Here is a 230,686-nt window from a genome sequence, read left to right as displayed (position 1 = left end):
TTTTCAGACCCGCCGCGCGCGCCTGGCGCAGGATCTGGCCCATTTCCGGGTGGTAGCCACCGTAGTATACGAAGTCGATATTCTCTTTCTTCAGACGCGCCACCAGGGTGGAGAAGTCTTTCTCACCGGCGGTGATCCCGTCGAAGAACACCACGTCAGCATTGGCTTTTTTGAGGTTATCCTGGACGGAACGCGCCAGACCTTCACCGTACTGCTGTTTGTCATGAACGATAGCAATGCGCTTCGGCTTCACTTTTTCAACGATATATTTCGCCGCGGTTGGGCCCTGGTCAGAGTCCAGGCCGGTGGTGCGCAGGGTCAGCTTGTAGCCACGCGCGGTCAGCTCCGGTGCGGTCGCAGCCGGGGTGATCATCAGAATACCTTCGTCCTCGTAGATGTCAGACGCAGGCTGAGTAGAGGAAGAGCACAGGTGACCGATAACGTATTTGATCCCGTCGTTCACCACTTTGTTCGCAACCGCGACCGCTTGTTTCGGGTCACAGGCATCATCATATTTTACGATCTGCAGTTTTTCGCCCTTAATACCGCCTTTGGCATTAATGTCTGCAACCGCCTGTTCTGCGCCAGTAAACTCCTGGTCGCCGTACTGTGCTACCGGACCGGACATCGCGCCAACCACAGCCACTTTAATATCTGCCTGCGCCATGGTGCTGAATGCCAACGCGATACATCCTGCCAGTAACGCTTTACCCTTCATGTTCATCCTGAGATTCCCCATTATTATGGTTATTACGATTGTTGTGATGTTGTTGTGCAGCGCTTTATGTCAGTTATAGGTGTGCTGTTCGCGCTTTTTCAGCATACTCTGCTAAAACATACCCGATTTTTATGATTTTGGAATAGCTAATTTGAAATGAATATATGCCAGGCCCGGCAGGGATTTTCGCCGGGCGTGTGGCTTTAACGTGTCAGCGACGCGGAGATAATGTCCAGCGCTTTACGGAACTGGACTTCAGGGATAGTCAGCGGATAGAGGAAACGAATGACGTTGCCGTAGACGCCGCAGCTCAGAAGAAGCAGTCCTTCCTGCAACGCGCGCTCCTGGACCTGGCGGGTAAATTCCGGCGAAGGCTGGCCCGTTTGCGGGTCGTTAAACTCCACCGCCACCATCGAGCCTTGCGCGCGAATATCCGCGATATACGAGCAGTGTTCCTTCGCCTTGTTCAGCACTTCCACCAGGTGATGGCCCAGATGCGCCGAGCGCGTGCAGAGATCTTCCTCATCAATCACGTCGAGCACGGCATGCGCCGCCGCAATCGCCAGTGGGTTACCCGCGTAGGTACCGCCCAGCCCGCCCGGCGCGGGCGCATCCATCACCTCAGCACGGCCCGACACCGCTGAGAGCGGCATTCCGCCCGCCAGGCTTTTCGCCATGGTGATCAGATCGGGCTTCACGCAGTGGTGTTCCATCGAGAACAGCTTGCCGGTACGGGCGAAACCGCTTTGCACCTCGTCGGCAATCAGCAAAATGCCGTGGGTATCGCACAGGGTGCGCAGCGCCTGCATAAAATCAGCAGGAGCAATGTTGAAGCCCCCCTCCCCCTGAACCGGTTCGAGAATAATGGCCGCAACCTGGTCGGGTGCGATATCCGCCTTAAAGATGCGTTCCAGGCTTTTTAACGCTTCCGCCGTGCTGATGCCGTGCAGTTCATTCGGATACTGCGCGTGATAAACCGAACCGGGGAACGGGCCAAAGCCGAGCTTGTACGGCGCAACTTTGCCGGTCAGCGCCATGGTCATAAAGGTGCGGCCATGGAACGCGCCGCCGAAGGTGATCAGGCCAGGACGTTTAGTGTACGCCCGAGCAATTTTGACCGCGTTTTCGACCGCCTCAGCCCCCGTGGAGAAGAACGCCGTTTTAGCCGGACCGTCAACGGGCACGCGCTGGTTGATACGCTCGGCAAGCGCGACATAGCCCTCGTACGGCACGATCTGGTACGCCGTATGGGTAAACGCGTGGAGTTGTTTTTCAATGGCTGAAATGACTTTGGGATGGCGATGGCCGGTATTCAGCACCGCGATCCCGGCGGCGAAGTCGATGTACTCATTGCCTTCCACGTCCCACACCGTGGCGTTTTCAGCTTTATCGGCATAGAAGTTACACATCACGCCGATGCCGCGCGGCGTCGCCTGTAAACGCCGGTCGTTCAGTTCGTTATTTTTCACCCTGTCCCCCTGAGAAAGTCGCCTGCTTAGCGCATCAGTAAGTGTTTGCCAGGGGGAGGGAATTCGCCAGAGCGGGCGCTAAAAAAACAAAACCCCCGAATTTGCATTCGAGGGTTCTCGGTGTACTTCGCGGAAATTACGCTTCGATAGCGGCGCGAAGTTTTTTCATGGCGTTCTTTTCAAGCTGACGGACACGTTCCGCAGAAACGCCGTAGCGGTCGGCCAGCTCCTGCAGCGTGGACTTGTTGTCTTCGTCCAGCCAGCGGGCGCGGATAATATCCTGGCTACGCTCGTCGAGGCCTTCCATCGCATGGGTCAGCTTGTTCGCGGCCTGATCTTCCCAGTTATCCTCTTCGATGCCATCGGCAAAGTTAGAGGTTTTATCCTGCAGATACAGAACCGGCGCCATCGGCTGGCTGTCAGATGCATCGTCGTCGGAGGACATATCAAAGGTCATGTCCTGCGCGGCCATACGGGATTCCATCTCACGCACGTCTTTGCTGGATACGCCCAGCTCGCGCGCCACCATTTCAACTTCATCCTGATTGAACCAGCCCAGACGCTGCTTGGCTTTACGCAGGTTGAAGAACAGTTTGCGTTGCGCTTTTGTCGTGGCGACTTTCACGATACGCCAGTTGCGCAGCACGTATTCATGAATTTCTGCTTTGATCCAGTGTACGGCGAAGGAGACGAGTCGCACACCCACTTCCGGGTTAAAGCGACGCACAGCCTTCATCAGGCCGATGTTACCTTCCTGAATCAAGTCCGCCTGCGGCAGGCCATAGCCCGCATAATTACGAGCAATGTGAACAACAAAGCGCAGGTGAGACAGGATCAGCTTTTTCGCTGCTTCCAGATCGCCCTGGTAATGCAGCTTTTCAGCAAGCTCCTTTTCTTCCTCGGCCGTTAACATCGGCCAGGTGTTCGCAGCCCGGATATAAGATTCCAGGTTACCAACAGGGGCTAAAGCTAAAGTTTGCATTTCTTTGGTCATTCATTCCTCTCAATGTTTCTTCTGGTCCAGGCTGTCCCCGTCAGGCAACAACCATGCCAAAGCGTTTGAGCAACGAGATTAGCATTCACTCTTTTATCAGACAGTGATTTTATCCACAAGTTCCAGGTGCAACGGTGAATAAATTACGCACAAAATGTGACATGGAAATGATAACAGGGGAAGCGACAACAGGGACGCTTTCCCTGCAGAGCGAACATCTCGGTGCAGGGAAAGATTATATCACGCTTTTATTAGTCGGGAGTAAAGTGACGTAAATGTTGAACGGTTGCCAGCCATGCTGCCACCCACCCAATCATCGAACACACCAGCAGCAGTAACAGGCACTCATCGAACCCTAAGCCGCTGATATCAAACTTCGTTCCGAAAACCTGCGCCACTTCAGTCACGGCAGAGGAAAGCCGCATCACCAAAATTTCTGATAATATCAGTGAAAGAAATGCTCCGGAAAAACCGAGCAGTGCGCCACCGTAAAGGAACGGTCGGAGGATGAAGCCATCCGTCGCACCAATCAGTTTCTGCACGTTAATGGTATCGCGACGGGCGAAGATGCTCAGGCGAACGCTGTTGCCGATAACGAGGAAGACCGCCGCCACCATCAGCACGCCAATCATCGCCGCGACGCGGCCTACCAGCCCGGTCAGAGCAGAGAGACGCGCAAACCAGCTGTCATCCATGCGCACTTCATCAATGCCCTTAATCCGCGTGATGCGATCGCGCAGGGTATTAAGCGAATCGGTCCCCTGGAAATCCAGCTTCGGGATCACCACCGCCACGGCAGGCAACGGGTTCTCTTCGAGCATATCCAGCGCGCCGCCAAAACCAGACCAGTTACGGAACTCGCCCAGGGCGTCTTCACGTGAGAGATAGTTGACCTTCTCCACGCCCTGCTCGGCCTGAATTTGCCCAACCACCTGCGCGGCCGCGTTATCGTCGAGCGCTTTATCCAGATAGACCGTGATCTGCGGAGATGGGTAATACTGTGAGGCCGCCTGGTTAACGTTTTTATAGACCATATAACAGACGCTTGGCAGCGTCAGGGAGATGGCGATTACCATCACCGTCAGGAACGTCGCCAGCGGTTTGCTTTTCAGGTCCTGCAGCGCGCCGTGGAACGCGTAGCGCACCTGCTCGTTAAACACGTTGGTTTTGCGGGAAGCCGGTTTTGGCGCGGCCTTCTGGCGCTTCGGCGCATTACGATTGCCGTCACCCCCGCCCTGCGGCTTACGAAAACGGTCAAACCGGTTCCCGAACTGCCGAATCTGGTTTATTGCATCACGCTTATTCACCGTGGCCTCCGTGCAAATGCCCGTCGCTCAGGGTCAGCATGCGGTACGAACGACGGGAAATCAGCCCGATGTCGTGCGTCGCCATCAATACGGTAACCCCCACGCGGTTAAACTCCTCAAACAGACGCAAAATCCCTTCTGACAGGGCATCGTCCAGGTTACCGGTCGGTTCATCCGCCAGCAGCACCGCCGGCTTGTTCACCACCGCGCGGGCGATACCCACGCGCTGCTGTTCACCGCCGGAGAGCTGGATCGGGAAGTTCTTCGCTTTGTCCAGCAGCCCGACCTTATCCAGCGCCGCGGAAACGCGACGGCGGATATCGTCATAGCTGGCGCCGGCAATAATCAGCGGAATGGCCACGTTATCGAAAACGGTGCGATCCATCAGCAGGTGGTGATCCTGGAAAATCATGCCGATCTGACGACGCAAGAACGGCACTTCGCGGTTTTTCAGGCGGCTGATCTCATGCCCGCCGAAAAAGATTTTCCCGGCGCTTGGCCGCTCGATCCCACAGATAAGCTTGAGCAGGGTACTTTTCCCCGCGCCGGAATGGCCGGTCAGGAATGCCATCTCGCCCGGCTGCAGGTGGAATGTGACCCCCTGCAGCGCTTGTCTCCCACCGAGATAGGCCTTGCTGACGTGTTCAAAGCGAATCATTGTTAGTCCTCTCGGGCAAATAATGCCTCAATAAAGTCGTCCGCCTTAAACGGACGTAAATCCTCAATACGCTCGCCCACACCGATGTAACGGATAGGAATGCCGAACTGGTCGGCCACGGAGAAGATCACCCCGCCTTTCGCGGTGCCGTCCAGTTTCGTCAGCGTGATCCCCGTCAGTCCTACCGCTTCATGGAACAGTTTTGCCTGGCTGATGGCGTTCTGTCCGGTGCTGGCATCAATGGTCAGCATAATTTCATGCGGTGCGTCTTCGTCCAGCTTCTTCATGACGCGAACGATTTTCTTCAGCTCTTCCATCAGGTGCGATTTATTCTGCAAACGCCCTGCGGTATCGGCAATCAGCACGTCCACGTTGCGCGCCTTCGCCGCCTGGATGGCGTCGAAGATAACGGACGCGGAATCCGCGCCGGTATGCTGGGCAATCACCGGGATATTGTTGCGCTGGCCCCAGACCTGCAGCTGCTCAACCGCCGCCGCACGGAAGGTGTCGCCCGCCGCCAGCATCACCGATTTGCCCTGCTGCTCGAACTGGCGCGCCAGCTTGCCGATGGTGGTGGTTTTACCCACGCCGTTCACGCCGACCATCAGAATAACAAATGGCGTTTTGCCTTCAATATTAAGCGGTTCGTCAACTTTTGCGAGAATTTCACCCATCTCGTCTTTCAGCAGGCCGTACAGCGCTTCGGCGTCGCGCAGCTGTTTGCGGCTCGCCCCTTCGGTCAGGTTGGCGATGATCTTACGGGTGGTTTCCACGCCGACGTCCGCAATCAGCAGCTGTTCTTCCAGTTCTTCAAAGAGATCGTCGTCGATCTTCTTGCCGCGGAACAGACTGATAAATCCGGAACCTAAGTTTTCTTTGGTTTTGAGCAGGCTGCGCTTCAGGCGCGCGAAGAAACCTTCTTTGGTCGGTTTTTCCTGCTCCTGAACGATCTCGTCTTCGGCCTGCTCTTCTACGGGCACAACGATGACCGCTTCTTCAGCGGCCTCCGCCGCCAGCGCCTGAGCTTCCAGTTCTTCGTCGGTCAGCTCTGGCTCAAGCGCCGCTTCTTCTTCCACCGCTTCAACAATTTCAACGGTTTCCGCTTCGGCCTGCCACTCTTCGGCAGAAACCTCTTCGGCTTTCACCTCTTCCGGCAGCGGCAGCTCTTCGTGCTCGATAACGGCCTGTGGCGTTTCGGTAATATCCTCAACGATAATCGGTTCTGGCTTCTCGCTCTCCTGAACCTGTTCCGTGACCTCAACCACCTCTTGTGCAAAGGTTTCAATCTCTTCTTTGCTGTGCGCCGTCTCTTCCGCTTCGACAACCGCGGCGGTTTCTACAGGCGTTTCAGGCTGAGACTGCTCTTCAACGGCTTGTTGCTCTTCGGTTTTCTGTTCTGTTTCTTGCTCTTTTTCACCGAAGCCCAGCCAGGAAAAGAAGCCACGTTTTTTTTGTTTTGCCATCTGCGACTACACTCCTCGCGGCGCTATATACATGGAAGCTAAAAAAATGATGAAATAGTCTAACACTTTACTTAATTGACATCACCGCCCGCAATCGCAGGCCAATTGTTAACAGAGCTTTCCTGAGATGAAGAAACCCAACCGCGCCCCGGCCGGTCAAATTCGTATTATCGGCGGTCAGTGGCGAGGCCGGAAATTACCGGTACCGGACAGCCCCGGTTTACGCCCTACTACCGACCGCGTGCGCGAAACGCTGTTTAACTGGCTGGCCCCGTCAATGGTAGACGCCCGTTGCCTGGATTGCTTCGCCGGAAGCGGCGCGCTCGGGCTGGAAGCGCTGTCGCGCTATGCTGCCAGCGCCACGCTGCTGGAGATGGAGCGCGGCGTGGCACAGACGCTGCAGCAAAATCTGGCGACGCTGAAGGCGAGCAACGCCAAAGTGGTGAATACCAATACGCTGAGTTTTCTTGCGCAGAAAGGCACACCGCACACCGTGGTGTTTGTCGACCCGCCGTTCCGCAAGGGGCTGCTGGAGGAGACGTTATCCCTGCTGGAGCAAAACGGCTGGCTGGCGGATGACGCATTGATTTACGTGGAAAGCGAAGTGGAAAACGGTTTACCGCCGGTTCCCGCCCACTGGGATCTGCACCGTGAAAAAGTCGCGGGTCAGGTTGCTTATCGTCTGTATCACCGTCAGGCACAAGGAGGATCCGATGCCAGTACTGATTAACCTGGGACGTTTACTGATGCTGGGCGTCTGGGCGTTCTTGATTCTGAATCTGGTGCACCCGTTCCCGCGCCCGATGAACATTTTCGTTAACGTGGCGCTGATTTTCACCTCGTTCATGCACGCCCTGCAGATGGTGATGCTGAAAAACGGCCTGCCGAAAGACGGCCCGCAGATGACGGGCTGGCAGCAGCTGCGCGTGTTTATTTTCGGTGTGTTTGAGCTGCTGGTGTGGATGAAGAAGTTTAAGGCGCAGGTGAAGAAGTAAGGTGCGGGCTGATGCCCTCACCCTAACCCTCTCCCACAGGGAGAGGGAACCGATCGAGCGTTATTCAGCTCTAAAATCTTCAAACCGCGACCCTTTGTAGCTCAGCGTCCCTTTCTCCCCCACCGTCAGCTGATGGTACTGCTGCGCCTCCAGGCGGAAGGTCATCTCCAGGCCGCCCGTTTCCGGCTTAAAGCTCGCTTCATAGCGCATTGTTGTGCCCGCAGGCGTCACCTGCTGCTGGCGCGAGCGGCGGTCATTGAGCGGTTTTTCGCGTTTGTTCGTCACCACCACGCGCTTTTGCATCAGCGGTGCGGCATCGTTATCCGCCTTCTCGCGGCGCTGCTGCACGAAGCGGAACGAGGCGGCAATAACGATAATCGCCACCACGATAATGAAAAAAAGCGGCATCTTGCTCATTGAAAAATCCCATCAGATTATGCGGAATTCAGGATACCCTGCCTTCCCCGCCATTGCCAAACGCCCGCCCGCATCACTACACTGGATCAGAAACTGATTATTCAGGCTTAACAGATACAGGGAGTTAATATGCTTTGGTCATTTATCGCTGTCTGTTTTTCCGCATGGCTTTATGTCGATGCGTCGTACCGTGGTCCCACCTGGCAGCGCTGGCTGTTTAAACCGGTCACGCTGTTGCTCCTGCTGCTGCTGGCCTGGCAAGCGCCGATGTTCAACGTCGTCAGCTATCTGGTGCTAGCGGGGCTGTGTGCATCCCTGATTGGCGATGCCTTAACCCTGCTGCCGCGCCAGCGCCTGCTGTATGCCGTTGGGGCGTTCTTCCTCTCCCATCTGCTGTATACCATCTACTTTGCCAGCCAGATGACACTCTCTTTCTTCTGGCCGCTGCCGCTGGTCCTGCTGGTGATTGGCGCCCTGCTGATCGCGGTGATCTGGTCGCGTCTGGAAGAGATGCGTTTACCGGTCTGCACGTTTATCGCCATGACGCTGGTGATGGTGTGGCTGGCAGGCGAGCTGTGGTTCTTCCGTCCGACCGCTCCGGCAATGTCCGCCTTCTTCGGCGCCGCGCTGCTGCTGATCGGGAATGTCGTCTGGCTGGGCAGCCACTATCGCCGCCGCTTCCGGGCGGATAACGCGATTGCCGCCGCCTGCTACTTTGCCGGGCATTTCCTGATTGTGCGTTCGCTGTATATCTAAATAGCGCTTGACTCTGGAGTCGACTCCAGAGTGTATGCTGCGGTTAATGAGAAAATTATCATTACCGGAGACTGCCATGTCGACTCCAGAAATACCTAAAAAAGTTCCTCAATTTTCGGCACTTAAGCTCAGCCCGGCTCCGTCGAAAGACGAGTGCTGCTGCGAAGGCGCGTGCGAAACGCCAACTCAACCCCTTCCGGAAAGCGGAAATCGCTACAGCTGGGTCGTTAACGGCATGGACTGCGCCGCCTGCGCGCGCAAAGTGGAAAACGCCGTCAAACAAGTGCCGGGCGTAAGTCACGTTCAGGTGCTGTTCGCCACCGAAAAGCTGCTGGTTAGCGCCGATAACGACGTCAGCAAACAGGTTGAATCCGCGGTCAGCAAGGCGGGCTATACCCTGCGCAGCGAAACGGCGCCCGCTGAAAAAGCCTCTTCCCTGAAGGAAAACCTGCCGCTCATTACGCTCATCATCATGATGGCCCTGAGCTGGGGGCTGGAACAGATTAACCACCCGTTCGGCAACCTGGCGTTTATCGCCACCACGCTGGTCGGGCTGTTCCCGATTGCCCGTCAGGCGCTGCGCCTGATGAAAAGCGGCAGCTGGTTCGCCATTGAAACGCTGATGAGCGTGGCGGCGATTGGGGCGCTGTTTATTGGCGCAACGGCAGAAGCGGCGATGGTGCTGCTGCTGTTCTTAATCGGTGAACGTCTTGAGGGCTGGGCGGCCAGCCGGGCGCGTAAAGGGGTCAGCGCGCTGATGGCGCTGAAGCCGGAAACCGCCACTCGCGTGGTAAACGGCACGCGTGAAACGGTCGCCATCACGACCCTTCGTCCGGGCGACATGATTGAAGTCGCGGCAGGTGGTCGTTTACCCGCCGATGGTGCGCTTGTTACCGCCACCGCCAGCTTCGACGAGAGCGCCCTGACCGGGGAATCCATTCCGGTAGAGCGCGCGGCAGGTGAAAAAGTGCCTGCAGGCGCCACCAGCGTCGACCGTCTGGTACAGCTCACCGTGCTTTCCGAGCCGGGCGACAGCGCCATCGACCGTATCCTGAAGCTGATTGAAGAGGCCGAAGAGCGCCGCGCGCCGGTCGAACGCTTTATCGACCGCTTCAGCCGGGTTTACACGCCCGCCATTATGCTAGTTGCCCTGCTGGTCACCGTCGTCCCACCGCTGCTTTTTGGCGCGCCGTGGGAGGGCTGGATTTATAAAGGGCTGACGCTGCTGCTGATCGGCTGTCCGTGCGCGCTGGTGATTTCCACCCCGGCGGCGATTACCTCCGGGCTGGCAGCGGCGGCACGTCGCGGGGCGCTGATTAAGGGCGGCGCGGCGCTGGAGCAGCTGAGCCAGGTCCAGCATATCGCCTTCGATAAAACCGGAACGTTAACCGTCGGCAAGCCTCAGGTGACCGGCGTATATCCGCAGGACATCAGTGAAGATGAACTGCTGACCCTGGCCGCTGCCGTTGAGCAGGGCTCCACGCACCCGCTGGCGCAGGCGATTGTACGTGAAGCGCAGTCGCGCGGGCTGAACCTCCCTCCGGCAAGCGCACAGCGGGCGCTGGTAGGGTCAGGGATTGAGGCCGTCGTTGACGGTAAAAAGGTACTGATTGTCGCGGCGGGCAAGTCTTCTACTCCAGAGGTTGAGGCGTTAGAACAGACCGGACAAACCATCGTGACCGTTATGCAGGACGGCGTCGCGAAAGGGATGCTGGCGCTGCGCGACACTCTGCGCGATGACGCTAAAGAGGCCGTGACGGCGCTGCATCAGCTTGGCGTGCAGGGCGTTATTCTCACCGGTGATAACCCTCGCGCGGCGGCAGCGATTGCCGGCGAGCTGGGGCTGGAGTTTAAAGCTGGATTATTGCCTGCGGATAAGGTCAGCGCGGTAACGGAGCTGAACGCTAAGGCCCCTCTGGCGATGGTCGGTGACGGGATTAACGATGCTCCGGCGATGAAAGCCTCCACCATAGGTATTGCAATGGGCAGCGGTACCGACGTGGCGCTGGAAACGGCTGACGCGGCGCTGACCCACAACCGCCTGACCGGGCTGGCGCAGATGATTAGCCTGGCGCGGGCGACGCGGGCCAATATCCGTCAGAACATCGGCATCGCGCTGGGGCTGAAGGGGATTTTCCTGGTGACCACGCTGCTGGGCATGACCGGGCTGTGGCTGGCGGTGCTGGCGGATACCGGCGCGACGGTGCTGGTGACGGCGAACGCGCTTCGGCTGCTGCGTCGCCGGTAAAAAACGCCCGGTGGCGCTGACGCTTACCGGGCCTACATATCCTGCTAAAACGTAGGCCGGGTAAGGCGAAGCCGCCACCCGGCTTTTTTTATAAGAAGTAGCTCATCGCCAGGCCTAAAAACAGCACCAGACCGACGTAGTTATTATTCATAAACGCCTTGAAGCAGGCGTCGCGTTCGCGCTTCGCAATCAGCTTTTGCTGGTACGCAAACAGCAGCCCCGCCACCAGCACCGACCAGTAAAACTCCCAGTTCAGCCCGTTCAGGCGACCGATCGCCACCATCAGAGCCAGCACCGCGACCTGCAGGATACCGATAATCAGCTTGTCCTGACGGCCAAAGAGGATGGCGGTTGATTTGATGCCAATTTTCAGGTCATCGTCGCGGTCTACCATCGCGTATTGCGTGTCGTAAGCCACGGCCCAGAGAATGTTCGCCAGGAACATCAGCCAGCAGCTGAGCGGTAAGGACTCACTAACCGCCGCAAACGCCATCGGAATCGACCAGCCAAACGCCGCGCCAAGCACCACCTGAGGCAGGTGGGTGTAGCGCTTCATAAACGGATACACCCAGGCCAGGGCCAGCGCCGCAACGGAAAGCAAAATGGTCATGGTGTTGAGGGTTAACACCAGCAGGAAAGAGAGCAGCACCAGAACGATGAACAGCACGCGGGCTTCTTTCCCGGTGACCTGCCCGCTGGGTAACGGACGACCGGCAGTACGCTTTACATGGCCGTCGAATTTACGATCGGCATAATCATTGACCACGCATCCCGCCGCGCGCATTAGCCAGACGCCAGCAATGAACACGCCAAGGATCCACAGCGGCGGCACGCCCGGCGTGGCGAGCCATAGCGCCCACAGGGTCGGCCACAGCAGCAGCAACGCGCCAATCGGTTTATCGGTACGCATTAAGCGGTGATACGCCAACAGCTTATTCTGCGTCAGGCTCCACTCCATTTTTTCTTCCTCTTAGTACAACGGTGATGCCGGTAAAAAAAGCTCCGTCAGAATTAACGGCTTACCGCTCAGGCGAAGGCGGGAACGACGCCCCCACAGTTCGGCATCACGACCAATCTCAATAAAATCCCGGGTAAGCTCAGACGAGGTAAAAAGGTAACGCCCCAGCGGCGTTTTACCCAGACGTTGCAGCGCCAGCTCTGGCCCGGAAAGGGTGGACTCGGGCACCACCGTCCGCCCGGCAAGCCAAGGCTCACCATCGGCACAGAGTAAAATTTCGCGCAGCCAGTAGCGTGGCTCTTGCGGCAGCAGCGGCAGCTCGCTGGCGATCTCATCGCCAGAGACAAACCCTTCCTGAATCAGGGTCACCGTAACCGTTTTTCCCTGCTGCTCAAAACGTTTCGTCATGGAATCTTCCAGCAGCAACCAGTCCAGTTGCTGCGGATCAAGCGCAGGTATTTGGTCGAAATAGCGCAGCGCACGCAGTTGCGTTAGCGCAGGGTGTGACATGCCAGACTCTCCGATACATAACGTAATGGCATTGTATCGCAGAAACGCGGATTGAGGGGGGCCAAACGTTATTTAACGATCACTGTTGCAACAAGAGCGCAACAGCGCGGGAGATATGTTCGTGGCAGCAATAGCAGAAATTGATTTTAGTTAAGTATCACATGGCTAAACTGTGAGCTAATGCAGCTCTTGAGAAGGAATATCAGGCAATTAATACATGGATGACAATAAAAATAATCCCCCTAATAAGTCTTATCATCGTCCTATCTGGGATGACGATGGCACGTTTCATTATAAGCTTGTTCCTCAGCCAAAAGGCAAAAACCATCTTTCTGTTTGTCTCGTGCCGCCTTCAAAAGTGATCCCGGTGATTTTTATTCCTGGGGTGATGGGGTCAAACTTAAAGAGCGGGGATAAAAAAGTCTGGCAGTTCAGCTTTTCTTCGCTTAAAAAATGGCCACTTGCTGGCCCCCAAAAAAGAAAACAACTGCTTGATCCAAAGACCACTATCGTCGATGACTCCGGAGAAATTTTAAACGACGGTGCGGATGGCAAAAAATTCCCGTCCCGTCGCGCCCGCGGATGGGGAAGTGCGTTTTATATGAGCTACGGTGAGTCGCTTGACCGGCTGCAATATCTGCTCAGCGACGACGATATCCTGATGGATAATTACTTTCGGGAAATACAGTTGCAAACGGCACGGCAGCGTTTTATCGGCGTCAGAATCGGTGACGAGCCTCAGGAGCAGATGCTAAGCGAAGAAGAAGTGGCTCACGGGCACAAGTTCTTATTCCCTCTGCACGTTTTTGGTTACAACTGGCTGCAATCGAATGCGGACTCTGCGGCGTTGCTGGGCGAATATATCCGTAAGGTGCTGAGTACGTACCACGGACGCCTGGCAGTCAACAAGGTCATCCTGATCACCCATTCGATGGGCGGACTGGTCGCCCGCCATTACTCGGAAAATATGGGCGGGCAGGCCTCAATCCTGGGCATCGTACACGGCGTCATGCCGGATCTCGGATCACCGGCAGCTTATCGCCGCATGAAGATCGGTGAGCGTGGCGTCACTGGAATGATTATCGGGGACAGTGCAGAAAAGCTGATGCCGGTTCTGGCACAGTCTCCCGGTCCGTTACAACTGCTGCCGGGCATGGCTTATGGTCCGGGATGGCTGAAAATCAACAGTAAGGAGACTCAACTTTCCCTCCCGGTGGCCAATCCATATGAGGAAATTTATCTAAACAAAACAGCGTGGTGGCGGCTATGTGAGCAGGATTTGCTGCTGGATGATACCAGGGCCGAATGGAATAAATATGAGAAAACAATAAGTAATGTCGTTAAAAAATTTATTGAGAAGTTAAACGGCAAATACCACCCCCAGACCAGGCTGTTTTACGGAGCCAGCAAAAGCAACCCGTCAGATGGATTCCTGACATGGGAAGAGCGGATCCCCCAGAGCGTTAAGGAAGCGCAGAGGTGCAGGGAAAATGCAGCTAACCCTATTGAACTGTCCCCGTTAAGAACTCATCAACTAATTTCATCGGCAAGCCCCGGTGATGGAACCGTGCCGATCACCTCCGTCCGCACCTCCTCTTCACGTATTCAGGGTGTCCTGGCAACAGATGTGGATCATGAAGGAGCTTATGCTGTCGATCCTGTCGATCGCTCCCGCTCGGTATACAGCGATCTCTCCGACGCCCTGGTGTTCACGGTTCGCTCGGTGGTAAAGATTGTGCAGCAGGTTCCCGCCCCATGAAAAAAGACACATTCCCCCTGATTGTCACCCTTACGCTTCTGCTGCTGGCGGCAGGATATTACATCCATAACTATGTGACATTCGTGCATGCGCCCCCGGCGTTAACGGACAAGGAAAAACGTATGGTTAATACTCTTTTTGCCACCACCAAATCCCAGTGCGTGGGGCGCTATGTGTTCGAGATTCCGGCCTCATTCGAAAACACCCTGACTGACCGGGTGCAGATTAATGAGATCCGCATCAGCAGCAAGCGGCTCTACCGTCCGGCTTTTGAGCAGCGTATCCGGCTCCGGGAACAGAAACTGAAAAACAGCGCTACCGTTGACCCTGTAGATCAGCCTTTTCTCAAGCAGGTATACAGGCTGAGTGATAATGCGGTGATTTTTGACCGCAATGAAAATGAGAGTGTGGCGGGGTTTGGGCGTGTTCTGGAAGGTCATCTCTACGTTGACGGAGTGGCGTTTATCCTCACGCAGGAGATTACCGATTATTCTGATCCGCGCTTCGCAAAAGAGCGAGCGTTTTATCTGCGCAAGGAGGCAGGAAGACCTGACTGGATGGCGAATGATAAACCCCAGAAGCTGGCAGAATTACAGGACTTCATGTCCCGGCTCAGCGGACGGCATAACGAGGATATTCCTTCCGTGCCCGGCACCTGCATTCCGCAAGGGTTTATCCGCGACGGAAACGGCAAGTCTAAGGAAGATATTACCTTTGTTTACCCGTATAGTTCGGTGTTTTCTTTTTCGGTCTGGAGCAATAACGCCCTTAAGGAAAGCACAACCATGCTGGAGCGCAGCGGTGAAATTCAATCGTATATCAATAGTATAGACGGAAGTACGCTGCGAAAAGGAGAAGCACGAATTGCCGGTTTTAATGCCAGTGAATGGCTAATCACCGCCCCGCCAGAAAAATCATCCGATAATCCGTCAAAACAACTCATGTTTACCGCCGTAGTCAATGAAACCAACGCTGATTTTACCCACCCCAGCCTTGATCTGACATTAAGCAATGAGATCTTGCCTGAAGGAAGTGATGTCTCATCCCCATCGGCCTACAGCGACGCTGAACTGGTGGAAATCTGGGATCGCATCATTCGTTCTTTTCGCGTCAGGGATAATGCCTTCTGAAACGGGTATCACAACAAAAGGAAAATGAAGTGATAAAGATTGTGCAGCAGGTTCCCGCCCCATGAAAAAAGACACATCCCCCCTGATTGTCACCCTTACGCTCCTGCTGCTGGCGGCAGGATATTACATCCATAACTATGTGACATTCGTGCATGCGCCCCCGGCGTTAACGGACAAGGAAAAACGTATGGTTAATACTCTTTTTGCCACCACCAAATCCCAGTGCGTGGGGCGCTATGTGTTTGAGGTTCCGGCCTCATTCGAAAACACCCTGACCGACCGGGTGCAGGTTAATGAGATCCGCATCAGCAGCAAGCGGCTCTACCGTCCGGCTTTTGAGCAACGTATCCGGTTGCGGGAACAGAAACTGAAAAACAGCGCTACCGTTGACCCTGTAGATCAGCCTTTTCTCAAGCAGGTATACAGGCTGAGTGATAATGCGGTGATTTTTGACCGCAACAGAAATGAGAGTGTGGCGGGGTTTGGGCGCGTTCTGGAAGGTCATCTCTACGTTGACGGAGTGGCGTTTATCCTCACGCAGGAGATTACCGATTTGTCTGACCCAAAGTATCAAAAAGATAAACAGGACCTTTTAAAAGCCGTTGCCAGTGCCGGTTCTCTTAACACTAAACTCCAGAAACTGGCAGAATTACAGGACCTCATGTCCCGGCTCAGCGGACGGCATAACGAGGATATTCCTTCCGCGCCCGGCACCTGCATTCCGCAAGGATTTATCCGCGACGGAAACGGCAAGCCTAAGGAAGATATTACCTTTGTTTACCCGTATAGTTCGGTGTTTTCTTTTTCGGTCTGGAGCAATAATGCCCTTAAGGAAAGCACAACCATGCTGGAGCGCAGCGGTGAAATTCAATCGTATATCAATAGCATAGACGGAAGTACGCTGCGAAAAGGAGAAGCACGAATTGCCGGTTTTAATGCCAGTGAATGGCTAATCACCGCCCCGCCAGAAAAATCATCCGATAATCCGTCAAAACAACTCATGTTTACCGCCGTAGTCAATGAAACCAACGCTGATTTTGCCCACCCCAGCCTTGATCTGACATTAAGCAATGAGATCTTGCCTGAAGGAAGTGATGTCTCATCCCCATCGGCCTACAGCGACGCTGAACTGGTGGAAATCTGGGATCGCATCATTCGTTCTTTTCGCGTCAGGGATAATGCCTTCTGAAACGGGTATCACAACAAAAGGAAAATGAAGTGATAAAGATTGTGCAGCAGGTTCCCGCCCCATGAAAAAAGACACATTCCCCCTGATTGTCACCCTTACGCTTCTGCTGCTGGCGGCAGGATATTACATCCATAACTATGTGATATTCGTGCATGCGCCCCCGGCGTTAACGGACAAGGAAAAACGTATGGTTAATACTCTTTTTGCCACCACCAAATCCCAGTGCGTGGGGCGCTATGTGTTCGAGATTCCGGCCTCATTCGAAAACACCCTGACTGACCGGGTGCAGATTAATGAGATCCGCATCAGCAGCAAGCGGCTCTACCGTCCGGCTTTTGAGCAGCGTATCCGGCTCCGGGAACAGAAACTGAAAAACAGCGCTACCGTTGACCCTGTAGATCAGCCTTTTCTCAAGCAGGTATACAGGCTGAGTGATAATGCGGTGATTTTTGACCGCAACAGAAATGAGAGTGTGGCGGGATTTGGGCGCATTCTGGAAGGTCATCTGTACGTTGACGGTGTGGCATTCATCCTGACGCAGGAGATTACCGATTTGTCTGACCCAAAGTATCAAAAAGATAAACAGGACCTTTTAAAAGCCGTTGCCAGTGCCGGTTCTCTCAATACTAAACCCCAGAAACTGGCAGAATTACAGGACCTCATGTCCCGGCTCAGCGGACGGCATAACGAGGATATTCCTTCCGCGCCCGGCACCTGCATTCCGCAAGGATTTATCCGCGACGGAAACGGCAAGCCTAAGGAAGATATTACCTTTGTTTACCCGTATAGTTCGGTGTTTTCTTTTTCGGTCTGGAGCAATAATGCCCTTAAGGAAAGCACAACCATGCTGGAGCGCAGTGGTGAAATTCAATCGTATATCAATAGTATAGACGGAAGTACGCTGCGAAAAGGAGAAGCACGAATTGCCGGTTTTAATGCCAGTGAATGGCTAATCACCGCCCCGCCAGAAAAATCATCCGATAATCCGTCAAAACAACTCATGTTTACCGCCGTAGTCAATGAAACCAACGCTGATTTTGCCCACCCCAGCCTTGATCTGACATTAAGCAATGAGATCTTGCCTGAAGGAAGTGATGTCTCATCCCCATCGGCCTACAGCGACGCTGAACTGGTGGAAATCTGGGATCGCATCATTCGTTCTTTCCGCGTCAGGGAAAATGCCTTCTGAACAGATTGCCCATGAGCAGCGGCAAAAAAAAGTGCGCCCACTCAGGCGCACCAAACGACTAACAAATCAGCACTGCGGGGAAACGGTTACCCCTTGCCTTTTACACTGCTGATAAAGGTGGAACGGGCAGTGGTTGAACCTAAACGTTCGGCTTCATCAAGCAGTTTCAGCGCTTTATCGACATCGCCGCGCTTCACCGCCTGCTTAATGGCGTTGTTGAAGTATGCTTCGGTGTCGTTCAGTACCGGCTCCGCTTTCTTCGCCGGGGCTGGCGCTGCGGTTGCTACCGGTGCGGCCGCCGTGGCAGCTGGCGCGGTATAGGCAGGTGCAGCGGTGTTGCCTACGGTGACAGGTCCGGTACCGGAGGAGCCAAACAGCGGGCCGACCAGGACGCTGGACGCATTGTTCGTTGAGACTTTCAGCTTGAGCAGGCCGTCGGTGACGTGCCGCGCTAACGGATCCGGGATATCCGGAACAGAGTTACCTGTACCTTTGGCGTAGGCTTTTGCCGGATCGATAAGCTTAGTGGTCTGCTGTAGATCTTTTTCAGTCGTGAAAACCAGAACATAAATCTTCTGCTGTCCCAGAGCTGGCGTCAGGCGCATTTTACCTTCCAGACGGTCCGCGCTCATGACGCCAGGTTCCTGATAGCCAAAGTACTCGCTTGGGAAGAAAGCAGATGGCGTCAGATTCTGATCCAGAATCAACACGTTCGGCGCAAAGACGCTGGTTTGCTTGCTCACTTCGCTGGTCAGCGTCAGAGTTAACTCACCAATGTTAGCCGGCACGCTGTAGGCGGCAACCGGCCCGGTGATCCCCGGCACGTTCAGCTGCTGTCCGCCCGTAGAAAGCTGAGTAGATTGCGTTTTAGATTGATCAACCGGTGTCCAGGTCAGCTGCTGGAGCGCCGCTGCCGGGATAGCTGGCGCAGCGCTGGTATTTTGTGGCACGAAATTCACGTCTGCCAGGGAGACCGCCGGAACACAGGCCATCAGCCCCGCAGAGAGGCACAGCGCGACGAGACTTTTCTTCATTTTCATTGTTATTACCTCTGATAGCGTGAGCACTGCGGTGGCCAGGCAATAGCGCGCAGCACCCTAAGGATAGAGGGGCTCACGCCCCTCTTTTAGGTCATTACGTCAGGTCTAACGAATTACCACCAGATTTCCATCTGGGCACCGAAGGTCCACTCATCAGAGTCGCCACGGCTGAAGGTTTTTGCGGAAGTGTCGCTGTACGCAATACCAGAGTCATAGCCTGCACCGGAGTCGCCGTTCGCGTAGCCCCATTTCTCATCCCATTTCGCGTAGGTTGCGAAGACACGGATAGCCGGACGGGACCAGATGCTGTCGCCTGCCTGCCATTGTTGTGCCAGGGTGATTTTGTACTGGCTGTTGGTATCGTCAGTTTTCTGAGATTTGACGTTGTCGTAGCCAACTTCCAGCAAGGTGCTCATGATTGGCGTCCATTTGTACATAGGACGAACACCGACGGTCCACCATTTGGTGCCGTTGTTGTTATCCAGGTTGATGTCCTGGTACATACCCACGTACATCAGGTCCCAGGAGTCGCCCAGAGAGATCGCACCGTGGTCCAGCACGCGCCACATGTCGCCGTTGTTGTTGATGCTACCACCTTCCGCACGGCCCTTGCCGTTGGAGGTCATAGAGTCCGTTGCGTACTGAAGCACAAACTTGTTAAAGCCCTTCAGCATGCTCTGGGTGTGTTCAGCAGTGAACATCCAGCCGTCTTTAGACGCGCCAGGCTGCAGGTAGTAGTCATCCGGAATATTGGTGTGGCCATAATCAACACCGAACTCCAGCGTACCGCCTTCGTTGACCTGCATCTGTGCTAAACGGACGTCGAAGACATCGTTCGGTACCAGGTTGTCATAAATACGGTTACCCTGCGCATCACGATCGGCGAAGGTCGCTGAGCCGCCCGCTTCAGAAGAACGGGTTGCGGCCAGAGAGAGCTTACCAAAGCCCAGGTCGATGTTTTCGATACCCGCACCAGGACCTGAAATATCCCAGTAGTAGAAGTCGATCATGTGAACGTCATGACGCTGATAGAAGCGCTTACCGGCCCAGATGGTGGAACCTGGCAATGCTTCAATGAGGTTTTTACCCTGCACGTTAGCTTCACGGAAGGCTGGGCTGGTGGATTCCCAGTCGTTCTGCTGAGAGACGGAATAGGCAACGTTGGTGTCGAAGTAGAAGCTCTTATCGCCTTCTTTCCACACTTCCTGGCCCAGTTTCAGTTCAGCGTAGGTCTCACATTCGTTACCCAGACGGTATTTACTTTGAGCACCTGTTGCCTGGAAACACTGCTGTTCACCGCCACTCCCGGTCCAGCCAATGCCGGAACGAGCATAACCTTTAAAGTCCACGGCGCCTGCCTGGGCAGACAGGATGCCTGCCGCAACGGCAATTGCCAGAGGGACTTGTTTGCGCAGAGTAATCATTATTCTATCTCCTGAGATCATTGCTTTTCTTTGAACACTTCACCTGTCGGTTTCGTGTCTTCTTTTGGGATTGCTTAAACGCCTGGCTCTTTGTGCAACCGACGACATGCAGTGCCATCCTCACGGAACAGATGGCAACGCTCTGGCGGCAAGCCGATAGCGAATCTGGCACCCTCTTCTACCAACACCACGTCGTTCTGGCGGTAGACCAGGTTCTGACGGATGGCGGGGATCTGGATATGAATCTGTGTTTCGTGACCAAGCTGTTCGACGACCTGAACGTCACCTTCCAGCGTCACATCGGCGATGTGGCTCGGCAGTAAATGCTCAGGACGAATACCGAGGGACATGTTTGCCCCCACCTGTACGTTGGCGCTGTCGACCGGGAGCCAGACCTGCTGGCGGTTTGGCAGCTCCACCTGTACCTGTTCAATCGCTGTCGCGGTCACTTTGACGGGCAGGAAGTTCATCTTTGGCGAGCCAATGAAGCCCGCAACAAAGCGGTCTGCCGGGTAGTGATACAGCTCCAGCGGTTTACCCACCTGCGCCACGCGACCGGCATCCAGCACCACGATTTTGTCGGCGAGGGTCATCGCTTCCACCTGATCGTGGGTGACGTAAATCATCGTGCGGCCAAGACGCTTGTGCAGACGGGAGATTTCGATACGCATCTGGACGCGCAGGGCGGCATCCAGGTTAGAAAGCGGTTCATCGAGCAGGAACACGCGCGGCTCGGCGACCAGAGTACGGCCAATCGCCACGCGCTGGCGCTGACCGCCGGAAAGCGCTTTCGGCTTACGCTCCAGCAGGTGCGCCAGCTGTAACACTTCCGCCACCTGCGTCACGCGCTGGTTAATGACCTCTTTCTTCGCACCGGCCAGCTTCAGGCCAAAGGACATGTTCTCGGCGACGGAAAGATGGGGATAGAGAGCATAAGACTGGAACACCATGCCTACGCCACGTTCGGCAGGCGGGATGTCGTTCATTCGGGTATCACCGATCAGCAGGTCGCCGCTGGTGATGGTTTCAAGACCGGCAATCATACGCAGCAGAGTTGATTTACCGCAGCCTGATGGGCCGACAAATACCACGAATTCACCTTCGTGGATGTCCAGATTGATGTCTTTCGACACCACAACGTCACCCCAGGCTTTCGTTACATTACGCAGCTGTACGCTCGCCATGCCCTTCTCCCTTCGTTACAACCTGTCACCGACAGAAACATTCAAGATAAGTTCACTATGGGGTATCCATTACTTTCCCGAATCCTCCACCCCCCGGCTTTTTTATGGGGGAGGAGGCGGGAGGATGAGGGAGCAGGCTCTGCGACCGGCGTGGGAGGGCTGAGGCAAAATTCGTGAAGCCGCCTGCAAAATTCGGTGGGTTTTTATGTGCGCCAGCACTCATAACTTAAATTTATGCAACGGAGATCACACAAACGGGGGGTGGGGCGTAGGGGTTGGGAGGATGGAAAGAGGATGTCAAATAAGGAGACTGAGTCACGTTGAACCACCTTATGTATCCACGAGCACATCACCAAAAAGGATGGCAGATATGAATATCAAGACTGGCGCACGCGTTTTCGCATTGTCCGCCCTCGCAGCAATGATGATTTCCGCACCAGCGCTCGCCAAAATTGAAGAAGGCAAGCTGGTTATCTGGATTAACGGCGACAAGGGCTATAACGGCCTGGCCGAAGTGGGCAAAAAATTCGAGAAAGACACCGGTATCAAAGTTACCGTAGAACACCCGGATAAGCTGGAAGAGAAATTCCCGCAGGTTGCAGCAACCGGCGACGGCCCGGACATCATCTTCTGGGCGCATGACCGTTTCGGGGGTTACGCACAGTCTGGCCTGCTGGCTGAAGTCACACCGGATAAAGCGTTCCAGGACAAACTCTTCCCATTCACCTGGGATGCCGTTCGCTATAACGGCAAGCTGATCGCTTACCCAATCGCGGTTGAAGCCCTGTCTCTGATTTACAACAAAGACCTGGTCCCTAACCCGCCGAAAACCTGGGAAGAGATCCCGAAACTGGATAAAGAGCTGAAGGCGAAAGGTAAATCCGCCCTGATGTTCAACCTGCAAGAGCCGTACTTCACCTGGCCGCTGATTGCTGCCGACGGCGGTTACGCGTTCAAGTTTGAAAACGGCAAGTATGACGTGAAAGACGTGGGCGTGGATAACGCTGGCGCGAAAGCGGGCCTGACCTTCCTGGTTGACCTTATCAAGAACAAACACATGAACGCGGATACCGATTACTCCATCGCGGAAGCGGCGTTCAACAAAGGCGAAACCGCGATGACCATCAACGGTCCGTGGGCCTGGACCAACATCGACAAGAGCAAAGTCAACTACGGCGTGACGCTGCTGCCAACCTTCAAAGGCAAGCCGTCTAAACCGTTCGTTGGCGTGCTGAGCGCAGGCATCAACGCCGCCAGCCCGAACAAAGAGCTGGCGAAAGAGTTCCTGGAAAACTACCTGCTGACCGATCAGGGTCTGGATGAAGTGAACAAGGACAAACCGCTGGGCGCCGTTGCGCTGAAATCCTTCCAGGATCAGCTGGCGAAAGACCCACGTATCGCGGCAACCATGGATAACGCCCAGAAAGGCGAAATCATGCCGAACATCCCACAGATGGCCGCTTTCTGGTACGCCACGCGTACCGCGGTTATCAACGCTGCAAGCGGTCGCCAGACTGTCGATGCCGCGCTGAAAGATGCTCAGGGTCGTATTACTAAGTAAGCAGAAAAACGGCGGGTGGCGCGTGCGCTTACCCGCCCTACGACTACGGCACGATCCGTAGGTCAGGTAAGCGCAGCGCCACCTGACGATAAGATTCCACCGTTGTAGAGGAAGAACCCCATGGATGTCATTAAAAAGAAACGCTGGTGGCAAAGCGACGCGCTGAAGTGGTCAGCGATCGGTCTGCTGTGCCTGCTGGTGGGTTACCTTGTTGTTTTAATGTACGTACAAGGGGAATATCTGTTCGCCATCATGACGCTGATTTTAAGCTCTGCTGGCCTGTATATTTTCGCCAACCGTAAAGCCTACGCCTGGCGCTATGTCTACCCTGGCGTGGCCGGGATGGGGCTGTTTGTCCTGTTCCCGTTGATTTGTACCGTCGCCATTGCGTTTACCAACTACAGCAGCACCAACCAGCTTGCGCAGGAACGCGCGCAGCAGGTTCTGCTGGACCGCTCATACCAGGCAGGCAAGACCTTTAACTTCGGCCTGTATCCTGCAGGTAATGAGTGGAAGTTAGCGCTCACTGATGAAGCAAGCGGGAAATACTATATCTCTGACGCCTTCAAATTTGGCGGCGAGCAGAAGCTGGCCTTAAAAGAGGCGCAAGCCCTGCCGGAAGGTGAACGTGCCAACCTGCGCGTCATTACTCAGAACCGTCAGGCGCTGACCCAGCTCACCGCCGTGCTGCCAGACGAAAGCAAAGTGATCATGAGCTCGCTGCGCCAGTTCTCAGGCACCCAACCGCTCTATACCCTTGCGGATGACGGCACGCTGACCAACAACCAGAGCGGCGTGAAATATCGTCCGAATAACGACATTGGTTTCTATCAGTCCATTACTGCCGACGGCAAATGGGGTGATGACAAACTCAGCCCGGGCTATACCGTCACCATCGGCTGGGACAACTTTACCCGCGTGTTTACCGACGAAGGCATTCAGAAACCGTTCTTCGCCATCTTCGTCTGGACTGTGGTCTTCTCCGTACTGACCGTGATCCTCACCGTGGCCGTGGGTATGGTGCTGGCCTGTCTGGTCCAGTGGGAATCCCTGAAGGGCAAAGCGATCTACCGCGTGCTGCTGATTCTGCCGTATGCCGTGCCGTCGTTTATCTCGATTCTGATTTTCAAAGGGCTGTTTAACCAGAGCTTCGGTGAAATCAACATGATGCTGAGCGCCCTGTTTGGCATCAAACCGGCCTGGTTCAGCGACCCGACCACCGCCCGCTCGATGATCATCATCGTCAACACCTGGCTGGGCTATCCGTACATGATGATCCTGTGCATGGGGCTGCTGAAGGCCATCCCGGATGACCTGTACGAAGCTTCAGCGATGGACGGTGCGGGTCCGTTCCAGAACTTCTTTAAGATTACGCTGCCGCTGCTCATCAAGCCGCTTACCCCGCTGATGATTGCCAGCTTCGCCTTTAACTTTAATAACTTCGTGCTGATTCAGCTGTTGACCAACGGTGGCCCGGACCGCCTCGGCACCACGACGCCCGCAGGCTATACCGACCTGCTCGTGAGCTACACCTACCGTATCGCCTTCGAAGGCGGCGGCGGCCAGGACTTCGGTCTGGCGGCAGCGATTGCCACCCTGATCTTCCTGCTGGTGGGCGCTCTGGCGATAGTGAACCTGAAAGCCACACGTATGAAATTTGACTAAGGAGGGCACTGAACATGGCTATGGTACAACCCAAATCTCAGAAACTGCGCCTCCTGGCGACGCACTTAGGCCTGCTGATTTTCATCGCGGCGATCATGTTCCCGCTGCTGATGGTTATCGCCATCTCCCTGCGTTCGGGTAACTTCGCCACCGGGAGCCTGATCCCGGACGAAATCTCCTGGGAGCACTGGAAGCTCGCGCTGGGCTTCAGCGTGGAACACGCGGATGGCCGCGTCACGCCGCCGCCGTTCCCGGTGCTGCTGTGGCTGTGGAACTCGGTGAAAATCGCAGGCATTACCGCGATCGGTATCGTGGCGCTGTCCACCACCTGCGCTTACGCCTTTGCCCGTATGCGTTTCCCGGGAAAAGCGACGCTGCTGAAAGGGATGCTGATTTTCCAGATGTTCCCGGCGGTGCTGTCGCTGGTGGCGTTGTATGCCCTGTTTGACCGCCTGGGCCAGTACATTCCGTTTATCGGTCTGAACACCCACGGCGGCGTGATTTTCGCCTACCTTGGCGGTATCGCACTGCATGTGTGGACCATTAAGGGCTATTTCGAAACCATCGACGGTTCGCTGGAAGAAGCGGCCGCGCTGGATGGGGCTACCCCGTGGCAGGCGTTCCGCCTGGTGCTGCTGCCGCTGTCGGTGCCGATTCTGGCGGTGGTGTTTATCCTGTCGTTTATCGCTGCGATCACCGAAGTACCGGTTGCCTCACTGTTACTGCGTGATGTGAACAGCTACACCCTGGCCGTAGGTATGCAGCAATACCTCAACCCGCAAAACTACCTGTGGGGCGACTTTGCCGCGGCGGCCGTACTCTCCGCCATCCCGATTACCGTGGTGTTCCTGCTGGCGCAGCGCTGGCTGGTGAACGGCCTGACGGCGGGCGGTGTGAAAGGTTAAGTTTCATTTTGTTATGCCACTGCAACCCTCAACTTTAGACGTATTGTATTGACCCAACTTGTGACTGTTGTTAGGCGCTCTTCGGAGCGCCATTTTTTTATTCGCGTTTCAGCCGCTTCGAGTTACACAGCCAGAGGGTGATCACCAGCAGCAGGATCGCCGCCGAGTAGATCAGCACGTCGAGCGGGGATTTATGATCGACGATGATCAGCCGCACAATCGCGGTGATCCCGATGTAGACAAAATAGCGTAGCGGGAAGTGAAAGCCGGACTGAAAGTACTTCACAATCAGGGCGATAAATTCAAAGTAGAGAAAGTAGACCACCAGGCCTTCCACCAGCGCATATTTGCTGGTTTGTTCAGGGGCGAACAGTACATCCGCCAGATGCACCGTCTCTTTACCCAAAAAGACGACCAGTATCAGGCCAAGGCTCAACAGACCGAGATTTAGCACGGTCTGGAGGATAGTTGAGATAAACTCAACGCGCGGGCGAGTCAGGGATGTCATACAGCACCTCATTCTCCAGGGCGAGGTTTCTGTATAACGCAAAAATGTGACGGAGATCTATATTTTTTGTTTATGTTTAGCGCACCGGAGAGGATTCCCCTCACCCCGGCCCTCTCCCCAAAGGGGCGAGGGGGAAAAGACAGCACCGAGCGATCCCCTCTCCTCTTTGGGGAGAGGGTTAGGGTGAGGGGCATCAGCGGAAGTTAATGTTCTTATCGCTGGTCATGTCATACAGCTGGAACTTACGTCCAAGCTGCTGACCCCCGTCACGCGTCAGCGGCGTCCAGCCCACTGCCGCGCGGCTGCGGGTTGGGCCTGACGAGAACAGATCCAGCGGAATCGACACGTAGACCCCTTTGGTGAAGTCCCCTTCCCCGTACTCGTCCGGCGAAACGTTGGTGATGGTGGCGTAGCCGCCCACCACGACGCCGCTGTCGAAGTGTTTGGAGATATCCAGCGTGCCGCCCTTATCGCCCGCCAGGTACTGGCCGACGCTGGCTTTCACCAGCACGTCAGGCGCGAACGACGGCGTCCAGTAGGCGGTCAGGTGGCCGGTTTTGACGCTGTAGTCGGTGAACTTCATCATGTCCTGCGCGCTGCGCCAGTCACGCTGCTTGACGTAGTTGGCATCAACCCCGAACGCCCAGTTGCTGTCGACAGGACGATAGAGCACTTCTGCCCCCGCACCGCCGTACATGGTTTCCAGATACCCGCCGTACACCTGGCCGTAGAAGCCGTTACCGAAGTACTGGAAGTAGTTGGCCTGCAGGTTATTCACGTAAGCATCGTTCTGCACGTATTCACGCACGCGAGTACGCACGCGCGGCAGCTGTGAGTCTTTTGGCGGGTTGGTGTAGTTGAACTTGTCGTAGTTGTTAGCGATGTTGCCGAACAGGCTACCGGTGGTCAGCAGGTGGTCGGTAAGCCACAGATCCGCCGTCGCCATGACGCCCAGCTGATACATGTAGAAGTTTTCTGGCCCGCCGACGGACTGGTTCAGCACCGGATCGATATGGAAATCGAAGCGCGACCTGTCGATATACCAGCCCTGCTCGGTGGTCTCCGGGACGATCGGCTCAACGCGTTTTTGCACCAGCTCGGTTTCATGCCCGAGCGGTTCGCCTTCCAGGTGGCGCTTAAGGCTGGCAACGTCCGTTTCGGTTGTGACCTGCGGCAGGTTGAGACGATTCTCCGTCACGCGGATCGTGCGGATCCCCTCAGGCAGATCGTTCATAACGATCCGGTTGGCGCGTTCGATCCCTTCGCGCGAGTCGCGGTATTTCACCTGCTCGCCGGTGACATAAAGCGTATCGCCCTTGGTCTGAATCTTCGGATCCGCCAGACCGGCATTGTATTTCAGCAGCGTCAGCTGGTTTGCCACCACGGAGTGCTGCAGAATCGCATCCTGCGGCTCCGGCTGGTATGCAGGCCGCGCGTTATCATTGTAGTGAGGCCGCATGTCGTTAAAGTTGGTGCGCAGCGTGAAGCCAAACATCACCGTATTGCCGCGCTCGTAGCTGAGGTTAACGTCGGCCCAATCGGTGACGCGGTAAATGGCGCCGACGTTAAACTTGCTCTTCTGCTCAATCTTCCCGGCGAAGTCCTGCGAGTAGTCATTACCTTCATACTCCAGCTTCAGGCGTAATGGCTGCCAGGGCGTTTGATACTCTACACCGCCAAACAGCGACGCCGGACCGTGGAACATCTGGTCCCCGTTGATGGAGCCCGCTTTCTTATAGCTGTTATCGCGGTAGCAGTATTTATCGCTGTAGGAGCAAAACGGGTTTTTCACGTTACCGCTGGTGCCCAGATAGCCCCATCCCAGGCCGAGCGAGAAGTCGAACGGCCCCCAGGCCTTGCTGGCCACGATGTATTCCGCGTCAAACAGACCGGTACCGCCGATATCTTTGGCGCCCACGGAGACCTGCGGCATCCAGTAGCTCTCTTCCCACAGGCGCAGCTTGACGTCGAAGGCTTTATCTTTGTAGGTCTGATCGCCGGAGAACGCCTCGACGCTGCTGTATTGTTTCGTCCGCACGTCGGTATAGCGCAGCGTGGTTTCAAGCCACGGGAACAGCTGCACCGACGCCGAGTAGTAGCGATACTGGTCGTTATCACGGTAGTTAAGGCTAATTTCCCCTTCGCGCGCCATACGCGCGGTGGGGGTTTGCAGTAAACCGACGCCGCCGAAGTCTGACTGAGACGGGCCAATGGGTGCCGGATACGTTTCTGCATGGCAGGCGGCACTCACGCAGAGCGCCAGCATGCTGTAGAGATAGGTTCTTTTCATTATTCCGGTATCCGCTGAATCAGGGAGTGAAGGATATCGGCGTTAAGCCCGTCATACGCCTTCGTCCAGAAATGGTCGGCAAAACCGACAAAAATGATGCTGCCCGGCATGGGTTCGATATGACGTTTATTCCAGTAAGCGACGGGGGCTTTTTGCGTGTGGCCGTCAGGGTAAACCACCCAGGCGTAGCTGTTATCCGCGCCGCTCAGCAGGCTCTGCTCGTCGAGGTAGCTCGCCACGTCACGGCCGGGCGTAAAGGGCTTGTTACCCGGGCTGCTGATAAGCCCCGTCACGATCACCGTCGTCGGCTTCACCGGCAGCCAGAGCGTATACTCCCCTTCCAGCGTCGGGTTGCCGTTTTCCGTGACGCGCACTTCATCGGGATCAAGGTTCACGTTCTGACGGCCCGTTACCTTCAGCGCCTGCAGCTGCTGACGGACGCTGTTAATGGCCGCCGCGTCGTCGCCGTCTTCCTGCTCCGCTAATCCCGTTAGCCTGGCAAGAAGCGCCTTGTGCTGCTGTTCCGCTTCAACGGTCTTCTGCCGTTCAGCGATCACGGCCCCCGGCCACCAGCTGTTGGCGAGCCTTGGCTGTCCGACGAGATCGAGCAGATGCTCGGCGTGGGTTAAGGTTTTGGGTTTTTCACTGTCCGGCGTGTAGACTTTCACAGTCCCTGCGGACCATGCCAGCGGCGCGGCAAAGCTGGCGATAAGCGCAACGTGAATGAGCGTTTTCATGATTTCGCCGCCTTGATCAGGGTGGTTTTCACCGGGAAGAAGCCGGCACCGAGATACTGTAAGGACTGGCGGATCTGCCCTTCCTCGTCGATCCAGAAGCGGTTGTGCCAGGTGGCCTGGTCGGTGGTGACCTCTTCATCCAGCACGCGAACATGGGTTTCGTCGCTGCCGACTTTCACGCTGTCGGTGTCGTCCCAGCGGAAGGTCGAGCGTGCCGTGGCATAACGCACCTGCTTATGCTCGGTCCAGCCCATCGTGCGCGTCCAGCCTGCGCCGTCGACGATCTGGTTCGGCGCGATCAGCGGATCGGCAGCGATATTATTCACTTCCAGCAGGTTGTCGCCGCCCAACAGGGTTTTCACAATACGGCCATGCTGCGTCACGATGGTAGCCTGATCCTGCGTCACCCATTTCTGCTGCCCGTTTTCATCGAAAGCGAGCACCACAAACAGCTGCGGGCCATCGTTAAGCTGCATGTACTGACTGGCATAGGGCATGTTTTGAAGTTCGTCATCGGTCAAATGTACGCCCGGTGTACCAAACATGCTTTCCCACAGTGAGTTTCCCAGCCCTTTAGTAGTGGCCGAGCACGCCTGCAGAAGCAGGCAAATCAGAATGATTGCAGGTCGCTTCACGACTCTTCTCCGAAGGGGCGAAATAACCACACCGAAGTGTGGTTATGATTAAAACACCCGCTATTACTGGGTGCTGGTTGTCGTGGTGGTCGTGGTTCCGGTATTGGAGCCATCACCGCCACCGGTTGCCGCCAGCGCGACACCCACGGCTGAACTTACGGTGCTGGCGCTGGCTGCGGTAGAACTTCCCGCAGACGCAGACGTCGCAGCCGAACCTGCCGCTTCTCCGACCTGAACCGGAGCCGCATAAACAGATGTCGCCGCAAGCGCAGATATGGCAAAAATGCCATACAGTACTTTCTTCATAACAATTTCCCTTCAATGAATGAATGGAGATTTGCCCGAAAAGAATTTCAGGCGGAATCGAGTATACACAACTACTGCCGCGGGTTTGCCGTAAGGGGAAATAGGGAGAGAGTTTTCGGACTAATGGATAAAATCGAAATGAAAAGCAAATTACAGAAATATATAAACAATAATAATCAATGAGTTATAATATGAAGATATTAACTGGCTTCTACGTATTTTCTTAAAATAAACCGCAGCAATTAACGGGTTAAGCGTCTTTTTCGGATTAAACTCAGATTCAGAATTTGAGTGGACTAACAGACAGCAGGAATTATCCGATAAAAAAATGCCGGCATTAAGCCGGCACGTTTTCATGACGTTTTAATTACGCACGCCAGGATTTATAACGATTGATCAAACCATTTGTTGAGCTGTCATGGCTGGTAATCGCTTTATCATCACCCAGCTCTGGCAGAATACGGTTTGCCAGCTGTTTGCCCAGCTCAACGCCCCACTGGTCAAAGGTGAAGATGTTCAGGATCGCGCCCTGCGTGAAGATTTTGTGCTCGTACAGGGCAATCAGCGCACCCAGGCTGAACGGCGTGATTTCGCGCAGCAGGATGGAGTTTGTTGGACGGTTGCCTTCGAACACTTTGAACGGGACAACGTGGTCCAGCGTGGCCGGGTCTTTACCCTGATCACGGTATTCCTGCTCTACCACCTCGCGGGATTTACCAAACGCCAGCGCTTCGGTCTGAGCGAAGAAGTTAGACAGCAGTTTCGGATGGTGATCGGACAGCGGGTTATGGGTGATAGCCGGAGCGATGAAATCGCACGGTACCATTTTGGTGCCCTGGTGAATCAGCTGGTAGAAGGCATGCTGACCGTTGGTGCCCGGCTCGCCCCAGATGATTGGGCCAGTCTGGTAATCCACCGCGTTGCCGTTACGGTCAACGTATTTACCGTTGGATTCCATGTTGCCCTGCTGGAAGTACGCCGCAAAGCGGTGCATGTACTGATCGTATGGCAGGATGGCTTCGGTTTCAGCGCCGAAGAAGTTGTTGTACCAGATCCCGATCAGCGCCAGCAGTACCGGCAGGTTTTTCTCTGGTGCGGTGGTGGAGAAGTGTTTGTCCATCGCGTGCGCGCCCGAGAGCAACTCGACGAAGTTGTCGAAGCCCACGGACAGGATGATGGACAGGCCGATCGCAGACCACAGAGAGTAGCGGCCGCCGACCCAGTCCCAGAACTCGAACATGTTCGCGGTATCAATACCGAACTCGCTGACCGCTTTACCGTTGGTAGACAGCGCCGCGAAGTGTTTCGCCACGTGCTTGTTGTCGCCCGCGGTTTTCAGGAACCAGTCGCGCGCGCTGTGGGCGTTGGTCATGGTTTCCTGAGTGGTGAAGGTTTTGGACGCAACCAGGAACAGGGTAGTTTCCGGGTTCACGTTCTTCAGCACTTCGGCGATGTGGGTACCATCGACGTTAGACACAAAGTGCATATTGAGGTGGTTTTTATACGGGCGCAGCGCTTCGGTCACCATGAACGGACCGAGGTCAGAGCCGCCGATACCGATGTTAACCACGTCGGTGATCGCTTTGCCGGTGTAGCCTTTCCAGCTACCGGAGATGATCGCTTCGGAGAAGGTTTTCATCTTTTCCAGCACCGCGTTCACTTCCGGCATGACGTCTTTGCCGTCAACGATGATTGGCGTATTGCTACGGTTACGCAGGGCCACGTGCAGCACGGCACGGTCTTCGGTACGGTTGATCTTCTCGCCGGAGAACATGGATTTGATGGCGTCGGCAAGCTGAGTCTCTTTCGCCAGATCCTGCAGTTTTGCCAGCGTCTCTTCGGTAATGCGGTTTTTGGAGAAATCCACCAGCATCAGGTCGTCGAAGGTCGCGGAGAACTTAGAGAAACGATCGCCATCTTTCGCGAACAGATCTGCGATGGTGACATCTTTCATTTCATCAAAATGTTTCTGGAGTGCCTGCCAGGCAGCGGTCTGCGTTGGGTTGATGTTTTTCATTAGCAATACTCTTCTGATTTGAGAATTGTGACTGCGGTCGATTGTAGCGCCTGCAAATAAAAATTGTGATGGTTTTTATGCCATTGCCCTGGCCTGCATCAAACACAGGTGAAAAGACCCGAAAAGTATAGCTGCTGAAGAGCCCTCCCGGGGCGGCGAAATGTCGGTCAAAAAAGCCTAAAACGGAGCATAAAATATGGCGCTGTTATAAGTCCTGTTTCTCAGGGGTACCCCCCCATAAAAAATCCGCATAATCCCAGCATTGACAGGACCTCCCCCGCATTTTATTTATAGGGCCGTATTTTGCGCCTGCACCTGTTTTCGTTTCACTCTTGTGCCAAGGTCGCTTATTCATTCCCTGACACGAGGTTGTTATGACGAGTTTTGTGGTCGCCAAGTTTGGCGGCACCAGTGTGGCCGATTACGATGCCATGAACCGCAGCGCCGATGTGGTGCTGGCCGATCCGAATACCCGCCTGGTGGTGCTGTCTGCATCTGCCGGCGTGACGAACCTGCTGGTTTCTCTGTCTGAAGGACTGGAAGCGACAGAACGTTTCGTGAAGCTGGATGCACTGCGCAAAATTCAGTTCGACATCCTTGAACGTCTGCAGAACCCGAACGTCATCCGCGAAGAAGTGGAACGTCTGCTGGAAAACATCACCACCCTGGCTGAAGCGGCGTCTCTGGCCACCTCCACCGCCCTGACCGACGAACTGGTCAGCCACGGCGAGCTGATGTCCACCCTGCTGTTTGTTGAAATCATGCGCGAGCGTAACATTCAGGCGCAGTGGTTTGACGTGCGTAAAGTGATGCGCACCAGCGACCGCTTTGGCCGCGCCGAGCCGGACGTTGAAGCACTGGCCGAGCTGACCAATCAGCAGCTTGCCCCGCGCCTGGCAGATGGTATCGTGATCACCCAGGGCTTTATCGGCAGCGAAGCGAAGGGCCGCACTACCACGCTTGGCCGTGGCGGCAGCGACTACACCGCCGCGCTGCTGGGCGAAGCCCTGCATGCCACGCGCGTGGATATCTGGACTGACGTTCCGGGCATTTACACCACCGACCCGCGCGTCGTTTCCGCGGCGAAACGTATTGATGTGATCGCGTTTGAAGAAGCGGCTGAAATGGCCACCTTCGGCGCGAAAGTGCTGCACCCGGCCACGCTGCTGCCTGCCGTACGCAGCGATATTCCGGTCTTCGTCGGCTCCAGTAAAGATCCAAAAGCCGGCGGAACGCTGGTCTGCAAGAAAACGGAAAACCCGCCGCTGTTCCGCGCCCTGGCCCTGCGCCGTCGCCAGACGCTGGTGACGCTCCACAGCCACAATATGCTGCACTCCCGCGGTTTCCTGGCGGAAGTGTTTGGCATTCTGGCGCGCCACAATATCTCGGTGGATCTGATCACCACCTCTGAAGTGAGCATTGCGCTGACGCTGGACACCACCGGCTCGACCTCCACCGGCGACACGCTGCTGACGCAGTCTCTGCTAATTGAGCTGTCTGAGCTGTGCCGCGTGGAAGTGGAAGAAGATCTGGCGCTGGTTGCCATCATCGGCAACAAGCTGTCGCGCGCCTGCGGCGTGGGTAAAGAGGTCTTCGGCGTACTCGACCCGTTCAGTATCCGCATGATCTGCTACGGGGCATCCAGCTACAACCTCTGCTTCCTGGTGCCTGCCGATCAGGCCGAGCAGGTCGTGCAGAAACTTCATCAGAATTTGTTTGAATAAAATTCGTTAGCACGATAAACAATACCTATAAGCCGGGCACAGACCCGGCTTTTTTATAACTAAACAACACGACAATACTGCAAGGAATCCACTATGTTATCCGCCATCACGCGGCTGTTCCCGCTATGGGCGCTGCTGCTCTCTGTACTCGCGTATTACACGCCCACCACGTTCACCGGAATTGGTCCGTGGGTCACCACGCTGCTGATGCTGATCATGTTCGGTATGGGCGTGCATCTGAAAATCGACGACTTCAAACGCGTGCTGTCTCGCCCTGCGCCCGTCGCGGCAGGAATATTTCTGCACTACCTGGTGATGCCTCTCGCAGCATGGCTGCTGGCGATGGCCTTTAAGATGCCGCCCGACCTCTCCGCCGGGATGGTGCTGGTGGGCAGCGTGGCCAGCGGCACGGCGTCCAACGTCATGATCTATCTGGCGAAAGGCGACGTGGCGCTCTCCGTCACTATCTCGTCCGTCTCTACGCTGGTGGGCGTGATTGCCACGCCGCTGTTAACCCGCCTGTACGTAGATGCGCATATTCAGGTGGACGTGATGGGCATGCTGCTGAGCATTCTGCAAATCGTGGTGATCCCGATTGCGCTGGGGCTGGTCATTCACCATCTTTTACCGCGCGTGGTGAAGGCCGTTGAGCCATACCTGCCCGCATTTTCGATGGTCTGTATTCTGGCCATCATCAGCGCCGTGGTGGCGGGCTCCGCCTCGCACATTGCTTCCGTAGGCTTTGTGGTGATCGTCGCGGTGGTGCTGCATAACACCATTGGCCTGCTGGGCGGCTACTGGGGCGGGAAACTGTTTGGCTTCGACGAATCGACCTGCCGCACGCTGGCAATCGAGGTAGGGATGCAGAACTCCGGCCTGGCGGCGGCGCTCGGTAAAATCTACTTCTCGCCGCTGGCGGCCCTGCCGGGTGCGCTGTTCTCCGTCTGGCACAACCTCTCCGGCTCGCTGCTGGCGGGCTACTGGTCCGGCAAACCGATTGAGGAACAAACGAAAAAAGATGCGGTGAAGCAGGGTTAATTGACTCAGCTTGCTTTACACTGAAGCCTCTCTCTCAGGAGGCTTCAGCAATGGCGACACCACGTTTGACCCAGAAAGACATGACGGAAGCCGAGCAGCGCGAACTTAAAACGCTTCTCGACCGCGCCCGCATCGCGCATGGCCGTACGCTGACCAACGCCGAAACCAATCAGGTGAAAAAAGAGTACATCGACAAACTGATGGCGCAGCGTGACGACGAGGCGAAAAAAGCCCGCAAACTGAAAAAGCAGCAGGCTTACAAGCCGGATACTGAAACGACCTTTTCCTGGTCGGCCAATACCTCTACCCGTGGAAGGCGCTAGCTAGCGCCCTTTCTTTTTACGGCCAGGCTGGGTAAATCGCTTCCCGTTGCCCGGTTTGCCGCGTCCTTTCTCTTCCGCCTGCGGTGCCTTCACGACCGGACGTTTAATCGCCTGGGTTTTCGGTTTTGCTTTGGCCTTCGGCTTCGCTTCGGACGAGGAGTTCTCGATAAGCTTGAACAGCTCGATCAGTTCGTCGTCCGTTAAGTCGCGCCATTCGCCCAGCGGAATGCCAGTCAGGCTGACGTTCATGATGCGCGTGCGCTCCAGCTTCGTCACTTCATAACCGAAGTACTCGCACATGCGGCGGATCTGGCGGTTTAAGCCCTGCACCAGAGTAATGCGGAACGCGAACGGCGCTTCTTTCTTCACCTTACACTTTTTCGTGACGGTACCGAGAATTGGCACACCGGCGCCCATGCCGCGAATAAAGTCGTCCGTAACCGGCTTATTCACCGTCACAATGTACTCTTTCTCGTGATCGTTACCGGCCCGCAGAATTTTGTTGACCAGATCGCCGTGGTTGGTGAGGAAAATCAGCCCCTGAGAGTCTTTATCCAGACGGCCAATCGGGAAGATACGGCTGCTGTGGTTCACGAAATCAACGATGTTGTCCCGCTCACCGTCTTCCGTGGTGCTGACAATCCCAACCGGTTTGTTCAACGCGATAAACACCAGGTCTTCAGCATCACGCGGTTCGATGACCTGACCATTCACTTTAACCACATCGCCAGGCACCACCTGGTCGCCGATGGTGGCGCGTTTGCCGTTGAGGAACACATTACCTTGTTCAATGTAACGATCCGCCTCGCGACGTGAGCAGATCCCGCTCTCGCTAATGTATTTGTTTAATCGGGTTGATTGAGTTGGCAGCATAGTTTCTCCTGTGAAGGGCGAAATATACCTTAGGTATGGACTGGAAAAAAAGATTAGCCGACGGTAACTGAGACGGGTTTTTAAGTTTGCGAGACGCTTTCAGGATTTTGCGTCCTGTCATTTACCCATGTGTTCAAGCCTTTTAGTTTTACTCTCCATGGAGAAGTGTTTGTAGTTTATAAATCACAGGGAGTAATATGAAGGAGATTGTTCAGACAGAATCCTTCCGACGCTGGGAGCAAAACTTAAAAGATCGACGAGCGAAGACCGTTATCGCTTCCCGCCTCTTTCGGTTGGCAAATGGCTTAGCGGGCGACGTTAAACCCGTGGGAGAAGGTATAAGTGAGTTAAGGATCCACTTTGGTCCGGGCTACAGAATCTATTTTAAAGACCAGGGCAATTACATCATCGTGCTGTTATGTGGTGGTGACAAAAGCAGCCAGGCCAGAGACATACTGATGGCAAAAATGCTGAGCAATGTATCCCAATGGCAGGAGTGAATGAGCATGCATAAATTAACACCTTACGATCCCGCCAACGCGTTGGTGGATGACGAGGAAATCGCCGTGTTTATCGCTGATGCACTAGAAACAGGCGACTCGACATATATCGCTAAAGCCCTCGGTGTTGTCGCGCGAGCCAAAGGCATGTCGAACATTTCACAGCAAACCGGTTTATCACGTGAGCAGCTTTATCGGTCATTCAGTGATAAAGGAAACCCAACGCTCAAAACCACGCTCGCGGTCATGAAAGCATTGGGTTTTGGGCTAACACTCAAACACGCCGGGGATTAATACTCATCCCGCTGATCATCTTCATCCGGCTGTTCCATCACGCTGTAGGCCACCGCGCAGAACAGCGAGTTGAGGCGCTTCATATCCCCCAGCAGTCCCAGATGCAGGGAGCTGGTCTCGATACTCTGCACGTTCTGCTGGTGCAGCCGTTCAACGTGGGCGTGCGAGTAGCGGCGGTTCAGAATGCGGAAACGATGCTTGTTGCGGCGCAGGCGGCGCGCGCTCGGCACGTCGCTGGAAAAGAAGACCAGCATCGCCAGCTTGAGGTTGCTGACCAGCTGTTCGTGCAGCGCTTCCAGCTCCTTCAGGCCTTCACCTGAAAACGCACGACGAGCGGCAAGGGATTTGTCGGCGATCTCGCTGCCCATGCGCTCAACGATATCCGAGGCCTGCTCAAGGTTAAGCGACATCTCGATAATTTCCGCCCAGCGGCGGGACTCCTCTTCTGCCAGCTCGTCCTGCGGCATGCGCGCCAGGTAGAGCTTGATGGCGGTATAAAGCACGTTGATATCGTCCGCCAGTCTGCGCAGCTCTTTCTCTTCACGCGGCTCGCCGTGCATCACCTTTTGCAGGCCTTCGAGCATGGTTTCCATCGCATCACCCATGCGCAGCGTCTCGCGCGCGGCATTTGCCAGCGCCAGCGCCGGGGTATCCAGCGCGGACGTATCCAGGTGCTTCGGCTTCAGGCGCGCGTCCAGCTCCGGTTCGTCCTGAATGAGACGTTCGCAGAAGCGGGCCATCGGCCCGGCAAAAGGTACCATCGCCAGGCAGCGCACCAGGTTGTAGAACACGTGGAAGTAGATCACCAGCTCCGCCTTCGGCAGCGAGAGGTTGTCCATCAGGTTCGCCAGCGGGTGGATAAAGGGCAGAATAATCAGGCTGCCCACCAGCTTAAACAGCAGGCTGCCGAGCGCCACGCGGCGGGCGGCGGCATTGGCCGCGCTGTTGTTAAGCATCGCCAGCAGGCCCGAGCCGAGGTTAGCCCCGATCACCAGACACAGCGCCACCGGGAAGGAGATCGCCCCTGCGGCGGTAAGTGTGGCCGTCAGCAGGACCGCCGCCAGGCTGGAGTAGCTGACGATGGCAAACACCGCACCAATGAGCGCGTCCAGCATGATGTCCCCGGTCAGGGAGGCGAAGATGACCTGAACGCCGTTGGCCTCGGTGATCGGCGTGACCGCCTGCACAATCAGCTCCAGCGCCAGTAGGATCAGCCCCAGACCAATACCCACGCGTCCAAGCTGGCCGGCCCGCGTCTGTTTGCGACCGAGGAAAAAGATAACGCCGATAAAAATCAGCAGCGGTGACAGCCAGGAGAGATCGAACGTCAATATACGCGCCATCAGCGCGGTACCTACATCCGCCCCCAGCACAATGACCAGCGCCGGAGCAAGCGCCACCAGATCCTGCGCCACAAAGGAGGTGACAAGCAGGGTTGTGGCGTTACTGCTCTGAACCAGTGCCGTTACGCCAATTCCCGCGCAGAAGGCGAGCGGCTTCTTCTCAACGCTGCTGCTGAGAACGGTACGTAAGCGCGCGCCAAATACGCGCATTACGCCGGTACGGACGATATGGGTGCCCCATACGAGCAGTGCGACTGCAGAGAGCAGGTGTAACAACGTCAGCACGGAAGTTTTTCCTCCTTATCGTTATGTGTTTTCCTGAGGTTCCCTGCGCATTGTCTTGCCGGATGATGGCTACGCCTTAACCGACCTACGCGTAGGCCCGGTAAGCGCAGCGCCACCGGGCTCCAGGGAAAGAACCTTATTCCAGTATAAGGGTTTAAGCGTAAGAAAGAGACAAGGCACCCTTGAGGTGCCCTGTTTGTTGTAAGGAAAAGTGATTTTAGTCGGCGTCGTAGCCTAAATTCGGGGCCAGCCAGCGCTCCACTTCTGATACGCTCATCCCTTTACGCAGGGCGTAATCTTCAATCTGATCGCGCTGCAGCTGCGCCACGGCAAAGTACTTGCTGTCCGGATGACTGAAGTACCAGCCTGAAACTGAGGCGCCCGGCCACATGGCGAACGACTCGGTGAGCTTCATCCCGGTATGCGCTTCGACGTCCAGCAGCTGCCAGATAGTGCCCTTTTCGGTATGTTCCGGGCAGGCCGGATAGCCCGGTGCCGGACGAATCCCCTGGTAGTTCTCGCGAATAAGCTCTTCGTTGCTGAGGTTTTCATTCGCCGCGTACCCCCAGTGCACCTTGCGCACGCGCTCGTGCAGGTACTCGGCGAAGGCTTCCGCCAGGCGGTCAGCAATCGCTTTCACCATGATTTTATTGTAATCATCGTGCTGCGCTTCGAACGCGTCCGCCAGCGCATCTTCCTCCAGACCGCCGGTCACGGCAAAGGCGCCGATATAGTCGGCTTTACCACTCAGCTTCGGCGCGACGAAATCGGCCAGGCAGTAGTTAGCAAAGCCCACTTTCTCGGTTTGCTGACGCAGATGACGGCTGACCGCCAGCACGTGGGTGCGGGTTTCATCGCGATAAATTTCAATGTCGTCACCCACGCGGTTGGCCGGGAACAGGCCCACGACGCCGCGCGGGTTAAGTGTTTTCTCCGCGCTCAGCGTGTCGAGCATGTCGTTGGCATCTTTAAACAGGCGCTTCGCCTCCTCGCCAACCACCTCATCTTCCAGGATGCGCGGATATTTGCCCGCCAGCGACCAGGTCATAAAGAACGGCGTCCAGTCGATGTAGTTGCGCAGCGTTTCGATGCTGGCGCTAACCTCCTGAACGCCCAGACGGTGCGCGACCGGCGGCGTATAGCTCGACCAGTCAAACGCCAGATCGTTATCCCGCGCCGCCTGGAGTGAAACTGGCGGCGTGCGCGGTTTCTTGCGCCCGTGCTGGATGCGAACGGTTTCGTACTCTTTGCGGGTGCGCTCGACAAACTCGTCGCGCTGGGTGTCGGAGAGCAGCGCGGAGACCACGCCCACCGTGCGCGAGGCGTTCTGCACGTACACCGTCGGGCCGCTGTAGTTCTGCTCGATTTTCACCGCCGTGTGCGCTTTTGAGGTAGTCGCCCCGCCAATCAATAACGGAATCGTGAAGCCCTGTCGCTCCATCTCTTTCGCCACGTTGACCATTTCGTCCAGCGAAGGGGTGATCAGCCCGGAGAGGCCAATCAGGTCAGCGTTCACTTCGCGCGCGGTCTTGAGGATTTTGTCCGCCGGGACCATCACGCCAAGGTCGATAATCTCGTAGTTATTACACTGCAGCACCACGCCGACGATGTTCTTGCCGATGTCGTGCACGTCGCCCTTCACGGTGGCGATAACCATCTTGCCGTTGCTGGAGCCTTTCTCTTTGCTGGCTTCGATATAGGGCTCAAGATACGCCACCGCTTGCTTCATCACGCGGGCGGATTTCACCACCTGCGGCAGGAACATCTTGCCTTCGCCGAACAGATCGCCGACCACGTTCATGCCGTCCATCAGCGGGCCTTCAATCACCTCAATAGGACGGGCTGCCTGCTGGCGCGCCTCTTCGGTATCGAGCTCGATAAATTCGGTAATGCCTTTGACCAGCGAGTATTCCAGACGCTTTTTCACGTCCCAGGAACGCCACTCGGCCTGCTGAACGTTTGCTGCCTCATCCGATTTGCTGCCGCGGTATTTTTCCGCCAGGTCCAGCATGCGCTCGGTGGCGTCGTCGCGGCGGTTAAGGATTACGTCTTCCACCGCGTCACGCAGCTCTGCGGGCAGGTCGTCGTAAATCGCCAGCTGGCCGGCGTTGACGATCCCCATGTCCATGCCGTTGCGGATGGCGTAGTAGAGGAACACAGCGTGGATCGCTTCACGCACCGGGTCGTTACCGCGGAACGAGAACGACACGTTCGATACGCCGCCGGAGATCAGCGCATGCGGCAGCTCGCGCTTGATGTCCTCGCACGCCCCGATAAAGTCCTGGGCGTAGTTATTGTGCTCTTCAATGCCGGTCGCGACGGCGAAAATGTTCGGGTCGAAGATAATGTCTTCCGGCGGGAAGCCCACCTCTTCGGTCAAAATCTTGTACGCACGGCGGCAAATCTCGATTTTGCGCTCGCGGGTATCCGCCTGGCCCACTTCGTCAAAGGCCATAACCACCACGGCGGCACCGTAACGGCGGACCATTTTTGCGTGGTGGATAAAGGTATCAACGCCCTCTTTCATCGAGATTGAGTTAACGATGCCTTTACCCTGGATGCACTTCAGCCCTTTTTCGATGACTTCCCATTTGGAGGAGTCAATCATGATCGGCACGCGGGCGATGTCCGGCTCACCGGCGATCAGGTTGAGGAAACGCACCATCGCCGCTTCGGCGTCGAGCATCCCCTCATCCATGTTGATATCGATAATCTGCGCGCCGTTCTCAACCTGCTGACGGGCGACGTCCAGCGCTTCGCTGTACTTCTCTTCTTTGATCAGGCGCTTGAACTTCGCGGAACCGGTGACGTTCGTACGCTCACCCACGTTCACAAACAGGCTGTCTTCGCCGATGGTCAACGGCTCAAGGCCGGACAGACGACAGGCAACCGGAAGCTCGGGCAGCCTGCGCGGCGGCAGACCGGCCACGGCGTTGCTCATGGCGGCGATGTGCTCCGGCGTGGTGCCGCAGCAGCCGCCGACGATGTTCAGGAAGCCAGATTCGGCCCACTCGCGGATTTGCGCCGCCATGGTGTCGGCATCGAGATCGTATTCACCAAAGGCGTTCGGCAGACCGGCGTTCGGGTGCGCGGTGACATAGCATTCCGCGATGCGCGATAGCTCCTGCACGTACTGGCGCAGTTCATCTGGACCCAGCGCGCAGTTCAGGCCAAAGGAGAGCGCTTCGGCGTGGCGCAGAGAGTTATAAAACGCTTCGGTTGTCTGGCCGGACAGGGTACGGCCGGAGGCGTCGGTGATGGTGCCGGAAATCATGATCGGCAGGTCAACGCCGAGCGCCTCGAACTCCTCTTTCACCGCGTAAATCGCGGCTTTGGCATTGAGGGTGTCGAATACGGTTTCAATCAGGATCAGATCGGAACCGCCTTCCACCAGCGCTTTGGTCGATTCACGGTAGGCCGCGACCAGCTGATCGAAGGTGATATTACGAAACGCCGGGTCGTTGACGTCCGGTGAAATAGACGCGGTGCGGTTCGTCGGGCCAAGCACCCCGGCAACGTAGCGCGGCTTATCCGGCGTGCGGGCCGTCCACTCGTCGGCGCAGGCGCGCGCCAGCTTCGCAGCTTCAAAGTTGATTTCCGCCGACAGGGATTCCATCTGGTAATCCGCCATGGCGATGGTTGTCGAGTTGAAGGTGTTGGTTTCAACGATATCCGCACCCGCTTCGAAGTAGGCGTTGTGGATATCTTTAATCACGGACGGCTTGCTGAGCACCAGCAGGTCGTTGTTCCCTTTCAGGTCGCATGGCCAGTCAGCGAAGCGTTCGCCGCGGAAATCGTCTTCACTCAGGCGATAGCCCTGGATCATGGTGCCCATGCCGCCGTCCAGCACCAGAATTCGTTCTTTTAACTGCGCACGCAGTTGCTCTACTTTGCTGCTCACACTTGCTCCCGACAACGCTCAACAAGGCCAAAAGGCTGCGTTCCATACTGGCACAATCTCGCAGGGTGGAAAAGTCGCTCAGCGGTAACATGAGACATGTTCACCATCACTCCTCCGATCAGTCAGGATAACGGTTGCAAATTCACCAAATAAAACGAAAATGATTTCCACGATACAGAAAAAGGAGATCGTCATGGTCGCGACCGTTCCCGCTAAACGCGGCAGAAAACCTGCTGCCACCACCGCCGTACAACAGGGCGGACAGGTTCAATCGCTCACGCGCGGTTTGAAGCTGCTGGAGTGGATAGCCGAGTCGCACAGCAGCGTGGCCCTGACGGAGCTGGCCCAGCAGGCTGGCCTGCCGAACTCCACAACACACCGCCTGCTGACCACCATGCAGCAGCTGGGTTTTGTCCGCCAGGTCGGCGAGCTGGGGCATTGGGCGGTGGGCGCGCATGCGTTTATCGTTGGCAGCAGCTTTCTGCAGAGCCGCAACCTGCTGGCGATTGTGCACCCGATTCTGCGCAAGCTGATGGAGGAGTCCGGCGAGACGGTGAACCTGGCGGTGCTGGACCAGAGCGACCACCAGGCGATTATCATCGACCAGGTGCAGTGCACGCAGCTGATGCGCATGTCCGCGCCGATTGGCGGCAAGCTGCCGATGCATGCCTCCGGGGCGGGGAAAGCGTTTCTCTCGCAGCTGAGCGAAGAGCAGGTGACGGGCCTGCTGCACCGTAAAGGTCTGCACGCCTATACCCACGCCACGCTGGTGTCGCCCGTGCATCTGAAAGAAGACCTAGCCCTGACCCGCAAGCGCGGCTATTCGTTTGATGATGAAGAACATGCCCTGGGCCTGCGTTGCCTCGCGGCCTGTATTTTTGACGAGCACCGGGAGCCGTTTGCCGCCATCTCCATCTCCGGCCCGATTTCGCGGATGACCGACGACCGCGTGACCGAGCTGGGTGCGCTGGTGATTAAGGCGGCGAAAGAGGTGACGCTGGCGTACGGTGGGATTCGTTAAGTTGGGTTCCTGCGAACATTCTGATCGTAGGCCCGGTAAGCGCAGCGCCACCGGGCGATGAGGTTGCACTGCGGCCTGATGCCCTCACCCCGGCCCTCTCCCACAGGGAGAAGGAGAAAATAGGATGCCCTTACCCTGCGAGCGTGGGAGAAAACCGGATGCAAAATCGCTGCTTGCGGCGGTATGCGTACACATCTTCCACGTGCCCATTTTTGATCCGCGTTTGCAGTCCGCGCCAGTAGCTGGCACGGAACAGATCCTCATGCATCTCTTCAAATAGCGGCCCGATGCGCGGATCGGCACAAAGCCAGTGGCGAAACTCCTCCGGAAACACATCGCCCGGCGAGACGCTGTACCACGGCTCACCGGAAAGCTCATCCTCCGGGTAGCGGGGCGGTGGTATATCGCGGAAGTTCACCTCGGTCATGTAGCAAATTTCGTCGTAATCGTAGAACACCACCCGCCCGTGACGGGTGACGCCGAAGTTTTTAAACAGCATATCGCCCGGGAAGATATTGGCGGCGGCAAGCTGGCGAATCGCGTTGCCGTACTCTTCAATCGCATCTCTTAAAGCCTGACCTTCGGACTGCTCCAGCCAGATATTCAGCGGCACCATGCGTCGTTCAATGTAGAGATGGCTAATGACGATTTTGTCGCCAAGATCGGTGATTTTGGCGGGCGCTTCCTGCAGTAGAAGCGCCATGAGTGCCGGGTCGATCTGCTGTTTATCCAGCACAAAGTTTTCGAATTCCTGGGTATCTGCCATGCGCCCGACGCGGTCGTGCTCCTTAACCAGCTGGTAGCAGGCGCGGACGTGCGCGGCGGTCATCTCTTTCTGCGGCGCGAATCTGTCCTTAATCACCTTAAAGACCCGGTCAAAGCCCGGCAGCGTAAACACCAGCATAACCATGCCGCGAATGCCGGGCGCTTCGATAAACTGCTCATCGGCGGTAGTGACATAACGCAGGTATTCCCGGTAACTTTCCGTTTTAGCGTGCTTCTGGCAGCCAATGGCCATATACAGCTCGGCGGTGGTTTTACCCGGCAGGATCTCGCGCAGCCACTCCACCAGCGCGGCAGGTAACGGTGCATAGACCATAAAATAGGAGCGGGCGAAGCCAAACACGATGCTGGCCTCGGCGCCGGTTGTCAGGCAGGTATCGACAAACAGTTCCCCGCCGTCAGTGCGGTGAATGGGCAGCAGAAACGGCACAATGGCCGTCGGGGTAACCAGTTTCCCCACCAGCCAGGCGGCTTTATTGCGGTAGAAAAGCTCGTTGGCCACCTGCAAATGGCTGTGGCTGAGCACCTCCGCGCCAAAGGTTTCGTTAAGATGGGCGTGGATATACCCGATATCCCGGGTTTTATTCTCCCAGGGCAGGCGCAGCGGCAGATCCGTTAAGACGCGGTGCAGGAGCTTATCCCATCCCCGCTCGGGAAAGAAATCTTTCGCCAGCGGACGGGGAATGGTACGAAAGCGCCGTTCGGGCTGGGAGCTGAAGATAAATAACCGCTCAGGAGATAATGAGCGGTGGTCAAATAACCGGCAATAGACGGAGTTGAAAAAGCTCTCCGCAATCTCGAAGCGCGGGTAGTCGGGTAACAAATGGGTGTAATGCTCTTTGACGCGCAGTAAAAATTCCGCGTCCGGACTTTTACCGTCGGTAATACAGCGCAGCTGCTCCACCACCAGACCCACGTGGTGGTCGTAGAGATGGATGCGCTGCTTCATGGCCTGCTGAACCGCATGCCAGTCTGCATGTTCGAAGCGCTGCTGCGCGCCGGATGTCACTTCAAGAAAACGACCATACTGGGCATCGAAGCCCTGCAAAATAGTTTGGGCAATCAATAATTCCAGGCCACGCGACATATATTCCCCTTACCCAACCCTCTCCCCATAGGGGAGAGGGGGAAAAGATTAGAACTGTGCTTCTTCCGTTGAACCCGTTAAGGCAGTGACGGAGGAGGTGCCGCCCTGAATGATCGTAGTCACGTTATCGAAGTAGCCGGTTCCCACCTCCTGCTGGTGAGAGACGAAGGTATAACCATCTTTGCCCGCCGCAAATTCCGGCTGCTGCACCTTCTCAACGTAGTGCTTCATGCCCTCACCCTGCGCATAGGCGTGCGCCAGGTCGAACATGTTGAACCACATGCTGTGGATGCCAGCCAGAGTAATGAACTGGTATTTGTAGCCCATGTCGGACAGCTGCTGCTGGAAGCTGGCGATCGTTTTATCATCCAGCTTTTTCTGCCAGTTGAAGGACGGCGAGCAGTTGTAGGCCAGCAGTTTCCCCGGATACTTCGCATGAATGGCATCGGCAAAGCGTTTTGCCAGCGCCAGATCCGGCGTGGAGGTTTCACACCAGACCAGGTCCGCGTAAGGCGCATACGCCAGGCCGCGGCTGATCGCCTGTTCAATGCCGGCATGGGTGCGGTAGAAGCCTTCACTGGTACGCTCGCCGGTGATGAACTCGCTGTCGTACGGGTCGCAGTCAGAGGTGATCAGATCCGCCGCGTCCGCATCGGTACGGGCAATGACCAGCGTCGGCACGCCGAGCACGTCAGCAGCCAGACGCGCGGCAACCAGCTTCTGCACGGCTTCCTGCGTAGGTACCAGCACCTTACCGCCCATGTGTCCGCACTTCTTCACTGACGCCAGCTGGTCTTCGAAGTGAACGGCCGCTGCACCGGCCTCAATCATCGATTTCATCAGCTCGAAGGCGTTCAACACGCCGCCGAAGCCCGCTTCCGCATCCGCGACGATCGGCAGGAAATAGTCAATAAAGCGCGGATCGTTAGGTTCGATGCCCGCCGCCCACTGGATCTGATCCGCTCGACGGAAGGTGTTGTTGATCCGATCCACGACCGACGGCACGGAGTTAGCCGGATAGAGCGACTGATCCGGGTACATGCTGGAGGCCAGGTTGGCGTCCGCCGCGACCTGCCAGCCGGAGAGGTAAATCGCCTCAATACCGGCCTTCGCCTGCTGCAGCGCCTGACCGCCGGTCAGCGCGCCGAGGCTGTTGATGTAGCCCTTTTTAGAGCCACCGTGCAGCAGTTTCCACATTTTCGCCGCACCGTTCTGAGCCAGCGTGCATTCCGGATTGACCGAGCCGCGTAATTTCACCACTTCTTCCGCGCTGTAAGGACGGCGGATGCCTTCCCAGCGAGGCTGTGTCCACTCTTTCTTCAACTCTTCGATTTGTTGGGTACGGGTTTTCATGTGCAGATGCTCCATATTGTTATGTGATGAGTTACGCCAGGAAGCGGTAGCCCGGCAGGGTCAGGAAGTCGATTAAGTCATCTGATGTGGTGATTTGCTCCATCAGGCGCGCAGCGTCGTCAAAACGTCCGCTGCTGAAGCGGTGTTCGCCCAGCTCGTCCTGGATCACCCGCATCTCTTCGGCCAGCATCTGGCGGAACAGGGATTTGGTCACCGGCTTGCCGTTACTGAGCGTTTTTTGATGGTGGATCCACTGCCAGATAGAGGTACGTGAGATCTCCGCCGTCGCAGCATCTTCCATCAGGCCGTAGATCGGCACGCAGCCGTTACCGGAGATCCACGCTTCGATGTACTGGACCGCGACGCGAATATTGGCCCGCATGCCCTCTTCCGTACGCTCACCCGCGCACGGTGCCAGCAGCTGTTCTTCAGCCGTTGGGGCATCGTCTTCGCGCGTGACAAACAGCTGGTTTTTATTGTCACCGAGTACGCGGTTGAAGACCTCCATCGCCGTATCGGCCAGGCCCGGATGGGCAATCCACGTCCCGTCATGGCCGTTGCGTGCTTCAAGCTCTTTATCGGCTTTCACCTTGTTGAGCACCTGATTGTTGCGCTCTGCGTCTTTGCTCGGGATAAAAGCCGCCATGCCGCCCATCGCAAAGGCACCGCGCTTGTGGCAGGTTTTGATCAGCAGACGCGAGTAGGCGCTCAGGAACGGTTTATCCATGGTCACGACCTGGCGATCCGGCAGTACGCGATCGGGATAGTTTTTCAGGGTTTTGATGTAGCTGAAAATATAGTCCCAGCGTCCGCAGTTCAGGCCGACGATGTGGTCGCGCAGGGCGTGCAGAATTTCATTCATCTGGAACACGGCGGGCAGCGTTTCAATCAGCAGCGTGGCTTTGATAGTACCGCGCGGCAGGTTGAAACGATCTTCCGCGTAGCTGAAGACCTCGCTCCACCAGGCGGCTTCCTGCCAGGCCTGCGTTTTAGGCAGATAGAAATACGGGCCGCTGCCCTTCGCCAGCAGGGCTTTGTAGTTGTGGAAGAAATAGAGTGCGAAATCAAACAGGCTGCCCGGAATGGCTTCTCCACGCCAGGTGACGTGTTTTTCAGGCAGGTGCAGGCCGCGTACGCGACAGATCAGTACCGCCGGGTTCGGCTTGAGCTGGTATATTTTTCCGGCTTCGTTGGTATAGCTGATGGTGCCGTTCACGGCGTCGCGCAGGTTGATCTGCCCCTCGATGACCTTACGCCAGTCCGGCGCCAGCGAGTCTTCAAAATCGGCCATGAAGACCTTAACGTTGGCGTTCATGGCGTTGATCACCATTTTGCGCTCTACCGGACCGGTGATCTCAACGCGACGATCCTGTAAATCTTCAGGAATTCCGCGGATTTTCCACTCGCCGCGTCGAATGGAAGCGGTTTCCGAAATAAAGCCAGGCAACTTGCCATCGTCAATTTCCTGCTGCTGATGAATACGTGCCGCCAGCAGCTTATTTCGCTGCGGCGTAAAGCGAGTCACAAGTTCAGTCAGAAATTCTACCGCTTCCGCCGTCAAAACTTGCTGTTCTTGCTCGCCATACGGCTGGGTAAAGGCCAGTTCATCGACCGTCGTTGCCTGTTGAGTCATTACTCTGCTCCTCATCAAAGATCCAAAATCACGCTCCCAATGCGAACGAAAGATCGTTGGGTAGTTTTCGCTCAGCAGAATTAAGACTATCTATATTTTTTCTAAAATCAAAAACAATTTCCATTTTAATTATTAATTGCGATTAATTGATTGATTTAATTGATATTAAAGTTGGATCGAACGGTGAGTGACATTTCGGAAATAAAAAAGGCACCCGAAGGTGCCTGATTTGAATAGCTGAAACGCTTTAGGATCGTTTAGTGCAGACGATTACTCCAGCGTTGGATTCATGTGACGCAGATCGTATGGTGTTATCTGGTAGACGTAATAGTTGAGCCAGTTAGTAAAAAGCAAATTCCCGTGGCTGCGCCAGGTCGCTCTCGGTTTGTTTTGCGGATCGTCTTTCGGGAAATAGTTGTACGGTACATCCGGATTAAGACCCGCTTCGACATCACGGAAATACTCTGACGCAAGTGTGTGCGGATCGTACTCAGGATGCCCGGTCACAAAGGCAATGCGCTTATCTTTACTGGCAAACAGGTAAGCGTCCCCATCTTCCGTTTCGGCCAGAATTTCCAGATCGGTGTAATCACGAATCAGCTGGGCCGGGAAGTCAGCGTAGCGAGAATGTGGGGCCAGGAAAGAATCATCAAACCCGCGCGTCAGCAACGCATGGGGATGGAGAATATGGTGTTCGTATACGCCGGAGAGCTTTTCAGTGCGGGTTTGCTTGGGGATGCCATAAAGAATATTCAGTGCGGCTTGTACCGCCCAACAGACAAACAGCGTGGACGTGACGTGATCTTTTGCCCACTCCAGAACCTGTTTGATCTGCGGCCAGTAAGCGACATCGTTAAATTCCACCAGACCGAGCGGCGCGCCGGTCACAATCAGACCGTCGAAGTTTTCACCCTGAATGTCATCGAAGTTGCAGTAGAAGTTGTTCAGATGCTCAGAAGGCGTATTGCGTGACTCACGGGCATCGATTCGCAGCAGCTGAATATCGACCTGCAGCGGGGAGTTCGACAGAAGACGCAGGAACTGGTTTTCTGTTTCGATCTTTTTTGGCATCAGATTGAGAATAAGCACCTTCAGCGGGCGAATTTCCTGACCTGTCGCACGTGAAGTCGTCATGACAAAGACGTTTTCTTCACGCAAGAAATTGACGGCTGGTAGCTCGTCCTGCACCCGAATCGGCATAGCTTTATATCCTCACAGCATACGTATAAACGTTTAGACATCCAGACAGCTAACGATACCCAGAAATGGTATGAATGTCGAGTCTGCAAGCAGAAGGTGAGAAAGTTTCAAGGAGAGGATAGTGCGGTCTGATTCGCCCGGTGACGCTGCGCTTACCGGGCCTACAAAACCATCCGGCATGATTTCTGACGCACATAGCAAAAAACCCCGCACCTTTCGGTACGGGGTTCTTCTTATTTGATGCCTGGCAGTTCCCTACTCTCACATGGGGAGACCCCACACTACCATCGGCGCTACGGCGTTTCACTTCTGAGTTCGGCATGGGGTCAGGTGGGACCACCGCGCTAAAGCCGCCAGGCAAATTCTGTTAAATCTGTATCAAAGCTGAAATTTGATTGTCTGTTTCTCATCCGCCGAAACAGCTTCGGCGTTGTAAGGTTAAGCCTCACGGTTCATTAGTATCGGTTAGCTCAACGCATCGCTGCGCTTACACACCCGACCTATCAACGTCGTCGTCTTCAACGTTCCTTCAGGACCCTTAAAGGGTCAGGGAGAACTCATCTCGGGGCAAGTTTCGTGCTTAGATGCTTTCAGCACTTATCTTTTCCGCATTTAGCTACCGGGCAGTGCCATTGGCATGACAACCCGAACACCAGTGATGCGTCCACTCCGGTCCTCTCGTACTAGGAGCAGCCCCCCTCAATTCTCCAGCGCCCACGGCAGATAGGGACCGAACTGTCTCACGACGTTCTAAACCCAGCTCGCGTACCACTTTAAATGGCGAACAGCCATACCCTTGGGACCTACTTCAGCCCCAGGATGTGATGAGCCGACATCGAGGTGCCAAACACCGCCGTCGATATGAACTCTTGGGCGGTATCAGCCTGTTATCCCCGGAGTACCTTTTATCCGTTGAGCGATGGCCCTTCCATTCAGAACCACCGGATCACTATGACCTGCTTTCGCACCTGCTCGAGCCGTCACTCTCGCAGTCAAGCTAGCTTATGCCATTGCACTAACCTCCTGATGTCCGACCAGGATTAGCTAACCTTCGTGCTCCTCCGTTACTCTTTGGGAGGAGACCGCCCCAGTCAAACTACCCACCAGACACTGTCCGCAACCCGGATTACGGGTCTACGTTAGAACACCAGCCATTAAAGGGTGGTATTTCAAGGATGGCTCCACGCAGACTGGCGTCCACGCTTCAAAGCCTCCCACCTATCCTACACATCAAGGACCAGTGTTCAGTGTCAAGCTATAGTAAAGGTTCACGGGGTCTTTCCGTCTTGCCGCGGGTACACTGCATCTTCACAGCGAGTTCAATTTCACTGAGTCTCGGGTGGAGACAGCCTGGCCATCATTACGCCATTCGTGCAGGTCGGAACTTACCCGACAAGGAATTTCGCTACCTTAGGACCGTTATAGTTACGGCCGCCGTTTACCGGGGCTTCGATCAAGAGCTTCGCGTTGCCGCTAACCCCATCAATTAACCTTCCGGCACCGGGCAGGCGTCACACCGTATACGTCCACTTTCGTGTTTGCACAGTGCTGTGTTTTTAATAAACAGTTGCAGCCAGCTGGTATCTTCGACTGATTTCAGCTCCACCCGCAGGGGCTTCACCTACATATCAGCGTGCCTTCTCCCGAAGTTACGGCACCATTTTGCCTAGTTCCTTCACCCGAGTTCTCTCAAGCGCCTTGGTATTCTCTACCTGACCACCTGTGTCGGTTTGGGGTACGATTTGATGTTACCTGATGCTTAGAGGCTTTTCCTGGAAGCAGGGCATTTGTTACTTCAGCACCGTAGTGCCTCGTCATCACACCTCAGCGTTAAAAAGGTACCGGATTTACCTGGAACCTCCGCCTACATGCTTAAACCGGGACAACCGTCGCCCGGCTAACATAGCCTTCTCCGTCCCCCCTTCGCAGTAACACCAAGTACAGGAATATTAACCTGTTTCCCATCGACTACGCCTTTCGGCCTCGCCTTAGGGGTCGACTCACCCTGCCCCGATTAACGTTGGACAGGAACCCTTGGTCTTCCGGCGAGCGGGCTTTTCACCCGCTTTATCGTTACTTATGTCAGCATTCGCACTTCTGATACCTCCAGCAACCCTCACAGGCCACCTTCAACGGCTTACAGAACGCTCCCCTACCCAACAACACATAGTGTCGCTGCCGCAGCTTCGGTGCATGGTTTAGCCCCGTTACATCTTCCGCGCAGGCCGACTCGACCAGTGAGCTATTACGCTTTCTTTAAATGATGGCTGCTTCTAAGCCAACATCCTGGCTGTCTGTGCCTTCCCACATCGTTTCCCACTTAACCATGACTTTGGGACCTTAGCTGGCGGTCTGGGTTGTTTCCCTCTTCACGACGGACGTTAGCACCCGCCGTGTGTCTCCCGTGATAACATTCTTCGGTATTCGTAGTTTGCATCGGGTTGGTAAGCCGGGATGGCCCCCTAGCCGAAACAGTGCTCTACCCCCGAAGATGAGTTCACGAGGCGCTACCTAAATAGCTTTCGGGGAGAACCAGCTATCTCCCGGTTTGATTGGCCTTTCACCCCCAGCCACAAGTCATCCGCTAATTTTTCAACATTAGTCGGTTCGGTCCTCCAGTTAGTGTTACCCAACCTTCAACCTGCCCATGGCTAGATCACCGGGTTTCGGGTCTATACCCTGCAACTTAACGCCCAGTTAAGACTCGGTTTCCCTTCGGCTCCCCTATACGGTTAACCTTGCTACAGAATATAAGTCGCTGACCCATTATACAAAAGGTACGCAGTCACACCACGAAGGTGCTCCCACTGCTTGTACGTACACGGTTTCAGGTTCTTTTTCACTCCCCTCGCCGGGGTTCTTTTCGCCTTTCCCTCACGGTACTGGTTCACTATCGGTCAGTCAGGAGTATTTAGCCTTGGAGGATGGTCCCCCCATATTCAGACAGGATACCACGTGTCCCGCCCTACTCTTCGAGTTCACAACCTGTGTGCTTTCGTGTACGGGACTGTCACCCTGTACCGTGCGACTTTCCAGACGCTTCCACTAACACACAAGCTGATTCAGACTCTGGGCTGCTCCCCGTTCGCTCGCCGCTACTGGGGGAATCTCGGTTGATTTCTTTTCCTCGGGGTACTTAGATGTTTCAGTTCCCCCGGTTCGCCTCGTTAACCTATGTATTCAGTTAACGATAGTGTGACGAATCACACTGGGTTTCCCCATTCGGACATCGCCGGGTCAAAGGTTCATATCACCTCGCCGGCGCTTTTCGCAGATTAGCACGTCCTTCATCGCCTCTGACTGCCAGGGCATCCACCGTGTACGCTTAGTCGCTTAACCTCACAACCCGAAGATGTTTCACTTCCGATTGCGAAAATTTGAGAGACTCGAACACACCATTAAAGATGTGTCGTTTCAATTTTCAGCTTGATCCAGATTTTTAAAGAGCAAATATCTCAAACTTGACTCGCAAGTCAGTTTTGAGATATGACGGCAGGTGACTTTCACTCACGAACCAGCAAGTGGCGTCCCCTAGGGGATTCGAACCCCTGTTACCGCCGTGAAAGGGCGGTGTCCTGGGCCTCTAGACGAAGGGGACACTGAAGTCTCAATCGCAAGACGCCTTGCTATTTACTTTTCATCAGACAATCTGTGTGAGCACTACAAAGGCAGGTTCTTTAAGGTAAGGAGGTGATCCAACCGCAGGTTCCCCTACGGTTACCTTGTTACGACTTCACCCCAGTCATGAATCACAAAGTGGTAAGCGCCCTCCCGAAGGTTAAGCTACCTACTTCTTTTGCAACCCACTCCCATGGTGTGACGGGCGGTGTGTACAAGGCCCGGGAACGTATTCACCGTAGCATTCTGATCTACGATTACTAGCGATTCCGACTTCATGGAGTCGAGTTGCAGACTCCAATCCGGACTACGACGCACTTTATGAGGTCCGCTTGCTCTCGCGAGGTCGCTTCTCTTTGTATGCGCCATTGTAGCACGTGTGTAGCCCTACTCGTAAGGGCCATGATGACTTGACGTCATCCCCACCTTCCTCCAGTTTATCACTGGCAGTCTCCTTTGAGTTCCCGGCCGGACCGCTGGCAACAAAGGATAAGGGTTGCGCTCGTTGCGGGACTTAACCCAACATTTCACAACACGAGCTGACGACAGCCATGCAGCACCTGTCTCAGAGTTCCCGAAGGCACCAATCCATCTCTGGAAAGTTCTCTGGATGTCAAGAGTAGGTAAGGTTCTTCGCGTTGCATCGAATTAAACCACATGCTCCACCGCTTGTGCGGGCCCCCGTCAATTCATTTGAGTTTTAACCTTGCGGCCGTACTCCCCAGGCGGTCGACTTAACGCGTTAGCTCCGGAAGCCACGCCTCAAGGGCACAACCTCCAAGTCGACATCGTTTACGGCGTGGACTACCAGGGTATCTAATCCTGTTTGCTCCCCACGCTTTCGCACCTGAGCGTCAGTCTTTGTCCAGGGGGCCGCCTTCGCCACCGGTATTCCTCCAGATCTCTACGCATTTCACCGCTACACCTGGAATTCTACCCCCCTCTACAAGACTCTAGCCTGCCAGTTTCGAATGCAGTTCCCAGGTTGAGCCCGGGGATTTCACATCCGACTTGACAGACCGCCTGCGTGCGCTTTACGCCCAGTAATTCCGATTAACGCTTGCACCCTCCGTATTACCGCGGCTGCTGGCACGGAGTTAGCCGGTGCTTCTTCTGCGGGTAACGTCAATTGCTGAGGTTATTAACCTCAACACCTTCCTCCCCGCTGAAAGTACTTTACAACCCGAAGGCCTTCTTCATACACGCGGCATGGCTGCATCAGGCTTGCGCCCATTGTGCAATATTCCCCACTGCTGCCTCCCGTAGGAGTCTGGACCGTGTCTCAGTTCCAGTGTGGCTGGTCATCCTCTCAGACCAGCTAGGGATCGTCGCCTAGGTGAGCCGTTACCCCACCTACTAGCTAATCCCATCTGGGCACATCTGATGGCAAGAGGCCCGAAGGTCCCCCTCTTTGGTCTTGCGACGTTATGCGGTATTAGCTACCGTTTCCAGTAGTTATCCCCCTCCATCAGGCAGTTTCCCAGACATTACTCACCCGTCCGCCGCTCGTCACCCGAGAGCAAGCTCTCTGTGCTACCGCTCGACTTGCATGTGTTAGGCCTGCCGCCAGCGTTCAATCTGAGCCATGATCAAACTCTTCAATTTAAGTTTGATGCTCGTGAATTAAACTTCGTAATGAATTACGTATGTTCACTCAGAGACTTGGTATTCATTTATTGTCCGAAGACATTAAGAATCCATGTCACTTTGAGTGCCCACACAGATTGTCTGATAAATTGTTAAAGAGCAGTGCAACGCGGCTTTCGCTCACCGTTGCGAGGTGGCGTATATTACGCTTTCCTCTTTCAGAGTCAACCCGTTATTTCAGGATTTTTTCTCTTCAACCGACCGGGTTGTTTGTGAAGTGATTCACATCCGCCGTGTCGATGGAGGCGCATTATAGGGAGTTCTTCGCAGGCCGCAACCGCTAAATGACAGAAAAATGACTGACTGCTGCATTCCACAGCAAAACCCCGCCTTATACCTTTTTACACACAGACTTATCCACAATGATACGAAAAAGTGAAAATGTGCGAGCGTTGCGCAAACGTTTTCGTTAAAATGCTCGCGCTTAACAAGGATGCCTCGTCAGGTGTGTTAGATGAGTTTTTCGCAGGAAAATTCATCTAACGCTCTCTGTAATCGTGAAATCCAGGGGATTTACCATGCAACAACGTCGTCCAGTCCGCCGCGCTCTGCTCAGTGTTTCTGATAAAGCCGGTATCGTCGAATTCGCTCAGGCACTTTCTGCACGCGGTGTGGAGCTGCTTTCTACAGGCGGTACCGCTCGCCTGTTAGCAGATAAAGGTCTGCCGGTAACCGAAGTGTCCGATTACACCGGTTTCCCGGAAATGATGGATGGACGCGTCAAAACCCTGCACCCGAAAGTGCACGGCGGTATTCTTGGCCGTCGCGGTCAGGACGACGCTATTATGGAACAGCATGATATCGCTCCGATCGACATGGTTGTCGTTAACCTCTACCCGTTCGCCCAGACCGTTGCCCGCGAAGGCTGTTCTCTGGAAGATGCTGTAGAGAATATTGATATCGGCGGCCCAACCATGGTGCGCTCAGCAGCCAAGAACCATAAAGATGTGGCTATCGTGGTGAAGAGCAGCGATTACGAGACCATTATTAATGAGATGGATGCCAACGAAGGGTCACTGACTCTGGATACCCGTTTCGACCTCGCCATTAAAGCCTTCGAGCACACCGCGGCGTATGACAGCATGATCGCCAACTACTTCGGTAGCCTGGTGCCAGCGTACCACGGTGAAAGCAAAGATCCTTCTGGCCGCTTCCCGCGTACCCTGAATCTGAACTTCATTAAGAAGCAGGATATGCGCTACGGCGAGAACAGCCACCAGCAGGCAGCCTTCTACATAGAAGAAGAGGTAAAAGAAGCCTCTGTTGCGACCGCTCAGCAGGTTCAGGGCAAAGCGCTCTCCTATAACAACATTGCTGACACCGACGCCGCGCTGGAATGCGTGAAAGAGTTCAGCGAGCCTGCCTGCGTTATCGTCAAGCACGCAAACCCATGCGGCGTTGCCGTGAGCACCTCTATTCTGGATGCCTACGATCGCGCCTACAAAACCGACCCGACCTCCGCGTTCGGCGGCATTATCGCCTTCAACCGCGAGCTGGATGCTGAAACGGCTCAGGCCATCATCTCCCGCCAGTTCGTTGAAGTGATCATCGCACCATCGGCCTCCGAAGAAGCGCTGAAAATCACCGCGGCAAAACAGAACGTGCGCGTGCTGATTTGCGGCCAGTGGGCAGAACGCGTGCCGGGCCTGGACTTCAAGCGCGTGAACGGCGGCCTGCTGGTTCAGGACCGCGATCTGGGTATGGTCACAGAAGCCGACCTGCGCGTAGTGACCAAACGTCAGCCGACCGAACAGGAACTGCGTGACGCGCTGTTCTGCTGGAAAGTCGCGAAGTTCGTTAAATCCAACGCCATCGTCTACGCCAAAGAGAACATGACCATCGGGATAGGCGCAGGCCAGATGAGCCGCGTTTACTCTGCGAAAATCGCGGGTATTAAAGCAGGTGACGAAGGTCTGGAAGTCAAAGGCTCCGCCATGGCTTCTGACGCCTTCTTCCCGTTCCGTGACGGCATCGACGCCGCAGCCGCTGTCGGCATCACCTGCGTGATCCAGCCTGGCGGTTCAATCCGCGATGACGAAGTGATTGCCGCTGCCGACGAACACGGCATTGCGATGATCTTCACCGACATGCGCCACTTCCGCCATTAATTCCCGGAGCTGAAAATGAAAGTATTAGTGATTGGTAACGGCGGACGCGAGCACGCGCTGGCGTGGAAAGCGGCGCAGTCTCCGCTGGTGAAAACGGTCTTCGTGGCGCCGGGTAACGCCGGTACCGCACTGGAACCCGCGCTGCAGAACGTGGCTATCTGCGTGACCGACATTCCGGCGCTGCTGAGCTTTGCCCAGAGCGAGAAAATCGATCTAACGATCGTCGGCCCGGAAGCGCCGCTGGTGATTGGCGTGGTGAATGCGTTCCGCGCAGCGGGCCTGAAAATCTTCGGCCCAACGGAAGGCGCCGCGCAGCTGGAAGGCTCCAAAGCCTTCACCAAAGATTTCCTCGCGCGTCATAACATCCCGACGGCGGAATATCAGAATTTCACTGAAGTGGAGCCTGCTCTGGCCTGGTTACGTGAGAAGGGCGCGCCGATTGTTATCAAGGCCGACGGTCTGGCCGCCGGTAAAGGCGTGATCGTCGCGATGACGCTCGACGAAGCCGAAGCCGCGGTTCAGGACATGCTGGCAGGTAACGCCTTTGGCGATGCGGGCCACCGCATCGTGATTGAAGAGTTCCTCGACGGTGAAGAGGCGAGCTTTATCGTGATGGTCGACGGCGAGCACGTTCTGCCGATGGCCACCAGCCAGGACCACAAGCGTGTGGGCAATGGCGACACGGGTCCTAACACCGGCGGGATGGGCGCTTACTCCCCTGCTCCGGTCGTGACTGACGAAGTCCACCAGCGCACCATGGATCGCATCATCTGGCCTACCGTGAAGGGAATGGCAGCAGAGGGGAATACCTACACCGGTTTCCTTTACGCAGGTCTGATGATCGACAAGCAGGGTAACCCTAAGGTCATCGAATTCAACTGCCGCTTTGGCGATCCGGAAACGCAGCCAATCATGCTGCGCATGAAATCCGATCTGGTGGATCTGTGCCTGGCAGCCTGCGATGGCAAGCTGGACGAGAAAACCTCCGAGTGGGACGAGCGTGCGTCTCTCGGCGTGGTGATTGCTGCGGGTGGTTATCCGGGCAACTACAGCACCGGAGATGAAATCCACGGTCTGCCGCTGGAAGAGAGGGAAGGTGCGAAGGTGTTCCACGCCGGTACGAAGCTGGCTGAGGACGATCGCGTTCTGACCAACGGCGGCCGCGTGCTGTGTGCAACCGCGCTGGGCCATACCGTGGCAGAAGCGCAGAAGCGCGCCTATGCGCTGATGGCGGATATTCACTGGAATGGTAGCTTTAGCCGTCAGGATATCGGCTATCGCGCGATTGCGCGCGAGCAGGGGGAGTAATTCCTCCTCGCCCTCACCCTAACCCTCTCCCATGGGGAGAGGGGATCGTTCGTAGGCCGGATATGCGTCAGCGCCATCCGGCTTAATCCACAGAACTCAGAAACTCTTCTCTGTTGGCTGCCAGGTGCAGAAGTCTTCGTTCGCCACCAATAGCAATTGAGAACCTTCCGGCGCCTCAAGCCACGCCACACTCACTTCCATTGATGAATGACGCTGACGGCGTTGAATGTGTTCTGTCGCCCAGGATTCAAGCTCAGGCTTGACCGTTTGCCCTTCGCAGGTCGTCACCGTCCCGTCGTTATGCCAGCGCCCCTGGCGCAGCACGACGCGTCCAAGACGAAGCGCATCGCTGGTCTGGCGGATTTGTTCGGCACGGTAACGGTAGAGGGCGATTTGATCGCTGGAAAGCTGCTGTTTTTGACCGCTGACTTCGCGCTGCATAAAGCTCAGCTCGCCATGGTCGTCAAAACGCACTTTCACGTGTTCTGGGGTCTTGCTGTAAACGTTCAGCTCAATCAGCGACAGGTCATCTCCCTGCCAGCGATACTCCGCCGTCGACGTATTGCCGTTATGCCACGGGCTGAAGGCAGAAAGCAGATGCACTTCGCCGCCGGAATCTTTGCGCCAGATCCTGACCGCGCCCTGGTTGTCCGCGTAGCCGCTGGCGGTAAACGGCGGCAGGGAGGTGTCGTGGCTGCAGGCGGACAGCAGCAGCATGCCTGCCAGCGCGAGCGTTCCACGCCAGAAAGACAAAAGGGGCGTTGCCGCCCCTTCGCTAAAACTGTTCACTGCCACGCGTCTTACTTAACAGCGTCTTTCAGTGCTTTACCAGAAACAAATGCCGGCACGTTAGCTGCGGCGATTTTGATTTCTTTACCGGTCTGCGGGTTGCGGCCAGTACGCTCAGCGCGGTGGTTCACTTTGAAGGTACCGAAACCAACCAGTTGTACAGCATCACCTTCTTTCAGAGACTCAGTAATAGCAGCCAGGGTAGATTCCAGAGCAGCTTTAGCCTGCACTTTAGACAGATCAGCCTTGTCCGCAATTACATCAATCAGTTGAGTCTTGTTCATAAGTTATCCTTTCAATGTGTTTATCGCTTGCTAAGCATCGAGTGCGACGAAAATGCCAAAAAAGCACTCTCCTGCATACACGCACCGATAGCCACTTTTTTTCGCCCCCCAAATGTAGACCAGACAAGGGGCGAAAGGGAAGAGTCGAGGAGCGACAAAACGGGCGTTATCTCAAGTTTTATTGTCTCATTGGTTAAAAATTATACCAATATTGCTCTCACCAGCCTCTCGTAAGTCCGCGCGCAGCCCTTTTATCAGCTCAATATCGCGTTCTTCACACTCTGCCAGCAGGCGGAAAATTTCCCACTGAATGTCCCATTCTTGCTCAACTGCCGGGTTCGCGCGCAGCTCTTCGTCGGTCATCTCGCGACCTTCCTGGGTCATTTCCAGCATCGCGACGGTCGTAATAGATGCCTTACTGACTTCAATAGCGTGCTCCAGCGTTTCACCGCTCAGACGGGAGTGGAGCAGTTCGCTTAACGCCACGCAGGCATCAATCGCCGGGTAGACGCCGTACAGGTCAAAATCATCCGCAACCGGAATCGCCTCTTCAAGCTTTTCGAGCTGAGAGTCGAAATTCACCTTCGCGTCTTTCACCGTCAGCGTTTCCCAGATCAGATCCAGAATGCGGCGATAGATATGGCCATCACCAAAGCCCGTCTGCTTGCAGAACGCGGCATAGTTGGGATACATACGCTCGCACAGGCAAGCCATAAAGGTGACGTGCTGCCAGCTTTCCAGCTTTTCAAGGCGCAGGTGAATCGGGTTTTGTAGCATGATGATCTCTCGAATCGATAATTAGGCGCAGTTTACCTGAATCATCGCTGAATTTCCTGCCAACGAACAAAAGCCGGACGCGAAGACGCCACGGCGTCTGCCCAGCGCGTCGGCTCCGGCAAGCGGTAGCCCTTCATGCAGCGCTGCACCCACGCCAGGGCACTGTCCATGCTCACCCGGTGCCCGGTGGCGATAAAGAGCGGGTTACAGCGCGCCTTGCTGCGCCAGACCCACGCCAGCTGCTCACCTTTATGGATAAGCGGCGCCAGCGCGCCCGGCTCGGCAGAAAGAGGTTCAAACGCGCCGCACAGGCGTTTCTTGGCAACGCCAATGGTCGGCACATCCACCAGCAGCCCAAAGTGGCTGGCAACGCCTAAACGGCGCGGGTGTGAAATACCGTGTCCATCGACAAACAGCAGGTCAGGTTTTTGCGAGAGTTGCTCCCACGCTGCCAGCAGCGCGGGATATTCGCGAAAGGAGAGAAAGCCCGGAATGTACGGCATGGTGGTCGCGATACGCGCTACCTTGTACTCCACCAGCTCAAGCGAAGGGTATTTCAGTACCACCATCGCCGCTCGCGTCACCTCACCACCCTGCTCAAATCCGACATCTGCTCCGCCAATGTACTGCGGAGGATCCTTATCCAGACGATCCTCGCGGATCACCGATGAGGCTAGTTCGATTTGCTGAGCGCGTAGCGACGCGAGATCCATAACCACTCCTTACTTGTGATACTGGGCAGAAAGCCGATGCACCGCCTCCACAAATACGCCTGCGTGTTCTGGCGGCACATCCTGATGAATGCCGTGGCCAAGGTTAAAGACGTGGCCTTCCCCCTGGCCGAAACCAGACAGTATAGTCGAGACTTCTTCTTCAATGCGGGCTGGCGGCGCATAGAGCATGGACGGGTCCATATTGCCCTGCAGCGCCACTTTGTCGCCCACGCGACGGCGCGCATCGGCGATATCGGTGGTCCAGTCGAGACCCAGCGCGTCGCAGCCGGTTGCCGCCATCGCTTCCAGCCACTGGCCGCCACCTTTGGTGAACAGCGTCACCGGCACGCGACGGCCTTCGTTTTCACGCAGCAGGCCGTCAACGATTTTATGCATGTAGTACAGGGAGAACTGCTGATAATCGCGGCCGGTCAGCACGCCGCCCCAGGTGTCGAAAATCATCACCGACTGCGCACCCGCCTTAATCTGCGCGTTGAGGTAGAGCGTGACGCTCTTCGCCAGCTTGTCGAGCAGCGCATGCAGGGCCAGCGGCTCGGCGTACATCATCTTTTTAATCAGGGTGAAGGCTTTGCTGCTACCCCCTTCCACCATGTAGGTCGCCAGCGTCCAGGGGCTGCCGGAGAAACCAATCAGCGGCACTTCGCCTTTCAGCTCGCGGCGAATGGTGCGCACGGCATTCATCACGTAGCCCAGCTCGCATTCCGGATCGGGGATCGGCAGCTTGTCCACGTCGGCTTTGCTTTTGATTGGGGAGGTGAAACGCGGACCTTCACCGGTTTCGAAGTACAGACCAAGGCCCATTGCATCCGGAATGGTCAGAATATCCGAGAAGAGGATCGCCGCATCCAGCGGGAAGCGGCGCAGCGGCTGGAGCGTCACTTCGCAGGCCAGCTCGGCGTTTTTGCACAGCGACATAAAATCGCCCGCCTGCGCGCGCGTGGCTTTGTACTCTGGCAGATAGCGTCCCGCCTGGCGCATCATCCACACCGGGGTGACATCAACGGGCTGGCGCAGCAGCGCACGCAGATAACGATCGTTCTTCAGTTCGGTCATTTTTGCAGTTCCTTAAGCGTCATGGCCTCAGTGTAACACTACTCATACTCGGCCCGACACATTGCCACGGTATCTTCTATCAGCCGACGCGCCACGGTGCCTGGCGGAGGCAACAGCGGTAAATCGTCGTAGCGATACCAGTTCGCTTCCAGCAGCTCTTTCTGGTCAATAACGATCTCACCGCTGTCGTATTCGGCCATAAATGCCGTCATCAGCGACTGCGGGAACGGCCACGGCTGGGACGTGACGTAGCGCAGGTTCTTCACTTTGATTCCGCTCTCCTCCATCACCTCGCGCGCCACCGCCTGCTCCAGCGTTTCGCCCACTTCGACGAAGCCGGCCAGCACGGTGTGAATGCCGTTGCGATGACGGGTATGCTGCGCCAGCAGGATGGAATCCTCCCGGCGGATTGCGACGATAATGCACGGCGCAATCTGCGGATAATAGCGTTCGCGGCAGTGGCTGCAGAGCATCGCCCACTCGGTTTTGCTCGGGCGCATGGTATGACCGCAGTAGCCGCAGTATTTGTGCGAGCGATAAAACTCCGCCAGCTGCACGCCTCGCCCCGCCAGCTGGAACAGGCCCACGTCCAGATCCAGCACCTGGCGCACAGATCCCATATCCTGGCGGCGAGGCTGTTGGATCAACCACACGGGCTCACCCTGCCACTCGCCGATCTGTAGCGCTGGCTGGCCAACGAGATCGAACGTTTCCGCCGCACCGTAGGGCAGCTCTCCACCGGGCAACCATAATTTTTGTTCGTGGCTGACGATCCACCAACCCAGATCTGATTTTTCAATAATACGATCCATATCTATTGCACTACCTTCGCTTCACTGACATGTTGTTAGCATTGTGGTTACATTCTGGATAAGCAGATTCAATCCTACACTTTGCGGAGTCGACCATGTTAAACCAGCTGGAAAGCCTGACTGAGCGCGTTAGAGGAAGTAATAAACTGGTAGATCGCTGGCTACATGTGCGCAAGCATCTCCTCGTGGCTTATTACAATCTGGTCGGCATTAAGCCCGGCAAAGAATCGTTTATGCGGCTGAACGAAAAAGCGCTGGATGATTTTTGTCAGGGCCTGGTCGACTATCTGTCCGACGGCCATTTCAATATTTATGAACGTATTATCCGCGAAATGGAAGGGACAACACCGTATTTAGCGGCCAGCAAGCTCTATCCGCTGCTGGAAGCCAACACCCAGCAGATCATGGATTATTATGATTCCGCACTCGAGAACGCCATCGATCACGATAACTATCTTGAGTTCCAGCGTGCGCTATCCGACCTCGGTGAAGCGCTGGAAGAGCGATTCACGCTGGAAGATAAGCTGATTGCCCTCGTGCTGGACAATGATTTGAACATCAGTAACGAAGAGAACGTCGCGCGCCCCGCTTGAGTTCTTAATCGTTAACGAGTAATTTACAACCATTCGCCCCTCTCACGAGGGGGATTTTTCTTGTCGGAGTGCCCAGAGCGAAAGCCGGGCTGAGACCGTTAATTCGGGATCCGCGGAACCTGATCAGGTTAATACCTGCGAAGGGAACAAGAGTCACACTGCTGTTGTATCGCCCCCCGGGCGATCCTCTCTTGCTTCATCCGTCGTCTGACAAGCCATGTCCTTCACTTTTGGAATGAGCTATGTCTACTGCAAAACTGACCCGCCGCGAACAGCGCGCACAGGCCCAACACTTCATCGACACCCTGGAAGGCACCGCTTTCCCAAACTCGAAACGCATCTACATTTCCGGCTCGCAGGCCGATATCCGCGTCCCGATGCGCGAAATCCAGCTCAGCCCGACGCTTATTGGAGGCAGCAAAGAGAATCCGCAGTATGAAGACAACGAAGCCGTACCGGTGTATGACACCTCCGGCCCGTATGGCGACCCGTCTGTTACTATCAACGTCCAGCAGGGTCTGGCAAAACTGCGCCAGCCGTGGATTGACGCGCGTAACGACTGCGAAGAGCTGAGCGTGCGCAGCTCTGCGTACACCAAAGAGCGACTGGCCGACGACGGCCTGGACGAGCTGCGCTTTACCGGCCTGCTGACGCCAAAACGCGCTAAAGCGGGCAAATGCGTGACCCAGCTGCATTACGCCCGTCAGGGTATCGTCACGCCGGAAATGGAGTTCATCGCCATCCGCGAAAATATGGGCCGCGAGCGCATTCGTAGCGAAGTGCTGCGCTATCAGCATCCGGGTGAAGGCTTTGGCGCTCGCCTGCCGGAGAACATCACGCCGGAGTTTGTGCGCGACGAAGTGGCCGCCGGCCGCGCGATTATCCCCGCCAACATTAACCACCCGGAATCCGAGCCGATGATTATCGGCCGCAACTTCCTGGTGAAGGTCAACGCGAACATCGGTAACTCGGCCGTGACCTCCTCCATCGAAGAAGAGGTGGAAAAGCTGGTCTGGTCCACGCGCTGGGGCGCGGACACGGTAATGGACCTCTCCACTGGCCGCTATATTCACGAAACCCGCGAATGGATCCTGCGTAACAGCCCGGTACCGATTGGCACCGTCCCGATTTATCAGGCGCTGGAGAAGGTCAACGGCATTGCCGAAGACCTCACCTGGGAAGCGTTCCGCGACACGTTGCTGGAGCAGGCCGAGCAGGGCGTGGACTACTTCACCATTCACGCGGGCGTGCTGCTGCGCTACGTGCCGATGACCGCGAAGCGTCTGACCGGCATCGTCTCGCGCGGCGGCTCCATCATGGCGAAGTGGTGCCTCTCCCATCACCAGGAAAACTTCCTCTACGAACACTTCCGCGAGATTTGCGAAATCTGCGCCGCCTATGACGTCTCCCTGTCGCTGGGCGACGGTCTGCGTCCGGGCTCTATTCATGACGCGAATGACGAAGCGCAGTTTGCCGAACTGCACACGCTGGGCGAACTGACCAAAATCGCCTGGGAGTATGACGTGCAGGTGATGATTGAAGGGCCGGGACACGTGCCGATGCAGATGATCCGCCGCAATATGACCGAGGAGCTGGAGCACTGCCACGAAGCGCCGTTCTATACCCTGGGGCCATTGACCACCGATATTGCACCGGGCTATGACCACTTCACGTCAGGCATTGGCGCGGCGATGATCGGCTGGTTCGGCTGCGCCATGCTCTGCTACGTGACGCCGAAAGAGCACCTCGGCCTGCCAAACAAAGAGGACGTGAAGCAAGGGCTGATCACCTACAAAATTGCCGCCCACGCGGCGGATCTGGCCAAGGGCCACCCGGGGGCGCAAATCCGCGATAACGCCATGTCGAAGGCGCGCTTTGAATTCCGCTGGGAAGACCAGTTCAACCTGGCGCTGGATCCGTTCACCGCCCGCGCCTATCACGACGAGACCCTGCCGCAGGAATCGGGCAAAGTCGCCCACTTCTGCTCCATGTGCGGGCCAAAATTCTGCTCAATGAAAATCAGCCAGGAGGTGCGCGACTACGCCGCCGCGCAAACCATTGAAGTCGGTATGGCGGACATGTCTGAAACCTTCCGCGCCAGAGGCGGCGAAATCTACCTCAAAAAAGAGGAGGCGTAATGTACCAGCCCGATTTCCCTCCCGTCCCCTACCGTTTAGGGCTCTATCCGGTGGTGGACAGCGTGGCGTGGATCGAACGCCTGCTGGAGGCAGGAGTTCGCACGATCCAGCTGCGCATCAAGGATAAGCACGATGACGAGGTGGAAGCCGATGTGGTTGCTGCCATCGCGCTGGGGCGCCGGTATAACGCCCGCCTGTTTATCAACGACTACTGGCGGCTGGCCGTTAAGCACCGGGCGTACGGCGTGCATCTTGGCCAGGAGGACCTGGAAACCACGGATCTGAGCGCAATCCGTGAAGCCGGGCTGCGTCTTGGCGTGTCAACGCACGATGACATGGAGATCGACGTGGCCCTGGCGGCTCGTCCCTCTTACATCGCGCTCGGTCACGTCTTCCCGACGCAAACCAAGCAGATGCCCTCCGCACCGCAGGGCCTGACGCAGCTGGCGAGTCACGTTAAACGCCTTGCCGATTACCCCACCGTCGCCATCGGCGGAATCAGCCTTGAACGTGCCCAGGCGGTGCTGGAGACCGGCGTCGGCAGCATCGCCGTCGTCAGCGCCATCACCCAGGCCGCAGACTGGCGGTCCGCCACCGAACAGCTGTTACAGCTGGCAGGAGCAGGCGATGAACGATCGTGACTTTATGCGCTACAGCCGTCAGATCCTGCTGGAGGATATCGCCATTGACGGCCAGCAAAAATTGCTCGCCAGCCGGGTGCTGATTGTTGGACTCGGGGGATTAGGCGCACCCGCCGCGCTCTATCTGGCAGGCGCGGGCGTCGGCACGCTGGTGCTGGCCGACGACGATGAGGTTCACCTCAGCAACCTGCAGCGGCAAATCCTCTTTACTACCGACGATATCAACCAGCCGAAAGCGCATATCACCCGGCAGCGGCTTAACCAGCTTAACCCGGATATCGAGCTGATTGCCTTACAGGAGCGTCTTGGCGGTGAAAGCCTGCGCCGTGAGGTTGCCCTTGCCGACGTGGTGCTGGACTGTACCGACAACATGGCGACACGCCAGGCGATCAACGCCGCCTGCGTGGCAAATCATACGCCGCTTATCACCGCCAGCGCGGTGGGGTTCGGCGGGCAAATGATGGTTCTGACGCCACCGTGGACGCAGGGCTGCTATCGCTGCCTGTGGCCGGACGATGCCGAGCCGACGCGCAACTGCCGTACCGCGGGCATTCTTGGTCCGGTGGTCGGCGTGATGGGCACCATGCAGGCGCTGGAGGCCATCAAGCTGCTCAGCGGCATGGAGGCGGAACGCAATACGCTACGGCTATTTGATGCCCGCTCCAGCGGCTGGCGCCAGCTGGCGTTACGCCGCGCCAGCCGCTGCCCGGTATGTGGAGGCCGCGATGCGCATTCTGTTTAACGATGAGCCGATGAGATGCGACGACGGGCTTACCGTTGCCGCACTGCTCGACAAGCTGCGTCAGCTCAAGCCGGGAACGGCGCTGGCGCTCAATCAACAGATCCTGCCGCGCGAGCAGTGGGAACATCAGCAGGTCAATGAAGGCGACCAGATCCTGCTGTTTCAGGTTATCGCAGGGGGCTGAGATGTTACGTATTGCCGATAAGGTTTTTGATTCGCATCTGTTTACCGGTACCGGAAAATTCGCCTCGCCGCAGCTGATGGTGGATGCCATTCGCGAAAGCGGCAGCCAGCTGGTGACGCTGGCGCTCAAGCGCGTGGATCTGCGCCATCACAGCGATGCCATTCTGGCTCCGTTGCTGGAAGCAGGCGTGACGCTGTTGCCCAACACCTCCGGAGCGAAAACCGCCGAAGAGGCGATTTTTGCCGCACAGCTGGCGCGTGAAGCGCTCGGCACCCGCTGGCTGAAGCTGGAAATTCATCCGGATGCCCGCTGGCTGCTGCCCGACCCGATTGAAACGCTGAAAGCGGCTGAAAAGCTGGTTCAGCAAGGGTTTACCGTCCTGCCTTACTGTGGGGCCGACCCGGTGCTGTGCAAACGTCTCGAAGAGGTCGGCTGCGCCGCCGTCATGCCGCTGGGGGCCCCCATTGGCTCCAACCAGGGGCTTGAAACCCGCGCGATGCTGGAAATCATTATTGAGCAGGCCACCGTGCCGGTGGTGGTTGATGCGGGCATTGGCGTGCCCAGCCATGCCGCGCAGGCGCTGGAAATGGGGGCTGACGCGGTGCTGGTGAATACGGCTATCGCGGTTGCCGACGATCCGGTCATGATGGCGCGGGCATTCCGCCTGGCTGTGGAGGCTGGCCTGCTGGCAAGGGGCTCCGGCCCCGGCTCGCGCAGTTTCCAGGCGCAGGCCACCAGCCCGCTGACCGGTTTTCTGGAGGCGATCTCATGAGCACGTTTACCGAGCGCTGGCGGCAGCTTAACTGGGACGACATTGCCCTGCGCATCAACAGCAAAACGGCGGCTGACGTGGAGCGCGCCCTGCATGCCCGTCAGCTGACCCGCGAGGATCTGATGGCCCTGCTCTCCCCGGCGGCCAGCGCGTACCTCGAACCGATGGCCCAGCGAGCGCAGCGGCTCACCCGCCAGCGTTTTGGCAACACGGTGAGTTTCTACGTGCCGCTCTATCTCTCCAACCTGTGCGCCAATGACTGCACCTACTGCGGCTTTTCCATGAGCAACCGCATCAGGCGTAAAACGCTCGATGAAGGTGAGATTGCCCGTGAGTGTGCTGCCATTCGTGAAATGGGTTTTGAACACCTTCTGCTGGTCACGGGCGAGCATCAGGGGAAAGTGGGAATGGACTATTTCCGTCAGCACCTTCCCGCCATTCGTCGTCAGTTTGCGTCGTTGCAGATGGAAGTGCAGCCTCTGTCGCAGGAGGAGTACGCGGAGCTCAAAACGCTCGGGCTGGACGGCGTTATGGTCTATCAGGAAACCTACCACGAGGCGACGTATGCCCGGCACCACCTGAAAGGCAAGAAACAGGATTTCTTTTTCCGCCTGGAAACGCCGGACAGGCTGGGTCGCGCCGGCATCGACAAAATCGGTCTCGGTGCGCTGATTGGGCTCTCCGACAGCTGGCGGGTGGATTGTTACATGGTGGCGGAACATCTGCTGTGGCTTCAGCAGCGCTACTGGCAAAGCCGTTATTCCATCTCCTTCCCGCGCCTGCGTCCCTGCGCGGGAGGAATTGAACCGGCTTCTCTGATGGATGAACGCCAGCTGGTGCAGACCATCTGCGCGTTTCGCCTGCTCGCCCCGGAAGTTGAATTATCGCTCTCGACCCGTGAGTCCCCGGCATTTCGCGATCGCGTTATCCCGCTTGCGATTAACAACGTCAGCGCGTTTTCCAAAACGCAGCCTGGCGGCTACGCCGACGATCGTCCGGAGCTGGAGCAGTTTGTGCCGCATGACGGGCGACGTCCGGAAGCGGTCGCCGCAGCCCTGACGGCGCAGGGTCTTCAGCCTGTCTGGAAAGACTGGGACAGCTGGCTGGGAAGAGCCTCGAAATGACGTTGAAACGCACTGCAACATCATAAAAAAATGTCGAGGCGCGACGAAAAGGCAAAACCGGAGGATTGTCAGCTATCGTCCGGTTTTTTATTGTCACACGGTCAGCAACGGATGCTGATCAGGGCGAAAAGCTTCTTCCTCGTTTCGCCCTGCCTCTGGCTCATTGCACAAACGGCCCCTGCCAGCTTAATAAGTATTTTCTTAATGGTTCTTAAGATAAATCATCCCGTCAGAAATCGTGTGCCGTATAATTCACCGCTAACCGCAGGACAGCGACTATGCTGAGAGGATATCGGCAGACGAACAGTATTCACCATCAGGAACGATGTACAGCTCATGGCACTTCACAGCAAAAAGCTCTCTTTTACCCGGCCCATTATGCTCAGCTTCGCGGGGATCCTCTGCAGTTTTGCGGTGATCGCAATAGCGGTGACGCTTTCGCAACGGAAGGATTTTCTTGAGGATTATCATAAGATCAATAGCAACTTCACGCACAACCTGGCGGTGAACTACACCGAGTCGATCCTGCGTGAAAACGACTATATCCTGGGCCGTGCCGCGATGTACTTTTCGCGTAACGACCGGCTAAACGAGACGCTCAACGTCAACCCGACGCAAGGGCTGCAGATGGTGATGCATCTGCAGAACCTGATGCCAACCGTCTCCTCCATCTCGCTGGCGGACACGCAGGGGCATTATCTCCGCGCGCCGGAAGTGCTCCCCACGGAGAAGAGTAAAACCTTCGATCCCCGGACGCGTCCGTGGTTTGTCGCTCAGGCCGAAGCCAGTATCTTCAGCCACTATACTCGCCCCTACATGGACTACTTCACCGGCCATCCGACGGTCACGCTCTATAAGCCATTGATTTCACCGGAAGGAAGACTGAAGGGAACGATCGCGTTTCATCTCGATTTGACGTCAATGGGCTACACCCTGCGTCAGATGGTAGCGCCCGTTCAGGGGGAATTCTTCGTCGTCGAACGCGACGGCGCCGTTGTGCTTCATCCGGATACAGGCGCGCTGTTCAAACAGTACGTTAGCGAAGCGCTGATGGATAAAATGACCAGCGGCGAAGGCCATCTTTACGACAAGAAAAGCAACGCCTGGTATTACTACTACTCGTTTACCAACCCGGACTGGTTTGTCATATACCGGGTCTCTGGCGAGACGCTCACCGATATCACCCGTCACGAAACAACGATTGTTGGCTGGGGGTTTGCGCTGGCGGCCATCATCATCATTCTCTTCGGTTTATACCTCCGCCACGCCTCCCGTAGCGTGCTGATGCACATTATCAATGCTATCAAAACCGGCGACGTCAGCGAGGCGCCGCGCCTGGAAGCGATGCTGAGCCATACGATTCAGTCCAATAAAGAGCGTGAGATGGCCTATGTGCGCCAGGCCACCCACGATGCGCTGACGGGCTGTAAAAACCGCCGCGCGTTCGACAGCGATATTGCGGAGCTGCTGAATGCACAGCAGCCTTTCGCGATGGCGCTGGTGGACATTGATAACTTCAAATCGATTAACGACACGCTTGGCCATCTGACCGGTGATATTGTTCTGCGCAACGTGGCCCGCGAAGGGATCCAGATCATGCAGCCACATCACGTCTCGCTTTACCGTTATGGTGGAGAAGAGTTCGCGGTAATTTTCCAGGCTGAGCAGATGACGTCTGCGCTGTCATTACTGGAAGCGTGGCGTACCGCTGTTGAAAATCGCGTCTGGCGGGAAGAAAACCTGCGGGTTACGTTCAGCGGCGGTCTTGGGGAGTGGCATTTTGAACCGCTGGATCAATTTATCGGGAGCGTTGATAACGCCCTCTATAGCGCTAAACAGCAGGGCAAAAACCGCATCAACCGAACGTCCATCAGCTAATCCTCTCTCTTTCACCCTGCCCGTTTCGACGGGCCGGGTACCCGACAATGAAAAATTGTAACCGGTTTCAGAAAATCGCCGGTTTCTTTGTGATGCCTGACACACAATCGCGGTAAAGCGGTTGTTGAAGCGGTCTGCACGGGATAATTATCAATAAACACATGTAGATCGAGGCTGATTATGAAGAACATCGTTTTATGCTGTGCAGCGGGAATGTCAACCAGCATGCTGGTTCAACGTATGAAAGACGCCGCGCAGAAAAAAGGGGTTGAAGTTACCATTAAAGCCGTTCCGGTTGCGGAGTTTAAAGACAACATCGCGACGGCCGACATCGTATTGCTGGGGCCACAGGTTAAATACGAGCAGGCTAAACTCCAGGCGCAGGCCGACCCGTTGGGTAAAAAGGTCGCGGTGATCGACATGATGGATTACGGCATGATGAAAGGTGATGCCGTACTGGAAAAAGCACTCAAACTTCTGGAGTCATAATGGAAGACTTAGAAACCACGATTATGGAACTGCTTGTTAACGCAGGCGCGGCGCGTAGTGCAGCCCTGACGGCGTTGCAGATGGCGCGTAAAGGTGAGTTTGACGAAGCTGAAAAAGCGATGGAAGAGTCGCGTGAATATGTGAAGCATGCGCACACCATACAGACGCAGCTTATCGGTCTTGATGAGGGGACCGGGAAGCTTCCGGTTAACCTGATAACCGTCCACTCGCAGGATCATCTGATGAACGCGATGGTCATTCAGGACCTGGCGGGCGATATGATTGAGCTTTATCGCCGGATCCCGTTGGTAAATTGAAAACATGCAGATGTAAAAAAACCCGCCGAGGCGGGTTTTTTATTAGCGCATCAACGATTACTCGTTGTCGGAACCACCCAGACCTGCGTTCAGCAGTTCTGCCAGGCTCGCGGATGCATCTTCAGCAGTCACCTGCGGTGCAGCTGGCAGTTCGCCCGCAGCACGACGACGCATACGATCCTGGTGGTACGCATAACCGGTACCGGCCGGGATCAGACGACCCACGATGACGTTCTCTTTCAGACCGCGCAGTTCATCACGTTTACCTGCAACAGCGGCTTCGGTCAGGACACGAGTCGTTTCCTGGAACGATGCTGCAGAGATGAAGGACTCGGTTGCCAGAGACGCTTTGGTGATACCCAGCAGATCGCGCGAGAAGGTCGCACCGATTTTGCCGTTCGCTTCAAGTTCGCGGTTAGCGATCTTGACGCGTGAGTATTCAACCTGCTCGCCTTCCAGGAACTCGGAGCTGCCTGCGTTTTCGATGGTTGCTTTACGCAGCATCTGACGAACGATAACTTCAATGTGCTTATCGTTAATCTTAACGCCCTGCAGACGGTAAACGTCCTGCACTTCGTTGGTGATGTAACGCGTTACCGCGTGTACGCCACGAAGGCGCAGAATGTCGTGCGGAGCTTCTGGACCATCGGAAACCACGTCACCACGTTCTACACGTTCACCTTCGAACACGTTGAGCTGACGCCACTTAGGAATCATCTCTTCGTACGGTTCGCTGCCATCTACTGGAGTGATAACCAGACGGCGTTTCCCTTTGGTCTCTTTACCGAAGGAGATGATACCGCTGATTTCAGCCAGGATTGCAGGCTCTTTCGGACGACGTGCTTCGAACAGATCCGCAACGCGTGGCAGACCACCGGTGATGTCCTTGGTACCGCTGGATTCCTGTGGAATACGCGCCAGAGCATCACCCGCACCAATCTGGATACCATCTTCCAGCTGTACGATCGCTTTACCCGGCAGGAAGTACTGCGCAGGCATGTCGGTGCCCGGGATCAGAACGTCGTTACCCTGAGCATCAACGATTTTCAGTGCAGGACGCAGATCTTTACCACCGGTAGTACGTTCAGCAGAATCCAGAACCACCAGAGAAGACAGACCGGTCAGCTCGTCCGTCTGACGAGTAATGGTCTGGCCATCGATCATGTCAGTGAAGCGGATGAAACCACTTACTTCGGTGATGACCGGCATGGTGTGTGGATCCCAGTTTGCAACGGTTTCACCGCCGGCAACCTGCTCGCCATCACCTTTCGCCATAACCGCACCGTAAGGCACTTTATAGCTCTCTTTGGTACGACCGAATTCGTCGATCAGCTTCAGCTCGGTGTTACGAGAGGTCACAACCAGCTTGCCTGCGGAGTTAACAACAGACTTCGCGTTGCTGAGCTTGATGCTACCTTTATTTTTCACCTGGATGCTGGATTCAGCAGCCGCACGAGATGCCGCACCACCGATGTGGAACGTACGCATCGTCAGCTGTGTACCCGGCTCACCGATGGACTGTGCCGCGATAACGCCGATTGCTTCACCTTTGTTGATGATGTGGCCACGCGCCAGGTCACGACCATAGCAGTGCGCACATACACCAAAGTCGGTGTCACAAGATACAACGGAACGTACTTTCACGGAGTCAACAGAGTTCGCTTCCAGCAGGTCACACCAGTGCTCGTGCAGCAGCGTGTTGCGTGGAACCAGAATGTCTGCAGTACCCGGCTTCAGAATGTCTTCCGCGGTAACACGACCCAGAACGCGATCGCGCAGTGGCTCTTTAACATCACCACCCTCGATAACCGGGGTCATGGTGATACCTTCGAGGGTGCCACAATCGTCTTCGGTCACAACCAGATCCTGCGCAACGTCAACCAGACGACGCGTCAGATAACCGGAGTTCGCTGTTTTCAGTGCGGTATCCGCCAGACCTTTACGAGCACCGTGCGTGGAGATGAAGTACTGGAGTACGTTCAGACCCTCACGGAAGTTCGCGGTGATTGGCGTTTCGATGATGGAGCCATCTGGCTTCGCCATCAGACCACGCATACCTGCCAGCTGACGAATCTGTGCTGCGGAACCACGCGCACCGGAGTCGGCCATCATGTAGATGCTGTTGAAGGAAACTTGCTGCTCTTCTACGCCGTCACGGTTAATCACGGTTTCGGTCTGCAGGTTATCCATCATCGCTTTGGATACACGATCGTTCGCCGCTGCCCAGATATCGATAACTTTGTTATAGCGTTCGCCCGCGGTAACCAGACCAGACTGGAACTGCTCCTGGATCTCAGCAACTTCGGCTTCCGCTTCAGAGATGATCTCGTGTTTCTTCTCTGGGATGACCATGTCATCAATACCAACAGATGCACCTGAACGCGCTGCATAAGCAAAGCCGGTATACATTGTCTGGTCAGCGAAGATAACGGTCGGCTTCAGACCCAGAATGCGGTAACAGGTGTTCAGCATTTTGGAGATCGCTTTCTTGCCCAGCGCCTGGTTGACGATGGAGAAAGGCAGACCTTTCGGTACGATCATCCACAGAATGGCACGGCCAACGGTCGTGTCTTTCAGGCTGGTTTTCGCAACGAATTCGCCGTTTTCATCTTTTTCGTATTCAGTGATACGCACTTTAACGCGCGCATGCAGAGAGGCCAGGCCAGCGCGATAAATACGCTCAGCTTCTTTCGGGCCAGTCAGCACCATGCCTTCGCCTTTGGCGTTAACACAGTCACGGGTCATGTAGTACAGACCCAATACAACGTCCTGAGAAGGAACGATAATTGGTTCACCGTTCGCAGGGGACAGGATGTTGTTGGTAGACATCATCAGCGCACGCGCTTCGAGCTGGGCTTCCAGCGTCAGCGGTACGTGAACAGCCATCTGGTCACCATCGAAGTCGGCGTTATATGCCGCACATACCAGCGGGTGCAGCTGGATAGCTTTACCTTCGATCAGGACTGGCTCAAATGCCTGGATACCCAAACGGTGCAGGGTTGGTGCACGGTTCAGCAGTACCGGGTGTTCGCGGATAACTTCGTCCAGGATATCCCAAACGACAGCTTCTTCACGCTCAACCATTTTCTTAGCGGCTTTGATGGTGGTGGCCAGGCCACGCAGTTCCAGCTTGCCGTAGATGAACGGTTTGAACAGCTCCAGTGCCATTTTCTTCGGCAGACCGCACTGATGCAGACGCAGGTATGGACCTACGGTGATTACAGAACGACCGGAGTAGTCAACACGCTTACCGAGCAGGTTCTGACGGAAACGACCCTGTTTACCTTTGATCATGTCGGCCAAAGATTTCAGAGGACGTTTGTTAGAACCGGTGATCGCACGACCGCGACGACCGTTATCCAGCAGGGCATCTACCGCTTCCTGCAGCATACGTTTTTCGTTGCGTACGATGATGTCCGGCGCAGCCAGATCCAGCAGACGTTTCAGACGGTTGTTACGGTTGATAACGCGACGATACAGATCGTTAAGATCGGACGTTGCGAAACGACCACCATCCAGCGGAACCAGTGGACGCAGATCTGGCGGCAGAACCGGCAGAACGGTCAGGATCATCCACTCTGGTTTGTTACCAGACTGAACGAACGCTTCCAGCAGTTTGATACGCTTGGTCAGCTTTTTACGTTTGGTTTCGGAGTTGGTTTCGTTCAGCTCTTCACGCAGCTGCTCGCACTCTTGCTCCAGATCCATGCTCTTCAGCAGGGCCTGAATAGCTTCCGCACCCATCTTCGCGTCGAATTCGTCACCGAACTCTTCCAGCGCGTCCAGATACTGCTCTTCAGTCAGGATCTGATGACGTTCCAGGTTCGTCATCCCGCCTTCGATAACCACATAAGATTCGAAGTACAGAACGCGTTCGATATCGCGCAGCGGCATATCCAGCAGCAGACCGATACGGGACGGCAGAGATTTCAGGAACCAGATGTGAGCGGTCGGAGACGCCAGCTCGATGTGCCCCATGCGCTCACGACGCACTTTGGTCTGGGTCACTTCAACGCCGCACTTCTCACAGATCACACCACGGTGTTTCAGGCGCTTGTACTTACCGCACAGGCACTCGTAATCTTTTACTGGCCCGAAAATACGCGCACAGAAAAGGCCGTCACGCTCAGGTTTGAACGTACGGTAGTTGATGGTTTCCGGCTTTTTAACTTCACCGAAAGACCATGAACGGATCATGTCTGGCGAAGCCAGAGCAATTTTGATCGCATCAAACTCTTCGGTTTTAGTCTGCGCTTTCAGAAACTTTAATAAATCTTTCACGGATTTGCTCCCGTCGGAGTTAGCACAATCCGGTGCCGGGGGTTAACCCGGCACCAGTGACCTGTTTGAGCGAGAATTACTCGTCTTCCAGTTCGATGTTGATACCCAGCGAACGAATCTCTTTCAACAGTACGTTGAAGGATTCTGGCATGCCTGGTTCCATCTGATGGTTGCCGTCCACGATGTTTTTATACATCTTGGTACGACCGTTCACGTCATCAGACTTAACAGTGAGCATTTCCTGCAGGGTGTATGCCGCGCCGTATGCTTCCAGCGCCCACACTTCCATCTCCCCGAAGCGCTGACCACCGAACTGTGCCTTACCACCCAGCGGCTGCTGAGTAACCAGGCTGTAAGAACCGGTAGAACGAGCGTGCATCTTGTCGTCGACCAGGTGGTTCAGTTTCAGCATGTACATGTAACCTACGGTTACCGGACGCTCGAACTGTTCACCAGTACGGCCGTCAAACAGCGTAATCTGACCAGACGTTGGCAGACCACCCAGTTGCAGCAGCTCTTTAATTTCAGCTTCTTTCGCACCGTCGAAGACTGGCGTTGCGATTGGCATACCTTTTTTCAGGTTCTCAGCCAGGCGCAGCACTTCTTCATCGCTGAAGGTATTCAGGTCGACTTTCTGACGCACGTCGGTACCCAGATCGTAGGCACGCTGGATGAATTCGCGCAGTTTCGCGACTTCTTCCTGCTGCTTCAGCATGGCGTTAATCTTGTCGCCGATACCTTTCGCAGCCATACCCAGGTGGGTTTCCAGAATCTGACCGATGTTCATACGAGACGGTACGCCCAGTGGGTTCAGTACGATATCAACCGGCGTACCGTTAGCATCGTGCGGCATATCTTCGATCGGGTTGATCTTAGAGATAACACCCTTGTTACCGTGACGACCTGCCATCTTATCACCAGGCTGGATCTGACGTTTAACAGCCAGATACACCTTAACAATCTTCAGCACGCCTGGTGCCAGATCGTCGCCCTGAGTGATTTTACGGCGTTTCGCTTCGAGTTTTTTCTCGAACTCGTGTTTCAGTTCGTCATACTGCTCAGCCAGCTGTTCCAGCTGATTTTGTTTCTCTTCGTCGGTCAGGCCCAGTTCCAGCCAGCGATCGCGTGGCAGTTTGTCGAGCTTCTCAGCTTCAACGCCACCGGCAACCAGCACCGCATAGATACGGCTGAACAGACCCGCTTCGAGGATCTGCAGTTCTTCAGACAGGTCTTTCTTAGCCTGTTTGAGCTGCATCTCTTCGATTTCCAGCGCACGCTTATCTTTCTCAACGCCGTCACGGGTGAAGACCTGAACGTCAATAACAGTACCGGAAACACCGTTTGGTACGCGCAGAGAAGAGTCTTTAACGTCAGACGCTTTCTCACCGAAGATTGCACGCAGCAGTTTCTCTTCTGGCGTCAGCTGAGTTTCACCTTTAGGTGTAACCTTACCAACCAGAATGTCGCCGCCGGTCACTTCCGCACCGATGTAAACGATACCGGATTCATCCAGTTTGGAGAGCGCAGCTTCACCCACGTTAGGGATGTCAGCGGTGATCTCTTCTGGCCCCAGCTTGGTGTCACGGGACACACACGCCAGTTCCTGAATGTGGATGGTGGTGAAACGATCTTCCTGAACCACACGCTCGGAGACGAGGATGGAGTCTTCGAAGTTGTAACCGTTCCACGGCATGAACGCTACGCGCATGTTCTGACCGAGCGCCAGTTCACCGAGGTCGGTGGACGGACCGTCTGCCAGCACGTCGCCGCGCTCAACTGGCTCACCCAGAGATACGCAAGGCATCTGGTTGATACAGGTGTTCTGGTTAGAACGGGTGTATTTGGTCAGGTTATAAATGTCGATACCTGCTTCGCCCGGATACATCTCGTCTTCGTTAACTTTGATAACGATACGGGATGCGTCGACGTACTGAACAGTACCGCCACGTTTAGCAACCGCAGTAACACCGGAGTCAACGGCAACAGCACGTTCCATACCGGTACCAACCAGCGGCTTATCAGCGCGCAGAGTTGGAACGGCCTGACGTTGCATGTTCGCACCCATCAATGCACGGTTGGCGTCATCGTGTTCCAGGAACGGGATCAGGGACGCACCGACGGATACCACCTGCTGGGTGGATACGTCCATGTAGTCAACCTGGTCGCGGCTGAACAGGCTTGATTCGCCTTTGCTACGGCAGGTAACCAGATCTTCTACAAAGTGGCCTTCGTCATCCAGGTTGGAGTTCGCCTGAGCGATAACGTAGTTGCCTTCTTCGATAGCAGACAGGTAGTGAATTTCGTCGGTTACAACACCGTCGGTCACTTTACGGTACGGGGTCTCGAGGAAACCGTATTCGTTCGTCTGTGCGTACACGGACAGGGAGTTGATCAGACCGATGTTTGGACCTTCAGGCGTTTCGATTGGACATACGCGACCGTAGTGCGTCGGGTGTACGTCTCGAACTTCAAAGCCTGCACGTTCACGGGTCAGACCGCCTGGGCCGAGTGCAGAGATACGACGTTTGTGCGTGATCTCAGACAGCGGGTTGTTCTGGTCCATGAACTGAGACAGCTGGCTTGAACCGAAGAACTCTTTCACTGCTGCAGAAATCGGCTTGGCGTTGATCATATCCTGAGGCATCAGGGTATCCAGATCGCCCAGAGACAGACGCTCTTTCACCGCACGCTCTACACGTACCAGGCCAACGCGGAATTGGTTTTCCGCCATTTCGCCTACGGAACGGATACGACGGTTGCCGAGGTGGTCGATATCGTCCACTTCGCCTTTACCGTTACGGATATCGATGAGCTTCTTCATCACTTCGATGATGTCGTCTTTGCTCAGGATACCGGAACCTTCGATTTCGTCGCGCAGCAGAGAACGGTTGAACTTCATACGACCAACCGCGGACAGATCGTAGCGGTCTTCGGAGAAGAACAGGTTCTCGAACAGGCTTTCCGCCGCTTCGCGAGTTGGTGGCTCACCAGGACGCATCATGCGGTAAATTTCTACCAGCGCGCTCAGACGATCGGTGGTTGGGTCGACGCGAATAGTCTCAGAGATATACGCACCGTGGTCCAGATCGTTGGTGAACAGCGTTTCGATACGTTTGTGGCCAGACTGGCTCAGCTTAGCCAGCAGATCCAGGCTCAGCTCCATGTTCGCTGGGCAGATCAGCTCGCCAGTTGATTCATCAACGTAATCTTTCGCGGCTACTTTTCCAGCAATGTACTCAACCGGAACTTCGATGAGTTTGATATCATCTTTTTCCAGCTGGCGGATGTGGCGCGCGGTGATACGGCGACCTTTTTCCACATACACTTTGCCGTCGGCTTCGATGTCGAACGACGCGGTCTCACCACGCAGACGTTCCGGCACCAGCTCCATCTGCAGCTTGTTGTCGCGGATTTCAAAGATCACTTTCTCAAAGAACAGGTCCAGGATCTGTTCAGTGGTGTATTGCAGCGCACGCAGAATGATGGTTGCAGGCAGCTTACGACGACGGTCGATACGGACAAACAGGTTGTCTTTCGGATCGAACTCAAAGTCCAGCCATGAACCACGGTAAGGAATGATGCGTGCGTTATACAGTACTTTACCGGAAGAGTGTGTTTTACCTTTATCGCTGTCGAAGAAGACGCCCGGGCTACGATGCAGCTGGGAAACGATAACACGCTCAGTACCGTTGATAACGAAAGTACCGTTGTCTGTCATGAGTGGAATTTCACCCATGTAGACTTCTTGTTCTTTAATGTCTTTAACGGTGCCTTCCGGCGCTTCGCGCTCGTAAATCACCAGACGCAGTTTTACGCGCAGCGGTGCGGAATAGGTCACGCCACGGATCTGACATTCCTGAACGTCAAACACCGGTTCGCCAAGGCGGTAGCTGACGTACTGCAGCTCGGAGTTACCGCTGTAGCTCTGAATCGGGAACACGGAACGGAAGGCTGCTTCCAGACCGTACTGCCCTTCAGGATCTTGCTCGATAAACTTCTGGAACGAGTCAAGCTGGATAGAAAGGAGATATGGAATGTCCAGAACTTGTGGACGTTTACCAAAATCCTTACGAATACGTTTTTTCTCGGTATAGGAGTAAACCATAGGGTTCCTCAGCTCGCTGACAAGTCGACCCATCTGTCCGACGAAGGGACAGTTTGTGCAACACCATTTTGTGGACCGGAAAATTGAATACTTTCCGCAATACCTGTTGCTATCACGCTTAAATCATTTCGTCGCGATTTACACAGAGCGAGCACCCTGTCGCAATATATTAAGTCGTCGATAGAAACATGCATTGTCAGGACAATCAGCAGTCAAACAGTGTGAAATGCTACTGATGCCTTACAGCGCAAAAAGGCTGGTGACTAAAAAGTCACCAGCCATCAGCCTAATTACTTAGGCTGCAACCAGAAAAGTTGGCTTATTTAACTTCAACTTCAGCGCCAGCTTCTTCCAGAGATTTTTTCAGTGCTTCTGCGTCGTCTTTGCTCACGCCTTCTTTCAGCGCAGCTGGAGCAGATTCTACCAGGTCTTTAGCTTCTTTCAGACCCAGGCCAGTTGCGCCACGTACTGCTTTGATAACAGCAACTTTGTTAGCGCCAGCAGCTTTCAGAATTACGTCGAATTCAGTTTTTTCTTCAGCAGCTTCAGCCGGGCCCGCAGCTACAGCTACAGCAGCAGCAGCAGAAACACCGAATTTTTCTTCCATTGCAGAAATCAGTTCTACAACGTCCATTACGGACATAGCTGCAACTGCTTCAATGATTTGATCTTTAGTGATAGACATTTAAATTGTTCCTGAAAATCAGAATAAGTTTATACGTAAGCGAATGCTTTATAAAGATAACTGCTATTAAGCAGCTTCTTTCGCATCGCGAACAGCAGCCAGAGTGCGAACCAGTTTGCCAGCCGAAGCTTCTTTCATGGTTGCCATCAGGCGTGCAATTGCTTCTTCGTAGGTCGGCAGGGTTGCCAGGCGATCGATTTGCGATGCCGGGATCAACTCACCTTCAAAGGCTGCAGCTTTGACCTCAAATTTTGCATTCGCTTTCGCGAACTCTTTGAACAGACGAGCAGCAGCGCCCGGGTGTTCCATAGAGTATGCAATCAGGGTCGGACCAACAAACGTGTCTTTCAGGCACTCGAACTGAGTACCTTCAACTACGCGACGCAGCAGGGTGTTACGAACAACACGCATGTATACGCCAGCTTCACGACCTGCTTTACGCAGTTCAGTCATTTTGTCTACAGTAACGCCACGGGAATCCGCAACTACTGCAGACAGCGCGCCTTTGGCTACTTCGCTGACTTCAGCAACAATCGCTTGTTTGTCTTGAAGATTTAAAGCCATTAGCTTTGCTCCTGGATGTTTGCCGGAACTCATGTTCCGGAACTCACTTCACTCTCCCCAACGGAAAGAGCGTCTTAATACGGTGAGCAGAAACAAGCCAGAGTATCCAAAAATAATCTTAGCGTTCTGTCACCGTCTACGCAGGGGATTAAGTCTCTTGCGAAACACCTGCGGTCTTCGACGGAGGCCTGGATTAGGCCAGGCTCCAACGAACAAATCTTTTAGCCGCTAACTTTCGTTAGCAAACGTGGGGGTAAGATTGTAGACAAAATCACCGCCCACGTAAAGGCATTAGTTTGCAGCAGCGCTCAGGCCAGCCTGGTCAACTGCAACACCTGCACCCATGGTGGTGGAGATGCTAACTTTCTTGATGTACACGCCTTTAGCCTGAGTTGGTTTTGCTTTTTTCAGCGCAACCAGCAGAGCTTCCAGGTTTTCTTTCAGTTTGTCAGCGTCAAAGTCCACTTTACCGATGGTGGTGTGGATGATGCCGTTTTTGTCGTTACGATAACGAACCTGACCTGCTTTAGCGTTCTTAACAGCTTCAGCAACGTTAGGGGTTACAGTACCCACTTTCGGGTTTGGCATCAGGCCGCGTGGACCCAGAACCTGGCCCAGCTGGCCAACAACGCGCATTGCATCTGGAGAAGCAATAACAACGTCAAAGTTCATTTCGCCTTTCTTGATCTGATCAGCCAGATCTTCCATACCTACCAGTTCAGCGCCGGCAGCTTTAGCAGCTTCAGCGTTTGCACCCTGAGCAAATACAGCTACGCGAACGGAACGGCCAGTACCGTGTGGCAGTACAGTTGCGCCACGAACGTTCTGATCGGATTTACGCGCGTCGATGCCGAGGTTAACGGCAACGTCAACGCTTTCAACGAACTTAGCAGTTGCCAGTTCTTTCAGCAGAGCGATAGCTTCGTTGATGTCGTACTGTTTGGTCGCATCAACTTTGTCACGGATCACGGACATGCGCTTGGTCAGTTTAGCCATTTCTTAGTCCTCCACTACCAGGCCCATGGAACGTGCAGTACCTTCGATTGAGCGAGTCATCGCTTCAATGTCGGCACCAGTCATGTCGGCAGCTTTGGTCTGCGCGATTTCCTGCAGCTGAGCGCGGGAAATTTTACCCACTTTGTCTTTGTTCGGTTTACCGGAACCAGACTTGATACCAGCCGCTTTCTTCAGCAGAACAGCTGCTGGAGGGGTTTTGGTAACGAAAGTGAAAGAACGGTCAGCGTAAACAGTGATTACAACTGGGATTGGCAGACCTTTTTCCAGGGATTCGGTTTTGGCGTTGAACGCTTTACAGAATTCCATGATGTTCACACCCTGCTGACCCAGAGCTGGACCAACTGGTGGACTTGGGTTCGCCATACCAGCTGCAACCTGCAGCTTGACGTAGGCTTGTACTTTCTTAGCCATTCTAAAATCCTCTGATTGGGTAATAGCGCCTCAGGGAGGCTCCCCGTGAATAAAATTCGTTTTACGGGCCGGGCCCATAAAAACAAAAGGCGCGAAATTGTATTCCAATCTCGCGCCCTGTGCAACGATTAAATCGCCGCTTTTTTGATCGCTGCTTAGGCTTTTTCGACCTGCGCAAAGTCCAGTTCTACCGGGGTCGCACGACCGAAGATAGAAACAGAAACTTTCAGGCGGGACTTCTCGTAGTCCACTTCTTCAACGACGCCATTAAAGTCAGCAAACGGACCGTCGCTAACACGAACCATTTCACCCGGTTCAAACAGCGTTTTAGGACGCGGCTTATCACCCACCTGCTGCAGGCGGTTCATAATCGCATCAACTTCTTTGTCGCTGATTGGCGCCGGACGGTCAGAGGTGCCGCCGATAAAGCCCATCACGCGCGGTACACTGCGCACCAGGTGCCAGCTCGCGTCGTTCATCACCATCTGAACCAGCACGTAACCCGGGAAGAATTTACGCTCGCTTTTGCGACGTTGGCCGCCACGGATCTCAACCACTTCTTCGGTCGGAACCATAACTTCGCCAAATAACTCTTCCATGTTGTGTAATTTGATATGCTCACGCAGCGACGTTGCTACGCGGCCTTCAAAACCGGAAAACGCCTGAACGACGTACCAACGCTTTTTAGGGGCTTCAGACATCTTAGAACCTCAGGCCAGTAATAAAGGAAACCAGGCGAACCAGAATACCATCCAGTCCCCACAGGATCAGTGACATTACCGCAGTTACTGCTGCCACGATCAGCGTGGTGTGCAGCGTTTCCTGGCGAGTCGGCCAAATGACCTTGCGGACTTCGGTACGCGCTTCACGTGCAAAAGCAACGGTTGCTTTACCTTTAGTCGTCAACAGCGCGACACCGCCCGCTGCAGCAATCAGAATCACCACTGCCAGCGCGCGGAGCGGCAGCATCATGTCACGATAAAGATAGTTGCCAACGATTGCCACAATCAGCAGCACGGCAACAGCGACCCACTTCATCGCTTCCAGGCCGCGCCCGCTCCCTTGAGCTTCGGTATTCGCACTCATAAACCAACCTGTCAGAAGAATTCTACAAATAATTTCACCCCGCGATTGCGAGGCGAGCCAAATCGAAATAATCCCTTTATGGATTATACGCTCTCTGCAGAGCCTGTCTCAGCAATGATTATGACAAAAATAATCACTGATGAGCCAGGTTCTGATGTGAAAGCGTGCAAAAAGGGCATCAAATGATGCCCTTTTCATGCGCATTGCGTCAAATGTTATCAGCGATTAGCCGAGAACTTTAGCAACCACGCCCGCGCCAACGGTACGGCCACCTTCACGGATTGCGAAACGCAGACCGTCGTCCATCGCGATTGGGTGGATCAGAGTCACAACCATCTTGATGTTGTCGCCTGGCATTACCATCTCAACGCCTTCTGGCAGTTCGATGGTACCGGTCACGTCAGTTGTACGGAAGTAGAACTGTGGACGGTAGCCTTTGAAGAACGGAGTATGACGGCCGCCTTCGTCTTTGGACAGGATGTACACTTCAGATTCGAACTTGGTGTGTGGCTTGATTGAGCCTGGCTTCGCCAGAACCTGACCACGTTCGATTTCTTCACGTTTGATACCACGCAGCAGAACACCAACGTTCTCACCAGCACGGCCTTCGTCCAGCAGTTTGCGGAACATTTCAACGCCAGTACAGGTAGACTTAGCAGTCTCTTTGATACCAACGATTTCAACTTCTTCGCCAACTTTGATGATACCGCGCTCTACACGACCGGTAACAACAGTACCACGACCGGAGATGGAGAATACGTCTTCGATTGGCAGCAGGAATGGCTTGTCAATCGCACGCTCTGGTTCTGGGATGTAAGAATCCAGGAAGCCAGCCAGTTCGATGATTTTCGCTTCCCACTCTGCGTCGCCTTCCAGCGCTTTCAGAGCAGAACCACGAACGATTGGGGTATCGTCGCCTGGGAAATCGTACTGAGACAGCAGTTCACGAACTTCCATCTCTACCAGTTCCAGCAGCTCTTCGTCATCAACCATGTCGCATTTGTTCAGGAACACGATGATGAAAGGAACGCCTACCTGACGACCCAGCAGGATGTGCTCACGAGTCTGAGGCATTGGGCCGTCAGTCGCAGCAACAACCAGGATCGCGCCGTCCATCTGCGCAGCACCGGTGATCATGTTTTTAACATAGTCGGCGTGGCCTGGGCAGTCTACGTGTGCGTAGTGGCGAGTCGGGGTGTCGTACTCAACGTGGGAAGTGTTGATGGTGATACCACGAGCTTTTTCTTCTGGTGCGTTATCGATCTGGTCGAATGCACGAGCAGAACCACCGTAGGTTTTTGCCAGAACGGTAGTGATTGCAGCGGTCAGCGTTGTTTTACCATGGTCAACGTGGCCGATAGTACCGACGTTAACGTGCGGTTTTGTACGTTCAAACTTTTCTTTAGACATCGATTGTCCCTCTAAGACACGGATAAATCGGTGATATCACCACATCAACCAGGCGAAATGCCTGAATTGTTGAATACAGTAAAATTGAAACAGAGAGAAACGGGAAGGAGAAGTGAAGTGGTGCTGATACCCAGAGTCGAACTGGGGACCTCACCCTTACCAAGGGTGCGCTCTACCAACTGAGCCATATCAGCACGTATTGGAGCGGGCAGCGGGAATCGAACCCGCATCATCAGCTTGGAAGGCTGAGGTAATAGCCATTATACGATGCCCGCATCCTGAAACTCGGCTACCCAGTTCTTTCTGTAACAAAAAAAGAGATTTCTCTCTTTTTCAGTTTGAGCTGGCTAATTTTTCCAACCAGCTCCGGCGGCATTTACGCTGCCAGAAAGTGGTGGTGGGGGAAGGATTCGAACCTTCGAAGTCTGTGACGGCAGATTTACAGTCTGCTCCCTTTGGCCGCTCGGGAACCCCACCGGACTTGATGGTGCCGACTACCGGAATCGAACTGGTGACCTACTGATTACAAGTCAGTTGCTCTACCTACTGAGCTAAGTCGGCATCAAGTAGCGCGCATTCTATGGATACCTGCGCGGTCATGCAACTAAAAATTTGCATAAAACGTTCTTTCGCTCACATTTTATGCGAACAACGTATCGGACGCTGTAAAAGTAGTCATTTGAGGTCAAATATTCAACATATCATCGTGATTTGCACCGTATTCACCGTAGCGTGACGGCTTCCGCGTTACGCAGCGCTTTCCATCTTTTTTCTTATTATTCCTGTCATCTGGTGTTAACCTCCTGCCCATTGTCCAAAATTAACTGTGTGATGAGCCATGATCCGGCAGTGTGATGCTGGCTCACTGAAGCATGCTTATGAGCAAAAAAGAGCAAACGTTAATGACGCCTTATCTTCACTTTAACCGCAGCCAGTGGGCTGCCCTGCGTGATTCCGTCCCTATGACGCTGACGGAAGGTGAAATCGCACGGTTAAAAGGGATAAACGAAGATCTGTCCCTTGAAGAGGTGGCAGAAATTTATCTCCCCCTCTCTCGCTTGCTTAACTTCTATATCAGCTCGAACTTGCGCCGTCAGGCCGTGCTGGAGCAGTTTCTCGGGACGAACGGTCAACGCATTCCTTATATCATTAGTATCGCAGGCAGCGTGGCCGTGGGTAAAAGTACCACCGCGCGTGTCCTGCAGGCCCTGTTGAGTCGCTGGCCGGAACACCGCAGCGTGGAGCTGATCACCACCGACGGCTTCCTGCACCCGAATGAGGTGTTAAAAGAACGCGGCCTGATGAAGAAGAAAGGCTTCCCGCTCTCTTATGATATGCACCGTCTGGTGAAATTTGTCTCTGACCTGAAATCCGGCGTGCCTCACGTGACTGCACCAGTCTATTCGCATCTGATCTACGATCGCATCCCGGGTGGGGATAAAACGGTGGTCCAGCCGGACATCCTGATTCTGGAAGGTCTGAACGTGCTGCAAAGCGGGATGGACTATCCACACGACCCGCATCACGTATTCGTCTCGGATTTCGTTGATTTCTCTATCTATGTCGATGCCCCGGAAGACCTGCTGCAGAACTGGTACATCAACCGTTTCCTGAAGTTCCGCGAAGGGGCGTTCACTGACCCGGATTCCTATTTCCACCACTATGCTCAGCTTTCTGAAGAAGAAGCGATCGGCGTGGCCACGGGACTGTGGAACGAGATCAACTACGTGAACCTCAAAGAGAACATCCTGCCGACGCGCGAACGCGCCAGCCTGATCCTCACCAAGAGCGAGAAGCACGCCGTCGACCAGATTCGCCTGCGGAAATAATCAAGCAGGCATAAAAAAACCGGCTTAGCGCCGGTTTTTTTTATTATGCATGTGGCTTCTCGCCATTTTCATCCTGATCGACCGCGAAGCAGGCAACCAGCTGACCGCCATAATCCTTCAGCTGCGGCTGGAGCTGGGTGCACGGGCCAAAGCGACGGCTGCAGCGGGCGTTGAATGCACATCCCGGAGGCGGATTCAGCGGACTTGGCAGTTCACCCGTCAGCTTAATACGCTCACGACGATCGTCCGGGTTCAAACGCGGCGTCGCAGACAGCAGCGCCTGGGTATACGGATGACGAGGGTTATTAAAGATCTGGTCTTTGGTCCCCTTCTCCACGCAGCGTCCCAGGTACATCACCATCACCTCATCAGCAATATGCTCCACCACCGACAGGTCGTGGGAGATGAAAACGTAAGACAGCCCCAGCTCCTGCTGGAGATCCATCATCAGGTTCAGAACCTGCGCACGCACGGATACGTCGAGCGCGGAGACCGGCTCATCGGCAATCACCACGTCCGGATCGAGCATCAGCCCGCGCGCGATGGCAATACGCTGACGCTGGCCGCCGGAGAACATGTGCGGATAGCGGTCGTAATGCTCGGTTTTGAGGCCGACCTTCGCCATCATCGCCAGCGCTTTTTCACGGCGCTGCTCTTTGCTCAGATTGCTATTAATCAGCAGCGGCTCTTCCAGAATCTGCCCGACTTTTTTACGCGGGTTCAAAGAACCATACGGGTTCTGGAACACAATCTGGATTTTCTGGCGGCGCAGCTTCTGCGCCTGCGGATCGTGCTTGAGCAGATCCTGACCCTGATAATAGAGCTCACCGCCGGTCGGTACCTCAATCATCGTCAGCAGCCGGCCCAGCGTGGATTTACCGCAGCCTGACTCCCCCACCACCGCCAGCGTTTTACCGCGTTCGAGGTTAAAAGAGACGCCGTCCAGCGCTTTCACCAGGCGTTCAGGGGCAAACAATCCCTTCTTCACCGGGTAGTATTTTTTCAGATCGATGGCCTGCAACAGCGGCTGTTGCGTGGTGGCCTGTTGCGTACTCATAGTGTTGGCCTCCCGGCATCATCGAGTGGGTAGTGGCATTTCGACTGACGACCGTCAGCCAGCTGGTTCAGCTCTGGCTCTTCTGCCCGGCATTTGTCCGTCGCATACGGACAGCGCGGATTGAGCAGACAGCCCTGCGGACGGTCATATTTACCCGGCACCACACCCGGCAGCGACGCCAGACGCGCTTTGTCCTGGGCAAACTCCGGCAGCGCGCGTAAAAGCGCCTGGGTATACGGGTGACGCGGCGCGCGGAAAATATCGTGTGAGTTTCCGGTCTCGACCACCTGGCCGGCATACATCACGATGATTTTGTGCGCGGCTTCGGCCACCAGCGCCAGATCGTGCGTAATCAGCACCAGCGCCATATTCTCTTTCTGCTGCAGCTCCAGCAGCAGTTCGATGATTTGCGCCTGAATGGTCACATCCAGCGCCGTCGTCGGCTCATCCGCAATCAGCAGCTTTGGCCGACAGGCTATTGCCATGGCGATCATCACGCGCTGGCTCATCCCACCGGAGAGCTGATGCGGATAAACGTCCAGGCGCGATGCCGGGTCAGGAATACCTACCTGGTTCAGCAGATCGATCGCGCGCTGGCGACGGGTTTTCTTATTCCCGCCCTGATGCACCTTAATCGCTTCCATGATCTGGAAACCAACGGTGTAGCAGGGGTTCAGGCTGGTCATGGGATCCTGGAAAATCATCGCCACTTCGGCGCCCACCAGCTGGCGGCGCTGTTTTTCAGAAATGCGTTTCAGATCCTGACCGTTAAACTGCAGGTTTTCCGCCATCACGCGGCCCGGGTAATCAATCAGCCCCATGATCGCCAGCGAGCTCACTGACTTACCGGAACCGGACTCCCCGACGATACCAACCACTTCGCCCTGATTTACGCTGTAGCTGATGCGGTCCACGGCGCGAAACGGGGTGCCTTCGTCGCCAAAGTGCACCGATAATTTATCTACATTTAATAACGCCATCTCGTGCCTCTTACTGCTTCAGTTTGGGATCAAGCGCATCACGCAGGCCATCACCCATCAGGTTAAATGCCAGCACCGTCAGCAGGATTGCCAGACCCGGGAAGGTGACAACCCACCAGGCGCTTTGTGCGAACTGCAACACGTCGGAGAGCATCGTGCCCCACTCCGGTGTTGGCGGCTGCGCACCCATGCCCAGGAAGCCAAGAGCGGCCATATCAAGAATGGCGTTAGAGAAGCCGAGCGACGCCTGAACAATCAGCGGCGCAAGGCAGTTCGGGAAGATATTGACAAACATCTGGCGCATCGCACCGGCACCCGCCACGCGAGAGGCCGTGACGTAGTCGCGGTTCACTTCTACCAGCACCGCCGCACGGGTTAATCGCACATAGTGAGGAAGTGCCACGAAGGTCAATGCCAGCGCGGCGTTGCCGATTGACGGACCGAAGATCGCCACCAGCACCAGCGCCAGCAGCAGGCTTGGCAGCGCCAGCATGATGTCGACGATACGCATAATGATGTTATCAACGATACCGCCGAAGTAACCGGCAACCAGACCCAGCACGATCCCCATAATCAGGGATAACACCACCACCAGGCAGCCGACCAGCAGCGACAGGCGCGCGCCGTACATCAGACGCGACAGCACGTCGCGGCCCACGTCATCGGTACCCAGCAGGTGGGCCAGGCTACCGCCATCCTGCCACGCAGGTGGCGCGAGAAGCGCATCGCGGAACTGGTCCGCCGGGTTATACGGTGCGAGGAAGTTCGCAAACACCGCAATCAGGATCATGATTGCGACATACACCAGCCCTACCACCGCGCCTTTATTGCGCTTGAAGTAGTGCCAGAATTCCTGCAGCGGCGTCATAGGAACCGGTGCAGCGACCACTTTATTTTGAGTGACTTGTGACATGATGGTCCCTTACTTCTTATGACGAATACGCGGGTTCACCACGCCGTACAGCAAATCGACCAGCAGGTTGACGAGAATAATCATCGTCGCGACCAGCAGTACACCGCCCTGCACAACCGGATAGTCACGGCGTTGCAGCGCGTCAATCAGCCAGCGTCCAAGACCCGGCCAGGAGAAAATGGTTTCGGTCAGAATCGCCCCCGCCAGCAACGTCCCCACCTGGAGACCGATAACGGTCACTACCGGCAGCATGGCGTTACGCAGCGCGTGAACGATAATGACGCGCATACGCGTCAGGCCCTTGGCGCGCGCGGTGCGGATATAATCCTCACCCAGCACTTCCAGCATGGAGGAACGGGTCATACGCACGATCACCGCCAGAGGAATGGTGCCCAGCACCATCGCAGGCAGGATCATGTGCGCGACGGCATCCATGAAGTTGCCCTCTTCTCCCCAGATAGCCGTATCAATCAGCATAAAGCCGGTGAGCGGGTTGGTATCATCAAGGAAGACCATATCGCTAACGCGCCCGGAGACCGGTGTCAGGTTAAGCTGCACCGATACCAGCATGATCAGCATCATGCCCCACCAGAAAATAGGCATGGAGTAGCCGGTCAGCGCCAGGCCCACTGCGGTGTGGTCAAAAATAGAGCCACGCTTGACGGCAGCCAGAACCCCGACAGGAATACCTACCGCGGTGGCGAAAATCATGGCGCAGACGCCAAGTTCCAGCGTCGCTTTAAAACGCGGCACGAACTCGTCCCACACCGGAAGACGGCTTTTCAGCGAAATCCCTAAGTCACCGTGCAGCACGCCCCAGATATAGTGGAGGTACTGCTGCCACATCGGCTTATCGAGACCGAGTTCCGCCAGCAGCTGTGCATGGCGCTCAGGGGAAATACCACGCTCGCCCGCCATAATCATTACCGGGTCGCCGGGGATCATATGGACGAAGGCAAAAGTGAGAAGGGTGATACCGATAAACGTGGGGATAACAAGTCCCAGACGTCGGAGGATGAACTGCAACATAACCCGGATTCTCTCTGATGACGCACGACCAGTGGCGTGACGTCTGTATTGCTCACAAATGTAAATTCCCTCTCTCTTCGGGAGAGGGTTAGGGTGAGGGGATGCATGCACGCCCCTCACCCCTGCCCTCTCCCAGAGGGAGAGGGAGAACACCCTACTTATTATTCAACAGATACGTTTTCGAAGTGGTGTTTGCCCAGTGGATCAACCACGTAGCCCTTCACTTCTTTACGCACTGGCTCGTACACGGTGGAGTGAGCAACAATCAGCGCCGGAGCCTGATCGTGCATAACAACCTGAGCCTGCTTGTACAGTTCAATACGTTTGTTGTGATCGTCGGTCGCACGCGCCGGCTGGATCAGGTCTTCAAACGGCTTGTAGCACCAGCGAGAGTAGTTAGAACCGTCTTTCGCCGCTGCGCAGCTGAACAGGGTGGCGAAGAAGTTGTCCGGATCCCCGTTATCACCGGTCCAGCCCATCATTACCGCCTGGTGCTCACCCGCTTTGGCGCGCTTCAGGTACTCGCCCCACTCGTAGGTCACAATCTTGGCCTGAACGCCAATCTTAGCCCAGTCAGCCTGAACCATTTCTGCCATACGGCGTGCGTTCGGGTTGTACGGACGCTGTACCGGCATCGCCCACAGCTCAACGGTGAAGCCTTTATCCTGGCCCGCTTCTTTCAGCAGCGCTTTCGCTTTCTCAGGATCGTAGCTGTAGTCTTTAACGTCGTCGTTATAGCCCCACATGGTTGGTGGGATCAGGTTTTTGGCAGCAACGCCAGCGCCCTGGTAAACCGCCTTGATAATCGCTTCTTTGTTCACCGCGTAGGTCAGCGCCTGACGCACTTTCACGTCATCAAACGGTTTCTTCTCGGTGTTGAAGGAGAGATAGCCAACGTTCAGGCCAGCCTGTTCCAGCAGGTTGATGTTCTTGTCCTGCTTCATGCGGGCAATATCAGCCGGGTTCGGATACGGCATGACCTGGCATTCGTTTTTCTGCAGTTTTGCATAACGCACTGACGCATCAGGCGTGATGGAGAAGACCAGACGGTCGATCTGCGGCTTGGTGCCCCAGAAGCCTTCGAATGCTTTATACAGAATGCGGGAGTCTTTCTGGTACTGCAGCAGCTGGAATGGACCAGTACCGATTGGGTTCAGGTCGACTTTTTCCGGCGTACCGGCTTTCAGCATGTTGTCCGCGTACTCTTTGGACAGAATTGAAGCGAAGTCCATAGCCAGGTCAGCCAGGAATGGCGCTTCCGGACGAGTCAGTACGAACTGAACCGTTTTATCATCCACTTTTTTCACTTCAGCGATCAGGTCTGGCAGACCCATCCCTTCGAAGTATTCATAGCTGCCGCCAGACACTTTGTGGTACGGGTTCTGAGCGTTTTTCTGACGGTCGAAGGAGAACACAACGTCGTCGGCGTTAAAGTCGCGCGTTGGTTTGAAATCTTTGCTGTCCTGCCACTTCACGCCCTGGCGCAGGTGGAAGGTATAGGTTTTACCGTCTTCGCTGACGTCCCACTTCTCAGCCAGACCCGGAATCACTTCCGTGGTACCAGTTTTGAATTCAACCAGACGGTTATAGATCGGTACAGAGCTTGCGTCGTACGTCGTACCAGAGGTAAAGAGCTGTGGGTTAAAGCCTTCCGGCGAGCCTTCAGAACAGTAAACCAGGGTTTTTGCCTGTACGCTTGCTGCCACGGTCATAGCCACCAGGCTCAGACCAAGCTTCAGCATCCCTGACTTCTTCAAGGAAATACTCATTATTCTGCTCCAATGTGATGTTTTGCTTTGTTGTGTTACGCCGCCAGACCTTTATTTATTTTTTACCCGGTCCGGTCGGAGGTGCCCGAAGGCGTTAAAGGGATGGAGAATCCTTTCAGAAGAGCGTTTGAGTTGCAGCGCAGATCGTCCCTGAAATGCCCCTCATGCCCTACAATCTGTCAACAGAATGTGAAAACGTCAATACAGGTGACGGGGATTTACGCTGAGTGTGAGAAACCGCAAACAAAGATTAAAAAAACCATGAGCGCCAGTTTTCAGCAGGGAAATTTATGCTACTCGCCATGTTGCAGCACAACTATCTTCATATTTCGCAACAATCAGTGATTAACTTTTATTCAGAATGGGTAAATTTTCTTGCAGAATGGTGATTATCTGAGCACTAAATACCGCGAACGTTAAAACGCACAGCGAAAAATGCTGAGGTTATCCATAAGCAACGCGAAAAAAGATCAATCTATATATAAAAAAATACAATGGATTATGTCACAAAATCGTTAACAGGCAGGGAGAAGCAGGCCTAAGGGGCGTTTTGGATACTCTGACGGGATAAGATCATAATGCAAAAAGGGCTAACCTTACGGTTAGCCCTTTTCAGAATGTGGTCGGCGAGAGAGGATTCGAACCTCCGACCCACTGGTCCCAAACCAGTTGCGCTACCAAGCTGCGCTACTCGCCGAATGCGGAGCGCATCTTACTGCTGAGGTGCGCCCCCGTCAATCCCTTATTTTCAAAAAGCCATTCAACTGGCGATATTCTCGCCAGAGCAGCTACTGCGCGGCTTTTACGCTGTTAGCAGGGAGTTTACACCAGTTGTTGTTTTCGTTAATCCCACCGTTCGGTGAGGTATAGCCGAGACAACCCATAATGGTGTCATACAGCTCAACGTGACGACGCGGCACCTTCATCTCCGCTTCTTTCTTCAGCTGAGCAAACATCTTCGCTTTCTCCGGATTTTCAAGATACTTATCCGACATCCACATGATCATCGGCACGCGGAACTGTTCTGGCGGTGCCAGCTTGCGCGGCGTACCGTGCAGGTGCTCTTTCTCGTTGATGGATTCACCGTGGTCTGCCGCGTAAATCACAATCGCTTTTTTATCGCGCAGCTGGTCAATCACCCGGCTCAGGAAGGTATCCACATACAGCACCGAGTTATCGTAGGCGTTAATCAGCTCCTGCTTGCTGCAGTCTTTATTAATACCTACGCACTCAGGCTGCCATTTCGCGAAATCGCGCGTGTAACGCTGGTAATAACTGTAATGCGACCCTTTGGTATGCAGAATGACGAGATGTTTGCCCTGCGGGTGATTATTCAGAGACTGGGACATCTCCTCAAGCAGCAGCATGTCGTCCACGTTTTTCCCGCGGTTACGCGGTTCGGCGCCAATCTGCTCACGGTACGCGATGTTATCTGCCAGGGTATTGGTGTAGAACCACATCTCACTTTGCATAGCGAACAGGTCAGAGCTAAAGCCAAGCTGCTTCAGCACGGCAAAGACGTTTTGTTCTTTCAGCGTACGTTGCGGGTTATCGCTTGCACCGCCTTCACGTACAAACATACAGCGCAGCGAGAGCTTGGTCGCGGTATCGCAGGAGTAGCCACGGTAGGCCACCAGGTTCTTCTCCTGCGCCAGCTTTGGCGTGGTATCCCGGCCATAACCGAGAATGCCCATATGATCCCAGCGCGTCGTTTCACCAATAACAAAGACGACGTACGTATCATCAATCCCGTCGGCTGGCGGCTGGTAGGTGAATTTTTTCAGTGGATTGATCAGAGACTTCACATCGCTGGATTCATCCGCCTGAGCCCAGGCATAAAGACCTAACGCCGACAGCCAGTTAGACGGCAAATACGAGTTTGCCACCACGCCGCCATAGCTTGGCATATCCACGCCCGTCGCTTTTTCAATCCGTTTTTGCTGTTGTTCCATCAGGCGAATAGGTGCCCACACCAGCAGACCGGCCAGCAGAACGACAAGGATATTGCGAACCCGCTGCCCGCGCGTGCGCAGCTGACGTAACAAGGTATAGCGGCAGGTATTGTTCCAGATAAAGAAGAGCGGGATCAGACAGGTCAAAATCGTCCAGACAATAAAGCCTTTCCCCACCACCTCTTTCGAGAGGTCGATATCCGTGGTCATCACTGAGGCAACGATACCGTACCCAATGACCACGTTCATAAATGTCATGTAATAGCTTGCGGCGGCGGAGATAATCACCACCAGCGAGGCCAAAATTTGCCAGGTACGTCGGCCAAAAAGAGAGAGCAGGCGTAACAGGAAGAATGTGGCGAGGATCGAGCCGAACACTTCAATCGCGGCAAAAATTCCATTTCTTACGGTGAGGTGCTCAAAATAACCTTCCACTCTTCTGAACAGCACCGCGCCATTCAGAAACAAACCGATATAGACAGCCAGCATCAGACACAAACGTTGCTGGGTAAGAGACCTAATGTATTTCATGCAAACAACCCTGGGGGAAGGGGTATAAAGACCCGTCGAATCTCAAAGAGAAAACGGACAGAGTAAGTAAATGCGTAAGGAAGCGTTATGAGAAACGTCTACAAGCGCGGTAAGTAGACCACAGCGGGAGAGAAAAGTGGCAGCAGAGAGTGTGATCGGTGTAAATTTTTACAAAATATCGAGACGGGAAGCGTCTCGCATAAAGAAAAAAGAGGCCACAGAGGCCTCTTTCATACAGCTTACGCATGCGCTTCTTTGAAGACTTCACGCTGCGGCTGGCGAATCGTGGTCGAGAGCGCCAGCGAGATAATCAGCAAGGCAAATATCACGCAGAAGGTCACGTAGAACCCGCCGAACAGGGAGGCAATCAGCGAGCCGCAGATACTGCCGATCCCGAAGCCAAGATAGATAACCCCATAGTTTTTCGCCAGATTGTTCAGGCCAAAGAACTCGCTCACCAGTGACGGGAAGACGGTAATGGTGCCGCCGAAGTTAAAGGCCACGCAGGCAATCGCCGCGAAGAAGGTGGCTTCATTCAGCGGAGCGAACAGCAGCGCCGCCATACCGACCAGCGAGACCACCTGCCCAATCGTAATCACGCGGATGCGGGCAATTTTGTCAGACAGAATACCGAGCACCAGACGACCGGAGAGGTTGGCAATGGAGATGACCGTCACCGCATTCGCCGCCGTGGCCGCATCCAGTTTTACCATCCCCTGCGCGATATCTTTCGCCACGCCGATGACATACAGACCGCTCATGCAGGCCGTCAGGAACATCACCGCCAGCATCCAGTACTGTGGCTTACGCATAGACTGCGCCAGGGTGAAGTCGTTCTCCACCACGCCGTTCACGGATTTAACTTCCTGCTGAGGCGCATCTTTCATCAGCGTGGAGCCGAACAAAATCATCACCAGAACAATTGCGCCCCAGATCATAAAGGTTTTTTCGAGGCCGACTGACGCCAGCAGGTGGGCGTCGATAAATTTGAACCCAAGGCTGCCTAAACCGTAAGAACCAATGGCAAACGCGGAGATTAAGCCTTTACGCTCCGGGAACCACTTCACGCAGTTCGACAGGGTCAGGAGATAACCTGCGCCATCGGCCAGACCCACCAGCACGCCGGCGCTCAGCCACAGCATCATCAGGTTGCTGGAATGCGCCGTGAGGAAAAAGCCCAGACCCAGCAGTATGCCGGACGCCATAGTCACACGCTTCACGCCAAAACGCTCCTGCAGCTTGCCCGCGACGGAAGACGAAATCGCCAGACCCAGGCTCAGCAGACCAAAGGAGAACGCGACCTGGCTGACCGGCGCGCCGAGTTTGTCGGAAAGCGCGCTGTTAAACAGGCTCCAGGTATAGACCGACCCCAGCGCAAACTGAGTGACGATGGTGCCAAAGAGCGTGAGCCAGCGCGTGCGGTTGTAGGTTGATGTGTTCATGGCAGTTGTCCTGCAAGAGAAATTGAGGGAATTCGCTGAGGACAACGATAAACAAAACCTCAATATGCCTGGGGTAAAACGGCATGAAATGCAGGCGGAACGGAATGAAATGCCTGGAATCGGGAATGAATGACCTGGCACGGGAATAAAGCGATAGCATGTTAGTGTCTGCTATCGCTGTAAAGACCGTGGTTGTTGTATTCGAGATGTTATCTTAACGTTTAAAAAAGTAACAACTCTAGAAGTTCGCGCTGACGCCGAGGGTGTATAAAAACTCCTCACCGGTAGTGGTATGCTCCCCCTGAGCCAGCGACGCATAGGCCGCCATATGTGTATTAAAGGGAATATCCGTTCCCACGGTGACATCCATCCAGCTACCGTTTTGAGCAGGGGCGGGCGTTTGTGGCATACCAAACTGCGATTTCCACTGGTTTTCACCAAACTGCTGGTTATAGCTGATCTGCGCCCAGGGTCGGAGATCGCCGTACTGGGTATTCACGCGCCACCCCAGCGTGCTGACGCTGGCATGCCAGAGCGGGTCGGTGATTGCCTGCGTCGACGCGCTATCACCAAACTCGTTGATCATCATGGGAGTTGTGCCGTCGTACCGCCATGCCACCACTGGGCCGGTGGTGATGCGCGCTGAAACCGGAAAATTCCAGCCCACGCTCATCGCCCCCTCCGTCGTGCTGCCAGACGGTACATTCAGGGCAAGACCCGGCGCGTTCTGCGAAGACTGAATACGCTCAGCCAGAATATCCTCATAACGCGGTTGGTGATCCGCGTCCCATGTATAGCGTTCCGCCGTATTATTTTGGGCGTCTGAAACGATATATTCCTGTTGCCAGGCAGACGCTGTATTACAAAAGAACAGGCAGGCTGAAATTCCCACCAGGCCAGAAGCAGCATGGCGACCACTGATTTTTTTTATAATCATCAACGCGACCCCAGAGAGAGCCGAATTCGGCGATATTTGTCGTTATTCAGGAAGAGCTTATAGCCCTTGTATTAACTATTGTCTTTATAGTAAACACGTCAAGCCAGTCAGAACGAAATATTTGCGAAATCAGTATCAATAAGGGAGATGACGGATGGAACGTTGCGGTTGGGTGAGCCAGGATCAGCTTTATATCGACTATCACGATCGGGAATGGGGCGTGCCGGAAACGGATGGCAAAAAACTCTTTGAGATGATCTGCCTGGAGGGCCAGCAGGCGGGTTTATCATGGATTACGGTGCTGAAGAAACGCGAAAATTACCGCAACGCTTTCCACCAGTTCGATCCTGTCGCCGTCGCTGCGATGACCGATGAGGACGTGGAACGACTGGTGCAGGACGCCGGCATCATTCGTCATCGCGGTAAGATCCAGGCCATCATCGGTAACGCACGCGCTTATCTGGCGATGGAGCAAAACGGCGAATCATTTTCAGATTTTGTCTGGACGTTTGTGAACAACAATCCGCAAGTGACGCAGGCCGCCACGCTCGCGGAAATCCCGGCTTCCACCCCGGCCTCGGATGCGCTCTCGAAGGCCCTGAAAAAACGCGGCTTTAAGTTTGTCGGCTCCACCATCTGCTACGCCTTTATGCAGGCCTGTGGCCTGGTCAACGACCACGTTACCGGCTGCTTCTGTCATCCCGGAGGCCATCATGATCCGCAAATGGCAAAGTGAAAATACCGCGCCGCTTCTGAGCCTGTGGCTCGAAAGCACCACGGAAGCGCATCCGTTTATCGCGCCGAATTACTGGAAAGAGAATGAGGCCATGGTGCGGGATGTTTACCTGCCGTCCGCTGAAACCTGGGTCTGGGAACAGGATGGCGAGCCATACGGATTTATCAGCGTGATGCAGTCTCAGTTTGTCGGTGCCCTGTTTGTGGCGCCGTCATGCATCGGGAAAGGCATCGGGCGCGCGCTGCTGAACCATGTTCAACAGCGCTTCCCGCACTTAACCCTGGAGGTGTATCAGAAAAATGTCCGGGCGGTGAATTTCTACCATGCTCAGGGCTTTCGCATTGAAGACAGCGCCTGGCAGGATGACACTCAGCACCCGACGTGGATCATGAGCTGGCAGGCGGATCAAACGCCGTTAAGGTAAGCTCGGGACCCGTATATTTCTCGACCCAGGCCAGCGCCGTGTTTCCTGCGCAGCCATTCCCCAGCTTCGAGCTGGGGAGATCTTTTGTCAGCACGTTAACCGCCCCGTTTTTACAGATACCGCCTTCGGCGAGCTCAAGGTCAGGCCATGCGCCCTGATGAATGCAGATCACGCCCGGTTTAATCCCGTCGCTCACCACCGCCCCTGCCAGCACCTGTCCACGCGAATTCCAGACGCGCACCACGTCGCCGTCCGCAATCCCACGGGCTTTCGCATCGAGGGTATTCAGCGTGATCGGCTCTCGCCCGGCGACCGCATACTGCTCGCGCAGGGAGGTGTAGTTAAGCTGGCTGTGCAGACGATGCGCGGGATGCGCAGACAACACCTGCAGCTGATCCGGCCGGGCGTTGCCATGCCATTCGTCCGGCTCGAGCCACATAGGATGCGGCGGGCAGTCAGCATAGCCAAAGCTGGCGATGCGCTCGCTGTAGATCACGATCTTTCCGCTCTCGGTTTTCAGCGGATGGCTCTCCGGATCGCGTCGAAAATCAGCGAAACGGACAAACTGCGCGTTCTGCTCGCTCTCCGGCATTTCAACAATCTGGTTCGCCTCCCAAAACTCAGCGAATGGCGGAAGCGTCACACCCTGCGCCGCACCGCGCTGCCCGGCAATCTGGTAGAAGGTCTCCAGCCATTGCAGATCGCTTTTCCCTTCGGTAAAACGCTCGCGACCGCCCGTTTCCCACAGTTCGCTCAGTTCAGCAAACACGTCAAAATCATCACGTGCTTCATCTCGCGGGGCCACTACGCGCTTCATCGGGACCATATGCTGGTTGCTGTAGTCACCGGTCATGGTGAGATCGTTACGCTCAAACGAGGTAGTCGCTGGCAGCACAATATCTGCGTGCTTAGCCGAACCGGTCCAGAAGCACTCGGAAATAACCACCAGCTCCGGCTTTTGCCAGGCGCGGATCAGGCGATTGGTATCCTGATGGTGCGTGAAGTTCGACCCGCCCGCCCACCAGACAAATTTAATATCCGGGAAGTGGCGGTCCAGACCGTTGTGCTGATAAAAACCGCCGGGGTTTTCCAGGGCTTCAACAATACGCGCCACCGGGATTTTATCTACGGCGTCCACGCCGCCCTGCACCGAGCCTTGCAAAGACGCCAGCACCGCCGCTTTACGCGTCGGGTTACCGCCGTTAGCAAAGTGATAGGAGAGACCAAAACCGCCGCCCGGCGTGCCGATCTGCCCAAGCATCGCGGCAAGCGTTACCAGCATCCAGTGTTTTTGCTCGCCAAACTGCTGACGCTGCATTCCCCAGCCGGACATTAACATCGTGGTATTTTTATAGAACAACGCCGCCAGTTCGCGGAGCTTTTCCGCCGGAACGCCGCAAATCCCGGTCGCCCACTCTGCCGTTTTAGCAACCCCGTCGGTTTGGCCCGTCAGGTAGTCGGCGAATTTATCGAAGCCGGTGGTACAGCGCGTCAGGAATTCGACATCGTGCCAGCCGTTTTCGACCAGCGTATGGGCGATCCCCAGCATCATCGCCACGTCGGTGCCCATATGGGGGGCAATCCACTCTGCGCTGTCGCCGAAGAAATCCATGGTTTCCGAACGCATCGGGTCAATGCAGATGATGCGTTTGCCGCTTTTGCGCAGCGCGTCGAAATACCCAATGCCCTGCTCGTCGCTGGCATTCCAGGCAATTTTCAACGTGTTAAGGGGGTTAGCGCTCCATAGCACCACCACGTCGGTATGCTCCAGCACCAGCGGCCAGCTGGTCTGCTGCTGGTACACTTCGTTCCCTCCCACGACGTACGGCATGATCGCCTGCGCCGCACCGGTGGAGTAATCCCCCAGATGACCGGTATAGCCTCCCGCCAGGCTCATATAGCGCTGCAGCAGCGTCGAGGCCTTGTGCAGCACGCCGTTCGAACGCCAGCCGTAGGACCCGGCGAAAATGGACGACGGACCGTAACTGTCGCGAATGCGCTTGTGCTGGGTGTGGATCAGCGCCAGCGCGTCATCCCAGCTCACGCGTACAAACTCATCCTGACCGCGAATACCCTGCGGCTTGTCCGGCGAGGCCAGAAAACCTTTACGCACCATCGGCCAGCGCACGCGCGTTTTGCTATGCACCTGATCGCGAACGACGGTCTGTAACGAGTTGGGATGTTGGGTTGGCAGTGCCCCGCGGGACGACAGGACATTTTCGCCATCGGTTTCGACCAGCATCGGCCCCCAGTGGGCGGCGGTCAGAATGGTTTTCGTTGAGGTGCTCAAGCGTGCGCTCCTGGTTGCGTGCAGGTTTACGGCCTTCTTGTTGAGGCAGTTTATGGTTTGTCACAAATTTCAGAGTTATACCCGGAATTTTCTCCGTATCTGGACGTCATAATCAACTGCCACGCTCGCCGTGGCAAAGAATAAAAAGGATTAAGGAAAGAAGATGAAAAAACGCGTACTCGTTATTGCCGCTCTGGTGAGCGGTGCTCTGGCTGTTTCTGGCTGCACAACCAACCCTTACACCGGTGAACGCGAAGCAGGTAAATCCGGCATTGGCGCGGGTATCGGCTCGCTGGTCGGCGCAGGCGTTGGGGCGCTCTCCTCCTCCAAGAAAGACCGTGGTAAAGGCGCGCTGATTGGCGCAGCGGCGGGCGCGGCATTGGGCGGCGGCGTAGGCTATTACATGGACGTGCAGGAAGCGAAGCTGCGCGACAAAATGAAGGGAACCGGCGTGAGCGTGACGCGCAGCGGCGATAACATCATCCTGAACATGCCGAACAACGTGACCTTCGACAGCAGCAGCGCGACGCTGAAACCTGCGGGCGCGAATACCCTGACCGGCGTGGCGATGGTGCTGAAAGAGTACAACAAGACCGCCGTGAACGTGATGGGCTATACCGACAGCACCGGCAGCCAGGATCTGAACATGCGCCTGTCCCAGCAGCGCGCCGACGCCGTGGCCAGCTCGCTGATTACGCAGGGCGTTGAAGCGAACCGCATCCGCACCAGCGGCATGGGCCCTGCCAACCCTATCGCCAGCAACAGCACGGCGGAAGGCAAAGCGCAGAATCGCCGCGTAGAGATTACGTTAAGCCCAATTCAATAATCGCATTTCCCCCTCTCCCCGTGGGCTGAGGGTTCCCCACAAAATAATGCCAGCACGGACGCCCCCCTCTCCCTTGAGGGAGAGGGCTGGGGTGAGGGGGAACATACAGCTCTGGTGGTCATTCCGTTCACTTTATGTTCCTTGCTACTCTGTAACGGCATGACCGGTGAACGTGCCAGGGTGGCTCAGTCGCCACCACCCTGGCGACCCGGGCTCCCGGCGGTAAATCGCCGCTTCGCGGTGCCCTCGGCTTATTCCTTCCGGCTTATCGGGTACGGGCGGAGGTAACGTCCCTGTAAAGCCCGCCCTCTCGGCGCATCCCTGCGCCTCGCCCCGGCCGGAAGGCAAACGCCTCAGCGATTTACAGCCGGACCAGGGCGTCGCTGTAAGTCATTAACTTTGCTGATGCAACATTCATCGCTTCAGGTGAAAAAATTACTGGGGATCCCTCAGCCCCGTGGGAGAGGGTTGGGGTGTGGGCATAAGACCGCAACCTCCGGTAAGCGCAGCGCTACCCGGCAAAATGCTTGATTCGCCAGATTTTCCCGCTAAGGTATTCTCACTAAATTCAGGGAAATCAGCGATGAGCAAACCAGCCCGGGCCACCATCAGCGACGTGGCGAAAGCCGCCAAAACCGGTAAAACAAGTATTTCGCGCTACCTTAACGGCGAGAAACACCTGTTGTCCGACGCATTGCTGGCGCGAATTGAACAGGCAATCGCCGATCTCGACTACCGTCCCAGCCTCATGGCGCGCGGGCTCAAACGCGGCCGCACCCGCCTTATCGGGCTGATCATCGCCGATATCACTAACCCCTATTCCGTTAACGTGCTCAGCGGTATTGAAGCCGCCTGTCGCGAGAAGGGGTTCACGCCGCTGGTCTGTAATACCAACAATGAAGTCGACCAGGAGCTGCATTACCTCGATCTGCTGCGCAGTTACCAGGTGGAAGGGATCGTGGTTAACGCCGTGGGCATGCGGGAAGAGGGTTTAAACCGCCTGCAGCAGTCCTCCCTTCCCATGGTGCTCATCGACCGTAAAATCCCGGAATTTGCCTGCGATGTGGTCGGGCTGGACAACACCCAGGCCGCGACGACCGCCACCGAACATCTCATCGAACAGGGTTTCGAGGCCATTCTGTTTCTGAGTGAACCGCTGGGGATGGTCAACACCCGTCGTGAGCGCCTGAGCGCATTTCGAGCCACGCTGGAGCGATATCCCGGCGTGATCGCCGAAAATGCCGAAACGCCGCTGCACGAAGCCGCGCAGCTCGACAACACCCTGCGTCAGTTCCACATGCGCCATCGCGGGATGCGAAAAGCCGTTATCTCTGCCAACGGGGCGTTAACCCTGCAGGTTGCACGCTCGCTCAAGCGCATTGGCCTGCACTGGGGCAGCGATATCGGTCTGCTGGGATTTGATGAACTGGAGTGGGCGGAGCTGGCTGGCGTCGGCATTACCACCCTCAAACAACCCACCTGGCAGATTGGCTATGCTGCTGTTGAACAAGTGGTTCGTCGTATTGAAGGCACCAGCGATGCCGTTCGCGAGCAGGTCTTCTCCGGCGAGCTGATCGTTCGCGGCTCCACGGCGCGTTAATTTTCCCTTGTGATACCGATCATAAATTCGACATCCTGACCTTTTCTTTGGAACCGGTTCCATCTAGCGTAATAGTATTGATATGTTGCGATGGAGTCCGAAGATGGGCAGGAAAATTATGGTGGTCACCGCCGCGTATGGTGCGGAACAGGTGCGACAGGCAGGCGGTCAGCGGGCGATGCTGCCCGTTATTGCAGGCGCAGGGGCAGACGGCGTGGAGATCCGCCGGGAACTGTTCAACAGCGAAGAGCTGCTGGCGCTGCCTGCGCTGGGAGAATCCATTGAGCTGCTCGGCCTGCTGGCGTGCTACTCCGCCCCCGCCGCCCTGTTTATGCCAGACGGCACCCTCAATCCGGACCTGACCCGCTATCTTTCTGAGGCTAGCACCCTGAACGCCCTGTGGCTTAAGGTTTCCCTCGGCCATTTCAGCGACGCGCAGCATCTCAACGCCCTGCGTACCCTGCTGAACGCAAGCGGCATGGCGCTGGTCGTGGAGAACGATCAGACCGACTGCGGACAGCTCGCGCCTATGCAGCGCTTCCAGGCCGCCTGTCGGGAAATGGCATTGCCCGTCACGCTGACCTTCGACATGGGCAACTGGCTGTGGGTTGGCGATTCGCCCGAAGAGGCCGCCCGTCATCTGGCCCCTGCGGTGAGCTATATCCACGTTAAAGCCGCCGTGCCGCATAAAGATAACTTCCGCGCCGTGGCGCCGGACCACGCTGACGCGCGCTGGCTGGATCTGCTCGGCCAGCTGCCTGACGATGCTCCACGCGGCATCGAATTCCCGCTGGAAGGGGCGGATTTAACCGCCGTTACCCGCCATTACGTCAACCTGCTGCGCGAGGAATAAACCATGCACAAGACGCTGGATGTCATCACGATCGGGGAAGCCATGGCGATGTTTGTCGCCACTGAAACGGGCGAACTGAGCGCGGTTGAGCACTTTATCAAACGCGTCGCAGGCGCAGAGCTGAACGTCGCGACCGGCCTGGCGCGTCTCGGCCTGAACGTCGGCTGGGTCAGCCGCGTGGGGGACGATAGCTTTGGCCATTTCGTTCTCGATTCGCTGAAAAAAGAGGGGATTGATGCCTCAGGCGTCACCCTCGACGGACGCTTCCCTACCGGCTTTCAGCTTAAATCTAAGGTCGAAAATGGAACCGATCCCATCGTGGAGTATTTCCGCAAAGGCTCGGCTGCAAGCCATCTTTCTGTCGCGGATTACCACGCCGATTACTTTGCCTCCGCGCGCCATCTTCATCTGAGCGGCGTGGCGGCCGCGCTGTCTGCCAGCTCGTATGAGCTGCTCGATCATGCAGCGACCACAATGAAAGCCCAAGGAAAGACCATATCGTTCGACCCTAACCTGCGCCCGGTGCTGTGGAAAAGCGAAGCGGAAATGGTGGAGAAACTGAACCGTCTGGCGTTCAGGGCGGACTGGGTTCTGCCGGGTCTGAAAGAAGGGATGATCCTGACCGGCGAAAGCACGCCGGAAGGCATTGCTGATTTCTACCTGAATAAAGGGGTAAAAGCGGTGGTGCTGAAGACCGGTGCCGATGGCGCATGGTTCAAGACGGCCAACGGCGAACAGGGTGCGGTCGCAGCGGTGAAGGTTGAGAACGTTGTCGACACCGTCGGCGCGGGCGATGGCTTTGCCGTGGGCGTGATTAGCGCCCTGCTGGAAGGCAAAACGCTGCCGCAGGCCGTCGCGCGAGGCAACAAGATTGGCTCGCTGGCCATTCAGGTGCAGGGCGACAGCGAAGGATTACCAACGCGAGCACAGCTCGGCGTTTAAATTCCCTCTCCCCGTGGGAGAGGGCCAGGGTGAGGGCAACAGGCCGCACCAAATAATTAAGCCACCGTGTACCCTACAGACAACGGCGGTAACAACCTCAACAACAGAGGCAAGCCTATGAACAGTTCGACCAACGCAGTAAAACGCTGGTGGTACATCATGCCAATCGTGTTTATCACGTACAGCCTGGCGTACCTTGACCGTGCCAACTTTAGCTTCGCGTCCGCAGCGGGGATCACCGAGGACCTCGGCATCACCAAAGGTATCTCCTCCCTGCTGGGTGCCCTTTTCTTCCTGGGCTACTTCTTCTTCCAGATCCCCGGCGCTATTTATGCGGAACGCCGCAGCGTGCGTAAGCTGATCTTCATCTGTCTGATCCTGTGGGGCGCCTGCGCGTCGCTGACCGGCATGGTGAACAATATTCCTGCCCTGGCCGCCATTCGCTTTATCCTCGGCGTCGTTGAGGCGGCGGTTATGCCCGCAATGCTGATCTACATCAGCAACTGGTTCACCAAATCTGAGCGCTCGCGCGCGAATACCTTCCTGATCCTCGGTAACCCGGTCACGGTACTGTGGATGTCGGTGGTGTCGGGCTACCTGATCCAGTCCTTCGGCTGGCGCGAGATGTTTATCATTGAAGGTGTGCCGGCGATTATCTGGGCCTTCTGCTGGTGGGTGCTGGTAAAAGATAAACCTGCCCAGGCGAAATGGCTTTCCGAAGATGAAAAAGCGGCGCTGCAGGCGCAGCTGGATAAAGAACAGCAAGGGCTGAAGGCGGTACGTAACTATGGTGAAGCCTTCCGCTCGCGTAACGTGATCCTGCTCTGCGCACAGTATTTTACCTGGAGCATTGGCGTGTACGGCTTTGTGCTGTGGCTGCCGTCCATTATCCGCAGCGGCGGTGAGAACCTCGGCATGGTAGAAGTGGGCTGGCTCTCTTCCGTACCGTATCTGGCGGCGACCATCGCGATGATCGTTGTCTCCTGGGCGTCGGACAAGCTGCAGAACCGCAAGCTGTTTGTCTGGCCGCTGCTGCTGATTGCTGCCTTCGCCTTTATTGGCTCCTGGGCCGTGGGCGCAAACCACTTCTGGGTCTCTTATACGCTGCTGGTAATTGCCGGTGCCGCCATGTACGCCCCGTACGGACCGTTCTTCGCCATCATCCCTGAGATGCTGCCACGTAACGTTGCGGGTGGCGCGATGGCGCTGATTAACAGTATGGGTGCGCTGGGTTCGTTCTGCGGCTCCTGGTTCGTGGGTTACCTGAACGGTGCCACCGGCAGTCCGTCCGCATCGTACATCTTTATGGGGGTGGCGCTTTTCGCCTCGGTGTGGCTTACTCTGATTGTTAAGCCTGCTAATAATCAACAACACCCTGTCGGCGCTCGCCACGCCTGAATCCTTAAAAAATCAACGGAGATTAGCATGAAGCCGTCCGTCATTTTGTATAAAGCCCTGCCGGAAGATCTGCAGAAACGTCTTGAAGAGCACTTCACCGTCACGCAGGTCAAGAACCTGCGCCCGGAAACCGTGGCACAGCACGCCGACGCGTTTGCCAGCGCCGAAGGCCTGCTGGGTTCAAGCGAAAAAGTGGATGTCGCCCTGCTGGAGAAAATGCCGAAGCTTCGTGCTACCTCAACCGTTTCCGTGGGTTACGACAACTTTGACGTGGATGCCCTTAACGCCCGTCAGATCCTGCTGATGCATACGCCGCATGCCCTGACGGAAACCGTGGCCGACACGCTGATGGCGCTGATGCTCACCACGGCCCGTCGCGTGGTGGAAGTCGCCGAGCGCGTCAAAGCGGGCGAATGGACAAAAAGCATTGGTCCGGACTGGTTCGGTGTGGACGTTCACGGCAAAACGCTGGGCATTGTTGGCATGGGGCGTATCGGGCTGGCGCTGGCGCAGCGCGCGCATTTTGGTTTTAACATGCCGATTCTGTATAACGCACGTCGCCACCACAGTGAAGCCGAAGAACGCTTCAACGCCCGCTACTGCGAGCTGGATACCCTGCTGCAGGAAGCCGATTTTGTTTGCCTGGTTCTGCCGCTGACGGACGAAACGCGTCATCTGATTGGCAAAGAGGCGTTTAAGAAAATGAAGCAGTCAGCCATTTTCATCAACGCGGGTCGCGGCCCGGTGGTGGATGAGAAGGCGCTGATTGAGGCTCTGCAGAACGGTGAGATCCACGCCGCAGGTCTGGATGTCTTTGAACAGGAGCCGCTGCCGGTGGATTCCCCGCTGCTCTCGCTACCTAACGTGGTTGCGCTGCCGCACATCGGCTCAGCAACCCATGAGACGCGCTACAACATGGCGGCCACTGCGGTCGATAATCTCATCGCCGCTCTTAGCGGAAAGGTAGAGATAAACTGCGTAAACCCGCAGGTGCAACGATAGAAACGAAAAAACCCGCCAGAAGGCGGGTTTTTGAATTTTGTGCTACTGGGTTGGAAGCTTACAGGCTTACAACGTTACCAGCTGCTGGGCCTTTAGCGCCGCTTTCGATGGTGAAGGATACTTTCTGACCTTCGTCCAGAGATTTGTAGCCATCGTTCTGGATAGCAGAGAAGTGTACGAACACGTCTTTAGAGCCATCGTCAGGAGTGATGAAGCCGAAACCTTTATCAGCGTTGAACCATTTTACCAGACCAGTCATTTTAGCAGACATAGTAATTACCTTATTAACAAATATATTGTGCCTTCCGGCTTGATGGATTGCGTTACAGATTTTTAAGCGATGAAGGAAGGGTCACTACGAAGGGTATCTATGGATAACAATCTGGACTGCTTTACTAAACTGCTTTAGGTCTGTGTAACAAACCGACGGGGATAGTTATACCGATGTGGTAGAGGAATGACAAGCGTTATTTTCGATATGCATAAAAAACCCCGCCGGAAGCGGGGTTTTTTCGGTTTATTCTGTGGCCGTGACGGCGGCACTCCAGGCCTGACTAAAGGCCTGATGCTGGGAGGCCAGCGGCCCAATCAGCGTATTGTACTGGCTTGCCTGCTGCGAGGTCGGGAACTGAATGCCGTTGGCAACAAAGCTCACCTGAGCCTCCTGCTGGGCGATAAAGTCACCCACCTGAACCAGCTGCTGCGTAAAGATTTGCGCGGCCGGAATCAGCGGTTGCAACGCTTCAGAAGGCTTGGTCACCACTTTCTCATACACTTTGTCGAAGACTGGTTTGAGATCGTCGCCCTGCTTCAGCGCAGAACGTGACGCGTCAGCCTGCATTTTCGCATTCTGCAACTGCTGGCTCAGCACGCCAAGCGCACCGTTGGACTGGCGAAGCGGTTCGCGCTGCGTCATATAATCCTGCGGAACGCGGATGGCGTTCACGCTATCCACCACGGGACGAATTCCGGAATCCATCGCCTGGCTCACCTGCTGTGAATAGCCATAAAGAATGGCGTAATCGGACACGAAGGGGCCAAACTGTTTTTTCTGATCCGCAGTCAGCGTCGGCAACCGCTCGCCGCTGCGCATCACTGTATTCTGCAGAAAATCGATAAACGCTTTGCGCTGATCGCCTTCTTTATCAAAACACCCACTCAGGCTAACAACCATCAACAACGCCGCAATAGGCGCAAACCAGCGAGAGCAGGACTTTCCTGTCGCCATTTTATTACTCCTTTCACCCAAAAAAGCGCACACCGGCACACGCGTGCCCGACGCTGACAAGGATAGTCCAGGTCAGCCTTGCAAGATACTCTTTTCATACAAAACGGCTATTGCTGATTTACTTCTTACCATTTACAAAAAAATACCTGGCGAAGGCGACGTATGACTAATCAGGGAATTAGCATAACTGTCCATATTGCTGAATCGGATAAAGCGATCGTTACCGCACGATTAATCACACCCGTGACGATCCTGGGTTCGTATTAGGGACTATTCTTAACTGGCTCTCTGATGTTCTTGATCACGATGTGAGATTTAAGAGGAGTCCTCAATGGAATATAAAGATCCTGAGTTTGAGCTGCTGAGCAGCCTGGAACAGATCATTTTTAAAGATGTACCGCAGACGATTACCCTGCAACAAAAATCCAATCCCTTTACAGAATATGAGCAATTGCGCAAAGGGACAGGACTGAAAACGGAAGAATTCGCCAGAGCGATGGGTGTCAGCGTGGCTATGGTGCAGGAGTGGGAGTCAAAACGTGAGAAACCCACTCCAACCGAGTTAAGGCTGATGCGCCTGATTCAGGCCAACCCTGCACTCAGCAAACAGATAGCGTAGTGAAGATTGAATGCCCCCGCCTTTGCGGGGGCTTGTGTTTTAAAGGCTCTCACAACGCCAGCTCGCCTCTTCCCACACCCATTCATGCGTTAACGTTAAGCCTCTTAGAAAAGCCTCATCGTGTGATACCACCAGCAGAGCGCCGGGGAAAGCGGCCAGCGCCGCTTCAATGGCCTGGACCGAGGCCAGATCCAGATGGTTGGTCGGTTCATCCAGCAGCAGAAGCTGCGTGGCCTCCGCGCGCCACAGCACGCAGGCCAGGGCGGCTTTAAGACGCTCGCCGCCGCTGAGCTCCGCCAGCGGAAGCGTAACTTTGTCGGCACCCAGTTGAAGCTGCGCCAGACGGGTTCGCAATACCCCCTCTTCCAGAGGCGTATGACTCAGGTTGAGATGCGTCATGACCGACTGCGAAAGATCGAGCCTGGACAGATGCTGGTCGAGATAGGCGCAGCTGACTGAAACCTTACAGGTCCCCGAACGGGGTGCAATCTCGCCGAGGATGGTTTTTAACAGCGTCGATTTTCCGCAGCCGTTCGGCCCCTTTAACGCCACGCGCATCGGTCCGTCCATCCGCAAGTTGAGCGGAGGAACAGGCACATGCGGCAGCACCAGATCCTCCAGCACCAGTACCTGCTTCCCCTCCGGGATCTGACTCCCCGGCAGGGTGAGCATGACCGGGTTATCTTCTTCAACGCGTCCACGCGCCTTATTTACCGCGGCGTTCAGGGCTTCATTCTGCTCGCTGTGCTGTTTTTTCCAGGAGCCGATCCGCTCCTTTGCCGCGCCTTTATATTTGACCCGCTCGAACGACGCGATATTCAGGGTATCGACGGTGCGCAATGTCTTTGCTGAACGCCGCTGGCTGTCGTCATGCTCTTTTTGCATCCGTGCCCGTGTACGTTTGCGCTCGGTTGCCGCATGTTCCAGCGCCGCGCGCGCCGCCTGCTGTTCGGCATCGCGCAGGGTTTGATAATCCGCATAATTCCCGCCGTAGCTGCGCAGACCCGAGGCGCTCAGCTCAAGAATACGCGGCCCCTGCTTCAGAAGTTCGCGGTCATGAGAGGCCACCAGCACGCCGCCCTGATACCGACTCAACTGGTCGTAGAACCACGCCCGGCCTTGTCGATCCAGATGGTTCGTGGGCTCGTCCAGCAGCATGAAATCCGCTTCAGCCGTAAATGCCCCGCACAGCAGGGCGCGAATGCGTTCGCCGCCGCTGAGTTCACCGGCGGGCTTATCCGCATCAAACGGTGGAAGCTTCGCATTGATAAACGCCTCGCTCAGGCGCTCGGCCACGTCCCAGTGGCCGTCGAGCAGCTCCAGATCGTCAGGCTGGTAATCGCCGCTGTCGATGCGCTTACGCGCCGCAAAAATCGCGCCATACCCGAGCAGTTCAGCCAGCGTCGTATGCGGAGCAATAACGTGCTGCTGCGCCACCCAGGCATGCGAGCCAAAGCGTTCAATGTGGCCGGTAGCGGGTTCGTCCAGCCCCGCCAGCATACGCAGCAGACGCGTTTTTCCGCTGCCGTTGCGGCCAACCAGCGCGCACAGGGCGGGTTCCAGTGAAAGATTCAGCGGACCAAAGAGGGTATCGCCCGTCGGAAACTGACAGGTGACCTGATGCAAAATAAAAGAAGGGGACTGCGCAAAATGAGCCATAAGCACTCCTGAATGAAATCAAAACATCCCCTGCCGACGCGGTAGCGTTTAGCAAGGATCGAAATTCATCAGTCGTGTTTGTTCATTTTTGGGGGGCGCTCCAGCGCGAGAAAGTTAACGCGATAAGGATAGCGGTAATGTGTTGACGGTTTCAAGGTTAAATTTTGGACGACTTATACTCCCTCTCCCTTTGGGCTGAGGGATCCCCACAAATTAATGCGAGCAGTGAACAATCCCCTCGCCCCTTTGGGGAGAGGGTTAGGGTGAGGGGGAGCATACGGCTCTGGTGGTCATTCCGTTCACTTTATGTTCCTTGCTACTCTGTAACGACAATACCCGTGAACGTGCCAGGGTGGCTCAGTCGCCACCACCCTGGCTACCCGGGCTCCCGGCGGTAAATCGCCGCTACGCGGTACCTTCGGCTTATTCCTTCCGGCTTATCGGGGACGGGCGGAGGTAACATCCCTGTAAAGCCCGCCCTCTCGGCTCATCCATGCGCCTCGCCCCGGCCGGAAGGCAAACGCCTCAGCGATTTACAGCCGGACCATAGCGTCGCTGCAAGACCTCTGCCCGCAGTATGCTTTTCATTGCGGTAATTTTGCGAGTCTCTTTCCAGAAATGGTAATATCCTCAGTGGCATAGCTCAAATCTATTGCCGCCTGTTTTGATGAGCAGTAAGTTCTCTTTGCACCTGCAAAATCAGGTGCCGGGTTTAGCATCCTGCTTATCTTATCGGCGGCACATTATGTGCAGCATGCTTTGCTACATCTCAATGGTGGGCTGAGCAGGGGCATCGAAAGATGCGCCGGTATCCGATAAGGCCGGTAATGCTAACTCTGTTCAGTCCACCACCAGCGAAGTTAGCATTTCCGGTGGTGGAAGCTTTATCACTTATCGGAGGCTGCCAATATGGCTACTACCCCAACCCAAGCTCATTCTTTATTCACCCTGCCCTTCAACCACGCCACCGACTTCACCGAACTGGCGGATAACTGCGAACGTTTTACCGACGCACTGGTAGATTGCGAAGAACCCGCCCCAAAAATGGCGCTTTACGGCAGACTTTATGCCTGTCTGAATCTTCTGCAACCCACGCTTCTGGAACCTGTTCCGGACGCTTTAAAAGCCAGCCCGACCGTGAAGGAACTCCCGTCACGCGTTCCGGCTTTCGAACCCGAATGCGATCAGCTGGGGCGCTACTGTCAGGAGCTTACGCAGATGCTGATGAACGGCTCACTGCCGCGACAATCTGAAATCGTGATGGAAGATTTGCTGTGCGAGCTGGTCAGCTACTTTGCTGATACGCTGAAGGCACCGCGCTGGCTGCTGACAGACGAAGGCACAATCGCGATCGGCTAAACCTGCCGAATGGCGCTGCGCTTATCCGGTCTACAAAAGACCCATAAAAAAACCCGCCGAAGCGGGTTTTTAGCATGTGTCACAACGGGCACATTACTGCAGCAGCGAAATATCCGCCACGCGCAGGAACAGCTCACGCAGTTTCTCGAGCATAGAGAGACGGTTAATACGCAGCTCTTTATCTTCGACGTTCACCATCACTTTCTCGAAGAAGGCGTCGATGACGTCACGCAGCTCAGCCAGCTCCACCAGCGCTTCCTGGTAGCGACCTTCCGCGAAGTACGGCTCGAGCTTGTCGCGCAGCACCACAACCTGCATCGCCAGGGCGATCTCTTCCGGCTCTTTCAGCGTCGCGGCGTTTACGCGCTCGTTCAGCGTCTCGTCGGATTTCGCCAGAATGTTGGATACACGCTTGTTGGCCGCCGCCAGAGCAGAAGCCGCTTCCAGCGTACGGAAGTGGGAAACCGCCTTCATACGCGCATCGAAATCAGCCGGACGGGTCGGACGACGCGCAAGCACCGCCTGAATGGTGTCGACGGTGTAGCCTTCATCCTGATACCACGCACGGAAACGACCGAGCATAAAGTCGATCACGTCATCCACAACATTCGCGTTGGTCAGCTTATCACCGTACAGACGCACCGCTTCTTCGGTCAGGGTCTGCAGATCAAGGTTCAGGTTCTTCTCAACGATGATGCGCAGCACGCCGAGCGCAGCACGACGCAGCGCAAACGGGTCTTTGTCGCCTTTCGGATGCTGACCGATACCGAAGATACCCGCCAGGGTGTCCATCTTATCGGCGATCGCCACGGCGCAGGCAACCGGATTAGACGGCAGTTCGTCACCCGCAAAGCGCGGCTGATACTGCTCGTTCAGGGCAACGGCCACGTCTTCCGCTTCGCCATCGTGACGTGCGTAGTGCATGCCCATAACGCCCTGGGTGTCCGTAAACTCGAACACCATGTTGGTCATCAGGTCGCATTTAGACAGCAGGCCAGCACGCGTCGCGTGGTTGACGTCCGCACCGATTTCACGGGCAATCCAGCCGGACAGCTCCGCAATGCGGTCAGTCTTGTCGCGCAGCGTGCCCAGCTGCTGCTGGAACAGCACGGTCTGCAGACGCGGCAGGTTATCTTCCAGACGCTTTTTACGGTCGGTATTGAAGAAGAACTCGGCATCCGCCAGACGCGGACGCACCACTTTTTCGTTACCGGAGATAATCTGGCTCGGATCTTTCGATTCGATGTTCGCCACGAAGATGAAGTTCGGCAGCAGCTTGCCGTCGTTGGCGTAGACCGGGAAATACTTCTGGTCACCCTTCATGGTGTACACCAGCGCTTCAGCCGGAACGGCCAGGAATTTCTCTTCGAACTTCGCGGTCAGCACAACCGGCCATTCAACCAGAGAGGTCACTTCTTCCAGCAGGCTTTCGCTCAGGTCGGCGTTACCGCCAATCTGGCGCGCCGCTTCTTCGGCGTCCGCTTTGATTTTAGCTTTACGCTGCTCGTAGTCGGCAATAACTTTACCGCGCTCCAGCAGGATCTGCGGATACTGGTCGGCATTGTCGATGGTGAACTCAGGCTCGCCCATGAAGCGGTGCCCGCGGATCACGCGATCGGACGCCACGCCCAGAATGGTCGCAGGGATGACGGTATCGCCCAGCAGCAGGGTCACGGTGTGAACCGGACGCACGAAGTGCACGTCAGACGCGCCCCAGCGCATCAGCTTAGGAATCGGCAGCTTCGCCAGAGACGTGGCAATCATGTCCGGCAGCAGCGCTTCCGCGCTTTCTCCTTTCACGTGCGCACGGTACAGCAGCCACTCGCCTTTATCCGTGGTCAGACGCTCGGCCTGATCGACGGTGATGCCGCAGCCGCGCGCCCAGCCTTCAGCCGCTTTGCTCGGTTTGCCTTCCGCGTCAAACGCCTGGGCAATCGCAGGGCCACGTTTCTCGACTTCGCGATCCGGCTGAGACGCCGCCAGATTTGCCACTTTCAGCGCCAGACGGCGCGGAGCGGCAAACCACTCAATTTTACCGTGCGCCAGGCCAGCGTTATCCAGCTCGGCAGTCACGTTCGCAGCGAAAGATTCAGCCAGGCTGCGCAGGGCTTTTGGTGGCAGCTCTTCGGTGCCGATTTCCACCAGGAAAGTTTTCTCAGACATGGCCGCCTCTTATTTGTTTCGGTTGCACATCGGGAAGCCAAGGGCTTCACGGGACGCGTAGTAAGCTTCTGCAACGGCTTTGGTCAGGGTACGAATACGCAGAATGTAGCGCTGACGTTCAGTCACGGAGATGGCTTTGCGGGCGTCCAGCAGGTTGAAGCTGTGGGCGGCCTTCAGAATACGCTCGTAGGCAGGCAGCGGCAGCGGAGTCTCCAGCGCCAGCAGCTGCTGCGCTTCTTTCTCGTACTGCTCGAAGCAGGTGAACAGAAAGTCCACGTCCGCGTATTCGAAGTTATAGGTGGATTGCTCCACTTCGTTCTGATGGAACACGTCACCGTAGGTGGTTTTACCCAGCGGGCCGTCGCTCCAGACCAGGTCGTAAACGCTGTCTACGCCCTGAATGTACATTGCCAGACGTTCCAGACCGTAGGTGATTTCACCGGTGATCGGCTTACATTCCAGACCACCCACCTGCTGGAAGTAAGTGAACTGGGTCACTTCCATGCCGTTCAGCCACACTTCCCAACCCAGACCCCAGGCACCCAGCGTTGGGTTTTCCCAGTTATCTTCCACGAAACGGATGTCGTGGATGGTTGGATCCATACCCAGCTCTTTCAGCGACCCGAGGTACAGTTCCTGAATGTTGTCGGGTGATGGCTTAATCACCACCTGGAACTGATAGTAATGCTGCAGACGGTTCGGGTTTTCACCGTAACGACCATCGGTCGGACGACGGGAAGGCTGCACATACGCGGTCGCCATTGGCTCTGGCCCCAACGCGCGCAGGCTGGTCATCGGGTGTGAAGTGCCGGCGCCGACTTCCATGTCCAAAGGTTGAACAATGGTACAGCCCTGACGAGCCCAGTAATCCTGTAAGGTCAGGATCAGGCCCTGGAAGGTCTTGGTATCAAACTTTTGCATAGTATTTCGTGCTGGATACGTGTGGTTTTAAATGGAAGGGACCAGTATACCCGCTGGCTGCAAGATATACAGTACGAAACGGGGTTGTTTAGGGAAAATTGGGAAATAAGCCTTGCTGCCAGAGCGCTGACGGCGTCTGGCTGTTGATTATGCGAGCAGGCTAGCGCATGGAGAGGTGTAAAAACTGACCGTCCGCATCAAACGAGCAGACAAAGCCCTCTTTGCGCGACGTATGGCCCCGCAGCTCGTAGCTTCCCTGAAAACGCTCAAACCCGGTGACATCAATTTTCTGCACGTCCGAGTTATAGCGGCGAGCGGCCCGATCCTTACAGAGCGCTTCCATATTCAGTGAACGTTCCGGGCTCATTTTACCCTGCTGCGCTTTTTGCACAGGTGCTTCTTGCGGCGCACTGCATCCCGCCAGGATCAACAGCAGAAAGAGTGACGCCACACGCTTCATCATCATTTTTATTACCGCCCCGGTCAGTGGCTGTTATTTTTAGTATCAAAGCTTTTATAGATTACGGTCCGGCATTCTGCGAATCTCGCGGCCTCCCTACAAGCCTGATGAATAAAACTCAGAATTTTCCAAACGAAGACTTTTGGACAACGGCAGTCACACTCAATTTACAGGGAATACGAGGAACTGATGCAGTCAAAAATTAACTGGATTGATAACCTGCGAGGAATAGCGTGTCTGATGGTGGTCATGATCCACACGACGACCTGGTACGTCACAAATGCCCACAGCATCAGCCCCGTTAACTGGGATATCGCCAATATTCTCAACTCTGCGTCACGCGTCAGCGTGCCGCTGTTCTTTATGATTTCCGGCTTTCTCTTTTTTGGCGAGCGTAGCGCGCAGCCGCGGCACTTCGTGCGCATCGCGGCCTGCCTGGGGTTCTACAGCGCCGTTGCCCTGCTCTATATCACGCTGTTCACCTCCATTAACGCCGGGCTGTCGCTGAAATACGTGCTGCAAAAACCGGTGTTCTACCACCTGTGGTTCTTCTTCGCGATTATCGTTATCTATCTGGTCTCCCCGCTCATTCAGGTGAAAAACGTCAGCGGTAAAATGCTTCTGGCCCTGATGGTGGTGATTGGCATTATCGCTAACCCGAATACGGTTTCGCAGAAAATCGACGGATTTGAGTGGCTTCCGGTCAATCTCTATATCAACGGCGATACTTTTTACTACGTGCTTTACGGCATGCTGGGGCGTGCCATCGGGATGATGGACACGCAAAAACGCGGGCTGAACTGGCTCTGCGGGGCGCTGTTTATTGCTGGTGTGGCGGTGATTTCACGCGGGACGTTGCATGAACTGCAGTGGCGCGGCAATTTTGCCGATACCTGGTATCTCTATTGCGGGCCGATGGTCTTTATCTGTGCGGTTTCGCTGCTCACGCTCGCCAAAAACACCCTGAATGCGCGTCCCCTGCCCGTGCTGAGCCTTATCTCTCGGCACTCTCTCGGGATTTACGGTTTTCACGCGCTGGTGATCCACGCGCTGCGCACGAGAGGCATTGAGCTAAAAAGCTGGCCGGTGCTGGATATCGTCTGGATTTTTGCCGCCACGCTGGCGATCAGCCTGCTGCTGTCGATGCTGCTGCAAAAAATAGACGCTCGCCGATTCGTCAGCTAATGCTTCGCTGCCGGGCGCGATGATACTGGCGAGGGGAGGAAAACCCTGCCGCCAGTGAAGCCTGCTCCACGCCGCGCCCCTGCAATAGCCACTGCTCCGCCACCGCCAGACGCAGCTGCTCCAGGTAATCGCGAACGCTAATCCCTAAATGTGACTGGAAAAGCCGGGTGAGATGGCGCGGGCTGACGTGCGCCAGCGCGGCGATATCAGGCAAGCTCCACGTTTTTTGCGGCTCGGCGGTGAGCGCATCCTGCGCCCGATGAATCGCCGGATGAAGATGATTGCGGTAGCGCAGCCACGGGGAGAGCTGGGGATCGTCACCGGAACGGCGAAACCAGACCACCATCTCGCGCGCCACGGCCAGCGCCTTTTCGGGACCGCACAGGCGGTTAATCATGTGCAGCGCCAGATCGATGCCCGACGTAATCCCCGCGCTGGTCCAGATGTTCTCATCCTGCACAAAGATGCGGTTTTCTTTAATCGTCGCCGTGGGGGCTGCGGTGCGTAAACGACTGATAACGTCATGGTGGGTTGTACACTGCCGGTTGTTCAGCAGGCCCGATTTCGCCGCCAGCAGCGCACCTGAACAGACGCACATCACCGTGATACCCCGGCCCTGAATGACCGGCTGCAGGCGCATCAGCCAGTGCTGTATCCGCAACGCCTGTGGTGTCGAAAACTGAGTGCGGGAGTCGCTCACGCCGGGCAATACCAGCAGGCTCCCCTCAGGAAGCCTTTCCGGTAACGGCTGAATGCCGCTCATCGTCAGGCCAATCGACGTCTGAACATCAGATTGCGGGCCGATGTAATGCAGACGAAACGCGTCGCCTGCCAGTACAAAGGTTTCTGCCGGGCCGGTCATGTCTAATGACAGCACACCGGGCAACATCACGAACCAGACGTCGATGCTCATTACAGGGACTCCAGCGTCTCCGCTACCGTTTTAATTTCGGCAAAACGCCCGGACAGTACCGTTTCGGTACGGTGGCGAATTTCCGCTGCGCTAAGGGTAATGCCCCTGTACGTCATGGGGAACGTCAGCGTGGCCTCGCTAACAAAGGTCACAGCATAGCCCAGATCGGATGCCACCCGGGCGGTGGTTTCGCAGCATTGCTCAGTGCGAATGCCGCAGATAATCAGCTGGTTGATATCACGTTCACGCAGCCAGCGATCGAGCCCGGTATCCGTGAAGGCATTATGGACGTGTTTCTGGAAAACCACATCCGGCTGATGACGCAAAAAGGCCATCGGTTTGACAAAACCGCTTTGCAGGGTGAAAGGGCCGTCTTCATCCACATGGAAAATATCAACAACCGGAATACCGCGCGCCTGGCAGCCTTCAATCAGCCCTAGCATCGCCTGCTGAAAGGCAGGGACCTCGCTTTCCTGCCAGTAATTGCGGTGATGGAAGGACTGCTGAGTATCGATGTTGATTAGTGCAGTGCGTGACATGGTGGATCTCCTCGCCAGTGGGTGTGGCACCATACTGGCAAGGAAAGGAAGGCACGCACAGACCAAAAAAGGACATCCTCGTGCCTCTCCCGGACAAGCGTATTTACGACATCAGGGGCAGCAGCTGCTGGTAGATTTTACGGAATACCGCGCGCCTTTCCGCGTACCGCGCATGGTTTGCCGCGTCAGGGAAATGCGCCTGCTCAAGAGTAAGCTGAGGCAATAGTTGTGAAAGTGGTTTTTCCGGGTTCATAGCAATCTGCGCCAGACGCGCGGCGCCGAGCGCGGGGCCGACATCGCCACCGGTGCGGAAATCCAGCTGCAACCCACTGATATCCGACAGCATCTGTCGCCAGTAAGGGCTTCGCGCACCGCCGCCAATCAGGGTGACGCTCGTCGGTTCCAGGCCGCAGTCGTGCACCACGTCCATCCCGTCGGCCAGCGCATAGCCCACGCCTTCGAGAACCGCACGCGCCAGCTCTGCCGGGCCATGCTGATGGGTTAAGCCAAAGAACACTCCTTTCGCTTCCGGGTTGTTGTGCGGCGTACGCTCGCCGGAAAGATACGGTAAAAACCAGACGGCACCTGCAGCATCATCGGCCTGCTGCGCCGCAGCAATGAGCGCCGGAACGTCGGCCATGCCGGTGAGTTTTGCCGCCCAGTCCAGGCAGGACGCCGCGCTGAGCATCACCGACATCAAATGCCATTTCCCTGGAAGGGCATGACAGAAACTGTGCACTGCGCTTTCTGGATTACTGCGATAGCCGTCGCTGACGGCAAAATAGACGCCAGAGGTTCCCAGAGACAGCATCGCCTGCCCCGCCTCAACCATGCCGACGCCGACAGCGCCCGCGGCATTATCACCGCCTCCGGCAACCACCGGTACGGCAGGCATATTCCAGCGTTCAGCAACGGCTGGCAGCAGCGCGCCTGTCACCTCACAGCCTTCGTACAGCGCGGGCATATGTTCCCGGGTCAGATGGCAGGCATCCAGCATCACCTCGCTCCAGTCGCGCTTCGCCACGTCGAGCCACATGGTGCCGGCGGCATCGGACATGTCGCTGGCAAAATCGCCCGTCATGCGAAAACGCAGATAATCTTTCGGCAGCAGGACTTTCGCCACCTGACGGAAAATCTCCGGCTCGTGGCGCTGCACCCACAGCAATTTGGGTGCGGTAAAGCCGGGCATCATCAGGTTGCCGGTAATCTCACGAGACGTGGGTACACGCGCCTCAAGAAGCGCGCACTCTTCCGCGCAGCGGCCATCGTTCCAGAGAATGGCGGGTCGCAACACGCGATGCTCGCTGTCCAGTAACGTAGCGCCGTGCATTTGCCCGGCAATCCCCAGCGCTTTAACGTCGCGCAGGCTATGCTGCTCGCCTAAGGCTTTGATTGCGCGATCCGTCGCCTGCCACCACTGTTCCGGATCCTGTTCCGACCACAGCGGATGCGGACGAGAAACCTGCAGCGTTTCCGTCTGCGTTGCTAACACCTCGCCCTGCTCGCTTAACAGGATGGCTTTCACACCCGATGTGCCAAGATCGATCCCGATATACATTACGGTGACTCCTTTTACAGAAATGCCCGGTGGCGCTAACGCTTACCGGGCCTACGTGCATCTTCTGCTAATTCACTTATCAAACAGATAGTGGTTTACGAGATTTTCCAGCAGCTCCTGGTGCCCGCTCTGGTGCTGCGGTGCCAGCTGATGTTGTTCAGCGTACTTCGCGATCTCCGCAAGCGATAACTGCCCCTTCAAAATTTGCTGGCCCAGCTCACTGTTCCAGCCGCTGTAACGCTTCGCTACGCGTTTATCCAGCTCGCCGTCTTCAATCATACGAGCCGCCACTTTCAGCGCCAGCGCCATGGTGTCCATCGCGCCAATGTGGCCGTAGAACAGATCGTATTTGTCGGTGCTCTGGCGACGCACTTTGGCGTCAAAGTTCAGGCCGCCGGTGGTAAAACCACCCGCTTTGATGATTTCGTACATCACCAGCGCATTCTCTTCCACACTGTTCGGGAACTGGTCTGTGTCCCAGCCCAGCTGCGGGTCGCCGCGGTTCGCATCGACCGAGCCGAAGATGCCCAGCGCAATCGCAGACGCGATCTCGTGGTGGAAAGAGTGGCCCGCCAGCGTGGCGTGGTTGGCCTCAATGTTCACTTTAATCTCTTTTTCCAGACCGAACTGCTTCAGGAAGCCATACACCGTCGCCACGTCGTAGTCGTACTGGTGCTTGGTTGGCTCCTGCGGTTTCGGCTCGATCAGCAGCGTGCCGCGGAAGCCAATTTTGTGCTTGTGGTCGACAACCATCTGCATAAAGCGGCCAATCTGCTCGCGCTCCTGGCGCAGATCGGTGTTGAGCAGGGTTTCATAGCCTTCACGTCCGCCCCACAGGACATAGTTTTCACCGCCCAGCTGATGCGTGGCGTTCATTGCCGTCACCACCTGCGTGGCCGCCCAGCTAAACACGTCTGGATCCGGGTTGGTTGCCGCACCCGCGCCGTAGCGAGGGTTGGTAAAGCAGTTCGCCGTGCCCCAGAGCAGCTTCACGCCGCTTTGCTGCTGTTTCGCCGCCAGCACATCCACCATCTGCGCGAAGTTGTTCAGATACTCTTTCAGCGACGCGCCTTCCGGCGACACGTCCACGTCATGGAAGCAGTAGTACGGCACGTTCAGCTTGTGGAAGAACTCGAACGCCACATCGGCTTTGCGTTTCGCCAGCTCGATGGCCTCACCCGGCTGCTGCCAGGGACGGTCAAAGGAACCCACGCCGAACATATCGGCACCGTTCCAGCAGAAGGTATGCCAGTAACAGGCGGCAAAGCGCAGATGATCTTCCATGCGCTTACCCAGCACCAGCTCATCCGGGTTGTAGTGACGAAATGCTAAAGGATTGGTCGTTTTTGGACCTTCGTAACGAACACGATCGAGTTGGTCGAAATAAGCTTGCATATTGAGCTCCATAATCAGGGTATGCGGCGAGTCGTTGATACAGGAGTAATAGTGAATAGACATTTTGGGTTGCTCAATTACGTTATTTCACACTGCTATTGAGAGAATGCACAACTGTGCGCTGGCTCGCAAAATAATGCGCAGACAAACTATTTTTCGGCGCTTATTCCAGAATCAAATGTAATTAAGACGTTACGCATTTTAAAATCCGATCGCGGTCATAAATTCAGAAATAAACCAAATATCATAATGAGAAGATAAAAATCTGTAATTGCCAGCCCGCCTTTCCGCGTTAAAAATTTGCTGCGTCTCAGCAGTGAATGTTTCTTTTATCTCAGCAACACATACCCCTACAAAAAGGCCTAATAATTATGAAGATAAAGAACCTGACTCTAACGCTCTGCGCTACGCTTCTCCTTGCAAGCTTTGCAGGACATGCCAAAGAGGTCAAAATTGGCATGGCGATTGACGACCTGCGTCTGGAGCGCTGGCAAAAAGATCGCGATATTTTTGTTAAAAAAGCTGAATCCCTTGGCGCCAGCGTGTTTGTGCAGTCGGCTAACGGCAATGAAGAAACACAAATGTCGCAGATCGAGAATATGATTAACCGTGGCGTCGATGTGCTGGTCATTATCCCCTATAACGGCCAGGTATTAAGTAACGTGGTGAAAGAAGCCAAACAGGAAGGCATAAAAGTTCTGGCCTATGACCGCATGATTAATAATGCGGATATTGATTATTATATTTCTTTCGACAATGAAAAAGTCGGCGAATTACAGGCGCAAAGCCTGATCGACAAAGTGCCTCAGGGCAATTATTTCCTGATGGGCGGCTCTCCGGTGGATAACAACGCCAAACTGTTCCGCGAAGGGCAAATGAAAGTCCTTAAGCCGTACATCGACAACGGGAAAATTAAAGTGGTTGGCGATCAGTGGGCCGACGGCTGGCTGCCAGAAAACGCGCTGAAGATTATGGAAAACGCGCTGACGGCAAACAACAACAAAATTGATGCGGTTGTAGCCTCCAACGATGCCACCGCAGGCGGTGCGATTCAGGCATTAAGCGCACAGGGGCTGGCGGGTAAAGTCGCTATTTCTGGACAGGACGCCGATCTGGCTGGCGTAAAACGCATTATCGCAGGCACCCAAACCATGACGGTCTACAAACCGATTACCGAGCTTGCCAATACGGCGGCGGAAATCGCCGTAGAGCTGGGCAATGGCAAGCAGCCTAAAGCAGACGCAACGCTGAATAACGGGCTGAAAGACGTTCCGGCTCGCCTGCTCACACCGATTGAAGTCAACAAAGAGAACATTGACGCCACCGTCATTAAAGACGGCTTCCACAAGAAGAGCGAACTGTAATCCGGCGCGCCCCTGCTTTGCGGGGGCGAATCACGTTGTACTGTTCTTCCCTCGGGTTATGTGGAGCGGTTATGCCTTATTTACTTGAAATGAAAAGCATCACCAAACGCTTCGGCACGGTGAAAGCCGTCGACAACGTCAGCCTGCGGTTGAACCCCGGCGAAGTGGTTTCGCTGTGCGGTGAGAACGGTTCGGGCAAGTCGACGCTGATGAAAGTGTTGTGCGGGATCTACCCACACGGCAGCTATGAAGGCGAAATCGTCTTTGCCGGCGAAGTTATCCAGGCGACACACATCCGCGATACCGAACGTAAAGGCATCGCCATCATCCACCAGGAGCTGGCGCTGGTGAAGCATCTCACCGTGCTGGAGAACATTTTCCTTGGGGCCGAAATTTCCCGCCACGGCGTGCTGGATTACGACACCATGACGCTACGCTGTGAAAAGCTGCTGGCGCAGGTGAGCCTCAGCATTTCACCGGATACCCGCGTGGGGGATTTGGGCCTCGGGCAACAGCAGCTGGTGGAAATAGCGAAAGCGCTCAATAAACAGGTCAGGCTGCTGATCCTTGATGAGCCAACGGCCTCGCTCACCGAACAGGAAACTGCGGTACTGCTCAATATCATTCGCGATCTGCAAAATCACGGCATCGCCTGCATCTACATTTCGCACAAGCTGAACGAGGTTAAAGCCATTTCGGACACCATCTGCGTGATCCGCGACGGGCAACACATCGGCACGCGTGAAGCCGCGGGCATGAGTGAAGATGACATCATCACCATGATGGTGGGACGCGAGCTAACGGCGCTCTATCCGAATGAGCCTCACACCAAAGGTGATGAAGTGCTGCGCGTGGAAAACCTGACCGCGTGGCATCCCGTTAACCGCCACATCAAGCGTGTGAATAACGTCTCGTTTTCTCTGCACAGCGGCGAAATTCTCGGTATTGCCGGGTTAGTCGGTGCCGGGCGCACGGAGGCCGTACAGTGTCTGTTTGGCGTGTGGCCGGGGCGCTGGGAGGGCACCATTTATATCGACGGCCAGCCGGTGAAAATCGACAACTGCCAGCAGGCGATCGCACGAGGCATTGCCATGGTGCCGGAAGACCGCAAAAAAGACGGCATCGTGCCGGTTATGGCGGTGGGGAAAAACATTACGCTTGCGGCGCTCGATCGCTTCTCCGGCGCGCTGAGCAGCCTGGACGATGCCGCCGAGCAGCAGTGCATCCTTCAGTCACTCGCCCGGCTAAAGGTCAAAACCTCCTCACCGGAACTGGCGATTGGCCGCCTGAGCGGGGGAAACCAGCAGAAGGCGATTCTGGCGCGCTGCCTGCTTCTCAATCCACGCATTCTAATCCTTGATGAGCCCACGCGCGGGATTGATATCGGTGCCAAATATGAAATCTACAAACTGATTAATCAGCTTGTACAGCAAGGGATTGCCGTCATTGTCATTTCGTCTGAGTTACCCGAAGTGCTCGGCCTGAGCGACCGCGTGCTGGTCATGCACGAGGGAAAACTGAAAGCCAACCTGATTAACCAGAACCTGACGCAGGAGCAGGTGATGGAAGCCGCTTTAAGGAGCGAACGTCATGTCGAAAAGCAATCCGTCTGATATCAAAGTCGCCGTTCCGACGCCCGGAGCGTTCGCGGGGCTAAAAGCGCTTAACCTGCAGGTTTTCGTGATGATCGCGGCGATTATCGTCATCATGCTGTTCTTTACCTGGATGACCGATGGCTCGTACCTCAGCGCGCGTAACGTCTCTAACCTGCTCCGCCAGACCGCTATCACCGGCATTCTGGCCGTCGGCATGGTGTTCGTGATTATCTCCGCGGAAATCGATCTTTCGGTCGGTTCGATGATGGGGCTCCTCGGCGGCGTGGCGGCGATTTTTGACGTCTGGCTTGGCTGGCCGCTGCCGCTAACCGTGGCGGTCACGCTGGTGCTGGGTCTGGTTCTGGGAGCCTGGAACGGCTGGTGGGTAGCCTACCGTAAAGTGCCGTCGTTCATCGTCACCCTGGCAGGGATGCTGGCCTTCCGCGGGATCTTAATCGGCATCACCAACGGCACTACCGTCTCCCCGACCAGTGCAGCCATGTCGCAGATTGGCCAGAGTTACCTCTCAGATAGCGTGGGCTTTACCATCGGCGTGGTGGGGCTGCTGGCGTTTGTTGCATGGCAGTGGCGTGGACGTATGCGCCGTCAGGCGCTGGGGCTGGCGTCGCCAGCATCCACGTCGGTAGTGGGGCGTCAGGCGCTCACGGCGGTCATTGTGCTGGGCGCCATCTGGCTTTTAAACGACTATCGCGGTGTTCCGACACCCGTCCTGCTGCTGGCGCTTTTACTGCTGGGCGGCATGTTTATGGCCACGCGCACCGCGTTTGGCCGCCGTATTTATGCCATCGGCGGAAACCTTGAAGCTGCCCGCCTCTCGGGTATCAATGTCGAGCGCACCAAGCTGGCGGTCTTCGCCATTAACGGCCTGATGGTCGCCATCGCCGGGCTGATCCTCAGCTCGCGTCTGGGCGCCGGTTCACCCTCCGCCGGTAACATCGCCGAGCTGGATGCTATCGCCGCGTGCGTCATTGGCGGCACCAGCCTCGCAGGGGGTATCGGTAGCGTGGCGGGCGCGGTCATGGGGGCATTTATCATGGCGTCGTTGGATAACGGGATGAGTATGATGGACGTCCCGACGTTTTGGCAGTATATCGTCAAGGGGGCCATTCTTTTACTGGCAGTCTGGATGGACTCGGCCACCAAGCGACGGGCCTGATAACCGTATTGTGACTTAATTGGGAAGTGAGCCATGTTTGAAAAGCGTCACCGCATTACGTTGTTATTCAATGCCAATAAAGCCTATGACCGTCAGGTGGTGGAAGGCGTGGGTGAATATTTGCAGGCGTCGCAATCCGAGTGGGATATTTTTATTGAGGAAGATTTTCGCACCCGTCTGGAGAACATCAAAGACTGGCTGGGCGATGGCGTTATCGCCGACTATGACGACCCCGTTATTGAACAACTGCTGACCGACGTCGACGTTCCGATCGTTGGCGTCGGCGGCTCCTATCATTCGCCCGAACACTATCCGCCGGTTCACTATATTGCCACCGATAACCATGCCCTGGTCGAGGCCGCGTTTCTCCATTTAAAAGAGAAAGGCGTCCATCGCTTTGCGTTTTATGGTCTACCCGCCACCAGCGGCAAGCGCTGGGCCGTTGAGCGTGAGCACGCGTTTTGCCAGCTGGTCGTGCAGGAGAAGTATCGCGGCGTGGTCTATCAGGGGCTGGAAACCGCCCCGGAAAACTGGCAGCACGCGCAAAACCGTCTCGCTGACTGGCTGCAAACGCTTCCGCCGCAAACCGGCATTATTGCCGTGACGGATGCGCGCGCGCGGCACGTGCTGCAGGTCTGCGAACACTTACACATTCCGGTGCCCGAAAAGCTGTGCGTGATTGGTATTGATAACGAAGAACTGACCCGCTATCTGTCTCGCGTGGCACTCTCCTCCGTTGCCCAGGGCACGCGTCAGATGGGCTATCAGGCGGCAAAGCTGCTGCATCGTCTGCTCGATAAAGAATCTCTGCCGCTTCAGCGCCTGCTGGTGCCTCCTGTTCGCGTCGTGGAACGTCGCTCAACCGATTATCGCTCCTTAAGCGACCCGGCCGTCATTCAGGCCATGCACTATATTCGCAACCACGCCTGCAAAGGGATTAAAGTCGATCAGGTGCTGGATTCGGTGGGCATTTCGCGTTCGAATCTGGAGAAGCGTTTTAAAGAAGAGGTGGGCGAAACCATTCATGCCGTCATCCATGCTGAAAAGCTGGAGAAAGCACGCAGCCTGCTCATTTCCACGTCGCTATCGATCAACGAAATCTCGCAGATGTGCGGTTACCCGTCGCTGCAATATTTTTATTCGGTGTTTCGCAAAGAGTATGACACCACGCCGAAAGAGTATCGGGATCGCCACAGCGAGGTGCTGATCTAGAAAAGAAAACGCCTTCCAGTGGAAGGCGTTTTTTTGAGATTACATATGGGCGGCGATTAAGCGCTGGTTATCCTGGTACATGGCGAACAGATAGTTGTTATAGCTCTGTCCCTTTGTCGAATAACCTTTCAGCTTGTGGATCATCGTACTGGCCGTCACTTCCTGGTCCGCCTTACGCAGCTGAGCGCGTGATTTACGGAACGATGAGTAGGCCGGGTGCGTATTAAGATTCACCACGTAGGCGCTGACGGAATCCTTCACAGATTCAAATTGCGAATAACCTTTCACCTTGCCAGGGGCATTATTACAACGACCTTTCACACACTTCATGCCGAAAAGGTTGTTGTTGCTACGCGCAAGCTTAGACGTACCCCAGCCGCTTTCGGCTGCGGCCATGGTCGCAACCATGCTGCCCGGGATGATATCCACACGCTCAAGGAGAGCATTCCACGGCACACGACGCGTGTTACCGTTCCAGCTCAGCTTGTAGCGCTTCGTGATATCTTTCAGACGCGCGCGCTCTGACGGCGACCAGCGGCTATCGTACTGTTTGGAAATCAGCCAGTTACGATCCGCAGTAATCGCGGCATTTTGACTCGTGATGTAAGGCATTACCGTCCGGAGAAACGCTTTTTTCCTTGGTGTTCCGGAAGGGTATTTTCGCAAATCAGGAAGTGAACTACTCTTTGCACTATTGCGAGAATACTCTTGTTTACTGCTAACCTTACTACTTGTCGTCTTTATTACGTGGGCTTTCTTACTCGTTGTATCCGTGTGCGTCTTCGCAAGCACCTCACCCGAAAATGCCGTGGTGAGTAACATGAGTATCGCAGCCCCATATCGTCGAATGGGAGTCGATATCATTAGGTCTCCTGGTCGGATGTAATCATCCTAACACCTTATTTTTTTCACAAATTTGAGAGCGGAATCTCAAATCATATCAAAAATAGACTTCAAGAGCACGTATAGAAATAGTCCAATTCCGAAACTATGTCACCTGAAACTTGCTCATAAAAACATCATTCCACAAAAACTGTGTGCGCTATCGCAGATAACTGCCTAATTTTGCGCGAGATCACTCATCCTCACGCTTCCTCCCGGCAGAAAGCGACAGGGGATGAGTTTTTGCCCCCCGCCTGATGGCACACTGGTCAAAAATGCCGCGACAGGAAAAAGGAATGAAACGTACCGCATTAGCCTTTCTGATGTTACCCGCAATGGCACATGCCGACTGGTCATCGCCGGGGTTTAGCGCATTTAGCGCCGAAGGCACCGGAGTCTTCACCAGCCAGGCAAAGCTTGCGAAGGGTACGCGTCCTCTGACGCTGAGTTTTGACAAGACGTGCTGGCAGCCTGCAGATGCGATAAAACTCAATGAGATGCTGTCGCTCAAGCCCTGTGACGGCACGCCGCCGCAGTGGCGCCTTTTCCGCGACGGTGACTACCAGATGCGGATTGATACCCGCTCCGGCACGCCCACCCTGCTGCTGACGATTCAGAGTGCCGCAGAACAGCCGGTTGCAAACGTCATCCGCCAGTGCCCTAAGTGGGACGGTAAACCGCTGACGCTGGACGTCGGCAGTACCTTCCCTGAGGGCTCCGTCGTGCGCGACTACTACAGTAAACAGACGGCGACGGTGCAGAATGGAAAAATCACCCTGCAGCCAGCCGCCAACAGTAATGGCCTGCTGCTGCTTGAGCGCGCCGAAACCGACAAGCCTGCGCCGTTTAGCTGGCAAAACGCCACCGTCTATTTTGTGCTGACCGACCGTTACGTGAATGGTGACCCGGGCAACGACAACAGCTACGGTCGCCATAAAGACGGCATGCAGGAGATTGGCACATTCCACGGCGGCGATCTCAAGGGGCTGACCAGCAAGCTCGACTACCTGCAGCAGCTGGGCGTAAACGCACTCTGGTTAAGCTCCCCGCTTGAGCAGATCCACGGCTGGGTAGGCGGTGGTACCAAAGGTGATTTCCCGCATTACGCCTATCACGGCTACTACACCCAGGACTGGACAAAGCTCGACGCCAACATGGGAACTGAGGATGACCTGCGCCAGCTTGTCGACGAAGCGCACAAGCGCGGGATCCGCGTTCTGTTCGATATCGTCATGAACCACGTTGGTTATGCCACGCTGGCAGACATGCAGGAATATCAGTTTGGTGCCCTGTATCTGCAGGGTGATGAGCTGAAAAAGACGCTGGGAGAACGCTGGACGGACTGGAAGCCGGGCGCGGGCCAGACCTGGCACAGCTTTAACGACTACATCAACTTTAGCGACAAAGCCGCATGGGAAAAATGGTGGGGTAAAAAGTGGATCCGCACCGATATCGGCGATTACGACAACCCTGGCTTCGACGATTTGACCATGTCGCTGGCATTTCTGCCCGATCTGAAAACGGAATCCACGACGCCTTCCGGATTGCCAAACTTTTATCAACACAAGCCCGACACCCACGCGAAGGCCATCCCGGGATATACCCCGCGCGATTATCTGACCCACTGGCTCAGCCAGTGGGTACGCGACTACGGCATCGACGGTTTCCGGGTGGATACGGCTAAACACGTTGAGCTTGCGGCCTGGCAACAGCTGAAAGACCAGGCAAGCCAGGCGCTGGCCGCCTGGAAAGGGGCTAATCCGGACAAAAAGCTCGACAACGCACCGTTTTGGATGACCGGTGAATCCTGGGGCCACGGGGTGATGCAGAGCGATTATTACCGTCACGGTTTTGACGCGATGATTAACTTTGACTATCAGGAGCAGGCGGCAAAGGCGGTGGATTGCCTGGCCGATATGGATCTCACCTGGCAGCAGATGGCGGAGAAGCTGCAAAGCTTCAACGTGCTGAGCTACCTCTCCTCCCACGATACGCGCCTGTTCCGCGAAGGGGGCCAGCGCGCGGCGGAGCTGCTTCTGCTGGCGCCGGGCAGCGTGCAAATCTATTACGGGGATGAGTCCGAGCGTCCATTCGGGCCGACAGGTTCCGACCCATTGCAGGGCACCCGGTCAGATATGAACTGGCAGGACGTCACGGGCAAGCAGGCCTTAACCGTCGCCCACTGGCAAACGCTGGGTCAGTTCCGCGCCCGTCACCCGGCGATTGGCGAAGGCAAACAAACCACGCTGTCGCTGAAAGAGGGGTACGGCTTCGTGCGCGAGCACAATGGCGATAAGGTGATGGTGGTATGGGCGGGTAATCAATAGCCCCCCCTCACCCTAACCCTCTCTCCAAGGGGAGAGGGGATTGCACGGTGCGGTCTTTCACCCTAGCCCCTTTGGGGAGAAGGCCGGGGTGAGGGGAAAAGCACCAGAACTATTCACTACACAAATCAACTTCCGCCCTATAAAACAACAAATCCGACCACACCACCCGATTTGCACCAACACGGTGCTAGCGTTATGGTTACCCACTTTCAAAATAAGCTCGACAGATCACCTGCTATGACGTTTTCACTTTTCGGCGACAAATTTACCCGCCATTCAGGCATTACTCGCCTGATGGAGGACCTCAACGACGGGCTGCGCACACCGGGCGCAATCATGCTCGGCGGCGGAAACCCGGCTCAAATCCCGGAGATGAATACCTATTTCCAGACGCTGCTCGCTCAGATGCTGGAAAGCGGCAAAGCAACCGATGCGCTTTGCAATTACGACGGCCCGCAGGGTAAAACCGAACTGCTGACACTCCTCGCGGAAATGCTGCGTGACGAGCTGGGCTGGGATATCGAACCACAGAATATTGCACTAACAAACGGCAGCCAGAGCGCGTTTTTCTACTTGTTTAATCTGTTCGCAGGACGTCGCGCCGACGGCACCACCAAAAAAGTGCTGTTCCCGCTGGCACCGGAATATATTGGCTACGCTGATTCCGGCCTGGAAGAGGATCTGTTCGTCTCCGCGCGTCCGAACATTGAGCTGCTGCCGGAAGGCCAGTTCAAATATCACGTCGATTTTGAACACCTGCATATTGGCGAAGAGACGGGCATGATCTGCGTATCGCGTCCGACTAACCCAACGGGCAACGTGATCACCGATGACGAACTGATGAAGCTGGATGCGCTGGCGAATCAGCACGGCATTCCGCTGGTGATCGATAACGCCTACGGCGTACCGTTCCCGGGCATTATCTTCAGCGAAGCACGCCCGCTGTGGAACCCGAACATTGTCCTGTGCATGAGCCTCTCTAAGCTGGGTCTGCCGGGCAGCCGCTGCGGCATCATCATCGCCAACGAAAAAATCATCACCGCCATCACCAATATGAATGGGATTATCAGCCTTTCTCCGGGCGGCATTGGCCCGGCGATGATGTGCGAAATGATCAAACGCAAGGACCTGCTGCGTCTGTCGAATGAGGTTATCAAGCCTTTCTATTACCAGCGCGTTCAGGAGACGATTGCAACAATTCGCCGCTATTTGCCGGAAGAACGCTGTCTGATCCACAAGCCGGAAGGGGCGATTTTCCTGTGGCTCTGGTTTAAGGATTTACCCATCACCACCGAGCTGCTCTACCAGCGCCTGAAAAAGCGCGGCGTACTGATGGTGCCGGGCGATTATTTCTTCCCGGGTCTGGATAAGCCGTGGCCGCATACCCACCAGTGCATGCGCATGAACTATGTGCCCGATCCGGAAAAAATCGAAGCGGGTGTCAAAATTCTCGCCGAAGAGATCGAAAAAGCCTGGCGCGAAGGCAATTGTTAAATAATAAGGCTCTTCAAATGAAGAGCCTTATTTTTCCGTGATCTGAATCTTATATTAAGGATATATCCTGTAGCGTTTTATTTATCATCCCCCTTGAGTTTCCTTAGGAATATTCCTTTAATTTACGCTCGCTAACTTCCCCATCAATAATTAAGCATCAATTAAAGATCTTAACTTATTGTTATTTTGAAATAACCACCTGCAACGCAGGAAAATACCATCCCGAGTCACTTTCATGCATATTTAAAAATAGTGCATATACTCACTAATACGCCGCTCGGCGTTCTTTTGCGTGGAGTATTCATATGCTACCTAATAATGTTAGTCGCATCAGCGCTATTGCTGTTGCGGTACTGCTCGCGTTCTCTCTTTCTGCCTGCAGTGGAAGCGGTGGCGGCTCTCATCATTCAACTGCCAAAAATAACCCTGCGACGGGAAGCAGCAGCGGCTCAGGTGATGGAAGTGGCACGACCGCGAGCAATGGCGGTTCGGGCAGCAACGGCTCAGGTACCGGGACGGGTTCAGGTACCGGGACAGGCGCTGGTGGCGGTACGGGTTCTGGTTCTGGTTCAGGCTCAGGTTCTGGTTCAGGTTCAGGTTCAGGTTCAGGTTCAGGCTCAGGAGGCAATGGCAGCGGAGGAACCGGAACAGGCAACACGGGCGGTGGCGGAACCACTACCGCAGGCGTAAATACGATACTGGGTGATGCCGGCAAAACGGTGACCAGCGTTGGCTCTACGGTGGATGGCCTTGGAAGCCAGCTTCCAACAAATAATCCCGTCACGTCAACCGTTTCAACCACCGTCAGCGGTGTTGGCAGCGCCGTGTCCACCGTGGGTACAGGCGTCACGACTGGCGTTGGCGATCCAAACAACGCGAACGGTGTGGGCACAACGGTTAAAGGCGTGACCACGTCGGTTACCTCCCTGGGCAATACCGTTTCAACGGTAGGCACGGGCCTGGCGAGCTCCACTTCCGGAACACCGGTTAGCGGCGTAACCGGCCTGACGGGCAGCGTGGTCAACAGTACCGGGCAACTGGTCAGTAACACCGGCACGGGTCTTACCAACACGGTAAGCAGCCCTGCGGTCACTCAGGTAACAACCGATACCACGACCGTTGCCAACAAAACGCTGGGCGGAGTACAGGGCGTCACGCAAAGCGTGGGCACCACGACGGGTCTCGGCACACCGGTCAACGGCCTGCTGACCCAGGTGGGTAACACCGTGAGCGGCGTGGGGACCAACGTCAGCAACAGCAATAGCGGGCTTAGCGGTGCCGGTCAGGTCGTTCAAAATGTCGGCCAGACGGTTACGGATAGCGGTACGCTGGTCAAACCCGCCTCTTCGACAACCGGAGGAAGTTCAGGCTCTCTCACAGCTAATGCAAATGTGGCGGCCACGAACAACAGCCTGGGTGCAACGGTCAATACGACCCTCAATACCCTGACTGCGGGCGTTACGGCCAACGCAGCAACAACATCAAGTCAAAACACGTCGACAACTAATCCGGTCAACGGTCTCAACACGTTAACCACCGGTCTGCTGACGCCAAAACAGTAACCTGCTTATTGTCATTCTGCGCCCCTGGTTCAGGGGCGCTTTATACAGCGATACTCCCCCTAACCGGGAATGATGAACAGGGATAGCGCGATGAAACACCACTTCCTTTTTTCGCTGACGGGGCTGGTTGTGCTGAGCATGGCCCGCGCCGATACACTGCCCTCTATTATTAACCCTGATAACCCGGCGCAAGTTTCTCGTAACGTTGCCCCAGAACAGCCTGAGACCGTCCCACAGCCGAAAGTCAAAATAGAAAAACCGCAGTCAACGCTGACGCCTGAAACGCCCATAACCATTCATCACATTCAGTTTATTGGCGGCACGCGTTATCCGTTGCAGGAATTACTTCAGCCCTTCAGGCCGTACGCCGGAAAAACCGTGCCGCTAAAAACGCTCACGGGGCTGGTAAATGATATTACGGCGCGCTATAAGGCTGACGGTTTTCCGCTCTCCTATGCCTGGCTACCTGATGATAATTTCCAGCAGGGAAATATTAAAATTGTTCTGGTCGAAGGGTATGTCGCTCACAGCGACATCATCAGTAATAACCCTCACGTCGCCGAGCGGCTTAAACGATTGTCAGAAAAAATCATGGCGGAAAAACCGCTGTCTCAGGATACGTTCGATCGCTACAGCCAGCTGATGACGCGCACCCCGAACGTTCCGGTCACGGCCAACGCGCAGCTGCCAACCAATATCTATGGCGCGGCGGCAATGCAGATAACCGGTAATCAAGAGCGGAGCTGGAATATCGCCTCCACGATCGACACCCGTAAAGGGCAAGATTTAATGATGCTGAACGGAACGCTCAGCAACATGACAAGCTATGGCGATCAGCTTGGCGTGGCCACGCTTGTGCCGTTAGATAGCAACACGCGAAAAAACTATGTTGGCCTGAACTGGCAGCAGTTTTTAAACGATGAAGGGCTGTCCATGCAGCTCAAAGGCAGCTATTACCGTGAAGATCCGCGAGACTTTTCTCCCCTTATCTCTTTGCCCAATAATATTCAGGTCGATTCGAAGCAAAAAACAACGCAATACAACGGCGGCGTGACGTTTGGCTATCCATTGCTGCTGACGCAAAAATCACAAATTAATCTGACCGGCGGTTTTGATTATACCGACCGCCAGGATGATTATGCTCTACAGGCCAGACTGCAGGGCAAAACCTATAGTCTGGACTCCGTCAACCAACACGCGCGTTATCCTGCGCTGGAAGTGGGTATCAACGGTGCGCATCAATTCACAGCCGCCAGCATCAGCGGCCGACTCAACGTCCGTCAGGGTATTGATGCGATGGGGGCAGATATCGTCTCAGCCCCTAAACCCGATATAAATTTCACGCTCACAAAAAGCTATCTGGACGCTGCCTGGCTGTTTGCCGACAAATGGCGGTTATCAACATCCTGGGAGGGAGACTGGTCAAATAACACGTTGCCAGAGCCCGAACGCGTTAGCTTCGGTGCCCAGCGCTTTGGCCGTGGATACCAGGACAGCGAAGCAAGCGGTGATTACGGCTATGGCGGGCAGGTAGAACTGCGCTATATCAAGATGCGGAAAGAGAGCACCTGGCTTGCCACCATCCAGCCCTATATCCTGGCCGATACCGCGCAAACCTGGTTTAACACGTCCGGTTTACCTCATCAGCGGCTCGGGTCAGTAGCGACCGGCGTGATGATAGGCGATACGCGCCACTATAGCGTCACGGTTGAGGCGGCAAGACCCGTAGGGGATGTACCGACAGACAGTCGCAACAGGGACTGGCGCTACAGTCTGACGTTCACGTGGAATTTCAATAAAATGCAGTAAGCTTTTCCGCCCGAATACTGACAGGGTCAACGCAGCGCAGCGCGTGGGTTGGGCAGGCCTCCACGCAGGCCGGTCCGCCTTCGCGATGCACGCATAAATCACATTTCAGCGCCTGCGGCTTATTTCCCTCCAGACGAACCTGCATCGCCCCAAACGGACACGCCACCACACAGCTTTTGCACCCAATGCAGCGCGTCTGCTCAACGAGCCAGGTTCCCGCCGTACGGCTGATGGCCCGGGTTGGACAGACGTTAGCACAGGCCGCGTCCTCGCACTGATGGCAACCCACAGCCGTAGTGTATGAACTTCCCTTAACCACCCGAAGGCGAGGCGAAAAGGCATTAGCGGAGACGGCGCCCTGATGCGACACCACGCAGGCCACTTCGCAGGTGCGGCACCCAATGCATTTTTCCGCATCCGCCATGATAAATCGGTTCATCTGTTACGCCTCGCGCACGTTAAAAGCCAGTACTGTACACATCATACATATCGCTCGATTCAGCGAAGGTGTTATGAATCAAAGAGGATGCGCTCAGCCGGAATTGATATGCCCTTTACGGTACCGCCGTTTCCAGACGGCGGGTGTTAAGCCCGTATGCTTTGAAAATTTCTGCCGAAAAATAGCCCACTACATTAAAACCGCAGCGGTTTGCCACTTCGGCGAGCGAGGCAGAGCCATCCAGCAACAGTTTTTCCGCTACCCTGACGCGCTGGCGATGTATCGCCTCCGTCAGAGTTAAATAAAAAATCCGGCGAAATACGCGCCCGAAGTAATCGACATTGCAGTGTAACGCTTTGGCTGGCTGCGACGTCTAAGGCAGTAAATGAAACTGCGTGCGAATGAGCTGCTTCGCCTTCCACGCAATCGCCGCACCGGCCTGATCCGCGCTGTTTTCATACTCTTAAGAGAGCGATATCTGCTTTAAAATCAATAATAAAATCATCTCCAGAGCCAGCATTGCACGCTGACTCTTATTCCCTGGTTCAGTTGGGCAAATCGGCGAGAAGGAGAAATGCGTATCTGGGTGGATGGAACATAAACAAGAATAATATTACTTTAACGAATATATACTATTTTTATGGAGCTCGGTGATGCCGAGCTCACTGATTATCATCGATTGAAAGACAATGTGATCTAACCCTCGATATTGTTTTTTTGCAGCCGTTCAGCTCAGACATACCGTTGTCTGACATGCATTTTAGTGTTATTCCATAAAGACACACAGCTAAAAATAAGGATATCCCATGGAATTTACAGAAAGATTAAATGCCTTATCAAATAAAATAAGACAACAGCTTGATGCAATTAATACTGAAGAAGCAACAAAAACTGCCTTTGTAATGCCATTCATTCATAACGTTCTGGGTTATGATGTTTTTGATCCTTCAGAGGTGACACCTGAGTTTGTCTGTGATGTTGGTACAAAAAAAGGCGAGAAAATCGATTATGCCATAATGAAAAACAATGACGTGCAGATACTTATTGAATGTAAGAAAATTGGCGAACCATTAAATATAAACCATGCCTCGCAATTATTCAGATATTTTCATGTAACAAACGCCAGAATTTCAATCCTCACCAATGGACAAAATTATAAATTTTTTACAGATCTAGACGCTCCTAATAAAATGGATGAAAAACCTTTTTTGGAAGTAGATCTTCTTGATATTGACGAAAATATCATACCTGAGTTAAAAAAATTAACTAAGTCTTCATTTGATTTGGAATCAATTATCAATGCTGCTGGTGAATTAAAATATGTCAGCCAAATCAAGAAAATCCTGCATTCTCAGCTAAATAATCCTGAAGATGACTTTGTGAAATTTTTTGCATCCCGAGTTTACGATGGAATTCTGACCCAAAAAGTCAGAGAGTCTTTTTTAAATCTGACCAAAAAAGCTGCGAGTCAGTACATAAATGATCAGGTTAATGAGCGCCTTAAGTCAGCTATTACGGGCATAACCCCAGCGATCATCGAAACTCCAAATGAGTCATCAAATATTGAGGAAGATGAACATAAAGATGAAAGCGATGTGGTTACAACGCTAGAGGAGCTCGAGGGATATCATATTGTTAAAGCAATCACCAGAGCGGTACTGGAAGCACCCCGTATAACTCACCGAGATACCAAAAGTTACTTTGGTGTTCTCGTAGATGACAACAACCGCAAACCTCTTTGCCGATTGCATTTTAATCGCACACAAAAATACATCGGTCTTTTCGATATAGAAAAAAACGAAACGCGCCACCCCATAGCGACTGTAGATGATATTTATTCCTTTGCCGATATTCTGAAAGCAACCGCAGCTCTCTATAGTTAATCTTTACCCAGGCAGCACGCGACGTGCTGCCTCAGCCAGAAATGCGCTTCGATTACCGAACTGAGGATGCTCGCTGACAAAGGAATCAATTTTTATCAGCAAACGTCGAGGCATCGTGATGTTGATACGCTCGGCCCTGCCGTCGAACTGCTTCATATTAATATCTACCAACAGCCATTGTCCGCCTGTGAAATCCTCAGGACGACTTTCCAGATGCGCTTCCACATTACCCGGAAGAGGCAGTGCATTATCCATTTCAAATAGCGCTTCGAAGTGTGCTGTGAGCGCATCACGCGCATCCTGAAAAGCGTCGTCCAGGGAATCACCTGCAAAAAAACAGCCTGGAACGTCAGGGAAAAAGCCGCTGGCGCTACCGTCGGAGTCAGAATGAATGTAAGCCGGATAGAACATAACTACTCCTGATATCAGTGTTTAATTCCCGCCTGTCGCCAGATCTGGGCGAGAGTGCCCGGTTTAATATCCTTCTTGGGATGTGGGACAGTAACCAGCCCTTTCTGTTCGGGATGGCGAAACTGATGATGGCTTCCTTTCGTTCTGACACATTTCCAGCCATGGCCGATCAGAACAGTAATGACATCCGCACTTTTCACATCCCAATCCTTCCATGATTATACACATGATACACACCATTGCTACCGGGTCGAATCACATTAGCGCATAAGGAACATCAGTGCAGCCGTGTTTTGGCGGAACAGGAAGAAGCATCGAGAAATGAAAAAGGAATACGTTGTATTGCAGATAAAAATGCAGGCACGATCGTAGGCCGGGTAAGGCGAAGCCGCCACCCGGCTTTACCGCATCAGAAACGCCAGGTCAGGCCGGTCATCAGCGCGAAGCTGTCGTCGCGGTCGATCATCGGGCTGTTCTTCACGTCGTCAGGCAACACGGTGTAGACGGCGCTGGCGTTGAGGTACAGCTTCTGGGTTAACTGATATTTAGCCGCCAGACCAACGTATGGCGTCCAGCTGTCACCGGCGGTGTATTGATCCAGTCCGGAGCGGCGAGACTCGCTGCCGGATACGCCGTAGTAGTAGTCGTTATAGCTTTCGTCGCTGTAGAACACCCCCACAGAAGGCGTCAGGGTCAGGCGCTCCATTTTGATTGGACGGAAGTATGATACCTCGCCCACTACGCCGCCGCTTTCATCCATCGCATCGCCAGAAACGGCCACTTTCAGAGAGCCCCAGCTTTCGTGGCGGTAGTACGCGCCGCCGAGGAAGGCAGAGGCTTTACGCTCATCCAGCTGCTTCATCTGATGGTCGTCGTTAACGTCAGGGTCGAAATGCAGCGGCATCCACGTTGCGGTCAGGCTGAGTTCATTTTTTGCGTCTTTCCACAGGATCCATCCGCCCGTGGTCTGACGAACATAAAAGCGATCGCCTTCGTAGCTAATTAACGGTACCGCAGTCGTATTTTCGTTATAGCCTTTGTATGGAGACTCATTAAATACAGCCCCCGCTCCAAGTGAAAATTCACCGGCCATGGCAGACGTTGATGCAAATAACGTGGCAGCGATGAGTAAATTGTATTTAATAGTCATTCTATGTAATCCATTTAAATGCCAAACAAGCGAGGCGCATAATAATGGTTACAAAATTGCCAATGCAACGCTGCGGTTTATATAATATTATATATAAAATCATATAGATGGGTGTGCATGATGAGTAAATTACAGCTAAAACCACGCGAATTAAAAATTATCTCCGTCATCGCAGCCACCCACAGCATTGGTGACGCCGCCGCCCTGCTGGGTATGGCGCAGGCCAACGTCAGTAAATATCTGTCTGATTTTGAAACGCGGGTTGGGCTCAAGGTTTTTGAGCGCACCACGCGCCAGCTGGCCCTGACCCAGTTTGGTGAAGCGTTACTCCCCTACGTGAACGCCACGCTGGATAAGAACAGCCAGCTTGTTAATTTCATTGCTGATTATAAGCATGAAAAGCGCGGAAAAGTGACGATCTATGCCCCAACAGGTATCGTGACCTACCTCGCGCGACACGTGATCCATCAGATAGAAGACATCGGCGACATCCGCATCTCCCTGAAAACCTACAATCTGGACCGGAATGAATTTTCAGAAGGCGTTACCTTTCCGGATGACTGCGACATTTTAATTACCTATGCTCAGCCAAAAGACGAAAGTCTGGTTGCCAGCGTTCTGACACAATATTCCGTTACGGCCTTCGCAACCGTAGAATATCTTAATAAACATCCCTTAACCGGACCTGAAGATTTAATTAATCACTCCTGTATTCTCATTGACTCCATGCTGGTCGATGATGCCAACATCTGGCGTTTCCGCGTGCACGGCAGCGATGACGTGCATGACTACCGGGTGACCGGTAATTATATTTGCGACAATACGCAGACGGCCCTTGAGCTGGCCAGAAATAATCTTGGGATTGTTTTTGCACCAAAAGAGAGTCTGAAAAAAGAATTAACGAAAGGCATGCTGGTCCCCTGTTTCCCGCATCAGGAAGAGTGGTGGCTCGATCTGACGGCCATCTTCCGCAAACGCGAATATCAGCCCTGGCGCGTGCAATACGTTCTGGATGGCGTCCTTAACTGCCTGCGCCAGCAAATTGCTCAGGCCGCCCACGGACGGCCTGAGCTGGGCGACTAGAACAGCCCCAGCGGCTTATCGGAATAGCTGACCAGCAGACATTTAGTCTGTTGGTAATGCTCCAGCATCATCTTGTGGGTTTCACGTCCGATGCCCGACTGCTTATAACCGCCAAATGCCGCGTGCGCCGGATAGGCGTGGTAGCAGTTGGTCCAGACGCGCCCGGCCTGAATGCCGCGGCCCATTTTATAGGCCAGATTACCGTTGCGGCTCCAGACGCCTGCCCCCAGACCATAAGGCGTGTCGTTGGCAATCTCCAGCGCCTCCTCCATCGTTTTAAAGGTGGTCACGGCCAGCACCGGTCCGAAAATCTCCTCCTGGAAAACGCGCATGTTGTTCTGGCCGAACAGGATCGTCGGCTCAAGGTAATAGCCGTCTTGCAGATCTCCGCCAAGCACCTTACGACGCCCGCCGGTGAGAATATCCGCCCCCTCTTTCTTGCCGATGTCGATGTAGTTGAGGATGGTTTCCAGCTGTCCGTGCGAGACCTGCGCCCCCATCTGCGTGACGTTATCGAGCGGGTTACCGCTGCGAATAGACTCAACGCGGCGAATAGCGCGCTCCATAAAGCGCTCATAGATGGACTCCTGCACCAGCGCGCGGCTTGGGCAGGTGCAGACTTCGCCCTGGTTAAACGCAAACAGCGCAAACCCTTCCAGGGCTTTATCGAAGAAGGCATCCTCTTCCTCCATCACGTCCGCGAAGAAGATGTTCGGGGATTTCCCGCCCAGCTCCAGGGTCACCGGAATGATGTTCTGCGTGGCGTACTGCATGATCTGCTGGCCCACCTCCGTCGACCCGGTAAACGCCACTTTGGCGATACGTTTTGAGGTAGCCAGATATTCGCCTATCTCCCCGCCCGCGCCGTTCACTACGTTAATCACGCCCGGCGGCAGAAGATCGCCAACGATTTCCATCAGCAGCAGGACCGAGAGCGGGGTCAGACGCGCCGGTTTCAGCACAATGCAGTTCCCGGCCGCCAGCGCGGGCGCCATTTTCCAGCTCGCCATTAGCAGCGGGAAGTTCCACGGAATGATTTGGCCTACTACCCCCAGCGGTTCGTGGAAGTGATACGCCACGGTGTCGCTGTCGACTTCGCTGATCCCGCCCTCCTGAGCGCGAATACAGGAGGCAAAATAGCGGAAGTGGTCAATAGCCAGCGGCACGTCAGCCGCCATCGTTTCCCGGATCGGCTTGCCGTTATCCCAGGTTTCCGCCGTCGCCAGCAGCTCCAGATTCTGCTCCATCCGGTCGGCGATTTTGAACAGGATCGCCGCGCGGTCCTGCACGGAGGTGTGCGCCCATTTCTCTTTCGCTTTGTGCGCCGCATCCAGCGCCAGGTCGATATCGCGCTTGCCGGAGCTGGCAATCTCGCACAGCGGCTGGCCGGTAACCGGGGTCAGGTTGGAATAGTATTCGCCGTCGACGGGGGCGACCCAGTCGCCGCCGATAAAGTTGTCATAACGGGGCTTCAGCTTGAGGGGAAAACCATACTCGCCGGGCTGGATACGCGATGAGGGAGGATTGTTTGTCATGTCCGTCTCCTTGCTGTTGGTGTACAACAAGGTTAGTTCCGGCTGGCGATTTTCTCGCCAGCCGGTAACGGCTTTACGACGGGGGTCACGGAGTTTCAGGAAATAATAACGAATCTCGCAATAAATGATCGTTACCACGACGGCGGGTAAAGCCGATGCGGTTGAAATACTCCAGGATCTGGATCGCCAGCTTGCGGCCCACGTTCAGCCGGTCGCGGAAATCCGCTGCGCAGGTAGAACCGCGTGCCTGATCCAGCTCGCGGATCAGGTTAGCAAACGCCACAATGCGATCGTTACGGTAATAACGATCTTTCACGATCGCAACTATCAGCCCCTGCTGCGCCGCATGGCGCAATACCTGGCGCATCACCTGCTCGTCGGTGTTGGTTTCCCTTGCCAGATCGCGAACCCACCACGGCTCATCGCCAAACAGGGGGGCCGCTTTTTGCCATATCGCCTCCTGCTCGTCGGTGAACCCGGCCTTGTGATCCGGCAGGTGCAGCCAGCCGTGGTGGCTTTTAATCACTCCGCTTTCGCGCATGTTTTCGATCAGCAGCAGCACCAGCGCATCGTCTTCCATCGGCAGCGCCATGCGTCGCAGACGCTCGCGGCCCGGGCCAGGCTCGTCCTGATGCTGTTCATGGTACGTCGCGAGCGTGTTCAGTATCTTACGCTGCCAGTGCGCAGCAACCGGGGCATTGAGCAGGCTGTTGCCGGCCTGAATAAAGCCCGGCTCTTGTGTCAGCTGCCGTAAGCCTTCCCCGCTCAGCTGGCGTGCCCATGCAAAATCACGCAGAGTCACCGCTCCGCGATCGAGGTGCACCCGCAGCGCGGCGTTATCCTCTCTGGCCTCTGCCAGCGCGGCAAGCCACTGCAAATATTCCGGCTTACGCTTGCCGCGTCGGGGTGGGTTAAGCGCCACCACGCGCGCTCCCGCCAGCGTTTCCCTTGCAGAGATGTCACGCAGTACCAGACGATCGTTGTCTGCCAGCCAGAGCGGCGAATCGAATACCAGCTCGGCGAGATCGTTTTCCAGCAGCGACACGCGCCCGGTGATATGGCTGGCCGCGTGGTGAATATGCAGCGGCTGCCACTGGGTCAGCGGCATGTGTGTCTGCAGGGAGACAATCACCCGTTCAGACGGTTCCGGCGGGGCATCGGACAGCAGCCAGTCGCCGCGGTTAAGCTGCTCTTTTTCCGCATCCCCGGCAATGTTCAGCGCGATCCGCTGACCGGCGTGGGCACGGTCAGCGGGCTGGTTTTGTGCGTGCAGCCCGCGCACGCGCATCGGTTTGTTCACGCCCGTCAGCCAGAGCGTATCTCCCACGCTGACTTCACCACTCAGCGCGGTGCCGGTCACGACCAGCCCCGCACCTTTTACGGTAAACGCCCGATCGATCGCCAGACGGAAACGATGATGGCTGGCGTGGTCGCGTGATGAAAGGTGCTGCAAATGGTGGCGAAGTTCGTCGATACCACGCCCTTCTGTCGCTACGGTGACAAAAAGAGATGCATCAGCAAAACCATACTCCCGCAGGGTCGCCTGGACCGTTTCGCGCACCTCACTGATGCGCGCATCATCCACGCGATCGGCTTTAGTCAGCGCCACGGTCAGCTGCGGGTTGCCGGTTAGCTGCAGGATCGCCAGGTGCTCGCGGGTTTGCGCCATCACGCCGTCATCGCAGGCCACCACCAGCAGGACATGATCGATGCCGCCCACGCCCGCCAGCATGTTGGACAGAAACTTTTCATGCCCCGGCACATCAATAAAACCCAGCACGCGGCCATCAGGCTGGGGCCAGTAGGCATAGCCCAGATCGATGGTCATGCCGCGCTTTTTCTCTTCCGGCAGGCGATCGGCGTTTACGCCGGTAATAGCCTGCAGTAACGTGGTTTTTCCGTGGTCGACGTGACCGGCGGTGGCAATAATCATTTCAACAGCATCTCCAGAAATCGCTCTTCATCTTCAAGGCAGCGCAGATCCAGCCACATTCGGCCGTCGTAAATCCGGCCGATAACCGGCATCGAGAGAACGCGCCAGCGCGACGACAGCGCCTCAAGCTGGCTGCCGCGCCCGTCACGCGGCGTGAACGTCAGCGCCTCACTCGGCAGCCTGTCCACCGGCAGCGACCCGCTGCCAATCTGCGACTGGCAGGGCTCAATGCGAACGTCAAAATCGGGGTAGTGCGCGGCGACGCGCGGCAGCAGTAACTCGGCCTGGGCGCGAATCGAGGCGGCATCGCGGGTTAACAGGCGCAGCGTGGGCAGGCGTTCGGCCAATTTTTCCGGATGGAGATAGAGCCGCAGCGTCGCCTCCAGCGCGGCAAGCGTCATTTTATCGGCGCGCAGGGCGCGCTTAAGCGGATGCTGCTGTAGCTGAGCAATCAGCTCGCGCTTGCCGACGATAATCCCGGCCTGCGGCCCGCCCAGCAGTTTGTCGCCGGAAAAACTGACCAGGCTAACGCCCGCCGCAATCATTTCCTGCGGCATCGGCTCTTTCGGCAGACCGTACAGGCTCAGGTCCACCAGCGAGCCGCTGCCGAGATCGGCAATCACCGGTATATTCAGTTCGCGCCCGATCGCCGCCAGCTCCGCCTCGTCAACCGTTTTGGTGAAGCCTTCAATATGGTAATTGCTGGTGTGAACCTTCATCAACAGGGCGGTATTTTCATTCACCGCCACGCGATAATCTTTCGCATGGGTACGGTTTGTCGTGCCCACTTCATGTAGCGTGCAGCCTGCCTGGCGCATCACGTCCGGAATACGAAACGCTCCGCCAATCTCCACCAGCTCGCCGCGGGACACCACCACCTCTTTGCCGCTGGCGGTGGCCGCCAGCATCAGCAGCACCGCGGCGGCGTTGTTATTCACAATGCAGGCATCTTCCGCGCCGGTCAGCTGGCACAGCAGCTCCGCCAGCGCGCGGTCGCGGTGCCCGCGTCCGGCACCGTTCAGATCGTACTCCAGCGTCACGGGCGCTCGCATGGCCTGCACGACCGCGGCAACGGCCTCTTCCGCCTGCTGCGCGCGCCCAAGGTTGGTATGCAGCACGGTTCCCGACAGGTTTATCACCGGGCGTAACGCGCTTTGCGCCTTCTCAACCAGCCGGCGTTCAACTTCCTGCTCCCAGTCAGTACACCAGTCGGGCAAGGCGTTTTCTGCCTGAATCGCGTATCGGGCTTCGCCCTGAAGCAGGCGTAACATTTCCACCGTCGCGGTATGGCCGAAACGCTCAACAACAGCATGAATGCGGGGTTCGCGAAGAAGACGGTCGGTAGCGGGGATCTGGCTGTACAGCGAATGATGAGTAGTCATGAAAGCGCCTGGCGAGTAAATATCTTCCCCCCTCCCGACGGGAGAGGGAGTTAACATGTGGGGGGATTGTACCGCCTCCGACGGCGAAGTGTTATAACCCGCGTCAAGCCTTTGGCGGTTCGGTACGGGCAAAGCTCTCGCGGCTAAACAGCGTGTCTGCAAGCTTCACCAGCAGCGGTCGGTCGACGCACCAGCCCGGGGAGACCCGGCGGAAGTTGAGATAACCAATCGCGCAGGCGATGGCGATGGTCCCCAGGTTCAGGCTGTCGGTGTCGATCTTTCCCTCCTGAATAAGCTGCTCGCACCTGTCCAGGCTGCGGCTGATTTTTTCCCGCTGGCGTAACAGTTCCGTTTCCGACTGCTGGGCAGCGGGCCTTGCCTGTTCCCGTACGGAGGTTAACGCCGCATCCATAATGCCATCGGCCAGGGCTTCAACCTGCTTCACCGCCAGCGCCGCTTTTGGGTCTGCTGGCAGCATTGCCGGGGCAACGCCCAGCAGCTCGATATACTCCGCAATAATCGGGGAATCGAACCAGTATTCGCCCTCATCCGTGACCAGCGCCGGGACTTTCCCCAGCGGGTTGTACTGCGCAACGCCGTTTTCCGCGTTGTAGGGCTGTTCATTCACGAATTCAAATTCAATCCCTTTCTCCAGCAGGAGAATCGAGATCTTTCGCACGAAGGGACTGGTGTAGCTACCGATGAGTTTCATTGCCTGATCCTTGATGCCGGAAAAAAGTCAGTATGGATCAAGCGATGAAAAAAGGGCAGGTCTGCATGTCGCATTCCTGCCCTGGAAGGATTAGTGATCGAGGTAGAGGTAGTGCATCCAGCTGGTCATACGCAGCAGTACTTTACGCATCACAGAGACGTGAGCGAAGTGGTCCGAATAGACCGCCACCTGGGCATAGATACCGTCCGGCAGGGCATCGACTTCGGCGTTGGGTTCCAGCTCAATAAGTGCCTGAACGCCGTCCGTTCCCGGCACCACCGTCAGCGACTGCAGCGCGCCCTGCGCCTGATAGGTTCCCCCCGGCACCACCGGCAGAATACTGGTGAGCTTCCCGGAGAACACCTGGCCGGGCAGCGCGTTAAACACCACTTCCGCCTCATCGCCCGGCTTCAGACGCAGCAGCGAGTTCTGGCGGAACTGGGCCACAATCTGACGCTTCTGTTCTGGAATGAATACCATCACCGGACGCAAAGGCAGCGCGGCGGCATAGGTTCCCGGACGAATCAGCACCTGGGTGATATAACCATTGCTCGGCGCGCGCACCACGGTCTGGTCCAGATTGTATTTGGCTTCGGCAAGCTGGGCGCGTAAGGACGCAATCTGCGACTGTTCACCGTTCACCATGCTGTCTAACTGGCTTTGGATCTGCACCTGTTCAGCCACGGAGCCTTTCACCAGCGCATCCTGCGCCAGATAGTTCTGCCGCGCGTTGTCGATATCGCTTTCAGAGAACGGATTCACCTTCGCCTGGCTGCCTTTCAGGTAGCGCTGATAATCTTTGTACAGGCGATCGCGCTCAGCGGAGACGCGCGTGGTATTGGCAACGGCTTCCGCCAGCTGGGCTTTCAGATTATCGATATTGTGCGTTGCGGTCACCAGGTCGGCCTGAAGTCTGTCGACGCGCGCCTGGTAGCGGCCTGGATCCAGTTTAAATAACACTTCGCCTTTTTTAATAAGCTGGTTATTTTTATCGGTCACTTCGCTGACCACACCGGTCACCTGCGGCGTGATTGGAATAGAAATAACCGCTTTTTGCGCCGTAAAGGTATACGGGTGGTTATAGTTCATTAACAGAATAAGTCCGGCAACAATAAATACGCCGCCTAATGTTGCGGTGGCAAGCGTCCACTGGTTGACCGGAATTCGGAATATTTTAAAGATGGCCCAGGCAAATGCCACGTAGGTCAAAATAATCAACAGATCCATGATTAGCGCTCCAGCGTGTTCTTATCAGCAGCAGGCTTTACCGCGGCCAGCTTTTGTTCGAGTTCCGCCACGCGTTTGGCGAGCGCATCCATGCCCGGGACCTCATCAGGCTTTGTGATGTGGTTTTGCATGCCCCAGCCGCGATCTTCGCGGTACAACGTGGCCCAAATCCACAGGAATGGCCAGATGGCATGGAGCGTAAACAGGCTAATCCAGCCAGCCGTATGAATGGCATCGGCATGCGGATGGTTACGCTTTTTGGCCATATTATAAGGAATATCATGGATGGCGATGATTCCGTAAAAGAGAACCAGAAATACAAAAATCAATACGCCCAGCGCAAAATAGTTGAGAAACATATTCTCCTCACTTAAACAACGTCAACTCATTAAATTAATAAAACGGTACGCAACCTAATTAATTTTTTATAAACACGGGGTTGTGCTTACTATTTCCGAGCCGGGGAGTATCGGTTTTTATAATATCTCCATGCAAGTTTATAAGCGTGTCAAAATATATCCTGAATAATAATAGACTTATCCTTACAATATGAGCGTAATCCACCTTTTAACTTTTCGCCATACCACACATCAAAAGTGGTTTTTTAGCTTATCGTGTCGTGCAATATCATCCTGGCGCTGAAATGCGAAGCAGAGTTTGCCGTCGATCACAGCCGGAGAAATCCGCATAAAAATATTTTGTGAAATCAGTCACAATCCAGAAACAAACACGCCGGAACAAAACGTGACGGCAGTCACACAAAAGGGTGGATTTTGCTTTTTTTGTCGCCATTGTATTTTTTTTGTCCGCAAATTTTGTGATTGAGATCACCCCATTGATATCCATACCCCCTACCTTTACGTGATATGCATCACACAAATTTTCCCTGTCTGGACAGTTGAACGATTCAGTGCCAGATTTCACAGCATCAGAACAGGGTCCGGCTACCTCTGCCGCCTCATTAACAATAAACCTCGGGCCACAAGCCTAAGCGTAAACAGAAGAAGGGGTGTTTTATGTCATCCGATTTCAAGATCAAAGTTCAAAGCTTTGGTCGTTTCCTCAGCAACATGGTGATGCCAAATATCGGCGCGTTTATCGCGTGGGGTATCATCACCGCATTGTTCATTCCGACAGGGTGGTTGCCTAACGAAACGCTGGCGAAACTTGTTGGCCCAATGATTACCTATCTCCTGCCGCTGCTCATCGGTTTCACCGGTGGTCGTCTGGTAGGCGGTGACCGTGGTGGCGTCGTGGGTGCCATCACAACCATGGGCGTTATCGTCGGTGCAGATATGCCGATGTTCCTCGGTGCGATGATTGCCGGTCCTCTGGGCGGCTGGGCGATTAAGAAATTCGACGTCTGGGTTGATGGTAAGATCAAATCCGGCTTCGAAATGCTGGTGAACAACTTCTCTGCGGGCATCATCGGGATGATCCTCGCCATTCTGGCATTCCTCGGCATTGGCCCTGCGGTTGAAGTGCTGTCTAAAATTCTGGCAGCAGGCGTTAACTTCATGGTGGCGCACGAGATGCTGCCGCTGGCGTCTATCTTCGTTGAACCGGCGAAAATCCTGTTCCTTAACAACGCCATCAACCACGGTATCTTCTCGCCGCTGGGTATCCAGCAGTCTCACGACCTCGGCAAGTCTATCTTCTTCCTGATTGAGGCCAACCCGGGCCCAGGTATGGGCGTTCTGCTGGCGTACATCTTCTTTGGCCGCGGCAGCGCAAAACAGTCTGCTGGCGGTGCGGCGATCATCCACTTCCTGGGCGGTATCCACGAAATTTACTTCCCTTACGTGCTGATGAACCCACGTCTGATCCTGGCCGTTATCCTCGGCGGTATGACCGGTGTGTTCACCCTGAGCGTGCTGGGCGGTGGTCTGGTTTCTCCGGCCTCTCCGGGTTCTATCCTGGCGGTACTGGCGATGACGCCAAAAGGCGCTTACTTCGCGAACCTCGCGGCTATCTTTGCGGCAATGGCCGTCTCCTTCGTGGTCTCTTCTATCCTGCTGAAAACCAGCAAAGTGAAAGAAGATGATGACATCGAAGCCGCAACCCGTCGTATGCACGACATGAAAGCCGAATCCAAAGGCGCGACGCCACTGGCAGCAGGTGATGTCTCTAACGACCTGAGCCACGTGCGTAAAATCATCGTTGCCTGTGATGCCGGTATGGGTTCCAGCGCAATGGGTGCAGGCGTGCTGCGTAAGAAAGTGCAGGATGCGGGCCTGACCAACATCTCCGTGACCAACAGCGCCATTAACAGCCTACCGCCGGATGTTGACCTGGTCATCACGCACCGCGACCTGACCGAACGCGCCATGCGCCAGGTGCCGCAGGCACAGCACATTTCGCTGACCAACTTCCTCGACAGCGGCCTGTACACCAGCCTGACCGAACGTCTGGTGGCCGCGCAGCGTCATGAAGACAACGAAGTGAAAGTGCGCTCCAGCCTGCAGGACAGCTTTGACGAGAGCAACGCCCACCTGTTTAAGCTGGGTGCGGAAAACATCTTCCTCGGTCGTACAGCGGCAACCAAAGAAGAAGCAATTCGCTTTGCCGGTGAGCAGCTTGTAAAAGGCGGCTACGTTCAGCCTGAATATGTTGACGCGATGCTGGAACGCGAAAAACTGACGCCAACCTACCTGGGCGAATCCATCGCGGTGCCGCACGGTACGGTTGAAGCGAAAGATCGCGTCCTGAAAACCGGCGTCGTATTCTGTCAGTATCCGCAGGGCGTGCGCTTCGGTGAAGAAGAAGACGACATCGCCCGTCTGGTGATTGGTATCGCCGCTCGCAACAACGAGCACATTCAGGTGATTACCAGCCTGACCAACGCGCTGGATGATGAGTCCGTTATTGAGCGTCTGGCCAATACCACCAGCGTGGAAGAAGTGCTGGCTCTGCTGAACAAATAAGTTCTCTTCCCTCTCCCCTCCGGGGAGAGGGCTTGGGTGAGGGGAAAACGTTCCTCACCCCAGCCCTCTCGGGTAAAAACATTGATGAAGGTTAACACTATGAAAGCATTACATTTTGGCGCAGGTAATATCGGGCGTGGTTTTATCGGTAAACTGCTGGCAGACGCGGGCATTACGCTGACATTCGCCGATGTGAATCAGGTTGTCCTGGATGCCCTGAATGCGCGTCATAGCTATCAGGTACACGTGGTCGGTGAAAACGAGCAGGTCGAGACGGTATCCGGCGTCAACGCGGTCAGCAGCATCGGCGAAGACGTTATTGACCTTATCGCCAGCGTCGATCTGGTTACCACAGCGGTAGGCCCGGTTGTCCTTGAGCGAATCGCCCCTGCGGTCGCGAAAGGCCTGGCAAAACGTAAAGCGCAGGGCATCGACACCCCGCTGAACATCATCGCCTGTGAAAACATGGTTCGCGGCACCACGCAGCTGAAAGGCCACGTGCTCAACGCTGTAGCAGACGAAGATAAAGCCTGGGTTGAAGCGCACGTCGGGTTTGTGGACTCCGCCGTGGACCGCATCGTTCCGCCGTCTGAATCCGCCACCAACGACCCGCTGGAAGTTACCGTAGAAACCTTCAGCGAGTGGATCGTCGATAAAACCCAGTTTAAAGGCGCGCTGCCGACCATTCCGGGAATGGAATTAACCGATAACCTGATGGCGTTTGTCGAACGCAAACTCTTCACGCTGAACACCGGGCATGCTATAACCGCGTACCTCGGAAAATTGGCCGGTCATCAGACCATTCGTGACGCGATTCTCGATGAGAAGATCCACGCGGTGGTAAAAGGGGCAATGGAAGAGAGCGGCGCGGTGCTGATCAAACGCTACGGTTTTGATGCTGATAAACATGCAGCATACATTCAGAAAATCCTCGGTCGCTTTGAAAACCCGTATCTGAAAGATGACGTTGAGCGCGTGGGCCGTCAGCCTCTGCGCAAACTGAGCGCGGGCGACCGCCTGATTAAACCGCTGCTGGGTACGCTGGAATACGGCCTGCCGCACGCCAACCTGGTGAAAGGGATTGCCGCTGCGATGCACTACCGCAGCGAGCAGGACCCGCAGGCGATTGAGCTGGCTCAGCTGATTGATGATAAAGGCGCACAGGCTGCGCTGGCGCAGATTTCCGGTCTGGACGCCAACAGCGACGTGGTTGTGGAGGCGGTTAACGCATACAACGCAACCAAATGATGCACAGTGAGGCGCAGGTTAACCTGCGCCCGGATAACAGATTGTCAGATATGCAGGCAATAATGGAACAAACCCAGGCCTTTGAAAATCGTGTGCTTGAGCGTCTGAATGCTGGCAAAACCGTACGAAGTTTCCTGATTGCCGCCGTCGAGCTGTTAACCGAGGCGGTGAATATCCTGGTGCTTCAGGTGTTTCGCAAAGACGACTACGCGGTAAAATATGCTGTAGAACCGTTACTGGACGGAGACGGACCGCTGGGCGATTTATCCGTGCGTCTGAAGCTGATTTATGGTCTTGGCGTGCTGAACCGACAAGAGTATGAAGATGCGGAGCTGCTAATGGCGCTGCGTGAGGAACTCAATCATGACGGTAATGAATACACCTTTACCGACGATGAGATCCTGGGGCCGTTCGGCGAGCTGCACTGCGTCACCGCGCTCCCTCCGGCACCGCAGTTTGATAACAGCGACCCAGAGCTCTACGCGATGCAAAAGCTGCGTTATCAACAGGTTGTCCGTTCCACGATGGTTCTCTCCCTGACTGAGCTGATTTCCCGAATCAGCTTAAAAAAAGCGTTTCAGAAGTAAGCCTGCTCACATTGGTGTATCCTTCCCTGTAAATTCCCCGTTTTCAGAGTTATTTGTCATGAAAGAAGTCGAAAAGAACGAAATTAAACGCCTGAGCGACCGCCTGGATCTCATCCGCCACCAGATGGCGGGCCTGTCACTGGTCGATTCCGCCGAGAAGTACGCCGAGCTGGAAAAAGAAGTCGCCACGCTGGAAACAGAAATCGAGCGCCTGCGCGAAGTCAAAAGCCAGAAGCTGAGCAAAGAAGCGCAGAAGCTGATGAACATGCCGCACCGCCGTGCGATCACCAAAAAAGAGCAGGCCGATATGGGCAAGCTGAAGAAAAGCGTCCGTGGTCTGGTGGTCGTGCACCCGATGACCGAACTTGGCCGCGAAATGGGCCTGAAAGAGATGACGGGTTTTTGTAAGACCGCATTCTGATATTTAATTTAAGTTAAACACAAACCGACCCAATATATTCACCAAACGAATATATTGGGTATTTGCCTTAAATAGCAGATGACTGCTCACAAGTGTAAATATGTAACAGTAAAATCTGCCGGTTCACAATTCCCTTCCTTAAGAGTAAAGTAGATATTCATTTCTTTCGATCTAACTAATACACACGGCACGCCATTGAAATATAATATATCTTCCTTGGCGTGATGGTATGTCATTGCATTAGGTTATAAATTTTATGAATTCTACTGAGAGCTCAACCTTTCAAAACAGCGCCCTTTCTTTAGAACAAAAACTTGAAAAAGCCAGGGCTGAACTTCTGGATTTAGGGGCAAGGAACCGCTTACTCAACATTCCGCGATCAAAGAATACACGCTTCCTGGAAGTTATTGATGAGCGTTCTGAACAGGTCTATAACCTTCTTTTTAATGAAAAAAAGACGTTCACTTTTTTGCATGGTAAATCAGGAAAAGAAGACGATCTGGAGACTGAAGATAGCCCTTCTGAAGAAAAAGCTTTTATTTATCAATTCGATGAATCTGACACAGAAATAAAATCGCAACATCTTGATACTAAACTACAGACTCGTTTAACACCTAAAGGATTGCAGACGCGATTACTCGATTTGTACCACGACTCCAAAACGCTTGAAGAGGAGCAAGGCGCAAACATCCTTTTCTTAGCACTGGGCACATTGAAGTGGGTAGATCCCGCCAATAAAGAGAATGTCCGTTACGCCCCATTGATACTGGTACCAGTCAGCCTGGAGCGCGGTAGTGCAGGAGAAAGATTTAAGCTAAAAGCGCGCTCAGAAGACATCATCCCTAACCTCTCTCTGGAAGCCTTCCTTGAACGCGTACACCAGATCACATTACCTGTACTGCCATCTAATGATGATGAAATTAACGTAAGCGGTTACTTTGAGGCTGTACAGCAAGCTATAGCAATAAAAACAGATTGGGAAGTTAAGGCCAATGACATAATTCTTGGTTTATTCTCTTTTTCTAAGTTTTTGATGTATCGCGATCTTGACCCTGCCAACTGGCCTGAGGATGATGCGATCACATCACAATACCTTATTCGTGCGCTCATGGAGGAAGGGTTCGATGAAAGCGATGGACTTCTGTCAGAAGAGAGTCCTATAGACCCTATTATTACGCCAAAAGATATGCTTCATATTATGGATAGTGATAGCTCTCAGACGCTCGCGATTCATGAAGTAAGAAGAGGGAGAAACCTTGTTATACAAGGGCCACCGGGGACGGGTAAGTCGCAGACGATAGCCAATATCATTGCCTCAGCCATCGCGGATGGAAAAACGGTACTCTTTGTTGCAGAAAAAATGGCAGCTCTTGAAGTGGTCAAACGGCGCTTAGATCAAACAGGGGTAGGTGATGCTTGTTTAGAACTCCACAGTAATAAGGCCAATAAACGGATTTTACTTGAAGAGTTGAAGCGAGTGTGGGATTTAGGCTCACCTCGTGGTGAATTTCCTGATGAATTGATAGAGAACTTAACCGAGGCCCGTGACTCCCTGAATGCGCACCCAGCACGCCTCCACAAAGTCTATACACCTTCGGGTTTGAGCCCTTATCAGGTGATTGGCCAATTGGTAAGATTGCGTCAAAATGGACAAACACCTAAAGACTTTATTCTTCATGGCTTCGATGAATGGAACAATAACGATCTGATAAAACGACTGGATCTCGTTAAAGAGCTTATTGAACGAATTGAAGATATTGGACTACCTCGTAATCACCCCTGGAATGGCGTAAAAAGAGAATCCATTTTACCGGGTGAGCTTGATCGCCTGATGCCAAAAATCACTACGTTGTTGGACAAAGTAAATAATTTTCAAAGCACTATCGTACCTCTGGCTGGACGAGTTGGGATAACGCCTGAACCCGTAAATTTCAACGAGGCGGAGAAAATAGTTCAGATTGCTAACCTCATAACTCAGGCCCCCAAGTTTGAGGAAGCTGCACTAATAAATCCTGTCTGGTCTAATTCTCTTTATGAAATAAAAAGTCTCATTGAACAGGGTGTAACGTATCAGAATGATTTAAATGAAATCAAACACCTGATTAATGATGAACAGGTTGACACCCCTCTTCTTGAATTTCGAGATGAGCTGCAAACGATCCCGGAGGACCTTTTACCACATGCCTTCTCGACCGCCAGAGCCTTACTACCACTAATACCCCAAATTCAATCAACAGTGGACCATCTGACTAAAGAGCTAGGAACTGAATCTCTGTATCGTTCATCTCAGGAAATCAAAAATCTGATTGAACTCAGCATACGTGTAGCAGAGGCCCCTGATGCAAGCCCACAAGCCTTTGTCGCTTCTGTATGGGAACATGGTGTCGAGCAAGCCAGGGAGTTGGTAAATTCGATCGCTGATTTACATGCTTTGCGTCAGAAAATCGATCCTCTTGTTTCGGAGACCATTTGGGATACCGAACTTACACAAATTCGTCATAACCTCGCGATTCATACAGGGATGTTCAAAATATTGAATAGTGAATGGCGCCGTTCACGTGCGCTTTCCCGCTCTCTTATTCGCGATATAAATCTGCCTGTTCAGCAGCAAATCGAGCTTTTGGATAACGTGATTCAGGCACAAGTACTGCGAAAAAATATCGCCAACGCTAGCGAGTTTGGCAGCAGTGCTTTTGGCTCACACTGGCGTGGTGAAAGCAGTGACAGCGGTGCTTTGAAAGCATTAGTAGAATGGATGGCGACACTTAAAGATGTAGGCTCAGAAGCACGTTTACTTGCGAGCCAATTGTCTGATCGTGAAACATTGAGGCACCTTAGCCAGAAACTGGAGCTGCTTCTTAATCAAGCTGGCATCGAACTGAAACAACTTTGGAAAGCGTTTGGCACAACTGCAGAATCCTGTTTTGAAAATCATTATTCTATTAAGCGAGTTCCATTAAGCTATGTTGAAGCTCTGGCTCAAAAACTCAGTCGTATAGACTCTGCATCACATCAGGTGTTTAAAGATCCAGCAGATAGGCCCGGTGAACGCCTGACCCTGGTTAAGAAGATTATCGCATTGCAGTATCAGAAGAAGGACATTGAGTCCCAATCCGAATTGGGAAGTTCAGCATTTGGTAGTGCGTGGCTAGAGACACGGTCTAACTGGCACAATCTCGTTAAAGGTTATACATGGATGGAAAATCACGGTGACTTACGCTTCGTCTGCGCGACCGTAAATGATCGTAATGAGTTACTGAATTCCGCGAATCAACTTTCAGCGACGCGTGTCTCTATTATTGACGAACTTGAAAACCTGACCAACGAACTCGAATCGTCCACCAAAGAATTATTCCATTTGGATAATCAGCATTTACGTATCGATAGCGTCCTAAGCAAACTAACCTCCTGGATTGAAAATACCGAGCAATTGTCTAAATGGGTTGCCTGGCAACACCGACGCAACCAGGCGAATAATCTGGGACTCTCAGAAGTAGTAGAACAGCTTGAGGATGGGCGCTTACCATTATCCACTTGTTATAGCTCGGTCGAATATGCCTATTATGAATCGCTGTTCAGTTTAATGGCTAAAGAGACACCATCCCTTTCCCGCTTCGACGGTGATCTTCATAACCGAAAAGTTCAGTATTTTGCCGAAATGGATTTACGCCGCATAAAGAGCTCAAGTATTGAGGTCGCTCGGGCACATCATCGCCGTATTCCTTCAAAAACCGGAGCGGCAGGCCCGGTTGGCGTTCTGCGCGCTGAAATGGCGAGGAAAAGAGGCCATATGCCTATTCGTCAATTGATGCTTAAAGCTGGCCCGGCAATTCAGGCAATCAAACCAGTAATGATGATGAGTCCACTCTCTGTCGCACAATTCTTGATCCCAGGTAAGCAAAAATTTGATTTGCTTGTGATGGATGAAGCCAGCCAGATTCAACCTGTCGATGCCATAGGTGCAATTGCACGGTGTCAGCAAGTTGTTGTTGTCGGCGACGAAAGACAATTACCACCAACCAGTTTCTTCTCTCGTATGACTGAAGCCAGTAACGATGATGGGGATGAGGATTCAACGCAAGTAGCAGATATCGAAAGCATACTCGGATTGTTTGTTGCCAGAGGCTTGCCACAGCGCATGCTTCGCTGGCATTACCGCAGTCGACACCAGTCGCTTATCGCGGTTTCAAATAGTCAGTTCTACGAAAATAAATTGTTTATTGTCCCAAGCCCATATACCGAAGAGGCTGGTATGGGTTTGCGATTCCATTATGTTGAAAACGGTGTTTTCGAATCAGGTGCAGGTAATGCCAATCCTATTGAGGCCAAAAGAATTGCTACCGCAATTCTTGAACATATACAGCAGAATCCTGAATTGTCACTGGGAGTCGCAACATTCTCTGTTTCACAACGTAAGGCTATTCAGGATGAATTAGAGATTCTCCGCCGTTTAAATCCTCAATATGAAGATTTCTTTAATTCTCATCCTGGCGAACCATTCTTCATTAAGAACCTGGAAAACATTCAAGGTGACGAGCGTGATGTCATCATGATCTCGGTCGGATATGCGCGTAATAAACAAGGTTATCTGGCAATGCGATTCGGTCCTCTGGGTTCACAAGGTGGTGAGCGACGGCTGAATGTACTGATTAGTCGAGCGAAACGCCGATGTGAGGTTTTTGCATCGATCACCGATGAAGATATTGATCTCGAGCGTGCAAAAGGTGCTGGCGTATTGGCGTTCAAACTCTTCCTTCAATATGCCCGCACAGGGCGTTTATCAATGTCCACCGTTTCTGGACGTCCGATGGACAGCGTATTTGAAGAACAGGTCGCCTCAGCACTTCAGAACCGAGGTTATCAGGTGCACCCACAAGTTGGAATCGCTGGCTTCTTTATTGATCTGGCAATTGCGGATCCTGAGTTACCGGGGCGGTATCTTCTCGGGATTGAATGTGATGGCAGCGCTTATCATTCCTCTCGTTCTGCAAGAGAGCGTGATCGTTTACGTCAGGCCGTTCTGGAAGATCATGGATGGATCATACACCGAATCTGGAGTACAGATTGGTTCCAAAGACCTGAGGAACAATTGCAAAAAGTTATTAATGCTATTGAAAATGCAAAAAGAGAACTGAATAGTAGAGCAGAACATACATACGGTCGTTCCCGAGCCGTTCCTGTAGATATCGTCACCGTTGAACGAGAAGACGTTATTGAGGTTGGTTTTGATAGAGCTGATTCCGCTAATGATCAGTCTGTCATTTATGAAGAAGCACAACCCGAAGCCAATCTTTCATATGCTTTACATGAAACACCAATCAGCATACTTGCTGATATGGTTGAAAAAATAGTCTTCACAGAATCACCTATCCATTTGAACGAAGTAATCACTCGTCTTCGCTCAGCATGGGGATTGCAGCGAGCCGGTGCACGGATAGAAAGCGTTGTTAGCCAGGCAGCTCAAATTGCCTGTAAACGAGGTAAGATTTATAAGGAGCATGAATTTTTCATACACAAAGAAGTATCAATTCGACTCCGCAACAGACAGAACGTCTTATCTGCAGGCGTCCGTAAACCAGAATTGATCGCACCTGTAGAAATCGCTTCAGGTGTGTTTGATATCGTTAGCGCAAGTCTGGGTGCAACTGAAGATGAGATCATTACATCCATCTCAAGGATGCTTGGTTTTAAATCGACCAGTAGTGTTCTTCGAAAAGTGATCTCCGATGTCATTGAGCAGGAAATTAAAGATAACCGTCTTAAGCAACAAGATGGTTTGATTGTTATCGGAGACACCGCCTCCGTTCAGAACGCTGTTTAATTCCTGTTCTTCTATTAACCCTTTTATGGGGCCCACCATCATATAGTGGAGCCCCATAAAAAAATTGGCCCAACCAATCCCCCTTTTCTTTCTTCCCCGGTTCACAATTCCATTATTTCCACTCACAAAACCATTGCTAGCTCATAACATCTGGTTAACCATTCATTGTCGTTAACCCTACAACACAACATTGGCAGGACCACTTTTACACAGACTGTGACGCAGAGATGAGCGGAGACTCACCCGCAGCGCAGGCTGTCTGGTCCCCAGGAGACCTGCATGAGCCTCTGGCAACAAAACTACGACCCGGCCGGAAATATCTGGCTGTCGAGCCTGATCGCATCGCTTCCGATCCTGTTCTTCTTCTATGCGCTGATTAAGCTCAAGCTGAAGGGCTACCTCGCCGCGACGTATACCGTTGCTATCGCCCTGATGGTGGCGCTGTTCTTCTACAAAATGCCGGTCGATCGCGCGCTGGCCTCCGTCGTCTACGGTTTCTTCTACGGCCTGTGGCCGATTGCGTGGATCATCATCGCCGCGGTCTTTGTCTATAAAATCTCGGTGAAAACCGGGCAGTTCGACATCATTCGCTCGTCGATTCTCTCCATTACGCCGGACCAGCGCCTGCAGATGCTGATTGTCGGCTTCTCCTTCGGGGCGTTTCTGGAAGGTGCGGCAGGCTTTGGCGCACCTGTGGCGATCACCGCCGCGCTGCTGGTGGGTCTGGGCTTTAACCCGCTCTATGCCGCGGGCCTGTGCCTGATTGTGAACACCGCGCCGGTGGCGTTTGGCGCGATGGGTATTCCGATTCTGGTGGCCGGGCAGGTCACCGGGCTGGACAGCTTTGAGATTGGCCAGATGGTCGGTCGTCAGCTGCCGTTCCTGACCATTATCGTCCTGTTCTGGATCATGGCGATTATGGACGGCTGGCGCGGCGTGAAGGAGACCTGGCCTGCGGTGATGGTGGCGGGCGGTTCGTTCGCGATTGCCCAGTACCTCAGCTCGAATTTCCTTGGCCCGGAACTGCCGGATATCATCTCTTCGCTGGTTTCTCTGGTCTGCCTGACGTTGTTCCTGAAACGCTGGCAGCCGGTCCGTATTTTCCGCTTCGCCGACATGGGTGCCTCGCAGGTCGATCAAACGCTGGCCCGCACCGGCTACACCGCAGGACAGGTAATCCGCGCCTGGTCGCCGTTCCTGTTCCTGACCGCCACGGTCACGCTGTGGAGCATCCCGCCGTTTAAAGCCCTGTTCGCCCCGGGCGGCGCGCTGTACGACATGGTGATTAACATCTCCGTACCGTTCCTCGACAAGATGGTCGCCCGTATGCCGCCGGTCGTGCACGCCGCCACGCCGTATGCCGCGGTCTATAAATTCGACTGGTTCTCCGCCACCGGGACCGCCATCCTGTTTGCCGCTATTCTTTCCGTGGTGTGGCTGCGCATGAAGCCTGCGGCCGCGGTGCAGACCTTTGCCGCGACCGTTAAAGAGCTGATGCTGCCGATTTACTCCATCGGCATGGTGCTGGCGTTCGCGTTTATCTCGAACTACTCCGGCCTGTCATCGACGCTGGCACTGGCGCTGGCGCACACCAGCCACGCCTTCACCTTCTTCTCGCCGTTCCTCGGCTGGCTGGGAGTGTTCCTGACCGGTTCCGATACCTCGTCTAACGCCCTGTTTGCCGCGCTGCAGGCCACGGCGGCCCAGCAGATTGGCGTGTCGGATGTTCTGCTGGTGGCCGCAAATACCACCGGCGGCGTGACCGGGAAAATGATCTCCCCACAATCCATCGCCATTGCCTGTGCGGCGGTGGGACTGGTCGGTAAAGAGTCGGATCTGTTCCGCTTTACCGTGAAACACAGCCTGATATTCACCTGCATGGTCGGGGTGATCACCACCCTGCAGGCCTATGTCTTAACCTGGATGATCCCATGATAGTGATGCCCAGACGCCTGTCCGACGAGATTGCCTCTCGCGTGCGGGCGCTGATTGAAGAACAACAGCTGGAAGCGGGCATGAAGTTGCCCGCCGAACGCCAGCTCGCCGCCCAGCTTGGCGTGTCGCGCAATTCACTGCGCGAGGCGCTGGCGACGCTGGTCAGCGAAGGAGTGCTGGTGAGCCGTCGCGGCGGCGGCACCTTTGTACGCTGGCAGCATGACGACTGGTCCGAGCAAAACATCGTTCAGCCGCTGAAGACGCTGATGGAGAACGACCCGGACTACAGCTTCGACATCCTTGAAGCGCGTCACGCCATCGAAACCAGTACCGCCTGGCACGCGGCCATGCGGGCAACCGACGCCGACAAAGAGAAACTCATCGCCTGCTTTGAGGCCACGCAAAGCAGCGACCCGGACATCGCCTCCCAGGCGGACGTGCGTTTTCACCTGGCGATTGCCGAGGCGTCGCACAACGTGGTACTGCTGCAGACCATGCGCGGGTTCTTCGACCTGCTGCAATCCTCCGTGAAGCAGAGCCGCCAGCGCATGTATCTGGTTCCGCCGGTGTTTGCCCAGCTGACCGAACAACACGAGGCGGTGCTCAACGCCATTCTTGCCGGTGATGCCGAGGCCGCGCGCAAAGCGATGATGGCGCATCTCGGTTTCGTGCATACCACCATCAAACGATTCGATGAAGACCAGGCCCGACAGGCGCGTATTACCCGTCTGCCTGGCGACAGTGATATTTCCAGGGAGAACAAAGCATGATTATTTCAGCAGCAAGTGACTATCGCGCCGCGGCGCAGCGCATTTTGCCCCCGTTCCTGTTCCACTATATCGACGGCGGAGCGTATGCCGAATACACCCTGCGCCGCAACGTGGAGGATCTGTCGGAGGTGGCTCTTCGCCAGCGCGTGCTGAAGAATATGTCTGACCTGAGCCTTGAGACGAAGCTGTTTAACGAAACGCTTTCCATGCCGGTGGCGCTCGCGCCTGTGGGCCTGTGCGGTATGTATGCCCGCCGTGGCGAAGTGCAGGCGGCCGCGGCGGCGGATGCCAAAGGCATTCCGTTTACCCTCTCTACCGTGTCCGTCTGCCCGATTGAAGAGGTTGCCCCAACCATCAAGCGTCCGATGTGGTTCCAGCTGTACGTCCTTCGCGATCGCGGCTTTATGCGTAACGCGCTCGAGCGCGCCAAAGCGGCGGGCTGCTCCACGCTGGTCTTTACCGTTGATATGCCGACCCCCGGCGCGCGCTACCGCGATGCGCACTCCGGCATGAGCGGCCCAAATGCGGCGCTCCGTCGTTACTGGCAGGCGGTAACGCATCCACAGTGGGCGTGGGACGTTGGCCTGAACGGTCGTCCACACGATCTGGGGAACATCTCGGCGTATCTGGGTAAACCCACCGGGCTGGAAGATTACATCGGCTGGCTGGCGAACAACTTCGATCCGTCCATCTCCTGGAAAGACCTGGAATGGATCCGCGAGTTCTGGGACGGCCCGATGGTGATCAAGGGGATCCTCGACCCGGAAGATGCCCGCGATGCGGTACGCTTTGGCGCAGACGGGATTGTGGTCTCAAACCACGGCGGACGGCAGCTTGACGGGGTGCTCTCCTCCGCCCGCGCCCTGCCGGCGATAGCCGATGCGGTGAAAGGCGATATCGCCATCCTGGCCGACAGCGGCATCCGCAACGGGCTGGACGTGGTGCGCATGATTGCGCTGGGTGCCGACAGCGTGCTGCTGGGACGCGCATATTTGTACGCCCTGGCGACGGCGGGCCAGGCAGGCGTGGCGAATCTGCTTAACCTGATCGAAAAAGAGATGAAGGTGGCGATGACGCTGACCGGTGCGAAAACCATTAGCGAAATCAGCAACGATTCCCTGGTGCAGGAGCTCAGCAAATTACCGGCGGCGCTGGCTCCCCTTGCTCAGGGAAACGCGGCCTGACCTTCTCCGGTTAACCCCCCTTTCTCATGCGCCCGATTTCCCCCTCGGGCGCTTTTTTATGCGAAAAATAACATCCAGATAACATATTAGATAAGAAAATTTGACATCCACCCGCCGTCCGCAATTGTATAGACAAGCAAATACAAGAACACAAAAACAACATCAGATCGGAGTGGAGCGTATGGCGTATTCAGGTAAGGTGGATATTCAGCAGGTGATCGATGAAAGTCGCTTTTCAGGATTTCACTGGCTGCTCATTGTGCTGGGCTTTCTGGTTCTGGCGATCGATGGTTTTGATACGGCAGCGATGGGCTACATCGCGCCCACGCTGTCGGCAGAATGGGGGATACACAAACAGGATCTGGGGCCGGTGCTAAGCGCGGCGCTGCTGGGGCTGTCGCTGGGCGCGCTGATTGCAGGTCCGGTGTCGGACCGGGTGGGACGCAAGCGCGTGCTGGTCTTCTCCTGCCTGTTCTTCGGCCTCGCGAGCCTGGGGACGGCCTGGGCGCAAAGTCTGAATACCCTGACGCTGTGGCGCTTTCTGACCGGCCTGGGGCTAGGTGCCGCCATGCCGAACGCCATTACGCTTATCTCCGAGTTTGCCCCCCAGCGCTGCCGCGCCATGGCGATTAATACCATGTACTGCGGCTTCCCTCTGGGTGCGGCGGGCGGCGGCGCGATCTCTTCCTGGCTTATCCCCCACCACGGCTGGCGAAGCGTGCTGTTGACCGGTGCAATTGCTCCGCTGATTTTAACGCTGCTGCTGGCGCTGCTGTTGCCGGAGTCGGTGAAGTTTCTGGTGCAGCGCGGGAGAGACGTCATGCAGATCCGCCGTATCGCCAGCCGGTTCGCCCGCGGTACGCTGGAGAGCGTCACGGGCTTTTTCCTGGCGGAGGAGAAAATCGCGTCTAAAAAAGGGAGCGTGTCGCAGCTGTTTTCCATGCCCTGGCTGCCCGGCACCCTGATGCTGTGGGTGACCTATTTTATGGGGCTGGTCATCTACTACGTCCTGCTGAGCTGGATGCCGACGCTGATGCAGGGGATGGGTTATGCTCTGGCTGAATCCGCCTGGCTCACCTCGCTGTTCACCTTCGGCGGCACCGCAGGCATTCTGCTCGCGGGCTGGATGATGGACCGCTGGGAAGCGCACAAGGTGGTTGCGTGTGGTTTCGTGCTGACGATGGGCCTTATCCTGCTGCTGGGCATTGAGCATAACCATATCGCCCTGTTTGGCGGGTTGATTTTCCTGATGGGGATCGCGATGAACGGCGCGCAGTCGGGCATGCAGACCCTGGCCGCCACCTTTTATCCCACCGAGTGCCGCGCGACGGGCATCGCCTGGATGCAGGGGATTGGCCGCTTTGGCGGCGTGGCGGGCACCATGACCAGCGCCCAGCTTCTTTCGATGCAGTGGCAGGCAGACAGTATTTTAATGATCCTCAGCGTACCCGCTCTTGTGGCCGCAGCGGCAACCGTCTACAAAATGCTGTACAGCCGCTCGCAGGAACCCGGCGTCGCGTAGTTCCTCTCTTTTCTGCTATTCTGCCCCCGCAATTAAGGGGGCAGCATGCTTAACATCGTTTTATTCGAACCAGAAATTCCGCCGAACACCGGCAATATCATCCGCCTGTGTGCCAACACCGGTTTTCGTCTGCACATTATTGAGCCGATGGGCTTTACGTGGGACGACAAACGCCTGCGTCGCGCAGGGCTGGATTATCATGAATTTACAGCCGTCGTTCGCCACCACGATTACGCCGCGTTTCTGGAAGCCGAGCAGCCGCAGCGCATGTTCGCCCTGACCACCAAAGGTACGCCAGCGCACAGCGCCGTGAGCTATCAGGAAGGTGACTATCTGATGTTTGGTCCGGAAACCCGCGGCCTGCCGGCCACGATTCTGGATGCCCTGCCCGCTGAGCAGAAAATCCGTATTCCGATGATGCCGGACAGCCGCAGCATGAACCTGTCGAACGCGGTGTCGGTGGTGGTGTATGAAGCCTGGCGCCAGCTGGGTTATCCGGGCGCCATTCTCAGAAGTTAAATGCCGTCACCATACTCAAACGTATGGTGAATACCGTTGAAGTGCTGATCCATGTCCATCGACGGCTTATCGCTGTCTGGCTTACCGACGATGCGCGCCGGTACGCCAGCGGCGGTGGTGTGCGGCGGCACCGGCTGGAGCACCACGGAGCCTGCGCCGATCTTCGCGCCGCGCCCGACTTCGATATTGCCGAGGATCTTGGCGCCCGCGCCAATCATCACCCCTTCACGAATTTTCGGATGGCGATCGCCGCTGGTTTTACCGGTACCGCCCAGGGTAACCGACTGCAGGATCGAGACGTCATCTTCAATCACCGCCGTTTCACCCACGACAATCCCGGTAGCGTGGTCGAGCATGATCCCGCGGCCAATCTTTGCCGCCGGGTGAATATCGACCTGGAACGTCACGGAAACCTGGTTTTGCAGGAAGATCGCCAGCGCGCGGCGGCCTTCATTCCACAACCAGTGGCCGATGCGGTAAGCCTGCAGGGCGTGGAAGCCTTTAAGGTACAGCAGCGGCGTAGAATATTTATCGACCGCCGGGTCACGCGTGCGCACGGCCTGGATATCGCAGGCGGCAGAGGCGATCATTTCCGGGTCTGCGGCGTAGGCCTCCTCCACCACCTCACGAATGGCAATCGCGGGCATGATCGAGGACGCCAGCTTGTTGGCGAGCATATAGCTCAGCGCACTGCCGAGGTTTTCGTGCTTGAGTAGCGTCGCGTGGTAAAAACTGGCCAGCATAGGCTCACAGTCGGCCAGCGCCCGGGCTTCGGCTTTAATATTGTTCCAGACGATATCCAGTTCTTCACACGGCATTGCTTACTCCAGACGATAGTTAATGACCAGCCAGTTCTGCGCTGGCTGGGTCATTCAGGTGACAACGGTTCCGACTAGTTACTGCTGCGCTCGTCCTTGCGCGCACGACCTAATAAGGTCAATGCTGCCTCGCGCGCATTTTTTCCGCAATACAATACCTGATAAATTTCCTCGGTTATTGGCATTTCGACACCGAAACGGTGCGCCAACTCGCGGACTTCTTTGGTATTGCGGTAGCCTTCAACCACCTGACCAATCTTCTCCTGCGCGCCTTTAACATCGCTGCCCTGTCCGAGCATCATGCCAAAGCGGCGGTTACGAGACTGGTTGTCGGTACAGGTCAGCACCAGGTCGCCCAGGCCAGCCATCCCCATAAAGGTGGCCGGATCGGCGCCCAGCGCTTCGCCCAGGCGGGACATTTCGGTCAGCCCTCGGGTGATCAGCGCCGTACGGGCGTTGGCACCAAAACCAATGCCGTCGGACATCCCGGCACCAATCGCAATCACGTTCTTCACCGCCCCGCCCAGCTGCACGCCGATAAAATCGGGGTTGCTGTAGACGCGGAAGCTCTTGCCGCAGTGCAGCAATTGCTGGAGATCGTCGGAGAAGGCTTGATCGGTTGAGGCCAGCGAAATCGCCGTCGGCAGGCCAGCGGCCAGTTCTTTGGCAAAGGTCGGGCCGGAGATGACCGCCAGCGGGATCTCATCACCCAGCGCTTCGCGGGCAACGTCCTGCAGCAGGCGTCCGGTTTCGGCTTCCAGTCCTTTTGTCGCCCAGACAATGCGCGCATCCGGGCGCATCAGCGGCTTAATCTGACGCAGCACGTCGCCAAATACATGGCTCGGAACCACAATCAGAATGTTGCGGCTGGCCGCCAGCGCGCTCGCAAGGTCGCTTTCAAGGTGCAGGGAGTCAGGGAACGGAACGTCCGGGAGAAACGCGACGTTGCAACGATCGCGCTGCAGCGTGGCGATATGTTTTGGGTCGTGGCCCCACAGGACCACCTCGTGACCATTTCTTGCCAGTGTGATGGCAAGAGCGGTGCCGTATGAGCCGGCACCGATCACAGTCATTGACGCATTAACAGTGCTCATCAGGCATCCTGATGTTGTTCAGCACCTTCGCCAGCCTGCTGCTGCAGATAGTTCATGAACAGCGCATCAAAGTTAACTGGCGCAAGGTTCAGTTGCGGGAATGTACCGCGAGAAACCAGGCTGGTGATGCATTCACGCGCATACGGGAACAGAATGTTCGGGCAGTATGCACCCAGGCAATGCGCCATCTGGTTGCCTTCGATGCCGCCGATAGAGAAGATGCCGCCCTGCTGTACTTCACACAGGAATGCAGTTTCTTCGCCCAGAGAGGCGGTAACGGTCACACGCAGCACGACTTCATACACGTCATCTGCCAGCTGGGTAGATGCGGTATCCAGATCAAGTTTAACCTCTGGCTGCCAATCTTTCTGGAAAACGTGTGGTGCATTTGGCGCTTCGAAAGAGACATCTTTGGTGTAGATACGCTGGATCTGGAAAGTCATCTCGGTGTTGTTTTGTTCTGACATGGAAATACCCTTTTTAATTGTCCTAAAGTCTCTTAGCTCAGCAGCGGATCGAGTCCACCACGGGCGTCGAGCGCATACAAGTCATCACAGCCGCCAATGTGCTGCGCATCAATAAAAATCTGTGGAACCGTCGTACGACCACTACGTTGGATCATCTCTTCGCGTTTAATCGCGTCACCGTCGATCGGCAGTTCCTGGAACGTGACGCCTTTGCTGTTCAGCAGCGCTTTCGCACGATGACAGAACGGGCACGTCGCTTTGGTATAGATCTCAATATGGGCCATGACTGAACTCCTTATTTACCGCGCACCAAAGGAAGATTTTCCCCGCTCCAGCCGGAAATACCTTCTTTCAGCACCGTTACGTTTTCGAAGCCTGCTTTATGAAGCGCGCTGGCAGATTCCTGTGCCTGCATACCGGTCGCATCCACAACGATAATCGGCTGGGCTTTGTGTTTCTCAAGCTCACCGACGTTGTTCGCTTTGATTTCAGCTGGCAGCAGGTTGATTGCGCCCGCAATGTGACCCTTGCGGAAATCGTCACGCTGACGCAGATCGACCACGACGGCATCTTCTTTGTTAATCAGACGCGTCGCTTCACCACGGGTGATAACCTTAATCTTAGACGTCAGGCTCTTAAATGTGGTGAACAGCACAGCAGCCAGCAGGCCAATCCACGCGATGCTCAGAACCGGATGGCGGCTAACGAATTGCATAATTTCTTGCATGGAGGGTAACTACTCCCGACTAAGTGATAAAAAAAACCAGGACAGGAGTATACCTGTGCGTTCTGGCAAATACAGCCAGCGACCCTAACCTAATCCATTTTCTGCGGCATGCCACCTAAAAAAATGACTCAAAATGGTCTGGTGAGCATCTTGCCCCTGCGCTTTCTTTGATCTTCTGCGGCTATTTGATCGATTCAGCTGTAGTAAAATTACGCAAATTTTGACTCTTGAGCATGAGGTTGTCGCAATGTCGGTTTCTAAAAAACCTATGGTACTGGTGATTCTGGATGGTTATGGCTACCGTGAAGATAGCCAGGATAACGCTATTTTCAACGCCAAAACCCCGGTCATGGATGCCCTGTGGGCGAAACGTCCGCATACGCTGATTGACGCGTCTGGCCTGGAAGTGGGCCTGCCGGACCGCCAGATGGGCAACTCCGAAGTCGGTCACGTAAACCTGGGCGCCGGACGTATTGTGTATCAGGATCTGACGCGTCTGGACGTTGAAATCAAAGAACGCACCTTCTTCTCCAACCCAACGCTGTCTGGCGCGGTCGATAAAGCCGTTGCCGCTGGCAACGCCGTGCACATCATGGGCCTGCTCTCTGCCGGCGGCGTTCACAGCCACGAAGATCACATCATGGCGATGGTTGAACTTGCCGCAGAACGCGGTGCGGAAAAAATCTATCTGCACGCCTTCCTGGACGGTCGCGATACGCCACCACGCAGCGCAAAAGGCTCTCTGCAGGCCTTCGAAGAGAAATTCGCCGCGCTGGGCAAAGGCCGCGTAGCGTCCATCATTGGCCGTTACTACGCCATGGACCGCGACAACCGCTGGGATCGCGTTGAACAGGCCTATGACCTGATGACTCTGGCAAAAGGTGAGTTCCAGTTCGCGACCGCCGTTGAAGCGCTGGAAGCGGCTTATGCTCGTGATGAAAACGACGAATTCGTGAAAGCGTCCGTGATTCGTGCTGAAGGCCAGGCCGATGCCGCGATGGAAGACGGCGATGCGCTAATCTTCATGAACTTCCGCGCCGACCGCGCGCGCGAAATCACCCGTGCGTTCGTCAACCGCGACTTCGACGGTTTTGCTCGTAAGAAAGTGGTGAAACTCGACTTCATCCAGTTGACCGAATACGCGGCCGACATCAAAGCACCATGCGCTTACCCACCGGCCTCGCTGGCAAACACCTTCGGTGAGTGGATGGCGAAGAACGACAAGACGCAGCTGCGCATCTCTGAAACCGAGAAATATGCGCACGTGACCTTCTTCTTTAACGGCGGCGTTGAAGAGCCGTTCAAAGGCGAAGACCGCATTCTGATTAACTCGCCAAAAGTCGCCACTTACGATCTGCAGCCAGAAATGAGTTCTGCAGAATTGACTGAAAAACTGGTTGCGGCCATCAAGAGCGGTAAGTACGACACCATCATCTGTAACTACCCGAACGGCGACATGGTGGGTCATACCGGTGTGATGGAAGCGGCAGTGAAAGCGGTTGAAGCGCTGGACCACTGCGTTGAGCAGGTTGCGAAAGCGGTTGAATCCGTTGGCGGCCAGCTGCTGATCACCGCGGACCACGGTAACGCTGAACAGATGCGCGACCCGGCGACCGGACAGGCGCACACCGCCCACACCAACCTGCCGGTTCCGCTGATTTATGTTGGCGATAAATCTCTGAAAGCAGTGGAAGGCGGCAAGCTTTCTGACATCGCGCCAACCATGCTGTCGCTGATGGGGATGCCGATCCCTGAAGAGATGACTGGTAAGCCGCTGTTCATCGTGGAATAATCGCTCCCCATGAGGGGAAAGGCGATTTTTTCAATCACATGGGTCGTGAAGCCGCTTAGGCTATCAGTCAGACCTCTGCTTTGCGCCAGCGCACTCAGCGCTGGCGTATTGCTGTGCGCCGCATCCGCCCACGCGGATGACCGCGATCAGCTGAAATCCATTCAGGCCGATATCGCCGCCAAAGAGCGTGCGGTACGCCAGCAGCAGCAGCAGCGCTCCGCCCTGCTCGCCCAGCTTAAGCAGCAGGAAGAGGCGATCTCCGCCGCCACGCGTAAACTTCGTGAAACGCAAAACACCCTCGCCCAGTTGAATAAGCAGATCGACGAGATGAACGCGTCGATTGCCAAACTGGAGCGCCAGCGCGATGCGCAGGAGCGCAATCTTGCCGCACAGCTTGATGCCGCATTCCGCCAGGGTGAACATACCGGACTCCAGCTGATCCTCAGCGGCGAAGAGAGCCAGCGCGGCCAGCGCCTGCAGGCCTACTTTGGCTATCTGAACCAGGCGCGTCAGGAGACGATCGCGCAGCTGAAGCAGACGCGCGAAGAGGTCTCCACGCAAAAAGCCGAGCTGGAAGAGAAGCAGAGCCAGCAGCAGACGCTGCTTTACGATCAGCAGGCCCAGCAGGCGAAGCTTGAGCAGGCGCGCAACGAGCGTAAGAAAACCCTTTCCGGCCTTGAATCCTCCATTCAGGAAGGTCAGAGCCAGCTGAGCGAAATGCGCGCCAACGAATCCAAACTGCGTAACAGCATCGCCCGTGCAGAAGCCGCGGCGAAAGCGCGCGCCGAAAAAGAGGCTCGCGAGGCGCAGGCCGTTCGCGACAAGCAGCAGGAAGCGTCCCGCAAAGGCACTACCTACAAGCCAAGCGAGAGCGAACGTTCTCTGATGTCGCGTACCGGCGGTTTGGGCTCTCCTCGCGGTCAGGCTTTCTGGCCCGTTCGCGGTTCGATTCTGCATCGCTATGGCGAACAGCTGCAGGGTGAGCTACGTTGGAAAGGGATTGTTATCGGTGCGTCTGAAGGTAGCGAAGTGAAAGCCATCGCCGATGGCCGCGTGATTCTGGCCGACTGGCTGCAGGGTTACGGACTGGTGGTGGTGGTCGAACACGGTAAAGGTGACATGAGCCTTTACGGCTACAACCAGAGCGCGCTGGTCAGCGTCGGTACGCAGGTGCGCGCCGGCCAACCCATCGCCCTTGTGGGCAGCAGTGGCGGTCAGGGCCGCCCGTCACTCTATTTCGAAATTCGTCGTCAGGGTCAGGCGGTCAATCCACAGCCGTGGTTGGGAAGATAAGTTTTGCTTCAATTTCGTCGAATCGTTTTCTCCGTCGTCAGCGCGCTGGCGCTGGCTGCGCCGGTATACGCAGGTAAACTCGCTATCGTGATTGATGACTTCGGTTATCGTCCACACTATGAAAATCAGGTGCTGGCGATGCCGTCGGCTATCTCCGTAGCCGTCCTTCCGAATGCTCCCCACGCGCGTGAGATGGCGACCAAAGCCCACAGCAGCGGTCATCAGGTACTGATCCACCTGCCCATGGCCCCGCTCAGCAAGCAGCCGCTGGAAAAAGATACCCTGCGCCCGGATATGAGCAGCGAGGAGATCGAGCGCATCATCCGCGACGCCTACAACAAAGTGCCGTATGCCGTAGGGTTGAACAACCATATGGGCAGCGCGATGACCTCCAGCCTGTACGGGATGCTCAAAGTGATGCAGGCGCTGGAGCGTTATAACCTCTACTTCCTCGACAGCATGACCATCGGCAACAGCCAGGCGATGCGTGCCGCTCAGGGAACGGGCGTAAAGGTGATTAAGCGCAAGGTGTTCCTGGATGATACCCAGAACGAAGCCGATATTCGCGTACAGTTCAATCGCGCGGTACAGCTGGCCCGCCGCAATGGCTCAGCCATTGCCATCGGTCACCCGCACCCGTCTACCGTTCGCGTCCTGCAGCAAATGCTGCCGACCTTGCCTGCTGATATCACGCTGGTGCGTCCGAGCGATCTGCTGAACGAGCCGCAGGTAGATACCTCTACACCAAATTCTGCGCAGCCCGTCCCGACAGCGCCGAGAAATCCGTTCCGCGGCGTGAAGCGTTGTGTACCTAAGCAACCGCCTGAACCGGTCTACGCGACCCGCTTCTTCTCCGTCATCGGAGACAGCATCAGTAACAGTACGCTGGTGAAATACGTCCAGCAGCAGTGGCAGGGATGGGGTAAGAAAGCCTGACGCTTATTTCGCAATCTGAGAGTCCGTCTGCTCGTTAGCAACGGGCTCTTTTTTCTCCTGATGCTGATACCAGGATTTGAAATACTTTAAAAAACTATAGGCTGTGGCATACAGTCCCGTCGCCACACCCACTTTGCCCTTTCGCCAGGCGCCGCTAAACAGATACCATTTGAAAAAAGCCCCTATGGCGCTGATTACGCCGCGCCCAATAGAGGGCCGTATTTTTTGATGTTGAACCAGGCGGGTTGTATAACAATTTAATTTGTTAAAAAGCTCATGCAGCGTAGGAAACGTATCATGTTTTACATAACCCGGAATACGTTCACAACGGAGAAAACCTTCGACCTGATCGTCTACCGGTCTGTTATTAAACCGGGACTGTTTACGGTTAAAAAGACGCACAGGATAATCAGGGGATGAAACAGGATAAATTGTCCGGACTTCTTCACCCAGAACAAACCAGTGGCGGCATATTTTCCATGCCATACCAGGGTCTGGCTCATCGCCTGCTTTTAACGTTAAAATGGCATTAACCGTTTCCAGGTCAAGAATTTCGTCGCTGTCGATGCACAGTACCCAGTCATGGCTGGCTAAGGATATGGCATAGTTCATCTGCTCGCCATGCCAGCCAAATTTTTTATAAACGGGTAGCAGTCCAAAGCTCTCACAAATATATCGTGTTTTGTCCGTACTGCCTGAATCGACGACGACAACTTCATCCGCTATTTTTAAAAGAGGCGGAATAACATCGTGCAATAATCTTTCAGAATTAAACGTTAATAAGCAGACCGTTATTTTAAACATTTTTCCACTCTCAATAGCAGCCTAAATTAATATTATTAATACTATATAAATGAGTAGAGATGATTAAAGTCCTGAATCACACTTTTCAAATAAGCACGCTTGAAGTTTCGTCTAATCCTGAGACGCAATAAAATAGAAAAATCTATTTTATTTCAACAGATTCTTTATAATGCAGTCAGATGAAGGATAGCACACGGATTCAGACATGCCGCACAAAAGTAAAATTCTCCTCCTGGATACGGGTAAAGAATGGGGGGGAGGCACCAACAGTATGCTTGAGCTCCTGAAGCGAATCAATCGCGATAAATTCGATATTACCTGTTGTTTTTACAGTGATTATAGTCGTGCTGAAGGTGAGACGATTGGCCAGGTGCTCAAGGGCATCGGGATCCCGCTCATCGTGATCCCTCAACGTCCGCAGCCGGTCTGGGCCAAATTGTTGAAGGAAGCGGGACGTAGCCTGCTGTTTTTCTCACGCAGCGCCCGCAAGGCATGGACACGTCATGTGGATATCATGTGGCGCATCAGGCCTAACGTCAGCGAAATCGAAACACGTTTCGCGCAGGGCGGTTTCGATACGCTCTATATGAATAACCAGCCGGGTTCAAATGAGGAAGGCTATCTCGCTGCGGCAAAACTGCAGGCACGGTTGATTCAGCACTGCCGCATTGAACCTGTTTTGACTCCACCACTGGTGAAGCTGGTTAATGCCTATGCTACAAAAATCATCGCCGTCTCGCACGGCGTTGAACGCGTGTTGCTTCAGCATGGCGTCCGGCCCGAACTGTGTACGACGGTCAATAATGCCATCGACATCCACCAGCCTTTACCTGACCGACGCGCGATGCGCCAGCGCCTGAATATCGATGACGACACGTTTGTGTTCGGCAGTATCGGGTCGTTAATCCCTCGCAAAGCCAATCACCACACGCTGGAGGCACTGGCACAGTTCAGTCAGAAGCATCCGCATGCGAAATGGAAAATGGTGCTGGTCGGCGAAGGCGCCGAACGCAGCGCTTTAGCGGAACAGGCCCGAGTGCTGGGAATTGAATCCCACGTCATCTTCACCGGCTTTCAGAATACCCCGTTTGATTACCTCGCTACGTTTGACGCCTTTATTCTCGCCTCAAAAAGCGAAGGGCTGCCGCGCGTGGTGCTGGAAGCGATGCTTCTCAATATCCCCGTGATTGGCTCTCAGGTGACCGGCACGGCGGAGTTGATAGATCATGATTCGACAGGGCTGCTCTTCCCCTGGAGCGATGTTTCACAGCTTGCACAGCATCTGGACAATATCTGGGCAGATGCGGAACTGCGGGCTCGACTGGCTGCGGCAGCATACCAGAACGTCTGTCATACCTATGCCATCGAAAACTATGTCAGCGGTGTCGAAGCCGTGCTTGGCGCGCACTAACCAAACGAGATAACTATGTTTAAATTTCTTAATGCTCGCTATCGTCATATCACCGGGCGACACAATATTCCTTATAGCTCTCTGCCAGTGACGGGCGCAGTTGCTGCGGTGGATTCTATTGTGATTCCGTGTACCGGCGCAGATTTCGTCGAAGAAGCATTACTCTCTGCCACCTTCGCGGAACGTTATGCCACCGGGGTGAGCGAAATCGTCATCGTCAGCGATCAGCCTGAATCCGCCTTTGGGGTACTGCCGCCTAAAACCCGCGTAGTGACGCTTAACCTTCCGGTTCGTGAGGAAGGTTACCGCTATAAGCAGATCTACCTCAGCCGTCTGGTGAAGCTTAACGCCCCGCTGCAGGCGCGCGGTGAAGGCGTATTGATGATCGATTCCGATCTCAATCTGCTGAAAATGCCAGAGATCAACATGGCCGATATGCACATTTACTCCAGCTTCCGTCAGGGCAAAATGATTGCGAAGCTGGACGGCGCGCCAGCGGAGAAAGTGCCGGCGTATTACAAGGAGACGGTGCGCCCGTATCTGGTCGATCACGTTAACGGCGCGTTTCTTGCGGCCACTAAAAAGACCTGGCGCCGTATCTGCCCGCTGTGGCTGACGCTGTTCCAGGATACCTGGGAGCTGATGGACGACACGCAGCCGCCGACCGATCAGCTGCCGCTCGCCGCGCTGCTGGACATGCTGGATCTAAAAACGGTTAACCTGGGCGACTGGATGAACTGGCCGGTTTCCAAGAAGATCGGCGGTCAGGAAGCCGTTGTACCAAAAGAGGTGATTGGCGCACACGGTGGTTTCCCTCTCTCCGAATGGCAGAAGTATCTTGAATCGCCGGATAACAAACTGCTGTTCAAAGGCCAGGACTACACCCGCAAGGTGCGTTACCTGACGGACGAAGAGAAGAAGAACCAATAAAAAAAGGGGCCTCAGGCCCCTTTTTGATTACTTATCCCAGCTCAGGATCACTTTCCCTGACTGGCCGGAACGCATCGCGTCGAAGCCCTGCTGGAACTCATCGATGGAGAAACGGTGGGTAATAATCGGGGACAGATCCAGGCCGGACTGGATCAGCGCCGCCATCTTGTACCAGGTCTCGAACATCTCGCGGCCATAGATGCCCTTGATGAACAGCCCCTTGAAGATGACTTTGTTCCAGTCGATAGACATATCTGACGGCGGGATCCCCAACATCGCGATACGGCCACCGTGGTTCATGGTGTCGAGCATGGTGCGGAACGCCGGTGGCGCACCGGACATCTCAAGACCCACGTCAAAACCTTCAGTCATGCCCAGCTCTTCCATCACGTCGGTCAGGCTCTCTTTCGAGACATCCACCGCGCGGGTGACGCCCATTTTGCGCGCCAGCGACAGACGGTATTCGTTCACGTCGGTGATCACAACGTTGCGCGCACCCACGTGCTTCGCCACGGCTGCCGCCATAATGCCGATTGGGCCCGCGCCGGAGACCAGCACGTCTTCACCGACCAGGTCGAAGGAGAGCGCCGTGTGCACCGCGTTGCCGAACGGGTCGAAAATGGAGGCCAGATCGTCAGAAATATTATCCGGGATTTTGAACGCGTTAAACGCCGGGATCACCAGGTATTCCGCGAAGCAGCCCGGACGGTTTACGCCCACGCCAATGGTATTACGGCACAGGTGAGTACGCCCGCCGCGGCAGTTACGGCAGTGGCCGCAGGTAATGTGGCCTTCACCGGAAACGCGGTCACCGATTTTGAAGCCTTTCACTTCCTGGCCGATACCCACCACTTCACCGACATATTCGTGACCGACAACCATCGGTACCGGAATGGTTTTCTGCGCCCACTGGTCCCAGTTGTAGATGTGAACGTCAGTACCGCAGATGGCGGTTTTACGAATTTTGATCAGCAGATCGTTATGACCGACTTCCGGCTCCGGCACGTCGGTCATCCAAATCCCTTCTTCCGCTTTCAGTTTGGATAACGCTTTCATCACACGTCCTCAGGCAATGACGCCCAGCTGTTTACCGATGCGGGTAAAGGCTTCCACCGCACGTTCAATTTGTTCAGGCGTATGCGCCGCAGACATCTGGGTGCGGATACGCGCCTGACCTTTTGGCACCACCGGGAAGAAGAACCCGGTGACGTAAATCCCTTCTTTCTGCAGTTCGCGGGCAAATTGCTGCGCGACGACCGCATCGCCCAGCATCACCGGAATGATCGCATGGTCGGCACCGGCGAGGGTGAACCCTGCTGCGCTCATTTTTTCACGGAACAGACGGGCGTTAGACCACAGACGGTCGCGCAGCGCGGCACCGGACTCCACCATCTCCAGCACTTTGATAGAAGCGGCAACAATCGCCGGCGCCAGGGAGTTGGAGAACAGATACGGACGGGAGCGCTGACGCAGCCACTCAACCACCTCTTTACGCGCGGCGGTATAGCCGCCGGACGCGCCGCCGAGCGCTTTGCCCAGCGTACCGGTGATGATATCCACGCGGCCCATCACGTCACAGTATTCGTGCGAACCGCGGCCATTTTCACCGACAAAACCGACCGCGTGAGAGTCATCGACCATCACCAGCGCGTCGTATTTATCCGCCAGGTCGCACACGCCCTTCAGGTTGGCGATCACGCCGTCCATGGAGAACACGCCGTCGGTGGCGATCAGCACGTGGCGAGCACCCGCTTCACGAGCCTCTTTCAGGCGCGCTTCCAGCTCAACCATATCGTTGTTGGCGTAGCGGAAACGCTTCGCTTTACACAGGCGTACGCCGTCGATGATGGAAGCGTGGTTCAGAGCGTCGGAGATGATCGCATCTTCTGCGCCGAGCAGGGTCTCAAACAGACCGCCGTTGGCGTCAAAGCAGGAGGAGTACAGAATCGCGTCTTCCATTCCGAGGAAGCTCGCCAGCTTTTGCTCAAGCTGCTTGTGGCTGTCCTGCGTACCGCAGATAAAGCGTACGGAGGCCATGCCGAAACCGTGGGTGTCCATGCCGTTTTTTGCAGCGGCAATCAGCTCAGGGTGATTTGCGAGACCTAAGTAGTTGTTCGCACAAAAGTTGATCACATGGCTGCCGTCGGCAACGGTGATGTCCGCCTGCTGGGCAGACGTGATAATACGCTCTTCCTTGAACAACCCTTCCGCACGTGCGGTGTCGAGGTCGCTGTTTAACTGTTTGTAAAAATCACCACGCATTGCAATTCTCCAGACTCGGCAAATTTCGGGACATATTACCCAAACCTATAGTTCATGACGAGATGACACGTCATCTCTTGTCGTTTTTGCAGCATAAATCACGCGTACCCCTGCGCTATGTCGGTGAATGGCTGAAGGGCAGCCATACTAATGATATGATAGAGACATTAGCGTCCGGGATTGTCCCCGGGCTCCACACTTCAAAGGTTACAGTTATGATCATCGTTACCGGCGGCGCGGGCTTTATCGGCAGCAATATTGTTAAGGCTCTCAATGACAAAGGCATCACCGACATCCTGGTGGTTGACAACCTGAAAGACGGCACCAAGTTCGTCAACCTGGTGGATCTGAACATCGCTGACTACATGGATAAAGAAGACTTCCTTATCCAGATTATGGCAGGCGAAGAGTTCGGCGAGATCGAAGCTATCTTCCACGAAGGTGCGTGTTCTTCCACCACCGAGTGGGACGGTAAGTACATGATGGACAACAACTATCAGTACTCTAAAGAGCTCCTGCACTACTGCCTGGAGCGTGAAATTCCGTTCCTGTACGCCTCCTCCGCGGCAACCTACGGCGGCCGCACCTCGGACTTCATCGAATCCCGCGAGTATGAGCAGCCGCTGAACGTCTACGGTTACTCTAAATTCCTGTTCGACGAGTACGTGCGTCAGGTTCTACCAGAAGCGAACTCGCAGATCGTCGGTTTCCGCTACTTCAACGTCTACGGACCGCGCGAAGGCCACAAAGGCAGCATGGCGAGCGTGGCGTTCCATCTGAACACCCAGCTGAACAACGGCGAAAGCCCGAAACTGTTCGAAGGCAGCGACGGCTTTAAGCGTGACTTCGTCTACGTGGGTGACGTGGCCGCAGTGAACCTGTGGTTCTGGGAAAACGGCGTATCCGGCATCTTCAACCTGGGCACCGGTCGCGCGGAGTCCTTCCAGGCAGTGGCTGACGCAACGCTGGCGTATCACAAAAAAGGCAGCATCGAGTACATTCCGTTCCCTGACAAGCTGAAAGGCCGTTATCAGGCGTTCACCCAGGCTGACCTGACTAACCTGCGCGCCGCAGGCTACGACAAGCCGTTCAAGACCGTTGCCGAAGGCGTAACGGAATATATGGCCTGGCTGAACCGCGACGCGTAAGTATGAAGATTCTGGTGATCGGCCCGTCATGGGTGGGCGACATGATGATGTCGCAAAGTCTCTATCGCACGCTCAAGGCGCGTTATCCCCAGGCGATAATCGACGTGATGGCACCCGCATGGTGCCGTCCGCTGTTGTCGCGTATGCCTGAAGTGAATGAAGCCATCCCGATGCCGCTCGGCCACGGGGCGCTGGAGATTGGCGAGCGTCGTAAGCTCGGTCATAGCCTGCGCGAGAAGCGCTACGATCGCGCGTATGTCCTGCCAAACTCCTTTAAATCCGCGCTGGTGCCCTTTTTTGCGGGCATCCCTCATCGCACCGGCTGGCGAGGTGAAATGCGCTACGGCCTGCTGAACGACGCGCGAGTGCTGGATAAAGAGGCCTGGCCGCTGATGGTGGAGCGCTATGTGGCGCTGGCCTACGACAAAGGCGTGATGCGCAGTGCGAAAGATCTGCCGCAGCCGCTGCTCTGGCCACAGCTTCAGGTTAATGACGGTGAAAAATCCCAGGCCTGTAGCGCGTTTGGCCTTTCGTCTGAACGCCCGATGATTGGCTTCTGCCCCGGCGCCGAGTTCGGCCCGGCAAAACGCTGGCCGCACTATCACTATGCGGAACTGGCGAAACAGCTGATTGACGAAGGCTACCAGATTGTCCTGTTCGGTTCGGCAAAGGACCACGAGGCAGGCAACGAAATTCTCGCGACCCTCAGTAATGAACAGCAGGCCTGGTGCCGCAATCTGGCAGGCGAAACGCAGCTCGAGCAGGCGGTTATTCTGATTGCCGCCTGTAAGGCTGTGGTCAGCAACGACTCTGGCCTGATGCACGTCGCTGCCGCCCTCAACCGCCCGCTGGTGGCGCTGTATGGCCCAAGCAGCCCGGACTTCACGCCCCCGCTTTCTCATAAAGCGCGCGTCATTCGCCTGATCGCTGGCTACCACAAAGTGCGCAAAGGCGATGCCGCAGATGGCTACCATCAGAGCCTGATCGACATTACGCCAGAGCGCGTTCTCGGAGAGCTTAACGAACTGCTGTTGAGCGAAGAAGGATAACGAATGCGGGTATTAATCGTTAAAACCTCTTCGATGGGCGATGTTCTGCATACGCTGCCGTCGCTGACGGACGCCATGCGGGCCATTCCCGGCATTCGTTTTGACTGGGTTGTTGAAGAAGGCTTCGCGCAGATCCCCACCTGGCATGAAGCGGTTGACCGCGTGATCCCGGTGGCGATTCGCCGCTGGCGCAAAGCGTGGTTCTCCGCTCCGATTAAAGCCGAACGCAAAGCCTTCCGCGAGGCGGTGCAGGCACAGCATTACGACGCAATCATCGACGCACAGGGGCTGGTGAAAAGCGCTGCGCTAGTGACGCGTCTGGCACGAGGCGTAAAGCACGGAATGGACTGGCACACCGCCCGCGAACCGCTGGCGAGCCTGTTCTATAACCGCCGCCACCACATCGCAAAGCAACAGCATGCCGTCGAACGTACCCGCGAGCTGTTTGCAAAAAGCCTCGGCTATGCGAAACCGGAAACCCAGGGCGACTACGCCATTGCACAGCACTTTTTGCGCAATACAGATCCCAGTGCTCAGCCTTATCTTGTCTTCCTGCATGCCACAACGCGCGACGATAAACACTGGCCGGAATCGCACTGGCGAAGCCTGATTGAACTAATGCAACCGATCGGCATCCATATTAAACTGCCCTGGGGCGCTGAACATGAGCGACAGCGTGCAGAGCGTCTGGCAGCAGGCTTTTCACACGTCGAGGTATTGCCGAAACTCACGCTGGCGCAGGTTGCAGCGCAGCTGGCGGGAGCGAATGCTGTTGTTTCCGTTGATACAGGTTTAAGCCATTTAACCGCGGCGCTGGATCGTCCGAATATTACGATTTTTGGTCCGACCGATCCTGGATTGATCGGGGGTTACGGTAAAAACCAGCATCAAATGGTCAGCCCGACCCAGCAAACAAAGGATATCAGCGCAGATGCTATTTTTTCATTTTTACAGGGCAGCCGTTGGCTTTCCAACAGGGATATCTAACGCATGAGTTACGTATTTCTGCTGATTTTACTCTTTCCGGTAAAGCTTATCCGGAAGCTGCTCCGCAAAGAGACAGGTAAAAACCTGGTCATTCAGACAGCAAAAATCGGCGATTTTGTTAATGCAACGCCCCTTCTGGCATACCTGCAAAAAAGCGACGTGCTCATCAGTCGTAGCGTGAGTGCATTGGCAAAGCATGATGAGACGATCGACGAGATTTTTTTTATCGAGCAGCATAAGCGTAACCTCTGGCGAAAGCTGGTCTTTGCCTGTCGGATCATGAACCGCTATGACAATGTCTATCTCCTGCAACCCAATAGCGTGAACCTCTTTTTCGCCTCCGTGTGTAACGCTAAAAATAAACAATTTTTAAGTATTTACACGCGCAGGTGGTATCACGGTATTTTCTATGCAACGGCAGACGGTACTGTTGAACACGGTAGAAAGACGCTATCGGTCACGAACTATCTCAAACTGGCCGATCGCACCTTAACCTGGCAAGACTCGCCAAAGCACGCCACAAAGCCACTTTTCAAACCTGCGACCTATCCGGCAATCCTCGATAAACCCGGCGTGATCCGCATTGGCATCAGCGTAGCAGCCGGAAATAAAGCGAAAACCGTTCCGCCGGTCATCTGGAAGCAAATTGCCGATCGTCTCGCAGACCTGCCCTGCGAATTTTATGTTTTTGGCGCCCCGAATGAACAATCGTGGATGGATGATATCACCCGCGCTTACGGTGAACTGCCCAACTTTATTAATTTGATTGGCAAAATCTCGCTTGAAGAGCTGCCGTGGGCCATCTCAAAAATGGATTGCTATATCGCGTCTGACTCGGGGAATGTCTACATTGCCGATGCGGTCGGAGTACCGGTAATCTTACTGTTCGGGCCTTGCTGCCACTATGAACAGCGCCCGCTGGGCAACGTATTGCTGATTGGTAATGATGACAACATTTGCTCCTATGTTTTTGAAACACGATATTACTTCTCACAGAGCCGGGAAGAACTCTTCGCTGTAACAGACGAAGCGTTACGTGACCTCAAACACTTTATTTGTGAGTTATCAACCATTAACGCAACCGCAAGCTCCTTTGATGCTCCAGGAAACTAATTATTATGGCTTTTCTAAGCATCATTATTGCCGCGCATAATGCCAAAGATACGCTTAACTCCACGTTAGAAAGCCTGCAAAACGCGATTGAAGGTGCGGGCGATGATGTGGAGATCATTATCTTTAACGACAGTTCAAACGACTCAACGCAGGATATTATTGAGGCGTGGCTACCAACGCTTCCGAATGCGCAATCCCGATACGTTGAATACCGTAACGTAGGTCAGGTTCGAAACAGTGCCCTCTCGCTGGCCTCAGGTGAATATATTACCATGCTGGATAGCGATGACCGGATGAAACCGGGCAGCATTAGGGACGCCGTGGCGTTTCTCAAAACAGAGCACCCTGATATGCTCCTGACGCGCCTGCTGGAAATTCGTGACACAAAAAAAATTACAGCCGACTGGCAGGGGTTCTCCCCAGTTGCGTTGTCACAACATGAGGCAATAAAGCGATTCCTGCAGCACAAAGATTTCCAGGCACATCTCATCGGGCAATTCATTCATCGAAAATTGTATGCAAGTAACCCGATCCCTTCGATGGTCTGCTATGAAGATTTCGCCGTATTTCCCGGCATGTTGATGCAGTCGAGTAAAATAGTCTATCAGCGTCAGGGACACTATTATTACATCAAACGTAACGACAGTTTGTCGAGCCGTCTCGACGCCAGTAAAATCGCCACACTGGTTGATTGCACATTGCAAATGGAAAAAACATTCCCTCGTTCTTTTAAGCATCTAGTTAATTGTCACTGGTTTGATATTTACAGTAACCATCGGCAGCATCTGACTGACCTACAGCTCAAACTGGTTAAACAGCGGGTAAATGCACTTTATTCTCTCTCTTTCTTCTTCACCAGAGATGTACGTTTCAGCTACAAAAAAAGGGTCATTGAGGCATTATGGAAAAAGTAAAACTGCGGCTTTATCAGCTTACGCTGATTTTGAGCCTTATATCGCTTGCGCTGGCGCTGCTGAGTTCAGGTAAGCAGCGAGAGTTTTTCTATATTGCGATTTATACCAGCATTATCGGCTTAGCGTGCGAATATAAAAAAATCACAGTGCGTCCTTTTTCTATCGCGCTACCGGTTTTGCTAATAGGCGTTACTAACCTTATTTGGTACATGGTGTATGAGTATCATAGTGAAGGTCTTAACGCTTACAACGATTATCTTAGTGCAAGCAAGAAGTTAATTTTAGCGAGTATCCTCGTCTTCTATCTTGACCGCTTTAAATTTTACATCAATAAATATTCGTTTCAGAAGCTGTTCTTATATTTTGCGGGCATCGGGTTCGTACTAGCCACTGCCTATGGTTTATGGCAGGCATCACAGGGTATGACACGTATTGAGATGGCCATTAATCGCGCGACCGTATCGGCTTATGTTTACTCTGTCTTATCACTGGCTTTCATATACAGCCTTTTTCTTCAAAAAAATACTAAACTGTATATCGTCGCGGGCCTCACTATTTTAACCTCCTGGTATATCATTCTCTTGACAGGCACACGTGCTGCAATGGGTTTGTATTTGCTTCTGGCGATAGTGCTGACACTCTACCACTTCAGAAGAATTCACCTTAAATCGACACTAATATTCTTGTGCATTGTGGCGGGTATTGCCATCGTGAGCTATAAGCCGTTAATCTCTCCCAAGATAACGCAAGCACAGGTCGAAGTTGAGAAATATCAAAGTGGCGTTGACGGCACTTCTCTAGGCTCTCGTTTTACCATGTGGAACGTCGGTATTCAGAATGGGCTTACCCATCCGCTCGGACAATCACTGGAAAATCGGTATGACTGGACGCAGCGTTATATTAATGAAGGGCACCCTAATTTAATCACTGCACTCGGCTATTTAAAAGTACATCTGCACAACGAATTTATCGAAAAATATTCTCTGCAGGGGATCCCCGGCCTGGCGATATTATTCTTTTTCTATATATCGATGATCGGTTATGCACTTAAAAACAGGAATGGCCTGCTGCTGACGACCATGCTTCTTTTATTACTCTATGGTCTGACGGACGTTATACTATTGAGCTCAGAAGCCTTAATCTTCTTTGTCACCGTGTTTGCGCTGAGTACACCTTTTTCGCAAACCCGGCAACGTTAATGATAATGCCCGCCTGGCGGGCATTATTTTTTCTTGTATTGATAAAACTCCGCCAGCGTCATCCCCACCGTCTTATCGGATAACCAGCTAAAGAGCGTTTCTAAATCCTGATACAACCCTTCGATCGCCGCCTCATCTTTAAACGTAGGGCTTCCGCCAGGCATAAATTCCGACGAATGAAGCATAAACTCCACGTACTCACTTCCTTGCGACAGGCATTGTTGTGCGACCTGAATCATTTGCGCCGCATTCTCACCGGATGGTCTTAGCCAGTTGACTGAGGGTGAGCGGTATTTACCGCGAAGCCTATCGTAACCCTGTTTGATTGTGTTCAACCAGGCCGGGTGTTTATACTGAATGCTCATCGGCACTTCGAGTAATGGGCTATTGCCCGCCTGGGAAATATTGTCTAAATCCATGAAATAGGCGTGGTCGGGGAAATGCTGATAATCCGTTCCGCCATTACCCTGCGGGGCGCCTTTCGCATTGCGCCAGTTCACGCGTGGCGTTACGGAGCAATCAACCTGGTAGCCCAGTTCAACGAGTAATTTTGCATAGCGACTGTCAAACGCCCAACGTCCGGCACGGTGGCTTAACATTTTGGTCTGGAAGGTCTCTTCCAGCAGGCGGGTCATGAACAGCACCTTTTCGCGCATCACCTCATCCGAAAATTCAATCAGATAAGGCTGCCAGCGCCAGTCATCACCCGTGAGATCGTGTTCCGGCGGGCTATTCCATGCGTGAAGGTGCATCCCCACTTCCCCCTGACCGCGGGCGATCGCGTCCCTGGCGAATTCGATGAAAACAGGCTCGATCGCCATCTCGTAATTGGTCAGCCACACGGGCTTAAAGCCGAAACGCTCACAAAGCGTCTGAAAACGCGCCAGATAGCGCGCGTTTTCCGTTTTGATGACGCGGTGATTTTGCCAGAGATTATCGCCCTCAGTATCAATTGTGATGATAAACGCTGGTTTGTTCATAATGAGTCCGCAAGACAGGAAAGTTAGCGCTATGTTACGCACTCTCCAAAGCATGAGTAAACCCTTGCTGGGAAATTACTAAGATTATGGAGAAAGAGTGCAAGTCGCTATCAGGTCTATTAGAATTGCCCTTAGTACAACGCCGATAAGATGATGATGAATAACTTACCTGACACACCTGATTTGCGCATTTTACTTATCAAACTCCGCCATCATGGCGACATGTTGCTGACCACTCCCGTCATTAATTCGTTACGTCAAAAATGGCCGCAGGCGCAGATTGATGTCCTGCTGTACGAAGAAACGCGCGATATGCTCGCCGCGCATCCGGCGATCGGTACAATTTATGGAATCGATCGCAAATGGAAGCAGTTGGGCACGTTGAAGCATCTTCAAAAAGAGTGGCAGTTGCTGTGTGCGTTAAGAAATCAGCATTATCATCTGGTGATTAATCTTGCCGATCAATGGCGTAGCGCGATCGTCACCCGCTTCACCGGTGCCCCCGTTCGCCTCGGATTCGCGTTTAACAAACGCAACAGTGCATTCTGGCGTTTTTGTCACACCGATCTGGTCTCTGTCGACGGCCACAAATCCCTGCATACGGTCGAACAGAATCTCTCTATTTTGGCACCATTACCGGTCGTGCCGCAGCCTGCCGTCACCATGGCTTACACCGCAGAAGACTGGGATTATGCGCGTTATAGACTGGCTCAGGCAGGTGTGGGCGACAGCTACATCGTGATCCAGCCGACGTCCCGCTGGTTCTTTAAATGCTGGAGCGAAGACAAAATGGCGCAAACCATTACTGCGCTGCAGCAGGATGGTCATACGGTTGTGCTCACCGCGGGGCCGGATAAAAAAGAGCTGGCGATGATCGATCGCATTCTCGCTGCCGCACCGAAAACCGGCGTCGTTTCGCTGGCAGGCCAGTTGACGCTGCGTCAACTGGCATCGCTTATCGATCATACGCGTCTTTTTATTGGCGTTGACTCCGTTCCAATGCATATGGCCGCCGCGCTGCAAACGCCCTGCGTGGCATTGTTTGGTCCATCAAAACTGACCTTCTGGTCACCGTGGCAGGTTAAAGGGGAAGTGATCTGGGCCGGCGATTACGGCCCGTTGCCCGATCCGGATGCCATTGATACCAAAACGAAAGAACGCTATCTCGACGCCATTCCCGTTGATGCTGTCGTCTCCGCCGCAAGGAGATATCTGTCATGAAACACCATCGTCTGGCCATTGTTCGCCAAAAGTATCGCCCTGATGGCGGAGCGGAACGCTTCGTTTCGCGTGCTCTCACCGCGCTGAGCAATCAGAACCTTGAACTCAACGTCATCACGCGTGAGTGGCAGGGAGAGAAGCAAGACGACTGGCATATCCACATTTGCAATCCTCAAAAATGGGGCCGCATCAGTCGAGAGCGCGGATTTGCACAGGCCGCTCGCGCGCTGTGGCAGCAACAGCAGTTTGATATTGTTCAAAGCCATGAGCGCATCCCGGGTTGTGATATCTATCGCGCGGGTGATGGGGTGCATCGTCGCTGGCTGCTTCAGCGCGCGCGCATTTTACCTGCCTGGCGTGCGCAAATGCTGATGTATGACCGCTATCACCGCTACGTGATGCGTGCGGAACGGGAAATGTATCAGGCGCCTGAGTTAAAAGCCGTAATCTGCAATGCGGAGATGATCAAACGCGAAATCGTTGAAGACTTTGATATTGACGCAAATAAAATTCATGTGATTTATAATTCTATTGATTCCAGCCGTTTCGTTCCAGCCCAGGATGTACAGCGTGCGATGCTGCGCCAACAATTTGGTTTGCCAGCCGATGCCGTTGTGTTCTGTTTCGTAGGCTCAGGGTTTGAACGAAAAGGATTAGCCAGCGCCATACGCGCTATTGCTGGAACATCAGCCTGGCTGATTGTGGTTGGGCAAGATAAAGCAGAAGGTCGTTATCGCGACCTCGCCCGTTCGTTAGGCTGTGAGGGGCAAATCCGTTTTCTGGGGATGCAAAAAGAAACTCTGCCTTTTTATCAGCTATCCGATGGTTTACTGTTGCCAACGCTGTATGATCCCTTTCCTAACGTCATTCTTGAAGCGATGGCCTGCGGCTTGCCCGTCATTACTTCAGAGAGTTGCGGTGGTGCAGAGTTTATTCAACAAGGCCAGAGCGGATTTTATTGTGACGCACTTGATATCAGTACATTGAAGGAAGCGGTAGCCGCCATCCCTTCGCTGGAAAAAAATAACAATATGGGACGAGCAGCACGTGAACGTGTAAAAGACGCCACTCCCGAAAAACTATCAAGTCAGCTTATTACGCTTTATCAAAAATTACTGGATTAAAAATGCGCATCCTAATGATTATTGATGGTTTACCCGGTGGAGGAGCCGAAAAAACGGTTCTCACACTCTCCCGCGGATTAATAGAAATGGGGCATCAGGTCTCTCTATTCTCTCTGCGGAAAGTGTGCGACTACGCCATCCCGGAAGGCATCGATTATCAGGTTGTTCAGGACACATGTAAAAAACCGTGGCGAAAGCTGACGGAAATCCCACGCCGCGCCCACCTGCTGGATCACGCGATTGAGCGCGCTGAGCGCAGCGGCAAATTTGATGTGGTGTTCTCTCACCTGCACAAAACAGACCGCATTGTGGCGCACTGCCGCGCGCTGGAACCTGACAAAGTCTGGTTCTGCGTGCACGGCATGTTCTCGTTTTCCTATCTTCGTCATCGCAGCGGTCTTTCGCGCTGGTTTAAACATCTTAAAATTCGTCATACCTACGAAAACCGCAACGTTGTTGCCGTCTCAGACGCCGTGTTGAAAGATCTTTCCGAGACGCTGGCGCTCAATCTTCGACGCAAAGCGGTTATCCATAATCCTTTCGATATTCCTGAAATACAGCGTCTGGCGGATGCGCCCTTCGAGATGCAGGGAAAGGATTACATCATTCATGTTGGCCGCTTTCATGAGCACAAACGCCATGATCGTCTTTTACGTGCGTTCGCTCTGAGTAAAATTGACACAACGCTGGTCATGATGGGCAATGGATCTGAAGCTCAAATTCAAAAACTCAAGCAGCTTGCTGCCGAGTTGGGTATTGAAAACAAAACGGTTTTCCGCTCGTTCGATTCCAACCCCTATCCCTGGATTAAAGGGGCACGCCTTTTAGTGTTAAGTTCTGACTGCGAAGGTTTTGGTAATGTGCTGGTTGAAGCACTTATCTGCCAGACGCCACCGGTCAGTACAAATTGCCCAGGTGGTCCCGCCGAAATCCTTACCGGAGCCTTGGCGCGCGGGCTGGCAGAGTTAAATGACGAGTCACTGGCAAAAACGCTGGCGGATATTTATACCGCCCCGCCGGTCGTTGGCGAAGCCACCATCGCGCCGTTCGGTATCAATGCCATTTGCCAGCAATATATTGCTCTGGTCGATAATCAAAAATAATCAGGTTTCTTATGCAAAATTCAGCCCCATTGTTAAGCGTGGTGGTTGCCGTTTACAACGGTGAAGTTTTCCTGGATCAGTTCTTTACCTGCCTTGTGAATCAACGCATCGACAGCATGGAAGTCATTATTGTCAATGACGGCTCTACTGACCGCTCGATGGAAATCGTCGAAAACTGGCGAGAAAAACTGCCGCAGATGCAGGTTATAGAACAGCAAAACCAGGGCGTATCCATCGCGCGTAACACCGGTCTGGCCGTTGCGACGGGTCAATATCTCTCTTTCCCGGATATTGATGATGTCTTTAAACCGGGCATGTACCAGCGCCTGCTGGATATGGCCGTCACGCAGGATCTGGACGTTGCCACCTGCAACGGAAACTACGTCTGGGAGAATAACAAGAAACCTTCGCGCCCGATCTTCCCTGAAGACAAACTGGCTTCGACAGGGGTCATGGCTGGCCCTGCGTGGTTAAAAATGGCGCTGGATTCTCGTAAATTCCTTCACGTCACCTGGCTGAACATCTATCGCCACGACTTTATCCGTAAACACGGTTTCCATTTCGAACCCGGCCTACGCCATCAGGATATTCCGTGGACCACCGAAGTGCTGCTCGCGGCAGAGCGGGTTCAGTACACCAGTGAACGTTATTACGACTACTACATTCACTCTGCGTCGGTGTCCCATATGCCGGACAATGACGACACGCTGATTCGTTCCGCGCGTCACTACATGAAAATCCTGCAGATGCTCGATGCGATCAATCAGCGCTATCCGGATAAAGTAAAAGGGATCCCTGCCTGCCACTGGCAAATTGCCAAAGAGGGGCTGGGAATTATTCACACCTTCGACAACATGAAGGATGAGAAGAAGAAATCAATGATTATTAAAGAGTTCTTCGAAACAGGCATCTGGAAACTCATCTGGAAAAGTGCAAAAAGTCCGCGTCTGCGCTGGCGGCTGGGTCGACGTTATTTCCGTTTGAAACGGTATCTGGCATAAGAGATAGCTTTACCTGGCCTAAATGCTTAGAATTTGCCCGCCGAAACTAAAAAAACGGATAATCGCTTGGAATTGTTGTATACCGCTCTGCTCTACATCATTCAGCCACTGGTGTGGCTGAGACTGTTGCTTCGTAGCCGGAAAGCGCCTGCGTATCGTAAACGCTGGGCTGAACGCTATGGCTTCTGCCGCAATAAAGTCGTACCGGACGGTATTTTGCTGCATTCCGTTTCTGTCGGTGAAACGCTGGCGGCGATTCCGCTGGTTCGCGCCCTGCGTCACCGCTACCCTTCGCTGCCAATCACCGTCACGACGATGACGCCGACCGGCTCTGAGCGCGCGTTATCCGCTTTCGGTAAAGACGTGCAGCACGTCTATCTGCCTTATGACCTGCCCTGCGCTATGAATCGTTTCCTCAACACCGTGCGTCCGAAGCTGGTGATCGTGATGGAAACCGAACTGTGGCCGAACATGATTTCCGCTCTGCATGCCCGTAAAATCCCGCTGGTAATTGCTAATGCCCGCCTGTCAGAGCGTTCGGCGAAAGGTTACGGCAAGCTGGGTAAATTTATGCGCCGCCTGCTCAGCAAGATCACGCTGATTGCCGCGCAGAATGAAGAAGATGCAGCACGCTTTATCTCTCTGGGCCTCAAACGCAACCAGCTTGCGGTAACGGGCAGCCTGAAATTTGATATTTCCGTTACCCCTGAACTCGCCGCTCGAGCGATCACTCTGCGTCGCCAGTGGGCCCCACGTCGTCAGGTCTGGATTGCAACCAGTACTCATGATGGCGAAGAAGAGATCATCCTGCAGGCTCACCGCAAGCTGCTGGAAAAATTCCCTGATTTACTGCTGATCCTCGTGCCTCGCCATCCGGAGCGTTTTAAAGATGCCCGTGAAATGGTCCAGAAAGGCGGCTTCAGCTTCACGCTGCGCAGCAGCGGTGAAATCCCTTCCGGCAGCACCCAGGTGGTGATTGGCGATACGATGGGCGAGCTGATGCTGCTGTACGGCATTGCTGACCTCGCGTTTGTCGGCGGCAGCCTGGTCGAGCGCGGCGGTCATAACCCGCTGGAGCCGGCAGCCCACGCCATTCCGGTGCTGATGGGGCCGCACACGTTTAACTTCAAAGATATCTGCGCAAAATTACAGCAGGCCGATGGTTTAATTACCGTGACCGATGCGGATTCGGTGGTTAAAGAGGTATCGACCCTTCTGACTGACGAAGATTATCGCCTGTGGTACGGACGTCATGCCGTCGAAGTGCTGCACCAGAACCAGGGCGCACTGACCCGACTGCTGCAGCTTCTGCAACCTTATCTGCCTCAGCGGAGTCACTGATGTCAACGCGTCTGTCGGTCGTAATGATCGCCAAAAACGCCGCCGATCTGCTTCCGGATTGCCTGGCGTCGGTTGCCTGGGCTGACGAGATAGTCATTCTTGACTCCGGAAGTACGGACCACACGGTGGACGTTGCCCGGGCAGCGGGCGCAAAAGTCTTTATCGACGCTGACTGGCAAGGCTATGGTATTCAACGCCAGCGCGCGCAGGGGTATGCCACAGGTGATTATGTCCTGATGCTCGACACCGACGAGCGCATTACACCGGAGCTTCAGCAGGCCATTCAGGCGGTGCTTTCTTCGCCCCAGCCTGGTGCCGTATACAGCATTGCCCGCCGCAATTACTTCCTTGGCCGTTTTATGCGCCACAGCGGCTGGTATCCTGACCGCGTGATGCGCCTCTACGAGCGCGAGCAGTATCAGTACAACGACAATCTGGTGCATGAATCCCTGAACTGCGATAGCGCCCAGGTGATTCCCCTGACGGGCGATTTGCTGCACCTGACCTGCCGTGATTTCGCAAGCTTTCAGCGTAAACAGCTCAACTATGCAACCGCATGGGCGCAGGAGCGTCACCAGCGCGGCAAGAAGGCCTCGCTGACGGGTATCTTCACCCACACGCTGGGCGCGTTCCTGAAAACGCTGCTGCTGCGTGGTGGCGTCCTGGACGGCAAGCAGGGCTGGTTACTCGCGGTAGTGAATGCCCAGTATACTTTCAACAAATACACCGAGCTGTGGGCGCTCTGCCGCGGCTACTCAGAGAAAACGTGAGCCATGAGCACAAAAGCGATTTATCCGGGTACCTTCGATCCGATCACCAACGGTCATCTTGATATCATCACCCGTGCGGCGTGCATGTTCGACAAGGTGATCCTGGCCATTGCCGCCAGCCCCAGCAAAAAGCCGATGTTTGATCTCAACGAGCGCGTACAGCTCGCCACCGATGCCATTTCGCACCTGCCGAATGTTGAGGTGGTCGGGTTTAGCGACCTGATGGCTAACTTCGCCCGCGCTCAGCAGGCAAACATTCTGATCCGTGGTTTACGCGCGGTGGCAGACTTCGAGTATGAGATGCAGCTGGCACACATGAACCGTCACCTGATGCCGGAGCTGGAGAGCGTGTTCCTGATGCCCTCCAAAGAGTGGTCGTTTATCTCGTCCACGCTGGTAAAAGAGGTGGCGCGTCATCACGGGGACGTTACCCATTTCCTGCCGGTTAACGCCCACCAGGCATTGATGGAAAAGCTAAAGTAACCTTATTTCTGGCACTGACGGCAGTAAAACGTGGCGCGCTGGGCGTGCTTCGTGGCAATCACTGGCGTGCCGCAGACTCTGCACGGTTCGCCTTTACGGCCATATACCTGCAGCTCCTGAGCAAAATAGCCCGGCTTGCCGTCACTTTGCAGGAAGTCCTTCAACGTTGTCCCGCCCTGTTCAATCGAGCGAAGTAATACGGCTTTAATCACCCGGACCAGCAGCTCACACTCCTGCGCCGACAGCGAAGAGGCCAGCCGATCGGGATGGATCCCGGCCGCAAACAGCGATTCGCTGGCATAGATATTCCCCACGCCGACCACCAGCTTGTTATCCATCAGCCAGGGCTTAATTGGGCTTTTCTTCTTCGCACACTTCGCCTTGAGGTATTCCGCGTTAAACGCGTCCGAGAGCGGCTCTGGCCCCAGATGCGCCAGCACGTTATGTCCTTCCAGCTCCTTCGTCCACAGCCACGCGCCAAAGCGCCGTGGGTCGGTGTAACGGAGCACTTTGCCGTTGCTCATCACCAGATCGACGTGGTCGTGCTTTTCCGCAGGCAGTTCTTCGGTAAGAATGCGCAGGCTCCCGGACATCCCCAGGTGGATAATAATCCAGCCGTCGGGCAGCTCCAGCAGCAGGTATTTCGCGCGACGCTGTACGCTAAGGACGGGTTTATCGCTTAACGCGTGGATCTCATCGGACACCGGCCAGCGCAGACGTCCATTGCGGACCACCGCGTGAAGAATTGTTGCGCCGACCAGATGGGGCTCAATGCCGCGACGGCTGGTTTCTACCTCAGGTAATTCAGGCATAGTTCCTCCGTTGAGATACAGAATGCAAAAAACCCCGCAGTTGCGGGGTTTTTCGATACAAGGAGGCTAAAATTATTTGATTTTAGCTTCTTTGTACAGTACGTGCTGGCGTACAACTGGATCGAACTTTTTCAGTTCCAGTTTTTCCGGCTTAGTACGTTTGTTCTTCGTGGTGGTGTAGAAGTGACCTGTACCAGCAGAAGAAACCAGCTTGATTTTCTCGCGAATACCTTTAGCCATGATTTATTTCCTCTTTAAGTACTTAGTACTTTTCGCCACGGGCACGCAGTTCGGACAGAACTGTATCGATGCCTTTCTTATCGATTACACGCATACCTTTAGCAGATACGCGCAGGGTGACAAAACGCTTCTCGCTCTCAACCCAGAAACGGTGAGAGTGCAGGTTCGGCAGGAAACGGCGTTTAGTCGCGTTCAGTGCGTGGGAACGGTTGTTACCGGTCACCGGACGCTTGCCAGTAACTTGGCAGACTCGGGACATGTCTATTCTCCAAAAATCAAATTAGCTCGAGCTTCGTATGGGGTATCGGCGCCTCGTCAGGCTTTACAGCCCGGTCATCGCATAGTTCTAAGTGAACTCTCGATTGCCAGGCCCAAATGCCAAACCCGAGATTCTCAAAGGTGGCGTAGTATACGCTGACTCGGCGGTGTGCTCAAGTCCCGAACAGACAAAGATCCCGATGGATCGCGAGAAATAGCCTAAATCCAGCCATGTTCTGCGAAAGAAATGTACTCACCGCGGCCAATTATCAGATGGTCCAGCACACGAATGTCCATGAATTGACAGCATTTGATAATGCGTTCGGTGATTTCTTTGTCAGCTCTGCTCGGTTCTGCACAGCCAGAGGGGTGATTATGCGCGAGGATCACGCCCGCTGCATTCACTTTTATCGCTTCCCGCACAATTTCACGCGGATGCACCTCAACGTGGCTCAATGTGCCCGCAAAGAGACAGCTATGTTTAAGCACTCGATTTCTGTTATCGACAAAGATCACCATAAAGATCTCGCGTTCAATATCGGTTAACTGACTTTGCAGGAATTCACGCGTCATTTCTGGTGTCAGGATCGGATCTTCCTTCTCCATACGGACATTGTAAAAACGGCGGGCAAGTTCAGCAATGCCCCTCAGCTGGGCATATTTCGCCACACCGATCCCCTCAACGTGCTTAAACTGAGCCAGATCGGCAGTCAGTAAACCGTAAAGCGAACCGAAATGTGCTATCAGCTCTTTTGCCAGCGTAAATACCGTTTTTCCTGGCGTTCCGGTACGTAAAAAGAGCGCCAATAGTTCATCGTCTTTTAACAGAGTGACGCCATAGCGCAGCAGTTTTTCGCGCGGCAGCAGCTCCTCATCCTCTTCTTCCATGCTCTTTCTCCCTTTTTTATCCTCATGCTGCCACAGGCCAATCCGTCGCTCGACGGCCAGATTGCGTTCTTGCGTAGCGCCTCGCAAACTGGTCGAAGGACAAAATCACCCCGATTTGGGGATTGTGATAAAATGCCCGCTCTCTGGTGAAACCCAACAGGAAAGAATCATGATGAGCCTGGCCGGTAAAAAAATCGTTCTTGGCGTGAGCGGCGGCATTGCTGCTTATAAAGCGCCGGAGCTGGTGCGTCGTCTGCGCGAGCGCGGGGCTGAAGTGCGGGTCGCGATAACCGAAGGCGGTAAAGCCTTTATCACTCCCCTGAGCCTGCAGGCCGTTTCAGGATACCCGGTATCTGACAGCCTGCTCGATCCGGCCGCCGAAGCCGCGATGGGCCATATTGAGCTGGGTAAATGGGCAGACCTCGTTATCCTCGCCCCCGCCACGGCTGATTTAATCGCTCGGGTGGCGGCCGGTATGGCAAACGATCTGGTCTCTACCATTTGTCTGGCCACGCCTGCGCCTGTTGCCGTCGTTCCTGCCATGAACCAGCAGATGTACCGTAATGCGGCCACCCAGCACAATCTGGAGACGCTGGCCTCACGCGGCCTGCTTATCTGGGGTCCGGACAGCGGCAGCCAGGCCTGCGGCGACGTTGGCCCGGGTCGCATGCTTGATCCGCTGACGATTGTTGATATGGCCGCAGCCCATTTTTCGCCTGTCAACGATCTGCAACATCTCAACATCATGATTACCGCGGGTCCCACGCGCGAGCCGCTGGATCCGGTGCGCTACATCACTAACCACAGCTCCGGCAAAATGGGCTTTGCGATTGCCGCCGCCGCCGCAAGGCGTGGCGCGAACGTCACGCTGGTGAGCGGCCCGGTATCGCTGCCTACCCCTGCGTTTGTGAAGCGAATTGACGTGACCACTGCTCTGGAGATGGAAGCCGCCGTGCAGGCACATGCGCAAAGCCAGCAGATTTTTATCGGCTGTGCGGCCGTTGCAGACTATCGTGCCGAGACGATCGCCGAGGCTAAAATTAAAAAGCAAGGCGATGAATTAACATTAAAAATGGTTAAAAACCCGGACATTGTTGCCGGAGTCGCCGCACTAAAAAGCCATCGTCCATACGTTGTTGGGTTTGCCGCAGAAACGAATAATGTGGAAGAATATGCCCGGCAAAAACGTACCCGCAAAAACCTCGATTTGATTTGCGCGAACGACGTATCGCTGGCCACACAAGGATTTAACAGCGACAGCAATGCACTGCACCTTTTCTGGCAGGATGGAGATAAAGTCTTACCGCTTGAGCGCAAGGAACTCCTGGGCCAACAATTACTGGACGAGATCGTTACCCGTTATGATGAAAAAAATCGACGTTAAGATTCTGGACCCGCGTGTTGGCGAGCAATTCCCGCTGCCAACCTATGCCACCTCCGGCTCTGCCGGTCTTGACCTGCGCGCCTGTCTCGATGACGCCGTAGAACTGGCTCCGGGTGCCACTACCCTGGTTCCAACGGGCCTGGCGATTCACATTGCTGACCCGTCTCTGGCAGCGGTGATCCTGCCGCGTTCTGGTCTGGGCCATAAGCACGGCGTTGTGCTGGGTAATCTGGTGGGCCTGATCGACTCCGACTACCAGGGCCAGCTGATGGTCTCCGTCTGGAACCGTGGTCAGGACAGCTTCACCATTGAACCGGGCGAGCGTATCGCACAGATGGTCTTTGTACCGGTGGTACAGGCAGAATTTAACCTGGTGGCAGACTTTGACGCCACCGACCGTGGCGAAGGCGGCTTCGGCCATTCCGGGCGTAAATAACGGCCCGAAAGACACGTATCTCACAGCGTCATAATGCAATAACAAACCGCAAACGTCAGTTTGCGGTCGCTGTGTGGATGCCAGCCTGGCAAGTGCTTATTTTCAGGGGTATTTTGTAACATGGCAGAAAAACAAACCGCGAAAAGGAATCGTCGCGAAGAAATACTTCAATCTCTGGCTCTGATGCTTGAATCCAGCGATGGCAGTCAACGCATCACCACCGCTAAACTGGCCGCCTCCGTAGGCGTGTCTGAGGCGGCGCTTTACCGTCATTTTCCGAGCAAGACCCGGATGTTCGATAGCCTGATCGAGTTTATTGAAGACAGCCTGATCACGCGCATCAACCTGATTCTGAAAGACGAAAAAGACACCACCGCGCGTCTGCGTCTGATTGTGCTGTTAATTCTGGGCTTCGGTGAACGGAATCCGGGCTTAACCCGTATCCTCACCGGCCACGCGCTGATGTTTGAGCAGGACAGACTGCAGGGCCGCATTAACCAGCTTTTCGAACGCATTGAAGCGCAGCTGCGCCAGGTACTGCGCGAGAAGAAAATGCGTGAAGGCGAAGGATACAGCATTGATGAAACGCTGCTGGCTAGCCAGATTCTGGCGTTTTGTGAAGGGATGCTCTCCCGCTTTGTGCGTAGCGAATTCAAATACCGTCCAACGGACGATTTTGACGCCCGCTGGCCGTTAGTGGCGGCACAATTACAGTAACGCCAACGCCGGATGGCGGCTTCGCCTTAACCGGCCTACGAACGGGTAGGCCCGGTAAGCGTAGCACCACCGGGCAATTTAATTACACCCCGAACTCTTCCCGGTACGCACGTACCGCTGCAAGATGGTCCGCCATCTCAGGCTTCTCTTCCAGATACGCAATCAGCTCTTTCAGGGTGATAATCGACGTAACTTTACAGCTGTAATCGCGCTCAACTTCCTGAATAGCGGAAATTTCACCACGACCACGCTCCTGTCGATCCAGAGAAATCAGCACGCCAGCAAGCGTCGCACCGTTGGCCTGAATAATCTCCATCGATTCGCGGATCGCCGTGCCCGCGGTGATCACGTCATCGACCAGCATGACGCGGCCCTGCAGCGCGCTGCCGACCAGATTCCCGCCTTCACCGTGGGTTTTGGCCTCTTTGCGGTTAAAGCAGTACGGCACGTCGCGGTCATGGTGTTCCGCCAGCGCCACCGCGGTGGTGGTCGCAATTGGAATGCCTTTATAGGCCGGGCCAAACAGCAGGTCAAAATCAATCCCTGAATCTACCAGCGCTTCGGCATAGAAACGGCCTAACAATGCCAGATCGCGCCCGGTATTAAACAGCCCGGCGTTGAAGAAATAGGGACTCTTACGCCCGGATTTCAGCGTAAATTCGCCAAACTTAAGTACCTGCTTGTTAAGCGCAAACTCAATAAACTGGCGCTGATACGATTTCATGGATTTGCTCCTTTGGTTTTCTGTCTTACAGGCAAAAAAAAGGCGACTCATTGGTCGCCTTTAAAATCAATTTTCTAACGCCGCTTTCTGCGTCGTTACAATGGATTCGATTCCCCCTCGGGCCAACGCCAGCAGGGAGAGAAGCTCTTCGTGGGTGAACGGCTCGCCTTCCGCCGTGCCCTGTACTTCAATGATGCGACCGTCTTCGGTCATCACCACGTTCATGTCGGTTTCGGCTGCGGAATCTTCAACGTATTCCAGATCGCAAAGCGCTTCACCGTTAACGATACCCACGGAAACCGCCGCGACCATGCCTTTCATTGGGTTGGTTTTCAGCTTACCGGCCGCAACCAGCTTATTCAGAGCATCCGCCAGCGCCACGCATGCGCCAGTAATGGAGGCCGTACGCGTACCGCCGTCTGCCTGAATCACATCGCAGTCCAGCGTGATGGTGAATTCGCCGAGGATTTTCAGATCAACGGCGGCGCGCAGCGCACGCGCGATCAGACGCTGAATCTCCATGGTACGACCGCCCTGCTTACCCTTTGCCGCTTCACGGGCATTACGGGTATGGGTCGCACGCGGCAGCATGCCGTACTCTGCGGTGATCCAGCCCTGGCCCTGGCCTTTAAGGAAGCGCGGAACGCCTTCTTCGATGGACGCGGTGCACAGAACCTTTGTGTCACCAAACTCAACCAGCACGGAGCCTTCAGCGTGTTTTGTATAGTTACGGGTCAGGGTGACGGGACGCACCTGATTGGCGCTACGACCTGATGGACGCATGATGGATTCTCCGGCTTGAAACGAATGTGGCTGCGCATTATACGGATAAAGGGCGCTTATTCCTATCCTGAGAAGCCCCCGAAAGCTATAATCCCCCCATCTCTCCTTTAAAAACGGGAATGTCTATGATCCGCAGTATGACCGCCTACGCCCGGCGTGAAATCAAGGGTAGCTGGGGTAGCGCCACATGGGAAATGCGCTCGGTAAACCAGCGTTACCTGGAAACGTATTTCCGTATGCCGGAGCAGTTCCGCAGCCTTGAGCCTGTCGTACGTGAACGCATCCGTACGCGACTGACGCGCGGGAAAGTGGAATGTAATCTGCGCTTTGAGCCTGATGCCAGCGCCCAGGGCGAACTCATCCTCAACGAAAAACTGGCGAAACAGCTCGTGAATGCTGCGAACTGGGTCAAAATGCAGAGCGATGAAGGCGAAATCAACCCGGTTGATATTCTGCGCTGGCCTGGCGTCATGGCGGCCGGTGAGCAGGATCTGGATGCCATTGCCGCTGAAATCCTGGCAGCCCTCGACGGAACGCTGGACGACTTTATCGTTGCCCGCGAAACCGAAGGACAGGCGCTGAAAGCGATGATTGAGCAGCGCCTTGAAGGCGTGAGCACCGAAGTAGCCAAAGTCCGCACCCATATGCCGGAAGTCCTGCAATGGCAGCGCGAGCGCCTTGTCGCCAAACTGGAAGAAGCGGAAGTTCAGCTGGAAAACACCCGTCTGGAACAAGAGCTGGTGCTGATGGCACAGCGTATCGACGTCGCTGAAGAGCTGGACCGTCTGGAAGCGCACGTTAAAGAAACCTACAACATTCTGAAGAAGAAAGAAGCTGTGGGCCGCCGTCTGGACTTTATGATGCAGGAGTTTAACCGCGAGTCGAACACCCTGGCGTCTAAGTCGATCAATGCAGAAGTGACGAATTCAGCGATTGAGCTTAAAGTGCTGATTGAGCAGATGCGCGAGCAGATTCAGAATATCGAGTAATGCCTTTCGGGTGGTGTCGACCGCACCACCCATTATTATTTCTAATCCATATCAACGTCATTTTTTACGCATTACCGCCTATCATCAAGCCTGCTCAGGATAGATTAATAAGATTTTATAGGGCAAAATGACTCGCCTTAGAAAATCTCAATCGTGATCTTGCGCACAAATCGCTAATCTCCTCCGCGTTCACACCGGAGGGTATATGCTGCTTCACATCCTTTATCTCATTGGCATCACCGCAGAAGCCATGACCGGCGCGCTTGCCGCCGGACGTCGCCGTATGGATACCTTCGGCGTAATCATTATTGCTACCGCGACCGCGCTGGGCGGCGGTTCCGTGCGCGATATTCTGCTTGGCCATTACCCGCTCGGCTGGGTTAAACACCCTGAGTATGTGATTATCGTGGCGACGGCCGCTGTATTAACCACCATAGTGGCGCCCGTTATGCCCCATCTTCGCCGCCTGTTCCTGGTGCTTGATGCGCTGGGGCTGATTGTCTTTTCGATCATCGGTGCGCAAATCGCGCTCGATATGGGGGAAGGACCGGTTATCGCTACCATTGCCGCCGTGGTCACGGGCGTTTTCGGCGGTGTGCTGCGCGATATGTTCTGCAAGCGCATTCCCCTGGTCTTTCAAAAAGAACTGTATGCCGGCATCTCCTTTGCGGCAGCGGTGCTTTATATCGCCCTACAGCATTACGTTTCTAACCATGACGTGGTGGTCATCTCGACGCTGCTGTTTGGCTTTACGGCCCGCATGCTGGCGCTGCGTCTGAAGCTCGGGCTGCCCGTTTTTCATTACAAACACAGCGCCCACTAGCTTCAAAACCCGTTGATGTGTTGTTCAGCGAGCCATTTCGCCATCACATCAATCTGAGGCGCGTGCATCCAGTTAACGATTTGCCGCGCTTTCTCCTCTCCCGTTCCCGGCAGGGTCTGCCAGTCCTTTGCGTTGCGCCCGCTCATCTTCAGCCACGATATGTCTCCCATTGCCTTCAGCGAAGCCTGGGTCAATGGCACACCCATTGCCATGAGCCAACGGATAAACGGCTTCTCACGCACCAGATTAAATCGGTGCCAGAGCGCCAGCCCGCGTGCTGAGGAAAACCCCGGTGTAGCCTGCAGCTGCGCCTGCGTTAATAACAGCCATGAAAAGAGATGTTCAAAATGATGCGCCTGCCAAAGGGTTCGCCAGCCTGACTCGCCTAATCCTTCAATATCAAACACCTGCTTTGAGCTGAGCCACGTCAGCCGGGCAAAGAACTGCTCCATACACTCCGGCGAAGCATAGAAACAGCTAAGCGCATGATAACGCGAGGCGGGAGGCTCAGGTTTATGTCTGTCCGTACCGCGCCAGACCACCTTATCAAACCGGGGAATACCCTGTCCGGCCAGGCTGATCTGGATCTGATCCCCCGCGGCAATATCCAGCCGCTGCCAGCGCTCAACCGAGCCCAGACTCACCCGCTGCACCTGTTTATCATCTAGCTGCACGGGTTCCAGCGCTGCTACAACGGAAATTTTCCCCGTTCTCCCTACGGAAAAATGAATATGGCTCACCTCAGCGACCTGGGCTGCAGGAGGATATTTCCACGCAACGACCCAGTTGCCTTCTCCCGGTAACCAATCTTCTCCCTCGGGTTCATCCGCCGAACGCACCACAATGCCATCCGTGGCAAAGGGTAATGCTGTTACCTGCCAGGCCGCGCGCTGTTTCTCGACGGCATCAACAGATTCGGCGGGAAGCGTATACCGTGCCGACAGCGTAAAACCGGCCTGAGACAGTTCAGCTAAAGATGTCTGCATATTTTTCGGCCCATCCGGCCAGGCCCAGATGAATACGCCGAGCTTATTCAATAGCGCGTTATCCTTTTGGCGCATCATCGCACCCGCAACCTTTGCGCGAGCGTTCATCCCACCCATCTGCCGCTGTATGTGATTTTCGCTTAACCAGAAAAGCTCGCCCTGTAAGATGCTGTTCGCCAGCTTGCCGGTGAGCTTTTGCGGAACAGACGGGATTAAACGCACCTTCCCGGTCCAGTCTTCCCCTTTCAGGCCATCACCGCGACTGATGGCCTGGGTTAACTTTCCTTCACGATAGACCAGCGTTACCGCCACACCGTCAACTTTGGGCTGCATCCACAGCTGTTGCCGCGCACGCATCCACTTGCTCAGTTCCTCTTTGCTGGCCAACTTATGTACGCCCGTATGGGCAACGGGATGTTTTATGCTCCCCGTCAGCGCGGGGAGTTTCTCTTCTGAAGGCTCACTGCCAAAACAGCGCTGCCACTGCGTTAAACGCCCGTGAAGCTGATCGTAAACCTCGTCGTTAACCTCGCTCACGCCCTGCTTCCAGTAAACCTCATCCCAGCGTTTGATTTGCGCGCTTAACGACGCCATCTCTTTCTCTGCTTTTGCCTGCGACCAGACCGGACATACCGCCGCGCCATAGCCACACCACAACAGCATTAACCCGCTTATCCATCGCCACATCGCTACCCCTCCTTTGCGTTGCAGGAGGTATACCCCGATGCCTGAAACAACTCTAACGGCAACGTTTCGTAATGCGAGACGCTATCCGGTATTTCTTTTGGTTACTGAAAACCACAGATAAAACCTGAAAACGGCACGCAAAATTCAATAATCGAGGGGAAAAAGTGTGACAAAGGCTACGTCACACGGCGGTGACGTGTATAATAAGCCCGTATGTAGGACTTCTTCGTTAACACATACAAAAGACTCTCATGGCTCAAGGCACGCTTTATATTGTTTCTGCCCCTAGTGGCGCGGGTAAATCCAGCCTTATTCAGGCACTGTTAAAAACCCAACCGTTGTACGACACACAGGTTTCTGTTTCTCACACCACGCGAGCGCCGCGTCCGGGTGAAGTGCACGGTGAACACTATTTCTTTGTGGATCACGACGAATTCAGAGCGATGATCGGCAGAGACGCGTTTCTTGAACACGCTGAAGTATTCGGTAATTACTACGGTACCTCGCGTGAAACTATTGAGCAGGTTCTGGCCACTGGCGTGAATGTGTTCCTGGATATCGACTGGCAGGGCGCACAGCAAATTCGCAAGAAAATGCCTGACTCGCGCAGTATCTTTATTTTACCGCCATCGAAAGATGAGCTGGATCGCCGCCTGCGTGGCCGCGGTCAGGACAGCGAAGAAGTCATCGCAAAGCGTATGGAACAGGCTGTTGCAGAAATGAGCCATTACGCGGAATATGATTACCTTATTGTGAATGATGATTTTGATGCCGCGCTGAGCGATCTCAAAACCATTCTTCGTGCAGAACGTCTGCGTATGAGCCGCCAGAAGCAGCGACATGACGCATTAATCACCAAACTGTTGGCAGACTGAACCCACTTTCAGTATCATGCCCAGTCATTTCTTCACCTGTGGAGCATTTTAAGTATGGCACGCGTAACTGTTCAGGACGCTGTAGAGAAAATTGGTAACCGTTTTGACCTGGTACTGGTCGCCGCGCGTCGCGCTCGTCAGATGCAGGTAGGCGGTAAAGATCCGCTGGTACCGGAAGAAAACGATAAAACCACCGTTATTGCACTTCGCGAAATCGAAGAAGGTCTGATCAACAACCAGATCCTCGACGTGCGTGAGCGCCAGGAGCAGCAAGAGCAGGAAGCCGCAGAACTGCAGGCCGTAACCGCTATTGCTGAAGGTCGTCGTTAATTAAACCTGCGGGTCGCCCTTGTATCTGTTTGAAAGCCTGAATCAACTGATTCAAACCTACCTGCCTGAAGACCAGATTAAGCGTCTTCAGCAGGCGTATCTCGTTGCACGTGACGCTCACGAGGGCCAGACACGTTCAAGCGGTGAACCCTATATCACGCACCCGGTAGCGGTGGCCTGTATTCTGGCCGAGATGAAACTCGACTACGAAACGCTGATGGCCGCTCTGCTGCACGACGTGATCGAAGATACCCCTGCCACTTATCAGGACATGGAACAGCTGTTTGGCAAAAGCGTTGCCGAACTGGTGGAAGGGGTCTCTAAGCTTGATAAGCTGAATTTCCGCGACAAGAAAGAGGCGCAAGCCGAAAACTTCCGCAAGATGATTATGGCGATGGTGCAGGATATTCGCGTCATTCTCATCAAACTCGCTGACCGCACCCACAACATGCGCACGCTGGGCTCACTTCGCCCGGATAAACGTCGCCGCATTGCCCGTGAAACCCTCGAAATATACAGCCCGCTGGCGCACCGTTTAGGTATACACCACATTAAAACCGAGCTGGAAGAGCTGGGTTTTGAAGCGTTGTACCCGAACCGCTATCGCGTGATTAAAGAGGTGGTGAAAGCCGCACGCGGCAACCGTAAAGAGATGATTCAAAAGATCCTCTCTGAAATCGAAGGGCGCTTACAGGAAGCGGGAATCCCGTGCCGCGTCAGCGGTCGCGAAAAACACCTGTACTCCATCTACTGCAAAATGGTGCTCAAGGAGCAGCGTTTTCACTCGATCATGGATATTTACGCTTTCCGCGTGATTGTCCATGACTCAGACACCTGTTATCGCGTGCTGGGGCAGATGCACAGCCTCTACAAACCGCGTCCGGGGCGCATGAAAGATTACATCGCCATTCCAAAAGCGAACGGCTATCAATCTTTGCATACCTCGATGATCGGGCCACACGGCGTGCCTGTTGAGGTGCAAATTCGCACCGAAGACATGGACCAGATGGCAGAGATGGGTGTTGCAGCACACTGGGCGTATAAAGAGCACGGTGGCGAAAGCAGCACGACCGCACAAATCCGCGCTCAGCGCTGGATGCAGAGCCTGCTGGAGCTTCAGCAGAGTGCGGGTAGCTCGTTTGAATTTATCGAGAGCGTTAAATCCGATCTCTTCCCGGATGAGATTTACGTTTTCACCCCAGAAGGCCGAATTGTCGAACTGCCTGCGGGCGCAACGCCGGTCGACTTCGCTTACGCCGTGCATACCGATATCGGCCATGCCTGCGTGGGCGCGCGCGTCGACAGACAGCCTTACCCGCTGTCTCAGCCGCTCTCCAGCGGCCAGACGGTGGAAATCATTACCGCGCCGGGTGCACGTCCGAACGCGGCCTGGCTGAACTTTGTTGTGAGCTCCAAAGCACGCGCCAAAATTCGCCAGTTGCTGAAAAACCTCAAGCGCGATGATTCGGTCAGCCTGGGGCGTCGTCTGCTCAACCACGCGTTGGGCGGCAGCCGTAAGCTGGCTGAAATTCCGCAGGAGAACGTGCAGCGTGAGCTGGAGCGCATGAAGCTCGCGTCGCTTGACGACCTGCTGGCAGAGATTGGCCTCGGCAACGCCATGAGCGTGGTGGTGGCGAAGAACCTGCAGCAAGGCGACACGACAGCGGTCCCTGCAACCACGCAAAGCCACGGACACCTGCCGATTAAAGGCGCAGACGGGGTGCTGATCACCTTCGCAAAATGTTGCCGCCCAATTCCTGGCGACCCGATTATTGCGCACGTCAGCCCGGGTAAAGGGCTGGTTATCCACCACGAATCATGTCGTAACATTCGCGGCTACCAGAAAGAAGCCGAGAAGTTTATGGCGGTGGAGTGGGATAAAGAGACCGCGCAGGAATTTATCACCGAAATTAAGGTGGATATGTTCAATCACCAGGGTGCCCTGGCGAACCTGACGGCAGCGATCAACACGGCTTCTTCCAACATTCAGAGCCTGAATACAGAAGAAAAAGATGGCCGCGTGTATAGCGCCTTTATTCGTCTGACCGCCCGCGACCGCGTGCATCTGGCGAATATTATGCGCAAGATCCGCGTCATGCCGGACGTGATTAAAGTCACCCGAAACCGAAACTAGGTTTATGAATTCAAAACGTTATGCGCGGATATGCGAAATGCTCGCCAGGCGTCAGCCTGACCTGACGGTCTGCATGGAGCAGGTCCATAAACCGCATAATGTCTCTGCTATCGTGCGTACCGCAGATGCTGTCGGCGTGCATGAAGTGCACGCCGTCTGGCCGGACGGCCGTATGCGCAATACGGTCTCCGCGGCGGCCGGCAGCAACAGCTGGGTCTCTGTCAAAAATCATCACACCATTGGCGAAGCCGTATCGCACCTGAAAGGGCGCGGGATGCAAATCCTTGCCACTAACCTGTCCGCTAAAGCCGTAGATTTCCGCGAGATCGACTACACCCGCCCGACCTGTATTTTGATGGGTCAGGAGAAAACCGGGATCACCCGGGAAGCGCTGGAGCTGGCGGATCGTGACATCATCATTCCGATGATCGGCATGGTCCAGTCACTCAACGTCTCTGTGGCCTCCGCGCTTATTCTGTATGAAGCGCAGCGCCAGCGTCAGAATGCAGGGATGTACGAGCGCAGCAACAGCATGCTGCCGGAAGATGAACAGCAGCGCCTGCTGTTTGAAGGTGGCTATCCGGTGCTGGCTCGCGTTGCGAAGCAGAAAAAATTGCCTTACCCCCACGTCAACGCGCAGGGCGAAATTGAAGCCGATGCCGAGTGGTGGGCCACCATGCAGTACGCCGGGTAACCGATGAAAGGCCGCCTGCTGGATGCTATCCCGCTCAACAGCCTGACGGGCGTGGGCGCGGCGCAAAGCAATAAGCTGGCTAAAATTGGCCTGCACACAGTGCAGGATCTCCTGCTTCACCTCCCCCTGCGTTACGAAGACCGCACCCAGCTTTACAAGATCGGCGATCTCCTTCCCGCCATTTACGCCACCGTTGAAGGCGAAGTTCTGAACTGCAACATCACCTTCGGCGGACGCCGGATGATGACCTGTCAGATCAGCGACGGCACCGGCATTCTCACCATGCGTTTTTTCAACTTCAGCGCGGCGATGAAAAACAGCCTGGCAACGGGCCGCAGGGTGCTGGCCTATGGCGAAGCCAAACGCGGAAAATATGGCGCAGAGATGATCCACCCGGAGTACCGCGTGCAGGGCGATCTCAGCACGCCAGAGATGCAGGAGACGCTCACCCCGGTTTACCCGACGACCGAAGGCATCAAGCAGGCGACGCTGCGCAAGCTCACCGATCAGGCGCTGGAGCTGCTTGATACCTGCGCCATTACCGAGCTGCTGCCGCCCGAGCTAGCGCAGGGCATGATGAGCCTGCCCGAGGCGCTGCGAACCCTGCACCGCCCGCCGCCAACGCTGCAGCTCAGCGATTTAGAAAGCGGTAAACACCCCGCTCAACAGCGTCTTATCCTTGAGGAATTACTGGCACATAATCTGAGCATGCTGGCGCTTCGCGCGGGCGCGCAGCGTTTCCACGCTCAGCCGTTAAGCCAGAATGATGCGCTCAAAGATAAGCTGCTGGCCTCGCTGCCGTTTAAACCTACCGGCGCGCAGGCGCGCGTCACCGCCGAGATTGAACGCGATATGGCGCTCGACGTGCCGATGATGCGCCTTGTGCAGGGCGACGTGGGTTCCGGTAAAACGCTGGTTGCCGCCCTGGCGGCCCTGCGCGCGATTGCTAACGGTAAACAGGTGGCGCTAATGGCGCCGACCGAGCTGCTGGCAGAACAGCACGCCAACAATTTCCGCGCCTGGTTTGCACCGCTCGGTATTGAAGTGGGCTGGCTTGCCGGGAAGCAAAAAGGCAAAGCGCGCCTTGCGCAACAGGAGGCCATCGCTAGCGGGCAGGTACAGATGATTGTCGGCACGCACGCTATCTTCCAGGAGCAGGTGCAGTTCAACGGCCTTGCGCTGGTGATTATCGATGAACAGCACCGCTTCGGCGTGCATCAGCGTCTGGCGCTGTGGGAGAAAGGCCTGCAGCAGGGCTTCCACCCGCATCAGCTGATCATGACCGCCACGCCGATCCCGCGCACCCTGGCGATGACGGCTTACGCCGATCTGGATACTTCCACTATCGACGAACTCCCCCCGGGCCGAACGCCGGTGACGACGGTTGCCATTCCTGACACGCGTCGCAGCGATATCATCGACCGCGTGCGCAACGCCTGCACCCACGAAGGGCGTCAGGCCTACTGGGTTTGCACGCTGATTGAAGAGTCGGAACTGCTGGAAGCGCAGGCTGCCGAAGCCACGTGGGAAGAGCTTAAGCTGGCGCTGCCGGAACTGAACGTGGGCCTGGTCCACGGACGCATGAAGCCTGCCGAAAAGCAGGCGGTGATGCAGTCGTTCAAACAGGGTGATTTGCATCTGCTGATCGCCACCACGGTAATCGAAGTCGGCGTGGACGTCCCGAACTCCAGCCTGATGATTATCGAAAACCCGGAACGTCTGGGCCTTGCCCAGCTCCACCAGCTGCGCGGACGCGTTGGCCGTGGCGCGGTAGCGTCCCACTGCGTCCTGCTCTACAAAGCCCCGCTCTCGAAAACCGCCCAGATGCGTTTGCAGGTACTGCGCGACAGCAACGACGGTTTTGTGATTGCGCAAAAAGACCTGGAGATCCGAGGCCCCGGTGAACTACTGGGCACGCGTCAAACCGGGAACGCGGAATTCAAAGTGGCGGATTTGCTGCGCGATCAGGCCATGATCCCCGAAGTTCAGCGCCTCGCCCGCCACATTCACGAGCGCTACCCCGAACAGGCGGCAGCGTTAATTGAGCGCTGGATGCCGGAAACCGAACGCTATTCCAACGCCTGATTCAGGCAAACATCGGCAGCATCAGGTACAGCTTAATCACCAGCGCGTTGACGATATCAATAAAGAACGCCCCGACCATCGGGACCACCAGAAACGCCATGTGCGATGGTCCAAAGCGTTCGGTGATCGCCTGCATGTTGGCGATCGCCGTTGGGGTGGCTCCCAGACCAAACCCGCAGTGACCTGCCGCCAGCACCGCCGCATCGTAGTTTTTGCCCATCATCCGCCAGGTGACAAACATGGCGTACAGCGCCATAAACAGGGTCTGTACCGCCAGAATCGCCACCATCGGCAGCGCCAGCGAGGCCAGCTCCCACAGCTTGAGGCTCATCAGCGCCATCGCGAGGAACAGCGACAGGCAGACGTTACCGAGCACCGACACCGCCCGTTCAAACACGCGGTAGAAGCCCATCAGCGCCAGACCGTTGCTCAGGATCACCCCGATAAACAGCACGCAGACAAACGTTGGCAGCTCAAACGCTGAGCCCGCCAGCCATTGCGCAACCACTTTGCCTACGGTCAGGCAGATGGCGATCGTCGCGATGGTTTCAATCAGCACCAGCGAGGTAATGCTGCGCCCGACGTCCGGCTTTTCGAATGCCGTCGGCACCAGCTCATCGTCCGGCCTGCCGTCCGGCGTGGTGGAGTGCTTCACCAGATAGCGTGCCACCGGGCCGCCAATCAGGCCACCCAGCACCAGACCAAAGGTCGCGCAGGCCATCGCCACTTCCGTCGCATTTTCAAACCCGTAGCGCTCGATAAACAACTTGCTCCACGCGGCTCCGGTACCGTGACCGCCTGACAGGGTAATCGACCCCGCCAGCAGCCCCATCAGCGGATCCAGTCCCAGCAGCGACGCCATCCCGATACCAATGGCGTTTTGCATCAGCAGCAGCCCCACCACCACAATCAAAAATACGCCGAGCACCTTACCGCCCGCCCGCAGGCTCGCCAGGTTGGCATTCAGGCCGATGGTGGCAAAGAAGGCCAGCATCAGCGGGTCTTTCAGGGACATATCAAAATCGATTTCCCAGCCCAGGCTTTTTTTCAGCACCAGCAGGGCCAGCGCCACCAGCAGACCACCGGCGACAGGCTCAGGAATAGTGTATTTCTTCAGAAGGGAAACGCTATGTACCAGCTTACGACCAAGCAGTAAAACCAGCGTTGCGGCAACGAGTGTTGACAGCGTATCGAGATGAATCATAGAAGGCTCCTTTTTTGCGCGTGTTCCCTACACACGCGGCGTTATCCTGGGCCGGTTTGCGCTCTTCATGAGCCCCCGGCGCAAAAAGTGTAATTTTTTTTCCCGATGCGTTGTAGAAAACCTGCACACAGCGGCAGATTTTCTTGCCTTTTTTTGCTGGCAATCGTTTGCTTTTACCAGGTGGTCAGATAAAATGCCCGCTTTTCCACCGTGGGATTGCCGCCGATGTCCGTTAACACCATAGAGTCGCCTGATGCGCAACCGATTGCGCAGAAGCAAAATAGCGAACTGATTTACCGCCTTGAAGACCGCCCGCCGCTGCCGCAGACGCTTTTCGCCGCCTGCCAGCATCTTCTGGCGATGTTTGTTGCGGTGATCACCCCGGCGCTGCTGATTTGCCAGGCGCTCGGCTTACCGGCGCAGGACACGCAGCACATTATCAGCATGTCTCTCTTCGCCTCCGGCGTGGCCTCGATAATTCAAATTAAAGCGTGGGGTCCGGTGGGGTCAGGATTGTTGTCGATTCAGGGCACCAGCTTTAACTTCGTGGCTCCCCTGATCATGGGCGGTACGGCCCTGAAAACCGGCGGGGCGGATGTCCCGACCATGATGGCGGCGCTGTTCGGCACGCTGATGCTGGCCAGCTGTACGGAGATGGTGATCTCCCGCGTTCTGCATCTGGCTCGCCGCGTTATCACCCCGCTGGTTTCCGGCGTCGTCGTGATGATTATCGGCCTGTCGCTGATCCAGGTGGGCCTGACCTCCATCGGCGGCGGCTATGCCGCCATGAGCGACCACACCTTCGGCGCGCCGAAAAACCTGCTGCTGGCAGGCGTCGTGCTGGCCATCATTATTCTGCTTAACCGTCAGCGTAACCCTTACCTGCGCGTCGCCTCGCTGGTGATCGCCATGGCGGCGGGTTACCTGCTGGCCTGGGCGCTGGGCATGCTGTCGGAGAACACCGCGCCGACCAACAGCGCGCTGATCGTCGTTCCTACGCCGCTGTACTACGGACTGGGCATTGACTGGGGTCTGCTCCTGCCGCTGATGCTGGTCTTTATGATCACTTCTCTGGAGACCATCGGCGATATCACCGCCACCTCCGACGTCTCCGAGCAGCCCGTTTCCGGACCGCTGTACATGAAGCGCCTGAAAGGCGGCGTGCTGGCGAACGGTCTGAACTCGTTTGTCTCTGCGGTATTCAACACCTTCCCGAACTCCTGCTTCGGTCAGAACAACGGCGTGATCCAGCTGACCGGCGTTGCCAGCCGCTACGTCGGTTTTGTGGTGGCGCTGATGCTGATCGTCCTCGGCCTGTTCCCGGCGGTAAGCGGCTTTGTGCAGCACATTCCTGAGCCGGTGCTGGGCGGCGCAACGCTGGTCATGTTCGGCACTATCGCGGCTTCCGGCGTGCGTATCGTCTCCCGCGAGCCGCTGAACCGCCGCGCGATCATGATTATCGCGCTATCGCTGGCCGTGGGTCTGGGCGTTTCTCAGCAGCCGCTGATCCTGCAGTTTGCCCCTGACTGGGTGAAAAACCTGCTCTCTTCCGGCATTGCCGCGGGCGGTATCACCGCTATCGTGCTGAACCTCGTTTTCCCGCCTGAGAAAAATTGATTTCTCTCACGGCAGGCAGTCAATGCCTGCCGTGACATCTAATTACACCATTCCCGCCTTGAGGATTGCGCATAAATCGTGCATAACTCCCTTATGTGCGTTTTGCGGGATGGAAGACCATGAAATTTATTGGAAAGCTCCTCATCTATCTTCTGGTAGCCCTGCTCATTGTGCTGCTGGCGTTCTACATTCTGCTCCAGACCCGCTGGGGCGCGTCTCAGGTCAGCAGCTGGGTGACGGTGAATACCGACTACGAACTCAGTTTCGACAAGATGAATCACCGCTTTTCGTCGCCTTCCCACATCATTCTGGAAAACGTCACCTTCGGTCGGGACGGAAAACCCGCCACGCTGGTAGCCAAAAAAGTCGATATTGGCCTGAGCAGCCGCCAGATAACCGATCCGCTGCATATGGACACTATCACCCTGTTCGACGGCACGCTTAATCTCTCGCCCCAGACCGCGCCGCTGCCTTTCCAGGCGGATCGCCTGCAGCTGAACAACATGGCGTTTAACAGCCCGAATACCGAATGGGACCTGAGCGCGCAGAAAGTCACCGGCGGCGTCAGCCCATGGCAGCCGGAAGCGGGCAACGTGCTGGGGAACAACGCGCAGATTCAGATGAGCGCAGGCTCGCTGACCCTGAACGGCGTACCGGCCACCAATGTGCTGATCGAGGGCCAGCTTAACGGCAAGGAGGTGGTGCTGAAAACGATTGGCGCCGATATGGCCCGGGGCTCACTCACCGGCTCCGCCCTGCGCAACGCCGACGGGAGCTGGATTATCGACACGATGCGCCTGAACGAAATCCGCCTGCAGAGCGATAAAACGCTGACCGCGTTCTTCGCGCCGCTGGCCACCATCCCTTCTCTGCAGATTGGTCGTCTGGACGTGACCGACGCCCGGCTTCAGGGTCCGGACTGGGCGGTTACCGATCTCGATTTAAGCCTGCGCAATCTGACTCTCAGCAAAGGCGACTGGCAGAGCCAGGAGGGTCGTCTGTCGATGAATGCCAGCGAGTTTATCTACGGCTCCCTGCATCTGTTTGACCCGATCCTGAATGCGGAGTTTTCCCCGCAGGGTATGGCGCTGCGTCAGTTCACCTCCCGCTGGGAAGGCGGCATGGTGCGCACCTCCGGCAACTGGCTACGCGACGGCAAAGCGCTGGTGCTGGACGATGTCGCGATTGCCGGGCTGGAGTACACCCTGCCGCAGAACTGGAAAACGCTGTGGATGGAGCCTCTACCGGAATGGCTGAACAGCGTCACGCTGCAGAAATTTGGCCTGAGCCGCAACCTGGTGATCGATATCGATCCCGCCTTCCCGTGGCAAATCACCTCTCTGGACGGCTATGGCGCAAACCTGCAGCTGGCGAAAGATCGCCAGTGGGGCGTCTGGGGCGGTAACGCAACCCTGAACGGCGCGGCGGCGACCTTTAACCGCGTGGACGTGCGCCGTCCGTCGCTGGCGCTGAATGCCAACGCCGCTACGGTGAACATTACCGACCTGAGCGCGTTTACCGAGAAAGGCATTCTGGAAGCCACGGCGACGGTTTCACAGCTTCCGCAGCGGCAGACTACGGTGAGCCTGAACGGGCGCGGCGTGCCGCTCAACGTGCTGCAGCAGTGGGGCTGGCCTGCGCTGCCGATTGCGGGCGACGGCAATATTCAGCTCACCGCCAGCGGCAGCGTGCAGGCGAATGCCCCGCTGAAGCCAACGGTGAATGGTAAGCTGAGCGCGGTGAATATGGATAAACAGCAGGTGCAGCAGACCATGTCGGGCGGGGTGGTTTCAACACCACCCTCACCCCAGCCCTCTCCCTGAAAGGGAGAGGGAGCAAACCATTCCCTCGCCCCTTTGGGGAGAGGGTTAGGGTGAGGGGAATTAAAGGTGAACCACCACCTCATTCCCCTCAGCTTTCACCACCACACCCCACTCGCTGCCCGCATGTGAGCCGCCCTTAACGCCGCTCATCTTCTGCACGTTGCGCAAGCACACCGACCAGTTTTGCGCATCTCCCGTGCCGGTAAAGGTCACGATGTCGCCCTGACGTGACGCCTTCAGCGTAAACGCCACGGAGCCGTCCGCCGCAGGCACTTCGCTCTCCGCCGTTGCACCGTCGTTCAGGTTAAACAGCTGGAAGGCCGTACCCTCATTCCACGCGTAGTCCGGCTTCTGGTTGTTGCTGCCCAGCGCCAGCAGCGTGTTGTCGCGCACGTAGACCGGCAGGCTCATGAAATCGTGCTGCTGCTTATGCCAGCGGCTGCCCTGAATTTCATCGTTGTGCCACAGGTGCGTCCAGCGCCCTTCCGGCAGGTAGAACTGCACGTCCCCCACCTCGGAGAACACCGGCGCCACCATCAACGAATCCCCCAGCATGTACTGACGGTCGAGGTAATCGCACGCCGGATCGTCCGGGAACTCCAGCATCATCGCGCGCAGCATCGGCGTGCCGAACTCGCGGGCCAGCGCCGCCTGACGGTACAGGTACGGCATCAGCTGGCACTTCAGCTGCGTGAAGTGGCGCACCACGTCGCAGGACTCGTCATCGTACTCCCACGGCACGCGGTAGGATTTGCTGCCATGCAGGCGGCTGTGGCTGGAGAAAAGCCCGAATGCGCACCAGCGCTTGTAGACGTGCGCCGGGGCGGTGTTTTCGAACCCGCCGATATCGTGGCTCCAGAACCCGAAGCCGGACAGGCCAATCGACAGCCCGCCGCGCAGGCTTTCCGCCATCGATTCATAGTTGGCGTAGCAGTCGCCGCCCCAGTGTACCGGGAACTGTTGCGCCCCGACGGACGCCGAACGGGCAAACAGCACCGCCTCTTCCTCTCCCACCGTCTCTTTCAGCACGTTCCACACCAGCTCGTTATAGATGTAGGCGTAGTGGTTGTGCATCTTCTGCGGATCGGAACCGTCGAACCACTGCACGTCGGTCGGGATACGCTCGCCGAAGTCGGTCTTGAAGCAGTCGACGCCAATGTCCACCAGGCCTTTCAGCCTGTCGGCATACCACCGGCACGCTTCCGGATTGGTGAAGTCGTAAATCGCCAGCCCCGGCTGCCATTTGTCCCACTGCCACAGGGAGCCGTCCGGGCGCTTGAGCAGATAGCCCTTCTCTTTCAGCTCCCGGAAGATCGGGGATTTCTGGCCGATGTACGGGTTAATCCACACGCAGACCTTCAGCCCTTTCTCCTTCAGGCGGCGGATCATCCCTTCCGGATCCGGGAAGGTCACCGGGTCCCACTCGAAGTCGCACCACTGGAAGGCCTTCATCCAGAAGCAGTCGAAGTGGAACACGTGCAGCGGCAGGTCGCGCTCGGCCATGCCGTCGATAAAGCTGTTTACCGTGGCTTCGTCGTAGTTGGTGGTGAACGAGGTGGTGAGCCACAGGCCGAACGACCAGGCAGGCGGCAGCGCCGGACGCCCGGTGAAGCGGGTATAGCGGTTCAGCACCTCTTTTGGCGACGGGCCGTCGATCACGAAGTACTCAAGATATTCCCCTTCCACGCTGAACTGCACTTTGGAGACCTTCTCGGAGCCGACTTCAAACGAGACGTTTTCCGGGTGATTCACCAGCACGCCGTAGCCGCGGTTGGTCAGGTAGAACGGGATATTTTTATAGGACTGCTCGGTGCTGGTGCCGCCGTCGCGGTTCCAGGTCTCGACCGTCTGGCCGTTGCGCACCAGCGCGGTAAAGCGCTCGCCCAGACCGTAGACCGTTTCCCCCACGCCCAGATCCAGACGTTCAAAAACGTAATTGCGGTGGGTATTGCTGTCCTGCACGTAGCCGTTGTTTTTCAGCTGGCTGCCGGTAATGCGCTGGCCGTTGCGCAGGAAGTCCAGCGCCCAGAACTCGCCTTTGGTGACGCGCACGCTGACGCTGCCGCTTTTCAGCTCGGCAAACCCGGCGTTGTTTTCAATCTCAACCTTCACGTCTTTCAGAACGTTCAGCGGATAGTGCGGGCCGTTGTTCAGCGCGCCCTGGAAGTGCTCTATGCGCACCCCGACAATCCCTTCCTGTGGAGCAAACAGGCGCACTGTGAACATCAACGTATCGAGCTGCCAGGTGCGTTCGCGCACGTCGCGAGGCGCAACAAACACCACCAGGTCATTGCCCTGCTGCTCCACGTCGAACACCTGAACCGGATAGGTCACGTTCAGGCCCGGTTGAATAAGCCAGTTTCCATCACTGATTTTCATGCTTTCGTCCTCTTAGTTCTGCAATTCTTTGCTGACCGGCAGGGTTTCAAATTCCTGCTGATTGCGGTGCGCGCCCTGCGCCAGTTCGCCCAGTATTTTGGTCAGGAAGGGGGTTTTCAGCGTGTAGTAGCGTTTGGCGATGATGGCACTCAGCACGTAGCAGACCGCCGGAGCCAGGGTAAACAGGCCGATAATGATGCTGATGGTCGCGCTGTTCTGGGTTTTGGCGGCCGCGTCGTAGCCGCCGCCTGCCAGCATCCAGCCGATCATCGCCCCACCCAGCGCCAGACCCAGCTTCAGCACGAACAGCGTGCCTGCAAAGCTGATGCCGGTCAGGCGCTTGCCGTTGGTCCATTCGCCGTAGTCAACGGTATCGGACATCATCACCCACTGAATCGGCGTCACCAGCTGGTGCAACACGCCAATGACGAAGATAAAGGCGAACATCAGCACGGTGGCGTGCATCGGCACGAAGAACATCGCCACGCTGACCACCGCCAGCGCAGCGTTGGTCCACCAGAAGATGCTGACCTTGCACTTCCAGTCGGTGAGCGGTTTCGCCAGCGCGGAGCCGATCAGGTTGCCGACGCAGTAGGTGGTGAGGAACGCGACGAACACCTCCGGCGAACCCATGATCCAGGTGCAGTAGTACATCATCGCGCCGCCGCGCACGCAGACGGCGAGGATGTTGAGGATGGTGAGCACGCCGACGACGCGCCACTGGTCGTTGTGCCAGATGTCGCGGAGGTCTTCCCGCATGGAGGTGGTGCTCGGCGGCACCTGGATGCGCTCTTTGGTGGTGAAGAAGCAGAACGCCAGCATCAGGAACGCGACCACCGACAGCACGGCAATGCCGCCCTGGAAGCCGAATGCCTTATCGTCGCCGCCAATCAGCTTCACCAGCGGCATCATCAGCACCGTGGAGAGCATGCCGCCCGCGGTCGCCAGCACAAAGCGCCAGGACTGAAGGGAGATACGCTGCGTCGGCTCATTAGTGATCACGCCGCCAAGCGCGCAGTAGGGAATGTTGACCACGGTATAGAGCAGGGTCAGCAGCGTGTAGGTAACGGCGGCGTAAACCATTTTGCCGTTGAGGCTGAGGTCCGGCGTGGTGTAGGCCAGCACGCAGACGATGCCGAACGGGATCGCGCCGAACAAAATCCACGGTCGGAACTTGCCCCAGCGGCTGCGGGTGCGGTCGGCAATCAGCCCCATGCACGGGTCGGAGATCGCATCCAGCGCGCGCGCCAGCAGGAACATGGTGCCGACAAACCCGGCGGGAATGCCGAAAATATCGGTGTAGAAAAACATCATGTACAACATGACGTTATCAAAAATGATGTGGCTGGCGGCGTCTCCCATGCCGTAGCCAATCTTCTCTTTAACTGACAATACTTCGCTCATCTTTTTATCCTTCACGCTGTAGGGGGCGCTGAGACCGGTTACAACGTTTTAAACCATTGTTTCAGGAGCGTGTATTGCGTTTTCTGGTTAGCAGATTACGTTTCTTGTTTTTTGTGATCGCGGTAAACGTTGGGAAACACGAAAGGCTAACATGAGGATTTTGTTAGGAATTAACTGAAACAGGGGTGTGCAGGTCAAAAGAGAGGTGAAAAAAGTGGTGTGGGGTATGTGGTAAATGTCTGAAAGTAGCTATAATGCGCCCCGCCTCCATGTAGCAATCGAGGCGCGGAAGATCGTCATCTCCGGTGAGGTGGCTGGACTTCAAATCCAGTTGGGGACGCCAGCGTTCCCGGGCAGGTTCGACTCCTGTGATCTTCCGCCAAGTTCTTACTATTTTTTCTTCCTGTTTGCTTTATAAAATGCAATTGACTCATCTAGCCATTTTGGGTTTTCCATATTCTTAATTACCCATTGAATAAAACTCTCAGAGTAACGATGACGTTCATCAATTGTATAGTGCATTTCAGAGCGTTTTGCTTTTTGGATATTATGTTTTTGAATTATAGCATTAAAAGAATATCTTGTTATTGCTCTATTTTTTAACAATTCATTGATACGCCCAATTGCGGAGCTTTGATAGTAAGGATGTGTAATATCTGGATCACGGGTCTCCCTAATAATAATAGCATTACTCCCATCACTTCCTACACCTAAAGAGAGATCACTGTCTTTTTCTGATTTTGTTAGAGTAAGTTTATAATCAATTGATATGCTGAACTCATTTGAATTTTGTTCATCAACACTCTTATGAAACCGAGTCAGAAAATCCTTTGCTACATTTGCTGTCATCTCTCCATAATTTTCTTTAATAGTTGCCAAATCACTTTTTGGTCCATCAATAACTAAGCTAAGCATTCCTACGCTTTGTCCTGCTAATGGAGAAACCCCTGTTTCATTTAAATATCTCTGTTGAAAATTCAAAACATTCGCCTGAAAAAGACGAGATAACTCTGGTTGCAGCTCTGGAAGAAGAAGATGTATAGCATCATCCCTAAGTTCAATTAGCACATCTAAATTTTTCTTAACTGGATCAGTTTGATGTAATCTTTTATTTATTGCTTCAGAAATACTGATCGAATATCCGTTTTTATTAAAAACTGTCGTTAAACCACAAGATTTTATTATTTCAGCTTTTAATAGAAGCTCCCAAGCATTAACAGATAATATACAAAATGCTTCTATCCTATTATCCAAGCTAGGTCTGTTATAAATTTCCAAAGATAATATAAACGCATCTAGGCTTCTTTTTAAAAGCGACCTATAAACTTTTATATCAGGAGTCAATGATTTAGCTTTTAAAGATTGAGACATTAACGAAATAAATTCATCATTGGATAGTTTTAAAATTCCCTTACATCTCCAAGATTTTCCATCTGAACTATGTACGTACTTTCCATTTAGTTTTTCGTTTATATATTTTCTTATGCTATTTTCTGTATAACCTGTTTCATTAGCTAAATCTAATGGTGTAAATATATTAGTGTTTTTCTCGTTTCTTCTTAGTGACTCTAATAAATTTAATTGGTTAACTGTGCGTGTCATAAAAAATTCCTTTTCTTCACTTAACTAATGCAACGCGAAAATTCACTATGACTAATCAGGTTACTTATCCTTTTGGCTTCAATCCTTTTTTTCTCAACTCCTCCCTCGCAAGATCCTTCAACCAACTGGCGAGGCTCACCCCTTCCTCAGCCGCCACTGCGTCCAACTGCTCCTTCAATGCCGGATCAATACGCATCTTAAACTGTGGAGACTGCCCGCCGCCTTTTGGTTTTTTTTCGCGCGATATGATTGACATGGGGCCACCTATCCATCTACTCTGACATACATAGGAGGCCACCTAAACCTCCTGTATTTGCAACGCTCCGATGTGCAGGAACACAGCCGGAGCGTCTAACCTCACCAACTATCAAGGAGTTGATTATGGCTGATTCGCATTCTACCCCAGACACCGACCAATCCGGAACCGAGCGTTCGTTAATTGTGGGATATCGCCCGAATGTTTTCGACAAATCCACGCCGAAAATTATCCTTTCCGGCAAGTGGCTGCGCGCGGCGGGTTTTGATACCGGACAGCAGGTCACGGTAAAGGTCATGAAAGGATGCATCGTTTTGGTGGCATACAACGAGCAGGAGCAGCGTTTGCAGGATGATTATAAACGGACGAAGGCAAAGCTCATTGAGATTGAGAATGCGCTTGCAGCGATTCAAACTCCGCGTCCTGGAAAGCGGCTCGCAAACGTGAGTACAAACCACCGAGCTTAACGTTGAGAATATGGAGGCAGCATTACTGATAATGATGTCATCCATTATCCGGCAGGAGCAAATGATTAACATTCTTCTATCCGGAAATCCCGGATAGTTCGTCTGAAGAGAAACATCAGGTTTCCAGAAAGATAGTTAACCATAACGGGTACCGCTCTCCCGAGGCGCCCAGTTCCACCAGGAACCCTCAAATGCCCCAGTAATACCAGATCAAAGGGTTCGTCACGAAGGAACGCCAGCCTCACTCTCCAGCGTGAATGAAAAAACGCTGGAAAGCGCCTCGCAATTTCTTAATTGCACGAACCGTTTGAAATCCCCTCTTTGTCATACTCCTGCCACTAACAGCCTGGCTGTCGCTGACAGCCATTGCATTTATTAACTACAGCTTATAGTCTTTTTATAAGCTACAGCTTATCATGGACGAATGCATGTGGACGGTTCTGTTCGGAAAGGTATTCGAGCAATGGCTGCTTGAGCAGGAAGAAGGATTACAGGATAAGGTACTGGCAGACCTGTTAAATCTGCAGAACTATGGGCCACGTCTTCCTCGCCCCTATGCAGATACGGTTAAAGGCTCACGGTATAACCATATGAAGGAATTACGTATTCAATATGTTGGTCGTCCGATACGTGCTTTCTTCGCATTTGATCCTGTCCGTCAAGCCATTGTGCTTTGCGCGGGCGATAAGAGTAATGACAAAGCCTTTTATGAAAAAATGATTCGCATCGCAGATGCCGAATTTTCCTTTCATCTGACAAGCCTGGAGGCAACCAAGTGAAAACCTTAAATGAAGTGATTGCGTCACGTTCACCGGAAAGCCAACAACGTATTCAAGAGATGGCAGATGAAATGATCCTCGAGACGGGTCTGCAACTTTTACGTGAAGAGCTAAGGCTTTCGCAAAAAAATGTTGCCGATCTGATGGGGGTGAGCCAACCCGCAGTAACGCAGCTTGAGCAACGTGGAAATGAACTAAAAATTGCCACGCTTAAGCGCTACATCGAGGCAATGGGTGGGAAACTCTGTATCGACGTTGAACTTCCTACAGGAAAACGCGTTGCATTTCATATCTAACAAGCGTGATTCCTGCGTTAAGTGAATATTCACTTAACCAACCGCATATGCAGCAACGGAAACGGATTCCCCTGCCCGTCCACTTCCGAGCGTCCGACCTGCTCAAACCCCATATGGCGATAAAACGCGACGCCCTGCGGGTTCTGCTCATTCACATCCACCTCGTTCGCGCCGAACGCTGCGATGGCGTGTTGCAGCAGCAATTTCCCGACGCCCTTCCCCCGGCTCGCGTCATCAACAAACAGCATTTCAATGCGATTTTCATCCACGCCTAAAAAGCCGTGAATGACGCCTGCGTCATCGCGAGCGATCACGACCTTGAGGTTAGGCAGATAGGCGTTAAGCAGTAGCGGGCGCAGCGCCGCAATATCGCTTTCCTGCAAAAAGTGATGGGTAGCGCGGACGGAGGATTCCCAGATCGCGACCAGACGTTCGAAGTGTGTGGGGAGTGCGGTTTCTATTTTCATAGGTGGATCATGTGCGGTTTAGGACGTTAATTCAAGTCACTCCTTGCGCTCTGTTCCCCCTCACCCTAGCCCTCTCCCTCAGGTAGAGGGAACTGACCGTGCGGTTTTTCATCCCCTACCCTGATCTCCATCACCGCATACACCCCGTCCTTCGGCACGACCACGGTGACGTTTTCCACCGGCACGCCTGCCGCGAGGTGGATGTCCTGCAGCTGCTGCAGCGTCCTCGGGTGAATATCCTCCCAGCCAATCCCCCGCAGCACAAAGTCAATTTGCGGGCTGCTGGTGAGCATGTTCGACACAATCACCGCCCCGCCGGGCTTGACCAGCCGCAGCGCGCGCTGGAGGAGAGTCACCGCATCGGTGTCGTTGAAGTATTCAAAAATCCCCAGCGCGTCGACCAGTTCGGCCTGATGCTCGCCCAGCTCCAGCAGCAGGTCCTCGTTACGCACAAGCGTATGGAGCAGGTTGCGTCTGAGCAGCGTTAGCTGTTCGCCCACCACAATGCCTTCCTGCGCCGCCATGGTTTCCGCCCAGCTCAATGCTACGGGGTCTTTGTCCACCAGCGTGAGATAGACCTGCTGGCCATCAAGCTTTGCTTCGCGCAGCGCCTCCAGCACCGGGATGGCGGCACCGCTCGCGAGGCTGATCCAGTTGTTCTCGCTCTCATTGTGAATGTATTTATCCACCAGCGCGGCCAGCACCCTGGCGCGGGAACGCACGCCAACCGCATCGTTCGCGTGGATAAACCACTGGCGGCTGTCGCTGTCCATTTTTGTTCCGTCGGGCAGGCGGTCTTCCAGCGGGTTTTGCACCACAAACAGCGCCAAAGCGGAGGGCACCAGCCGGGTTCGCCACGCGGTAAGCGCCGGACGGTTGCGGAAGGCCTGTTCGGAATAGCGGTTCTGTGGGACAAGCACGGCCTGCCCGCCTTCGTCGTATTCCACCCTCGGAGGCCGGAGCGCTGGCTCGGCTTTCAGCGCACGGTCAAGGGAGGCGATCTCACGGGCAGCATCGTCTTTCATCGGCCACTGGTCGCTGACGTCGGGAAATGACGCGCTAAAAATCGTCATATTTTCCGGCGCATCGCCGCGAAAAGGCTGCCAGTTCATGTCGTCTTCCCTCCGTTAGGCTTTTAACGGAAGTCTATCCAGGCGAGCCAGTAATGCCCCAGGAAGAAAGCACGATTTTTATTGCTTCACCCAAACCAGCTGGTCAACCCGGAAGCCCAGGCTGTGCGCGGTGTTCAGGTAATCCTGCTTCACCGCATCCGGGATCGTCGGCGTGCGCGACAGGATCCACAGGTAGTCGCGGTTCGGCCCGCTGACCAGCGCGTACTGGTACTTATCGTCCAGCCTGATCACGTTATAGCCGCCGTAGAACGGGCCGAAGAAGGAGACCTTCAGCGCGGCCGTGGTCGGTTCGCCGGTAAAGTACGCTTTCCCCTCGCTCTCGTTCCACTTGTTCTTCACCGGATCGTAACCCCGGTTGAGGACGCTGATGCCGCCGTCGCTGCGCTTGCCGTAGGTGGCGGTTACCTGCTCCAGCCCGCGCTCAAAGCGGTTTTCCAGACGGGCGACTTCGTACCATTTGCCGAGATAGCGGCTGGCGTCAAAACCGGAAATCGGCTGCACGCCTTTCGGCGGCGTAGGGGATTTACAGGCGACCAGCGTCAGCGCAATGGCAACGCCGGTCACAACAGGCCATAGCTTCATGAGAATTCCTTTCATTTGCACGGTTGGATGTTAAGTGTAGTGCACCGTTTCGGCGCTTCATCCCGTTCGGGAAAATTCGTAGTATATTGAGAGTATTCCTCCACTCTGGACACGGACATGGCTTACTCCATCGGCGAATTCGCCCGACTCAGCGGCATCACCGCCACCACCCTGCGGGCGTGGCAGCGTCGCTATGGTTTACTCAAGCCACAGCGCACGGAAGGCGGCCACCGCCAGTACAGCGATGAGGACGTCCAGCAGGCGCTCAAAATCCTCGACTGGGTAAAAAAAGGCGTCCCGATCGGCCAGGTCAAACCGCTGCTGGAACGCCCGACGCCGGGACGGACTAACAACTGGCAAACCCTGCAGCAGAACATGCTGCAACGCCTGCAGGACGGCAAAGTCGAATCCCTGCGCCAGATGATTTACGACGCCGGACGCGAATACCCAAGGCCGGAGCTGGTCGCGAACGTGCTGCGCCCGCTGCGCAGCCAGGTCTCGGCCAACGTCGCCGCCGCCATGACCCTGCGCGCGATCCTCGACGGCATCATCATGGCCTATACCTCGTTTTGCCTCGAAGGCGATAAAAAAGCCCCGGGCGACAACATTCTGCTCAGCGGCTGGCACCTGAACGACCCGTGCGAGATCTGGCTCGAAGCCTTAACGCGCACCGGGCAGGGACACCGCATCGACATCCTGCCGGTTCCCCCTGACGCGCTGGCTCCGGAAATTTTCCCGGAGCGTAAATGGCTTCTGGTGACCAGCGGCAAGCTCACCGCCGCGCGGAAAAAGCAGGTGGCGCAGTGGCAGCAGCAGCTATCGCTTGAAGTGATTATCCTCTGATCATTTTCTCCTGCGGGAATCTTCACGAAAAGTTGAATATTTTCCCGCGCCGCAGATGCTAACGTTTTCCTGTGATGAATAACTCCACAGGAAAACACCATGAAAAAAACTACCCCTCTGCTGATCCTGGCCGCGATGGCCTTTACCCCTGCCGCCTTTAGCGCCGCTCCGGCTGGCACCCTGAGCGTACACATCCTCGACCAGCAAACCGGCACGCCTCCACCGGGCGTCACCGTCACGCTGGAAAAGCAGCAGCAGGACAAATGGACCCCGATCGCCAGCGGTAAAACCGACCAGGACGGACGCATCAAATCACTCTATCCGCAGGATCAGGACATGCAGCCCGGCGTGTACAAAGTGACCTTCAAAACCGCAGAGTACTTCCACGGCAAAAAGCTCGACTCCTTCTTCCCGGAGATCCCGGTGTTGTTTACCGTGACCCGCACCAACGAGAAGCTGCACATCCCGCTTCTGCTGAGCCAGTACGGTTACTCGACCTACAAGGGCAGTTAAGACGCATTGATTCTAAAGGAATAAAAAAAATAGTTCCGCGAATACTTGGACAAATTAGTCATGTTGTGTAAGTTTTAATTATATGAACGGGAGGACTACACCATGACGACGAAACCAGTGCTCGGTATTAGCGGATGTTTGACCGGATCCGCCGTTCGCTTTGACGGCGGACACAAGCGTATGGGGTTCGTCATGGATGAGCTGGCCCAGTGGGTGAATTTCAGGCCCGTTTGCCCGGAAATGGCCATCGGCCTGCCGACCCCTCGCCCGGCGCTGCGCCTGATCGTGACGGAACATGGTGAAACGCAGATGCGCTTCAGCCATGCGCCTCACGAAGACGTTACGCAGAAAATGGCAGACTTTACGGCAGATTTTTTGCCGAAAATCGGCGATCTCGCTGGTTTTATCGTCTGTGCTAAATCCCCAAGCTGCGGCATGGAGCGCGTGCGGCTGTACGATGAAAACGGCAACCGGGGCCGCAAGGAGGGGGTCGGGCTGTTCACCGCCGCCCTCCTTGAAACCTGGCCGTGGCTGCCGGTGGAAGAGGACGGACGCCTGCACGACCCTGTGCTTCGGGAAAACTTCGTCGAACGTGTCTTTGCGCTGCACGAACTGAACACGCTGCGTAAAAACGGCCTCACGCGCCGCGCGCTGCTGGACTACCACAGCCGTTACAAACTTCAGCTGCTGGCGCACCATCAGGCGGGTTACCGTGAAATCGGCCCGTTCGTTGCCTCGCTGCACGAGTGGGAAGACCTGGACGCCTTCTTCGTGGCATACCGGGAAAAGCTGATGACCATCCTGAAAAAACCCGCCTCGCGGAAGAATCACACCAACGTGCTGATGCATATTCAGGGGTATTTCCGTAACCAGCTGAACACCCGCCAGCGCGGTGAGCTGCGCGACGTGATCCTGCACTATCGCAACGGACAGTTGCCTATCCTGGCTCCAATCACGCTGCTGAAGCACTACCTGGCCGAATACCCCGACCGGTATCTGATGACGCAAAACTACTTTGATCCCTATCCTGATGATTTGGGTCTGCGTCTGGCAGTCAAGTGATCATAAAAATGCGAAGGCCCCATTGACCCATAGAGGCCCAAAGCAGTACCCCGTTTAGACGACATCCTCACTGTCGTCTCTTTTTTGCATTTTATCTAAAATACTGTGATTATATACAGGCTCATTCTGCATAAAGGGGCCTGCCTGTGATTAACACCCTGCACATTCAAAACTACCGCTCCATCCGCGATATGTCGCTGGAGCTGGAGCAGCTAAACATCGTCTTCGGGCCGAACGGTACCGGGAAATCGAATATCTACAAGGCGATACACCTGATGCACAGCGCCGCCCAGGGGCAGTTTTCCCAGGCGCTGGCGAACGAGGGCGGCATTCTGAAGGTGTTCTGGGCAGGTAAAACCCGCAGCGACCAGCTGCGGCGGATGAACCTCGCGGTAGAAACAGAGACCTACGAATACGAGCTGCAGGTCGGGTTTGTGGAGAAGCTGCCCTATCCCTCGCAGTTTCAGCTCGACCCGGTGATCAAAGAGGAGTCCATCTGGCTGAGCGGCCAGCACCGTCGTCCTTCGTCACAGCTGATGAAGCGTAAGAACCAGGCGGTGTTTCTGAACAACGTGCATCACGAGAAAGTGACCCACAGCGGTACGCTGTATGAGAACGAATCGGTATTCGGGCAGCTCGGCGAGCCGCATCTTTACCCGGAAGTGTCGCAGATGCGCGAGTCCCTGCGTAACTGGCGCTTTTATCATGAATTTTCTGTATCAATCGGCTCGGCGATGCGGGCTCCGCAGGTCGGTTTCCGCTCCCCGGTGCTGGCCAGCGACGGCGCCAACCTGGCGGCCGCGTTTCAGACTATCGTGGAGATTGGCGACGAGCTGCTGCTGATGCGCATCCTCGACCAGGCCTTCCCCGGCTGCGTGTTTTACAGCGACAACACCGGCGGACGTTTTCGCATGATGATGCAGCGCGAGGGGCTGAGCAGACCGCTGGAACCCGCGGAGTTCTCCGACGGCACCCTGCGCTTTCTGTGCCTGGCTGTGGCGCTGCTAAGCCCGCGCCCACCGGCGTTTATCGCGTTGAACGAACCGGAAAACAGCCTGCACCCGCAGATGCTGCCCGCGCTGGCGAGCTTAATCGCCGAGGCCAGCCGCTACTCGCAGATCTGGCTCACCAGCCACTCGCCGGAGCTGGCGAAGCTGATTGAAAAGCAGAGATCGTTTTCGCTGTACCAGCTGTCGATGGTTGAGGGGGAGACGCGGGTGGAGAGGCTGGGGTAGGCCGCATTCTCTTCCTTTAAAGCCCAGTAAAATGAAATTTTCATTTTATCTCTTTCACCTGCAGGGACTGCCCCCCTCCAATGATGACCCCTGCGCCTACAGAGATTTTGAGCGCAGTAATCAAGTCGCTCCACTTGAAATCAAAATCATTAAGGAAGAGATACGAGGCCGCTGCAATTAGCAGACGTCCTGTAGCCATAGTAATAAAGAGGCCTGACATCCAGAGTAATACCAGTAATAAGAAAAGTTTTAGTCGCGGATTAATCATCATTTCTATAACTACCACAATCCTTTTCGTAATATTGATATTCGTTTGGCAGTACGTCGAGATGCTTTGGCTTTCTCTTGAGCGCTTATTGGCATTAACCCATTAGAGACTCCTGTACGTACCCGTTGCTGTCCATGCCTCTGAACCAAATGCCTTAGTCTCACCATAAAAATTGTCACCATTTTGACAACTACTCGGAAGATTTTCTACGCATCTTTCGCTCGTCGAGTATTGCATATAACCACGATCTGACGGCTGCTGCGGTTCCTGCCACAGCACTTACAGTAGCGACCTGTATCATATCTAACCTGTCAAAAACCACTTCATGGCTGATGATGAATTTAACGAAAATCAGGGCCAAAGAGAAAAATACCATGCAGCAAACAAACAAGTAAGCAATGCTGAACAATAGCCTGCCGATAGTAGGTTTATTTTTTGTCATTTTTTTATCTCATCTTTATCGTCATTGCCGAAAAACTATTCCCACAGTGAACCTCTCATACCCCCAACAGATACGCCTTCCGGACCAGGCCAGCGACGGCACCAACCAACCTGACAGCGGCGTTCAGACCATCGTACAGATTCAGGCTCTCTCTTTATCCACATTCTCAACATTTCGCTTCAACGTATCATTCCGATAAAGAAACCCAGATAACCGGCCCGACTTAACCATAAAAAGGGGCTAGTAAGGCCGGACAACCGGATACTGGTCAATTCTCTCATAGGTGCAAGCCCATCATTTTTGATAACAACATTTTTTGCGCAATAGCGACAATGCATAATCAGAAATAAAATCCCGGCGATCCCAAAACCAAAATAACTTTCGCGACTGCCCCAAAAATGTGCGTTTAATTTTATATAAGTTAATCCCCATACACTTAGTAAAAAAACTATAAATGAACATGCTGCGATATTCATGTCTCGCTTACTGCCCAGCCCAAAAAAGAGCGCATCAAAGAAAAACATCGAGGTAAAAGGTGACTGGACGCTTCTTCCCGTCACTTTGCTAAAGCGAAAAAACACCACCGTTCCAACTACAAAAGCGAAAAGTGCAATTCCTAATAACACATAAATCATGTCATGAGTCCTTTTGCCGCCTCATCCAATATACCTATCTATTCTTCGACAGATAAGAAAGTATATTATCGGCATCAGGTTTGTTTGGTTGAGACTTAGTACATTAGACATTTTCTTCTTCCGCTATATGCTCTTCCTTATTCTCCTGGGCTCACGCTATCGTCTGGTTGGCATCATTCATCACCTCACCGGTATTGTTGCCTGCAACCGAGAGTGTAGAGGCTGGGGTAGCCAATCTTTTCATACCCAACTTACCGGGGAGGGTCTTCGGATCGGCCCTTTTCCTTCGCCATAATGCACTGTATTCCTCCAATAAGGATCCCACCACTAATGGCAAGGGTAGTCGCTTCAACTAGATCGCTCATTGGAAAATCAAATTGTCCGATGAAAAAGAAGCAGACCATGGCAATCAACAAACGTCCAAATAAAAGCGTGGCAAATATTCCTGCTATCCAAACAGCGGCCAGTAACAACAATAATTTTACCCTTGTAGTAATCATTATTTTTCCTCTGTCTGCATGCGGCAAACCGGTGAAGAACTGTAACCAGTAGCTACTGTAGGTTCCTGAATGCTCAAATTTCTTCACCTGTCGTTATTACAGAACCTTCACGCTAGTTCTGCAGACGAAACGTCTTTCGCCATTCCGCAGGGCTCACCCCAAATCGCGCCTTAAACTGCTGTCGCCAGGTGACGGCGGAATTAAATCCCACCAGCTCGGCCACGCGCTCAATCGGCATACTTCCGGCTTCAAGCAGGATCTGGCTGCGCCGCAGGCGTTCGGCGGTCAGCCAGTCGGCGACGCTCATCCCCGTAGCGTTAACAAAATGGCGGGTCAGGGTGCGGCGGCTCATCGAAACGACCTCTGCCAGCGAGTCCAGACTATGCGGTTCGGTGATGTGCTGCTGAAGATAGTCGATCAGGCAGTTAATGCGTCCGTCGCGGGTATCTTTGGGTACCGGCTGGGCGATGAACTGCGCCTGACCGCCCTCACGGTGGGGCGGAACAATCATCCGACGGGCAATCTGGTTGGCGACCACGCTGCCAAAGCGCTGGCGAATGATATACAGGCAGCAGTCCAGCGCAGCGGCGGTTCCGGCTGAAGTGATGATATGGCCGTCATCCACGTAAAGGGCATTAATATCCAGCTGAACGTTCGGGAAGAGCGACTGGAATTGATGTTCGAACTCCCAGTGGGTGGCAGCACGTTTGCCGTCGAGGAGCCCAGCATAAGCCAGCACAAACGACCCCAGACATAGCCCTACGATTTCCGCGCCGTAGTCTCTCGCCTGCAGCAGGCTGTCGAGCAGCGTCTGAGGCGGGCGTTCAAGGACGTGCTGCCAGTAGGGAACGACGACAATATCGGCCTGACCAATGGCGGTAAAGTCCTGCGTGGCGTTGAGGGAAAATCCGTCTTTTGAGGTGAGAAAACCCGGCTTTTCGGCGCAGATCGTCACGTTAAAGCGCTTTTCGCCGCAGACCGAATCACCAAACAGAATGCAGGGAACGGAGTAGTGGAACGGGCTGAACCCGTCTACCGCGACAATCGCGACGTTGATTAGCGACATCTGTCTCTCCTTTCCCTTTAACGCACTCAGAATATAACGGTTTCGCCATCCTGGGGAATGCTCACTGCGTCACTCACCTGATTGGCTTCAACGTATTCACGCAGCGCGCTGCGGGTCAACAGGCAGTGGTTAATCGCCTCCATATGGCTCGCCACAATTTTAGCCTGCGGCAGCAGGAAATGGACGTTGAGCACATCCTCCTGCCCCATAATAATGGGCCCAAAACCAATGACGTGGGCATACCCGGCGTTCAGCACCACCACATCCGGCTGGTGCTTTTGCAGATCGGCCGCCACCTCGTCACGCCAGACGGTATCCCCGGCAAGATAAAGCGTCTTCTCATCAGGATGACGCAGCACCACGCCACAGGCCTCGCCCAGCCGCTCCGCCAGCTCCGGCACGGCGTAAGCGCGATCGGTCCCGTGCTGCCCGCCGTGGGTTTTCGTAATCTGAATATCGCCGAAGAAGGTCGCGTCGGTCATGATCGTCAGGTTGCTAAACCCCTGGCTGCGCAGCAGCGCGGCGTCACGATCGTTTTGCACGTAGATCGGTTTGTCTTTAGCGATCAGCTCTGCCGCGGCGCGATCCCAGTGATCGTCATGGGTATGGGTGACGATCACCGCGTCGGCGTCCAGCAGCGTGTTGACGTCAACGGGAAGCTCGACCGTCGGGTTACGGCGTTCGGCATACGCCGTGCCGGGAAAGCCCGGGTAAGCCCCCTTCGGGGCAAGCATCGGGTCGATTAAAAGACGTTTTCCGGCGTAGGAAATCAGCTGGGTGGCGTTGCGAATGTGGGTAATGTTCATGGGCTATCCTCCGGTTGGTGTGATAAGGAGGATAGCCAGCCGTCGCAATTGGCGCTGTGGGTTAAAGGGCGATTACCGATGGAATCGGGCCATTTTAAGCAACCCCGTTTTCCGTCAGGTCATTTACCAGCCAGGCACCGCCCCGCCGTTAAATATCGTCTCCGCCGCTTTCGCTACTTCAGGGGACTGATACGACTGGATAAACTCCTTCACGTTCTCCGCGTCTTTGTTGTCTTCGCGCGTCACCACGATGTTCACGTACGGCGAGTTTTTGTCTTCGATAAAGACGCTGTCATGCACCGGCGACAGCCCGGTTTGCTGAATATAGGTGGTGCTGATGATGGCGACATCTACTTTCGGGTCGTCCAGCACGCGCGGCAGCTGCGCCCCTTCCAGCTCCATAATTTTCAGCTGCTTAGGGTTGGCGGTAATATCCAGCGCCGTCGGCAGCAGCCCGGTATCTGGCTTCAGGGTGATGAGCTTCTCTTTTTGCAACAGAAGCAGCGCGCGTCCCAGGTTGGTCGGATCGTTTGGAATGGCAATGGTTGCGCCGTCCTTCAGGTCAGACACGGATTTGATTTTGCGGGAATAGCCGGCCATCGGGAAAACAAAGGTGTTCGCCACGGCCACCAGCTTGTAGTTATGCGCCTTGTTATCCTCAGCGAGGAACGGGCGATGCTGGAAGACGTTGGCATCCAGTTCCCCCTGGTTGGTGGCATCGTTGGGTAACAGCGAGCCGCTGAAGCCCACCAGCTCCACGTCCAGGCCATATTTCTCTTTTGCCACCTTTTTGGCGACTTCCGCTACGTCCTGTTCGGCGCCGTTGATGACGCCGACTTTAATATGTTTGGCATCGCTGCCACTTTGATCGCACCCTGCCAGCAGCAGGCCAGCCAGTACCAGAGCACCCAATCGACGTTTCACAAGACAGTTCCTTTTGCTGAATGTTGTAGTGACTATATCGACAACGAGACGGGGAAATAAAAACCGAAAAAGAATCAATAAGAAGGATCGGTTATATGCGGGTATGGCCGGGTGACGCTGCGCTTACCCGGCCTGCGGATTCAGAGCTTAAAGGGCTTTCGCCAGGTAATGTCGCTGCATGCCCGGGTACGGATAATCCTGCAAAGACATCTGCAGCTGATACCCCTGCTTTTCATAGAAGGGACGCGCCTGGAAGCTGGCGGTATCGACCAGCGCGTGCTTGCAGCCTTTGCGCCTGGCTTCATCTTCAGCCGTTTTGATGATCTGGTTGCCGACGCCAGTTCCCCGTACGGTGTCGCTCACCCAGAGATAGTCGATATTTAGCCAGTCGCCTTTACGCACGCCGATTAACCCGCCTAGCATCACGCCATTTTCGTCACGCACATAAACGCCAATATCGCCGCTAAAGGTCGCCATATCCAAAAATTGCGCGTTGAAGGCACGCAGCCCCACGAATAACTCTTCTTTTTCCTGCTGCGTAACCGTATTGGTAATGCTCAGTTGCATGGCGTTCTCCCTGTTTTTGTGTGCTATTTGACTATCTCACAGATACTTTACGGAGAAAATTCATACTTTCGGCTGGCGTCGCTACACTGAATGTAACGATATATTTCATGGGAAGCCTGTGACTTCTAATGGGGGTTGTTGATGAAAGCTGCGCACCTGGTCTGCCTGCTGGTTTGTCTGCTCTTCGCCGCGTTTGTCCATGCTCAGGAAAAGGAGGATCCGGCGAAAGAAGCGCAGATTAAGCAGCAGGTTCTGAAAGATATAAAGAAAACCTGTACGCCACAGAAAAAGCAGAGCGATAAGGCCTGGCAGGAGTTGATTTTGTCGTCTGAGGCCAATCAGCTGCTGATCAAAAATGCCATTACCGCCGTGAAGCGCGACAACCTGGACGCCTACTGGGCGGCTGTTGGTCAGGTTGATTGTCTGGAAGATTATTGAATGCTGCTTGCCGGGTGGCGCTGCGCTTACCCGGCCTACAAAATATTTTTAACGCTTACGCACATCCGGAATAATCAAATCCCCGCGCAGAACATAGGACCCGAGCATCTGCGTTTTCTCCGTCAGCCAGCCCACAATGCGTGCCGCCATGGCGTCCATGGAATATTCAATCGCCGGGATCACCGGAATACCCGGCAGGTGCAGCGAACCGGCAAGGCTGAAGACCATAATGTCCTCAGGCACGGATTTATTAAACGCCTGCAGCTGCGGGATCACCCGCTGGGCTTCCTGCTCGTCCGCCACCAGCAGCGCGTTGAAGTTCAGCGTGCTGGCGTTATTAAGCAGCTCCTGGAGCGCAACGGAGGAGGAGGTCGCGTCCATAAAGACCAGGTTGCGATTAAAGGGCAGGAAATTTTTCTCCAGCGCGTGCTTGTAGCCGAGCAGCACCTGGTCGGCAAAACCGCTGCCGTGGGGGTAGATCAGCGCAATCTGTCGACGCCCCTGGCTGGTGAGGTAGTTGCAGGCGGTTTCGGCGGCAAAGGCGTGATCGAACTGGATGCTGTTGGAATTATCAGACTCCATACAGTCCACCAGAATGACGTTTTCCATATCCACGTCCAGCGGGAAACGGGCGCCAATCACCAGGATATCATCGCAAAGCCCGCAGGAGAGTTCTTCAAGGGCGTGCATCACTTCCGCTTTGCTGTGCGCGAAGCGCAGCAGGAGGTGTTTTTGATGCTGGCTGAGCTGTTTTTCCAGCGCGTAGAGATAGCCGGTGGTCTGGTTAATGTTTTCCTGCGCGCAAATGACCCCGATACAGCCCGTCGACTGGCTCAGCAGCGACTGGGCAATCACGTTAGGCCGGTAGTTCAGCTCATCCACCGCTTTCAGTACGGCCTGACGGCTGGCTTCCTTTACGCCACGCGACCCGCTCAACACTCGCGATACCGTGGCTTTAGACACCCCGGCAAGACGTGATACATCATTGATTG

202 protein-coding genes, 7 tRNA genes, 3 rRNA genes, 3 pseudogenes and 1 riboswitch (2 of these 216 running past the window's edge) are annotated in these 230,686 nt (G+C 55.0%); of the genes and pseudogenes, 103 read left to right on the top strand and 112 right to left on the bottom strand.

Annotated elements, in window-relative coordinates; translation table 11 throughout:
* The 6 genes from livJ to ftsY form a co-directional block, all read right to left on the bottom strand.
* Positions 1-724: the 5' portion of a branched chain amino acid ABC transporter substrate-binding protein LivJ gene (gene livJ, locus V1587_RS04125; protein ID WP_072163886.1), read on the bottom strand. It extends 377 nt beyond the left edge of the window; the window shows 724 of its 1,101 coding nt (coding positions 1-724); its start codon is at positions 722-724; its stop codon lies off the left edge, out of view.
* A 197-nt stretch (positions 725-921) separates the two neighbouring features.
* A complete protein-coding gene (locus V1587_RS04120) occupies positions 922-2,187 on the bottom strand; it encodes a 4-aminobutyrate--2-oxoglutarate transaminase (RefSeq protein WP_371899566.1) in 1,266 nt (421 codons plus the stop codon).
* Positions 2,188-2,323: 136 nt separating this feature from the next.
* Positions 2,324-3,181: an RNA polymerase sigma factor RpoH gene (gene rpoH / locus V1587_RS04115; protein ID WP_033144392.1), complete on the bottom strand. Its 858-nt coding sequence runs from the start codon at positions 3,179-3,181 to the stop codon at positions 2,324-2,326.
* Between the two features lie 251 nt (positions 3,182-3,432).
* A complete protein-coding gene (gene ftsX, locus V1587_RS04110) occupies positions 3,433-4,488 on the bottom strand; it encodes a permease-like cell division protein FtsX (protein WP_045909157.1) in 1,056 nt (351 codons plus the stop codon).
* Positions 4,481-5,146: a cell division ATP-binding protein FtsE gene (gene ftsE, locus V1587_RS04105; protein ID WP_025758973.1), complete on the bottom strand. Its 666-nt coding sequence runs from the start codon at positions 5,144-5,146 to the stop codon at positions 4,481-4,483. The genes ftsX and ftsE overlap by 8 nt, the downstream gene beginning before the upstream one ends.
* 2 nt (positions 5,147-5,148) lie before the next feature.
* Positions 5,149-6,609, bottom strand: a complete 1,461-nt coding sequence (ftsY, locus tag V1587_RS04100) for a signal recognition particle-docking protein FtsY (RefSeq protein ID WP_371899567.1) — start codon at positions 6,607-6,609, stop codon at positions 5,149-5,151.
* A 127-nt stretch (positions 6,610-6,736) separates the two neighbouring features.
* Here ftsY and rsmD point away from each other — a divergent pair, with 127 nt between their 5' ends.
* Complete coding sequence (gene rsmD, locus V1587_RS04095; protein WP_371899568.1) at positions 6,737-7,339, top strand: 16S rRNA (guanine(966)-N(2))-methyltransferase; 603 nt, start codon at positions 6,737-6,739, stop codon at positions 7,337-7,339.
* Positions 7,323-7,604 (top strand): DUF1145 family protein, encoded by a 282-nt coding sequence (locus tag V1587_RS04090; protein WP_010436509.1) that lies wholly within the window; start codon positions 7,323-7,325, stop codon positions 7,602-7,604. The genes rsmD and V1587_RS04090 overlap by 17 nt, the downstream gene beginning before the upstream one ends.
* A gap of 60 nt (positions 7,605-7,664) precedes the next feature.
* Here the strand turns inward: V1587_RS04090 and V1587_RS04085 are convergent, their stop codons facing one another.
* A complete protein-coding gene (locus V1587_RS04085) occupies positions 7,665-8,021 on the bottom strand; it encodes a DUF2500 domain-containing protein (RefSeq protein ID WP_111965828.1) in 357 nt (118 codons plus the stop codon).
* 129 nt (positions 8,022-8,150) lie between these two features.
* Here V1587_RS04085 and V1587_RS04080 point away from each other — a divergent pair, with 129 nt between their 5' ends.
* Positions 8,151-8,777 carry a lysoplasmalogenase gene (locus V1587_RS04080; protein WP_371899570.1) on the top strand — a complete coding sequence of 209 codons (627 nt, stop codon included), beginning with the start codon at positions 8,151-8,153 and terminating at the stop codon, positions 8,775-8,777.
* A gap of 76 nt (positions 8,778-8,853) precedes the next feature.
* The gene (zntA, locus tag V1587_RS04075; protein ID WP_371899571.1) at positions 8,854-11,025 is read left to right on the top strand and encodes a Zn(II)/Cd(II)/Pb(II) translocating P-type ATPase ZntA; all 2,172 of its coding nucleotides are present in this window, start codon (positions 8,854-8,856) and stop codon (positions 11,023-11,025) included.
* Positions 11,026-11,113: 88 nt separating this feature from the next.
* Here the strand turns inward: zntA and ubiA are convergent, their stop codons facing one another.
* Together ubiA and ubiC are read right to left on the bottom strand one after the other, a co-directional pair.
* Complete coding sequence (ubiA, locus tag V1587_RS04070; protein WP_371899572.1) at positions 11,114-11,983, bottom strand: 4-hydroxybenzoate octaprenyltransferase; 870 nt, start codon at positions 11,981-11,983, stop codon at positions 11,114-11,116.
* Between the two features lie 12 nt (positions 11,984-11,995).
* Positions 11,996-12,493, bottom strand: a complete 498-nt coding sequence (ubiC, locus tag V1587_RS04065; protein WP_023334136.1) for a chorismate lyase — start codon at positions 12,491-12,493, stop codon at positions 11,996-11,998.
* A gap of 217 nt (positions 12,494-12,710) precedes the next feature.
* Between ubiC and V1587_RS04060 the strand changes: the two genes are divergently transcribed.
* The 4 genes from V1587_RS04060 to V1587_RS04045 all read left to right on the top strand — a co-directional run bounded on the left by V1587_RS04060 (position 12,711) and on the right by V1587_RS04045 (position 17,760).
* Positions 12,711-14,252: a hypothetical protein gene (locus tag V1587_RS04060; protein ID WP_371899573.1), complete on the top strand. Its 1,542-nt coding sequence runs from the start codon at positions 12,711-12,713 to the stop codon at positions 14,250-14,252.
* Complete coding sequence (locus tag V1587_RS04055; protein WP_395314513.1) at positions 14,249-15,382, top strand: T6SS immunity protein Tli4 family protein; 1,134 nt, start codon at positions 14,249-14,251, stop codon at positions 15,380-15,382. Before V1587_RS04060 ends, V1587_RS04055 begins: the two co-directional genes overlap by 4 nt.
* A gap of 61 nt (positions 15,383-15,443) precedes the next feature.
* On the top strand, positions 15,444-16,571 hold the full coding sequence (locus V1587_RS04050; protein ID WP_395314512.1) for a T6SS immunity protein Tli4 family protein: 1,128 nt from the start codon (positions 15,444-15,446) through the stop codon (positions 16,569-16,571).
* Between the two features lie 61 nt (positions 16,572-16,632).
* A complete protein-coding gene (locus V1587_RS04045) occupies positions 16,633-17,760 on the top strand; it encodes a T6SS immunity protein Tli4 family protein (protein ID WP_395314511.1) in 1,128 nt (375 codons plus the stop codon).
* An 86-nt stretch (positions 17,761-17,846) separates the two neighbouring features.
* Here the strand turns inward: V1587_RS04045 and malM are convergent, their stop codons facing one another.
* The 3 genes from malM to malK all read right to left on the bottom strand — a co-directional run bounded on the left by malM (position 17,847) and on the right by malK (position 21,408).
* On the bottom strand, positions 17,847-18,800 hold the full coding sequence (malM, locus tag V1587_RS04040) for a maltose operon protein MalM (protein ID WP_371899852.1): 954 nt from the start codon (positions 18,798-18,800) through the stop codon (positions 17,847-17,849).
* 113 nt (positions 18,801-18,913) lie between these two features.
* Positions 18,914-20,227: a maltoporin gene (locus V1587_RS04035; RefSeq protein ID WP_371899853.1), complete on the bottom strand. Its 1,314-nt coding sequence runs from the start codon at positions 20,225-20,227 to the stop codon at positions 18,914-18,916.
* 71 nt (positions 20,228-20,298) lie between these two features.
* Complete coding sequence (gene malK, locus V1587_RS04030; RefSeq protein WP_371899851.1) at positions 20,299-21,408, bottom strand: maltose/maltodextrin ABC transporter ATP-binding protein MalK; 1,110 nt, start codon at positions 21,406-21,408, stop codon at positions 20,299-20,301.
* Between the two features lie 370 nt (positions 21,409-21,778).
* Between malK and malE the strand changes: the two genes are divergently transcribed.
* The 3 genes from malE (at position 21,779) to malG (ending at position 25,539) form a co-directional block, all read left to right on the top strand.
* Positions 21,779-22,969, top strand: coding sequence for a maltose/maltodextrin ABC transporter substrate-binding protein MalE (gene malE, locus V1587_RS04025; RefSeq protein ID WP_039264157.1), 1,191 nt, complete (start codon positions 21,779-21,781; stop codon positions 22,967-22,969).
* 120 nt (positions 22,970-23,089) lie between these two features.
* A complete protein-coding gene (malF, locus tag V1587_RS04020) occupies positions 23,090-24,634 on the top strand; it encodes a maltose ABC transporter permease MalF (protein ID WP_395314510.1) in 1,545 nt (514 codons plus the stop codon).
* A gap of 14 nt (positions 24,635-24,648) precedes the next feature.
* Positions 24,649-25,539 carry a maltose ABC transporter permease MalG gene (malG, locus tag V1587_RS04015; RefSeq protein WP_008500077.1) on the top strand — a complete coding sequence of 297 codons (891 nt, stop codon included), beginning with the start codon at positions 24,649-24,651 and terminating at the stop codon, positions 25,537-25,539.
* 97 nt (positions 25,540-25,636) lie between these two features.
* Here malG and psiE read toward each other — a convergent pair whose 3' ends face one another.
* The 6 genes from psiE to pgi all read right to left on the bottom strand — a co-directional run bounded on the left by psiE (position 25,637) and on the right by pgi (position 32,032).
* Complete coding sequence (gene psiE, locus V1587_RS04010) at positions 25,637-26,047, bottom strand: phosphate-starvation-inducible protein PsiE (protein WP_000202963.1); 411 nt, start codon at positions 26,045-26,047, stop codon at positions 25,637-25,639.
* 193 nt (positions 26,048-26,240) lie between these two features.
* Complete coding sequence (locus tag V1587_RS04005) at positions 26,241-28,337, bottom strand: YjbH domain-containing protein (protein WP_395314509.1); 2,097 nt, start codon at positions 28,335-28,337, stop codon at positions 26,241-26,243.
* Complete coding sequence (locus V1587_RS04000; protein WP_395314508.1) at positions 28,337-29,074, bottom strand: capsule biosynthesis GfcC D2 domain-containing protein; 738 nt, start codon at positions 29,072-29,074, stop codon at positions 28,337-28,339. Before V1587_RS04000 ends, V1587_RS04005 begins: the two co-directional genes overlap by 1 nt.
* On the bottom strand, positions 29,071-29,709 hold the full coding sequence (locus V1587_RS03995; RefSeq protein ID WP_371899847.1) for a YjbF family lipoprotein: 639 nt from the start codon (positions 29,707-29,709) through the stop codon (positions 29,071-29,073). The genes V1587_RS04000 and V1587_RS03995 overlap by 4 nt, the downstream gene beginning before the upstream one ends.
* 63 nt (positions 29,710-29,772) lie before the next feature.
* Positions 29,773-30,015, bottom strand: a complete 243-nt coding sequence (gene yjbE / locus V1587_RS03990; protein ID WP_008503423.1) for an exopolysaccharide production protein YjbE — start codon at positions 30,013-30,015, stop codon at positions 29,773-29,775.
* Positions 30,016-30,382: 367 nt separating this feature from the next.
* Positions 30,383-32,032, bottom strand: a complete 1,650-nt coding sequence (gene pgi, locus V1587_RS03985) for a glucose-6-phosphate isomerase (RefSeq protein WP_371899846.1) — start codon at positions 32,030-32,032, stop codon at positions 30,383-30,385.
* 374 nt (positions 32,033-32,406) lie between these two features.
* Here pgi and lysC point away from each other — a divergent pair, with 374 nt between their 5' ends.
* The 3 genes from lysC (at position 32,407) to V1587_RS03970 (ending at position 35,117) form a co-directional block, all read left to right on the top strand.
* Complete coding sequence (gene lysC / locus V1587_RS03980) at positions 32,407-33,756, top strand: lysine-sensitive aspartokinase 3 (protein WP_023334126.1); 1,350 nt, start codon at positions 32,407-32,409, stop codon at positions 33,754-33,756.
* Positions 33,757-33,849: 93 nt separating this feature from the next.
* Positions 33,850-34,794 (top strand): ketopantoate/pantoate/pantothenate transporter PanS, encoded by a 945-nt coding sequence (gene panS, locus V1587_RS03975; protein WP_395314507.1) that lies wholly within the window; start codon positions 33,850-33,852, stop codon positions 34,792-34,794.
* A gap of 50 nt (positions 34,795-34,844) precedes the next feature.
* Positions 34,845-35,117 (top strand): DUF3811 domain-containing protein, encoded by a 273-nt coding sequence (locus V1587_RS03970; RefSeq protein ID WP_157188467.1) that lies wholly within the window; start codon positions 34,845-34,847, stop codon positions 35,115-35,117.
* On the opposite strand, the gene rluF is transcribed toward V1587_RS03970, so the two are convergent.
* Positions 35,118-35,990, bottom strand: a complete 873-nt coding sequence (gene rluF, locus V1587_RS03965; protein WP_371899844.1) for a 23S rRNA pseudouridine(2604) synthase RluF — start codon at positions 35,988-35,990, stop codon at positions 35,118-35,120. It abuts the gene before it with no gap.
* Between the two features lie 197 nt (positions 35,991-36,187).
* Between rluF and V1587_RS03960 the strand changes: the two genes are divergently transcribed.
* Entirely contained in the window at positions 36,188-36,490 is a 303-nt protein-coding gene (locus V1587_RS03960; protein ID WP_371899843.1) for a type II toxin-antitoxin system RelE/ParE family toxin, read from the top strand.
* Between the two features lie 6 nt (positions 36,491-36,496).
* A complete protein-coding gene (locus V1587_RS03955; protein ID WP_021242718.1) occupies positions 36,497-36,784 on the top strand; it encodes an addiction module antidote protein in 288 nt (95 codons plus the stop codon).
* On the opposite strand, the gene V1587_RS03950 is transcribed toward V1587_RS03955, so the two are convergent.
* Positions 36,781-38,412 carry a Na/Pi cotransporter family protein gene (locus tag V1587_RS03950; protein ID WP_371899842.1) on the bottom strand — a complete coding sequence of 544 codons (1,632 nt, stop codon included), beginning with the start codon at positions 38,410-38,412 and terminating at the stop codon, positions 36,781-36,783. The two genes, V1587_RS03955 and V1587_RS03950, sit on opposite strands and share 4 nt — an antisense overlap.
* Before the next feature lie 217 nt (positions 38,413-38,629).
* On the bottom strand, positions 38,630-42,313 hold the full coding sequence (metH, locus tag V1587_RS03945; protein WP_371899841.1) for a methionine synthase: 3,684 nt from the start codon (positions 42,311-42,313) through the stop codon (positions 38,630-38,632).
* Between the two features lie 193 nt (positions 42,314-42,506).
* Here metH and iclR point away from each other — a divergent pair, with 193 nt between their 5' ends.
* Entirely contained in the window at positions 42,507-43,334 is an 828-nt protein-coding gene (gene iclR / locus V1587_RS03940) for a glyoxylate bypass operon transcriptional repressor IclR (protein WP_371899840.1), read from the top strand.
* A 130-nt stretch (positions 43,335-43,464) separates the two neighbouring features.
* On the opposite strand, the gene aceK is transcribed toward iclR, so the two are convergent.
* The 8 genes from aceK to V1587_RS03900 form a co-directional block, all read right to left on the bottom strand.
* Positions 43,465-45,204 (bottom strand): bifunctional isocitrate dehydrogenase kinase/phosphatase, encoded by a 1,740-nt coding sequence (gene aceK / locus V1587_RS03935; protein WP_371899839.1) that lies wholly within the window; start codon positions 45,202-45,204, stop codon positions 43,465-43,467.
* Between the two features lie 48 nt (positions 45,205-45,252).
* Complete coding sequence (gene aceA, locus V1587_RS03930) at positions 45,253-46,557, bottom strand: isocitrate lyase (RefSeq protein ID WP_023334117.1); 1,305 nt, start codon at positions 46,555-46,557, stop codon at positions 45,253-45,255.
* A gap of 31 nt (positions 46,558-46,588) precedes the next feature.
* Positions 46,589-48,190, bottom strand: a complete 1,602-nt coding sequence (gene aceB, locus V1587_RS03925; RefSeq protein ID WP_371899838.1) for a malate synthase A — start codon at positions 48,188-48,190, stop codon at positions 46,589-46,591.
* A gap of 270 nt (positions 48,191-48,460) precedes the next feature.
* Complete coding sequence (metA, locus tag V1587_RS03920; protein ID WP_008503405.1) at positions 48,461-49,390, bottom strand: homoserine O-succinyltransferase; 930 nt, start codon at positions 49,388-49,390, stop codon at positions 48,461-48,463.
* A gap of 242 nt (positions 49,391-49,632) precedes the next feature.
* A 5S ribosomal RNA gene (rrf, locus tag V1587_RS03915) occupies positions 49,633-49,748 on the bottom strand.
* A 76-nt stretch (positions 49,749-49,824) separates the two neighbouring features.
* Positions 49,825-52,729: ribosomal RNA gene (locus V1587_RS03910) — 23S ribosomal RNA — on the bottom strand.
* 183 nt (positions 52,730-52,912) lie between these two features.
* Positions 52,913-52,988: transfer RNA gene (locus tag V1587_RS03905), tRNA-Glu, on the bottom strand.
* An 85-nt stretch (positions 52,989-53,073) separates the two neighbouring features.
* Positions 53,074-54,613, bottom strand: a 16S ribosomal RNA gene (locus V1587_RS03900).
* The 16S, 23S and 5S rRNA genes sit together here with 1 tRNA gene alongside, the layout of an rRNA operon.
* Positions 54,614-55,173: 560 nt before the next feature.
* Between V1587_RS03900 and purH the strand changes: the two genes are divergently transcribed.
* Positions 55,174-56,763 (top strand): bifunctional phosphoribosylaminoimidazolecarboxamide formyltransferase/IMP cyclohydrolase, encoded by a 1,590-nt coding sequence (purH, locus tag V1587_RS03895; protein WP_111966118.1) that lies wholly within the window; start codon positions 55,174-55,176, stop codon positions 56,761-56,763.
* A gap of 15 nt (positions 56,764-56,778) precedes the next feature.
* On the top strand, positions 56,779-58,071 hold the full coding sequence (purD, locus tag V1587_RS03890; RefSeq protein ID WP_371899862.1) for a phosphoribosylamine--glycine ligase: 1,293 nt from the start codon (positions 56,779-56,781) through the stop codon (positions 58,069-58,071).
* Between the two features lie 96 nt (positions 58,072-58,167).
* Here the strand turns inward: purD and V1587_RS03885 are convergent, their stop codons facing one another.
* The 6 genes from V1587_RS03885 to nudC all read right to left on the bottom strand — a co-directional run bounded on the left by V1587_RS03885 (position 58,168) and on the right by nudC (position 62,520).
* Positions 58,168-58,860: a DUF1481 domain-containing protein gene (locus V1587_RS03885; RefSeq protein WP_024908250.1), complete on the bottom strand. Its 693-nt coding sequence runs from the start codon at positions 58,858-58,860 to the stop codon at positions 58,168-58,170.
* A gap of 11 nt (positions 58,861-58,871) precedes the next feature.
* Complete coding sequence (gene hupA, locus V1587_RS03880; protein WP_002445246.1) at positions 58,872-59,144, bottom strand: nucleoid-associated protein HU-alpha; 273 nt, start codon at positions 59,142-59,144, stop codon at positions 58,872-58,874.
* A 186-nt stretch (positions 59,145-59,330) separates the two neighbouring features.
* Complete coding sequence (locus tag V1587_RS03875; protein WP_008503468.1) at positions 59,331-59,921, bottom strand: YjaG family protein; 591 nt, start codon at positions 59,919-59,921, stop codon at positions 59,331-59,333.
* A gap of 41 nt (positions 59,922-59,962) precedes the next feature.
* A complete protein-coding gene (gene nfi, locus V1587_RS03870) occupies positions 59,963-60,634 on the bottom strand; it encodes a deoxyribonuclease V (RefSeq protein WP_023309979.1) in 672 nt (223 codons plus the stop codon).
* A 9-nt stretch (positions 60,635-60,643) separates the two neighbouring features.
* Complete coding sequence (gene hemE, locus V1587_RS03865) at positions 60,644-61,708, bottom strand: uroporphyrinogen decarboxylase (protein WP_371899861.1); 1,065 nt, start codon at positions 61,706-61,708, stop codon at positions 60,644-60,646.
* Positions 61,709-61,746: 38 nt separating this feature from the next.
* Positions 61,747-62,520, bottom strand: coding sequence for an NAD(+) diphosphatase (gene nudC / locus V1587_RS03860; RefSeq protein ID WP_371899860.1), 774 nt, complete (start codon positions 62,518-62,520; stop codon positions 61,747-61,749).
* Between the two features lie 95 nt (positions 62,521-62,615).
* Between nudC and V1587_RS03855 the strand changes: the two genes are divergently transcribed.
* The 10 genes from V1587_RS03855 (at position 62,616) to V1587_RS03810 (ending at position 71,398) form a co-directional block, all read left to right on the top strand.
* Positions 62,616-63,113, top strand: a complete 498-nt coding sequence (locus V1587_RS03855) for an Rsd/AlgQ family anti-sigma factor (RefSeq protein ID WP_023334107.1) — start codon at positions 62,616-62,618, stop codon at positions 63,111-63,113.
* 54 nt (positions 63,114-63,167) lie between these two features.
* A riboswitch (TPP riboswitch) is annotated at positions 63,168-63,276 on the top strand.
* Positions 63,277-63,355: 79 nt separating this feature from the next.
* Positions 63,356-65,251, top strand: coding sequence for a phosphomethylpyrimidine synthase ThiC (thiC, locus tag V1587_RS03850; protein WP_395314506.1), 1,896 nt, complete (start codon positions 63,356-63,358; stop codon positions 65,249-65,251).
* Positions 65,251-65,892: a thiamine phosphate synthase gene (gene thiE / locus V1587_RS03845; protein WP_371899858.1), complete on the top strand. Its 642-nt coding sequence runs from the start codon at positions 65,251-65,253 to the stop codon at positions 65,890-65,892. The genes thiC and thiE overlap by 1 nt, the downstream gene beginning before the upstream one ends.
* A complete protein-coding gene (locus tag V1587_RS03840) occupies positions 65,879-66,634 on the top strand; it encodes a ThiF family adenylyltransferase (RefSeq protein WP_371899857.1) in 756 nt (251 codons plus the stop codon). The genes thiE and V1587_RS03840 overlap by 14 nt, the downstream gene beginning before the upstream one ends.
* The gene (gene thiS / locus V1587_RS03835) at positions 66,618-66,818 is read left to right on the top strand and encodes a sulfur carrier protein ThiS (RefSeq protein ID WP_032644502.1); all 201 of its coding nucleotides are present in this window, start codon (positions 66,618-66,620) and stop codon (positions 66,816-66,818) included. The genes V1587_RS03840 and thiS overlap by 17 nt, the downstream gene beginning before the upstream one ends.
* A gap of 1 nt (position 66,819) precedes the next feature.
* Entirely contained in the window at positions 66,820-67,590 is a 771-nt protein-coding gene (gene thiG / locus V1587_RS03830; RefSeq protein WP_048226928.1) for a thiazole synthase, read from the top strand.
* Positions 67,587-68,714: a 2-iminoacetate synthase ThiH gene (gene thiH / locus V1587_RS03825; RefSeq protein WP_371899856.1), complete on the top strand. Its 1,128-nt coding sequence runs from the start codon at positions 67,587-67,589 to the stop codon at positions 68,712-68,714. The genes thiG and thiH overlap by 4 nt, the downstream gene beginning before the upstream one ends.
* A gap of 336 nt (positions 68,715-69,050) precedes the next feature.
* The gene (locus V1587_RS03820; protein WP_371899855.1) at positions 69,051-70,592 is read left to right on the top strand and encodes a diguanylate cyclase domain-containing protein; all 1,542 of its coding nucleotides are present in this window, start codon (positions 69,051-69,053) and stop codon (positions 70,590-70,592) included.
* 180 nt (positions 70,593-70,772) lie between these two features.
* Positions 70,773-71,081 carry a PTS sugar transporter subunit IIB gene (locus V1587_RS03815; RefSeq protein WP_010425948.1) on the top strand — a complete coding sequence of 103 codons (309 nt, stop codon included), beginning with the start codon at positions 70,773-70,775 and terminating at the stop codon, positions 71,079-71,081.
* A complete protein-coding gene (locus tag V1587_RS03810) occupies positions 71,081-71,398 on the top strand; it encodes a PTS lactose/cellobiose transporter subunit IIA (RefSeq protein ID WP_008503455.1) in 318 nt (105 codons plus the stop codon). Before V1587_RS03815 ends, V1587_RS03810 begins: the two co-directional genes overlap by 1 nt.
* Before the next feature lie 57 nt (positions 71,399-71,455).
* Here V1587_RS03810 and rpoC read toward each other — a convergent pair whose 3' ends face one another.
* The 13 genes from rpoC to V1587_RS03745 form a co-directional block, all read right to left on the bottom strand.
* Complete coding sequence (gene rpoC, locus V1587_RS03805) at positions 71,456-75,679, bottom strand: DNA-directed RNA polymerase subunit beta' (RefSeq protein WP_023309968.1); 4,224 nt, start codon at positions 75,677-75,679, stop codon at positions 71,456-71,458.
* Between the two features lie 76 nt (positions 75,680-75,755).
* Positions 75,756-79,784, bottom strand: coding sequence for a DNA-directed RNA polymerase subunit beta (gene rpoB / locus V1587_RS03800; protein WP_023334099.1), 4,029 nt, complete (start codon positions 79,782-79,784; stop codon positions 75,756-75,758).
* A 319-nt stretch (positions 79,785-80,103) separates the two neighbouring features.
* Positions 80,104-80,469, bottom strand: coding sequence for a 50S ribosomal protein L7/L12 (gene rplL, locus V1587_RS03795; RefSeq protein ID WP_006176746.1), 366 nt, complete (start codon positions 80,467-80,469; stop codon positions 80,104-80,106).
* A gap of 66 nt (positions 80,470-80,535) precedes the next feature.
* Positions 80,536-81,033: a 50S ribosomal protein L10 gene (rplJ, locus tag V1587_RS03790; RefSeq protein ID WP_001207203.1), complete on the bottom strand. Its 498-nt coding sequence runs from the start codon at positions 81,031-81,033 to the stop codon at positions 80,536-80,538.
* 291 nt (positions 81,034-81,324) lie between these two features.
* Positions 81,325-82,029: a 50S ribosomal protein L1 gene (rplA, locus tag V1587_RS03785; protein WP_006810530.1), complete on the bottom strand. Its 705-nt coding sequence runs from the start codon at positions 82,027-82,029 to the stop codon at positions 81,325-81,327.
* 3 nt (positions 82,030-82,032) lie between these two features.
* A complete protein-coding gene (rplK, locus tag V1587_RS03780) occupies positions 82,033-82,461 on the bottom strand; it encodes a 50S ribosomal protein L11 (protein WP_008503452.1) in 429 nt (142 codons plus the stop codon).
* A 155-nt stretch (positions 82,462-82,616) separates the two neighbouring features.
* Positions 82,617-83,162, bottom strand: a complete 546-nt coding sequence (gene nusG / locus V1587_RS03775; RefSeq protein WP_002438628.1) for a transcription termination/antitermination protein NusG — start codon at positions 83,160-83,162, stop codon at positions 82,617-82,619.
* 1 nt (position 83,163) lies between these two features.
* On the bottom strand, positions 83,164-83,547 hold the full coding sequence (secE, locus tag V1587_RS03770) for a preprotein translocase subunit SecE (protein WP_014068449.1): 384 nt from the start codon (positions 83,545-83,547) through the stop codon (positions 83,164-83,166).
* A 225-nt stretch (positions 83,548-83,772) separates the two neighbouring features.
* Positions 83,773-84,957, bottom strand: a complete 1,185-nt coding sequence (gene tuf / locus V1587_RS03765) for an elongation factor Tu (RefSeq protein WP_023309456.1) — start codon at positions 84,955-84,957, stop codon at positions 83,773-83,775.
* A 118-nt stretch (positions 84,958-85,075) separates the two neighbouring features.
* A tRNA-Thr gene (locus V1587_RS03760) sits at positions 85,076-85,151 on the bottom strand.
* 6 nt (positions 85,152-85,157) lie between these two features.
* Positions 85,158-85,232: transfer RNA gene (locus V1587_RS03755), tRNA-Gly, on the bottom strand.
* A gap of 117 nt (positions 85,233-85,349) precedes the next feature.
* Positions 85,350-85,434 (bottom strand) — tRNA-Tyr (locus tag V1587_RS03750).
* 8 nt (positions 85,435-85,442) lie between these two features.
* Positions 85,443-85,518: transfer RNA gene (locus tag V1587_RS03745), tRNA-Thr, on the bottom strand.
* A 317-nt stretch (positions 85,519-85,835) separates the two neighbouring features.
* Between V1587_RS03745 and coaA the strand changes: the two genes are divergently transcribed.
* Positions 85,836-86,786: a type I pantothenate kinase gene (gene coaA / locus V1587_RS03740; protein WP_032668002.1), complete on the top strand. Its 951-nt coding sequence runs from the start codon at positions 85,836-85,838 to the stop codon at positions 86,784-86,786.
* A gap of 43 nt (positions 86,787-86,829) precedes the next feature.
* Here coaA and dppF read toward each other — a convergent pair whose 3' ends face one another.
* From dppF to V1587_RS03695, 9 genes are all read right to left on the bottom strand, one after another.
* Positions 86,830-87,843, bottom strand: a complete 1,014-nt coding sequence (dppF, locus tag V1587_RS03735; RefSeq protein WP_032644494.1) for a dipeptide ABC transporter ATP-binding subunit DppF — start codon at positions 87,841-87,843, stop codon at positions 86,830-86,832.
* The gene (gene dppD, locus V1587_RS03730) at positions 87,840-88,823 is read right to left on the bottom strand and encodes a dipeptide ABC transporter ATP-binding protein (protein ID WP_008502772.1); all 984 of its coding nucleotides are present in this window, start codon (positions 88,821-88,823) and stop codon (positions 87,840-87,842) included. Before dppD ends, dppF begins: the two co-directional genes overlap by 4 nt.
* A gap of 10 nt (positions 88,824-88,833) precedes the next feature.
* A complete protein-coding gene (dppC, locus tag V1587_RS03725; protein WP_111964354.1) occupies positions 88,834-89,736 on the bottom strand; it encodes a dipeptide ABC transporter permease DppC in 903 nt (300 codons plus the stop codon).
* Between the two features lie 9 nt (positions 89,737-89,745).
* Positions 89,746-90,765: a dipeptide ABC transporter permease DppB gene (gene dppB / locus V1587_RS03720; protein ID WP_024909087.1), complete on the bottom strand. Its 1,020-nt coding sequence runs from the start codon at positions 90,763-90,765 to the stop codon at positions 89,746-89,748.
* Between the two features lie 161 nt (positions 90,766-90,926).
* Positions 90,927-92,534: a dipeptide ABC transporter periplasmic-binding protein DppA gene (gene dppA / locus V1587_RS03715; RefSeq protein WP_371899150.1), complete on the bottom strand. Its 1,608-nt coding sequence runs from the start codon at positions 92,532-92,534 to the stop codon at positions 90,927-90,929.
* Between the two features lie 620 nt (positions 92,535-93,154).
* Positions 93,155-93,231, bottom strand: a tRNA-Pro gene (locus V1587_RS03710).
* A gap of 91 nt (positions 93,232-93,322) precedes the next feature.
* Positions 93,323-95,017 carry a kdo(2)-lipid A phosphoethanolamine 7''-transferase gene (gene eptB, locus V1587_RS03705; protein ID WP_371899149.1) on the bottom strand — a complete coding sequence of 565 codons (1,695 nt, stop codon included), beginning with the start codon at positions 95,015-95,017 and terminating at the stop codon, positions 93,323-93,325.
* A gap of 239 nt (positions 95,018-95,256) precedes the next feature.
* Positions 95,257-96,459, bottom strand: coding sequence for an MFS transporter (locus V1587_RS03700; RefSeq protein ID WP_371899148.1), 1,203 nt, complete (start codon positions 96,457-96,459; stop codon positions 95,257-95,259).
* 238 nt (positions 96,460-96,697) lie between these two features.
* Entirely contained in the window at positions 96,698-97,396 is a 699-nt protein-coding gene (locus tag V1587_RS03695; protein WP_371899147.1) for an autotransporter domain-containing protein, read from the bottom strand.
* 154 nt (positions 97,397-97,550) lie between these two features.
* On the opposite strand from V1587_RS03695, the gene tag reads away from it, so the two are divergent.
* A complete protein-coding gene (gene tag / locus V1587_RS03690; protein ID WP_371899146.1) occupies positions 97,551-98,132 on the top strand; it encodes a DNA-3-methyladenine glycosylase I in 582 nt (193 codons plus the stop codon).
* Positions 98,110-98,556: an N-acetyltransferase gene (locus V1587_RS03685; protein WP_063622838.1), complete on the top strand. Its 447-nt coding sequence runs from the start codon at positions 98,110-98,112 to the stop codon at positions 98,554-98,556. The genes tag and V1587_RS03685 overlap by 23 nt, the downstream gene beginning before the upstream one ends.
* On the opposite strand, the gene V1587_RS03680 is transcribed toward V1587_RS03685, so the two are convergent.
* Positions 98,519-100,798, bottom strand: coding sequence for a molybdopterin guanine dinucleotide-containing S/N-oxide reductase (locus V1587_RS03680; protein WP_371899155.1), 2,280 nt, complete (start codon positions 100,796-100,798; stop codon positions 98,519-98,521). The genes V1587_RS03685 and V1587_RS03680 overlap by 38 nt on opposite strands.
* A gap of 211 nt (positions 100,799-101,009) precedes the next feature.
* Between V1587_RS03680 and V1587_RS03675 the strand changes: the two genes are divergently transcribed.
* From V1587_RS03675 to ghrB, 6 genes are all read left to right on the top strand, one after another.
* Entirely contained in the window at positions 101,010-101,672 is a 663-nt protein-coding gene (locus V1587_RS03675) for an OmpA family lipoprotein (protein WP_024909080.1), read from the top strand.
* Between the two features lie 583 nt (positions 101,673-102,255).
* Entirely contained in the window at positions 102,256-103,272 is a 1,017-nt protein-coding gene (locus tag V1587_RS03670; protein WP_045907861.1) for a LacI family DNA-binding transcriptional regulator, read from the top strand.
* A 103-nt stretch (positions 103,273-103,375) separates the two neighbouring features.
* A complete protein-coding gene (locus tag V1587_RS03665) occupies positions 103,376-104,125 on the top strand; it encodes a sugar phosphate isomerase/epimerase family protein (protein WP_371899145.1) in 750 nt (249 codons plus the stop codon).
* Positions 104,126-104,128: 3 nt separating this feature from the next.
* Complete coding sequence (locus tag V1587_RS03660) at positions 104,129-105,067, top strand: sugar kinase (protein WP_371899144.1); 939 nt, start codon at positions 104,129-104,131, stop codon at positions 105,065-105,067.
* 117 nt (positions 105,068-105,184) lie between these two features.
* Entirely contained in the window at positions 105,185-106,465 is a 1,281-nt protein-coding gene (locus tag V1587_RS03655) for an MFS transporter (RefSeq protein ID WP_371899143.1), read from the top strand.
* Positions 106,466-106,492: 27 nt separating this feature from the next.
* Complete coding sequence (gene ghrB, locus V1587_RS03650; protein WP_371899142.1) at positions 106,493-107,467, top strand: glyoxylate/hydroxypyruvate reductase GhrB; 975 nt, start codon at positions 106,493-106,495, stop codon at positions 107,465-107,467.
* Between the two features lie 58 nt (positions 107,468-107,525).
* On the opposite strand, the gene cspA is transcribed toward ghrB, so the two are convergent.
* On the bottom strand, positions 107,526-107,738 hold the full coding sequence (gene cspA, locus V1587_RS03645) for an RNA chaperone/antiterminator CspA (RefSeq protein ID WP_003860775.1): 213 nt from the start codon (positions 107,736-107,738) through the stop codon (positions 107,526-107,528).
* A gap of 246 nt (positions 107,739-107,984) precedes the next feature.
* On the bottom strand, positions 107,985-108,695 hold the full coding sequence (locus V1587_RS03640) for a DUF3053 domain-containing protein (RefSeq protein ID WP_023334083.1): 711 nt from the start codon (positions 108,693-108,695) through the stop codon (positions 107,985-107,987).
* Between the two features lie 331 nt (positions 108,696-109,026).
* Here V1587_RS03640 and V1587_RS03635 point away from each other — a divergent pair, with 331 nt between their 5' ends.
* Positions 109,027-109,314, top strand: coding sequence for an HTH-type transcriptional regulator (locus tag V1587_RS03635; RefSeq protein WP_008502755.1), 288 nt, complete (start codon positions 109,027-109,029; stop codon positions 109,312-109,314).
* A 39-nt stretch (positions 109,315-109,353) separates the two neighbouring features.
* Here the strand turns inward: V1587_RS03635 and V1587_RS03630 are convergent, their stop codons facing one another.
* Entirely contained in the window at positions 109,354-110,973 is a 1,620-nt protein-coding gene (locus V1587_RS03630; protein ID WP_395314505.1) for an ABC-F family ATP-binding cassette domain-containing protein, read from the bottom strand.
* Positions 110,974-111,814: 841 nt separating this feature from the next.
* Between V1587_RS03630 and V1587_RS03625 the strand changes: the two are divergent.
* Together V1587_RS03625 and V1587_RS03620 are read left to right on the top strand one after the other, a co-directional pair.
* A pseudogene (locus tag V1587_RS03625) lies at positions 111,815-111,994 on the top strand (hypothetical protein); the annotation flags it as partial.
* Positions 111,922-112,332 (top strand): hypothetical protein, encoded by a 411-nt coding sequence (locus tag V1587_RS03620; RefSeq protein ID WP_371899154.1) that lies wholly within the window; start codon positions 111,922-111,924, stop codon positions 112,330-112,332. The pseudogene V1587_RS03625 and the gene V1587_RS03620, both read left to right, overlap by 73 nt.
* Before the next feature lie 93 nt (positions 112,333-112,425).
* Here V1587_RS03620 and glyS read toward each other — a convergent pair whose 3' ends face one another.
* The 3 genes from glyS to V1587_RS03605 all read right to left on the bottom strand — a co-directional run bounded on the left by glyS (position 112,426) and on the right by V1587_RS03605 (position 115,882).
* Complete coding sequence (gene glyS, locus V1587_RS03615) at positions 112,426-114,495, bottom strand: glycine--tRNA ligase subunit beta (protein WP_371899140.1); 2,070 nt, start codon at positions 114,493-114,495, stop codon at positions 112,426-112,428.
* 9 nt (positions 114,496-114,504) lie between these two features.
* The gene (glyQ, locus tag V1587_RS03610) at positions 114,505-115,416 is read right to left on the bottom strand and encodes a glycine--tRNA ligase subunit alpha (protein WP_003860141.1); all 912 of its coding nucleotides are present in this window, start codon (positions 115,414-115,416) and stop codon (positions 114,505-114,507) included.
* A gap of 160 nt (positions 115,417-115,576) precedes the next feature.
* Positions 115,577-115,882 (bottom strand): YsaB family lipoprotein, encoded by a 306-nt coding sequence (locus tag V1587_RS03605; protein WP_024909071.1) that lies wholly within the window; start codon positions 115,880-115,882, stop codon positions 115,577-115,579.
* Positions 115,883-116,065: 183 nt separating this feature from the next.
* On the opposite strand from V1587_RS03605, the gene V1587_RS03600 reads away from it, so the two are divergent.
* On the top strand, positions 116,066-117,061 hold the full coding sequence (locus tag V1587_RS03600; protein WP_371899139.1) for an acyltransferase: 996 nt from the start codon (positions 116,066-116,068) through the stop codon (positions 117,059-117,061).
* Here the strand turns inward: V1587_RS03600 and V1587_RS03595 are convergent.
* The 4 genes from V1587_RS03595 to xylA form a co-directional block, all read right to left on the bottom strand.
* Positions 117,054-117,974: a GlxA family transcriptional regulator gene (locus V1587_RS03595; protein WP_371899138.1), complete on the bottom strand. Its 921-nt coding sequence runs from the start codon at positions 117,972-117,974 to the stop codon at positions 117,054-117,056. The two genes, V1587_RS03600 and V1587_RS03595, sit on opposite strands and share 8 nt — an antisense overlap.
* Positions 117,974-118,513, bottom strand: coding sequence for an isochorismatase family protein (locus tag V1587_RS03590; protein WP_371899137.1), 540 nt, complete (start codon positions 118,511-118,513; stop codon positions 117,974-117,976). The genes V1587_RS03595 and V1587_RS03590 overlap by 1 nt, the downstream gene beginning before the upstream one ends.
* A gap of 103 nt (positions 118,514-118,616) precedes the next feature.
* Positions 118,617-120,071, bottom strand: a complete 1,455-nt coding sequence (gene xylB, locus V1587_RS03585) for a xylulokinase (RefSeq protein WP_371899136.1) — start codon at positions 120,069-120,071, stop codon at positions 118,617-118,619.
* A gap of 72 nt (positions 120,072-120,143) precedes the next feature.
* Entirely contained in the window at positions 120,144-121,466 is a 1,323-nt protein-coding gene (gene xylA / locus V1587_RS03580) for a xylose isomerase (protein WP_371899153.1), read from the bottom strand.
* A gap of 371 nt (positions 121,467-121,837) precedes the next feature.
* Here xylA and xylF point away from each other — a divergent pair, with 371 nt between their 5' ends.
* The 4 genes from xylF (at position 121,838) to xylR (ending at position 126,814) form a co-directional block, all read left to right on the top strand.
* Positions 121,838-122,830, top strand: a complete 993-nt coding sequence (gene xylF / locus V1587_RS03575; protein WP_133293540.1) for a D-xylose ABC transporter substrate-binding protein — start codon at positions 121,838-121,840, stop codon at positions 122,828-122,830.
* A 71-nt stretch (positions 122,831-122,901) separates the two neighbouring features.
* Complete coding sequence (locus V1587_RS03570) at positions 122,902-124,443, top strand: xylose ABC transporter ATP-binding protein (protein WP_371899135.1); 1,542 nt, start codon at positions 122,902-122,904, stop codon at positions 124,441-124,443.
* Positions 124,421-125,602, top strand: coding sequence for a xylose ABC transporter permease XylH (gene xylH, locus V1587_RS03565; RefSeq protein ID WP_127729167.1), 1,182 nt, complete (start codon positions 124,421-124,423; stop codon positions 125,600-125,602). The genes V1587_RS03570 and xylH overlap by 23 nt, the downstream gene beginning before the upstream one ends.
* A 33-nt stretch (positions 125,603-125,635) precedes the next feature.
* On the top strand, positions 125,636-126,814 hold the full coding sequence (xylR, locus tag V1587_RS03560; protein WP_371899134.1) for a D-xylose utilization transcriptional activator XylR: 1,179 nt from the start codon (positions 125,636-125,638) through the stop codon (positions 126,812-126,814).
* A gap of 39 nt (positions 126,815-126,853) precedes the next feature.
* Here xylR and V1587_RS03555 read toward each other — a convergent pair whose 3' ends face one another.
* Positions 126,854-127,678: a protein bax gene (locus tag V1587_RS03555; protein WP_032661838.1), complete on the bottom strand. Its 825-nt coding sequence runs from the start codon at positions 127,676-127,678 to the stop codon at positions 126,854-126,856.
* Between the two features lie 314 nt (positions 127,679-127,992).
* On the opposite strand from V1587_RS03555, the gene V1587_RS03550 reads away from it, so the two are divergent.
* The 5 genes from V1587_RS03550 (at position 127,993) to V1587_RS03530 (ending at position 134,888) form a co-directional block, all read left to right on the top strand.
* Positions 127,993-130,023 (top strand): alpha-amylase, encoded by a 2,031-nt coding sequence (locus V1587_RS03550; protein ID WP_371899133.1) that lies wholly within the window; start codon positions 127,993-127,995, stop codon positions 130,021-130,023.
* Between the two features lie 237 nt (positions 130,024-130,260).
* Positions 130,261-131,517 carry a valine--pyruvate transaminase gene (gene avtA / locus V1587_RS03545; RefSeq protein ID WP_371899132.1) on the top strand — a complete coding sequence of 419 codons (1,257 nt, stop codon included), beginning with the start codon at positions 130,261-130,263 and terminating at the stop codon, positions 131,515-131,517.
* A 318-nt stretch (positions 131,518-131,835) separates the two neighbouring features.
* A complete protein-coding gene (locus V1587_RS03540) occupies positions 131,836-132,207 on the top strand; it encodes a hypothetical protein (protein WP_371899131.1) in 372 nt (123 codons plus the stop codon).
* 29 nt (positions 132,208-132,236) lie between these two features.
* Entirely contained in the window at positions 132,237-133,079 is an 843-nt protein-coding gene (locus V1587_RS03535; protein ID WP_371899130.1) for a collagen-like triple helix repeat-containing protein, read from the top strand.
* A gap of 90 nt (positions 133,080-133,169) precedes the next feature.
* Positions 133,170-134,888, top strand: a complete 1,719-nt coding sequence (locus V1587_RS03530; RefSeq protein WP_371899129.1) for a ShlB/FhaC/HecB family hemolysin secretion/activation protein — start codon at positions 133,170-133,172, stop codon at positions 134,886-134,888.
* On the opposite strand, the gene V1587_RS03525 is transcribed toward V1587_RS03530, so the two are convergent.
* Positions 134,872-135,327: a 4Fe-4S dicluster domain-containing protein gene (locus V1587_RS03525; RefSeq protein WP_371899128.1), complete on the bottom strand. Its 456-nt coding sequence runs from the start codon at positions 135,325-135,327 to the stop codon at positions 134,872-134,874. The genes V1587_RS03530 and V1587_RS03525 overlap by 17 nt on opposite strands.
* A gap of 93 nt (positions 135,328-135,420) precedes the next feature.
* Positions 135,421-135,862 (bottom strand): annotated as a pseudogene (locus V1587_RS03520) (helix-turn-helix transcriptional regulator); the annotation flags it as partial.
* On the opposite strand from V1587_RS03520, the pseudogene V1587_RS03515 reads away from it, so the two are divergent.
* Together V1587_RS03515 and V1587_RS03510 are read left to right on the top strand one after the other, a co-directional pair.
* A pseudogene (locus V1587_RS03515) lies at positions 135,851-135,928 on the top strand (hypothetical protein); the annotation flags it as partial. The pseudogenes V1587_RS03520 and V1587_RS03515 sit on opposite strands and share 12 nt — an antisense overlap.
* Before the next feature lie 205 nt (positions 135,929-136,133).
* The gene (locus V1587_RS03510; RefSeq protein WP_371899127.1) at positions 136,134-137,210 is read left to right on the top strand and encodes a type I restriction endonuclease; all 1,077 of its coding nucleotides are present in this window, start codon (positions 136,134-136,136) and stop codon (positions 137,208-137,210) included.
* 3 nt (positions 137,211-137,213) lie between these two features.
* On the opposite strand, the gene V1587_RS03505 is transcribed toward V1587_RS03510, so the two are convergent.
* The 3 genes from V1587_RS03505 to V1587_RS03495 all read right to left on the bottom strand — a co-directional run bounded on the left by V1587_RS03505 (position 137,214) and on the right by V1587_RS03495 (position 138,771).
* On the bottom strand, positions 137,214-137,621 hold the full coding sequence (locus tag V1587_RS03505) for a type II toxin-antitoxin system HicB family antitoxin (protein ID WP_371899126.1): 408 nt from the start codon (positions 137,619-137,621) through the stop codon (positions 137,214-137,216).
* Between the two features lie 14 nt (positions 137,622-137,635).
* The gene (locus V1587_RS03500; RefSeq protein ID WP_041911637.1) at positions 137,636-137,821 is read right to left on the bottom strand and encodes a type II toxin-antitoxin system HicA family toxin; all 186 of its coding nucleotides are present in this window, start codon (positions 137,819-137,821) and stop codon (positions 137,636-137,638) included.
* A 209-nt stretch (positions 137,822-138,030) separates the two neighbouring features.
* Positions 138,031-138,771 carry a MipA/OmpV family protein gene (locus V1587_RS03495; protein ID WP_371899125.1) on the bottom strand — a complete coding sequence of 247 codons (741 nt, stop codon included), beginning with the start codon at positions 138,769-138,771 and terminating at the stop codon, positions 138,031-138,033.
* A 117-nt stretch (positions 138,772-138,888) separates the two neighbouring features.
* Here V1587_RS03495 and V1587_RS03490 point away from each other — a divergent pair, with 117 nt between their 5' ends.
* Positions 138,889-139,854, top strand: coding sequence for a LysR substrate-binding domain-containing protein (locus V1587_RS03490; RefSeq protein ID WP_371899124.1), 966 nt, complete (start codon positions 138,889-138,891; stop codon positions 139,852-139,854).
* On the opposite strand, the gene aldB is transcribed toward V1587_RS03490, so the two are convergent.
* The 6 genes from aldB to V1587_RS03460 all read right to left on the bottom strand — a co-directional run bounded on the left by aldB (position 139,851) and on the right by V1587_RS03460 (position 147,002).
* Positions 139,851-141,389 (bottom strand): aldehyde dehydrogenase AldB, encoded by a 1,539-nt coding sequence (gene aldB, locus V1587_RS03485; RefSeq protein WP_371899123.1) that lies wholly within the window; start codon positions 141,387-141,389, stop codon positions 139,851-139,853. The genes V1587_RS03490 and aldB overlap by 4 nt on opposite strands.
* Positions 141,390-141,474: 85 nt before the next feature.
* Positions 141,475-143,322, bottom strand: a complete 1,848-nt coding sequence (selB, locus tag V1587_RS03480) for a selenocysteine-specific translation elongation factor (RefSeq protein WP_395314504.1) — start codon at positions 143,320-143,322, stop codon at positions 141,475-141,477.
* On the bottom strand, positions 143,319-144,704 hold the full coding sequence (selA, locus tag V1587_RS03475; protein WP_371899121.1) for an L-seryl-tRNA(Sec) selenium transferase: 1,386 nt from the start codon (positions 144,702-144,704) through the stop codon (positions 143,319-143,321). Before selA ends, selB begins: the two co-directional genes overlap by 4 nt.
* A 103-nt stretch (positions 144,705-144,807) precedes the next feature.
* Positions 144,808-145,416: a glutathione S-transferase gene (locus V1587_RS03470; protein WP_371899120.1), complete on the bottom strand. Its 609-nt coding sequence runs from the start codon at positions 145,414-145,416 to the stop codon at positions 144,808-144,810.
* A gap of 90 nt (positions 145,417-145,506) precedes the next feature.
* Positions 145,507-146,643 (bottom strand): HlyD family secretion protein, encoded by a 1,137-nt coding sequence (locus V1587_RS03465; protein ID WP_025758413.1) that lies wholly within the window; start codon positions 146,641-146,643, stop codon positions 145,507-145,509.
* A gap of 2 nt (positions 146,644-146,645) precedes the next feature.
* Positions 146,646-147,002 (bottom strand): DUF3302 domain-containing protein, encoded by a 357-nt coding sequence (locus V1587_RS03460; RefSeq protein ID WP_024906600.1) that lies wholly within the window; start codon positions 147,000-147,002, stop codon positions 146,646-146,648.
* 657 nt (positions 147,003-147,659) lie between these two features.
* On the opposite strand from V1587_RS03460, the gene V1587_RS03455 reads away from it, so the two are divergent.
* The 10 genes from V1587_RS03455 to trmL all read left to right on the top strand — a co-directional run bounded on the left by V1587_RS03455 (position 147,660) and on the right by trmL (position 163,574).
* A complete protein-coding gene (locus V1587_RS03455) occupies positions 147,660-149,567 on the top strand; it encodes a PTS mannitol transporter subunit IICBA (RefSeq protein ID WP_045907896.1) in 1,908 nt (635 codons plus the stop codon).
* A 99-nt stretch (positions 149,568-149,666) separates the two neighbouring features.
* A complete protein-coding gene (gene mtlD / locus V1587_RS03450; protein ID WP_371899118.1) occupies positions 149,667-150,815 on the top strand; it encodes a mannitol-1-phosphate 5-dehydrogenase in 1,149 nt (382 codons plus the stop codon).
* On the top strand, positions 150,812-151,402 hold the full coding sequence (gene mtlR, locus V1587_RS03445; RefSeq protein ID WP_371899117.1) for a mannitol operon repressor MtlR: 591 nt from the start codon (positions 150,812-150,814) through the stop codon (positions 151,400-151,402). Before mtlD ends, mtlR begins: the two co-directional genes overlap by 4 nt.
* A gap of 58 nt (positions 151,403-151,460) precedes the next feature.
* Positions 151,461-151,823 (top strand): YibL family ribosome-associated protein, encoded by a 363-nt coding sequence (locus V1587_RS03440; protein WP_371899116.1) that lies wholly within the window; start codon positions 151,461-151,463, stop codon positions 151,821-151,823.
* 256 nt (positions 151,824-152,079) lie between these two features.
* Positions 152,080-157,644 (top strand): DUF3320 domain-containing protein, encoded by a 5,565-nt coding sequence (locus V1587_RS03435; RefSeq protein ID WP_395314503.1) that lies wholly within the window; start codon positions 152,080-152,082, stop codon positions 157,642-157,644.
* 279 nt (positions 157,645-157,923) lie between these two features.
* Positions 157,924-159,579: an L-lactate permease gene (gene lldP / locus V1587_RS03430; RefSeq protein WP_371899114.1), complete on the top strand. Its 1,656-nt coding sequence runs from the start codon at positions 157,924-157,926 to the stop codon at positions 159,577-159,579.
* Complete coding sequence (lldR, locus tag V1587_RS03425; RefSeq protein WP_023294814.1) at positions 159,576-160,349, top strand: transcriptional regulator LldR; 774 nt, start codon at positions 159,576-159,578, stop codon at positions 160,347-160,349. Before lldP ends, lldR begins: the two co-directional genes overlap by 4 nt.
* On the top strand, positions 160,346-161,533 hold the full coding sequence (gene lldD, locus V1587_RS03420) for a quinone-dependent L-lactate dehydrogenase (protein WP_371899113.1): 1,188 nt from the start codon (positions 160,346-160,348) through the stop codon (positions 161,531-161,533). Before lldR ends, lldD begins: the two co-directional genes overlap by 4 nt.
* A 181-nt stretch (positions 161,534-161,714) precedes the next feature.
* The gene (locus tag V1587_RS03415) at positions 161,715-163,055 is read left to right on the top strand and encodes an MFS transporter (RefSeq protein WP_371899112.1); all 1,341 of its coding nucleotides are present in this window, start codon (positions 161,715-161,717) and stop codon (positions 163,053-163,055) included.
* Positions 163,056-163,100: 45 nt separating this feature from the next.
* Positions 163,101-163,574, top strand: a complete 474-nt coding sequence (trmL, locus tag V1587_RS03410; protein ID WP_104949745.1) for a tRNA (uridine(34)/cytosine(34)/5-carboxymethylaminomethyluridine(34)-2'-O)-methyltransferase TrmL — start codon at positions 163,101-163,103, stop codon at positions 163,572-163,574.
* On the opposite strand, the gene cysE is transcribed toward trmL, so the two are convergent.
* The 5 genes from cysE to V1587_RS03385 all read right to left on the bottom strand — a co-directional run bounded on the left by cysE (position 163,571) and on the right by V1587_RS03385 (position 166,680).
* The gene (gene cysE / locus V1587_RS03405) at positions 163,571-164,392 is read right to left on the bottom strand and encodes a serine O-acetyltransferase (protein WP_008502718.1); all 822 of its coding nucleotides are present in this window, start codon (positions 164,390-164,392) and stop codon (positions 163,571-163,573) included. The genes trmL and cysE overlap by 4 nt on opposite strands.
* A 74-nt stretch (positions 164,393-164,466) precedes the next feature.
* A complete protein-coding gene (gpsA, locus tag V1587_RS03400; RefSeq protein ID WP_371899111.1) occupies positions 164,467-165,486 on the bottom strand; it encodes an NAD(P)H-dependent glycerol-3-phosphate dehydrogenase in 1,020 nt (339 codons plus the stop codon).
* A complete protein-coding gene (gene secB, locus V1587_RS03395; RefSeq protein ID WP_003860835.1) occupies positions 165,486-165,953 on the bottom strand; it encodes a protein-export chaperone SecB in 468 nt (155 codons plus the stop codon). Before secB ends, gpsA begins: the two co-directional genes overlap by 1 nt.
* A 32-nt stretch (positions 165,954-165,985) precedes the next feature.
* On the bottom strand, positions 165,986-166,237 hold the full coding sequence (gene grxC / locus V1587_RS03390; protein ID WP_008502715.1) for a glutaredoxin 3: 252 nt from the start codon (positions 166,235-166,237) through the stop codon (positions 165,986-165,988).
* 11 nt (positions 166,238-166,248) lie between these two features.
* The gene (locus V1587_RS03385) at positions 166,249-166,680 is read right to left on the bottom strand and encodes a rhodanese-like domain-containing protein (RefSeq protein WP_023309913.1); all 432 of its coding nucleotides are present in this window, start codon (positions 166,678-166,680) and stop codon (positions 166,249-166,251) included.
* 247 nt (positions 166,681-166,927) lie between these two features.
* Here V1587_RS03385 and gpmM point away from each other — a divergent pair, with 247 nt between their 5' ends.
* The 3 genes from gpmM to V1587_RS03370 are packed head-to-tail and all read left to right on the top strand — an operon-like array spanning position 166,928 to position 170,701.
* Positions 166,928-168,472: a 2,3-bisphosphoglycerate-independent phosphoglycerate mutase gene (gene gpmM / locus V1587_RS03380; RefSeq protein ID WP_371899110.1), complete on the top strand. Its 1,545-nt coding sequence runs from the start codon at positions 166,928-166,930 to the stop codon at positions 168,470-168,472.
* A 33-nt stretch (positions 168,473-168,505) separates the two neighbouring features.
* A complete protein-coding gene (gene envC, locus V1587_RS03375) occupies positions 168,506-169,765 on the top strand; it encodes a murein hydrolase activator EnvC (RefSeq protein WP_371899152.1) in 1,260 nt (419 codons plus the stop codon).
* A 3-nt stretch (positions 169,766-169,768) separates the two neighbouring features.
* The gene (locus V1587_RS03370; protein ID WP_371899109.1) at positions 169,769-170,701 is read left to right on the top strand and encodes a divergent polysaccharide deacetylase family protein; all 933 of its coding nucleotides are present in this window, start codon (positions 169,769-169,771) and stop codon (positions 170,699-170,701) included.
* Between the two features lie 3 nt (positions 170,702-170,704).
* Here the strand turns inward: V1587_RS03370 and V1587_RS03365 are convergent, their stop codons facing one another.
* Positions 170,705-171,505 carry a glycosyltransferase family 2 protein gene (locus V1587_RS03365; RefSeq protein ID WP_371899108.1) on the bottom strand — a complete coding sequence of 267 codons (801 nt, stop codon included), beginning with the start codon at positions 171,503-171,505 and terminating at the stop codon, positions 170,705-170,707.
* Positions 171,506-171,710: 205 nt separating this feature from the next.
* On the opposite strand from V1587_RS03365, the gene V1587_RS03360 reads away from it, so the two are divergent.
* Together V1587_RS03360 and V1587_RS03355 are read left to right on the top strand one after the other, a co-directional pair.
* Complete coding sequence (locus V1587_RS03360) at positions 171,711-172,916, top strand: glycosyltransferase (protein WP_371899107.1); 1,206 nt, start codon at positions 171,711-171,713, stop codon at positions 172,914-172,916.
* A 15-nt stretch (positions 172,917-172,931) separates the two neighbouring features.
* The gene (locus V1587_RS03355) at positions 172,932-173,846 is read left to right on the top strand and encodes a hypothetical protein (protein ID WP_371899106.1); all 915 of its coding nucleotides are present in this window, start codon (positions 172,932-172,934) and stop codon (positions 173,844-173,846) included.
* Between the two features lie 27 nt (positions 173,847-173,873).
* On the opposite strand, the gene tdh is transcribed toward V1587_RS03355, so the two are convergent.
* Both tdh and kbl read right to left on the bottom strand, forming a co-directional pair.
* Positions 173,874-174,902 (bottom strand): L-threonine 3-dehydrogenase, encoded by a 1,029-nt coding sequence (tdh, locus tag V1587_RS03350; RefSeq protein ID WP_371899105.1) that lies wholly within the window; start codon positions 174,900-174,902, stop codon positions 173,874-173,876.
* Positions 174,903-174,911: 9 nt separating this feature from the next.
* Positions 174,912-176,108, bottom strand: coding sequence for a glycine C-acetyltransferase (gene kbl / locus V1587_RS03345; protein ID WP_371899104.1), 1,197 nt, complete (start codon positions 176,106-176,108; stop codon positions 174,912-174,914).
* A 215-nt stretch (positions 176,109-176,323) separates the two neighbouring features.
* Between kbl and rfaD the strand changes: the two genes are divergently transcribed.
* Genes rfaD through V1587_RS03315 form a run of 6 tightly spaced genes read left to right on the top strand, consistent with a single transcriptional unit; the run spans position 176,324 to position 182,518 of the window.
* Entirely contained in the window at positions 176,324-177,256 is a 933-nt protein-coding gene (gene rfaD, locus V1587_RS03340) for an ADP-glyceromanno-heptose 6-epimerase (protein ID WP_013094908.1), read from the top strand.
* 2 nt (positions 177,257-177,258) lie between these two features.
* Positions 177,259-178,305: an ADP-heptose--LPS heptosyltransferase RfaF gene (gene rfaF / locus V1587_RS03335; RefSeq protein WP_371899103.1), complete on the top strand. Its 1,047-nt coding sequence runs from the start codon at positions 177,259-177,261 to the stop codon at positions 178,303-178,305.
* 3 nt (positions 178,306-178,308) lie between these two features.
* Positions 178,309-179,292 carry a lipopolysaccharide heptosyltransferase RfaC gene (gene rfaC, locus V1587_RS03330; RefSeq protein ID WP_371899102.1) on the top strand — a complete coding sequence of 328 codons (984 nt, stop codon included), beginning with the start codon at positions 178,309-178,311 and terminating at the stop codon, positions 179,290-179,292.
* Positions 179,293-179,295: 3 nt separating this feature from the next.
* Positions 179,296-180,405: a glycosyltransferase family 9 protein gene (locus V1587_RS03325; protein ID WP_371899101.1), complete on the top strand. Its 1,110-nt coding sequence runs from the start codon at positions 179,296-179,298 to the stop codon at positions 180,403-180,405.
* Between the two features lie 5 nt (positions 180,406-180,410).
* A complete protein-coding gene (locus V1587_RS03320) occupies positions 180,411-181,319 on the top strand; it encodes a glycosyltransferase family 2 protein (RefSeq protein ID WP_371899100.1) in 909 nt (302 codons plus the stop codon).
* Positions 181,307-182,518 (top strand): O-antigen ligase family protein, encoded by a 1,212-nt coding sequence (locus V1587_RS03315; protein ID WP_371899099.1) that lies wholly within the window; start codon positions 181,307-181,309, stop codon positions 182,516-182,518. The genes V1587_RS03320 and V1587_RS03315 overlap by 13 nt, the downstream gene beginning before the upstream one ends.
* A 23-nt stretch (positions 182,519-182,541) precedes the next feature.
* Here V1587_RS03315 and V1587_RS03310 read toward each other — a convergent pair whose 3' ends face one another.
* Positions 182,542-183,498: a polysaccharide deacetylase family protein gene (locus tag V1587_RS03310; RefSeq protein WP_371899098.1), complete on the bottom strand. Its 957-nt coding sequence runs from the start codon at positions 183,496-183,498 to the stop codon at positions 182,542-182,544.
* Between the two features lie 150 nt (positions 183,499-183,648).
* On the opposite strand from V1587_RS03310, the gene rfaQ reads away from it, so the two are divergent.
* The 7 genes from rfaQ (at position 183,649) to coaD (ending at position 190,541) form a co-directional block, all read left to right on the top strand.
* Entirely contained in the window at positions 183,649-184,719 is a 1,071-nt protein-coding gene (rfaQ, locus tag V1587_RS03305; RefSeq protein WP_371899097.1) for a putative lipopolysaccharide heptosyltransferase III, read from the top strand.
* Positions 184,716-185,843 carry a glycosyltransferase family 4 protein gene (locus V1587_RS03300; protein ID WP_371899096.1) on the top strand — a complete coding sequence of 376 codons (1,128 nt, stop codon included), beginning with the start codon at positions 184,716-184,718 and terminating at the stop codon, positions 185,841-185,843. The genes rfaQ and V1587_RS03300 overlap by 4 nt, the downstream gene beginning before the upstream one ends.
* Before the next feature lie 2 nt (positions 185,844-185,845).
* Positions 185,846-186,946 carry a glycosyltransferase gene (locus V1587_RS03295; RefSeq protein WP_371899095.1) on the top strand — a complete coding sequence of 367 codons (1,101 nt, stop codon included), beginning with the start codon at positions 185,846-185,848 and terminating at the stop codon, positions 186,944-186,946.
* Positions 186,947-186,957: 11 nt separating this feature from the next.
* Positions 186,958-187,947 carry a glycosyltransferase gene (locus V1587_RS03290; RefSeq protein ID WP_371899094.1) on the top strand — a complete coding sequence of 330 codons (990 nt, stop codon included), beginning with the start codon at positions 186,958-186,960 and terminating at the stop codon, positions 187,945-187,947.
* A gap of 66 nt (positions 187,948-188,013) precedes the next feature.
* Complete coding sequence (gene waaA, locus V1587_RS03285; protein ID WP_029740803.1) at positions 188,014-189,288, top strand: lipid IV(A) 3-deoxy-D-manno-octulosonic acid transferase; 1,275 nt, start codon at positions 188,014-188,016, stop codon at positions 189,286-189,288.
* Positions 189,288-190,058 carry a glycosyltransferase family 2 protein gene (locus tag V1587_RS03280; protein WP_371899093.1) on the top strand — a complete coding sequence of 257 codons (771 nt, stop codon included), beginning with the start codon at positions 189,288-189,290 and terminating at the stop codon, positions 190,056-190,058. Before waaA ends, V1587_RS03280 begins: the two co-directional genes overlap by 1 nt.
* A 3-nt stretch (positions 190,059-190,061) precedes the next feature.
* The gene (coaD, locus tag V1587_RS03275; protein WP_371899092.1) at positions 190,062-190,541 is read left to right on the top strand and encodes a pantetheine-phosphate adenylyltransferase; all 480 of its coding nucleotides are present in this window, start codon (positions 190,062-190,064) and stop codon (positions 190,539-190,541) included.
* Positions 190,542-190,543: 2 nt separating this feature from the next.
* Here coaD and mutM read toward each other — a convergent pair whose 3' ends face one another.
* The 4 genes from mutM to radC all read right to left on the bottom strand — a co-directional run bounded on the left by mutM (position 190,544) and on the right by radC (position 192,739).
* Positions 190,544-191,353 (bottom strand): bifunctional DNA-formamidopyrimidine glycosylase/DNA-(apurinic or apyrimidinic site) lyase, encoded by an 810-nt coding sequence (gene mutM / locus V1587_RS03270; RefSeq protein WP_023309890.1) that lies wholly within the window; start codon positions 191,351-191,353, stop codon positions 190,544-190,546.
* A 72-nt stretch (positions 191,354-191,425) separates the two neighbouring features.
* Entirely contained in the window at positions 191,426-191,593 is a 168-nt protein-coding gene (gene rpmG, locus V1587_RS03265; RefSeq protein ID WP_003024094.1) for a 50S ribosomal protein L33, read from the bottom strand.
* Between the two features lie 22 nt (positions 191,594-191,615).
* Positions 191,616-191,852 (bottom strand): 50S ribosomal protein L28, encoded by a 237-nt coding sequence (gene rpmB / locus V1587_RS03260; RefSeq protein ID WP_002436699.1) that lies wholly within the window; start codon positions 191,850-191,852, stop codon positions 191,616-191,618.
* A gap of 218 nt (positions 191,853-192,070) precedes the next feature.
* Positions 192,071-192,739 (bottom strand): DNA repair protein RadC, encoded by a 669-nt coding sequence (gene radC, locus V1587_RS03255; RefSeq protein WP_023309889.1) that lies wholly within the window; start codon positions 192,737-192,739, stop codon positions 192,071-192,073.
* Between the two features lie 172 nt (positions 192,740-192,911).
* Here radC and coaBC point away from each other — a divergent pair, with 172 nt between their 5' ends.
* The 3 genes from coaBC to slmA all read left to right on the top strand — a co-directional run bounded on the left by coaBC (position 192,912) and on the right by slmA (position 195,276).
* Positions 192,912-194,123 carry a bifunctional phosphopantothenoylcysteine decarboxylase/phosphopantothenate--cysteine ligase CoaBC gene (gene coaBC, locus V1587_RS03250; protein ID WP_371899151.1) on the top strand — a complete coding sequence of 404 codons (1,212 nt, stop codon included), beginning with the start codon at positions 192,912-192,914 and terminating at the stop codon, positions 194,121-194,123.
* The gene (gene dut, locus V1587_RS03245) at positions 194,101-194,559 is read left to right on the top strand and encodes a dUTP diphosphatase (RefSeq protein ID WP_008502691.1); all 459 of its coding nucleotides are present in this window, start codon (positions 194,101-194,103) and stop codon (positions 194,557-194,559) included. The genes coaBC and dut overlap by 23 nt, the downstream gene beginning before the upstream one ends.
* A 120-nt stretch (positions 194,560-194,679) precedes the next feature.
* Positions 194,680-195,276: a nucleoid occlusion factor SlmA gene (gene slmA / locus V1587_RS03240; protein WP_008502690.1), complete on the top strand. Its 597-nt coding sequence runs from the start codon at positions 194,680-194,682 to the stop codon at positions 195,274-195,276.
* Between the two features lie 82 nt (positions 195,277-195,358).
* Here slmA and pyrE read toward each other — a convergent pair whose 3' ends face one another.
* Together pyrE and rph are read right to left on the bottom strand one after the other, a co-directional pair.
* Positions 195,359-196,000: an orotate phosphoribosyltransferase gene (pyrE, locus tag V1587_RS03235; RefSeq protein WP_193805431.1), complete on the bottom strand. Its 642-nt coding sequence runs from the start codon at positions 195,998-196,000 to the stop codon at positions 195,359-195,361.
* Positions 196,001-196,066: 66 nt separating this feature from the next.
* On the bottom strand, positions 196,067-196,783 hold the full coding sequence (gene rph / locus V1587_RS03230; RefSeq protein ID WP_010426431.1) for a ribonuclease PH: 717 nt from the start codon (positions 196,781-196,783) through the stop codon (positions 196,067-196,069).
* Between the two features lie 125 nt (positions 196,784-196,908).
* Here rph and V1587_RS03225 point away from each other — a divergent pair, with 125 nt between their 5' ends.
* Both V1587_RS03225 and V1587_RS03220 read left to right on the top strand, forming a co-directional pair.
* A complete protein-coding gene (locus V1587_RS03225) occupies positions 196,909-197,772 on the top strand; it encodes a YicC/YloC family endoribonuclease (RefSeq protein ID WP_023309886.1) in 864 nt (287 codons plus the stop codon).
* Positions 197,773-197,977: 205 nt separating this feature from the next.
* Positions 197,978-198,595, top strand: a complete 618-nt coding sequence (locus tag V1587_RS03220) for a trimeric intracellular cation channel family protein (RefSeq protein ID WP_023334014.1) — start codon at positions 197,978-197,980, stop codon at positions 198,593-198,595.
* 2 nt (positions 198,596-198,597) lie between these two features.
* Here the strand turns inward: V1587_RS03220 and ligB are convergent, their stop codons facing one another.
* Complete coding sequence (gene ligB, locus V1587_RS03215; RefSeq protein WP_371899091.1) at positions 198,598-200,268, bottom strand: NAD-dependent DNA ligase LigB; 1,671 nt, start codon at positions 200,266-200,268, stop codon at positions 198,598-198,600.
* 251 nt (positions 200,269-200,519) lie between these two features.
* Here ligB and gmk point away from each other — a divergent pair, with 251 nt between their 5' ends.
* From gmk to recG, 5 genes are read left to right on the top strand one after another with little or no spacing between them, the layout of a single operon-like run.
* The gene (gmk, locus tag V1587_RS03210; RefSeq protein ID WP_010426438.1) at positions 200,520-201,143 is read left to right on the top strand and encodes a guanylate kinase; all 624 of its coding nucleotides are present in this window, start codon (positions 200,520-200,522) and stop codon (positions 201,141-201,143) included.
* A gap of 54 nt (positions 201,144-201,197) precedes the next feature.
* Positions 201,198-201,473: a DNA-directed RNA polymerase subunit omega gene (gene rpoZ / locus V1587_RS03205; RefSeq protein WP_000135058.1), complete on the top strand. Its 276-nt coding sequence runs from the start codon at positions 201,198-201,200 to the stop codon at positions 201,471-201,473.
* A gap of 19 nt (positions 201,474-201,492) precedes the next feature.
* Positions 201,493-203,607 (top strand): bifunctional GTP diphosphokinase/guanosine-3',5'-bis pyrophosphate 3'-pyrophosphohydrolase, encoded by a 2,115-nt coding sequence (gene spoT, locus V1587_RS03200; protein ID WP_023309883.1) that lies wholly within the window; start codon positions 201,493-201,495, stop codon positions 203,605-203,607.
* A gap of 4 nt (positions 203,608-203,611) precedes the next feature.
* Complete coding sequence (gene trmH / locus V1587_RS03195; protein ID WP_371899090.1) at positions 203,612-204,301, top strand: tRNA (guanosine(18)-2'-O)-methyltransferase TrmH; 690 nt, start codon at positions 203,612-203,614, stop codon at positions 204,299-204,301.
* 3 nt (positions 204,302-204,304) lie between these two features.
* Entirely contained in the window at positions 204,305-206,386 is a 2,082-nt protein-coding gene (recG, locus tag V1587_RS03190; protein WP_371899089.1) for an ATP-dependent DNA helicase RecG, read from the top strand.
* 1 nt (position 206,387) lies between these two features.
* Here the strand turns inward: recG and gltS are convergent, their stop codons facing one another.
* Positions 206,388-207,590, bottom strand: coding sequence for a sodium/glutamate symporter (gltS, locus tag V1587_RS03185; protein ID WP_371899088.1), 1,203 nt, complete (start codon positions 207,588-207,590; stop codon positions 206,388-206,390).
* Between the two features lie 225 nt (positions 207,591-207,815).
* On the opposite strand from gltS, the gene xanP reads away from it, so the two are divergent.
* Both xanP and V1587_RS03175 read left to right on the top strand, forming a co-directional pair.
* On the top strand, positions 207,816-209,207 hold the full coding sequence (gene xanP, locus V1587_RS03180; protein ID WP_371899087.1) for a xanthine/proton symporter XanP: 1,392 nt from the start codon (positions 207,816-207,818) through the stop codon (positions 209,205-209,207).
* A gap of 119 nt (positions 209,208-209,326) precedes the next feature.
* Positions 209,327-211,030, top strand: a complete 1,704-nt coding sequence (locus V1587_RS03175; RefSeq protein ID WP_371899086.1) for an AsmA family protein — start codon at positions 209,327-209,329, stop codon at positions 211,028-211,030.
* A 60-nt stretch (positions 211,031-211,090) separates the two neighbouring features.
* Here V1587_RS03175 and yicI read toward each other — a convergent pair whose 3' ends face one another.
* Together yicI and V1587_RS03165 are read right to left on the bottom strand one after the other, a co-directional pair.
* Positions 211,091-213,409: an alpha-xylosidase gene (yicI, locus tag V1587_RS03170; RefSeq protein ID WP_371899085.1), complete on the bottom strand. Its 2,319-nt coding sequence runs from the start codon at positions 213,407-213,409 to the stop codon at positions 211,091-211,093.
* Between the two features lie 12 nt (positions 213,410-213,421).
* Positions 213,422-214,813, bottom strand: a complete 1,392-nt coding sequence (locus V1587_RS03165; protein WP_371899084.1) for a glycoside-pentoside-hexuronide family transporter — start codon at positions 214,811-214,813, stop codon at positions 213,422-213,424.
* Between the two features lie 287 nt (positions 214,814-215,100).
* Here V1587_RS03165 and V1587_RS03160 point away from each other — a divergent pair.
* A tRNA-Sec gene (locus V1587_RS03160) sits at positions 215,101-215,195 on the top strand.
* Between the two features lie 8 nt (positions 215,196-215,203).
* Here V1587_RS03160 and V1587_RS03155 read toward each other — a convergent pair.
* Positions 215,204-216,415: a DUF3644 domain-containing protein gene (locus V1587_RS03155; RefSeq protein WP_371899083.1), complete on the bottom strand. Its 1,212-nt coding sequence runs from the start codon at positions 216,413-216,415 to the stop codon at positions 215,204-215,206.
* A 64-nt stretch (positions 216,416-216,479) separates the two neighbouring features.
* Entirely contained in the window at positions 216,480-216,671 is a 192-nt protein-coding gene (locus tag V1587_RS03150) for a toxin-antitoxin system HicB family antitoxin (protein WP_217479293.1), read from the bottom strand.
* 125 nt (positions 216,672-216,796) lie between these two features.
* Between V1587_RS03150 and V1587_RS03145 the strand changes: the two genes are divergently transcribed.
* From V1587_RS03145 to V1587_RS03135, 3 genes are all read left to right on the top strand, one after another.
* Positions 216,797-217,138: a SymE family type I addiction module toxin gene (locus V1587_RS03145; protein ID WP_371899082.1), complete on the top strand. Its 342-nt coding sequence runs from the start codon at positions 216,797-216,799 to the stop codon at positions 217,136-217,138.
* 428 nt (positions 217,139-217,566) lie between these two features.
* Complete coding sequence (locus V1587_RS03140; RefSeq protein ID WP_371899081.1) at positions 217,567-217,917, top strand: type II toxin-antitoxin system RelE/ParE family toxin; 351 nt, start codon at positions 217,567-217,569, stop codon at positions 217,915-217,917.
* A complete protein-coding gene (locus V1587_RS03135) occupies positions 217,914-218,213 on the top strand; it encodes a helix-turn-helix domain-containing protein (RefSeq protein WP_371899080.1) in 300 nt (99 codons plus the stop codon). The genes V1587_RS03140 and V1587_RS03135 overlap by 4 nt, the downstream gene beginning before the upstream one ends.
* Before the next feature lie 29 nt (positions 218,214-218,242).
* Here V1587_RS03135 and V1587_RS03130 read toward each other — a convergent pair whose 3' ends face one another.
* The 3 genes from V1587_RS03130 to V1587_RS03120 form a co-directional block, all read right to left on the bottom strand.
* On the bottom strand, positions 218,243-218,680 hold the full coding sequence (locus V1587_RS03130; protein ID WP_371899079.1) for an acetyltransferase: 438 nt from the start codon (positions 218,678-218,680) through the stop codon (positions 218,243-218,245).
* Positions 218,681-218,745: 65 nt separating this feature from the next.
* Positions 218,746-219,792, bottom strand: a complete 1,047-nt coding sequence (locus V1587_RS03125; RefSeq protein WP_371899078.1) for a class I SAM-dependent methyltransferase — start codon at positions 219,790-219,792, stop codon at positions 218,746-218,748.
* A gap of 78 nt (positions 219,793-219,870) precedes the next feature.
* Positions 219,871-220,395 (bottom strand): lipocalin family protein, encoded by a 525-nt coding sequence (locus V1587_RS03120; protein ID WP_371899077.1) that lies wholly within the window; start codon positions 220,393-220,395, stop codon positions 219,871-219,873.
* Positions 220,396-220,512: 117 nt separating this feature from the next.
* Between V1587_RS03120 and V1587_RS03115 the strand changes: the two genes are divergently transcribed.
* The 4 genes from V1587_RS03115 to V1587_RS03100 all read left to right on the top strand — a co-directional run bounded on the left by V1587_RS03115 (position 220,513) and on the right by V1587_RS03100 (position 224,048).
* Positions 220,513-221,238: a MerR family transcriptional regulator gene (locus V1587_RS03115; RefSeq protein ID WP_371899076.1), complete on the top strand. Its 726-nt coding sequence runs from the start codon at positions 220,513-220,515 to the stop codon at positions 221,236-221,238.
* Positions 221,239-221,337: 99 nt separating this feature from the next.
* A complete protein-coding gene (uraH, locus tag V1587_RS03110) occupies positions 221,338-221,751 on the top strand; it encodes a hydroxyisourate hydrolase (protein WP_371899075.1) in 414 nt (137 codons plus the stop codon).
* A gap of 102 nt (positions 221,752-221,853) precedes the next feature.
* Positions 221,854-222,813 carry a YbgA family protein gene (locus V1587_RS03105; protein ID WP_371899074.1) on the top strand — a complete coding sequence of 320 codons (960 nt, stop codon included), beginning with the start codon at positions 221,854-221,856 and terminating at the stop codon, positions 222,811-222,813.
* A 146-nt stretch (positions 222,814-222,959) separates the two neighbouring features.
* On the top strand, positions 222,960-224,048 hold the full coding sequence (locus V1587_RS03100) for an AAA family ATPase (protein WP_047059659.1): 1,089 nt from the start codon (positions 222,960-222,962) through the stop codon (positions 224,046-224,048).
* A gap of 40 nt (positions 224,049-224,088) precedes the next feature.
* Here V1587_RS03100 and V1587_RS03095 read toward each other — a convergent pair whose 3' ends face one another.
* The 7 genes from V1587_RS03095 to V1587_RS03065 form a co-directional block, all read right to left on the bottom strand.
* Positions 224,089-224,319, bottom strand: coding sequence for a hypothetical protein (locus V1587_RS03095; protein WP_371899073.1), 231 nt, complete (start codon positions 224,317-224,319; stop codon positions 224,089-224,091).
* Between the two features lie 618 nt (positions 224,320-224,937).
* Entirely contained in the window at positions 224,938-225,393 is a 456-nt protein-coding gene (locus tag V1587_RS03090) for a hypothetical protein (protein ID WP_371899072.1), read from the bottom strand.
* A 251-nt stretch (positions 225,394-225,644) separates the two neighbouring features.
* Positions 225,645-225,893: a hypothetical protein gene (locus tag V1587_RS03085; RefSeq protein ID WP_371899071.1), complete on the bottom strand. Its 249-nt coding sequence runs from the start codon at positions 225,891-225,893 to the stop codon at positions 225,645-225,647.
* Positions 225,894-226,005: 112 nt separating this feature from the next.
* On the bottom strand, positions 226,006-226,959 hold the full coding sequence (locus V1587_RS03080; RefSeq protein WP_371899070.1) for a GlxA family transcriptional regulator: 954 nt from the start codon (positions 226,957-226,959) through the stop codon (positions 226,006-226,008).
* Between the two features lie 26 nt (positions 226,960-226,985).
* The gene (locus V1587_RS03075; protein ID WP_371899069.1) at positions 226,986-227,765 is read right to left on the bottom strand and encodes an MBL fold metallo-hydrolase; all 780 of its coding nucleotides are present in this window, start codon (positions 227,763-227,765) and stop codon (positions 226,986-226,988) included.
* A 123-nt stretch (positions 227,766-227,888) separates the two neighbouring features.
* A complete protein-coding gene (gene nlpA / locus V1587_RS03070; protein ID WP_023309849.1) occupies positions 227,889-228,689 on the bottom strand; it encodes a lipoprotein NlpA in 801 nt (266 codons plus the stop codon).
* A 147-nt stretch (positions 228,690-228,836) separates the two neighbouring features.
* Entirely contained in the window at positions 228,837-229,256 is a 420-nt protein-coding gene (locus tag V1587_RS03065; RefSeq protein ID WP_371899068.1) for a GNAT family N-acetyltransferase, read from the bottom strand.
* Between the two features lie 141 nt (positions 229,257-229,397).
* Here V1587_RS03065 and V1587_RS03060 point away from each other — a divergent pair, with 141 nt between their 5' ends.
* Positions 229,398-229,694, top strand: coding sequence for a YicS family protein (locus V1587_RS03060; RefSeq protein ID WP_395314502.1), 297 nt, complete (start codon positions 229,398-229,400; stop codon positions 229,692-229,694).
* A gap of 48 nt (positions 229,695-229,742) precedes the next feature.
* Here V1587_RS03060 and V1587_RS03055 read toward each other — a convergent pair whose 3' ends face one another.
* On the bottom strand, positions 229,743-230,686 hold the 3' portion of the coding sequence (locus tag V1587_RS03055) for a LacI family DNA-binding transcriptional regulator (RefSeq protein ID WP_371899067.1). 7 nt of this gene lie beyond the right edge of the window; only the last 944 of its 951 coding nucleotides appear in the window; its start codon lies beyond the right edge, outside the window — the gene reads right to left on this strand; the stop codon is at positions 229,743-229,745.

It is taken from the genome of Enterobacter sp. ECC-249 (assembly GCF_043965265.1).
GTDB lineage: Bacteria > Pseudomonadota > Gammaproteobacteria > Enterobacterales > Enterobacteriaceae > Enterobacter > Enterobacter quasiroggenkampii.
The sequence above is the reverse complement of the archived record's forward strand: the minus strand, read 5'-3'. Positions and strand labels throughout refer to the sequence as shown.

What these genes read in the sequence shown, in the direction of transcription:
- rpoH (WP_033144392.1), bottom strand. Translation starts at nt 3,181, where the DNA reads ATGACCAAAGAAATGCAAACTTTAGCTTTAGCCCCTGTTGGTAACCTG.
- ftsE (WP_025758973.1), bottom strand. Translation starts at nt 5,146, where the DNA reads ATGATTCGCTTTGAACACGTCAGCAAGGCCTATCTCGGTGGGAGACAA.
- ftsY (WP_371899567.1), bottom strand. Translation starts at nt 6,609, where the DNA reads ATGGCAAAACAAAAAAAACGTGGCTTCTTTTCCTGGCTGGGCTTCGGT.
- rsmD (WP_371899568.1), top strand. Translation starts at nt 6,737, where the DNA reads ATGAAGAAACCCAACCGCGCCCCGGCCGGTCAAATTCGTATTATCGGC.
- V1587_RS04090 (WP_010436509.1), top strand. Translation starts at nt 7,323, where the DNA reads ATGCCAGTACTGATTAACCTGGGACGTTTACTGATGCTGGGCGTCTGG.
- V1587_RS04085 (WP_111965828.1), bottom strand. Translation starts at nt 8,021, where the DNA reads ATGAGCAAGATGCCGCTTTTTTTCATTATCGTGGTGGCGATTATCGTT.
- V1587_RS04080 (WP_371899570.1), top strand. Translation starts at nt 8,151, where the DNA reads ATGCTTTGGTCATTTATCGCTGTCTGTTTTTCCGCATGGCTTTATGTC.
- zntA (WP_371899571.1), top strand. Translation starts at nt 8,854, where the DNA reads ATGTCGACTCCAGAAATACCTAAAAAAGTTCCTCAATTTTCGGCACTT.
- ubiA (WP_371899572.1), bottom strand. Translation starts at nt 11,983, where the DNA reads ATGGAGTGGAGCCTGACGCAGAATAAGCTGTTGGCGTATCACCGCTTA.
- ubiC (WP_023334136.1), bottom strand. Translation starts at nt 12,493, where the DNA reads ATGTCACACCCTGCGCTAACGCAACTGCGTGCGCTGCGCTATTTCGAC.
- V1587_RS04060 (WP_371899573.1), top strand. Translation starts at nt 12,711, where the DNA reads ATGGATGACAATAAAAATAATCCCCCTAATAAGTCTTATCATCGTCCT.
- V1587_RS04055 (WP_395314513.1), top strand. Translation starts at nt 14,249, where the DNA reads ATGAAAAAAGACACATTCCCCCTGATTGTCACCCTTACGCTTCTGCTG.
- V1587_RS04050 (WP_395314512.1), top strand. Translation starts at nt 15,444, where the DNA reads ATGAAAAAAGACACATCCCCCCTGATTGTCACCCTTACGCTCCTGCTG.
- V1587_RS04045 (WP_395314511.1), top strand. Translation starts at nt 16,633, where the DNA reads ATGAAAAAAGACACATTCCCCCTGATTGTCACCCTTACGCTTCTGCTG.
- malM (WP_371899852.1), bottom strand. Translation starts at nt 18,800, where the DNA reads ATGAAAATGAAGAAAAGTCTCGTCGCGCTGTGCCTCTCTGCGGGGCTG.
- malK (WP_371899851.1), bottom strand. Translation starts at nt 21,408, where the DNA reads ATGGCGAGCGTACAGCTGCGTAATGTAACGAAAGCCTGGGGTGACGTT.
- malE (WP_039264157.1), top strand. Translation starts at nt 21,779, where the DNA reads ATGAATATCAAGACTGGCGCACGCGTTTTCGCATTGTCCGCCCTCGCA.
- malF (WP_395314510.1), top strand. Translation starts at nt 23,090, where the DNA reads ATGGATGTCATTAAAAAGAAACGCTGGTGGCAAAGCGACGCGCTGAAG.
- malG (WP_008500077.1), top strand. Translation starts at nt 24,649, where the DNA reads ATGGCTATGGTACAACCCAAATCTCAGAAACTGCGCCTCCTGGCGACG.
- psiE (WP_000202963.1), bottom strand. Translation starts at nt 26,047, where the DNA reads ATGACATCCCTGACTCGCCCGCGCGTTGAGTTTATCTCAACTATCCTC.
- V1587_RS04005 (WP_395314509.1), bottom strand. Translation starts at nt 28,337, where the DNA reads ATGAAAAGAACCTATCTCTACAGCATGCTGGCGCTCTGCGTGAGTGCC.
- V1587_RS04000 (WP_395314508.1), bottom strand. Translation starts at nt 29,074, where the DNA reads ATGAAAACGCTCATTCACGTTGCGCTTATCGCCAGCTTTGCCGCGCCG.
- yjbE (WP_008503423.1), bottom strand. Translation starts at nt 30,015, where the DNA reads ATGAAGAAAGTACTGTATGGCATTTTTGCCATATCTGCGCTTGCGGCG.
- pgi (WP_371899846.1), bottom strand. Translation starts at nt 32,032, where the DNA reads ATGAAAAACATCAACCCAACGCAGACCGCTGCCTGGCAGGCACTCCAG.
- lysC (WP_023334126.1), top strand. Translation starts at nt 32,407, where the DNA reads ATGACGAGTTTTGTGGTCGCCAAGTTTGGCGGCACCAGTGTGGCCGAT.
- panS (WP_395314507.1), top strand. Translation starts at nt 33,850, where the DNA reads ATGTTATCCGCCATCACGCGGCTGTTCCCGCTATGGGCGCTGCTGCTC.
- V1587_RS03970 (WP_157188467.1), top strand. Translation starts at nt 34,845, where the DNA reads ATGGCGACACCACGTTTGACCCAGAAAGACATGACGGAAGCCGAGCAG.
- rluF (WP_371899844.1), bottom strand. Translation starts at nt 35,990, where the DNA reads ATGCTGCCAACTCAATCAACCCGATTAAACAAATACATTAGCGAGAGC.
- V1587_RS03960 (WP_371899843.1), top strand. Translation starts at nt 36,188, where the DNA reads ATGAAGGAGATTGTTCAGACAGAATCCTTCCGACGCTGGGAGCAAAAC.
- V1587_RS03955 (WP_021242718.1), top strand. Translation starts at nt 36,497, where the DNA reads ATGCATAAATTAACACCTTACGATCCCGCCAACGCGTTGGTGGATGAC.
- iclR (WP_371899840.1), top strand. Translation starts at nt 42,507, where the DNA reads ATGGTCGCGACCGTTCCCGCTAAACGCGGCAGAAAACCTGCTGCCACC.
- aceK (WP_371899839.1), bottom strand. Translation starts at nt 45,204, where the DNA reads ATGTCGCGTGGCCTGGAATTATTGATTGCCCAAACTATTTTGCAGGGC.
- aceA (WP_023334117.1), bottom strand. Translation starts at nt 46,557, where the DNA reads ATGAAAACCCGTACCCAACAAATCGAAGAGTTGAAGAAAGAGTGGACA.
- aceB (WP_371899838.1), bottom strand. Translation starts at nt 48,190, where the DNA reads ATGACTCAACAGGCAACGACGGTCGATGAACTGGCCTTTACCCAGCCG.
- metA (WP_008503405.1), bottom strand. Translation starts at nt 49,390, where the DNA reads ATGCCGATTCGGGTGCAGGACGAGCTACCAGCCGTCAATTTCTTGCGT.
- purH (WP_111966118.1), top strand. Translation starts at nt 55,174, where the DNA reads ATGCAACAACGTCGTCCAGTCCGCCGCGCTCTGCTCAGTGTTTCTGAT.
- purD (WP_371899862.1), top strand. Translation starts at nt 56,779, where the DNA reads ATGAAAGTATTAGTGATTGGTAACGGCGGACGCGAGCACGCGCTGGCG.
- hupA (WP_002445246.1), bottom strand. Translation starts at nt 59,144, where the DNA reads ATGAACAAGACTCAACTGATTGATGTAATTGCGGACAAGGCTGATCTG.
- V1587_RS03875 (WP_008503468.1), bottom strand. Translation starts at nt 59,921, where the DNA reads ATGCTACAAAACCCGATTCACCTGCGCCTTGAAAAGCTGGAAAGCTGG.
- nfi (WP_023309979.1), bottom strand. Translation starts at nt 60,634, where the DNA reads ATGGATCTCGCGTCGCTACGCGCTCAGCAAATCGAACTAGCCTCATCG.
- hemE (WP_371899861.1), bottom strand. Translation starts at nt 61,708, where the DNA reads ATGACCGAACTGAAGAACGATCGTTATCTGCGTGCGCTGCTGCGCCAG.
- nudC (WP_371899860.1), bottom strand. Translation starts at nt 62,520, where the DNA reads ATGGATCGTATTATTGAAAAATCAGATCTGGGTTGGTGGATCGTCAGC.
- V1587_RS03855 (WP_023334107.1), top strand. Translation starts at nt 62,616, where the DNA reads ATGTTAAACCAGCTGGAAAGCCTGACTGAGCGCGTTAGAGGAAGTAAT.
- thiC (WP_395314506.1), top strand. Translation starts at nt 63,356, where the DNA reads ATGTCTACTGCAAAACTGACCCGCCGCGAACAGCGCGCACAGGCCCAA.
- thiE (WP_371899858.1), top strand. Translation starts at nt 65,251, where the DNA reads ATGTACCAGCCCGATTTCCCTCCCGTCCCCTACCGTTTAGGGCTCTAT.
- V1587_RS03840 (WP_371899857.1), top strand. Translation starts at nt 65,879, where the DNA reads ATGAACGATCGTGACTTTATGCGCTACAGCCGTCAGATCCTGCTGGAG.
- thiS (WP_032644502.1), top strand. Translation starts at nt 66,618, where the DNA reads ATGCGCATTCTGTTTAACGATGAGCCGATGAGATGCGACGACGGGCTT.
- thiG (WP_048226928.1), top strand. Translation starts at nt 66,820, where the DNA reads ATGTTACGTATTGCCGATAAGGTTTTTGATTCGCATCTGTTTACCGGT.
- thiH (WP_371899856.1), top strand. Translation starts at nt 67,587, where the DNA reads ATGAGCACGTTTACCGAGCGCTGGCGGCAGCTTAACTGGGACGACATT.
- V1587_RS03820 (WP_371899855.1), top strand. Translation starts at nt 69,051, where the DNA reads ATGGCACTTCACAGCAAAAAGCTCTCTTTTACCCGGCCCATTATGCTC.
- V1587_RS03815 (WP_010425948.1), top strand. Translation starts at nt 70,773, where the DNA reads ATGAAGAACATCGTTTTATGCTGTGCAGCGGGAATGTCAACCAGCATG.
- V1587_RS03810 (WP_008503455.1), top strand. Translation starts at nt 71,081, where the DNA reads ATGGAAGACTTAGAAACCACGATTATGGAACTGCTTGTTAACGCAGGC.
- rpoB (WP_023334099.1), bottom strand. Translation starts at nt 79,784, where the DNA reads ATGGTTTACTCCTATACCGAGAAAAAACGTATTCGTAAGGATTTTGGT.
- rplL (WP_006176746.1), bottom strand. Translation starts at nt 80,469, where the DNA reads ATGTCTATCACTAAAGATCAAATCATTGAAGCAGTTGCAGCTATGTCC.
- rplJ (WP_001207203.1), bottom strand. Translation starts at nt 81,033, where the DNA reads ATGGCTTTAAATCTTCAAGACAAACAAGCGATTGTTGCTGAAGTCAGC.
- rplA (WP_006810530.1), bottom strand. Translation starts at nt 82,029, where the DNA reads ATGGCTAAACTGACCAAGCGCATGTCCGTGATCCGTGACAAAGTTGAT.
- rplK (WP_008503452.1), bottom strand. Translation starts at nt 82,461, where the DNA reads ATGGCTAAGAAAGTACAAGCCTACGTCAAGCTGCAGGTTGCAGCTGGT.
- nusG (WP_002438628.1), bottom strand. Translation starts at nt 83,162, where the DNA reads ATGTCTGAAGCCCCTAAAAAGCGTTGGTACGTCGTTCAGGCGTTTTCC.
- secE (WP_014068449.1), bottom strand. Translation starts at nt 83,547, where the DNA reads ATGAGTGCGAATACCGAAGCTCAAGGGAGCGGGCGCGGCCTGGAAGCG.
- tuf (WP_023309456.1), bottom strand. Translation starts at nt 84,957, where the DNA reads ATGTCTAAAGAAAAGTTTGAACGTACAAAACCGCACGTTAACGTCGGT.
- coaA (WP_032668002.1), top strand. Translation starts at nt 85,836, where the DNA reads ATGAGCAAAAAAGAGCAAACGTTAATGACGCCTTATCTTCACTTTAAC.
- dppF (WP_032644494.1), bottom strand. Translation starts at nt 87,843, where the DNA reads ATGAGTACGCAACAGGCCACCACGCAACAGCCGCTGTTGCAGGCCATC.
- dppD (WP_008502772.1), bottom strand. Translation starts at nt 88,823, where the DNA reads ATGGCGTTATTAAATGTAGATAAATTATCGGTGCACTTTGGCGACGAA.
- dppC (WP_111964354.1), bottom strand. Translation starts at nt 89,736, where the DNA reads ATGTCACAAGTCACTCAAAATAAAGTGGTCGCTGCACCGGTTCCTATG.
- dppB (WP_024909087.1), bottom strand. Translation starts at nt 90,765, where the DNA reads ATGTTGCAGTTCATCCTCCGACGTCTGGGACTTGTTATCCCCACGTTT.
- dppA (WP_371899150.1), bottom strand. Translation starts at nt 92,534, where the DNA reads ATGAGTATTTCCTTGAAGAAGTCAGGGATGCTGAAGCTTGGTCTGAGC.
- eptB (WP_371899149.1), bottom strand. Translation starts at nt 95,017, where the DNA reads ATGAAATACATTAGGTCTCTTACCCAGCAACGTTTGTGTCTGATGCTG.
- V1587_RS03700 (WP_371899148.1), bottom strand. Translation starts at nt 96,459, where the DNA reads ATGAACACATCAACCTACAACCGCACGCGCTGGCTCACGCTCTTTGGC.
- V1587_RS03695 (WP_371899147.1), bottom strand. Translation starts at nt 97,396, where the DNA reads ATGATTATAAAAAAAATCAGTGGTCGCCATGCTGCTTCTGGCCTGGTG.
- tag (WP_371899146.1), top strand. Translation starts at nt 97,551, where the DNA reads ATGGAACGTTGCGGTTGGGTGAGCCAGGATCAGCTTTATATCGACTAT.
- V1587_RS03685 (WP_063622838.1), top strand. Translation starts at nt 98,110, where the DNA reads ATGATCCGCAAATGGCAAAGTGAAAATACCGCGCCGCTTCTGAGCCTG.
- V1587_RS03680 (WP_371899155.1), bottom strand. Translation starts at nt 100,798, where the DNA reads ATGCTGGTCGAAACCGATGGCGAAAATGTCCTGTCGTCCCGCGGGGCA.
- V1587_RS03675 (WP_024909080.1), top strand. Translation starts at nt 101,010, where the DNA reads ATGAAAAAACGCGTACTCGTTATTGCCGCTCTGGTGAGCGGTGCTCTG.
- V1587_RS03670 (WP_045907861.1), top strand. Translation starts at nt 102,256, where the DNA reads ATGAGCAAACCAGCCCGGGCCACCATCAGCGACGTGGCGAAAGCCGCC.
- V1587_RS03665 (WP_371899145.1), top strand. Translation starts at nt 103,376, where the DNA reads ATGGGCAGGAAAATTATGGTGGTCACCGCCGCGTATGGTGCGGAACAG.
- V1587_RS03660 (WP_371899144.1), top strand. Translation starts at nt 104,129, where the DNA reads ATGCACAAGACGCTGGATGTCATCACGATCGGGGAAGCCATGGCGATG.
- V1587_RS03655 (WP_371899143.1), top strand. Translation starts at nt 105,185, where the DNA reads ATGAACAGTTCGACCAACGCAGTAAAACGCTGGTGGTACATCATGCCA.
- ghrB (WP_371899142.1), top strand. Translation starts at nt 106,493, where the DNA reads ATGAAGCCGTCCGTCATTTTGTATAAAGCCCTGCCGGAAGATCTGCAG.
- cspA (WP_003860775.1), bottom strand. Translation starts at nt 107,738, where the DNA reads ATGTCTGCTAAAATGACTGGTCTGGTAAAATGGTTCAACGCTGATAAA.
- V1587_RS03640 (WP_023334083.1), bottom strand. Translation starts at nt 108,695, where the DNA reads ATGGCGACAGGAAAGTCCTGCTCTCGCTGGTTTGCGCCTATTGCGGCG.
- V1587_RS03635 (WP_008502755.1), top strand. Translation starts at nt 109,027, where the DNA reads ATGGAATATAAAGATCCTGAGTTTGAGCTGCTGAGCAGCCTGGAACAG.
- V1587_RS03630 (WP_395314505.1), bottom strand. Translation starts at nt 110,973, where the DNA reads ATGGCTCATTTTGCGCAGTCCCCTTCTTTTATTTTGCATCAGGTCACC.
- glyS (WP_371899140.1), bottom strand. Translation starts at nt 114,495, where the DNA reads ATGTCTGAGAAAACTTTCCTGGTGGAAATCGGCACCGAAGAGCTGCCA.
- glyQ (WP_003860141.1), bottom strand. Translation starts at nt 115,416, where the DNA reads ATGCAAAAGTTTGATACCAAGACCTTCCAGGGCCTGATCCTGACCTTA.
- V1587_RS03605 (WP_024909071.1), bottom strand. Translation starts at nt 115,882, where the DNA reads ATGATGATGAAGCGTGTGGCGTCACTCTTTCTGCTGTTGATCCTGGCG.
- V1587_RS03600 (WP_371899139.1), top strand. Translation starts at nt 116,066, where the DNA reads ATGCAGTCAAAAATTAACTGGATTGATAACCTGCGAGGAATAGCGTGT.
- V1587_RS03595 (WP_371899138.1), bottom strand. Translation starts at nt 117,974, where the DNA reads ATGAGCATCGACGTCTGGTTCGTGATGTTGCCCGGTGTGCTGTCATTA.
- V1587_RS03590 (WP_371899137.1), bottom strand. Translation starts at nt 118,513, where the DNA reads ATGTCACGCACTGCACTAATCAACATCGATACTCAGCAGTCCTTCCAT.
- xylB (WP_371899136.1), bottom strand. Translation starts at nt 120,071, where the DNA reads ATGTATATCGGGATCGATCTTGGCACATCGGGTGTGAAAGCCATCCTG.
- xylA (WP_371899153.1), bottom strand. Translation starts at nt 121,466, where the DNA reads ATGCAAGCTTATTTCGACCAACTCGATCGTGTTCGTTACGAAGGTCCA.
- xylF (WP_133293540.1), top strand. Translation starts at nt 121,838, where the DNA reads ATGAAGATAAAGAACCTGACTCTAACGCTCTGCGCTACGCTTCTCCTT.
- V1587_RS03570 (WP_371899135.1), top strand. Translation starts at nt 122,902, where the DNA reads ATGCCTTATTTACTTGAAATGAAAAGCATCACCAAACGCTTCGGCACG.
- xylH (WP_127729167.1), top strand. Translation starts at nt 124,421, where the DNA reads ATGTCGAAAAGCAATCCGTCTGATATCAAAGTCGCCGTTCCGACGCCC.
- xylR (WP_371899134.1), top strand. Translation starts at nt 125,636, where the DNA reads ATGTTTGAAAAGCGTCACCGCATTACGTTGTTATTCAATGCCAATAAA.
- V1587_RS03555 (WP_032661838.1), bottom strand. Translation starts at nt 127,678, where the DNA reads ATGATATCGACTCCCATTCGACGATATGGGGCTGCGATACTCATGTTA.
- V1587_RS03550 (WP_371899133.1), top strand. Translation starts at nt 127,993, where the DNA reads ATGAAACGTACCGCATTAGCCTTTCTGATGTTACCCGCAATGGCACAT.
- avtA (WP_371899132.1), top strand. Translation starts at nt 130,261, where the DNA reads ATGACGTTTTCACTTTTCGGCGACAAATTTACCCGCCATTCAGGCATT.
- V1587_RS03540 (WP_371899131.1), top strand. Translation starts at nt 131,836, where the DNA reads ATGTTAGTCGCATCAGCGCTATTGCTGTTGCGGTACTGCTCGCGTTCT.
- V1587_RS03530 (WP_371899129.1), top strand. Translation starts at nt 133,170, where the DNA reads ATGAAACACCACTTCCTTTTTTCGCTGACGGGGCTGGTTGTGCTGAGC.
- V1587_RS03525 (WP_371899128.1), bottom strand. Translation starts at nt 135,327, where the DNA reads ATGAACCGATTTATCATGGCGGATGCGGAAAAATGCATTGGGTGCCGC.
- V1587_RS03510 (WP_371899127.1), top strand. Translation starts at nt 136,134, where the DNA reads ATGGAATTTACAGAAAGATTAAATGCCTTATCAAATAAAATAAGACAA.
- V1587_RS03505 (WP_371899126.1), bottom strand. Translation starts at nt 137,621, where the DNA reads ATGTTCTATCCGGCTTACATTCATTCTGACTCCGACGGTAGCGCCAGC.
- V1587_RS03495 (WP_371899125.1), bottom strand. Translation starts at nt 138,771, where the DNA reads ATGACTATTAAATACAATTTACTCATCGCTGCCACGTTATTTGCATCA.
- V1587_RS03490 (WP_371899124.1), top strand. Translation starts at nt 138,889, where the DNA reads ATGATGAGTAAATTACAGCTAAAACCACGCGAATTAAAAATTATCTCC.
- aldB (WP_371899123.1), bottom strand. Translation starts at nt 141,389, where the DNA reads ATGACAAACAATCCTCCCTCATCGCGTATCCAGCCCGGCGAGTATGGT.
- selB (WP_395314504.1), bottom strand. Translation starts at nt 143,322, where the DNA reads ATGATTATTGCCACCGCCGGTCACGTCGACCACGGAAAAACCACGTTA.
- selA (WP_371899121.1), bottom strand. Translation starts at nt 144,704, where the DNA reads ATGACTACTCATCATTCGCTGTACAGCCAGATCCCCGCTACCGACCGT.
- V1587_RS03470 (WP_371899120.1), bottom strand. Translation starts at nt 145,416, where the DNA reads ATGAAACTCATCGGTAGCTACACCAGTCCCTTCGTGCGAAAGATCTCG.
- V1587_RS03465 (WP_025758413.1), bottom strand. Translation starts at nt 146,643, where the DNA reads ATGGATCTGTTGATTATTTTGACCTACGTGGCATTTGCCTGGGCCATC.
- V1587_RS03460 (WP_024906600.1), bottom strand. Translation starts at nt 147,002, where the DNA reads ATGTTTCTCAACTATTTTGCGCTGGGCGTATTGATTTTTGTATTTCTG.
- V1587_RS03455 (WP_045907896.1), top strand. Translation starts at nt 147,660, where the DNA reads ATGTCATCCGATTTCAAGATCAAAGTTCAAAGCTTTGGTCGTTTCCTC.
- mtlD (WP_371899118.1), top strand. Translation starts at nt 149,667, where the DNA reads ATGAAAGCATTACATTTTGGCGCAGGTAATATCGGGCGTGGTTTTATC.
- mtlR (WP_371899117.1), top strand. Translation starts at nt 150,812, where the DNA reads ATGATGCACAGTGAGGCGCAGGTTAACCTGCGCCCGGATAACAGATTG.
- V1587_RS03440 (WP_371899116.1), top strand. Translation starts at nt 151,461, where the DNA reads ATGAAAGAAGTCGAAAAGAACGAAATTAAACGCCTGAGCGACCGCCTG.
- V1587_RS03435 (WP_395314503.1), top strand. Translation starts at nt 152,080, where the DNA reads ATGAATTCTACTGAGAGCTCAACCTTTCAAAACAGCGCCCTTTCTTTA.
- lldP (WP_371899114.1), top strand. Translation starts at nt 157,924, where the DNA reads ATGAGCCTCTGGCAACAAAACTACGACCCGGCCGGAAATATCTGGCTG.
- lldR (WP_023294814.1), top strand. Translation starts at nt 159,576, where the DNA reads ATGATAGTGATGCCCAGACGCCTGTCCGACGAGATTGCCTCTCGCGTG.
- lldD (WP_371899113.1), top strand. Translation starts at nt 160,346, where the DNA reads ATGATTATTTCAGCAGCAAGTGACTATCGCGCCGCGGCGCAGCGCATT.
- V1587_RS03415 (WP_371899112.1), top strand. Translation starts at nt 161,715, where the DNA reads ATGGCGTATTCAGGTAAGGTGGATATTCAGCAGGTGATCGATGAAAGT.
- trmL (WP_104949745.1), top strand. Translation starts at nt 163,101, where the DNA reads ATGCTTAACATCGTTTTATTCGAACCAGAAATTCCGCCGAACACCGGC.
- cysE (WP_008502718.1), bottom strand. Translation starts at nt 164,392, where the DNA reads ATGCCGTGTGAAGAACTGGATATCGTCTGGAACAATATTAAAGCCGAA.
- gpsA (WP_371899111.1), bottom strand. Translation starts at nt 165,486, where the DNA reads ATGAGCACTGTTAATGCGTCAATGACTGTGATCGGTGCCGGCTCATAC.
- secB (WP_003860835.1), bottom strand. Translation starts at nt 165,953, where the DNA reads ATGTCAGAACAAAACAACACCGAGATGACTTTCCAGATCCAGCGTATC.
- grxC (WP_008502715.1), bottom strand. Translation starts at nt 166,237, where the DNA reads ATGGCCCATATTGAGATCTATACCAAAGCGACGTGCCCGTTCTGTCAT.
- V1587_RS03385 (WP_023309913.1), bottom strand. Translation starts at nt 166,680, where the DNA reads ATGCAAGAAATTATGCAATTCGTTAGCCGCCATCCGGTTCTGAGCATC.
- gpmM (WP_371899110.1), top strand. Translation starts at nt 166,928, where the DNA reads ATGTCGGTTTCTAAAAAACCTATGGTACTGGTGATTCTGGATGGTTAT.
- V1587_RS03365 (WP_371899108.1), bottom strand. Translation starts at nt 171,505, where the DNA reads ATGTTTAAAATAACGGTCTGCTTATTAACGTTTAATTCTGAAAGATTA.
- V1587_RS03360 (WP_371899107.1), top strand. Translation starts at nt 171,711, where the DNA reads ATGCCGCACAAAAGTAAAATTCTCCTCCTGGATACGGGTAAAGAATGG.
- V1587_RS03355 (WP_371899106.1), top strand. Translation starts at nt 172,932, where the DNA reads ATGTTTAAATTTCTTAATGCTCGCTATCGTCATATCACCGGGCGACAC.
- tdh (WP_371899105.1), bottom strand. Translation starts at nt 174,902, where the DNA reads ATGAAAGCGTTATCCAAACTGAAAGCGGAAGAAGGGATTTGGATGACC.
- kbl (WP_371899104.1), bottom strand. Translation starts at nt 176,108, where the DNA reads ATGCGTGGTGATTTTTACAAACAGTTAAACAGCGACCTCGACACCGCA.
- rfaD (WP_013094908.1), top strand. Translation starts at nt 176,324, where the DNA reads ATGATCATCGTTACCGGCGGCGCGGGCTTTATCGGCAGCAATATTGTT.
- rfaF (WP_371899103.1), top strand. Translation starts at nt 177,259, where the DNA reads ATGAAGATTCTGGTGATCGGCCCGTCATGGGTGGGCGACATGATGATG.
- rfaC (WP_371899102.1), top strand. Translation starts at nt 178,309, where the DNA reads ATGCGGGTATTAATCGTTAAAACCTCTTCGATGGGCGATGTTCTGCAT.
- V1587_RS03325 (WP_371899101.1), top strand. Translation starts at nt 179,296, where the DNA reads ATGAGTTACGTATTTCTGCTGATTTTACTCTTTCCGGTAAAGCTTATC.
- V1587_RS03320 (WP_371899100.1), top strand. Translation starts at nt 180,411, where the DNA reads ATGGCTTTTCTAAGCATCATTATTGCCGCGCATAATGCCAAAGATACG.
- V1587_RS03315 (WP_371899099.1), top strand. Translation starts at nt 181,307, where the DNA reads ATGGAAAAAGTAAAACTGCGGCTTTATCAGCTTACGCTGATTTTGAGC.
- V1587_RS03310 (WP_371899098.1), bottom strand. Translation starts at nt 183,498, where the DNA reads ATGAACAAACCAGCGTTTATCATCACAATTGATACTGAGGGCGATAAT.
- rfaQ (WP_371899097.1), top strand. Translation starts at nt 183,649, where the DNA reads ATGATGATGAATAACTTACCTGACACACCTGATTTGCGCATTTTACTT.
- V1587_RS03300 (WP_371899096.1), top strand. Translation starts at nt 184,716, where the DNA reads ATGAAACACCATCGTCTGGCCATTGTTCGCCAAAAGTATCGCCCTGAT.
- V1587_RS03295 (WP_371899095.1), top strand. Translation starts at nt 185,846, where the DNA reads ATGCGCATCCTAATGATTATTGATGGTTTACCCGGTGGAGGAGCCGAA.
- V1587_RS03290 (WP_371899094.1), top strand. Translation starts at nt 186,958, where the DNA reads ATGCAAAATTCAGCCCCATTGTTAAGCGTGGTGGTTGCCGTTTACAAC.
- V1587_RS03280 (WP_371899093.1), top strand. Translation starts at nt 189,288, where the DNA reads ATGTCAACGCGTCTGTCGGTCGTAATGATCGCCAAAAACGCCGCCGAT.
- coaD (WP_371899092.1), top strand. Translation starts at nt 190,062, where the DNA reads ATGAGCACAAAAGCGATTTATCCGGGTACCTTCGATCCGATCACCAAC.
- mutM (WP_023309890.1), bottom strand. Translation starts at nt 191,353, where the DNA reads ATGCCTGAATTACCTGAGGTAGAAACCAGCCGTCGCGGCATTGAGCCC.
- rpmG (WP_003024094.1), bottom strand. Translation starts at nt 191,593, where the DNA reads ATGGCTAAAGGTATTCGCGAGAAAATCAAGCTGGTTTCTTCTGCTGGT.
- rpmB (WP_002436699.1), bottom strand. Translation starts at nt 191,852, where the DNA reads ATGTCCCGAGTCTGCCAAGTTACTGGCAAGCGTCCGGTGACCGGTAAC.
- radC (WP_023309889.1), bottom strand. Translation starts at nt 192,739, where the DNA reads ATGGAAGAAGAGGATGAGGAGCTGCTGCCGCGCGAAAAACTGCTGCGC.
- coaBC (WP_371899151.1), top strand. Translation starts at nt 192,912, where the DNA reads ATGAGCCTGGCCGGTAAAAAAATCGTTCTTGGCGTGAGCGGCGGCATT.
- dut (WP_008502691.1), top strand. Translation starts at nt 194,101, where the DNA reads ATGATGAAAAAAATCGACGTTAAGATTCTGGACCCGCGTGTTGGCGAG.
- slmA (WP_008502690.1), top strand. Translation starts at nt 194,680, where the DNA reads ATGGCAGAAAAACAAACCGCGAAAAGGAATCGTCGCGAAGAAATACTT.
- pyrE (WP_193805431.1), bottom strand. Translation starts at nt 196,000, where the DNA reads ATGAAATCGTATCAGCGCCAGTTTATTGAGTTTGCGCTTAACAAGCAG.
- rph (WP_010426431.1), bottom strand. Translation starts at nt 196,783, where the DNA reads ATGCGTCCATCAGGTCGTAGCGCCAATCAGGTGCGTCCCGTCACCCTG.
- V1587_RS03225 (WP_023309886.1), top strand. Translation starts at nt 196,909, where the DNA reads ATGATCCGCAGTATGACCGCCTACGCCCGGCGTGAAATCAAGGGTAGC.
- V1587_RS03220 (WP_023334014.1), top strand. Translation starts at nt 197,978, where the DNA reads ATGCTGCTTCACATCCTTTATCTCATTGGCATCACCGCAGAAGCCATG.
- ligB (WP_371899091.1), bottom strand. Translation starts at nt 200,268, where the DNA reads ATGTGGCGATGGATAAGCGGGTTAATGCTGTTGTGGTGTGGCTATGGC.
- gmk (WP_010426438.1), top strand. Translation starts at nt 200,520, where the DNA reads ATGGCTCAAGGCACGCTTTATATTGTTTCTGCCCCTAGTGGCGCGGGT.
- rpoZ (WP_000135058.1), top strand. Translation starts at nt 201,198, where the DNA reads ATGGCACGCGTAACTGTTCAGGACGCTGTAGAGAAAATTGGTAACCGT.
- trmH (WP_371899090.1), top strand. Translation starts at nt 203,612, where the DNA reads ATGAATTCAAAACGTTATGCGCGGATATGCGAAATGCTCGCCAGGCGT.
- recG (WP_371899089.1), top strand. Translation starts at nt 204,305, where the DNA reads ATGAAAGGCCGCCTGCTGGATGCTATCCCGCTCAACAGCCTGACGGGC.
- gltS (WP_371899088.1), bottom strand. Translation starts at nt 207,590, where the DNA reads ATGATTCATCTCGATACGCTGTCAACACTCGTTGCCGCAACGCTGGTT.
- xanP (WP_371899087.1), top strand. Translation starts at nt 207,816, where the DNA reads ATGTCCGTTAACACCATAGAGTCGCCTGATGCGCAACCGATTGCGCAG.
- V1587_RS03175 (WP_371899086.1), top strand. Translation starts at nt 209,327, where the DNA reads ATGAAATTTATTGGAAAGCTCCTCATCTATCTTCTGGTAGCCCTGCTC.
- yicI (WP_371899085.1), bottom strand. Translation starts at nt 213,409, where the DNA reads ATGAAAATCAGTGATGGAAACTGGCTTATTCAACCGGGCCTGAACGTG.
- V1587_RS03165 (WP_371899084.1), bottom strand. Translation starts at nt 214,813, where the DNA reads ATGAGCGAAGTATTGTCAGTTAAAGAGAAGATTGGCTACGGCATGGGA.
- V1587_RS03155 (WP_371899083.1), bottom strand. Translation starts at nt 216,415, where the DNA reads ATGACACGCACAGTTAACCAATTAAATTTATTAGAGTCACTAAGAAGA.
- V1587_RS03150 (WP_217479293.1), bottom strand. Translation starts at nt 216,671, where the DNA reads ATGTCAATCATATCGCGCGAAAAAAAACCAAAAGGCGGCGGGCAGTCT.
- V1587_RS03145 (WP_371899082.1), top strand. Translation starts at nt 216,797, where the DNA reads ATGGCTGATTCGCATTCTACCCCAGACACCGACCAATCCGGAACCGAG.
- V1587_RS03140 (WP_371899081.1), top strand. Translation starts at nt 217,567, where the DNA reads ATGTGGACGGTTCTGTTCGGAAAGGTATTCGAGCAATGGCTGCTTGAG.
- V1587_RS03130 (WP_371899079.1), bottom strand. Translation starts at nt 218,680, where the DNA reads ATGAAAATAGAAACCGCACTCCCCACACACTTCGAACGTCTGGTCGCG.
- V1587_RS03125 (WP_371899078.1), bottom strand. Translation starts at nt 219,792, where the DNA reads ATGAACTGGCAGCCTTTTCGCGGCGATGCGCCGGAAAATATGACGATT.
- V1587_RS03120 (WP_371899077.1), bottom strand. Translation starts at nt 220,395, where the DNA reads ATGAAGCTATGGCCTGTTGTGACCGGCGTTGCCATTGCGCTGACGCTG.
- V1587_RS03115 (WP_371899076.1), top strand. Translation starts at nt 220,513, where the DNA reads ATGGCTTACTCCATCGGCGAATTCGCCCGACTCAGCGGCATCACCGCC.
- uraH (WP_371899075.1), top strand. Translation starts at nt 221,338, where the DNA reads ATGAAAAAAACTACCCCTCTGCTGATCCTGGCCGCGATGGCCTTTACC.
- V1587_RS03105 (WP_371899074.1), top strand. Translation starts at nt 221,854, where the DNA reads ATGACGACGAAACCAGTGCTCGGTATTAGCGGATGTTTGACCGGATCC.
- V1587_RS03095 (WP_371899073.1), bottom strand. Translation starts at nt 224,319, where the DNA reads ATGATGATTAATCCGCGACTAAAACTTTTCTTATTACTGGTATTACTC.
- V1587_RS03090 (WP_371899072.1), bottom strand. Translation starts at nt 225,393, where the DNA reads ATGATTTATGTGTTATTAGGAATTGCACTTTTCGCTTTTGTAGTTGGA.
- V1587_RS03085 (WP_371899071.1), bottom strand. Translation starts at nt 225,893, where the DNA reads ATGATTACTACAAGGGTAAAATTATTGTTGTTACTGGCCGCTGTTTGG.
- V1587_RS03080 (WP_371899070.1), bottom strand. Translation starts at nt 226,959, where the DNA reads ATGTCGCTAATCAACGTCGCGATTGTCGCGGTAGACGGGTTCAGCCCG.
- V1587_RS03075 (WP_371899069.1), bottom strand. Translation starts at nt 227,765, where the DNA reads ATGAACATTACCCACATTCGCAACGCCACCCAGCTGATTTCCTACGCC.
- V1587_RS03065 (WP_371899068.1), bottom strand. Translation starts at nt 229,256, where the DNA reads ATGCAACTGAGCATTACCAATACGGTTACGCAGCAGGAAAAAGAAGAG.
- V1587_RS03060 (WP_395314502.1), top strand. Translation starts at nt 229,398, where the DNA reads ATGAAAGCTGCGCACCTGGTCTGCCTGCTGGTTTGTCTGCTCTTCGCC.